This is a genomic window from Leucobacter chironomi DSM 19883 (assembly GCF_000421845.1).
Taxonomy (GTDB): domain Bacteria; phylum Actinomycetota; class Actinomycetes; order Actinomycetales; family Microbacteriaceae; genus Leucobacter; species Leucobacter chironomi.
The window spans coordinates 57,672-284,985 of record NZ_ATXU01000002.1; the positions used below are offsets into that span (position 1 = coordinate 57,672).

The window sequence follows — 227,314 nt, forward strand, 5'->3', positions numbered from 1 at the left end:
CCGCGCTCGGGCTCGAAGGTCTGAAGCGCCAGTGGGGCGTGCACGCGGCCGGCGTGATCATGTCGAGCGATCCGCTCATCGACATCATCCCGCTGCAGAAGCGCGAGCAGGACGGCCAGATCGTCACGCAGTTCGACTACCCGACCTGCGAGGGCCTCGGCCTCATCAAGATGGACTTCCTGGGGCTGCGCAACCTCACGATCATCTCGGACGCGCTCGAGAACATCAGGCTCAACCGCGGCGAAGAGCTCGACCTCGAACGGCTCGAACTCGACGACCCCGCCTCCTACGAACTGCTCGCCCGCGGCGACACCCTCGGCGTCTTCCAGCTCGACGGCGGCCCGATGCGCGGCCTGCTGCGCCTCATGAAGCCCGACAACTTCGAGGACATCTCCGCCGTCCTCGCGCTCTACCGGCCGGGCCCCATGGGCGCCGACTCGCACACCAACTACGCGCTGCGCAAGAACGGCCTGCAGCCGATCACGCCCATCCACCCCGAACTCGAAGAGCCGCTGAAGGACATCCTCGACACCACCTACGGCCTCATCATCTACCAGGAGCAGGTGATGTCGATCGCGCAGCGGGTCGCAGGGTTCTCGCTCGGCCAGGCCGACATCCTGCGTCGCGCGATGGGCAAGAAGAAGAAGTCCGAGCTCGACAAGCAGTACGCGGGGTTCTCGGGCGGTATGAAGGAGCGGGGCTTCTCGGACGCGGCGGTCAAGGCGCTCTGGGACATCCTGCTGCCCTTCTCGGACTACGCGTTCAACAAGGCGCACTCCGCCGCCTACGGCGTGGTGAGCTACTGGACCGCCTACCTCAAGGAGCACTACCCAGGCGAGTACATGGCCGCGCTGCTCACGAGCGTCGGCGACTCGAAGGACAAGCTCGCCGTCTACCTCAACGAGTGCCGTCGCATGGGCATCAAGGTGCTGCCGCCCGCCGTGAACGAATCGTTCGCGAACTTCTCGGCGGTGGGCGACGACATCCGCTTCGGGCTCGGCGCGATCCGCAACGTGGGCACGCACGTGGTCGAGGGCATCCGCGAGGCGCGCGAGCAGAAGGGCCGCTTCGAGAGCTTCCACGACTTCTTGAAGAAGGTGCCGCTCGCGGTGCTGAACAAGCGCACCGTCGAGTCGCTCATCAAGGCGGGCGCGTTCGACGGGCTCGGGGGCACGCGCCGGGCGCTCGTCGAGATCCACGAGCCGTCGATCGAGAGCGCCGTGAAGGAGAAGCGCGACGCCGAGAACGGCAACGTGGGCTTCGACTTCGACAGCCTCTTCGCCGAGGCGGCGGAAGCCTCCGGCGACTCCGCAGATGCCGCGTCGCAGGTGCCCGACCGGCCCGAGTGGACGAAGAAGGACAAGCTCTCCTTCGAGCGCGAGATGCTCGGCCTCTACGTCTCCGATCACCCGCTGCGCGGCCTCGACGTCGCCCTCGCCAAAGAGGCGAGCGTCACGGTGCAGCAGATCACGAACCCCGAGAACAGCTCCACCTACGACGGTGAGATCGTGACCGTCGCGGGCCTGCTCACGAGCGTGCAGCACCGCACCGCCAAGTCGGGCAACCTCTACGGCATGGTCACCGTCGAGGATTTCACGGGCGAGGTGCAGGCCCTCTTCATGGGCAAGTCGTACCAGGAGTTCGGCAGCCTGCTGCAGCCCGACAGCATCGTGGCGCTGCGCGGCAAGCTGAACGCCCGCGACGACGGCATGTCGATGCACGCCTACGGCGTGAAGCCGATCGACGCCGGCGTGCAGGAGGACGCGACGGCGCTCGCGCTCACCCTGTCGGAGTCGCGCGCGACCGAACCGCTGATGGAGGAGCTGAAGTCGACCCTGAAACGGCACCCCGGCGAGAGCGAGGTTCGGCTGAGCCTGATTACGCCCCATGCGGTGCGCGTCTTCGAGCTGCGGGAGCAGGTGCGGATCACCTCCGACCTGTTCGGCGAGCTGAAGGGGCTGCTCGGCCCGCGCTGCCTGCTGCCTGTGGAGGAAGTCGTCTCGTAACACCCGCGGAGTAGGGTGGAGGACATGAGCGAGATGCAGCAGCGGATCATTCGTGAGCTCGGGGTCGAGGCCGAGATCGACGCGGCCGCCGAGGTCGAGCGCCGAGTCGCGTTCCTCGCCGACTACGCCCGCGCGGTGCCCGGCTGCCGGGGCTTCGTGCTCGGGATCTCGGGGGGCCAGGACTCGTCGCTCGCGGGTCGGCTCGCGCAGCTCGCCGTCGAGCGGCTGCGCGCGGAGGGCCGGGAGGCGGAGTTCATCGCGGTGCGCCTGCCCTACGGCGTGCAGCGCGACGAGGACGATGCGCAGCTCGCGCTGCAGTTCATCAGGCCCGATCGCACCGTCACCGTCGATATCGCGGCGGGTGTCGACGGTCTGACGGCTGCGGTCTCGGCGGGCACCGGGGAACCGGTGAGCGACTTCAACAAGGGCAATGTGAAGGCCCGCATGCGCATGGTCGCGCAGTACGCGATCGCGGGCGACCGCGGGCTGCTCGTGATCGGCACGGACCACGCCGCCGAGGCCATCACCGGCTTCTTCACGAAGTTCGGCGACGGCGCCGCCGACGTGCTGCCGCTCTCGGGGCTCACCAAGGGGCAGGGGGCGGCGCTGCTGCAGCAGCTCGAGGCTCCGGACCGGCTCTGGAAGAAGGTCCCGACCGCCGATCTGCTCGACGGCGAACCCGGCCAGTCGGACGAGTCGAGCCTCGGCGTGAGCTACCCCGAGATCGACGCCTACCTGCGCGGCGAAGCGGTGCCGTCGGGGGTTGCACAGAACCTCGAGCGCCGCTACCGCGGCACCGAGCACAAACGGCGCCTGCCGGTCGCCCCGCAGCACAGCTGGTGGAACGGCGCCGAGAGGAGCGCAGATTGATGAGCACCACGACTTTCGTTCTCGCGGGAGGCTGCTTCTGGTGCCTCGACGCCGCCTACCGCGCGCTGCGAGGCGTGACCGAGGTCGTGTCGTGCTACACGGGCGGATCGACGGTGCATCCCAGCTACGAGCAGGTCTGCACCGGCACCACCGGCCATGCGGAGGCGGTCGCCGTGACCTTCGACGAGAGCGTCATCCCCGCCGGGGTGATCCTCGACGCGTTCTTCACGATGCACGACCCCACCCAGCTGAACCGCCAAGGCGCCGACGTCGGCACGCAGTACCGCTCCGCGATGTTCCCGGCCGATGACGAGCAGCGGGCGCTCTTCGAGGACGCCCGCCGCCGCGCCGCCGCACTCTGGCCCGGCGAGGTGGTCACCACCATCGAACCGCTCGGCGAGGTCACCCCCGCCGAGGAGCACCACCAGGACTTCTTCGCGAAGAACCCCACGCAGGGGTACTGCCTCGCCGTCGCCGTGCCCAAGGTCAACAAGGTGCGCGCCGGATTCGCCGAGTACCTGCGCTGACCGCTTCGCCGCTCGTCGCTTGCGCCGGAGCAGCCGACGAGCGGCGGCGGGCTCGCGCGGCGTCACGCCGCGAGCGGCGGCACGAAGCCGTCACCGAGCAACAGCTCGTCGGCTTTCCCGGACCCGGAACCGGACTCGGACTCGGATCCGGACTCGGATCCGGATCCGGGTTCCGATCCGGGCTCGTCGTGCTCACCAGCCTCATGCTCGGCAAGATGCGGGGGATCCCCGAACCCGTTCGATGCCGCGAGCTGCGCGGCGGCCGGCGGCTCGACGGGGCGATGCTGCTTCTCGAAGCGCGACGTGCCCCAGCGCAGATCGTGCCCCAGCGCCTCGGCCTCGATCTCGACCGAGGTGCCGGACTTCTGATCGCTGTTCCACGAGCGGACGCGCAGGCGACCGTTGACGAGGACGCGGTCGCCCTTGCGGAACGAGCGATCGGCGTTCTCGGCGAGCGTTCGGAAGGCGTTGACCGTGAACCAGTTGGTCTCGCCGTCGACCCACTGATTCTGCTCGCGGTCGAAGCGTCGCTCGTTGCTCGCGATCCGGAAAGTGCAGAAGGTGATGCCGGCGGCGGTGGTGATGAGTCGGGGCGCGGTGGCGACCGTGCCGACGACGCTGAGGTGAGTGGACATGAACGACTCCGTTCGTTGGGGGCCGGGCGCCTGAAACGGCGCCCGGCCCGGGGATCGAGGGGGAGCCGACGGACCGGGCCGTGCGGGATCCGGTCCGCCTGCTCGTGTCCCAGCCTGGGCCACCGGCGCGGCCCGCGGAGGCGGATCACGGGATCTGTGGAGAAGACGCCCGAACTCGCCGGATCCGCCCGCCTGTGAGCGAAGTGCGCGGGGGCAGCCCGCGCCCGCGCGGGCCGATCCGCAATAGACTGAGCGGGTGCGTTCCCCTCTGCGTCCCCCCGCTTCTCGGGCCTCGGCTCGCCCCGCAGCCGCGCTCACCGCGCTCGCCCTGACCGCGTGCCTGCTCGCCGGCTGCTCGCTGCTCGAAGGCCCCGTGCCCGAGACCCCCGAGCGCGTGGAGCCACCGGTGCCCGAGGCCCCGCCCGTCTTCTTCCCCGAGGGCGGCGCGGCCGACAACCTGCCCTACTTCACCGAGGTGCTGCGGGCCTTCGCCGCCGGAGAGCAGCCGGTGCAGGGCGTGCCCGTGGTCGATGCGGTCGCCTCCGCCGGCTTCGACAAGGCGGCCATGCAGGTGAGCTTCGACGAGTCGAAGACCGGGCTCGCGGCCGACAGCATCTTCGTGTCGGTGAGGATCGGCGCCGACTGCCTCATCGGGCAGGTGGTCGCAGAGGATCGCGGCTTCGCCGCCGAGGCGAAGCCCGCCCTCGGACCCGCGCAGGATATCTGCCTGATCGGGAGCACCCGCGCCATCGACTGGTGACCGGGCCGGCTGCCGGGGGCGACGGGTAGAGTAGTGGCGATCCGTTTCATCCTCAGGACGCAAGGAGTTCGGGGCGCCATCGCGCCCGAGAAAGCATATGGCTGAGTACATTTACCAGATGGTGCGCGCGCGCAAGGCGCATGGCGACAAGGTGATCCTCGACGACGTGACCATGGCGTTCCTGCCGGGCGCGAAGATCGGCGTCGTCGGCCCGAACGGCGCCGGCAAGTCGACGATCCTCAAGATCATGGCGGGGCTCGACACCCCCTCGAACGGCGAGGCCATCCTCACCCCCGGCTACTCCGTCGGCATCCTCATGCAGGAGCCCGAGCTCGACGAAGACCTCACCGTGCTCGAGAACGTGCAGCAGGGCGTCGCCGACATCAAGGGCAAGCTCGACCGCTTCAACGAGATCTCCGCCGAGATGGCGAATCCCGACGCCGACTACGACACGCTGCTTCCCGAGATGGGCGAGCTGCAGGAAGCCATCGACGCCGTCGACGGCTGGGACCTCGACAACCAGCTCGAACAGGCGATGGACGCGCTGCGCTGCCCGCCCTCCGACGCGATCGTCAAGAACCTCTCCGGCGGCGAGAAGCGCCGCGTCGCGCTCTGCAAGCTCCTCCTCGAGAAGCCCGACCTGCTGCTGCTCGACGAGCCCACGAACCACCTCGACGCCGAGAGCGTGCTCTGGCTCGAGCAGCACCTCGCGAAGTACCCCGGCGCCGTCATGGCCGTCACCCACGACCGCTACTTCCTCGACCACGTCGCAACGTGGATCTGCGAGGTCGACCGCGGCCGCCTCTACCCCTACGAGGGCAACTACTCGACCTACCTCGAGCAGAAGGCCGCGCGCCTCGAAGTGCAGGGCAAGAAGGATCAGAAGCTCCAGAAGCGCCTGAAGGAAGAGCTCGAGTGGGTGCGCTCGAACACCAAGGGCCGCCAGGCGAAGTCGAAGGCCCGCCTCGCCCGCTACGAGGAGATGGCGGCGGAGGCCGAGCGCACGCGGAAGCTCGACTTCGAGGAGATCCAGATCCCCGCCGGCCCGCGCCTGGGCAACCTCGTGCTCGAGGCGAAGGATCTGAACAAGGGTTTCGACGGGCGCACGCTCATCGACGGCCTCTCGTTCTCGCTGCCGCGCAACGGCATCGTCGGCATCATCGGCCCGAACGGCGTCGGCAAGACCACCCTGTTCAAGACGATCGTCGGCATCGAGCCGCTCGACGGCGGCGAGCTGAAGATCGGCGAGACCGTGCAGCTCAGCTACGTCGATCAGACCCGCGGCGGCATCGACCCGAAGAAGACCGTCTGGGAGGTCGTCTCCGACGGGCTCGACTACATCCAGGTCGGCAAGACCGAGATCCCGTCGCGCGCCTACGTCTCGACGTTCGGCTTCAAGGGCCCGGATCAGCAGAAGCCCTCGGGTGTGCTCTCGGGCGGTGAGCGCAACCGTCTGAACCTCGCGCTCACGCTCAAGCAGGGCGGCAACCTGCTCCTCCTCGACGAGCCGACGAACGACCTCGACGTCGAAACGCTCACGAGCCTGGAGAACGCGCTGCTCGAGTTCCCCGGCTGCGCCGTCGTGATCACTCACGATCGCTGGTTCCTCGACCGCATCGCCACGCACATCCTCGCCTACGAGGGCACCGAGGAGAACCCCTCGAACTGGTACTGGTTCGAGGGCAACTTCGAGGCGTACGAGGCGAACAAGATCGAGCGCCTCGGTGCCGACGCCGCGAAGCCGTCGCGCGTCACGTACCGCAAGCTCACCCGCGACTAGCGGCCGGCTCGAGAGGCGGGTTTCGCGCGATCGATCCCCGGATCGGCGGCGAAACCCGCCTCTCGACGTATCAAGAGGAGAAAGCACGGCGCGCGCACACGTCGACCTCGAACTGCGCTGGGGCGACCAGGACGCCTACGGGCACGTCAACAACGTCGCCTACGCCCGCTACCTGGAGGAGGCGCGTGTGCGCGTCTTCTTCACCGGTGCGGCGCGTGAGCAGACCGGCATGGAGGGGTACTTCCGCGGTGACCGGCCGGACGGCCCGAAGATGCTGGTCGCCAGCCAGCAGATCGAGTTCCTGGGCGTGCTCGAGTACACCTCGCACCCGATCGTGGTCGAGCTCTGGGTGGGGAAGCTCGGCGGGTCGAGCCTCGAACTCCACTACGAGGTGCTCGACGGCTCAGCAGCCGACCGCCGGGTCGTGGCGCGGGCCATCACCACGGTCGTGATCGTCGACGGGGCCACGATGCGACCCATCCGGCTCTCGGAGGACGGGCGGGCCGCGGTCGAACCGTGGACGGACGCGCCGCTGCAGCTGCGTCGCGGCTGAGCTGCCGGGCGGCGGGTCGGGCGGCCCGCTCCGCCCGGGCAGCGGCCCGGCCCGGCCCGATCGAACCGGTCGGCGGGCCGCTGCGCGAGCGGGAGCTCGCCGCCGGTGTCAGCCCGCGTCGGGCAGGCGGATCATGCTCTCCTGCGACACGCTCGCGACGAGCCGCCCGTCGCGGTCGTAGAACCGTCCGTGCGTGAGGCCCCGGCCGCCCTGCGAGGTGGGGGAGTCGAGCTCGTAGAGCAGCCACTCGTCGACCCGGAACGGCCGGTGGAACCACATCGCGTGGTCGAGGCTCGCGGCGCGCATGCCGGGCGTCGCCCAGGGGATGCCGTGCTGCCGCGCGATCGGCTCGAGCAGCAGGTAGTCGCTCGCGAAGGCGAGCGCGGCGCACTGCAGCAGCTGTGGGGCGTCGAAGGAGTCGCGGCTGCGCATCCAGACGCGCTGGCGGTTGACCCGCTCGGCGACGTCGAGCACGACGTCGGATTCGAGGTATCGGAAGTCGAACGGGCGCCCCAGGATCCACGACGCACGACCGCTGCCGCTGAGGTGGCCGTACTTCTCCCACACGCTCGGCAGCGACTCGGGCTCGGGAAGGCCGTCGAGGCTCACGGGCTGCTGATGCTCGAGCCCCGGATCGTCCTCCTGGAAGGAGGAGATCATCGACATCAGCACCTCGCCGTCCTGGTAGGCCTGGACGCGTCGGGTCGAGAAGGATCGGCCGTCGTGCAGCCGCGCCACCTCGAAGGTCATGCGCTCCTCGCTCTCACCGGGGCGCAGGAAGTAGCCGTGCATGGAGTGCAGCAGGCGGTCGTCGGCGACCGTCGTGCCCGCGGCCGCGATCGCCTGGCCGAGCACCTGCCCTCCGAAGGACCGGCCGTGCGGAGTTGGGAAGGCGGGGCCGGTGAGGATGTCCTCTCGTGTGCGCGCGCCTGAGTCGAGCACCGAGAGCATGGCGAGCAGATCGGGGAAGGCGGTCATGGTTCCTCCTGTCGGCGGCTCCGTTGCAGAACGGATCCAGCCTATCGCTCTCGATGTCTCCTGCCGTCGATATGGGATCTGCCGACGGTATGGCGCTCGGAGCGCGGACGACCATAGCAACGGCAGATCCCATACCGACGGCTGCCGGATGATGCGCTCGAGCGCCGGTGGGCGGCTAGGCTGGGCTGGATGGCTGACACTCTTCTGCTGGCGGATCACGCGAGTCGCGATGACCTCCGCATCTTTCTCGAGCGGCTGCTGCGCGCAGGCGAGGCGGAGGTGCGGCTCACGAGCCGGGGGAGCGCGCTCGCGGTCTACGGCTGCACGCAGGCCCCGCGCGGCATCACCGATCCAGTGCCCGTGGTGCTCGTGATGCGCGCCTTCGCGCTGGCCGAGGCGCCGGCGAATCCCGTCGACGCGACGGTGCAGGCGCGAGCGCTGCTCGACCGCATCGCCCGGCTCGGGATCGTGGGCCTCGCGCTCGATGTGCCCGACGTCACCGCGATGGCGGCGTGGGCCGGGGTGCTGCCGCCGGCGACCGGTTGGGAGGCCGTGGGCATCCTCGACGCCGCTTCGCTCAGGTCCGTGGCGGAGGAGGGGATCGCCCGGGTGGGCGCCGCGCTGCCGCAGGATCCCGGCGAGGCCGTGGTGCAGCGCGTGCGCTCCTCGGTGTGGGGTGCCGAGATCGCCCCCGGCATCCCGGCGGCGGCGGCGTTCGCGGCCGAGGTCATGGGGTTCCTGCGCGACGAGGATCGGCTGCGGATCTCGCGCTCGCTGACGTGGACGCGACTCACGGCGGCGCGGGGTCACGTGCTGGTGCGCTCGCTGCTCGGCTGAGGCGATTGCCCGAGGTCCGTCGCGCCCAGCGAAAACAGCGATCCTCGGCTAAGATAGACAGGTCAACTAGAGGAGTGTGTACATGGCCAACCCCAACGGCATCATCGATCCGCCTATCGACGATCTGCTCGACAAGGTGGATTCGAAGTATGCTCTGGTGATCTTCGCCTCGCAGCGCGCCCGCCAGATCAACGACTACTACACGGATCTGCACGACGGCAATCTGTTCGACAACGTGGGTCCGCTCGTCGACTCGTCGGTCGATGACAAGCCGCTGTCGATCGCTCTGCACGAGATCGTCGAGGGCAAGATCGTCATGAACCGGCAGGCGGAGAGCACCGCCGAGATGCTCGGCGAGGTCTCGGCCGATGCGGCCGCCTCGGCCGAGCAGGCCATCGAGACGATCGACCCGGCCGACTCCGCGACCGAGTAGGCCAGATCGTAACCGGGCGACATGCCCGGGTCGATGTCAGTGGCGTCGGATAGCCTCAGCGCAGCCGCCTGAGCATCCGACGCCACTGGCATGTTCGGCGATTCCACCACTCAGCCAGCCACGAGAAGGAGGCCCACCGTGAGCCTGCGTCAGTTCACCTCCGAGTCCGTCACCGAGGGGCACCCCGACAAGATCTGCGACCGCATCTCCGACTCGATCCTCGACGCGATGCTCGAACAGGATCCCGGGGCCCGCGTGGCCGTCGAGACGCTGGTCACCACCGGCCTCGTGCACGTCGCCGGAGAGGTCTCCACCAGCGGCTACGTCGAGATCCCGCAGATCGTGCGCGACACGGTGCGCGAGATCGGGTACACGAGCTCCGAGATGGGCTTCGACGCGGCTTCGTGCGGCGTGTCGGTGTCGATCGGCCAGCAGTCGCCCGACATCGCGGGCGGCGTCGACGCCTCGCTCGAGGTGCGCAGCGGCGAGATCGCGGGCGAGGGCGACGAGCTGAGCCGCCAGGGCGCCGGCGATCAGGGCATCATGTTCGGCTTCGCCACCGACGAGACCCCCGAGCTGCACCCCCTGCCCAGCTGGATCGCGCACCGCATGGCGGAGCGGCTCACCGAGGTGCGCAAGAACGGCGAGCTGCCCGAGCTGCGCCCCGACGGCAAGACCCAGGTCACCATCGGCTACGACGGCGATCGCGCCGCCAGCGTCGAGGCCGTCGTCGTGTCCACGCAGCACCACGCGGAGATCTCGCAGGAAGCCCTGCGCGACGCGGTCGAGCGCCTCGTGATCCGTCCGGTACTCGAACGCGTCGATCTCGCGAGCGGCGACGCGCAGCTGTTCATCAACCCCGCCGGGCCCTTCGTGATCGGCGGTCCGATGGGCGACGCGGGCCTCACCGGGCGCAAGATCATCATCGACACCTACGGCGGCGCGAGCCGCCACGGCGGCGGTGCCTTCAGCGGCAAGGATCCCTCGAAGGTCGACCGCTCGGCCGCCTACGCGATGCGGTGGGTCGCGAAGCACGTGGTGCGCGCCGGCCTTGCGAAGCGAGCCGAACTGCAGGTGGCCTACGCGATCGGTCGCGCCCACCCGGTCGGTCTCTACGTCGAGACCTTCGGCACAGAGACCGTGCCGCGCGAGCGGATCGAGGCCGCGGTGCGCGAGGTGTTCGACCTGCGCCCGCTCGCGATCATCCGCGACCTCGCGCTGCTGCGACCGATCTACGCGCGCACCAGCGCCTACGGCCACTTCGGGCGCGAGCTGCCCGAGTTCACCTGGGAGGCGACCCCCCGGGTCGCTGAGCTGCGGGCCGCCGCCGGTCTGTAGGACGCCGTGGGCACGGTCGACGGGGGCGAGGCGGGCGTCGCGCCTGAGCGGCGCGGCGCGGCGTTCGAGCGTGCCGAGGCGGCGGACGGCCGCCCGGTCGCCCGGGTGTTGCTCGACTCGGCCCTGCCGCAGCTCGATCATCTCTTCGACTACGCCGTGCCGGCCGAACTGGCCGATGATCTGCGCGCCGGGCAGCGGGTGCGGGTGCCGTTCAGATCGAAGGATCGCCGCAGCTTCGGCTACGTGATCGAGTTCGCCGAGCGCAGCGACTTCGGCGGAGAACTGTCGCCGATCGCCGACATCGTCACCCTCGTGCCGCAGCTGACGCCCGAGGTGTGGCGGCTCGCCCGCGCGGTCGCCGATCGCGCGGGCGGTTCGGCCGGCGACATTCTGCGCCTCGCGATCCCCACGCGTCAGGTGCGCGTCGAGAAGAAGCATCTTGCCGCCGGGCCCGACGGCGAGATCGGCGAGACCCTGGCAGGAGGGGAGGCCGCGACTGCTGGGGAGACCCGGGAAGCCGGGGAGGCCGCGGCCGCTGCGGCTACCGCCGGCGCTGCGGTTACCGCCGACGCCGCGGCCGCCCCCGAGATCGGCGCATCGGCCGCCACGGTGGCGCCCGCGGCCCCCGAGCCCGCGCCCGAGCAGCAGGTCGCGGAGGCGCTCGTCGCCGGCGCCCGCCTCGCGCTCACCTCTTCGCACGGGCCCGAGCGCCTGCACACGGGCGAATGGGTGGGCGGCTGGGCCGCGCAGCTTGCCAGACTCGCGATCGCAGTGCACGCCCTCGGACGCAGCGCGATCCTCGTCGCCCCCGACTATCGAGACCTCGACCAGCTGCGCGATGCGCTCGCCGCGCTCGGTCACCCCGAGATCGTGCGGGTCGACTCGCGGCAGTCGAACGCCGAGCGCTACGCCGGCTTCCTCCGCGCGCTCGACCCGGAGCCGCGCATCGTGCTGGGCAACCGATCCGCCGTCTACGCCCCCGCCCACGAACTCGGCGCGATCATCATGTGGGACGACGGCGACCCGGTACTCGCCGAGCCCCTCACCCCGTACGTGCACGCCCGCGATGCCGCCCTCGTGCGAGCCGGGCAGTCGGGTGCGGGGCTCTTCTTCGCGTCGCACGCCCGCAGCTCCGAGGTGCAGCGGCTCGTCGACCTGGGCTACGTGCGTGCGCAGCAGAACCCGCCGCGCCGCGCCCGCGTCGTGCACGCCGATGCATCGATGGCCCCCGACGCCTTCGCGGGCCGGGTTCCCGAGTTCGCCGCGCGCACCATCCGCGAGGGATTGCGCAGCGGCCCGGTGCTGGTACAGGTCGCCACGCCCGGCTATGCGCCCGTGGCCGTGTGCGGAGACTGCGGCGACCTCGCCAGATGCCGCGCGTGCGGCGGCCCGGTCGGCTTCCGCGTCGTGGGGCGGGCGTCGTGCCGCTGGTGCGGCGAGCACGCCGAGGGCTGGCGCTGCCCCTCCTGCGACGGTCGTCGGCTCGAACAGCGCGGCATGGGATCGGCGCGCACGGTCGAGCAGTTCGAGCGCCAGTTCGAGGGAGCGCGAGTGATCCTGAGCGACGGCGAGCATCCGCGCGAGAGCGTCGACGCGCGGCCCGCGCTCGTCGTGGCGACGCGCGGCGCCGAGCCGCTCGCGGCCGGCGGATACCGGGCGGTCGTGCTGCTCGATGCGGAGCGGCTCCTGAGCCTCGAGACGCTGCGCGCGGGCGAGGACTGCCTCCGCTGGTGGGAGAACGCCGCCGCGCTCACCGCGCCGGACGGCATCTGCCTCATGGCGTCGGGCGGCGGCCCGGTCGTGCGGGCCTTCGTGACGGGCCGCACCGAGGAGTGGCTGCATGGCGAGCTGCGGGATCGCCACGCCCTGCGCTACCCGCCGGCCGTGCGCGTGGCGAGTGTGAGCGGTGGCCCCGACGAGGTGGAGCGCGCCCTGCAACAGCTCGCCGGGCTGCCCGGTGTCGATCACCTCGGGCCGACGCCCATCCCGCCGGGCGGACCAGCGAAGACCCCGCCGGGTCTCGTGCGAGCGATCGTGCGCTTCGACTACGGTCAGGGGTCGGAGGTCGCGAGCCGCCTGCGCGGTGCGCTCGTCGCGGACGCCGCGGGATCCTCCTCGCGCACGCGCGGGCGCGCTCCGGGCCGTGCCCGGCCGGAGGCGCTGCGGCTGCGCTTCGACGACCGGGGCGTGTTCGACGGCTAGGGCGTGTCTCGCAAATCCTCGCCTACTGCGCGCGTCCGTTCGGGGCGCCTCGCTGCGTTGTCGTCGTCAGATTTACACCCAGTAAACCGTCCTCCTCCGCCTTGCGAGGCACCCCGCCCGGTCGCTGCTCGCAACGGCAACGATTTACGAGACACACCCTAGGGTGCTGGGGGCGACGGGCTGCGCTGCTGCTCGGCGGCGGGCGCACCCATATGGGGCGGGCGCGCCGCGGCAGCTCCGGCGGGTGAGAGAATAGCGGGATGCGGATCGTCTTTGCCGGAACCCCCGAGTTCGCCGTGCCCAGTCTGCGCGCCATCGCCCGCTCGGATCACGAGGTGGTCGGCGTCATCACCCGCGAGGACGCCCCGCTCGGACGCAAGCGGGTGCTCACCCCCTCGCCCGTCGCGGACGCTGCCGAGGAGCTCGGCGTTCCCACGCTCAAGGCCAACCGCCTCGATGACGCCGCGACCGAGTGGGTGCGCGGGCTCGACGCCGAACTGGGTGTGATCGTCGCCTACGGCGGACTCGTGCGGGAGCCGCTGCTCAGCCTGCCCGAGCACGGCTGGATCAACCTGCACTTCTCGGAGCTGCCCCGCTGGCGGGGCGCCGCGCCGGTGCAGCGCGCGCTGCAGGCGGGGGAGCAGCGGCTCGGGGTCACCGTGTTCCGCCTGGTGGCGGCGCTCGACGCCGGCGACGTGCTCAGCCGTGAGTCCCGCGAGTTCGCGGCGGGCACCCCGGCGGGCGACGCGCTCACCGAGCTCGCCGACTTCGGCACCGGTGCGCTGCTCGACGCCGTCGCAATCCTCGGCGACGACCCCTCTGCGGGGGAGCCGCAGACGGGGGAGGCGAGCTACGCGCACAAGCTCGCGCGCGACGACGGCCGCCTCGATCTGTCGGCCCCGACCGCACGCGTGCTCGCGCACTGGGCGGGCGTCACCCCCGAACCGGGCGCGTTCGCGCTGCACGAGGATCAGCCGCTGAAACTGCACGCGGTGCAGCGGGTCGACGGCCTTGCCGCTCCGGGAGCCGCGGGCGGAGTCGAGCTCGTCGACGGCCGCGCGATCCTGCAACTCGCCGATGGTGCGCTCGCACTCGACCGGGTGCAGCCCGCCGGCAAGCCGGCGATGGACGGCGCGGCCTGGTTGCGCGGCCGCGGCGGGAAGGCGGAGCTGTCATGACCCGCAGTGCATCCCAGGGGCGCGGACCCCGGCCCGATCGGCAGCGCCGCGGCGATCGGCCGCGAGAGCAGCGGCACCGCGACGGCGAGCGGACCCAGCGTGCGCGCATCAGCCCGGCCCGACTCGTCGCCTACGACGTGCTGCGCGACGTCGAGGATCGGGACGCCTACGCGAATCTCGCGCTGCCGGCCCGGATCCGCGAGGCACGTCTCGACGGCCGCGACGCGGCGCTCGCCACCGAGCTGGTCTCGGGGGCGCTGCGCTGGCGCGGCCGCTACGACCGCATCATCGAGCTGGCCGCCGACCGCGAAGCAGCCCGGATCGACGCGCGCACCCTCAACGTGCTGCGCCTCGGTGCGCATCAGCTGCTCGCGATGCGCACGGCGGATCACGCGGCCGTCAACGAGAGCGTGGAGCTGCAGCGCCGGGTTGCGAACCCGGCGGCGGCCGGCTTCGTGAACGGCGTGCTGCGTGCAGTGGGGCGATCCTCGAACGAGGAGTGGGATGCGCGGATCGCGAACTCCGCCGGAAGCCCCGACGCCGCGCTCGCGACCCAGGCCTCCCACCCGGGGTGGGTGCTGCGGGCGCTGCGCGACGCGCTGCGGTTGGAGGGCCGCGAGGCGGAGCTCGGCGAACTGCTCGCCGCCGACAACGCGTCGCCGCGGGTGAGCCTCGCGCTGCTGCCCGGCGCGGACGTCGACGTCGAGACCGCGGAGGCACTGAGCATCGATCCCGAGCGGGAGGAGGCCGCGCTCGCGGCGAGCGGCCCGTCGCCGCTCGGCCTGGAGCTCGCCGGCGGCGATCCCGCGCGGGCGATCGCCGCGCTCGATCTCCCGGCCGGAGCGGTTCGCGTGCAGGATCAGGGCTCGCAGCTCGCGGCGCTCGCGCTCAGCCGGGCGCGCGAGCCTCGGGCGGGGGAGCGCTGGCTCGACCTCTGCGCCGGCCCCGGCGGCAAGACGGCGGTGCTCGCGGCGGAGGCCGCGCTCGCCGGATCGGAGCTGCGCGCCAACGAGGTGTCGGAGCATCGCGCGGATCTCGTGCGGCGCTCGGTCGAAGCCCACGCCGATGAGGTCGAAGTGGTGAGCCACGACGGACGCGACGACGCGGCCTACGGCGGCGATGAGGCGCGTTTCGACCGCATCCTCGTCGATGCGCCGTGCTCGGGGCTCGGCGCGCTGCGCCGGCGGCCGGAGGCGCGCTGGCGGAAGCAGCCCGCCGACCTGCCCGGCCTCACGGCGCTGCAGGGGGAACTGCTCGATGCGGCCGTCGCGCATCTCGCGCCGGGCGGGTTGCTCGCGTACGTGACCTGCTCGCCGCACCTCGCCGAGACGCGGGTCGCGGTCGACCGGCTGCTGCGTCGCAGCCCGGAGCTGCGCGAGCTCGACGCGCGCGAGGTGCTGCGCCGGGTCGCCCGCATGCCGCTCGACCTCGCCGGCGAACGCCTCAGCGCCCAGCTCTGGCCCCACCGGCACGGCACCGACGCGATGTTCATCGCGCTCTTCGAACGCCTCGCCTGAGCTGGGGGCCGGCCGCACGGCCGGACCCCCTCGCAGATGTCGGTGGTTGCCCGTACCCTGATTCCATGCCCCGCACGCAGCCCTCGTCCGCGCCGGCCGGCGCCCCCGCGCAGGCCTCCGGCATGCGCGTGTTCCTGCATCTGCTGGTGAACACGGCCGTCGCGAATCTCACCACCAACTTCCTGTGGTTCGCGCTGGTGTTCTGGGTGTTCATCGAGACGCGCAGCATCCTCGCGACCGGGGTGCTGGGCGGCGCGTACATGCTCATCATCGCGCTGAGCTCGATGTACTTCGGCAGCCTCGTCGACAGGTTCCGCAAGCTGCGCGTGATGCGGCTCTCGGCGTGGATCTCGATGGTCGCGTTCCTCATCGCCTGCGGCATGTTCTTCGTGATCGGCGAGCAGCCGCTGCTCGATCTCGGCGCGCCCTGGTTCTGGGTGTTCGCGGTGGTGGTGCTGGTCGGCTGCGTGGTGGAGCTGCTGCGCAACCTCGCGCTCGCGACCACCGTGACCCTGCTGGTGCCCACCGAGCGCCACGCGAACGCGAACGGGCTCGTGGGCACGGTGCAGGGGATCGCGTTCATCGCGACGAGCGTGTTCAGCGGGCTGTCGGTGGGGCTGCTCGGCATGGGGCCCACGATGCTCATCTCGGCGGTGTGCACCGCCGTGCCGCTGGTGCACCTGCACCTGATCCGCGTCGCCGAGCCCGAGATCGTGCACGACCCGGAGCGCCGGGCCATCGACTTCCGGGGCGGCTTCCTGTCCATGCTCGCAGTGCCGGGGCTGCTCGCCCTCATCATCTTCACCACCTTCAACAACCTCACCGGGGGCGTCTTCATGGCGCTGCTCGACCCCTACGGCCTGACGCTCTTCCCCGTCGAGATGTGGGGCGTCTGGTTCGGCGTCGCCACCACGGGCTTCGTGGTCGGCGGGGCGATCGTCGCGAAGCGGGGGCTCGGCAAGAACCCCATCCGCACGATGCTCATCCTCGTGGCGTGCACCGGCGTGCTCGGCGCACTCTTCACCGTGCGCGAGTGGGGGTGGCTCTTCGTCGCGGGCATCTGGCTCTTCATGGCGGTGATGCCCGCGATCGAGGCGGCGGAGCAGACGGTGATCCAGCGCGTCGTGCCCTTCGAGAAGCAGGGCCGCGTCTTCGGCTTCGCCATGACCTTCGAGGCGGCCACCGCGCCCATCACCTCGTTCCTCATCGCGCCCGTCGCCGAGTTCTGGGTCGTGCCCTACATGGAAACCGCCGAGGGGCGTGAGACGTGGGGCTGGCTGCTCGGCGAGGGCGAGGCGCGGGGAATCGCGCTGATCTTCATCTTCGCGGGGCTGGTGTCGATCCTGCTCGCCGCGGGCGCCGCGCTCACGCGCTCCTACCGGCTGCTCTCGCGCAGCTACGACGAGGCGCCCGAGTCAGGCCCGATCGTCGAGACGAGCCACGAGCGGGGCGAGGGCATCGACGGGTCCGCCGACGGTGACGCGGGCAGCGAGCGCTAGGATCGAGGGGTGACCGCGCAGCGCATCAACCCGAGCATCCTGTCCGCCGACTTCGTCAACCTGCAGGCCGAACTCGAGGCCATCGCCACGGCCGATCTCGTGCACGTCGACGTGATGGACAACCACTTCGTGCCCAACCTCACGATGGGCCCGCCCATCGTCGAGCGCATCCAGGCGGTCTCGCCGCTCCCGCTCGACATGCACCTCATGATCTCCGACGCAGACCGCTGGGCTCCCGGCTACGCCGAACTCGGCGCCTACTCCGTCACCTTCCACGCCGAGGCCACCGACGACCCCGTGCGCCTCGCCCGTCGCATCCGCGAGATCGGCGCCCGCGCCGGCATCGCACTCAAGCCCGGCACCGACCCCGAGCCCTACCTCGAGCTGCTGCCCGAGTTCGACCAGGTGCTCGTGATGACTGTCGAGCCGGGGTTCGGCGGCCAGTCCTTCATGGCCGACATGATGCCCAAGCTGCGCCGCTTCGCCGAGGCGAAGCAGCAGTCCGGCCTCGACGTGTGGCTGCAGGTCGACGGCGGCATCTCGAAGGACACGATCGGGATCGCGGCCGAGGCGGGCGCCGACACCTTCGTGGCAGGCTCCGCCGTCTACGGCGGCGTGCCCGAGGAGCGGATCGCGGAGCTTCGCGCGGCCGCCGCAGCCCACCGGCACTGAGCGCAGTCGCGATCCGGCGGCCGCCGCACCGCGCGCAGGGTAGTGTAGTCACGTGAAATCGTTCGATGACCTGTTCGCCGAGTTGACCGAGAAGGCCGAGACCCGGCCGGAGGGAAGCGGCACCGTCCAGCAGCTCGACGCCGGCGTGCACGCCATCGGCAAGAAGATCGTCGAGGAGGCCGCCGAGGTGTGGATGTCGGCCGAGTACGAGAGCGACGACGCCTGCGCCGAGGAGATCAGCCAGCTGCTCTACCACCTGCAGGTGCTCATGCTCGCGAAGGGCCTGAAGCTCGAGGACGTCTACAAGCACCTCTGATCCGCCGCGCAGGCCCCGCGCCTGCGATCCGCCCGATCCGCCCCGGCACCCGACCCGTCCCAGCCCCGTTCGCACGACACACGAAGGAACCCCATGCTGCGCATCGCCGTTCCCAACAAGGGATCGCTCTCCGAGATCGCCGCCGACATGCTCGCCGAGGCGGGCTACTCCGGCCGCAGGGACAGCCGCAAGCTCGTGCATACCGACAGCCGCAACGGCGTGGAGTTCTTCTACCTGCGCCCGCGCGACATCGCGACCTACGTCGGGTCGGGCGCGCTGCACGTGGGCATCACGGGCCGCGACCTGCTGCTCGACTCCGGCTCGGCGGCAACGGAGATCGACGCCCTCGACTTCGCCGACTCGACGTTCCGCTTCGCAGCGCCCGCGGGCGGCGACATCAGCGAGCTCGCACACCTCGCGGGCCGACGGGTGGCGACGAGCTACCCGAAGCTCGTCGACGACTTCCTGCGGGCCCGCGGCATCGTCTCCGAACTCGTGAAGCTCGACGGTGCGGTGGAGTCCGCGGTGCAGCTGGGCGTGGCCGACGCCGTGGCCGACGTCGTCTCGACGGGGGCGACGCTGCGCGCCGCCGGCCTCGAGATCTTCGGGCCTGTGATCCTGGAGTCGACCGCCGTGCTCATCGGCGGCCCCACCGAGCACGCCGGAATCGAACGCCTGCTGCGCCGCCTGCGCGGCGTGCTCGTCGCGCGCCGCTACGTCATCATGGACTACGACCTGCCCGTGGACCAGCTGGAGGCCGCGACGGAGGTCGCCGGCGGCATCGAGTCGCCCACCGTGTCCCCACTGAAGGACGAGCGCTGGGTGGCGGTGCGCGTCATGGTGCGCGCCGACGAGGCGAACCACGTCATGGACCGGCTCTACGAACTCGGCGCGCGCGCGATCCTCGTGACCGCGATCCACGCCGCCCGCCTCTAGGGCGTGTCTGGTGCATCCTTGCCTACTGCGCGCGCCTGTTCGGGGCGCCTCGCTGCGTTGTCGTCGTCAGATTTACAGCCCAGCAAACCGTCCTCCTCCGCCTTGCGAGGCACCCCGCCCAGACGCTGCTCGCAACGGCAACCATTCACCAGACACACCCTAGGAGCCCCGCGATGAGTGTTGCCACGCGTGTGATCCCGTGCCTCGACGTGGCCGCGGGCCGCGTCGTCAAGGGCGTCAACTTCATGAACCTGCGCGACGCCGGCGACCCCGTCGAACTCGCCGCGAAGTACGCGGAGCAGGGCGCCGACGAACTCACCTTCCTCGATGTGACCGCCACCGTCGACGACCGCTCCACCACCTACGAAGTGGTGCAGCGCACCGCCGAACAGGTCTTCATCCCCCTGACAGTGGGCGGCGGTGTGCGCGGCGTCGACGACGTCGCCCGCCTGCTGGGCGTGGGCGCCGACAAGGTGGGGATCAACAGCGGCGCGATCGCGCGGCCCGAGGTGATCGGCGAGATCGCCGACCGCTTCGGCTCGCAGGTGCTCGTGCTCTCGCTCGATGTGAAGCGTTCGCCGCGCACCCCCAGCGGTTTCGTCGTGACCACGCACGGCGGCAAGCACGAAACCGACCTCGACGCGCTCGCCTGGTGCCGTGAAGCCCTCGACCGGGGAGCCGGCGAACTGCTCGTCAACTCGATGGACGCCGACGGCACCCTCGCGGGCTTCGACCTCGAACTCACCCGCCGGGTGCGCGAACTCTCGGACGTGCCGGTCATCGCCTCGGGCGGTGCCGGCCGGCTCGAGCACTTCGCCCCCGCCGTCGAGGCCGGCGCGGACGCCGTCCTCGCGGCGTCGGTGTTCCACGACGGCACCTTCACGATCGGCGAGGTGAAGCGCGCGCTCGCCGACGCGGGAGTGACCGTCCGATAGTCCCGGATCCGGAGCGCCGCCGCGAGCGACCCGGATCACGCCGAACCCCGAGCGAAAGCCGCCAACACCATGACCCACCCCGATCCCGTCCCGAGCGACCTCGTCTTCAACGGCGACGGCCTGCTGCCCGCCGTCATCCAGGACGACGAGAGCGGCGACGTGCTCATGCTGGCCTGGATGGATCACGAGGCCGTGCGCCGCACCCTCACGAGCGGCCGGGTGACCTTCTGGTCCCGGTCGCGCCAGGAGTACTGGCGCAAGGGAGACACCTCGGGCCACCGCCAGTACGTGCGCTCCGTCGCGATGGACTGCGACGGCGACACCCTGCTCGTGCGGGTGATCCAGATCGGGGCCGCCTGTCACACGGGCACCCGCAGCTGTTTCACCGGCCGCGACATCCCGGCCCTCGTCGGCGACCCGGACAGCGCCGAGGTCTGACCGCCGTCTCCGCCGTCACCCACCTGCGACCGCCGGCTGCGCGAGCCGCCCAGCCGGGGCGGTAGTCTGGAGCGGTGACACTGACGACCACGCGCGCCGCATTCGACGCCGCACGCGCCTCCCACGCCGTGATCCCCGTCTGCCGCGAGATCTTCGCGGATGCCGACACACCGGTCAGCATCTACCGCAAGGTCGCGGCCTCTCGCCCCGGCACTTTCCTGCTGGAGTCGGCCGAGCAGGGCGGCGTGTGGACCCGGTTCAGCTTCGTCGGCGCGGGCAGCTTCGGCGTGCTCGGCGAGCGCGACAGCCGCGCCCACTGGGCGCCCACCGCGGACGGCTCCGGATCAGAGCTCGGCGAGCAGCGCCTACTCCCCGGCGGCGTGACCGGCCTCGCGCCCGTCGAGGCTCTGCGCGCCGTCTACGAGCGCTGGCGCGCACCCCAGGTGCCGGGCCTGCCGCCCCTCGCGAGCGGCTTCGTCGGCTACCTCGGCTGGGAGACGGTGCGCCAGTTCGAACGCCTCGAGCACGGCCCGAGCGACGGCCCGGGCGTCCCCACCCAAGGGCTCAGCTTCGTCTCGGAACTCGTGGTGATCGACCACCGGGAAGGCAGCGTCGTGCTGCTCGCGAACGTGCTCAACGACGCTGCGCTCGGCGATCCCTCACCCGCGACCGCCGACGCGCAGTGGGCCGACGCGCAGTCGCGGCTCGACGGCCTGCAGCGCGCCCTCGCCGCACCCGCGCCCTCGCCCCTCGGCGTGCTCGACCACGAAGCACAGCCCGACCCCGTCAGGCTCACCAGCAGCGCCGAGTTCATGGCGTCCGTCGAACAGGCCAAGCGCCGCATCGTCGACGGCGACATCTTCCAGGTCGTGCCGTCGCAGCGCTTCGACCAGCGCTGCGACGCCGACCCGCTCGACGTCTACCGGGTGCTGCGCCATCTCAACCCCAGCCCCTACCTGTACCTCCTGCAGCTCACCGACCGCGACGGGCGGCCCTTCGCCGTCGTCGGATCGAGCCCCGAGGCGCTCGTCACCGTGCAGGAGAGCGGGCACGTGATGACGCACCCCATCGCGGGATCGCGCCCCCGCGGCGCCACCGTCGACGAAGACCAGCAGCACGAACGCGATCTGCTCGCCGACGAGAAGGAACGCGCCGAGCACCTCATGCTCGTCGACCTCGCTCGCAACGACCTGCTGCGCGTGTGCGAGCCGGCGAGCGTCGAAGTCACCGAGTTCATGCGCGTCGAGCGCTTCAGCCACATCATGCACATCGTCTCCACGGTCGAGGGGAGCACCCGCGACGGTCAGAACCCCGTCGACGTGTTCCGGGCCACCTTCCCCGCCGGCACCCTCAGCGGCGCGCCCAAACCGCGCGCGCTCGAGATCATCGACGAACTCGAACCCGTGCAGCGCGGCGTCTACGGCGGCGTGGTCGGCTACTTCGGCCTCGGGGGAGCGGCGGATCTCGCCATCGCCATCCGCACCGCCACCATCATGGGCGGCGTCGCGAGCGTGCAGGCCGGCGCCGGCATCGTCGCGGACTCCGTCCCGGAGACCGAGGACGCCGAGTGCAGCAGCAAGGCCGCGGCCCCGCTGCGGGCGATCGCGATCGCGAACACCCTGCGCGAGCTCCAGACCGCAGGGGCGGGGGACGCCGATGCGCGCTAAATCGACCTCCCTCACCGGCATCGCCCTCGCCGGCGGCCTCGCGCTGCTCGCAGGTTCGCAGACCTGGGTCTCCTTCATGCTCGACGGCACGCACGCGGTCGAGACCGTCACCGGCCACGAGGTGAACGCCGCCCTCTCGCCCGTCTCGATCGCGATCGTCGCATCCGCGCTCGCGCTCACCATCGCGGGCCCCGTCTTCCGGCGAGTGCTCGGCGGCCTCGTCGCGCTGCTCGGCGCCGGGCTCGTCGCCCTCACCTCCACCGCGCTGCTGTCGCCCGCGGGCGCCATCTCCGGTCGTGTCACCGAACTCACCGGCCTCGCCGGCGGCGACGGCGGCGCCGTGATCTGGAGCAGCCTGTCCGCCTGGGCTTGGGCCTGCGCGGCCGCCGGGATCCTCGCCGCCGGGCTCGGGATCGCAGTCGTCGTCACCGGCGGGCGGTGGAGCGCCGCCGGACGCAAGTACGACGCCGCGAAGTCGGCGCCGGCGGCCGGCAAGGCCGACCGCATCTCCGACTGGGACTCGCTGTCCGAAGGCGGTGACCCGACTTCGTCGGATTGAGTCATCCTGCACCGCTCGCGGGGCGCTCGCGGGGCGCTCGCGGCGGCGTGGCCGCGAAACGCTGGCGCGTTTCTGTGAGCGGCCGGCCGGGCGGTGACCCGACTTCGTCGGATTGAGTCATCCTGCACCGCTCGCGCACTGAAATCCGCGACCCCCGGCCGGGGCACCGACTCCCGCCGAGATTTCCGGTAGGCTGGAATCCTTCACGTCTGTTCAGAGGAGATTCATGAGTACCCAGCACGGAGACCCTGGTCACGGTGACTCGCCCGCCGCATGGACGGCGGTCGTGGTGATGCTGCTCGGCATCGCAGCCGGCACCGTCTTCTTCTTCCTGCACAATGCGACGATGGTGTGGGTGTGCGCCGGTGTGGTCGCCGCCGGCTGGATCCTCGGCTGGATCCTCTCCAAGGCCGGCTTCGGCGTGAACGGCCCGCGGTTCAGCCCCAAGTCGCACGACTGACGTGCTCGAGAACCTGCTCGCGGGCGCGCTCGAAGACGCGAAGGCCCGTCGCGAGCTGCGACCCTACGCGCAGCTCGAGGCCGCGGCCCTCGAACGGCCGGCGGCCCTCGACGCCCTCCTGGCGCTCGCACCGGCTGATCACATGAAGGTGATCGCCGAGGTGAAGCGTGCCAGCCCGTCTCGCGGTCACCTCGCGGAGATCCCCGAGCCGCACGCCCTCGCCGCCCAGTACGAGGCGGGCGGGGCGAGCGCGGTCAGCGTGCTGACCGAGGAGCGCAAGTTCAAGGGCTCCCTCGCCGACCTCGAAGCCGTGCGCAAAGCCGTGAGCATCCCGGTGCTGCGCAAGGACTTCATCGGCGACGAGTACCAGGTGCTCGAAGCCCGCGCCGCGGGCGCCGACCTGGTGCTGCTCATCGTCGCAGCCCTGCCGCAGGATCGCCTCGAGCGGCTGCACGAGATGATCCGCGAACTCGGCATGACGCCGCTCGTCGAAGCGCACTCGGCCGACGAGGTCGCGCGCGCCGTCGACCTCGGCTCTCAGCTGATCGGCGTCAACGCCCGAGACCTCCGCACCTTCGAGCTCGACCGAGACCTGTTCGGCCGCGTCGCCGACCAGATCCCGGCCGGCGTCGTACGCGTGGCGGAGTCCGCAGTGCTCGACGTCGCCGATGTGGAGCGCTACCGCGAAGCCGGAGCCGACGCCGTGCTCGTGGGCGAGGCGCTCGTCACCGGTGATCCCATCGCCACGCTGCAGGCGTACCTGAGCGTCTGAGCGGCCGCGATGGGGACCGACGCCGCACGACACGCGCGGCCCCCATCCGATCCCATGCTCGGCACTCCGGGCATCCGAACCGAGAGGTCGACATGACAGAGCAGGCGGGCGGGGTTACCAGCCTCCGCGACCAGCACGGACCCTTCTTCGGCGACTACGGCGGGCGCTACATGCCCGAATCTCTCATCGCCGCGATCGACGAGCTCACCGAGGCCTACGAGTCGGCGAAGCGCGACCCCGCGTTCCAGGCCGAGCTGCTCGAGCTGCTCGCCTCGTACGCGGGCCGGCCCTCGCCGATCACCGAGGTGCCCCGCTTCGCGGCGCACGCCGGCGGCGCCCGCGTGTTCCTCAAGCGCGAGGACCTCAACCACACGGGCTCGCACAAGATCAACAACGTGCTCGGCCAGGCGCTGCTCACCAAGCGCCTCGGCAAGACCCGCGTGATCGCCGAGACCGGCGCCGGCCAGCACGGCGTCGCCACCGCCACCGCGGCGGCGCTCTTCGGGCTCGAATGCACCATCTACATGGGCGCGGTCGACACCGAGCGCCAGGCCCTCAACGTGGCCCGCATGCGGCTGCTCGGCGCCGAGGTCGTGCCGGTGAAGGCGGGCTCGCGCACGCTCAAGGACGCGATCAACGAGGCCTACCGCGACTGGGTGGCGAGCGTCGAGCGCACCAACTACATCTTCGGCACCGCGGCCGGCCCGCACCCGTTCCCGGCGATGGTGCGCGACTTCCAGAAGATCATCTCCGAGGAGGCGCGCGCGCAGCTGCTCGAGCGCACCGGCAGACTGCCCGACGCCGTCGTCGCCTGCGTGGGCGGCGGCTCGAACGCGATCGGCATGTTCGACGCGTTCCTCGACGACGAAGACGTGAAGATCTACGGCGTCGAGGCAGCCGGCGAGGGCGTCGACACGGCCAGACAGGCCGCGTCGATCGCGCGCGGACGCCCCGGGGTGCTCCACGGCGCGAAGACCTACGTGCTGCAGGACGAAGACGGCCAGACCATCGAGTCGCACTCGATCTCGGCGGGACTCGACTACCCGGGCGTCGGCCCCGAGCACGCCTGGCTCGCCGACATCGGCCGCGTCGAGTACATCCCCGCGACCGACGACGAGGCGATGCAGGCGCTGCGGCTGCTCAGCCGCACCGAGGGCATCATCCCCGCCATCGAGTCGGCCCACGCGCTCGCGGGGGCGATCCGCATCGGCCGCGAACTCGGCCCCGAGGCGATCATCGCCGTGAGCCTGTCCGGCCGCGGCGACAAGGACATGGCGACCGCAGGCCGGTACTTCGGCCTGCTCGACGGCGAAACGGAGCTCGAGGGATGAGCGCGCACGAATCACAGGTGGCCGCCGCGATCCGCGCCGCGAAGCAGGATCGCCGAGGCGCGCTCGTCGGGTATCTGCCCGTGGGCTTCCCCGACCTCGACACCAGCGTCGAAGCGGCCATCGCGATGGCGCGCAACGGCGTCGACGTGCTCGAACTCGGGCTGCCCTACTCGGACCCGGTGATGGACGGCGCGGTGATCCAGGAAGCCACCCAGACGGCGCTCGCCGAGGGCTTCCGAGTCTCCGACGTCTTCGAGGCCGTGCGCCGCGTGCGCGAGGCCGTCGACGTGCCCGTGCTCGTGATGACCTACTGGAACCCGGTGCTGCAGTACGGTGTCGAGCGCTTCGCGAGCCGGCTCGCCGAGGCCGGCGGCGCCGGGCTCATCACGCCCGACATCACCCCCGAAGCCGCACCCGAGTGGATCGAGACGAGCGACCGCCTCGGCCTCGACCGCGTGTTCCTCGCAGCGCCCAGCTCGAGCGACGCGCGACTGCGCCTCGTCGTGGAGCACTCGCGCGGCTTCGTCTACACGGTCTCCACGATGGGCATCACCGGCGAGCGGGCCCAGCTCGACGCCGCCGCCCGCGCTCTCACCGCGCGCCTGCGCGAGCAGGGCGTCGACCTCGCCTGCGTCGGCATCGGCCTGTCGACCGCCGAGCAGGTGGCCGACGCGCTCGGCTACGCCGACGGCGCGATCGTCGGCACGGCCTTCGTGCGTGCGCTGCGCGACGGCGGCGTGGAGCGGCTCGCCGAGGTGGTGCGCGACATCGCAGCGGGGGCGCAGCACCCCGATGGCGCGGTCGCCGAGGGCGCCTCGCTGTAGGATTGACACGATCGCCGCGAGGATCCCCTCCGCGCGGCTCCCCAACGACAGTTTCAGCGGCAGAGCGCCGCGAGCGATCACCGGCCAGTGCCGGAGGCGAAAGAGGAGTGGATGATTCTCCCGTTCAGTATCCCGAGCCCCGAGATGCAGTTCTTCCAGATCGGCCCGCTGCGCATCTACATCTACGCGCTGTGCATCATCGTCGGCATCATCGCCGCCGCCATCTGGACGGGCCGCCGGCTCAGCAGCCGCGGCGGTGAGCGGGGAGCGGTCTTCGACTTCCTCGTGTGGGCGCTGGTCCTCGGCATCGTGGGCGCGCGCCTCTACCACGTGGTCACCCACTGGGGCGACTACTTCGGCCCGGGTCGCAACCCGCTCGACGCCCTCGCCTTCTGGCAGGGCGGCATCGCCATCTTCGGCGCGCTGCTCGGCGGCGCGGTGGGCGTGCTGATCGCCTCGCGCATCACCGGGATCCGCTTCTGGTCGTTCGCCGACGCGCTCGTGCCCGGCCTGCTGCTCGCGCAGGCCGTGGGGCGTCTGGGCAACTGGTTCAACCACGAGCTGTTCGGCGGCCCGACCACGCTGCCCTGGGGCCTCGAGATCGAGTCCACCAACCCGGCCTTCCCGATCGGGCTGCCGGAGGGCACGCTGTTCCACCCGACGTTCCTCTACGAGGCCGTCTGGAACCTGCTCGGCATCGTCGTGCTGCTCGCCATCGAGCGCAAGTGGCGCCCGCGCTGGGGCACCTTCTTCGCCCTCTACCTCGTCTGGTACGGCATCGGCCGCACCGTCACCGAGTCGCTGCGCGTCGATCCGAGCCTGCTGTTCCTCGGCATCCGCACCAATGTGCTGGCCGCGTTCCTCGCCGTCGTGCTGGGCATCGTCATCCTCATAGTGCAGCGCCGCCGCCACGTCGGGATCGAATCGTCCGTATACCTCCAGGGCCGTCGCAACCCGACCGACTCGGTGCTCGCCGACACTGCGAACCCCGACGAGTTCTTCCACGTCCTGCCCCACGGCGACGCCGCGGCGGTGCCGTTCGGCGCCGAGCCGGCAGCCGAGGCACCGGCCGCGTCCAACGACGCGGCAGAACCGGCCCGCACCGCCTAGCCGCGACACTCGACCAAGCAGCAAGGAGCCGACATGCGCCACGCCAAGATCGTCGCTACCTGGGGCCCCGCGGTCTCCAGCTACGACCACACCCTCGATCTGATCCGGGCCGGCGTCAACGTCGCACGGCTCAACATGTCGCACGGCACCTACAACGTGCACGAGGGCATCTACCGCAACATCCGCCGCGCCGAGACTGAGGTCGGCCGTCCGATCGCGGTGCTCGCCGACCTGCAGGGCCCGAAGATCCGCCTCGGCAAGTTCGAGGGCGGCCCCTACGACCTTGAGGTCGGCGACGAGTTCGCCATCACCACGCGCGACATCGTGGGCGACCGCACCATCTGCGGCACCACGCACAAGGGCCTGCCCGGCGACGTGAACCCCGGCGATCCGCTGCTCATCGACGACGGCAAGGTGGCGCTGCGCGCCGAGCGCGTCACCGACGACACCGTGTACACGACGGTGGAGGTGCCGGGCGCGGTGTCGAACAACAAGGGCATCAACCTGCCCGGCGTCGCCGTCAACGTGCCGGCGCTCTCCGAGAAGGACGAGCAGGATCTGCGCTGGGCGCTGCAGCTCGGCGTCGACTACATCGCGCTGTCGTTCGTGCGGGACGCGGCCGACATCACCCGCGTGCACGAGATCATGGACGAGGAGGGGATCCGCCTCCCCGTCATCGCCAAGATCGAGAAGCCCCAGGCGGTCGACCACCTGGAGGAGATCGTCACCGCCTTCGACGGCATCATGGTCGCCCGAGGCGATCTCGGCGTCGAACTGCCGCTCGAGCGCGTGCCGCTCGTGCAGACCGAGGCGATCGCACTGGCGCGCCGCAATGCGAAGCCCGTGATCGTGGCGACCCAGGTGCTCGAGTCGATGATCGAGAACCCCCGCCCCACGCGCGCCGAGGCCTCGGACTGCGCCAACGCGATCCTCGACGGCGCCGACGCCGTGATGCTCTCCGGCGAGACCAGCGTGGGCGCCTACCCGGTGCAGGCCGTCGAGACGATGGCGCGCATCATCACCGCCACCGAGGACCACGCCCTCGACCGCATCGAACCGCTCGGCTCGGCGCCCCGCACCCAGGGCGGCGCCCTCACCCTCGCGGCCTCCGAGGTTGCCGACTTCGTGGGCGCCCGCTACATCTGCGTGTTCACCGAGTCGGGCGACACGGTGCGCCGCATGTCGCGCCTGCGTCGGCCGATCCCGATCATCGGCTTCACACCCGAGGCCGACACGCGCCGCCGCATGGAGCTCACCTGGGGCGCCCGCAGCTACGAGGTGCCGCGAGTGGGCAGCACCGATGAGATGTTCGCGCAGGTCGACGAGGTGCTGCTCGACCGCTCGCGCGCCGAGATCGGCGACAAGGTCGTCATCATCGCGGGATCGCCTCCCGGGGTGGTCGGCACCACGAACACGCTGCGCATCCACCGGATCGGCGAGGCCACCGGCCAGCTGCCGGAGGCGGGGCCCCGCAAGCACGCCCTCGGTCGCGGCGGCATCCCCGTGTGATCCGATAGGCTGGGCTGCTGGCCCAGCAGGCTCCGCCGAGTGCATCGAACCGGATACACTCATCGGCGGGGCCGCTCACGCCGGATTGGTGGAATTGGCAGACACGGCGCACTCAAAATGCGCTGCCGAAAGGTGTGCGGGTTCGAGTCCCGCATCCGGCACCGGACAACCGTTTTCTCTCGAACGCAGGAGTACACTTCTCAGCATGACTGAACAGAGCACCGCACCCGCGCGACGCGTCGTCGTTGCGGAAGACGAGTCCCTGATCCGCCTCGACATCGTCGAGACGCTTCGCGACAACGGCTACGACGTGGTCGGCGAGGCCGGTGACGGCGAGGAGGCAGTGCGCCTCGTCGAGGAGCTGCGCCCCGACCTGGTGGTCATGGATGTCAAGATGCCGAAGCTCGACGGCATCTCGGCGGCCGAGCAGATCAACAAGGATCACATCGCCCCCGTGGTGCTGCTCACCGCGTTCAGCCAGCGCGAGCTGGTGGAGCGCGCGACCGAGGCGGGTGCTCTCGCCTACGTCGTGAAGCCGTTCACCCCGGCCGACCTGATCCCCGCGATCGAGATCGCGCTCTCGCGCTTCCAGCAGATCGTGGCGCTCGAAAGCGAGGTCGCGGACCTCGCCGAGCGCTTCGAGACCCGCAAGCTGGTCGACCGTGCGAAGGGCATCCTCAACGACAAGATGGGCCTCAGCGAGCCCGAGGCGTTCCGCTGGATCCAGAAGGCCTCGATGGATCGCCGGCTCACGATGCAGGACGTCGCGAAGACGATCATCGACCAGCTCGGTCCGAAGAAGGACTGACCTCCGTACGCAGCAGCGCCCCCGGCCGATCGGCCGGGGGCGCTGCTGCGTGTGCGGACCGTCAGCGGAGCTGCTTGTAGAAGTTCGTGATGCGCACGGTCGAGCAGCGGCGGCCCTGCTCGTCGCTCACCACGATCTCGTGCACGGTGATGGAGCGGCCGAGCTTGATCGGTGTGCAGACACCGGTGACGAGGCCCGACGTCGCGGAGCCGGTGTGGGTCGCGTTGATGTCCACCCCGACGGCGACGTGCCCCTCGGGCGCCATGAAGTTCGCGTGCATCGAGCCGAGCGTCTCTCCGAGCACCACGTAGGCGCCCCCGTGCAGCAGCATCACCGGTTGCGTGTTGCCCGCGACAGGCATGGTGGCGACGGCCCGGTCGCGCCCGAACTCGACGACCTCGATGCCCATGCGGTCGGCGAGGGCTCCGAGGCCGCGCTCGCGGATGTACTCCAGACCTGCCGTGGGCGAGCCCGGAGCCGGTGACTGCGGTGCGGTGGTCTCGGGCGCGGGGGAATCTGTCATCTCGCTGCGGTGTCCTTGTCGGTGGCGGCTTGTAGGCTGTTCACGTGTCGAATTCTCAGCCTACCCTCATGATCATCGACGGCCATTCGCTGGCCTTCAGGGCGTTCTACGCCCTGCCCGTCGACAGCTTCCAGACGCAGACGGGGCAGCACACGAACGCCATCCACGGCTTCATCTCGATGCTCATCAACCTGCTCGGCAACGAGAACCCGGATGCGCTGGCCATCGCCTTCGACATCTCCCGGCACTCGTTCCGCACCGAGGAGTACCCCGAGTACAAGGGCACCCGCGGCGAGACCCCGCCCGAATTCAAGGGGCAGGTGCCGCTGCTGCAGGAGGCGCTGCACGCGATGGGCATCCGCACCCTCGAGAAGGAGAACTACGAGGCCGACGACATCCTCGCAACGCTTGCGACCCGCGGCGCCGACGCCGGCTATCGGGTGCTCGTCGTCAGCGGCGACCGCGACACGATCCAGCTCGTCGACGACCGCATCACACTGCTCTACCCCTCGAAGCAGGGTGTGAGCGAGCTCACCCGCTACGACGCCGAGAAGGTGATGGAGCGCTACGGGGTGCGCCCGGAGCAGTATCCGGAGATCGCCGCGCTCGTGGGCGAGACGAGCGACAACCTGCCCGGTGTGCCGCGCGTCGGCGAGAAGACCGCCGTGAAGTGGATCAACCAGTTCGGCTCGCTCGAGGAGATCCTGCGTCGGCAGGACGAGATCGGCGGCAAGGTCGGTGAGAGCCTGCGCGAGAACGCCCACCTCGCCGAGCGCAACCGGCGCCTCAACCGCCTCGTGCGCGACGTCGAGCTCGAGATCACCCTCGACGAGCTGAAGCGCGGCGAGATCGACATGGCGGCCGTGCAGCAGGTGTTCGCGAGGCTCGAGTTCCGCACCCTGCTGCAGCGCGTGGGCAAGCTCGCGGGCGCCGAGGTGCCGGCCGGGGGAGCGACCGCGGTGTCGCTCGTGCCCGAGCAGCCGCAGGCGAAGAACCTCATCGACGAGGAGCTGGCCGACTGGCTGACGAAGGTCGAACGCCCGGCGGTGCTCATGCAGCAGAGCGGCGACGGCTTCGAGGTGGGCGTCGCCACGGCGGAGGCCTCGGTGCTGTTCCACTGGCTGCCCGGCGGGCGCGACTACGCGCTCTTCGAGCAGTGGCTCGCCTCCGACGCCCCCAAGGTGTTCTTCGACGCGAAGCAGCAGATCGCGGTGGCGGCCCGCGCCGGAGCGGTGATCGGCGGCATCGACGGCGACCTGCTGATCGCGTCGTGGTTGCTGCGCCCGCAGACTCCCGAGAAGTCGCTCGCCGAGGCCGTGTTCCGGTTCCTGGGCGAGCAGGTGCCCGAGGGCGACCCGAACCAGCTCGTGCCCGATGAGGGCTCGATCGCCGATTCCGCGGCGCTGGCCTGGTACATCGCCCGCGCCCACGACTCCGCGGTGTCGCGCTTCGAATCGCGCACGATCGAGATCTACCGCGACATCGAGCTTCCGCTCGTGCCCGTGCTCGCGGCGCTCGAGCAGCGCGGCGTGCAGATCGATCTGCCGCTGCTCGAGGCTCACGACGCCGAGCTGACCGCGCGGGTGGCCGAGCTGCAGCAGCAGGCGTTCGACGCGATCGGGCGCGAGGTGAACCTCTCCTCGCCGAAGCAGCTGCAGGAGGTGCTCTTCGAGCAGCTGGAGATGCCGAAGACCCGCAAGACGAAGAGCGGCTACACCACCGATGCGGCGGCGCTCGCCGAGCTTCGTGTGAAGAACCCGCACCCCTTCCTCGACGCGCTGCTCGCGCACCGCGACGCGAACAAACTGCGGCAGATGGTCGAGACGCTCATCAAGGCGGTGCAGCAGGACGGGCGGATCCGCACCACCTTCGTGCAGGTCGGGTCGAGCACCGGACGCCTCGCGTCCACCGATCCGAACCTGCAGAACATCCCGGTGCGCTCGGAGGAGGGCCGCCGCATTCGCGAGGGTTTCATCCACGCGGGGGAGTACGAAACGCTGATGACGGCCGACTACTCGCAGATCGAGATGCGGATCATGGCGCACCTCTCGGGTGATGCGGGGCTGATCGAGGCCTTCCGGCAGGGTGAGGATCTGCACCGCTTCGTGGGCGCCCGCATCTTCGGGGTGCCGCCCGAGGAGGTGACGAGCGAGATGCGCTCGAAAGTGAAGGCCATGTCGTACGGCCTCGCCTACGGGCTGTCGGCCTTCGGCCTCTCGAAGCAGCTGAACATCGCGGCCGCCGAGGCCCGGCAGCTGATGGAGGACTACTTCGAGCGCTTCGGCGGGGTGCGCGACTACCTGCGTTCGGTGGTGGACCAGGCCAAGCGCGACACCTTCACCGAGACGATCTTCGGCCGGCGTCGCCCCTTCCCTGATCTGGCGAGCCCGAACCGCATCCTGCGCGAGAACGCCGAGCGCGCAGCGCTCAATGCGCCGATCCAGGGGTCGGCCGCCGACATCATCAAGCGCGCCATGATCCAGGTCGAAGAGCGCATGATCGCCTCCGGTATGCGGTCCCGGATGCTGCTGCAGATCCACGACGAGCTCATGTTCGAGGTCGCCGAGGGGGAGTGGGACGCGCTCGAGGAGATCGTGCGCGCCGAGATGGCGGGCGCCGCCGAGCTGTCGGTGCCGCTCGAGGTGCAGGTGGGTCGCGGCGCGAACTGGAACGCCGCCGCGCACTAGGGTGTGTCCCGTGAATCGTTGCCGTTGCCGTTGCGAACAGGCGCGCGCGGTAGGAGAGGATGTGCGAGACGCACCCTAGCGTCGGATACGCGGTCGGAACCCCGGGCGCGGGCGTCGGATCGCGCCCGGGTCGCGCCGATCCGGGTCCGACTTCCGCGTGATTCTGCGACTGGCCGAACGGTCGAGTCGCAGAATCACGCGTTTCGGGGCGGGCTGCGCGCCCCCGCTGTTTGAATCGAGAACATGAACATGGACATCACCAAACACGACTTCGGACGCTTCGTCACGGAGCGCCGCCGCGCCGCCGGCCTGACCCAGCGCCAGCTCGCCGAGCGGCTGCACGTGACCGAGTCGGCCGTCTCCAAGTGGGAGCGCGGCCTCTCCTATCCCGACATCACTCTGGTGCAGGCGATCGCCTCCGAACTCGGCGTCAGCGGCCAGGAACTGATCAGCGCGAGCGAAGACCACGAGGGCCGAGCCGACAAGCGCGACGCCCGCAGCTACCGGGGCTGGCGCAGCGCGATCCTCTGGACCACGCTGCTGACCTGGGCCGCCGCGATCCTCACCTGCTTCATCGTCAACCTGTCAGTGCAGCACACCCTGAGCTGGTTCTGGGTCGTGCTGCCGGCCGTCGGCCTCGCGTTCTCGCTCACCACGCTGCCGCTGCTGCCCGTGCCGCGGCCGGGCTGGCTGGCCCTCGCGAGCGCCACGGTCTGCCTGGTGGCACTGCTGCTCGTGGTCTGGCTGCAGTTCGCGGCGGGGCCGTGGCTCGTGATCGCGGTGTCGGGGGTGCTGTTCGGGCTGCTGCTCGTCTTCACGCCGATCTGGCTGACGCTGCTCGAACTGCCGGGCGGCCTCGGGCGGCATGTCACCCTGCTCACCCTCGTGATCTACACCGCGGCGCTCGTCGTGTTCCTGCTCATCGTGTTCGCCGCCCTCGGGCGACCCGAGCTCTGGGTGTGGCCGGCGCTGCCGATCGTCGCCATCGGCGCAGCGCCGATCTGGATCTCGATGCTCGCGATCCGCTATCTGCCGCTGCCCGGCCTCGCGGTCGCGGCCATCGTCACCGCCTTCATCGGCATCTGCGCGCCGGTGCTGAATCGTGCGATCGAGGCGGTGCTCGGCACCGGCGAGCCGTGGGTGCTCGACCTCTCGGTCTGGAGCACCGAGACGATGGATGCGAACATCCAGTTCCTGATCTTCGTCGCCTGCATGGTCGCGGCGCTGCTGCTCGGGCTGGGTGCGGTGGTGGGTGCGGTTTCGCGCCGGCGCGCGGGCCTCGCCGGCGACCGGTGAGCACTGCGCGCGACGCTCACCGGCATCCGGCGAGCGTCGCGCGCAAGCGCGGCCCGGTGCCGCGAAACGCGGGCGGCTCTCTACTTGATCCCGGGCGTGTCCACGGGATAAGATCGATTGTCACAGTTCTGTGGCGACTCAACCATGTCCACATGCGTGAACGCCTCGCGGATCATTCCGATCCGACCGGCCCCCGGTGCGCTCCCGCCTGATTCCATGTCCATTCTGGAGACCAATTTCATGACGAACGCAACGACCGAGAGCAAGCAGGTCGCAGTTAACGACATCGGCTCAGCCGAAGACTTCCTTGCAGCGGTCGAATCGACCCTGAAGTTCTTCAACGACGGCGACCTCATCGAGGGCACCGTGGTGAAGATCGACCGCGACGAGGTGCTCCTCGACGTCGGTTACAAGACCGAGGGTGTCATCCCCTCGCGCGAGCTGTCCATCAAGCACGACGTGAACCCCGATGAGGTCGTTCAGGTCGGCGATCCCGTCGAGGCGCTCGTGCTCCAGAAGGAGGACAAGGAAGGTCGCCTCATCCTGTCCAAGAAGCGTGCTCAGTACGAGCGCGCCTGGGGCGATGTGGAGAAGATCAAGGAGAACGAGGGCGTTGTCACCGGCACCGTCATCGAGGTCGTCAAGGGCGGCCTGATCGTCGATATCGGGCTGCGCGGCTTCCTCCCCGCTTCGCTCATCGAGCTGCGCCGCGTGCGCGACCTGACCCCCTACCTGGGCCAGGAGATCGAGGCGAAGATCCTCGAGCTCGATAAGAACCGCAACAACGTGGTGCTGTCGCGTCGCGCCCTCCTCGAGGAGACGCAGTCGGCGACCCGCTCGTCGTTCCTCGCCGAGCTCAAGCCCGGCCAGGTGCGCAAGGGCGTCATCTCGTCGATCGTCAACTTCGGCGCGTTCGTCGATCTGGGCGGCGTGGACGGCCTTGTGCACGTCTCCGAGCTGTCCTGGAAGCACATCGAGCACGCCTCCGACGTGGTCGAGGTCGGCCAGGAGGTCACCGTCGAGGTGCTCTCCGTCGAGCTGGATCGCGAGCGCGTCTCGCTGTCGCTCAAGGCGACCCAGGAAGACCCGTGGCAGGTCTTCGCCCGCACCCACGCGATCGGCCAGATCGCCCCGGGCGTCGTCACCAAGCTCGTTCCCTTCGGCGCCTTCGTGCGCGTCGCGGACGGCATCGAGGGCCTCGTGCACATCTCGGAGCTGTCGGGCCAGCACGTCGAGCTCGCCGAGCAGGTCGTCTCGGCCGGCCAGGAGGTCTTCGTCAAGATCATCGACATCGATCTCGAGCGTCGTCGCATCTCGCTCAGCCTCAAGCAGGCCAACGAGGGCGTCGATCCCGAGGGCACCGAGTTCGATCCGGCTCTGTACGGCATGACCACCGAGTACGACGAGAACGGCGAGTACAAGTACCCCGAGGGCTTCGATCCGGAGACCCAGGAGTGGAAGGAAGGCTTCGAGTCGCAGCGCGAGAAGTGGGAGCAGGAGTACGCTGCTGCCCAGGAGCGCTGGGAGGCTCACAAGAAGCAGGTCGCCGCTTCGCTCGTCGAGGCCGCCGCGGCTCCCGCCGCCGACTCCTCCGCTTCGAGCTTCTCGAGCGAGTCGTCGTCGACCGGTGCGCTCGCTGACGACGCGGCACTCGCCGCTCTGAAGGCGCAGCTCGAGGGCAACTGAGACTCGCCCGCTGAGCCCTGCGCTCGGCGATGAGTTCACGAAGGCCCGGTCCCCGTTCAGGGGGCCGGGCCTTCGGCGTATCCGCGCTCGGGGTATCCGCGCTCGGCGAGCGGGCGCGGGGGTCAGGGCGTGCCGGGCACCGCACCGCCGGAGGCGTCGGAGGCGCCGGCGAGCTGCTCGCGCCGCCGCTGCCGCACTCGCCGCAGCCGCCGCACGAGCGCGACGATCACGACGAGCAGCAGCGCGAGCGCGAGCAGCGGCACGATGACCGCGAGGAGCGTGAGCAGCACCGCGCCGACGTCCTCGAGGAAGCTCGTCACCGCGGCGCCCGCGCCGGCCGTCAGCGCATTGATGACTGGGCGCGCGATCGCTTTCAGCAGGTGCGGCACGAGGGCGATGACGACGCCCAGCACGAACGGCCAGAACGCTGCGGAGGAGACGAACGCGGCGGGGTCGGTGACGGCGACGGTCTGGCTCGACGCGCCGGCGCTGAAGACCATGCCGCCCGAGGCCGGGCGCACCACCGTCTGCAGCACGTCGTTGGCGGTGTCGAGCACCGGGAACTTGTCGACAAGCACCTCCACGACGAGCAGTACTCCGAGGATGCCGAGACTCCACTCGTTCTCGAGCCATGCCCACGCCGAGGGCAGCTGCACGATCTCGGTGAAGCGGGAGAGCAGGCCGAGCCCGAGCAGCGGGATATAGGCGTTGAGCCCCGCCGATGCGGCCAGGGTGATCCCGGTGACGACTTCGAGCATGCCGCCAGCATAGCCGCGCCCGCCGTGCGGCTGCCGGTATCCTGGCACCCATGACAGTGATCGCGCTCACAGGGGGCATCGCCTCGGGCAAGTCGACGATCGGCCGGCGTCTCGCCGAGCTGGGGGCGGTGCGGATCGACGCCGACCAGCTCGCCCGGGAGGCCGTCGAACCCGGGTCGCCCGGCCTCGCCCGCGTGGTGGAGCGCTTCGGCGGCGACCTGATCGGGGCGAACGGCGAGCTGGATCGGGCGGCGCTCGGCGCCGTCGTGTTCGGCGATCCCGCGGCGCTCGCCGAGCTCAACGCGATCGTGCATCCCGAGGTGCGCCGGATCGCCGCGGAGCGGATCGCGGCGGCCGAGGCGGCGGACCCCGACGCCGTCGTGGTCTACGAGATCCCGTTGCTCGTGGAGACGGACGCGGCCAGAGACGGCGACTGGGATCTCGTGCTCGTCGCCGACGCGCCCGCGGAGCAGCGGATCGCGCGCCTCATCGAGCTGCGCGGGATGGATGATGCTGCGGCGCGCGCCCGCATCTCCCATCAGGCGGGCGACGCGGAGCGCCTCGCCGTGGCCGATCGTGTCATCGACACCTCGCGCAGCGAGGCGGAGACCATCGCGCAGGTGGACGCGCTCTGGGCGGAGCTGCGCGCGCGATGAGGGCGGCCCATCGCCGGCGGGTCAGGCCCGGGCGAACTCCGAGAGCCAGTCGAGTCGCATCTGCGCGATGAAGGCGAACACCACGTAGCAGAGCAGTACGATCACCCAGGTCCACGAGTAGAGCCGCGAGAAGAGGCGCTGCGCGCCGGCGCCGAGCGGCACGTCGCCCACCGCGTAGGGGCGGAACGCGGTGATCCACCAGAGCGGGATCGTCACCGACCACACCACCATGCACCACGGGCAGAGGGTGCCCAGCACGAACACGCTCTGCGAGAACAACCAGCACACGAAGACGAAAGCTCCGAGCAGGCCGAGCTGGTACAGCCGCCAGAACCAGGCTGAGAAGCGGGCGCCCGCGAGCAGGGCGACGCCCACCGCGATCGGGGCGATGAACGCCGAGACACCGATGATCGTGTTGCTGAACCCGAACAGCGACCCCTGCCACGAGCCCATGTTGGGGCCGCAGGTGACGAGCACGCTGACGGTGCAGTTGGGTACGTAGTCGGGATTCGCGAGCGTCTTCATGTACTCGGTGAGCAGTTCGAAGGAGGCGAACCAGCCGATCGCCCCGGCGATGATCGAGAAGACGGCGAAGGCGACGGGGCGCGTGGCTCTGGGCTCGTGGCTCATGGGCCGATCCTATCCCTCGCATCCTGCGAAGACGCGGGTCGCGCGGCGAACCGCCAGTCTCGCCGACTCCGTGACATAATGGAGTGCGGTGCGAGACGCTGAGAAGGCGGATCGCACGCACAGTCTTTTGACGGCCGAGAGGCGGTCACCGGTCGAAGACCGACCGAGCGCGAGTGCGCGGCATTCGCGGAGAACAGGATTTGCGGATCACACCGCACGAATAGGGTTTCCGGCGAGAGCGAGATGCTCCCCGGGTAGAGGAGACACCAGGAATGGTGAACAGCACAACAGAAGACCACCGCGACGAGCCCGTGGGCGATCAGCCCGTGCAGTTCGGGGACGCGACCCCGCAGGGCGAGGAGGCCACCGCGGCCGAAGCGCCCGAGACTCAGGTCGAGGCGACCGAGGGCGGCCCCGACGCCGCCGAGCCCGAGGCGCCGCAGGCCGAGGCGCCGAAGCTGCTGCTGCCGCTGGCCGACATGACTCCCGAGGAGCGCTTCCGCGCGACCACCCGGCTCATCTTCCTGGCGCCCGACGTGCCGCCGGTGCAGCCGCGCCCCCGCCGCCTCGAGTGGCGTCAGAGCGAGTCGTTCCAGCGTCACGAGGAACCGCGTCAGGGCGAGCTGAGCCAGCTCGACGATCTGCTCGATCAGCAGTTCCAGCGCGACGATGAGCCGTCGGACCGCGAGAGCGGCTCCGGCTCGCGCCGCACGCGCCGCCGCTCGGGCGGGTCGGAGTCGGAGCGATCCGATGAAGAGCCGCGCCGCCGCGAGCGCCAGGCCCCGGTGATCACGGAACCGCAGAAGGTCAAGGGATCCACCCGCCTGGAGGCGAAGAAGCAGCGCCGCCGCGACGGTCGCGACGCCGGTCGCCGCCGCATGGTCATCACCGAGTCGGAGTTCCTCGCGCGCCGTGAGGCTGTGGATCGCGAGATGATCGTGCGCACCACCGCGGACCGCGTGCAGATCGGCGTGCTCGAGGACAAGGTGCTCGTGGAGCACTACGTGGCCCGTTCGAGCGAGTCCTCGCTGATCGGCAACGTCTACCTCGGCCGCGTGCAGAACGTGCTCCCGAGCATGGAGGCGGCGTTCGTCGACATCGGTCGCGGCCGCAACGCGGTGCTCTACTCGGGCGAGGTCGACTGGTCGGAGTTCGAGGGCGGCAACACGGCCCGCCGCATCGAGAACGCTCTGAAGCCGGGCGACCAGGTGCTCGTGCAGGTTACGAAGGATCCGGTTGGCCACAAGGGCGCGCGTCTCACGAGCCAGATCTCGCTGCCGGGCCGCTTCCTCGTGTACGTGCCGGGCGGCGCCATGAACGGGATCTCCCGCAAGCTCCCCGACACCGAGCGCGCGCGCCTCAAGAAGATCCTCAAGGAGGTGCTGCCGAGCGGCGCGGGCGTGATCGTGCGCACCGCCGCCGAAGGCGCCAGCGAGGATCAGCTCACCCACGATGTGCAGCGGCTCACCCGTCAGTGGGAGTCGATCCAGAAGCGCGTCGAGAAGGGCGGCGGCCCGGTGCTGCTGCACTCGGAGCCCGACATGCTCATCAAGATCGTGCGCGACGTCTTCAACGAGGACTTCCACCGCATGCGGATCTCCGGTGGCGACACCTACGACACGATCGAGAACTACCTGTCACAGGTGGCGCCGGATCTGCTGCAGCGCGTCGAGCGCTACGACAGCGAACGCGACATCTTCGACGAGTACCGCGTGACCGAGCAGATCGCGAAGGCCCTCGACCGCAAGGTGTGGCTGCCCTCGGGCGGATCGCTCGTCATCGACCGCACCGAGGCGATGACCGTGGTCGACGTGAACACCGGCAAGTTCGTCGGCTCGGGCGGCAACCTCGAAGAGACCGTCACGAAGAACAACCTCGAGGCCGCAGAGGAGATCGTGCGCCAGCTGCGGCTGCGCGACATCGGCGGCATCATCGTGATCGACTTCATCGACATGGTGCTCGAATCGAACCGCGATCTCGTGCTGCGCCGCCTGGTCGAGTGCCTGAGCCGCGATCGCACGAAGCATCAGGTCGCTGAGGTCACCTCGCTCGGTCTCGTGCAGATGACGCGCAAGAAGCTCGGCCTCGGCCTGCTGGAGTCGTTCAGCGAGCCCTGCGACGTCTGCGCCGGGCGCGGTGTCATCGTGCACCACGAGCCGGTCGCCAAGCACCGCAGCGAGGGCCCGTCGCGCAGTTCCAAGCGGAGCAAGGGCGGACAGGCCCAGCAGCACCAGCACGAGGCCAAGAACCAGAGCCAGACCCACGCCATCACCGACGGCGCGAAGAACATGCTCGCGCAGGTGGCGGCCTCCACGCTGCAGGCCTCCAAGCCGGGGGAGCGCCCCGAGGGCGAGACGCCCGCGGTGCCGGATTCGGCGGCACCTGCTGCGGCATCCGCACCGCGCGCGAACCCCGAGGCGAAGGTGAGCGGCCGGGTCACGTCGCGCCCCGCGCGCGAGACGGCCGCGCCCCGCGGCCGGACCGCGCCCGAGGCGCCCGCGAGCGGCGCACTGCTCGACTCGGTGCTCGATGCGCTTCCCGACGCGCCCAGCGCCGGCACGGGGCGCGCGCGCAACCGGCGCGTCTCGACCGCGCCGATGACGGGCGGCGCCGAGCGGCCCGCCGTCACGCCGAGCGACGACGCGAAGTCGGCTCAGCAGGCGCTCGCGGAGGCGCTCGACGCGACGGCCCGCCGAAAGGACGCGGGCCGGGAGTGACACGCGGGGCGGCCTATTTGACCGCCTTCAGTGATCTACGGTATTATTGAGCGTTGGTGTCACCCGATAGGCGACGGCACCTCAGACTTCGAAGTCGGCACGGCCGCGCTTCGACACGGAAGAAGATCCTCAAGAAAAGGGTGACAAGTGGTTTACGCAGTAGTGCGCACAAGCGGCCGTCAGGAGAAGGTCGAGGTTGGCTCGATCATCACCGTCAATCGTGTGGCGGGCGACGCCAAGGGCAAGCTCCAGCTTCCCGCGGTGCTTCTCGTTGACGGCGACAAGGTGACGACCGACGCCGCGGCTCTCGCCAAGGTGAAGGTGACCGCCGAGGTGCTCAACGACCTCCGTGGTCCGAAGATCGTCATCCAGCGTTACAAGAACAAGACCGGTTACAAGAGCCGCCAGGGTCACCGTCAGGATCTGACCCGCATCAAGGTCACCGGCATCAAGTAATCGCCTCGGCATCACTGAAGGAGTAGAGACTCATGGCACATAAGAAGGGCGCAAGCTCGACCCGCAACGGTCGCGACTCGAACCCCCAGTACCTCGGCGTGAAGCGCTTCGGCGGCCAGCAGGTCGGCGCGGGCGAGATCATCGTCCGCCAGCGCGGCACCAAGTTCCACCCGGGCGCGAACGTCGGTCGCGGTGGCGACGACACGCTGTTCGCACTTGCGGCCGGCGAGGTCGAGTTCGGTGTGAAGGGCGGCCGCAAGGTCGTCAACATCGTGGCTGCTGCCTAACCACAGGCATTCGACGGCGAGTCGGCCCCTCGATCAGCTCGGGGACCGGCTCGCCGTTTGCCGTATTCAGAGACAGTCATCATCCCGTAAGCCGAGAACGGCAGGGCCGGGATGAGGCCCTGCGATTCGAAGCGGGGAGACGCAGAGCGGGAGACGCAGTAATGGTGACCTTCGTGGATCAGGTGCAGGTGCACCTTCAGGCGGGGCGCGGCGGAAACGGCTGCGTGTCGGTTCGTCGCGAGAAGTTCAAGCCCCTCGCGGGCCCCGACGGCGGCGCCGGGGGCCACGGCGGCGACGTCGTCATCGTGGCCGATCCGCAGGTCACGACCCTGCTCGAATACCACCGCCGCCCCCACCGCACCGCGGAGAACGGCGGCTACGGCGCCGGCGGCTACCGCGAGGGCACTCACGGCGCCGAGATGGTGCTGCCGGTGCCCGTCGGCACGGTCGTGAAGGACGAGGCGGGGGAGACCCTCATCGATCTCACGGAGCCCGGCACCCGCTTCATCGCTGCGAAGGGCGGCATCGGCGGGCTCGGCAACAACCAGCTCGCCAGCACCAAGCGCAAAGCTCCCGGATTCGCACTGCTCGGCACCGAGGGCGCGCACTGCACGGTGACGCTCGAACTCAAGACGATCGCGGACGTCGCCTTCGTGGGCTACCCCTCCGCGGGCAAGTCCAGCCTCATCGCCGCGATGAGCGCGGCGAAGCCGAAGATCGCCGACTATCCCTTCACCACCCTGCACCCCAATCTGGGCGTCGTGCAGGCCGCAGACCACCGCTACACCGTCGCCGACGTCCCCGGCCTCATCGAGGGCGCCAGCGAGGGCCGCGGCCTCGGCCTCGACTTCCTGCGCCACGTCGAGCGGTGCAGCGCACTGCTCCACGTGCTCGACTGCGCCACCCTCGAACCGGGCCGCGATCCGCTCTCCGACCTGGAGGTGATCCGGGGCGAGCTCGCCGCCTACCCCGTGCCCGAGGGCCAGGTGCCGTTGCTCGAACGACCCCAGCTCGTCGCTCTCAACAAGATCGACGTGCCCGAGGCCCGCGAGCTCGCGGACTTCGTGCGCCCCGAACTGGAGGCGCAGGGCTACCGCGTCTTCGAGATCTCCACGGTCTCCCACGAGGGCTTGCGCGAACTGAGCTTCGCCCTCGCCGACCTGGTGGAGCAGGCCCGCGCGCGCGAGCTCGCAGAGGCCGCCCACCAGCCGCGCATCGTGCTGCAGCCGAAGGCCGTCGACGACGGCGGGTTCCGGGTCGTGCCCGAGGGCGGCAGCTACGGCACCATCTACCGCATCCTCGGCGCGAAGCCGCAGCGCTGGGTGGAGCAGACCGACTTCAAGAACGATGAAGCCGTCGGCTATCTCGCCGACCGACTGCAGAAGATCGGCATCGAGGACGCCCTCGTGAAGGCCGGTGCCACCGCAGGCTCGACCGTGGTCATCGGCCCCGGCTCGGGCGTCGTCTTCGACTGGGAGCCGACCGTGACGAGCGCCGCAGAGGTGCAGATGGGCTCGCGCGGCACCGACCTGCGCGTCGACCAGAACCAGCGGCGCACCAACAAGGAGCGCCGGGTCGACTACCACGAGCTCATGGACGCGAAGGCCGAGGCCCGGGCCGAACTGCAGCGCGAGCGCGAGTCCGGCATGTGGGAGAGCGAATCGTGACTCCCGGATCGCTCACCACCGGCGAGGAACTGCTCGGCGCCCGCCGCGTGGTGGTGAAGGTGGGCTCGTCGTCGGTGAGCGGGGACAACGCGGCCCAGATCCCGAATCTCGTCTCATGCCTCGCCCGGATGCACCGGGCCGGCGCGCAGGTGATCCTCGTCTCCAGCGGCGCGATCGCCACGGGCGTGCCCTTCCTCCGGCTCGACGAGCGTCCCGACGACCTCGCGACGCAGCAGGCCGCCGCGGCCGTGGGGCAGAACATCCTCGTCAACCGATACCAGCGGGCGCTCACCGCGCACGAGATTATCGCGGGCCAGGTGCTGCTCACCGCGCACGACATGGAGAACCCCACGCACCGCGGCAACGCCCGGCGCTCGATCGAGCGGCTGCTGCAGCTCGGGATCCTGCCCATCATCAACGAGAACGACACGGTCGCGACCCACGAGATCCGCTTCGGCGATAACGACCGCCTCGCCGCGCTCGTGGCGCGCCTGATGGGCGCCGACCGGCTCGTGCTGCTCTCCGACGTCGACGCGCTCTACACTGCGCCGCCGGCGATGGCCGGCGCCGAGCGCATCGAGTTCGTGCCCTACGGCGATCCGCTCGACGGCATCGAGATCGGTGAGGCGCAGTCGGGCTGGGGCACCGGAGGCGCAGCCACGAAAGTGCAGGCCGCCCGGCTCGCCGCCGACGCCGGCACCGCGGTGCTGCTCACGGAGACGAAGCTGCTCGCGCCGGTGCTCGACGGGGAACGGCACGGCACCTCGTTCGAGGCGAAGCGCAGCGACGAATCGGTAGGCTAGGAGCCATGTCCCAGGTCGATCCCTTCCTCCTCAAGCTCGAGCGCGCGCGTGCTGCATCCAAGCGGCTCGCCACGGTCACCACCACGCAGAAGAACGCGGCGCTCGAGGCCATCGCGGTCGAGCTCGAGAGCAGCGTCGACGAAGTGGTCGCGGCGAACGCCCTGGATCTCGAGCGCGGCGCGGAGAACGGGATCGGGCAGGGGCTGCTGGATCGCCTGCGTCTCGACGCTGAACGCCTGCGCGGCCTGGCCGCGGCCGTCCGCGAAGTGATCGCACTGCCCGACCCGGTCGGGCAGGTCGTGCGCGGCAGCACGCTCGCCAACGGGATCGCCATCAGCCAGGTGCGCGTGCCGTTCGGCGTGGTGGGCGCCATCTACGAGGCGCGACCGAACGTAACGGTCGACATCGCCGCCCTCGCGCTGAAGAGCGGCAACGGCGCGGTGCTGCGCGGCGGCAGCGCCGCCGAGCACTCGAACCGGGTGCTCGTCACGCTGATCCAGCGCGCCATCGACCGCGCCGGGCTCGACGGCGACGCCGTGCAGACCATCGACGAGTTCGGTCGCGAAGGCGCCTCCCGCCTCATGCGGGCGCGCGGCTACATCGACGTGCTCATCCCTCGAGGCAGCGCTGGGCTCATCTCGACAGTGGTCAACGAGTCGACCGTGCCGGTGATCGAGACCGGCTCGGGCATCGTGCACGTCTACGTCGACGCGAGCGCCGACGAGGAGATGGCCGTCTCCGTGGTGAAGAACGCGAAGACCCACCGCCCGAGCGTGTGCAACGCGGCCGAGACCCTGCTCGTGCATCGCGACGCCGCCGAGCGGCTGCTGCCGAGGCTCGCGAGCGAGCTCATCGGGGCCGGCGTCGAGCTGAGCGGCGACGAGGCCGCGCGGGGCGCGGCCGAGGGCGTGCTCGCAGCAGACGACGAGACCTGGGCCACCGAGCACCACGCGCTCGAGATGGGGGTGCGGGTGGTCGACTCGCTCGACGAGGCGCTGGCGCACATCGAGCGCTACTCCACCCGCCACACCGAGGCGATCGTCACCCAGGACTACGCCAACGCCGAGCGCTTCCTCGCCGAGGTCGACTCGGCCGTGGTGATGGTGAACGCGTCGACCCGCTTCACCGACGGCGGCGAGTTCGGCTTCGGCGCCGAGGTGGGCATCTCGACCCAGAAGCTGCACGCGCGTGGGCCGATGGGCCTGCCCGAGCTCACGAGTACGAAGTGGCTCGTGCGGGGCGCCGGTCAGATCCGCTGATCAAACCCGATACACTGGGTGTCATCTTCCTTATCCGTCATGAATGCAGGGGTCTCAATGTCACTTGTCGCCACGATCGCCGTCGCCGCTGAAGAGGGGCACCACATCGTCAACGAGCTGCCCTTCCCGGCCCCCGTTTTCGGCGTCATCGCCTTCGCCGTGTTCACCGCGCTCGCGCTGGTGACGTTCTCGTTCCGCGACGTCGCGAACCGCCACGCCGAGAAGGCCGAGGCGTACGCGCGCGAGCACGGCGCCGCTCAGCACCACTGAGCAGTCGGCACTCCGTGGCAACACGACGCCGCATCGGAGTGATGGGCGGCACCTTCGATCCGATCCATCACGGGCACCTGGTCGCCGCGAGCGAGGTCGCGCAGAGCTTCGACCTCGACGAAGTCATCTTCGTGCCGACCGGTCGCCCCTGGCAGAAGCAGCACGTCTCGCCCAGCGAGCACCGGTATCTGATGACGGTCATCGCGACCGCGTCGAATCCCAGGTTCACGGTCAGCAGGGTCGACGTGGATCGTGCCGGCCCCACGTATACGGTGGACACCCTCCGGGATCTCCGCGCGCAGTACCCCGACGATGACCTCTTCTTCATCTCCGGGGCCGACGCGGTCGAGCAGATCCTCGGCTGGAAGGACATCGACAGGCTGTGGGATCTCGCGCACTTCATCGCCGTGTCGCGGCCCGGGCACGAGCTCTCGCTTTCTGGATTGTCGGGTGAGCACGTAAGCTTGTTGGAAGTCCCCGCTCTGGCGATCTCGTCTACGGACTGCCGGGCGCGGGTGGCGCGGGGGTATCCGGTGTGGTACCTGGTGCCCGACGGTGTAGTGCAATACATCGCGAAGCACGGTTTGTACACCGAGGAAGCGACAGAGAATGAGTGAGCAGGACGAACAGCGACCGCTGACCCGCCGTGAGCGGCGGTTGCGGGAGATGGCGGAGACCGGCGCGCTGGATCTCTCCGAGATCTCCGAGGTGATGGCTGAGCCGAAGCCGGCGAGCCAGCCGAAGACCGACGGCGAGATCGAGATCTCGCCGTTCAACGACGACGGCACGCCGCGCAGCCGCCGTGAGATGCGCGAACTCCGCGAGCAGGCGCTCGCCGAGCGTGCGGACGCGGAGCCCGCGGCCGAGGCCGAGGCGGCTGAGCTTGCGGAGCCCGTGGTGGATTCCGCGGATGCGGACGAGGCTGAGACCGCCCCGGAAGCGACGGCCGCTGAGGACGTCGCCGCCGACGAAGCCCCCGCCGACGAAAGCCCCGCCGAGGAGGCTCCGGCCGAGCAGGGCCCCGCTGGGGAGGCTCCGGCTGAGCCTGAGGCAGAGCCGACTCCCGAGCCTATTCCCGCGGTGCGCCCCAAGCCCGCCGAGTCGCGGACATCGGAGGCCGAGGCCGCAGCGCCTGAGGCAGCAGACGAGGCCACCGGCTCCGAGCAGCTGGGTCAGGATCCGGCACCGGCCGACCAGACCGGCGCGCTCGACTTCGACACGCTCATCGCCCCGCCGACCGAGCCCTTCACGGTGGCCGAGCTGCAGGAGGCGGAAGCCGCCGCGGCCGACGACCTTGACGACGAGGACGAGCCCGAGGCGGTGAGCCCCGCCGAGGCCGCGCCGACCGAGAAGCCGAAGCGCCGCTTCCCCTGGCAGCGCAAGGCGGCCGCCGACGACGCCGCGGCAGCGGACGCTCCCGCCCCGGAGATCTCCGACGAGGACGCCTCCGCAGAGCAGCCTCCCGCAGACGCCGTGGAGGCCGATCCCGCAGCCGGCACCGAGGATGAGCGCTCCGCGCCCGACGCCCCGGCGGCGGATCTCGCAGCAGAGCCCAGCCCCGGCGACGAGCGCGACCCCGCTGCCGACCCGGTCGTGGTCGAGGATGTCGTCGCGGTCGAGGAGACCGTGGCCATCGCCGAGATCACGGAGCCGGAGACGGCGGCCGAGCCGAACGAGCCGAGCCCCGAGCAGAAGACCAGCTACTCGTTCCCCGACATCGCCCCTCCCGAGGAGTGGCGCTCGGTGTTCGACGATCCCGCCTCTCGCGAGGTGCCCGATCAGGGCGGCCAGGGCGGTGACTTCGACGACCTCATCTCGCGTGCGGTCGCCCAGGAGGGCACGTCGACGACGGCCGGCACCTCGGCGCTGATCCTGCCCTCCATGCCGGAGGACACCGGCGGCCTCACCGGCCCGATCGGCACGACCGGTGAGCTGTACGTGACCGGCTCGCTGAAGCTGCCGAAATCCCTCGGCGAGACCGGCGGTCACTCGGCGCTCCACGACTCGATCGAGATCGATCCCATCACGGGCGAGGAATCCGCCGACGTCCGCATGACCGGCGAGGGCCCCGCGCCCGTCTCGGCCCGTCACGCGGTGAGCGCGCGCGCCGCCTCTGGGCTTCCCGTGGTGAAGCCCGTCACGGATCGCAGCAAGCTGCCGCTCGTGCTGTCGCTCACCGGCGGCGGTCTGCTGATCGTCGTCGTCGCGCTCGGCGTGTGGGGCGCGAGCAACGGGATGTTCGGCTAGCCCCGATCGAGCTCTCTCCTGCGGGCGCGTGCCCGCCGAACGAAGGAAACACACTGAAGACTGAAGTGAATCAGGCCCACGACGTGCTGTCGGATCTGCGGATCGCGGTTCGCGCTGCCGACGACAAGGGAGCGACCGCTCCCGTGGCGCTGCAGGTGACGGAGCAGTTCGGCCTGGCCGATGTGTTCCTGATCGTGACGGGTGCCGTGGAGCGCAACGTGCAGGCGATCTCCGACGCCATCGAGGACGCCCTCAACGAAGCTGGTGTGCGCACCGTGCGTCGCGAGGGGCGGGAGAGCGGCCGCTGGGTGCTGCTCGACTTCGGCGACCTCATCGTGCACGTCTTCCACCAGGAGGAGCGCGATTTCTACCAGCTGGAGCGCCTCTGGCAGGACTGCCCGCTCATCGAGGTGGCGCCGATGCTCGCGACCGCCGGCGACGGCGATTCGCAGAGCGCTTGACGCCGGGTGCGACGCGCCCGGGAATCCCCGATTTGCGCGCCGCACCCCCTTCCGGTGTAAAGTAGAAGAGTTGTCGGGGGAGCATTTCTCCGACTTCCACGGGTCTGTGGCGCAGCTGGTAGCGCACCTGCATGGCATGCAGGGGGTCAGGGGTTCGAGTCCCCTCAGATCCACCACTCACTCAGAAAGCCCCGCTCCGGCGGGGCTTTCTTGTTTCCGACACCGTTCGGCCTTCCGGCTCCCTGACGTCAGGCCGCGTACGGCAGCGACCCGCCTTGGCCCGGATCCGCCTCGTCTCGATACACTTCGGGCATGATCGACCTCAGCCACCCCATCACGACCGGCATGACGGTCTACCCCGGCGACCCCGAAGTTCGCGTGCGCGAGGCCCTCAGCGTCGCAGCCGACGGCGTCGCCGTCTCGGAGCTGCATCTCGGCTCGCACGCCGGCACCCACATCGACGCCCCGTCGCACACGATCCCGGGCGGCCGCACCGTCGACCAGCTGCCGCTCGACGTGCTCTCGGGCGACGCCCTGATCCTGCACGTCGCCGATCGCGTCGCGGCCCGCGAGCGCATCGACGCGGACGTGCTCGGCCTCGACCGATTCGAGATCGTGCCCGCGATCGTCGCGATCCGCACGGGATGGGATCGCCACTTCGGCGACGAGCTCGCGCTGCAGCACCCCTTCCTGACGGTCGACGCTGCAGAGCGCCTGTGGCAGCTCGGCATGCGGGTGCTCGCGGTCGACGCGCTCAGCCCGGACCGCACGGCACCGGGTGACGGGGCTGCGGCCGCTGAAGCATCGTGCGACGATGCTGCGGGTGGCGGCGCTGCGGATGTCGGTGTGGCGGGCGGCGACGCGGATCCGCTGCCGGTGCACACCGTCGTGCTGGGCGGGGGCGGGGCGATCGTTGAGAACCTGCGCGGGCTCGACGCGCTCGGTGAGCGGGCGCGGCTCGGGATCTTCCCGCTGCCGCTCGCCGGCGCCGACGGCGCACCCGCCCGCGTGGTGGCCTGGACGGACGAGGATCGATGATCCCGAGCTCCGCGCAGCTCGTCGCGCGCCTGGAGCGCCACCAGGTGACGCTCTACTTGGTCGCTCTCGCTGTGGGTGCCGCCGCGGGGTTACTGCTGCCGGAGCTCGCGCGCCCCGCCGAGATCGCCGTCACCCCCGTGCTCGGCCTGCTGCTCTACGCGACCTTCCTCGGCGTCCCGTTCGCGAGCGCGGGCCGTGCACTGCGCGACTGGAGGTTCCTCGGTGCCGTGCTCGCGGTGAACTTCGTGCTCGTGCCGGCCGTGGTGTGGGTGCTCTCGCGCATCGTCGCCCATGATCACGCAGTGCTGGTGGGGGTGCTGTTCGTGCTGCTCGCGCCGTGCGTCGACTACGTGATCGTGTTCGCCGGGCTCGCCGGCGGCTCACGCGAGCGGCTGCTCGCCGCGACGCCGCTGCTCATGCTCGCGCAGATGCTGCTGCTGCCGCTGTTCCTGTGGTGGATGGCGGGACCGGGTATCGCGGCCGCGGTGGAGGTGCGACCTTTCGTCGAAGCGCTGCTCTGGCTCATCGTGCTGCCGCTCGCGGCCGCGGCGGGCACGCAGTTCGCGGCGTCGCGCAGCCGCTGGGGCATGCGCCTGCGCGACGCCGCTCTCGGAGCGATGGTGCCGCTGATGATGCTCACGCTCGCGGTCGTGGTCGCCTCCCAGGTGGCGGGGATCGGGGGCCGGATCGCGGCACTCGCCATCGCGGTGCCGGTGTTACTGCTCTTCGCCGCAGTGATGGTGGCGGTGGGGATGGCGGTCTCCCGGCTGCTCGGCCTCGATGTCGCCGGGCGCCGAGCGGTGGTCTTCAGCGGAGTGACCCGCAACTCGCTCGTCGTGCTGCCGCTGGTGCTCGCGCTGCCGCCGGCATTCGCGCTGGCGCCGCTCGTGGTCGTCGCGCAGACGCTGATCGAGCTGGTGGTGATGGTCGTCCTCGTGCGCCTGATCCCGAGGCTGATCCCGGGCTAGATCCGGGGCTAGATCCCGAGCTAGATCCTGACCCGGCTTCCAAGCCGGGTTCCACCTCGGGAATACCCCCACCCGGTATCCGGTTGCAACGGGTGCCGTCGGCCGGGCCTTGCGCACCGCAGCGGAGTCGCCCAGGCTGGCAGAGAGGACGGGGGAGCATGAACGAGCATCACGACCACGCGTCCATTCACGAGCCTCACGAGGGATCGGCGGATCGGAGCGGCCACAAGGGCCACGTGGATCACGCGGGCCATGCCGGGCACAGCGGCCATGCCGGGCACGCCGCGCACTTCCGGCGCCTCTTCTGGACCATGCTGGTGGTCGCCGTGCCCGTGGTGGTCTGCTCGCCGATGTTCGCGATGTTGCTGGCGTACGAAGTGCCGGCGTGGGCGCTCTGGGTGTCGCCGGTGCTGGGGACCGTGATGTACCTGTGGGGCGGGGCGCCCTTCCTGAGCGGAGCCGTCGCCGAGATCCGGGACCGCAAGCCGGGCATGATGCTGCTCATCGGGCTCGCGATCACGGTCGCGTTCCTCGCCTCCTGGGGTGCGAGCCTCGGGCTGCTCCACCACGAACTCGACTTCTGGTGGGAACTCGCGCTGCTCGTGGTGATCATGCTGCTCGGGCACTGGGTGGAGATGCGCTCGCTCGCGCAGACGACCTCCGCGCTCGATTCGCTCGCCGCGCTGCTGCCGGATGAGGCGGAGCGCGTGGACGGCGACGCCGTCGTACCGGTCGCGCCGGAGGAACTGCGGGTGGGCGACGTCGTGCTGGTGCGTCCCGGTGGCCGGGTGCCCGCCGACGGGCGCATCGTCGATGGCTCCGCCAGCATGGACGAGTCGATGCTGACGGGGGAGTCGCGCACCGTGCGGCGCGGCGCCGGCGAGCCAGTGGTGGCCGGAACGGTGGCGACCGACTCCGGGCTGCGCATCGAGGTCACCGCGACCGGCGCCGACACCGCGCTCGCCGGCATCCAGAGGCTGGTGGAGCAGGCGCAGAGCTCGACCTCGCGTGCGCAGCGGATCGCGGATCGCGCGGCGGCTCTGCTCTTCTGGTTCGCGCTCGCGGCGGCGGTCGTGACGGCGATCGCGTGGACCGTCGTCGGACTGCCGGACGAGGGCGTGGTGCGCACGATCACGGTGCTCGTGATCGCCTGCCCGCACGCGCTGGGCCTCGCGATCCCCCTCGTCGTGTCGATCGCGACGGAGCGCGCGGCGAGCGCTGGCATCCTGGTGAAAGACCGGCTGGCGCTGGAGCGCATGCGCGTGGTCGATGCGGTGCTCTTCGACAAGACGGGCACGCTGACCGTCGGAACCCCGGCGGTCACCGGGACCGAGACGGCCCCGGGCGTCGACGCGGACGAGCTGCTCGCGCTCGCCGCGGCGGCCGAGTCCGACTCCGAGCACCCGCTGGCTCGCGCCGTCGTGCAGGCGGCGGAGCAGCGGGGGCTCAGAGTGCCGGCGTCGAGCGGCTTCTCGTCGTCGCCCGCGGTGGGCGTGCGGGCCGAGGTGAACGGGCGCACAGTGCAGGTCGGGGGTCCGTACCTGCTCGATGAGGAGGGCGCCGATGAGCTGCCGGTGGCCGATGTCTGGCGGGACCAGGGAGCCATCATCCTGCACGTGCTCGTGGACGGGCGGGTGGCGGGTGCGCTGCGGCTCGCCGACGAGATTCGCCCCGAGTCTCGCACCGCGATCGACGAGCTGCATCGGCGCGGCGTCGAGGTGGTGATGATCACGGGCGACGCCGAGGCCGTGGCGGCCTCGGTCTCTGCGGAGCTCGGAATCGACCGCTTCTTCGCGGGTGTGCGCCCCGAGGACAAGGCGTCGAAGGTGGCGCAGCTGCAGGGCGAGGGGCGCCGCGTCGCGATGGTGGGCGACGGGGTGAACGATGCACCGGCGCTGGCTCGCGCCGACGTGGGCATCGCCATCGGCGCCGGCACCGATGTGGCGATCGCTTCAGCCGGGGTGATCCTCGCGAGCGACGACCCGCGCGGCGTCGTCTCGGCGATCGAGCTGTCGACGGCGAGCTACCGCAAGATGCGGCAGAACCTGTGGTGGGCTGCGGGCTACAATCTCGTGTCGGTGCCACTCGCGGCGGGGGTGCTCGCGCCGGTCGGCTTTGTGCTGCCCATGTCGGTGGGTGCGGTGCTGATGTCGCTCTCGACCGTGGTGGTGGCGCTCAACGCGCAGCTGCTGCGGCGCCTCGATCTGCGGCCGGACGCGCGCATGCGGGAGTAGACTGCTGGGGCGCCCGTCGGCGCCCGGTGGTGGGGCTCACCGGAACCAACCTCGTTTCGATGCGACAACGGTCCCTGTCTCAGTCGCGTGCGCGCGTGTTCGAGATGGGAGGGCCCGAGTGAGAGACGAACGGAACCGGCCGGAGGCCGACGCGCGACCGAGGTTCGCGGCACTGCTGCCCGATCTCGCGGTGGTCGCGGTGGGCGGAGCCCTCGGCTCCCTCGCACGCTATCTGCTGTCGATCTGGATCGGGCCCAGCGGCGACTTCCCGCTCGCGGTCTTCGCGGCCAACGTCGCAGGCGCCTTCCTGCTGGGGCTGCTCGTGGAGCTCGTCACGCGGGCCGGGGGAGACGGCGGTCGCTGGCGCACCGTGCGCCTGCTGCTCGGCACCGGCGTGCTCGGCGGGTTCACCACCTACAGCATGCTCGCCGCCGACATTGCGGAGCTGCTGCTCGGCGGAGCGTTCGGCGTCGCGGCGCTCTACGCGTTGCTCACGCTCGTGCTCGGCGGTGCGGCGAGCTGGTGCGGGGTGCTGGCGGGGCGGATCCCTGGTCGCGTGCGGGTGAGGGGCGCGGAGCGATGAGCGGCGTCGCGCTGGCGATCGGGATCGCGCTCGCGGGCGGCCTCGGCGCCGCGGTGCGCCACCTCGTCGATACGAGCCTGCCGGATCGCGTGCGGGCTCGCTTCCCGTGGGGCATCATGCTCATCAACCTGACGGGATCCTTCGCGCTGGGGTTGCTGGTCGGCCTCGCACTCGATCACCCGATCGCGAGCGTGCTGTCGGTCGGGTTCCTCGGCGGGTACACCACCTTCAGCACGGCGAGTCTCGACAGCGTGCGCCTGCTCGCGGCGAGGCGCTACGGGGCGGCCCTGTGGAACGGGCCGGGGATGCTGATCCTCGCCACCGCGCTCGCCGTGCTCGGCATCGTGCTCACGCGATCCTGACCCCTGCTCAGCGCACCTGTCGGGCTTCGAAGGTGCGAGCCGGGTTCGCGTAGGCCTCCTGCGCTTCGACGAGCTGCAGTTCGCGGCTGCCGGCCGCGAGGGTGCGCTCCAGCAGCTCGAAGACGCTCGCCGCGGTGCGCGAAAGCGCCGCCGCAGCGTCGCCCGTGCGCCGCAGGTGAGCGGTGAAGAGGGCCGCGGTGACATCGCCCGAGCCGTTGCGCTTGAGGGGCAGGCGCGGCGTCTCGAGCAGCCAGGCGCCGTCGCCTGTGACGGCGAGCATCTCGATCGTGGCCGGTTCGCCGTCGGCGGCGACGGGGCGGTCGGGGCGCAGCAGGCTCGTCACGAGCACGGTGCTCGGGCCGAGCTCGCGGGCGCGATCGACCGCGTCGAGGGTCGACTCCAGCGTGTCCGGCGAGGTGCCCGTGATGAATCCGAGCTCGAACTGATTGGGGGTGATGAGGTCGGCCCGGGGAACGACGCGGTCGCGGATCAGGTCCTGCACCTCGGGGGCCACGTGGCACCCCGACTTCGCATTGCCGAGCACCGGGTCGCAGGCGTAGATGGCGTCGGGGCTGTGGTGCTTCACGCGGTCGACGGCGTCGAGGATCGCGTCGCCGATGCTGCTGCCGCCCTGGTAGCCGGAGAGCACGGCGTCGACGTTATCGAGGCCGCCGCGTTCCTCGATGCCGGTCACGATCTCGCGCACGTCATCGCCGCTCAGCATTGGGCCGCGCCAGGATCCGTAGCCCGTGTGGTTCGAGAAGCACACCGTCGAGATGGGCATCACCTCGACCCCGATGCGCTGCAGCGGGAACACCGCCGCCGAGTTGCCGACGTGGCCGTACGAGACGGAGGACTGGATCGAGAGGATGCGCATGCTTCGATCCTCGCACTGGTCCATTCCGTGAACCAATGGTGGAGCTGCACGGTGGACCACTGGGTCACCGGGGTGGCGCGGGCCGCCCGGTCCCGTTTCGCTGTGGACCGCCGTCAGATCGCGCGATCGGGGGTGAGGATGCCGCGCGGATCGAGCGCCGCCTTGATCGCCCGCTGCACGTCGAGCGCCACGGGCTCGAGCTGCCAGGGCAGCTCGTGCCGCTTCACCGACCCGATGCCGTGCTCGCCCGAGATCGTGCCGCCCAGCGAGAGCGCGAGGCGGGTGATGTCGTCGATCACGCGGTCGGCGAGCGCGATGCCCTCGGCGGTATCGGGGGCCTCGACCGTGCTGTGCAGATTGCCGTCGCCCGCGTGCGCGACGGTCGAGACGCGCCGCCCGTGGCGCTCGGAGATCTCGGCGATGCCGTGGAAGACCTCGGCAAGCGCCGCCACAGGCACTCCCACGTCGCAGGAGATCTTGAGGCCGCGGGCGTTGAGCGCCGGGTTCGAGAGGCGCCGCGCCTCGAGGAGAGCATCCGATTCTGACACTCCCGCGTCGGTCGCGCCGTGCTCGACGCACAGAGCGGTGATCGCGTCGGCCTTCTCGGCCGCGTCGAGGCCGACGGTCTGACCCACCAGCATCGCGCCGCGCGGAACCGTGAGACCGCTCGGATGGAACGACTCGATGATCTCGACGCTGAGCGCGTCCATGAGTTCGAGCACCTCCGGCTGCACCGCGCCGCCCACGATCGCGGTGACGGCCCGGCCCGCCTCCTCGAGCGTGTCGAAGCTCGCGCGGAAGGTGCGCGGCATGCCCGGCGGCACGGGCTTCAGCCGCACGGTCGCCTCGGTGATGACGCCGAGCGTTCCCTCCGAGCCGACGAACAGGCTCTTGAGGTCGTAGCCGACGACGTTCTTGCGGGTGAGCGCGCCGGCGCGGAGCACGCGGCCGTCGGCGAGCACCACCTCCAGCGCGGCGACCGAGTCGGTCGTCACCCCGTGCGAGACGCAGCGCAGGCCGCCAGCATTGGTGGCGATGTTGCCGCCGACAGTGCAGGTGCGCGCGCTCGCGGGGTCGGGCGGGAAGAAGAGCCCCTGCTCGCGGCAGGCGGCGTCGAGCTCAGCGGTGATGACGCCGGGCTGCACGACCGCGAGCCGGTTGGGGGCGTCGATGCCGAGAATGCGATTCATGCGCTCCAGCGACACGACGAGCCCGCCGTCGTAGGCCATCGCTCCGCCCGTGAGACCCGTACCGGCGCCGCGCACGCTCACGGGCACGCGCTGCTCGTGGGCCCAGGCGAGGGCGGCTGAGACATCGTCGGTCGACTCGGCGAACACGAGCGCGAGCGGAGTGCCTCGGGGCACGGCCCGGGAGGTGTCGATCGCGTAGGGCGCGATGAGGTCGGGATCGCGCACCAGTCGCTCGCCGAACACCCGCTGCAGCTGCTGAAGAGATTCCACTCGGGCTCCTTGGTCGACGACGGCGTGCTGCGATCCACGGTATCGCACACCCGCAGCCGCCGAGCCCGCGGTGGCGGTCGCCCGCGTGGCGGTCGGTGCCGCGTGGCAGGATGAGAGGGTGGAGGATCAGACGAGCGCGCGGCCCGCGCCGGGAGCGCACGCCCCGAACGGCCTCGGCGCCGGGCGCTACGCCCCGAGCCCCTCGGGCGAACTGCACCTCGGCAATCTGCGTACGGCGCTGCTGGCGTGGCTGTTCGCGAGGGCGAGCGGGCGCCGCTTCCTCATGCGCATCGAAGATCTCGACCGCGCGCGCGACGCCGGTGCGGGGGAGCGGCAGCTCGACGATCTCGCCGCCATCGGCATCGACTGGGACGGTGCGGCCGTGCTGCAGACCACGCGGGGTGCGGATCACGACGCCGCGATCGGGCGCCTCGCCGCCGCCGGTCTCGTCTACGAGTGCAGCTGCACGCGGCGCGACATCCTCGCCGCGCCGAGCGCCCCGCACGCGCCGCCCGGGGCGTACCCCGGCACCTGCCGCGACCGCACGGACGAGGAGCGGGCGGCGGCGCGCGCCGCGATCCTGCCCCGGAAACCGGCCCTGCGGCTGCGCGCACCAGAGGGAGTGCACGCGCTGGAGTTCGACGACCTCGTGCTCGGGCGCACCCGCGGCGACATCGACGACTTCGTGCTGCGGCGCGGCGACGGCACTGTCGCCTACAACCTCGCCGTGGTGGTCGACGACGCCGCGATGGGCGTGAACCAGGTGGTGCGCGGCGACGACCTGGCCTCGTCGACGCCGCGGCAGATCCTGCTGCAGCGGATGCTCGACCTGCCCTCGCCGCCCGCCGTCGAGTACGCGCACGTGCCGCTCGTGCTCGGCCCGAGCGGAGCGCGCCTCGCGAAGCGGGACGGCGCGGTCACCCTCGCGCAGCTGCGCGACGACAGGGTCGGGGCCGGAGAGGTGCTGAGCACCCTCGCGGCGTCCCTCGGCCTCGCCGCCCCGGGCGAGCCCGTGACGACTGCGCAGCTGCTCGACCGCTTCGACGCCTCCACCCTGCCCCGGGAGCCGTGGGTGTGGCGAGTCGGCGCTGAGCGGTAGCGCAGTGCCTACTTCTTGAGGGCCTTGATGATGCGGGCCAGCGCACGCCCGGCCACCCACACGAACGGCACGCCGACCGCGAGAAGCGCGATCACATTCGGCTCGAATCGGGTGTAGCCGTCGCGGGTCACATAGGCGCCGACGGGCACCGACATGCCGCCCCCGCCGCCTCCGGAGCCCTCGCCCTGCGCGTCTTCGAGGCCGCCGCCGCCCTCGCCGGCGCCGAAACCGTACGAGGTGCACGCGACGGGCATGATCGTGGTGCCGTCGATCTCGACGGGCTCGCCGTAGGACGAGCGGACGCCCACCTGAGTGACCGTGTCTGCAAGCTGCTGGGTGAGTGATGCCATGCCCTCACCATACCCGCTCGCCCGCGATTCCGGGCCGAGTCTCAGGCAGCTCCCACCGGGGGCTGCGCCTCGCCCGCGGCGTCGCCGGAGCGCCCGCGCCGGGCAGGCTCGGGCCGGGGCCGCTTCGCCTCGATGCCGTCGCCCGAGGAGACGTGCTTGATGCGGCGGATCACCCACGGCACCAGGTGCTCGCGCGCCCACACCACGTCCTCCTTGCGGGCCTGGCGCCAGGTGCGCAGAGGCAGGGGCGGCGGATCCATCGGTGCGAGATCGTGCGGCACGTTGAGCGCGTCGAGCGCGGCCCTCGCGATCGTGTGGTGGCCGAGCGCGTTGAGGTGCAGCCGGTCGCCGGCCCAGAACCGGCTGTCCTGCAGCTCTTCGAGCGCCCACTGATCCACGACGACGCAGTCGTGCCGCTTCGCGACCTTGCGCACGTTCTCGTTGAAGATCGCGACCTTGCCGCGGATCGTGCGGAACACGGGCTGGAAGTTGGTGTCGACGCCCGTGAAGACGAGGATCGTGGCCCCACTCGCGCTGAGGCGCTCGATCAGGCGGTCGAGTTTCGCCGCGACCTCGTCGGGGTCGGTGCCGGGGCGGATGACGTCGTTGCCGCCGGCGCACACGCTGATGAGGTCGGGGCGCAGATCCAGCGCCGCCTCCACCTGCTCGTCGGCGATCTGCTGGATCAGCCTGCCGCGCACCGCGAGATTGGCGTACGCGAACTCGTCGTCGAAGCCGCTGAGCACCTCGGCGAAGCGATCCGCCCAGCCCCGCAGCCCGCCCGGGCTGTCGGCGTCGGGGTCGCCCACGCCCTCCGTGAAGGAGTCGCCGAGGGCCACGAAACGCGACCAGGGAAGCTCGATTCCCGCCTGATCCTCTGTCACTGACATCCCCTGTCCGTCGAGCGGCGCCCGTCTGAGAACGCTCGCGATCTACACCGCTAGTCTAGAACGCTGTGACAGATTCGGATCCAGCCCTCCATCTCCCGGGAACGAGCGCCGCCGAACACCTGCCCCCCGCCTACCCCGAGCGCGCCGCCCACGGCACGGCCCCGCGGCTGCGCGCCTGGCAGGAGGAGGCGATCAAGCAGTATCTCGAGCAGAGCCCCCGCGACTTCCTGGCCTCGGCGACGCCGGGCGCGGGCAAGACGACCTTCGCGCTGCGACTCGCGTCGATCCTGCGCGCCAACCACACGGTCAGCCAGATCGTGGTGGTCGCCCCCACCGAGCACCTGAAGACCCAGTGGGCCGACGCCGCCGCCCGCGCCGGCATCCGCCTGAACCCGCACTACTCGAACAGTGACGGGCTCGGCTACGGCCGTCACTTCCACGGCGTCGCAGTCACCTACGCGCAGGTCGCCATGAAGCCGGTGCAGCACCGCCGGCTCACCGAGAACGCCGACACGCTCGTCATCCTCGACGAGGTGCACCACGGCGGCGACGCGCTCAGCTGGGGCGACGCGATCCGCGAAGCCTACGGCAGCGCGAAGCGGCGGCTCTCGCTCACGGGCACCCCGTTCCGCTCGGATGAAGCGCCGATCCCGTTCGTGCAGTACGCGCCGCAGGGCGACGGGTCGCGCCTCTCGCTCACCGACTACGACTACGGCTACGGGCGCGCGCTCGCCGACGGCATCGTGCGCCCCGTCATCTTCATGGTCTACGCCGGCAAGATGCGCTGGCAGACCTCGGCGGGCGAGGAGATGGAGGCCGCGCTCGGCGAGGGCAACACGAAGGACATCACCTCGCAGGCGTGGCGCACCGCACTCGACCCCTCGGGCGAGTGGATCGCGAAGGTGCTGCGCGCCGCCGACCGCCGCCTGAGCGAGGTGCGGCAGCAGATCCCCGACGCGGGCGGGCTCGTGATCGCCACCGATCACGCCGCCGCGAAGTCGTACGCACGGCAGCTGCGCGAGATCACGGGCGAGGAGGTGGCGCTGATCCTCTCGGACGACGCCGGCGCCTCCGAGCGCATCGACTCGTTCTCGGCCGGGGACTCGCGCTGGATGGTCGCCGTGCGCATGGTGTCCGAGGGCGTCGACGTGCCCCGCCTCGCCGTCGGCGTGTACGCGACCAGTTCGTCGACGCCGCTGTTCTTCGCGCAGGCGATCGGCCGCTTCGTGCGTTCGCGGCGCCGCGGTGAGGTGGCTTCGGTGTTCATCCCGAACGTGCCCGCGCTCATGCAGCTCGCCGCCGAGCTCGAGAAGGAGCGCAACCACGTGCTCGAGGGGCCCAAGAGCGCTGAGGAGATGTGGGACGCCGAGGCCGCGCTCATGGCGGAGGCGGAACGAGAGGATCGCGCATCCTCGGAGCTCGAAGACGCCGAGTTCAAATACCAGGCGCTCGGATCCGACGCGCACTTCGACCGCGCCGTGTTCGACGGCGCCGAGTTCGGCGGGTACGCCGAGGTCGAGAGCGAGGAGGAGCTCGACTTCCTCGGATTCCCGGGGCTGCTCGAACCGCAGGAGGTGAAGGCGCTGCTGCAGCAGCGGCAGGCGCGGCAGGCGCGTCGCTCGGCGAACCGCCAGGGTCTGCTCGAGCACGCGCCGGAGCGGGCCGAGGCCCCCGAGGCGCTGCACCGCACCCTCGGCGAGCAGCGCAAACTGCTGTCGAGCCTCGTGGGCATGTACGCGAAGGTGTCGGGGGAGCCGCACAAGGACATCCACACGGAGCTGCGGCGGGTCTGCGGCGGCCCCGCCGTGGCGCAGGCCTCGGTGACGCAACTGCAGAAGCGGATCGAGCTGCTGCGGCGCCGGCTGCGCCCCTAGCCGGGCGGGCTGGGGTCTGCCCCTCGGGGTGTCTGTGGCTTGCGGTGGATGCCGGCCGAAAGGCGGGTTTCGCATCCCAGGCCTCGCGGGCCGCTGCGAAATGCGCCTTTCGCGGGGGTGCAACGGGGGTTTGCGGGCGGGGAGAGGGGCTGGGGAAGCAGAGCCAGGGCGCGTGGAGGCTTCGTAGGATGGGCCTGTGGGAAAGAAACGCGCAGCAGCATCGACGCCGGCGACCATTGCGCTCGGCAAGGCGGGCATCCCCTTCGAGGTGCGCGCCTACGAGCACGACCCCGGGGTGAGCGATTTCGGGGGAGAGGCCGCAGCCGCGCTCGGCGTCGTGCCCGAGCGCGTGTTCAAGACGCTGCTCGCCGAGGTGGACGGCGCGCTCGCCGTCGGCATCGTGCCGGTGTCGGGCCGGCTCGACCTCAAGGCGCTCGCGGCTGCGCTCGGCGGCCGGCGGGCGGTGATGGCGGATCCGGTGCTCGCGGAGCGCAAGACCGGGTACGTGGTGGGCGGCATCAGCCCGATCGGGCAGCGCACGCGGCTGCGCACGGTGCTCGACGAGTCGGCTCGGGATCACGGCACGGTGCTCGTGTCGGGCGGTCGCCGTGGTCTCGACCTCGAACTCGCGCCCGACGATCTGGTGCGGGCGACCGGTGCCGTCGTGGCGTCCATCGGCCGCGCGGCGTGAGGCTCGGCCGGGGCTGCGGGCCGCGGCCCGCGGTGAGCCGGACGCGGATCGGCCGCATCGTTTCGCGTGCCGAAACCGGGTGCGGCGCGGGGTGGGGAGGCGCGACGCGCCCGGCCGTTCCCGCCGGATTCGTACCGCGCCGAGATCCGTGCTAAATTACTATCTGTTCGGCCGATGAAGGTCCGGAACGTTCGCGCGGGTGGCGGAATTGGCAGACGCGCTAGCTTGAGGTGCTAGTGCCCGTATTAGGGCGTGGGGGTTCAAGTCCCCCCTCGCGCACGCGAATGAGAACAACCCCCGGCAGGTCATCACGACCGGCCGGGGGTTGTTTGCGTTTCCGGTGCAGGCGCGGCCGAGAACCGTTGGGCGAGGGCGCGCGCGGCGTCGCGGCCGGCCCGGTTCGCGCCCACCGTCGACTGCGAGGGGCCGTAGCCGATGAGGTGCACGCGGGGCTCGGCGGCGACCCGGGTGCCGCGCAGCGCGATGCCGCCGAGCTCGTTCCTGAGTGTGAGCGGGTCGAGGTGCCGCAGGTCGGGCTGGAAGCCGGTCGCCCACAGGATCGCGTCGACCGGGGTGAAGGTGCCGTCGGCCTCCCGCACTCCGCCCGGCTCGAGCGCGGTGAACATGGGGCGCCGTTCGAGCGCGCCGCGTTCGCGGGCGGCGACCGCGTACGGCGTCCAGGCGAGTCCCGTGTACGAGACGATGCTGCGGCCGGGCAGGCCGGCCTCGGCGTCGGCCGTGACCCGCGCGATCACCTCGCGCCCCTCGACCTCCGGCCGAAAGCCGCCATCGCGGAACACCGGCTCCCGGCGGGTGTACCAGTGCGTGGCGGCGACTCGGGAGATCTCTTCGAGGAGCTGCACCGCGGAGATCCCGCCGCCGACGACGGCGACCCGCTGCCCCGCGAACTCCGCCGCGGAGACGTAGTCGCGGGTGTGCAGCTGACGGCCGGCGAAGGTCTCCTGCCCCGGGTAGCGGGGGAGTCGCGGAGCGTTCCAGGTGCCGGTCGCGTTGACGATCGCGCGCGTGCGCCAGGGGTCGGCGTCGGTGTCGACGAGCAGATCGCCGTCGGCGTCGTCGTCGAGGCGGGTGACGGCGCGCACGGTGACCGGTCGCAGGATCGGGAGCCGCGTCTCCCGCTCGAATTCTCCGAAGTAGGCGGGCACGGCGTCGCGGCTGGAGACCTCGGGAGCGGTGGCCGGCTTCGGATGGTCCGGCAGATCGAAGATGCCGTTGACCGTCGCCATGCGCAGGGACGCCCAGCGATGCTGCCACGCACCTCCGGGCGCCGGGTTGGCGTCGAGCATGACGAAGGTGCGTGCGCCGTCTGGCGCGTCGAGCGCGCTCGCGAAGCCCCGTCGGGCGAGGTGGTAGCCCGCCGAGAGCCCTGCCTGCCCGGCGCCGATCACGACGACGGTCGCGAAGCGGGCCGCGTTCTCGGCGTCCGCCGGAGCATCCGTCCTGGTATCTCGCACTGCGCGCCCCTCTCGCGGCCACTCTCGCATCCGGCGCATCCGCTGCGTCCGGCTGCCGACCATGCTCAGTATCCCAGCACCACTCGCTGCGGCGCCGGCGGCGTGCTCGGGTCGCAGCGGGAGGCGTCAGAGTTCCTTGAGCGTACGGGCCGGCACTCCGCCCACGACGGCGCGCGCGGCGACGTCGCGGGTGACGACGGCGCCCGCGGCGACGACCGCGCCCGCTCCGATCGTCACGCCGGCGAGCATGTTCGCTCCGGCGCCGATCCAGACGCCGTCTCCGATCACGACGGGTCGCGGGATCGTCGTCGCCCGTTCCGCCGGGTCGAGATCGTGGTTCAGGGAGGCCAGCACGACGTTGTGGCCGATGAGCACGTCGTCACCGATGCTGATGCCGCCCTGGTCTTGGAAGCGGCATCCGCTGTTGACGAAGACGCGCTCGCCCAGCACGGTGTTCTTGCCGCAGTCGGCCGTGAACGCCGGGAAGATCGTGAAGGAATCCGGTACGGCTCGCCCGGTGAGGCGGGACATGATCTCGACGCGCTCCTCGCGCGTCGTGCAGCGGGTGTTCAGCTCCATGCAGATGCGGATCGCTTCGTCTGCGAGCTCGTGCATCTTCTCGGCGAGGGCGGTGCCCGGCCGCGCCTCCTCTCCCTCGTTCATGCGGGTGAGGAACTCCTGCGTGTCCATCGCGATCCGCTTCGGTTCAGACGGTGAGGAGCACTTTGATCGCGGTGCGACGATCCATCGCCTCGTAGCCTGCGGCGGCTTGCTCGAGCGGCAGCACGAGGTCGAAGACTCTGCCGGGATCGATCGCGCGGTCGCAGATCAGACGGATGAGCTCGGGAAGATAGCGGCGTACGGGCGCCGGCCCGCCGTGCAGGTGCACCTCGGCGAAGAACAGGCGATCCGCCGGGATCGTGACTCCCCGGTGCGCCACACCCACGAAGCCGATGTGCCCGCCGGGCCGGCACGAGCGGATCGCCTGCAGCAGCGACTCCTCGGTGCCGACCGCTTCGATGACGGAGTGCGCGCCGAGCCCCCCGGTGAGTTCGCGAATGCGGGCGGCGCCCGCATCGCCGCGCTCCTCGACGATGTCGGTCGCCCCGAACTCGCGCGCGAGCTTCTGCCGCTCGGGGTGGCGGCTCATCGCGATGATGCGCTCGGCGCCCAGCTGCTTCGCCGCGAGCACGCCCATGAGACCCACCGCGCCGTCGCCGACGACGGCGACGGTCTTGCCGGGCCCCGCTGCGGCGGCGTCGGCCGCGAACCATCCGGTGCCGAGCACGTCGGAGGCCGCGAGCAGCGAGGGCACGAGCTCGGGATCGGGTTCGCCGGGTACCACGACGAGCGTGCCGTCGGCGTGGGGGATGCGCGCCTTCTCGGCTTGCGTGCCGCTCGTCGCGGACACGAACTCGAAGTGGACGCACTTCGACGGGTATCCCGACTCGCAGATCTCGCACTCGCCGCACGAGATCACGAACGAGCCCACGACGAAGTCGCCGGGTCGGACGGTGCGCACTGCCTCGCCGACCTCCTCGACGACGCCCACGTACTCGTGACCCATGGGGGTGCGGTCGACGGGCTCGACGCCGCGGTACGGCCACAGGTCCGAGCCGCAGATGCACGTCGCCGTGATCTTGATGATCGCGTCGGTGGGGAGCAGGATGCGAGGATCCTCCCGCTCGCCGACGGTGATGGTGCCGGGTGCGTCCATGATGACAGCGCGCACGGGTGCTCCTTACTGCTCGGGGACATCGATGTCTCAACGACATCACACGAGACCGGGATGAGGAAGCCCCTATCGAGAGGGGCACTGCCAGGGCCTCCTTCGTCGACGCTCTCCGGCCTAAGGCGGAAGCATGGACAATCGAGGCGAGGTGCGCGACTTCCTCACCACGCGACGGGCGCGGATCACTCCGAATTCCGTGGGTCTCCCCGCCGGCACGAATCGCCGGGTGGCGGGGCTGCGCCGCAGCGAGGTCGCCGCGCTCTCAGGGGTGAGCGTGGAGTACTACACCCGCATCGAGCGGGGTGCGATCGCCGGGGCATCGCCGGAGGTGCTCGACGCGATCGCTCGCGCGCTGCGACTCGACGAGGCCGAGCGCGCGCACCTCTTCGACCTGGCTCACGCCGCGAGCCCGGTGGCGCGGCCGCCGCGCCGCCGGGCATCGAAGGGCTGGTCGCCGCACCGGAGCCTGCAGTGGGCGCTCGACGCGGTGACCGATGGGCCGGCGTTCGTGCGCAACGGCCGGATGGACATCCTCGCGGCCAACCCGCTGGCGCGCGCCTTCTATCGCTCCGCGTTCGACGCTCAGCAGCAGCCGAACTTCGCACGCTTCACGTTCCTCGACGAGCGGGCGCTCGAGTTCTACCCGGACTGATCGATGTTCGCCGATGTCACCGTGGCGATCCTGCGTACCGAAGCGGCGCGCGATCCGCACCACACGGAGTTGCACGACCTCATCGGGGAGCTGTCGACCCGCAGCGAGGAGTTCCGTACCCGCTGGGGTGCGCACGAGGTGCGTCACCACGGCAGCGGTTTCAAGACGTTCCGGCACGACGTGGTGGGAGAGCTGACGCTCGCCTACGAGGGCTTGGCGATGGAGTCGGAGCCCGGCCTCACCCTCACGATCTACGCGGCGGAGCCCGGCTCCGCCTCCGCCGAGCGGCTGCGGCTGCTGGCGAGCTGGGCGGCGAGCGCTCCGGCGACCGCGACTCCGACCGCGACTCCGAGCGCTCCTGCGGGCGAGGCTCGCGGCGCGGCGGGCTCGCTAAGCTCTGAGCCATGACCTTTGAGAATCTCCTGCGGCGCGTGGACCGAATCGCGGGCGGCAGGCAGGCCGGCGTCGCGATCTCCGACGAGCTCCGCACCCACCCGAAGACCCGCCGAGGCTTCACCTGGATCATGTGGCTGCTGGTGGCGGAGCTGGCGCTCGGCGTCGCCGCCGTCGTGATCGCGGTCGCGCTCGCCGCGGGCGGCGAGGCGGTGCCGTTTGCGGTGTGGATGCGCACGCTCGTGGTGTTCGGCATGACCGTCACGCTGTTCTACTTCGCGTGGCGGGCGTCGCTCGGCTGGCGCTGGGCCTACCAGCGGCTGCGGCTCTTCGCGCAGATCTTCCCCGTCATCACGCTCGTGCTGGCGGCGATCCCGGGCCTCTACCCGGCCTGGATGGTGACCGAGCAGATCATCTTCAGCCTCATCATGATCGGCATCGCCGACTTCCTCACGAGCGACCACATGCGCGCCGCATTCAAGGCGCCCGAGCCGCGTGATGCGCCGGACGACCAGACGCCCCCGGCCTGAACGCGCGGCTCAGCGGCTGCGGGGATCCGCCTCGTGCTCCGGGGTGAGCACGAGCCCCCGGCTCGAGTACGACGACTGCGTGAGCCGCTGCAGCCACGCCCGCGAGAGGGGCGGGCGCTCGGGCGCGGAGAAGTGGAACACGATCGGCACTCCGGCCGAGATCCAGAGCGTCGTCGTGACCGCGCGCTGCTGAGCCTCGGCGGTCCAGGTGAGGAAGAACGACTCGTTCCTCCGCACCCGCGCGACGATCACCACCCGCAGGTGCTCCAGCGTGCGGTCGTCGAAGCGGTACTCCTGGTGCCTGCCGTAGATGAGTGTTCCCACTGCTGCCTTCGTGTCGAGGCCTGAACGACTCCTTGGGGGCGGGTGCGCCGGTCCCGGCGGGCGGCCCGTCCGGCGCGGGTGGAGCGGGAGGGGGCGTGCCTCCCGGGGCAACTGTAGCGATGCAGGCCTCACCCACAGGGGTGTGTTCTCACCCGGGCGAAACCGGTACAGTGCCTCGTCCGGGCGCGGCCGATCGGGGTTGCGAGCGGGGCACCCGCGCGCCGGATCTCGCCGCTGCGGACGCCTATACTCGTCGTGTGACTGCCGAGCCTCTGAGTCTTCGCCTCCTCAACGACTACGAGGTGGTCGTCGCCGGCCTGCGCGCCATGCTCGAGCCGTTCGGCGAGCGCGTGCGCGTCGTGGAGGAGGACGTACGGCAGGTCTCCGAGCGGCGTGTGGACGTCACGCTCTACGACACCTTCGGGCGCGCGCTCGCCGATCAGCGGGACCTCGATGAGCTGGCCGCCGATCCGGCCACCGGCACCGTCGTGGTCTACGCGTGGAACACCCGGGAGACGGCGGGGGAGCCCGTGGGGCTCGACTACGTCGACAAGTCGCTTCCCGCGCACGAGCTCGTGGCCGAGCTTGAGCGGATCGCGGGCCGCGCGCCCGCCCGCGGCGGTGCCGCGCGGGGCCCGGCAGCGCCCGCTCCGGTGGAGACGGCTGCGCGCCCGGCCGAGCCGGAGGGCTCGTGGCCCGGCCGCGAGCACGGGCTGAGCGTGCGCGAGGCCGAGGTGGTCGCTCTCATCACCCAGGGGCGCACGAACTCTGAGATCGCGGCCACGCTGTACCTCAGCCTGAACTCGCTCAAGTCGTACATTCGCACGGCGTACCGCAAGATGGGCGTCGAGCGCCGCTCGCAGGCGGTGCGGTGGGGGATCGAGCACGGCATGCTGCCGTCGCGCCCCGGCGGACGCTGACCCCTACTCGAACGCGCCCGGCGCCAGTCCCGCGACGTAGGCGGCCTGCGCCACGTGCGCGGCGGCGTCGACGGAGATGCTCACGAGACGCGCGGCCCGGGTCACCGGTGGATCCCACTGCTGGTCCACGATCTCGTCGAGCGCGTCGTCGTCGAGCGTACGCAGGTAGGCCAGCTGCGCGTCCACCACGGCGGCGAGGTGGTCGAGCAGCAGCTCGGGGTCGTCTACCACGACGGTGCGCGCCTCCTCGGGCGTGTGCCCGTACCCCATCTCGTGCGGGTCGAGGGGGAGCCCGAAGCGCCGGTCGAAGCCGGTCGCCGTCCAGACCGGTTCGCGGCCGGAGAGCGCCGCGAGCTGCTCGTCGAGCTGGCGCGCGGCGTGCCACAGCAGCCACGCGATGGAGTTGTCATGGTGCGGGTGCGCGTTCAGCAGACCCGGGGTGAGGGAGAGTCGCAGCGCCTCCGCGGCGGCCCTCGGCCGTTCGGCCAGGTCGATGAGAATGTCGATGGTGTGCATGTCGTGCTGCCGCCGCGGGCTCGGAGCGTGGCCCTCAGAACGTCGCGACGGATCCTCCGTCCACTCGATAGTTCGAACCGTTCACGAAAGAGGCGCGATCGGAGCACAGGAACGCGATGACTGCCGCCACCTCCTCAGGGGAGCCTCGTCGCTTGAGCTCGAGGAAGGGGCGCTCCTCGTCGAGGAAGGAGCGGATCGCCTCGTCTCTCGTCACCCCCAGCTCGTCGGCGCGGCGATCCATCATCGCATCGGTCATCGGCGTGCGGATGAAGGCGGGGGAGACCGCGTTGACGAGCAGGCCCTGACCCGCGTAGCTGCGGGAGAGCCCCTTTGCGAGCGCGAGCACTCCCGCCTTCGCGGCGCAATAGGGCAGCTCGTCGTCGTACGGCTGCACGGCATCCTCCGAGGCGATGACCACGAGACGCCCCCGGCCGCTCGCGCGCAGATCGTCGAGGAAGGCACGGGTGACGCGAACGGGGGCGAGCAGGTCGACGTCGAGCGTCGAGAGCCAGCCCGCGTCGTCGATCTCGTGAAACTTGCCCTGGGCGCCGGTGATCCCCGCGCAGTGCACGAGCGTGTCGACGGGGCCGACGGCGGCGGCCGTGCGGCGCCGCAGCTCCTCGATGTCGGCCGGGCGGGTGAGGTCGGCAGGGAACGCGTGCAGCCGATCCGGCGCAGCGCCCAGATCCTGCGCGGCCGCGCGCAGCTGATCTGCATCGCGGTCGGTCAGCACGACCGTCGCCCCCTCCCTGAGCAGTTCGGCGGCGGTGCTCCAGCCGATGCCCGAGTCGCCTCCGGTGATGAGGGCCGTGCGGCCCGCGATGCCGAGATCCATGGTGCTCCTTCCTTGTGCGGCCGGATGCGGCCGGGTTCCGCTGGATGCTGCTGGAGGCCGCTCAGTCGTCGTCCTTCGTCGGGATGCGGCGCCGCAGCGCCTCGCGATCCGAGGCGTCGGCGTGCGCGATCGCGTCGCGGGCCGCGTCGCGGCGGCCCGCGACGCCCCAGAGCAGTACACCCGCAACACGATCTCCGTCGACGTAGTACACGACGCCCCGCTCGCCATCCCACTGCTCGACGGTCTCGAATGACGAGTCGAGGGTGCCGACCGCCTCGTAGCGATGACCGAACACCACCGAGTAGAAGAAGGGCGTGTGGTCGTAGGGCTCATCGGCGCCTGCGAGGTTGCGGCCTGCCCGGTGCCCCATCTCGACGGCGTTGTCGACGTGCTCGATGCGGCGCCGGCCGAGGATCTCGTCGGGGTAGGAGGCGATGTCGCCCGCGGCGAAGATCCGGGGATCGCTCGTGCGCAGCCGCGCGTCGACCAGCACGCCGTCGTCGGTGTCGAGGCCGCTCTGTCCGGCCAGTTCGATGTTCGGGGTCACCCCGACCCCCACCACCACCGCGTCGCAGCTCACCTCGCTCCCGTCCGACAGTGCGAGGCGCACCGCGCCGTCCGGCTCCACCTCCGCCCCCGCGGCCCGGGCACTCGGCACCAGCGTCACGCCGTGGCGCTCGTACATGCCCTGGAATCTGGAGGCCAAGCCGGACGGGAACTTCGATCCGCCCAGCACCGCGTCGGGGAAGATCAAGGTGACCCGGGTGTCGTTCTGCACGAGGGCCGCCGCCAGCTCGGTGCCGATGAAACTGCCCCCGACCACCGCCACGTGCCGCCCGTCGCCGGAGAGCCGGCGCAGCCGCCGGTAGTCTTCGACGGAGCGGAAGCAGACGATGCGATCGTCGTCGGGGAGGCCCGCCGTGTTCGGGGTGCCGCCCGTCGCGAGCAGTAGCTGCTCGTACCGCAGCTCGATCCCGTGCTCCGTGCGCACGACGCGCTCGTCGCGGTCGATCGCCACCGCCCGCTCGCCGGCGAGCCGTGTCGCGCCCGTGTCGGCCTCGGTGTCGAGCCAGGCGTCGTCGAATGCGAAGGAGGCGTCGGTCCAGAGCTTCTTCGAGAGCGCGGGGCGCGCGACCGGGGGCGTCTCCTCCTCCGCCACGATGCCGATGGGGCCGTCGGGGTCGAGTTCGCGGATGCCGCGGGCCGCGCTGTCCGCGACCATGCCGCCGCCGATGATGAGGTACCGGTACTCGCTGCGCTCGGACATGTCTTCACGGTAGTCAGCGGCGGCGGCCCGACGGCAGGGCCTTGCGGGCGCCCCTCGGCAGTGCTAGCGGCGCCGCACCCGCGCGGCGCCCCTCGGCAGTGCTAGCGGCGCCGCGCGGGTGCGGCGGCTGCGGTGGGATAAACTTCGCGAGCGCACTCGAACTCGACGGCGTGCAGGCGCTCGGCGATCCCGATCGCCGGATCACCGCGAAGGAGTTCATCATGTCTTTCTGGACCTCATTCTGGGACATCATCGTCTGGTTCTTCTGGATCTTCGTGTTCATCGCCTACCTCATGGCGCTGTTCTCGATCATCGGCGACCTGTTCCGCGACCGCACGACGAAGGGGTGGGTGAAGGCCATCTGGGTCGTCTTCCTCATCTTCGTGCCGTTCCTCACCGCCCTCGTCTACCTCATTGCGAGGGGCGAGGGGATGGGCCGCCGCGCATCGGCCGCCGCCGAAGAGCAGCAGCAGGCTGCCGAGGACTACATCCGCACCGTCGCAGGTGACAGTCCGGCCCAGCAGATCGAGCGCGCCCCAGCTCCTGACTGCCGGTGCGATCACCGAGGAGGAGTTCGCGGCGCTCAAGAGTCGCGCGCTCGCCTGAACGCGAACGACTCATCGAGCGTGACGGCCTCCCGGGCGCTCAGGCGCGCGGGAGGCCGTTGTCCGTTTTCGCCGTCGGGCGCTGCGGCCGGGGCCGCGTCGAGGTACTGGGGTCGGACGCTGCGGCCGGGGCTCCCATTTGGGCGCGAGAGCGCGTAGGCTCACCGGCAAGAGCCGCGCACGGCGAACGGAGGCCGAGATGTCCGCGAACAGCTCGACTCGGCGCCGTGGCGGCGCGGCCGTCGCCGCGGTCGAAGTCACCGTCGCCGCGCTCACCTTGTTCGTCGGCTGCGCGAAACCGGAGACCCCGCAGGGCGGAGACGAATCCGGCGCGCCGTCGAGACCCGCGGAGGTGATCGCCACCGGGCTCGACGCGCCCTGGTCGATCGCGTTCCATCACGGCACACCGCTCGTCAGCGAGCGCGACACCGCCCGCATCGTGGAGCTCACCGCGGCGGGCGGGGTCCGCGAAGTGGGGCGGATCGAGGGCGTCACTCCGGCGGGCGAGGGCGGACTGCTCGGCATCGCCGTGCACGAGGAGCATCTCTACGTCTCCCTCACCGCGGGCGACCGGAACCGCATCGAGCGCTTCCCGCTCTCGGGAGAACCGGGTGCGCTCGCGCTGGGGGACGCGGAGACGGTGCTCGACGGCATTCCCGCCGCCGTCAACCACAACGGCGGACGCATCGCCTTCGGCCCGGACGGGATGCTCTGCGCCACCACGGGCGACGCCGGTGAACCGGACGACGCCCAAGACCCCGACTCGCTCGCCGGGAAGATCCTGCGCCTCACCCCGGACGGGCAGGTGCCCGACGACAACCCGTTCCCCGCTTCGTTCGTGTACACCCTCGGCCACCGCAACCCGCAGGGTCTCGCCTGGGACGCCGACGGCGTGCTCTACGCCTCCGAGTTCGGGCAGAACACCTGGGACGAACTGAACGTGATCGAGGCGGGCGGCAACTACGGCTGGCCGGAGGTCGAGGGTATCGCGGAGCGCAGCGGCTTCATCGACCCCGTGCAGCAGTGGACGCCGGCGGAGGCCAGCCCGAGTGGCCTGACCGTCGCCGACGGGCGGCTCTTCATCGCCAACCTGCGCGGCGAACGACTGCGCTCGGTGCCGCTCGCAGACCTCGGCGCGGCGACTGTGCACCTCGCCGGAGACTACGGGCGTCTGCGCGACGCGGTGACCGCGCCGGACGGGACGCTCTGGCTGATCACCAGCAACACCGACGGTCGCGGAGCGCCGAGATCGGACGACGACCGGGTGCTGCGAATCGACACGCGCGGGTTCGTCGGCGCCGGTCAGGCCCGGGCGCGCCGCGCCCGCCGCCGGGCCAGCACCCGGGTGGCGATGAGACCCTGACGCGGCCCGAACAGGTAGGCCAGCGCGAACGCGGCCCCCTGCGCGAGCACGATCATGGGGCCGGAGGCGGTGTCGAGGTAGTAGCTCGTGTAGAGGCCGATGATCGCGCAGCCGGCTGCGACCGCGGGGGCGATCACGAGCATGCGGCCGAAGCGATCGGTGAGGAGGTAGGCGGTGGCGCCGGGGATGATGAGCATCGCGACCACGAGGATCACGCCGACCGCCTGCAGGGCGACGACCGAGGTCATGGCGAGCAGGCCCAGCAGGATCGCGCCGAGGAAGCGCGGGTGCAGGCCGATGGCGTGCGCGTGGGTGGGGTCGAAGGCGAAGAGGGTGAAGTCGCGCCGCTTGACGATCAGCACGACGAAGACCAGGGCGGCGAGCACCGCGATCTGCAGCAGATCGGCGGCCGATACGCCGAGCAGGTTGCCGAAGATGATGTGGGTGAGATCGGTCTGCGAGGGCACGACCGAGATGATCACGAGGCCGAGCGCGAACAGCGTGGTGAAGACGATGCCGATGGCGGCGTCCTCCTTCACGCGGCTCGTGTCCCGCACCGCGCCGATGAGCGCGACGGCGAGCACGCCGAACACCACCGCCCCCAGCGCGAAGGGGGCGCCCACGAGGTAGGCGAGCGCGACGCCGGGCAGCACCGCGTGCGAGACGGCATCGCCCATCAGCGACCAGCCGATGAGCACGAGCCAGCAGGAGAGGAGCGCGCAGACGACCGAGGCGATGAGGGCCGTGGCGAGGGCTCGTGTCATGAAGTCGTAGCCGAGGGGATCGAGCAGCAGGTCGAGCGGGTTCATGCGTCGTCTCCTCGTTGCGGGCGGTCGCCGTCGCGGTGCATGACGTCGAGCCCGAAGGCGAGCGCCAGCGCCTCCGGCTGCAGCACCGCCTCCGGGTCGCCGTGCATGAGCACGCGCCGCATGAGCAGCACCGCCTCGTCGGCCAGGGCCGGGAGCGCGTGCAGATCGTGCGTGGATACCAGGATCGTGTGACCGTCGCTCGCGAGTTCGCGCAGCAGGCGGGTGATGGTGGCCTCCGAGCGCTTGTCGACCCCCGCGAAGGGCTCGTCGAGCAGCAGCGTCGTGGCCCCCTGGGCGATGCCCCGGGCTACGAAGGCCCGCTTGCGCTGGCCCCCGGAGAGCCGCCCGATCTGGCGGTCGGCGTAGTCGGTCAGCTCGACGCGTTCGAGTGCGCGGCCGACGGCCTCCCGGTCGGCGCGCCGGGGCCTGCGGGAGATCCCGAGGTGTCCGTAGCGCCCCATCATCACGACGTCGCGCACCGAGACGGGGAACGCCCAGTCGACGTCCTCGCTCTGGGGGACGTAGCCGATCCGTCCTTCGCCGCGGGCGCGGGCGGGCGGATCGCCGTCGATGAGCACCGAGCCGGCATCGGGGCGGATCATGCCCATGATGGTCTTGAACAGGGTCGACTTGCCCGAGCCGTTCATGCCGACGAGACCGCAGACGCGGCCCCGTTCGACGGTGAAGCTCGCCGAGTCGAGGGCGAGCACCTCGCCGTAGCGCACGGTGAGGTCGCGGATCTCGAGCGCGGGTGCGGGGGCGGTCGCGGGTGCGGAGTCGGCCGGGGTGCTCATTCGGTGCTCCCGGTGAGTCCTTCGGCGATGAGCCGGGCATCGTGGCGGATCAGTTCGAGGTAGCTCGGCACGGGGCCGTCGGCCTCCGAGAGGGAGTCGACGTAGAGCACACCGCCGAAGGCGGCATCGGTCGACTCGACGACCTGCCGCATGGGCTTGTCCGAGACCGTCGACTCGCAGAACACGGCCGGCACTGTGTTCTCGCGCACGAAGTCGATGGTGTCCGCGATCTGCCGCGGTGTCGCCTGCTGTTCGGCGTTGACCGCCCAGATGTACCGTTCGGAGAGGCCGGTGTCGCGGGCGAGGTACGAGAACGCCCCCTCGCAGGTGACGAGGGCGCGCTGCTGCTCGGGCAGTCCGGCGAGCTGTGCGATGAGCTCGTCGTGCACGAGCTGCAGCTCGGCGCGGTAGGCCTCGCCGTTGGCGGCGTAGTCTGCGGCGTGCTGCGGGTCGAGCTCGCTGAAGGCGGCGACCATGTTGCCGACGTAGAGCTGCGCGCTCCGCGGGCTCATCCAGGCGTGCGGATTCGGCAGCTCGGCGTGGGCGTCGTCGGCGATCGGGATCGGCTCGACGCCGTCGCTGACGACGGCGCGGGGAACGTCGAGGTCGGCCACGAACTGCTCGAACCAGGCCTCGAGGCCGAGGCCGTTGTCGAGGATCAGCTCGGCGTCGGCGGCACGGCGCACGTCGCTCGGCGTGGGCTCGTAGCCGTGGATCTCGGCGCCAGGCTTGGTGATCGACTCGACGCGCAGGTGGTCGCCTGCCACGTTGCGGGCCATGTCGGCGAGCACCGTGAACGTGGTGAGCACCACTGGGCGCCCGTCGTCGGGCGCGGCCTCATCGGCAGCTTCGGCTGATCCGCAGCCTGCCAGGGTGCTCACGACGAGTGCGATCGCGGCGAGCGCGAGGCCGCGGCGGGCGGCGGTGCGGTGCGGGCGGCGGGGCATGGGGCTCCTGTGTTCGGGTGTGTGGGGGCGGTGTGCTGGGGTGCGGACCCGGCGCCGGTTCCGCAGGCGGAGGCGCGTGGTTCGATGGTGTCCATTCTAAAGTTCGACACGGCGAACTTTCAAGTCTGCGGTGCCGATGCTGATGGCTGAGCGGGCGACAGCCCCGTCCGGCGACCGCCGCAGCGGGACGGCGACGCGGATCCCGGCTTGCAATGACCCGCACCGGCCGCAAAGGTAGTAGGGCCGGAACCGTTCGGCCGACAGGGGTGGAGGGGCCATGACTTCGAAGGACCAGCAGGACGAGGGCGCCGCGCGCCCGGATCGTGAACCGCCCCACCCCGAGGAGAGCGGCGACGGCGGCGAGGTTCCGCCGGAGACGCTTGCGGAGGCCGTGCTCGCCTCCGAGGCGGAGCTCGTCGAGCAGCTGAGCCGGGTGGCCGCCGCGATCCCCTCCGACCCGGATCTGCCGGTCACCGTGCACCTGCCGCAGTCCGTGCAGATCGCCGAAGACGACTCCGACGCGCGCATCACCGAGAAGCTGCGGCGCCACGGGGTGCGCATCGGGCGCGGCATGATCTCACCGCGGGTCTTCTGGCCCGCGCTCATCGTGATCCTGCTCGTCTCGCTGTTCGCGATTCTCGCCCCCTCCCTCGCCGAAGGCGTCTTCACCGCCGTGCAGAGCTGGATCGTCGAGAACCTCGGCTGGTACTACATGATCATCGTGGCCGTGTTCATCGTGGTGGCGGTCGGCATCGCGTGCTCGCGGCTCGGGCGGATCCGCCTCGGCCGCGATGACGATGTCCCCGAGTTCGGCGCGCTCTCGTGGTTCGCGATGCTGTTCGCCGCCGGTATGGGCATCGGTCTCGTCTTCTACGGCGTGGGCGAACCGCTCACCTACGCGACGGTGCAGCCGAAGCCCGGCTGGGAGGGCGACCAGGCCGAGCTCGCCGGTCTCGCCATGGCGCAGACCTTCGTGCACTGGGGCCTGCACCCGTGGGCCATCTACGCGGTCATCGGGCTCGCGATCGCGTACGCGATTCACCGCCGCGGCCGGCCCGTGTCCATCCGCTGGTCGCTCGAACCCCTCTTCGGCGAGCGCGTGAAGGGCTGGGTGGGCGACGTGATCGACGTGCTCGCGATCTTCGGCACCGTCTTCGGCGTCGCGACCTCGCTGGGCCTCGGCGTGCAGCAGATCTCCGCGGGCATGGCCGAGATCGGGGTCGTCGACCGGGCGAGCAACACGCTGCTCGTGGTGCTCATCCTCGTCATCACCCTCATCGCCATGTTCTCGGTGATCAGCGGCATCGGCGCCGGCATGAAGTGGCTCTCGAACATCAACCTGTCGATGGCGGGCCTGCTGCTCATCAGCGTGCTGCTGCTCGGGCCGACCCTGTTCCTGCTGCAGAACCTCACGGAGTCGATCGGCTTCTATCTCGCGAACGCGCTGCAGATGACCTTCGACGTGGGCGCCTACCAGCGCTCGCCCGAGGCCACGAGCTGGTTCTCCGGCTGGACGATCTTCTACTGGGGCTGGTGGATCTCGTGGTCGCCGTTCGTGGGCATCTTCATCGCCCGCATCTCGCGCGGCCGCACCGTGCGCGAGTTCATCGCCGGAGTGCTGCTCGCCCCCACGCTCGTCGGCGTCGTGTGGTTCTCGGTGATGGGCGGTGCGGGTCTCTACCGGCAGCTCTTCGGCGCCGGCGACCTCGTCGAGAACGGTGAGGTGCACGTCGAGAGCGCCCTCTTCAAGGTGCTCGGCGACTTGCCCTTCGGCACGGTGTTCTCCGTGCTCGGGATCCTGCTCATCGCGATCTTCTTCATCACGTCATCGGATTCGGGATCGCTGGTGGTCGACATGCTCGCCTCGGGCGGCCACCCCAACCCGCCCACCTGGTCGCGGGTGCTGTGGTCGGTGCTCGAGGGAGTCGTGGCGATCGCCCTGCTGCTCGCCGGCGGACTGCAATCGCTGCAGGCGGCGGCGCTCGCGACCGCATTGCCGTTCAGCGTGGTGCTGCTGCTCATGAGCTGGTCGACGCTGCGCGCGCTGCGCATCGACCATCGGGTGCTAGAACGCGCCGAGCGCATCGAGCGCCTCGACAGAGTCACCGAGCACATCTCGAACGAGCTGGCGGGCACGATCACCGACATCCCCGAACTCGAATCGTGGGTCGACGACCGCATCGACTACCGCATCTCGCGCACCAGGGGCGCCTTCGGGCGCAAAGCGGGGGAGAAGCGATAGGGTGCGTCTCGCGGATCGTTGCCGTTCTCTGCCGCGGGGGCCGGCAGCCGAGATGAGAAGTCGAACGAACGACTTGTTTTCTTGACCAGGGCAATCTAGTGTGGATCCATGGCTTTCAGCGGTCTCGGCGCACTAGTGGATCAGCAGGTTCGGGCGATGAAGTCGCGCGATGTGGTGTCCTACCAGGTCACCGGTGGTTCCGCTCCCGGGATGTACGTGGACTTTCCTCTCAGGGGCGCTGTGAGCTTCGCCTGGGTCGGATATCGAGCTTCCCATCCGGATGCCACGACCGCCGCGATCGTGGCGACTGCGCCGATAGCCGATCTCGACGTTCTGCTCTTCGATCGACTCGGGCTGAAGCATCGGACGACATGGTCCGAGGCCGGTACGACGGTCCTCTTCGAAGGGACCGAGGGCGTCCAGGAGGTTCGCGTCTGGGCGGCTGACAGCACGCATCTCGTGGCCGTTGCCGCCGACGGCGAGGTCGGGGTCGTGCTCCTCGCCCGAGGGGACTCGCACCCGGTCGCCGGTCAGCGGATCACGAGGGTGACGGCCCCGGATCCGTTCATCGACGAGTGGGCGACGGTGGTGCTGAGGGAGCCCGCGCGCTCCGCGGGCCACGGTCGCACCGGCGTCGAGCCCCCTACATCCACTTCTTCAGCTTGAACACCACGTACAGCAGCGCCGCGAACCCGACCATCCCGCCCACGGCGAGCGGATACCCGGCGGCCCAGTGCAACTCGGGCATGAGGTCGAAGTTCATGCCGTAGACCGCGGCGATGAGGGTCGGCGCGAAGAGGATCGCCGCCCAACCCGAGATCTTCTTCATGTCCTCGTTCTGGCGCTGCGCCACGAGCGTGGCGTTGACGTTGAGGATCTGCGAGAGCGCGTCGCGCAGCTCGGTCGTCTCGGTGACGACGCGGGTGAGGTGGTCGGCGACGTCCTGCAGGTAGGCCTGCAGGGGGTCGGGGATCGCGTACTTGTCGGCGCCCTGCTGCAGGCGATGCACGACGCGGGTGAGCGCGGTGGTGGCGTGGAGCACGTCGATCACCTCCTGGCTGAGGTGGTAGATGCGTTCGGCCGCGGCGGCGTCGCCGCTGAACACCTGGCGCTCGATCTGCTCCTTGTCGGTCTGCACCCCGTCGAGCACGGGGAAGTAGCCGTCGACGATCGTGTCGAGCAGCTGGTACACGATGCCCTCGGGGCCGAGTCGCAGCAGTTGCTCGTTCTCCAGCAGCCGGGCGCCCTCGCCGAGCGGGGCGCCCGGCGGTGCGACGGCGCCGGAGGCGATTTCGGTGCCGTCGGCGAGCCTCCCGTCCTGGCAGACGATCACCACCGCGCGCGGCCGCACGAGCAGGTGGAACTCGCTGAACTCCACCTCCTCGATCTCGTCGATGTACCGGGCCGAGCGCAGCACGAGGAACAGCACCTCGCCGTAGCGCTCGAGCTTGGGCCGCTGCCCGGCGTGCAGCAGATCCTCGACCAGCAACGGGTGCAGCTGCCACGCGGAGGCTAGCTCGGCGATGCTCTCGGGCGTGGGGGCGGCCATCACCGTGAGCGCCAGGTGCGAGGGATCGGCCCGAGTGAAAGCGAGAGACGCCTCGGGAGGGGCGCCGACTGCGAGCGGCTGCGGATGGCCGTCGACGATGTGCCGGGTCAGTGCCGGTGCGGCCGTCGTCGCCGTCGGGGTGACGCTGCGCGCCCGATCCCGTGCCGCGCGCTTCAGTCGGTGCTCTGCCACGCCCACCCCTTTCGTCGAACCGTCTGGCAGTGTATCCCGAACGGGCGGACGACCGGGCTAGCCGGCGAGCGCCGCCGACACCGCCCGCTCGACCGTGGGATGCTCGAACGCGAAGCCCGAGCCCTCCAGCACGGTGGGCAGCACCCGGGCGTCGGCGAGCAGCAGCGAGTCGGCGGCGTCGCGCCCGAGGCCGAGGCGCAGCGCCCACGGGGGCGCGGGCAGCAGGAAGGGGCGGTGCAGCTGCCGCGCCAGCTCCCGACCGATGTCGTTCGCAGATGCGGCGTGCGGCCCGCAGAGATTCACCGGGCCTTCGATGTCGGCCGTGATGAGATGGCGGATCGCCCGCACTTCGTCGTCGAGCGAGATCCAGGGCCAGAGCTGCGTGCCGGCGCCCAGTGGCCCGCTCAGCCCCGCCCGCGTGAGGGCGAGCAGCGGCTTCAGCACTCCCTCGGCGTGCAGCAGGGGAGCGGTGCGCAGCAGCACCACTCGGGTCTCCCGCCCCGCGGCGCGGGCCTCCCGCTCCCACGCCCCGCTCAGCTCGGCGAGGAAGGTGCCGCCCTGCGGGCTCGCCTCGTCGAGCGTCTCGCCCGGCCGGTCGCCGTAGTAGCCGACCGCCGAGGCGCAGAGGAACGCGGGGGCTCGTCCACCGAGGCTGCGCAGCGCGGTCGCAAGCGTGCGGGTGGGGATCAGCCGCGACTCGCGCAGCGTGCGGCGGTACCCGGCCGTCCAGGGCAGCCGGCCGATGCTCGCCCCGTTGAGGCACACCACCGCATCGGCGCCGTCGAGCACCGCTGGATCGAGCGGGCGGCCATCGGTGAGCCACTCGACCTCGTGCGGGCCTCGCGCGGGTCGCCGCACGAGGTGCGTGATCCGCCGCCCCTCGGCCTGCAGCAGCCAGGTGAGCGCCCCGCCGATCAACCCGGAACCTCCCGCGATCACCACGTGTCCGTCCATGATGCGCCCCCCTTCGCCTGCCACGATCCTAACTCCGGGTGCTGCGAGCGCGGCAGGGGGGCGGCCTCGTCGTGCTGAGCCCGGCTCCCTGAACGCGAGGGGAGGAAGCGGGCGTAGCCTCGGAGCATGCGCATCCCAGTCCAGCCCGCCGCAGTCCCCGCGGCAGCCTCCCACCCGGAGACTGCGAGCGTCCGGCCGATCGACAATCCGCTCGACCGGCCCCTCGGCTCCGCCTTCGCCGAACGACTGCCCGAACTCGCGCTGCCCTGGCAGGCGATGCGGCCCGAACAGCCCGCGATCCTCGCCCTCAACGAACCGCTCGCGCGGGAACTCGGCCTCGACCCCGAGCAGCTGCGCGGCGAAGGGGGCACCCGCTGGCTGATCGGCGGCGACCACCCCGACGGCAGCCGTCACGTCGCCCAGGCCTACGCCGGGCACCAGTTCGGCACCTACACCCCGCGACTCGGCGACGGCCGCGCCCTGCTGCTCGGCGACATCGCCGACACCCGCGGGAAGCTGCACGAACTGCACCTCAAAGGATCCGGCCGCACCCCCTTCGCGAGAGGCGCCGACGGCCTCGCCGCCGTCGGCCCCATGCTGCGCGAGTACCTGATGGGGGAGGCGATGCACGCCCTCGGCATCCCCACCACCCGCGCGCTCGCCGTCGTCGCCACCGGCCAGCGCGTCATGCGCGACGAAGTCTTCGACCCCCTGCCGGGCGCCGTGCTCACGAGGGTGGCGAGCAGCCATCTGCGCGTGGGCACCTTTCAGTACGCGCGCGCTCTCGGCGACACCGAGGTGCTGCGCCGCCTCGCCGACCTGGCGATCGACCGGCACTACCCCGCACTCGCGGAGAGCGACAGCCGGTACCTGGGGCTGCTCATCGCGGTGGTCGAAGCGCAGGCGCGCCTCGTCGCCTCATGGGTGCTCGTCGGATTCGTGCACGGCGTCATGAACACCGACAACACCACCATCTCGGGCGAGACCATCGACTACGGGCCCTGCGCCTTCCTCGACGCCTACGACCCCGCCGCGGTGTTCAGCTCCATCGACCACCGGGGCCGCTACGCCTACGGGGCGCAGCCCGTCATCGCGGGCTGGAACGTCACCCGCTTCGCCGAAACCCTGCTGCCGCTCATCGCCGAGGAGACCGACGGGGACCCCGCCACCGCCGAGCGCTTGGCCGTCGCCGCACTGCAAGACTTCGGGCGCGCCTACGACGACGCGTGGATCGCCGGCGTGCGGGCCAAGCTCGGGCTCGCCGCGAATCCCATCGATGACGACGAGGTGGTCGCGCTCGCCGCCGAGCTGCTGCAGGAGCTGGCAGCGGGGCGGATCGACTACACGCGCGCCTTTCGCGCGCTCGCCGAGACCGCACGCTCGGCGGCGGGCGGGGGCGCTGGTGGTGCTGGCGGTGCTGGTGGTGCTGGCGCTCGGGGTGCTGGCAGTGTAGGGTCCGCGATCCGCTATGAGGAACTGCTCGGCGAGCACGGCGGTGCCGGCCAGTGGCTGGGGCGCTGGCTGGCGCGCCGCCCCGATCCCGACGCCATGGACGCCGTGAACCCGCTCTACATCGCACGCAATCACCTCGTCGACGCGGCGCTCGTCGCCGCGACCGAGGGCGACCTGGCGCCTTTCGAGGCGGCGCTCGACGCCGTGATGCGACCCTTCGAACCGCGGCCGGGCCTCGAGGCCTACGCGCTCCCCGGCCCGCCGGGCCGCCCCCACGTCACCTACTGCGGCACCTAGGGCAGCGCCTGCCCTCCCGGCTACGTCAGCGTCGCCCGGGGTCGAGAGGAGGATTTCGCACGGGTGCAGTGGTCCGCGAGCTGCGAAACCCGCCTTTCGGGATACCCGCGGGGCTGGGCGGGAAGAAGGGTGGAAGCGGGGCGGAGTGCACTGATCCGCTGCTCAGGAGGTGGTGGCGAGCTCCTGCAGGGTGCCGCTCTCGAACCGGCGCCACCTGACGTCGTCGGAGTCGCGGAACGCGAGCGAGGTGATGCGGCGGCGCTTCGACTTGGTGATGGGCCTGATCTCGTTCTCGAATGACCCGATCTCGGAGGGGTAGGACCACACCCACTTCTCTGCGGTCTCGGCCAGGTAGTAGTCACCGGGAGGGAGCACCGTGAACGTCGCGGGCGACAACGGTTCGCCTGCTTTGCCGGTGATCTCGACGCGCACGTCGAAGATCATCTCCGAGGAGGAGTTCGAGATCACCATGCCGTATGAGCATTCGCGGTCGTCGGCGTCGATCTCCGCGGCGACCCACGCCGAGATGGCGCGGGCCTGCGTGCGCTTCCGGTTCTGCGCCGCGGCCTGATCGCGAGCCGATTCGACTTGGAACAGCGACTTCGCCTGCAGGGCCGCCCCAGTCGCCGCCACGAGGGCGCCGACTGCCGCGAACGCCGAGATCCACTCGGGAGAGGTTCCTATCATGCTGTCCACTTTAGGGGCAATCGCTATCTCTTTGCTCGTATATATCTGTGCATCCCGCGCCCCGGTGACCATCTCTGTGTCTTGCCCCGCATGATCGCTCCCGGTGCCCCGCCCCACCTCGCGGCGCGCTGTTGACAGGCGAGTTTCGCATGAGGTGAGCCCCCTGTGGCCTGCGAAATCCGCCTCTCGCCGAGCAGGGCGGCGCCAGGTGGGGCGGGGCGGGCAAGAGCAGACGGACGAGGCGGGAACGGAGGAGGGCGAGGCAGGGCGGCGAGCCGGGTGGAGCACGACGAGGGCGGGCAGCACCCTTCGGGCCAGACGGGAGGGGTAACCTGAGCGGAGGAAGCAGGCGCGCAAGGGAGCGGATCATGGACACACTTCGGCCTCGGACGGCGATCGTCACCGGAGCGGCCCGCGGGCTCGGACGCGCGATCGCCCTCGAACTCGCGCGGCGCGGCGCGCAGCTCGCGCTCTTCGACCTCGATCTCGACGGTGTGACGGAGACCGCTCAGCTGATTCGCGGCTCGGGCGGCGAGGCCGCGGCGTTCGCCGTCGACGTCAGCGACGAGCAGAGTGTGCGAGACGGGGTGGCGGGCGTCGCCGAGCGCCTCGGGCCGCCGCTGATCCTCGTGAACAACGCGGGTGTGCTGCGCGACGACCTGCTGTTCAAGATGCCCGTCGAGAACTGGGACACGATCATGAACGTGCACCTGCGCGGCGCATTCCTGCTGAGCCGTGAGGCGCAGCAGCACATGGTGGATCACGGTTGGGGGCGGATCGTGAACATCTCCAGCACCTCGGCGCTCGGCAACGCTGGGCAGGCGAACTACTCGGCGGCCAAGGCCGGCATCCAGGGGCTCACGAAGACGCTCGCGCTCGAACTCGGCCGCTTCGGGATCACCGCCAACGCGGTCGCGCCGGGGTTCACGGTCACCGACATGACCCGTTCGGTCGCCGAGCGCCTGGGCATCGGCTTCGACGAGCTCGTCGCGCGCGAGGCCGCGGCGGTGCCGGTGCGGCGCGTGGGCACTCCCGAGGACATCGCGCACGCGGTCGCCTTCTTCGCCGACGAGGCGAGCGGATTCGTGTCGGGTCAGGTGCTCTACGTGGCGGGCGGTCCGCGCGGCTGAAGCGGTGACGCGGACGCGGCAGGGCGTCCGGCCCGCCCCGAGGGAGCTCCGGACGCCCTGCCGCGGGGAGCCCGTTACGGGGTCTGCCCGCGGTGCTTGCCCTCGGCGATCTCCTCGACGAGTTTCGCGTTGAAGGCGGGCAGGTCGTCGGGGGTGCGGCTCGTGACGAGGCCCTGATCCACCACCACCTCTTCGTCCACCCACGTCGCGCCGGCATTGCGCAGGTCGGTGCGCAGGCTCGGGTAGGAGGTGACGGTGCGGCCCTGCAGCACGTCGGCGTCGGCGAGGATCCAGCCGCCGTGGCAGATTGCGGCGACCGGTTTGTGCTGCTCGAAGAAGTCGCGCGTGAACGCCACCGCGTGCTCATCGAGCCGGATGCGGTCGCCGTTCACCACGCCGCCCGGCAGCACGAGCGCGTCGTAGTCGGCGGCGCTCGCGTCGGCGGACGACCGGCTCACGATGGTCTCGTGCCCGTTCTTGCCGCGGATCGTGCCCGTGTTCGTCGAGACGATGTCGACCTCGGCGCCGTGCTCCTTCACTGCGGACAGCGGTTCGGTCAGCTCGGAGTCCTCGAAGCCGTTCGTGGCGAGGATCGCTACGCGCTTCCCGGTCAGGTGCGTCATGGTGTTCTCCCAATCTCGTTGCGTGCATCGGATCATCACCAGTCAACCGTCTCGGCGGCTGGGCGGGCACCCCGTTGCGTTGCCGTGCACGAGTCGCTATCTTGCGGGAGGCGCACGGTTCGCGGCACCCGGCTCGTGATCCGGTTGCGCCCGGCTCGTGATCCGGTTGCAAGCCGATTCGGCACCCCGTTGCGCGAGCCGGTTCGGCGCGTAGGGTGGAAGGCATGGCACGGATCATCATCTTCGGCGGACACGGCAAGATCGCGCTGCTCACGGAACCGCTGCTCGTGGAGCGGGGCGACCGGGTGACGGCGGTGATCCGCAACCCGGATCACGCGGAGGAGGTGCGAGCGGCGGGGGCGGAGCCGCTCGTCGCGGACATCGAAGGGCTCGACGTGGCGGCGCTGTCCGAGCTGATCTCGGGTCACGACGCGGTCGTGTGGTCGGCGGGCGCGGGCGGCGGCAACCCGGCGCGCACGCGCGCGGTGGATCACGAGGCCGCGGTGCGCAGCATGGATGCCGCCGAGCGTGCGGGGGTGCGGCGCTACGTGATGGTCTCCTACTTCGGTGCGTCGCCGCAGCACGGGGTCGCCCCCGACCATCCGTTCTTCGCGTACGCCGAGGCGAAGGCCGCCGCCGACGAGCACCTGCGCGCCTCCGGGCTCGACTGGACGGTGCTCGGGCCGAGCGCGCTCACCCTCGATCCCGGCACCGGGCGGATCGACGCCGATGCGCAGCAGTCGGAGAGCGTGCCCCGGGCCGACGTCGCGGCGGTCGTCGCGGCGGTGCTCGCAGACGACGGCACGATCGGCCGCACGATCCGCTTCAACGCGGGCGGTACGCCGGTCGCCGAGGCGGTGGCGGCCGGGGCCTGAGCCTCGGCGTCGACGGCATGCAGCCGCCGGGGCTCGTGCGCGCCGGGCTCACCGCGGTGCGCACGCACATCTTCATCTCGTTCGCCTTCGACGCGCTCGTCGTGGCGATGGTGGTTTCGTGGATCTCGGGCCTCATCGCCCCGGGCTGAGCGAGCGGATCGGCGGGACATCGGTGCGGATTCCGCGCAGCGCGCGGCTCACTCGCTCGTGGTCGTGGTCCGTTCCAGCAGCCGGTCGGGGATCACCGAGATGAGGGGTCGGGTGAGGCGGTAGCGCCAGTCCGAGACGACCACGGCGCGGCCCCGGTGCAGCCCGCGCAGCCCCTCGCGGGCGACTCTGCGGGTGTCGGCCCACGCGATGCGGGGCAGCCGGGGCAGGTGGTCCGCGCCCATGCGCTCGTGGAACTCCGTGTCGAGCAGGCCGGGGCAGAGCGCCGTGATCCGCACGCCCGATCCGCGATATCGGGCGTTCAGCGAACGCGAGAGCGAGACGACCGCGGCCTTCGCCGCCCCGTAGCTGCCGCTCGGGGTGAAGGCGGCGACACTCGCGACGTTCATGATCCAGCCGCGACGGCGGGCGAGCATACCCGGGATCGCGGCGTGCGCAAGCCGGAGCGGCACCCACGACAGCAGCTCGTGCAGGCGCCGCTCGTCGGAGATGCGGCTCGATTCGAACCCCTCGTACACGCCGAAGCCCGCGTTGCTGATGAGGATGTCGACGGGGGAGTCGGGGTCGGCGACGCGCTTCGCCGCTCGTTCGAGTCCGTCGGGCTCGGTGAGGTCGGCGGCCAGCACCTCGACGGCTACGCCGTGCTCGTGCCGCAGTCGCCGGGCCAGCTCTTCGAGCCGGGCTTCGTCGCGGGCGACGAGCACGAGGTTCACGCGGCGCTCGGCGAGCTGCCGTGCGAGTTCGGCGCCGAGTCCGGCGGAGGCCCCGGTGACGAGCGCGAGATATGCCATGCCGCTCAGTCTCTCATCCGGCGCTCGGGATCCCCTAGGCTGATGCCGTGCCAGCGCCTCAGACCATCGCCGTCGTCGGATTCGTGCTGCTCGCCGTGCTGGCGCTCGGATCGCTGCTGCTGGTGCGCAGGCTCGCGTCGCGCCTTGCGAGGATCGCGGCGCTGTCGGTTGGGGTCGTGCTGCTGCTCGGCGCCGCGGCCGGTGCGATCGGCGCGGTCGCGGCCGGTTCGGCGCAGCGGGAGCTTCCGGCTCCGGCCGCGGAGCGGATCGACGGGCGTGCGGATGCTGCGGAGCAGCGCACCATGCCCGACGACTTCGTCGACGCCCGTGAGCTCGAACCCGGCATCGAGGTCGAGCTGCGCTACGCGGGCACCCGCAACTTCACGGGGCAGGTGGTCGACGGCTACGAGACCGACGATCGGGTGATCCTGCAGCGCGATGCGGCGGCCGCGCTCGCCGGGGTGCAGCGGGAGCTCGCGGCGGAGGGCCTCGGTCTGCGCGTCTACGACGCCTACCGCCCCACGCGGGCGGTGCGGTTCTTCATGGACTGGGCCCGCACCGACGACGATTCGACCCGAGCGGAGTACTACCCCGACTTCGAGAAGCCGCAGCTCTTCGAACTCGGCTACATCGCCGAGCGATCGAAGCACTCGCTCGGCGGCACCGTCGACCTCACCCTCGTCGACCTCGCCGGCGGCGAGCCGCTCGACATGGGCGGCCCGTTCGACTTCTTCGGCGAGCGGTCGCACTACGATGCCGAGGGCCTCGCCCCGGAACAGGCCGCCAACCGGGCGCGGCTGCGTGAAGCGATGATCGCCGGCGGTTTCGAACCCTACGAGCTGGAGTGGTGGCATTTCTCGTACCCGCTCGACGACGACGCCCGACCGGTCGACGCGCCGGTGCGCTAGACGCTCGGCGCCTCGGCGGGCGATGCCGCGTCTGCGGAGCCGGTCGAGGGCGCGGGTGCGAAGCAGACCGCCGCCCTGGTGGCGATCGGTACGGCGAGCACGAGCCCGATGCTGCCGCACAGGGTGCGCACCGCCTCGATCGCGATGTCCTCGTGGGTGAGCAGCGAGAGCAACGGCCGGTTGTAGAGGTACACCAGGATCAGCACGCCGAGCGCCGCCCCGACGTACGCGAAGAACACCGTGTACACGGTCGAGGCGATGTGGTCGCGCCCGATCCGCATCGCGCTCGCGTACACCTCGTGCCGCGGCATCGCGGGGGCGGCGGCGCGCAGCTCCCACACCGACGATGCCTGGGTGATCGTGACGTCGTTGAGAATGCCGAGCCCGGCGATGATGACGGAGCAGCTGAGCAGCCCGCGGAAGTCCATGTGCTCGGCCACGCCTGCGAGCGTGCCCGAGGCCTCGTCGCCGATGCCGCTGAGGCGCGTCGCCTGTGTGGCGATCAGCGAGACGCCGGCCATGATCGCGATGCCGCACAGCGTGCCGACGAGCGCCGAAGTGGTGCGCATGTTGAAGCCGTGCACCAGGTACAGGATCACGAACATGATCGCGCTCGACGCGATGACCCCGACGAGCAGGCCGGGAGAGCCGGCCACGAGCGCAGGCAGCAGGAAGGCGAGGAGCACGGTCGCGCTGATCCCGAGTGCGAGGAGGGCGAGCAGACCTCTGAGCCTGCCCACCGCGATCACCACCGCGACGAAGACGAGCGCGAGGATCGCGAGCGGCAGGCCGCGGAACACGCCCGACACGCTGTACTGATTCGCGAGCCGGTAGCGGGTCTCGGCGGTGGGCGCGTGCGGGGAGGCCATGAGCTCGATACGGTCGCCGGCTTGCAGGCCGGCCTGGGTGATGGCGCCTCGAGCGGTGATATCGACGACGTGGCCGGCGTCGTCGCCGCTGCGAATGCCGATGGAGAAGGTCAGGCACTCGTCGGCCGTGCTGCCGGCGGCTTCGGCGCAGCCCTCGGTCACCGCGAGGAGTTCGCCGGTCTCGAAGGTGGTGCCTTCCGCGACGAGGGGCGCACGGTCCGCTGCCCGGGCGACTCGGTCGGAGTCGGGCCAGAGGGCGATGAGGCCCCAGACAGTCGCGGCCGCCACGAGTGCGAGCACTGCGAAAGCGACGAGCTTGATAGGAGTAACGATTCTCATTACCAATTATCGTAGTGCCCTGAGCGACGTCCGGCGTCATGCCCCGGCCCCGTGTCGGAGGCTGCGGCTACGCTGGAGGCATGAGCAGCGAGATCACCGACCCCCAGCTCTCCGAGACCGCGCGCGTGGCCCGCGATCTCATCCGCATCGACACCACCAATCGCGGAGGCGGCGACGCCGAACCCGAGCTCCCGGCAGCCGAGTACGTGGCGGCGTATCTGCGGGAGTTGGGGCTCGAGCCGCAGATCTTCGAGTCGCTGCCCGGCCGCGCGAGCGTCGTCGCGCGCGTGCCGGGCGCCGAGTCCGAGCTGCCGGCCCTCGTGCTGCACGGCCACCTCGACGTCGTTCCGGCGGATCCCGCGGGCTGGAGCGTCGACCCCTTCGCCGGGGTGATCGCCGACGGCATGCTCTGGGGGCGCGGCGCGGTCGACATGAAAGACATGGACGCCATGATCCTCACGGCCGTCGCCGAGCTGCTGCGGGCGGGGGAGCGGCCCCGCCGCGAGATCATCCTGGCCTTCTTCGCCGACGAGGAGAACGGCGGCGTCTACGGCTCGCACCACCTCGTCGAGCACCACCCCGAGCTCTTCGCGGGCGCCACCGCGGCGATCAGCGAGGTCGGCGGCTACTCCATCGACGTGGCCGGCACCCGCGCCTATCTCATTCAGACCGGCGAGAAGGCGCTCGACTGGATCCGCCTGCGCGCCCGGGGCACCGCCGCCCACGGCTCGCGGGTCTGGCACGACAACGCCCTCACGCGGCTCGCCGAGGCCATCGCCGCGCTCGGGCGGCACGAGTGGCCGGTCACCCTCTGCGACACCACGCGCGACCTCGTCGACCAACTCGCCGCCATCCTCGGCGAAGACGCCCGCGAGGTGGCGCCCGACGAACTCGTGCTGCGTCTCGGCAAGAGCGGCGGCTTCATCCAGGCGAGCCTGCGCAACACGAGCAACCCGACGGTGCTCACCGCGGGCTACAAGCACAACGTCATCCCCGACACCGCCGAGGCGCTCGTCGACGTGCGCTCGCTGCCCTCGGAGCAGGGCGACGTGCTCGCCCGCGTGCAGGCCATCGTGGGGCCGGACATCGAGATCGAGACCGTCCACTCGGACATCGGTCTCGAGGTGCCCTTCGCCGGCGAGCTCGTCGACGCCATGACCGAGAGCCTGCGCCGCGCCGACCCCGAGGCGCGCGTGCTGCCCTACCTGCTGTCCGGCGGCACCGACAACAAAGCCCTCTCCAGACTCGGCATCGCGGGCTACGGCTTCGCGCCGCTGCGCCTGCCCGCCGACCTCGACTTCCCGGGCATGTTCCACGGGGTCGACGAGCGCGTGCCGCTCGACGCCCTCGACTTCGGGCACCGGGTGCTCGTCGACCTGCTGCGCCGCTACTGACCGGGCGGGCGCCAGGGCAGGGCGCCGCCGATCCGCTGCCGCGCACGATCCGCCGCTCCAAGGCTTCGCGGCGCCCCTGAGCTATCCTGGACGGCGGCCCGGAACGGCCGCACGCCTCCATCCGCCACCGAAAGGACATGATGGGCTTCTTCGACGCGATTCTGCTGGGCATCCTGCAGGGTCTCACCGAGTTCCTCCCGATCTCCTCGAGCGCGCACCTGCGCATCGCGAGCGAGCTGCTCGGCATCGGCGACGCCGGCGCCGCGTTCACCGCGATCACCCAGATCGGCACCGAGGCGGCGGTCATCGTCTTCTTCTGGCGCGATATCGTGCGCATCATCGGCCAGTGGGGGCGCTCGCTCGTCGGCAAGGCGCCGCGCCGCGACCCCGACGCTCTCATGGGCTGGTGGATCATCCTGGGCTCGATCCCCATCGTGGTGCTGGGGCTGCTCTTCGAGGACGCGATCGACACCACGCTGCGATCTCTCTGGTTCACGGCCACGATGCTCATCGTGTTCGGTCTGCTGCTCGGCGTCGCCGACAGGGTCGGGCGCAAGGAGCGCCCCCTCCGAGAGCTCACCTGGAAGCACGGCCTGCTGTACGGCGGCGCCCAGGCGCTCGCGCTGATCCCTGGCGTCTCCCGATCGGGCGGCACCATCACCGCCGGCCTCCTCATGGGCTACACCCGCGAGGCCGCGGCGCGCTACTCGTTCCTGCTCGCCATCCCCGCGGTGCTCGGATCCGGCTTCTACAAGCTCTTCAAGGAGGTGCGCGAGCCGAGCGGCGGCGCCCCCATGTCGCTGACGCTGCTCGCCACGGCCATCGCCTTCGTCGTCGCGATCTTCGTGATCAAGTTCTTCATGAGCTACATCTCGAAGCGCAGCTTCATGCCGTTCGTGATCTACCGCCTGGCGCTCGGCGCCGTGATCTTCGTGCTGCTCGGCACGGGCCTGCTCGACGCCGAGGGCGGCACGGCGGCCGCGCAGACCGCCGGAGCGGCGACGGTCGGGGTGATCCGATGAGAACCTGGACGCCCCCCGAACTGCCCGCACTGCCCGGCACCGGCCTCGCCCCGAAGCTGTTCAACACCGCGACCGGGCGCTTCGAGCACCCCGCGATCTCGGACGGCCGGGCGCTGCTCTACGTGTGCGGCATCACCCCCTACGATGCGACTCATCTCGGCCACGCCTTCACCTACCTCGCGTTCGACATCATGCAGCGCGCCTGGCGCGATGCCGGCCTCGAAACGGTCTACGCGCAGAACATCACCGACGTCGACGATCCGCTGCTGGAACGCGCCGAGGCGACGGGCGTCGACTGGCGCGCGCTGGCCGACGAGCAGATCGGGCTCTTCCGCTCAGACATGTTCCGCATGGGCATGATCCCTCCCGAGCACTACGTGGCGGTCACCGAGCAGATCGACGAGATCGCCGCCGCCGTGCGCGAGCTGGTGGAGCGGGGCCTCGCCTACGCGGTGCCGACCGAGGAAGCCGCGGGCGACGATCTCTACTTCGATACCGACGCGGCCGAGCGCGAGTCGCAGTGGCGGCTCGGCGACGTCGCGCCCTACGACCGCGGCACGATGCTGCAGCTCAGCGCCGAGCGCGGCGGCGATCCGCAGCGACCGGGCAAGCGCAACCCACTCGATCCGCTGCTGTGGCGCGCGGCGCGCGCGGGCGAGCCGAGCTGGCCGAGCCCGGTGGGCGAAGGACGGCCCGGCTGGCACATCGAGTGCTCGGTGATCGCGACGCGGGCGCTCGGCGGGGCCTTCACGGTGCAGGGTGGCGGGTCCGATCTCGTGTTCCCGCACCACGAGTTCACCGCGGCGCACGCCACCGCCAGCTCGGGTACACCGCTCGCGCACGCCTACTGCCACGCAGGCCTCGTCGCCTACCAGGGGCACAAGATGTCGAAGTCGCGCGGCAACCTCGTCTTCGTGTCGAAGCTGCTCGACGGCACGCACGGCGCCTGCGCCGGGGTGCCGGCGGATCCGTCGGCGATCCGTCTCGGGCTGCTCGCGCACCACTACCGCTCCGAGTGGGAGTGGCACGACGCCGACCTGGAGACCGCGAACCGTCGGCTCGAGGCTTGGCGCGAGGGGCTCGCGCGGCGCGGCGATGACCCGGCCTCCTCGGTCGCGGTGCTGCAGCAGCTGCGGGCGGCGCTCGCGAACGATCTCGACACGCCGGTGATGCTGGCGACGCTCGACGCCGCACTCGACCGCGGCGTCGACGATCCGGTGCTCATCTCCGACGCCGTCGATGCGCTGCTGGGCGTGAAGCTGTAGCGCGGGCTGCGCGGCTATCGAGTCGGCCGGTGCTGTACGAGTCGGCCTACGATTCGCGCGAATGTCAGGCCGACTCGATACGAAGGGGCCGGCTCGATCGCAGCTTGCTCGCGGTGGCGGATCGCGGCGCGGATCAGCGCTGCTCGGGGTCCGCGTCGTCGTCGTGATCGTCGGGGTCGCCCGTGAGATCCGCCTCGCTCGGGCCGGTCTGATCGGCGCCGCGCGATCCGCCCTCGAGGAACTTCTCGAACTCCAGCGCGAGCGCGTCGCCGGTGGCCTCGGCCGCCATCGCCTCGTCGCGCGACTCCTCCAGGCCGCGGATGTAGCGCGACATGTCTTCGTCGGCGGCTGCGATCCGGTTGATGTTGGCCTCCCACTCGTTGGCCTGCACCAGCAGCTCGCCGCGCGGGATCACGATGTCGAGCAGCTCCTCGAGCTTGTCGAGGAGCGCGAGCGTCGCCTTCGGCGAGGGGGCGCTGTGCACGTAGTGGGGCACCTGCGCCCAGAGCGAGATCGCCGAGATGCCGGCCTGCGCGAGCGCGAGATCTACGACGGTCGCGATGCCCACGGGCCCCTCGTAGCTGCTGCGCACGGCGCCGGTCTCGGCGCGCCGCTCGGCGCTCTCGGTCGAGACCGAGACGGCGATGGGGCGCGAGTGCGGGGCGTCGGAGAACATCGCGCCGAGGATCACGACCGTGTCGACGCCCCACACGTCGATCAGCTCGACGATCTCGTCGGCGAAGTTCTGCCAGTCGCGGGCGGGCTCGACACCGGCCAGCAGCAGCAGGTCGGTGACGGGGCTGCCGTCGATGCGCCGCAGCGTCTCCTCGTCGGGTCGGGGAGCGGCGGCCTCCTCGCCGGGCCGCTGCACGGTGCCGTAGAGGCGCGTGTCGGGCCACTCGAGCACCCGGTTGCCGTCGGAGTCGAACACCAGCTTCGGGCGGTGCACCTGGAAGTCGACGTAGCCCTCGGAGCCGATGACGTGCAGCACCTCCGCGTCGATCAGCCCGCCCAGGTGCTGCAGCACCTCGGTGGTGGCGTCGCCGGCGTCGCTCCAGCCCTGGAAGGCGACGATGAGCACGCGGGGCTGCGGGGAGGCGGTCTCGGACATACCCTCCAGGATATCGACACCGCTCCCCGTCTCAGACGCGGGTGCTGCCGTCGCTATGGGATCTGCCGTCGCTATGCCGCTCCGGGGCGGATCAGGCATAGCGACGGCAGATCCCATATCTTGGGCCGCCGGCTCCGGCCTCGGCACTACACTGATGCGGATGAGTCCTCTTTCCCCGCACGAAGCGCCCGCGGCCGTCCTGTGGGACATGGACGGCACTGTCATCGACTCCGAGCCGCTGTGGCTCGACGCCGAGCTGTCCATGCTCGCCAGGTACGGCATCGAGCTGACCGCTGAGACTCGCGACCGCCTGATCGGATCGGGTCTGCGCCGCGCCGCACTCGTCTTCCAAGAGCTGGGTGTGCCGCTCGGCATCGACGAGATCATCGCGGAGTGGGAGGCGGGCGTGATCGCGGGCCTCCGCGCGGCGGGGCCGCAGTGGCGGCCGGGCGCCGTGGAGCTGCTGGAGTCCCTCGCGGCGGCGGGGATCCCGAGCGCCCTCGTGACGATGGCCGTGCGGTCGATCGCCGACGCGGTGGTCGGGCTGCTGCCCGACGGGCTGTTCCACGGGATCGTCGCCGGCGACGAAGTGGCCCGCGAGAAGCCGGATCCCGACCCCTACCTGCGCGGTGCGGCGCTTCTCGGAGTGCCGATCGAGCGATGCCTCGCGATCGAGGACTCGCCCACGGGGCTCGCCTCGGCCCGGGCGTCCGGCGCGGTCGCCATCGGCGTGCCGAACCTGCTCGAGCTGGGGGAGGCGCCGGCGCACGAGCTGTGGCCGACGCTCGCAGGCGTCGACGCGGATAGACTTTCCGAGCGTTTCCGCGGTCTGCGGAACGCCGATCAGACGACGGGAGCGCAGCGGTGAGCGAGCAGCAGATCATGGACGACTCGACCTCGGAGGCCGGCAACGCCGAGCCCACGCCCGCCGAGCACGCGCCGGCCGCTCGCGGCCCGCTCGGCTACGGCGACCGCGTGCAGCTGACGGGCCCGAAGGGCCGTCTCAACACGATCACGCTCGTGCCCGGCGGCGAGTTCCACAGCCACCGCGGCATGATCCGCCACGAGGAGATCGTGGGGCTGCCCGACGCTTCCGTCCTCACGAACAGCAACGGCGAGGAATACCTCGCGCTGCGCCCGCTGCTCTCCGACTTCGTGATGTCGATGCCGCGCGGTGCCGCGATCGTCTACCCGAAGGACGCCGCGCAGATCCTCTCGCTCGCAGATATCTTCCCGGGAGCCCGGGTGGTCGAGGCCGGTGTCGGGTCGGGTGCGCTGTCGCTGCACCTGCTGCGGGGGATCGGCTCCGAGGGGCGGTTGTTCTCGTTCGAGCGCCGTGAGGAGTTCGCCGACATCGCCCGCGGCAACGTGGCGGCCTTCAAGGGGCGCGCCCCCGAGAACTGGACCGTCACCGTCGGCGACCTGCAGGAGACGCTGCCCTCGACGTGCGAGGCGGCTTCGGTGGACCGCGTGGTGCTCGACATGCTCGCCCCCTGGGAGTGCGTGGACGTCGCGGCGCAGGCGCTCGCGCCCGGCGGTGTGCTCATCTGCTACGTCGCCACGGTGACGCAGCTCTCGCGCACGGCCGAGGAGATCCGCCGCAGCGGACTGTTCACGCACCCGCAGTCGTCCGAGACGATGGTGCGCGGCTGGCACGTCGAGGGGCTCGCCGTGCGCCCCGATCACCGCATGGTGGCGCACACCGGCTTCCTCATCACCGCTCGCAGGCTCGCGCCGGGTACGCAGCTGCCGGAGCTCAAGCGCCGTGCCTCGAAGAGCGAGTTCACCGAGGAGGATCTCGCGAGCTGGCTGCCCGACATCGGCGAGCAGGGCGACGCGGGCGCGTGGACGCCCCAAGCGGTGGGCGAGCGGGGCAAGAGCGACAAGGTGCTGCGCAAGAAGGTGCGGGAGACGCAGCGCTTCGCGCGGGAGCGCGGTGCCGAGGCCGACGCCGAGGGCGGCGACGCGCATTCCTCGCGCTGAGGTTCGATAGGATAGCCGGGTTCAGTTCGGCCGGCCCGCTCCGGCGGCCGAATCGGCTTCTCCGAGAGGTGCTCATGCTTCGTCGACTCGTTCCCGCTACTGCAGCCGCCGCGCTGCTCCTCGCCGGCGCCACAGGCTGCAGCGCGCAGGCCTCGGCGGCAGATTGCGAGCCGACGCTCCACCCGGGTGCGCTGAGCGACGGCGTCACCGTCGAGGGCGGCTTCGGCGAGACCCCCGAGGTCTCGATCCCCGAGGATCTGCAAGTGCTCGCCACGCAGCGCACGGTGGTCGAGGAGGCGGCGGATCGCAGCAGCATCGTCGAGGAGCAGTCGCTCGTGGGCGTCAACATGGCCTTCTTCGATCCCGCGAGCGGTGAGCGGCTCTACGAGAGCCCCGGCTTCGCGGCCGCCGATCAGTCGGCGGAGTTCCTGCTGGTGTCCGAGGACGCGGCGAACCCGCTGAGCGAGTCGCTGCGCTGCGCGGCGCCCGGCGACCGCGTCGTCGTCGCGATCTCGCCCGAGGAGGGCTCGCAGCTCGCGATGCAGCTCGGTGGCGATCCCGAGGCCCCCCTCGTGGGTGTCATCGACGTCGTCTCGGCGGGCCCGCTCGCCGCGCACGGCCCGGTCCGCGGTCTCCCGAACGGGTTCCCCGCGGTCGTCACCGATCACGAGGGGCGCCCCGGCATCGTGCTGCCCCCGCGCGACGCCCCCGCCGGCACCACTTCGGCGGTGCGTGTCGAGGGTGACGGCGCAGAGGTCGGCGCCGAGGACAACGTCATCGCGCAGGTGCTCACCGTGGGCTGGGACGGCACCGTGCAGACCAACAGCTGGAACACGGGCCTCATGGGTCTCGGAAACGAGCAGCAGATCTCCCAGTCGGGCAACACCTTCCGCGAGCAGCTGACGGGTGCGAAGGTCGGTTCGCAGCTGGTCATCATCGAGAACGAGTCGGACGCCGAGGCGAAGGTCGTGGTCGTCGACATCATCGGGGTCGGCTGAGGCGCGGGTGACCGGTCGCGTTCCCGGCGAGCAGCGCGTCTTCAGCCTGGTTCTCGCCCTCGTCGTGAGCCCTCAGGGGCTCACGAAGCAGGAGCTGCTGTCGACTGTGCACGGCTACGCGGAGCGGTCGGGATCGACGTCGGCATCGGAGCGCGCGGCCCTCGACCGTCTGTTCGAGCGCGATAAGGAGCAGTTGCGCGAGCTCGGCATTCAGATCGAGACGCTCGATTCGCCGATGCAGCCGGGCAACAACCAGCTCACCCGGTATCGCATCTCGAAGGAGCAGCTGGAGTTTCCGAGCGAGCTGCGCTTCGACGAGCGCGAGCTGATGCTGCTCCGCCTCGCCGCGCTGGCGTGGAGCGAGGGCAGCCTGAGCGCGGCGTCGCGCCGCGCAGCGATGAAGCTGGAGGCGCTGGGAGCCGGGCTGGATGTGCAGCACCTGGGCGTCGCCCCGAGTCTCGGCACGGCGGAGCCGGCCGCGGCGCCGCTGCAGCGCGCGATCGACGAGGGCCGGGTGGTGCGCTTCGACTACGCGCTGCCGGGCCGGGATGCTCCGCTTGCGCGTCGGGCGGCTCCGCTGCGGCTGCACCGGGTCGACGGGCGCTGGCATCTGATTTCGTGGGATCTCGATCGCGAGGCGGATCGGGTGTTCCTGCTCTCCCGCATCGCGGGGGAGGTGCGGCTCGGCGCTGAGCGCTTCGATCCGGCGCTGCGGGAGCGGGGGGAGCCCGCGATCGCCGAGCTGCTCGCGCTGCGGGAGAACCGGCGGGCCGAGGTGCTGGTGCGGCGCGGCAGTGTTGCGGAGGCGCGGCTCGCGCCCCGGGCCGTCGGCGCCGAGCCGGATGTGCGTCGCGATCGGCTGCGGCTGTCGATCGGGGTGCTCGACCCGCACCTCTTCGCGGAGGAGCTCATCGGGTACGGGGCCGATGCCGCGGTGGTGGCGCCCGAGTCGCTGCGCGGGCTCGTCCTCGACGGGCTGCAGCGGATCGCGGCGGCCCACGAGGCGGGCGCGTCTGCGCCGGCGGCGGAATCCGGCGCCGCGCAGGAGAAGGGAGCCGGCGTTGCGTAAGCGGGTGCTCGCCCCTGACCGCGTGATGCTGCTGCTCGCGCTGGTTCCGTATCTGCGCGAGCACGGGCCGACTCCCGTGCCGCAGCTCGCCGCGGCCTTCGACGTCGCCCCTGATCTGCTGCGCGGGCTGGTGCGCTTCCTCGGCACGGCCGGGGTGCCGGGTGAGACGCTGAGCTACCAGGATGAAGACCTCTTCGACATCGACTGGGACGCGCTGGAGCGCGACGACGTCGTGAGCCTCACCCGTACGGTCGCCGTCGACGACGCGCCGCGTTTCGCGCCCGCGGAGACGGCCGCCCTGATCGCCGGACTGCAGGCGCTCACGCCCATGCTGCCCGCCGATGATGCACGTCGGGCGCAGCAGACCGCGGCCAAGCTCGGCACGGCGCTCGGGGCGGCGGCGCCGGCGCTGTCCGTGACGGCGGATCCGCAGGACCCGCGGATCCCGCTCGTCGTCTCGGCGATCGACGCCGGCCGGGTGCTCGCCTTCGACTACCGCGACGCCGAGGGGCGCACGAGTCGGCGCACGGCCGATCCGATCGCGCTCACCCAGCACGCCGGATCCTGGTATCTGCGCGCGCACTGCCGCGACCGCGACGCCGAGCGCAGCTTCCGCGTCGAGCAGATGAGCGGGGTGCGCGTGCTCGACCTTGCGGCCGAGCCGCACGCGCCGGCGAGCGAGGATGCGCGCTCCGCGTTCGAGCTGGTGGTGTCGCTTCCAGCGCACGTGCTGCCGAGGATCCGCGGCTTCGCCCCCGAGGTGATCGGCGAGGACGCGGCCGGCCGCGTGCGCGTGCGCGTCGAGGCGTGGCACGAGGGTGCCGCGATCCGGCTCGTGCAGGCGGCGCCGGGCGAGGTGGTCGTCGAGTCGCCCGAGCGCGCTCGCGAGGCGGTGCGCGCGTGGGCCGGGCGCGCGCTCGATGTCGCCGCCCGGGTGCCCGGTTCTGCAGGCTCACTGGGATAAACTGAGCGAATGGCAGAACAGGCGCGGAAGAAGCGCAATCCCGAGGCGAGGATGAGCCTCGGGGACCACCTCGTCGAACTGCGCAAGCGCCTCATGATCTCCGCTCTCGCGATCGTCGTGGGCCTCGTCGTCGGCTTCATTCTCTCGCCCTACGTGTGGGACGTGCTGCGTCAGCCCATCTACGACATCGCCCAGGAGCAGGGGCGCACGGCGCAGATCAACTACGACGACATCACGGGCGCCTTCGACACGCGGGTGCAGATCGCACTGTTCATCGCGGTCATCATCTCGTGCCCGGTGTGGCTCTATCAGATCTGGGCGTTCCTCGCCCCCGGCCTCACCAAGCGAGAGAAGCTGTACGGGGTGGGCTTCCTCTGCACCGCGGTCCCGCTGTTCCTGCTCGGCGCCTACGCCGGCTGGCTCGTCATCCCGAACATCGTGCGCCTGCTCACGAGCTTCGCGCCGCCCGAGGATGCGGCCTTCATGAGCGCTCGCAAGTACCTCGACTTCTCCACGAAGCTGCTGCTCGCGATCGGTGCGGGCTTCGTGATGCCCGCGCTGCTCGTCATGCTCAACTTCCTCGGCGTGGTCCGCGGCAAGTCGATCCTGAAGAGCTGGCGCGTCGCGATCCTCGTCATCATCCTGTTCGCCGGGATCGCGACGCCGGCGGTCGACCTCATGAGCATGTTCCTGCTGGCGGCGCCGCTGATCGTGCTCTACTTCGGCGCTGCCGGGATCGCGATCCTGCACGATCGGCGCGTCGACAAGAAGCGGGCAGCCGATCTCGCCGAGTACGGCATCGACGACTCGGACACCGATGACAGCCCAGACGGCGACGGTCGCACGCGGGGACGACTGGGGAAGCAGTCGTGACGCAGCCGACCGGGGCAGCGGCCGGGCCGGACGGGCCCGTGACCGGGCCGGACGCGGCCGGCCCGCAGACGGCGCTCGACGCCTTCGCTGCCCGGGTCGGGTATCCGCTCGACGCCTTCCAGCGCACCGCCTGCGAACGGCTCGAAGAGGGCCGCAGCGTGCTCGTGGCGGCCCCCACGGGCTCCGGCAAGACCACCGTCGCCGAGTTCGCGGTCTATCTCGCGCGCCGCGAGCGCGATGCCCGCATCTTCTACACGGCCCCCATCAAGGCGCTCTCGAATCAGAAGTTCCACGAGCTCTGCGAGGAGTACGGCGAAGACGAGGTGGGCCTGCTCACGGGCGACGTGAACCTGCGCGGGGACGCCCCGATCGTGGTGATGACCACCGAGGTGCTGCGCAACATGATCTACGCCGACGGCGACGAGGGGCGCGCGGGCGGCCCGCGGGACGCGCTCGACGGTCTCGCCTTCGTGGTGCTCGACGAGGTGCACTACCTGGGCGACCGCTGGCGCGGTGCCGTGTGGGAGGAGATCATCCTCCACCTGCCGCCGGACGTGCGGCTGGTGTCGCTGTCGGCGACCGTCTCGAACGCCGAGGAGTTCGGCGACTGGATGCACGCCGTGCGCGGCGACACCGATGTGATCCTCTCGGAGCACCGCCCGGTGCCGCTCTACCAGCACGTGCTCACCTCGAAGGCGCTGCTGCCGCTCTTCGTGGGCCGCGACGGCGAGACCGCTGCGACGGGCGGAGGCGGTCGCATCAACCCCGAACTGCGCCAGCTCGACGGCGGGCGGCGCGGCGACGACCGGGGCCGTGGCGGTCGCTCCGATCGCGGCGATCGGGACCGCGGACGCGACCGCGGTCACGGCTATGCGGATCGCGGCCGCACGCGGGGGCGCCCGCCGGTGCGCCGCACGCGCCGCGTGTCCCGCGCCGACATCGCGCGCGCCCTCGACGAGACGCGGCTGCTGCCCGCGATCGTGTTCGTGTTCAGCCGCAACGGCTGCGACCAGGCGGTGCGGCAGTGCCTGTTCGAGGGCATCGCGCTCACCACGCGCGAAGAGCGCGAGGAGATCCGGCGCGTCGCGCGATCCGCCACCATCGACATGAGCGACGAGGAGCGCCGCGTGCTCGGCGTGCGCGAGTGGATCGCGGGCCTCGAACGGGGCGTCGCCGCCCACCACGCGGGCCTGCTGCCGGCGTTCAAGACCGTCGTCGAGCACCTCTTCCAGCGACGCCTCGTGAAGCTCGTCTTCGCCACCGAGACCCTGGCCCTCGGCATCAACATGCCGGCGCGCGCCGTGGTGATCGAACGGCTCGACAAGTTCAACGGCGAGCAGCGCGTGCCGCTGACCTCGGGGGAGTACACGCAGCTGACGGGCCGTGCCGGGCGGCGCGGCATCGACACCGAGGGCCACGCGGTCGTGGTGTGGAGCGACGGGGTGGACCTCGAAGCGCTCGCCCACCTCGCCGGTGCGCGGTCGTTCCCGGTGCGGTCCAGCTTCCGGCCCACGCCGAACATGGCCGTCAACCTGCTGCAGCGCATGGACATGGAGCAGGTGCGCGAAACCCTCGAACTCTCCTTCGCGCAGTTCCAGGCCGACCGCGCCGTCGTCGATCAGGCCCGCGAGCTGCGCGCCGAGCAGGAATCCCTCGCCGGCTACGACGCAGCGGCGGCGCGGTCGCAGGGGGCGGATCGCAGGCGCTGGGAGGACCGCGCGCGCAAACTGCGGCGACGCATCGAACGGGGTCGCCGCCAGATCGCGTCGCGCACGGGCACCATCGCGCGCACCTTCGACCGAGTGGTCGAACTGCTGTTCGACCTCGACTACCTGCGGGGCCCGTCGTCGGAGCCCGAGGTGGCGCCGTGGGGAGAACTGCTGCGCCGCATCTACGGCGAGCGCGACCTGCTCGTGGCCGAGTGCCTGCGGCGAGACGCGCTGCGCGGCCTCGACGCGGCCGGCCTCGCGGCCATGTGCTGCGCGCTCAGCTACGAGCCCCGACGCGATGACGAAGGCGAACCCGGCCTGCCGGGCGGGCGCCTCTTCGCAGCCGCGCACGACCGGGTGCTCGACCTGTGGGTCGAACTCGACGACCTTGCGGAACGGTATCGGCTGCCGCGCAGCGAGATGCCGCACGCCGGCCTCGCCGCCGCGATGCACGCCTGGGCCGCGGGCACCCCGATCGAGCACGTGCTCGAACGCTCGGGCATCGGCGCCGGCGACTTCGTGCGCTGGACCAAGCAGACCATCGACATGCTCGACCAGATCGCGCAGGCGTGCGAGACCGCCGTGCGCGGCGGTCTCGACGAAGACCGCCTGGGCGAGCTCGCGAAACTCGCCCGCGAAGCGAAGCGCGGCGTGCGCCGCGGCATCGTCGAAGCGTCGAGCACCTCGTGAGGGGCGTTCTGTGAGAGGTATTGTGAAGCGCCTGCCGTGGTGGGCGTCGCTGATCGCGGCCGCCGCCGGCGGCGCGCTGCTCGACGTGGCCAGTCCGGGCGTCGCCTGGTGGCCGGCGGCGTTCGCCGGAGTCGCGCTCGTGCTCGCGGCGGTGTGGCAGCAGCGCTGGCCGATCGGGCTGCTCGCCGGCACCGCCGCGGGGGCCGCGTTCTGGATGCCGCACATCTCCTGGCTCACGCTCTACCTCGGGCCGGTGCCGTGGCTGGGGCTCAGCGCGGTGATGATCCTCTGGTTCGCGCTGTTCGGGATCGCGGCTGCGCTGGTCACCCGCGCGCTTGGGGAGATTGCCGAATGGTGGCGTTCCATCCGGCTCGCTTCGCTCGCTGCCAGACCCAGCCAGTCACGCCACCATTCGGCAATCTCCCCAAGCGCTGACCGGTTCGCCGATGCCTCCGAGACTGCGCGAACTCGTCGGTCGCGGGGGTGGTGGGTTGCGGTGGCGCAGACGATCGCGGTGGCGGGACTGTGGGTGCTGCGCGAGCAGGCGCAGGGATCGTGGCCCTACGGCGGTTTCGCGTGGGGTCGTCTTGCGCACACTCAGGCCGACGGCCCGCTCGCACAGGCCGTGTCGTGGACCGGCTTCGCCGGACTCTCGGGACTGATCGTGTTCGCCTGCGCGTTGCCGGTCGCTGCAGCGTTCGCTGCGCGCTCCTCCCGTTCCGGGGCGGATCCGGCTGCGCGAGAGATCCCGCCCGCCCGCCCCGGGCGAATCATGCTGGCCGGGGGCGCCGCCGGGCTCGTGATCCTGCTGGTGCTGGTGCTCCTGCCGGCGGTGCCGCTGCAGCAGACCGGCATCCTGCGGGTCGCCGCCGTGCAGGGCAACTCGAAGTCGGGCATCTTCGACGACCGCGAATCGGGCGACGTGCTGCGCGACCACATCGCGGCGACCGAGGATCTGCTCGACCGCCTCGAAGCCGACGACGAGACTGTCGACGTGATCGTCTGGCCCGAGAACAGCGCCGAGTTCGGTCTGCCCGCCAGCCCGCTGGCGTCGCAGCGCGTCGCGAAGCTCGCGAAGCGGGCCGGGGCGCCGATCGTGGTCGGCACGATCCTCGAGAATCCCGATGGCAGCTACACGAACAGCTCCCTCGTGTGGGGCGCGGCGGGCTCCGAGCCCGCACGGTACGACAAGCGCTACCCGGTGCCCTTCGCCGAGTACATGCCGAACCGCGAGTTCTTCCACATGCTCGCCCCCGACCTCGTCGATCTCGTGCAGCTGGAGTACGCGGCGGGAGCGCTGCCGGCCGCGTTCGACGTGCCGACGGCGGTGGGCCCGGTCAGGGCCGGGCTCGCGATCTGCTTCGACATCATCTTCGATGCGCAGGCCGTCGCGATGACGGATGCCGGGGCCGAGGTGATCTTCGCGCAGACCAACAACGCCGACTTCGGGCGCACCGACGAGAGCGTGCAGCAGCTCGCCATCGCCCGGCTGCGCGCGATCGAGACGGGGCGCGCCCTCGTCAACATCTCGACGGTCGGAACGAGCGCCGTGGTCGCGCCGGACGGACGCGACCTCGCCGCACTCGAACCGTTCACCGCCGGCGCGATGGTGGCCGAGGTGCCGCTCGTCACCGGACGCACCCCCGCATTCGTCGCCGGATCCGCGATCGCCGCGCTCTGGATGGTGCTGGGAGGCCTCGGTCTCGCAGCGGGCGTCGCCTCAGCGGTGAAGCTGCGGCTGCAACGCGGGGCCGTCGCAGCTGATGGAGAGGACCGCCGCAAGGCCGAGAGCGACTAGTCCGTCGCACCGCGAGGGTTCGTGGCGGCACTGGAAGCGACGTCGGCGGCGAGGTCGAGTGAGGCACGACGCACGGTGGGTGCAGTGCGTTCGGTGTGCGCCAGCTAGGATGGACCGGTGCACACGCCCGGCCCTCACCCCTCGGAGCACGCCGCCGAACGCGATCGGGTGATCGCTGAGGTCTTCGACTCGCTGCCGTACCTGATGGGGGCGGCGGTGCGCATCGCCCCGCACTCGTCGCGTCTTGATCACGAAGAGATGGTGCAGGCTGCGCTCGTGAAGCTGTTCGAAGCGATGGAGGCGAGGAACGAGCCGATCACAAACCCTCGCGCCTATGCGGCCACGATCATGCGCAACAGCCACACGAACGAACTGGTCTCGGCTCGCTCGGGTACTCAGTCGTGGGGCGATCTCGACGCGCTGCCGAGCGAGTTCATATCGGTGGAGGCTAACGCCGAGCGGATGAGGAGGGCGGAGCTGAGCGACGAGTTCGCACTGGTGCGCCGCGCCCTGTCTGCCGTGAACCCGGAGTACCGGCTGCTGTTGCAGCGAGTGGTGGTCGAGGGTCGCAGGCCCCGCGAACTGGCGGCGGAGCAAAGACGCGAGGCGCCCGCGATCTCATCGGCGGTGGCTCGGGCGAAGGCCGCGCTGCGTCGCGCGGTGCTGATCGAGTTGCTAGGCGAGGGCGCCGACGAGTGCGTCGAGAACGCCCGCCGCCTTCCGGAACGAGTGCGCGACGACCCCGCTCTGCATCGCTCGTCAGAGCGCGGCATTGCCCACGTCGAGCAGTGCGACGCGTGCCGGGAGGGGTGGCGGCGATTCGCCGCGCTGGCGAGCGCACTGGGCGTGCTACCGCTGCTGACGGTGTCGTTGCGGTGGCGCGCGGCGGTCGGGTCCGACGGCGCCGGGGATCCGCACGAGGCGGGCGGGGGAACCGGCGGATCGCGGATTGCGGCGGTGCCCGGAGCTCGGATCATGGCGGCCGTGGGTTCGGTGCTGCTCGTCGCGGCGGTGGGGTGCGTGGGCGCGTTCGTCGTGTCGAGCGGCGCGGGCTCACGGACCGCCGCGGAGGCTGACGCGGAGCCCGGTCTGCGCTATCGGTTCGAGGCCGCGAGCATGCGCTCGGAAGCCGGCCGGGCGAGCATCCATATCGACTTCGAAGTGCTCGACGAGGTGAGCTGGCAGATGCGGGAGCTATCGATCGAGTTGCCCGGGGGCTCCGGTCTCATAGCGCCGGACGGCTGGTCGTGCCACGGCGCGAATCCGATCGCCTGCATGCCGGATTCCGCGCAGCCCGGGCCCGTGGTCTTCGGCGTGGAACTGGGCCATCCGGGGGATTTCCGGGTGAGCTTCACCGCCGAGGCTGGCGGCGCGGCGCTGCGGGGCAGTGCCTGGAACACATTCTGAGATAGACGTGTAGCAGCCGACAGATTCCGGCGTTCGCTTGTCCTACCAAGGATACGAGTCTGCGTGACGTCTGGGACGGGACGTCTTGAGTGGTAGAGGTGAAGTGTGAGTTTGTGGCGAGCGAGCCGGCTGCGAGACGCGATCACGGGACGAGCACGCGGCCTGTCGATTCTGATCGGTACGCTGATGCTCGCGGGCGCCGTCGTCGCGGGCGTCCTCTCTGCTTCTGCTCAGAGCGCTTCGGCGGCTGTCGTGGACGCCGACTGGCGCGAGGTCACCGAGGACGGCCTGCAATTGCGCGCCAAGGTGACGGAGGTCGCGGGCAACGCGAACGGCCCGCTGCGCGCCGGGGACAAGATCCACTTCCACCTCGCCGTGAAGAATGTCGGAACACAGGCGTTCACGGGCTCATTCGCGGCTGATGTCACTAACATGCTGGCCGCGATGTCCGATGAGCATCTCGCCTATGCAGATGCTTACAGAGACTTGCCGGAGACGGTGCAGATTGCCACACAGTCCTCTCCGACCCACTACTGGTGGAATCAGAACTTTCACTATCCCGCGTACCGGCAGGATGGCAAGCGAGTTCACGATAGCTTCACGGTGCAGCCGGGAGGCTCGCACTACTTCAATATTCGATTCGACGTGTCGAACGACTACTCGCGGAGTGACGGACTCGTCGCCGCCTCCGCCTGCCTCGACGGAACCCGGGGCGGCACCCCGGCGCACGCGTGCATCGATTGGGCCGAGCAGCGCGTTGCGCAGCAGTATCCCGACCTGCAGGTCGCCTCTCAAACGGTGACCAAGGTATCAGGCGACAAGAACGGCCCGGTGCGCGCCGGCGACATCTTGGAGTACGCCGTGACCGTGCGGAACAGCGGCACTAGCGACTGGACGGCACCCGGTGGCTGGGCGGTCGATCGTCGCTTCACATTTGGGACCGATCTCGGCGACGTGCTCGACGACACCGTGGCGTCGGGAACGATCCCGGGGCTCAGCGGAACCCAGGTGCGTCAGGGACCGACCGCACTCGCCGCGGGCGCGACCTGGCAGCACAAGTTCCGCGTGCAGGTGACGAACGACTACGCGCGCGGTGACCAGGCGATGCACGCGCGGGCGTGCTTCACCGGGGACACGGGCAACCCTCTGGCCGGCGTGGACGGCGTGATCGAGGTGTGCGGCGACTACGACGAGCAGCTCGTCGCCGAACAGTACCCTGACGTTGATATCACCTCGCTGGCGGTTACGAAGACCCTGGGCGACACGAACGGTCCGGTGCGCGCAGGCGATATTCTGCAGTACTCAGTCACGATGCGCAATAGCGGCCTCGGCGACTGGACGGCCCGAGCGCCTGGGCGAAGGATCGCCGGTTCAGCTTCTCCAGCGAACTCGGAGAGGTACTCGACGATGCGGTGGTCGTCTCCGCGACCGGGCTCTCCGGAACGCGGGTGGGACAGGGCCCATTCGTGCTCAACGCGGGTTCCTCCTGGAGTTACACCTTCCGGGTGCAGGTGACGAACGACTACGCCCGAGGAGACCAGACGATGAACGCGCGGGCCTGCTTCACTGGTAACACAGGCAACCCCGCGGTCGGAGACGACGGTGTGATCGAGGTGTGCGGCGACTATCCCGAGCAGACCGTCGTGGAGCAGTACCCCGATGTGGAGGTGCGGCAGGCGTGGGTGAACACCTCGCGCGCAGGCAAGCCGATCCGCCCGCTGGACAACCTGCGCTACGAGGTGAGGCTCACGAATCCGGGTGCAGGTGATTGGCGCGCCTCGGCCGGGTGGGCGGTGGGGCACCCGGTCACGGTTCGCGTGCCGCTCGCGGATGTGCTCGATGACGTGACGAACGTCGGCACGCCCTCGGCCGGGGCGAAGATCACCGACGGAGTGCTCGAGTGGACGGGCCAGCTCCTCGCCGGAGGCACGCAGACGTTCACGTTCACGGCTCGCGCCGGGACCGGCGCAGCACCCACTGTCACGGCCCAGCAGCTCGTCACACGCGCGTGCGCGGGCGGGAATGCGCGGCAGGCCCCGAGGGGCGTCGATCACGTGATCGAGGTGTGCGACGAGATATCCGCGCAGATCGGGGAGCGGTGGCGCATGTCGAGCACCGTGTTCGACGAGTCGGGGGATCCGCTCGGGTCGGGCGCGACGGTACGTCCCGGGGCACAGCTCACCTACCGGCTCGCTGCAGAGTCGGTCGGAGGCTGGCCTGTCGAGAACACGTCCTTGACGTGGGATCTCTCGGGTCTCGTCGAAGGGGCCGAGATCGGTGGGCCCGTGCAGGTGCTCGTCGGCGGTGTGCCGGTCATGACGCTGCCGGTCGTGAACGACCGCGTGACCCTACCCGCGACGACCCTTCCCGCGGCCGGGGGAATCGTGCTGCAGGTGCCGGTGACGGTGATGGCGGATCTCGCGGATCGTGATCTGCGCACGGGCGGCACCGGCACGGCGACGCCGGCCGATGTCGCCGGCGGCATTCCGGCCGAGGGGTGCGGCACGGCGGGGGCGCCGTGCGGCACCCTGGTCCGGGTGCGCGCCGAGACCGTCGCACCCGCTCAGCCCACGGTCGTGCAGCCGGTGTGTGAGGCCGACTGGACGGTGAGTGCCCCGTCGGTGGCGCTGCCCGCCGACACCGCCCGGATCGCCTACGTCCTGAGCGGCGATGTCGAGCCGGGGGAGACGGTGACGGTCACGGCTACGGCTGCCGACGGCGTGCGGCTCACCCTGTCCTCGGGGTGGGTGATCGCGGCCGACGGGCGGAGTGCGACCCGAGTGGTAGCGCTCGCGGACCCGGACTGCAGGAAGCCGGTGACCCCGGCGGCGCCTGCGGTGACGCAGACTGTGTGCGAGGCGGACTGGACGGTGAGCGCGCCTGAGGTGGTGGCGCCGAGCGATACGGTCGATCTCAGCTACACTCTCGCCGGCACGGTCGAAGCCGGCGCTCGTGTCACCGTCACCGCGACGGCCGCCGCAGGAGCTCGTATCGAGCCGGCTCCGGGATGGGTGGTATCGCCCGACGGACGTACGGCCTCTTTCGAGGTGGTGCTTCACGACGTGTCGTGCGTCGAGCCGCCCGTGCAGGTGCCGCTGGGTGCGCTGGTGATCCAGCAGGCGTCCTGCCCGGCCGATTGGACGGTGAGCAACCCTGTCGTCACGCTCCCCGCCGACACGGCCGAGGTCGAGTACGTGTTGACGGGTGAGGTGCGCCCCGGTGGCACCATCACCGTGACCGCGGCCGCGCTCGGCGACGTCGAACTCGCGCCCACCGCTGGGTGGGTGCTCGCAGCCGACCGCAAGAGCGCGACGTACACGACCACGCTCGCCGATCCGCCCTGCGCGCGCCCCGTCGCCCAGCTCGAGGCGCCCGTGGTAGTGCAGCCGGTCTGCGAGGACGACGGGGTGGCGAGCGCGGCTGATCTCCTCCCGTCCGAAGACACTCCCGATGTCGCATACTCGTTGAGCGGCGAGGTAGGGCCAGGCGGCACCGCCGTGGTCACCGCGACCTCGCTCGGCCAGGCTGTGCTTACGGGCGGTTCAGGCTGGGTGGTCGCGGCCGACGGTCTCAGCGCGACCTTCGCGGTCGTGTTCGATGACCCCTCCTGCACTCGCCAGGTGGTTCCTCAACCGCCTGTGGTCACCCAGCCGGTGTGCGAGGCCGACTGGAGTGTGCGCGACCCTGCGGTGCAACTGCCCACAGATACGCCGGACATTGCGTACACGCTGAGCGGTGAGGTGACACCGGGCGCCCGGGCGACTATCACCGCGACGGCGCACGGCAACGCGCGACTGAGCGCTGCGCCCGGCTGGGTCGTCGCGGCGGACGGGCGCAGTGCCACCTACGATGCGGTGCTGAACGATGCGTCGTGCGTGAGACCGCCGGTGCAGATGCCGGTGGACGCGCTGGTGATCGAGCAGCCCGTCTGCCTGGCCGACGGCACAGTGAGCATGCCCTCGGTCACGCTCCCGTCTGACACCACCGAGGTGACCTACGCCCTGACGGGGGAGGTGCGTCCGGGCGGCACGGTCACGGTGATCGCGACCGCGGAGGCCGATGCCGAACTGGTGGCCACGACCGGGTGGGTGCTCGCGGCCGATCGCAAGAGCGCGAGCTACACCACCACGCTCGCCGATCCCGACTGCGACGGTGGCGGCGGTGGCGATATCGGCGGCCCCGGCGACGGTAGCGACGATGACGACCCCGGCGGGAACACCGACGGCGATCCCGGCGACGGAGGCCCAGGCCCCGGCGACGGGAACAACGGAAGCGATACCGGCCCCGGGGGGCCCGGTAACGGCGGCGGCGCCGACGGCCCCGGTTACGGCGGCGCCGTCGGGGGCGCCGGCGTCGACGGTGTGGGCGGCGAGCTCAAGCCCGCGCACACGAAACTCGTGCAGACGGGCAGCGCGCCCGCTCAGCTGCTCGTGGCGGCGGCCGTCGCTGCGCTGGCGGGCCTGGTGGCGCTGGCTTTGGCGAGCGCCATGGGTCGCCCGAGGCACAGCGGATCGGCGCACTGAGCAGGCCGCACCGGGTGCGGGAGCGCGTGATGCTCCCGCACCCGGCAGGCGCGTCGGCTACTGCGCGCCGCGGCGGGAGCGCAGCAGCTGCAGTCGCTCTTCGAGCAGCTCTTCGAGCTCCTCGCGGGTGCGGCGTTCGATGAGCATGTCCCACGGCGTGCGCTGAGAGGATTCCTTCTCCTCGAACTCGGCCCGCGCCGCGCGGCCGGCCTCGTCGTCGAGGAAGCCGATTTCGCCGCTCTTCTGATCGACCCACTCGGCCGGCGGCTCGGCGTCGGCGTCGAAGAGCACCCGGAACCGCACCCCCCGGTCGGTCAGGTACTCGACGGCGCGTCTGGGCGAGAGCTCGACGCCCTCCTCGCCCTGCAGACTCGTCGCGCCGATGCGCGTTCCTCGTAGAGTTCGATCAGCCATGCTGGACCTCCTCGCCGGTGGTGAGCGGGCCGGTGCGCTCGCGGACTCCGCGGGCACCCCTGCCGTTCATTGCAGCGTACTCGCTCGCGTCGGGTTCGCGATACCCCTGTACATGGGGTGCCCGGGATGCGAGGTCCACTACTCTGGGAGGCACGTAATTCGAAACGACGAGGAGCACTTGTGACTCAGATTCTTGAACCGGGCAGCCTCGCCGGCCGCCGCGCGCTCGTGACGGGCTCGTCACGGGGGATCGGCGCCGACACCGTCCGGTACTTCGCCGAGGCGGGAGCCGACGTGGTCGTGAACTTCCGCAACAAGGCTCCGCGCGCCGAGAAGCTCGCGACGCAGCTGCGCGAGCTGGGCGTGCGCGCACTCGTGCAGGGCGCCGACCTCACCGACCCCGACTCGGTGGCGGCGATGATGGACGCCGTGCGCGAGGAGTTCGGCGGGCTCGACGTGCTCGTGCTCAATGCCTCGGGCGGCATGGAGGGCGGCATGGAGGAGGACTACGCGCTGAAGCTCAACCGCGACGCGCAGCTGTCGGTGCTCGACGCCGCGCTGCCGCTGATGGGCGAGGGTTCGCGCGTGGTGTTCGTGACCAGCCACCAGGCGCACTTCATCCGCACCACGCCCACGATGCCGGAGTACGAAGGCGTGGCGCTCTCGAAGCGCGCCGGCGAGGACGCGCTGCGCGAGCGCATTCCGGCCCTCGAAGAGCGCGGGATCGGCTTCACCGTCGTCTCGGGCGACATGATCGAGGGTACGGTCACCGCGACGCTGCTCAACCGTCTCAGCCCGGGAGCGATCGAGGAGCGCCGCGAGCAGGCGGGCAAGCTCTACAACGTCTCCGAGTTCGCGGCCGAGGTGGCGCGCGCCGCGGTCGATCCCGTTCCCGCCGACAACACCCGTCTGGTGGGCGACACCGGGAGCTTCAACGGGGAGGGCTGACCCTCCGCGACGCCGAACAGCCGGTGTCCGATAGTCGAACGCGCCGAGGCGCGTTGCGGCGACTATCGGACACCGGCTTTTCTGCGCCCGGTTTCGAGTGGGCGACGGCAGTGTTTCGGTTGTGTTTCGCGAAACGCGGCTGTTCGGAAGTCGTCAAGATGTTCCGAAGATAATTCTGAAAGATTGGGCACGCTAGCGAATCATGTGCACAAAGTGCGCTGCTCGATTCGTTTCACCGAAGAACCTGCTGGTAATCTGGTCTCTCCGCAGCCACTGCGGGCCCCCGCGACGGCGCTGTCGCGGGCTACCGCCCGTCACTGGCTCCGCCCGGGCCGCCGACGTCCCGCCGAGAGAGAGGACGTCGATGAGCCACGAAGCCGCGACCCCCACCGCCAGCCCGGCGGGCTTCCCCGAGCGCACCGGGCTGTACGACCCCGCCGACGAGCGCGACGCCTGCGGCCTCGCCTCGGTCGTCTCGCTCACCGGTGAGCCGAGTCACGAGATCGTGTCGCTCGCACTCGCCGCGCTCGAACACCTCGAGCACCGCGGCGCGGTCGGTTCCGACGCCGGCACCGGCGATGGCGCCGGGATTCTCAGCGACCTGCCCGACCGCCTCATCCGGGAGTCCCTGAACGAGCGCGATCCCGCTCTCCGGCTGCCGGCCCCCGGTGGCTACGCCGCGGGCCTCGCCTTCCTGCCCCAGGCATCAACCGAACGGCAGGCCGTGCGCTACCGCATCGGAGCGATCGCAGCAGAAGAAGGCCTGGCGGTGCTCGCCTGGCGGCCGGTCGCCGTGCGACCCGAAGTGCTGGGGGAGAGCGCCCGTGCCGTGAGCCCGGTCATCGAACAGCTGATCCTCGTGCCGCAGTCGGGCACCGGTGACCCCGGCGGACGCAGCGGATCGCAGGCACTCGACGGTGCCGGCCGCAGCACTGCCGGCCTCGACGGTGCGGGCCTCAGCGGTGCGGGCCTCAGCGGTGCCGGACTCAGCACTTCCGGACTCAGCACCGACGCCCTCGAACGCCGCGCGTTCCGGGCGCGCAAGCGCATCCAGCACGAGACCGGCTGCTACCTGCCGTCGCTCAGCGCCCGCACCATCGTCTACAAGGGCATGGTCACCACGCTGCAGCTGCCCGGCTACTACCCGGAGCTCTCCGACGAGCGCTTCGAGAGCCGCTTCGCGATCGTGCACTCGCGCTACTCCACCAACACCTTCCCCTCCTGGCACCTCGCGCAGCCGCTGCGCCTCGTCGCGCACAACGGCGAGATCAACACCGTCCGCGGCAACCGCAACTGGATGCGAGCCCGCGAAGCACGGCTCGAGAGCACGCTGCTCGGCGACATGCGGCAGCTCTCGCCGATCTGCTCGGAGGGCGGCAGCGACTCGGCCAGCTTCGACGAGGTGCTCGAACTGCTCGTGCGCGCCGGCCGCTCGCTGCCGCACGCGCTCGCCATGATGGTGCCCGAGGCCTGGGAATCCGAGACCGGGCTCCACCCCGACCTCGTGAGCTTCCTCGAATACCACTCGCTCGTGATGGAACCGTGGGATGGACCGGCCGCGATGATCGCCACCGACGGCGTCGAGCTCGTCGCCACCCTCGACCGCAACGGCCTCCGGCCGGGTCGCTTCCTCGTCACCGACGACGGGATCATGGTCATCGCCAGCGAGACCGGGGTGCTCGACATCGCGCCCGAGCGGGTGATCCGCCGCGGCCGCCTGCAACCCGGACGCATGCTCGCGGTCGACCTCGCGAGCGGCGCGATCCGCGACGACGACGCCGTGAAGCGCGAACTCGCCGGGCTGGCGCCCTGGGGCGAGTGGCTCGAAGAAGGGCGGATCCGCCTCTCCGAGCAGCCCGAGCGCGAGCACCTCGTGCACCCGCCGGCCTCGATCAGCCGACGTCAGCGCACCTTCGGGTACACCGAGGAGGAACTGCGGCTGCTGCTCACCCCGATGGCCCGAGACGGCGTCGAACCCATCGCCGCGATGGGCACCGACACCCCCATCGCCGTGCTCTCGGAGCGCCCCCGCCACCTCTACGACTACTTCGTGCAGCAGTTCGCGCAGGTCACCAACCCGCCGCTCGACGCACTGCGCGAAGAGCTCGTCACGAGCCTCGTGACGAGCATCGGGCCGCAGCAGAATCTGCTCACCCAGTCGGCCGAGCACGCCCGCCAGGTGATCCTCGACTTCCCCGTCATCGACAACGACGCGCTCGCGCGCATCCAGCACTTCGGCGACGACCCCGAGCGCGAGCGCGCCGTCACCATCCGCGGCCTGTACCCCGTCGACTTCGAGGCGAGAGGCCTCGCCGACAGGCTCGAAGCGATGTGTTGGGAGGCGAGCGCCGCCATCGACGCCGGCGCAGAGTTCATCATCCTGTCCGATCGCGACTCCAACAAGGACCTGGCGCCCGTGCCGTCGCTGCTCGCGATCTCCGCCGTGCACCACCACCTCATCCGCGAGGGGCAGCGCATGAGCGTCGCGCTCATCGCTGAGGCGGGCGATGTGCGCGAGGTGCACCACGTCGCCGCGCTCATCGGCTACGGCGCCGCAGCCGTCAACCCCTACCTCGCCATGGAGACCGTCGGTCTGCTCGTGCGCGACGGATCGATCACGGGCGTCACCGAGGCGGCCGCGGTCGCCGGCCTCATCAAGGCGCTCGGCAAGGGCATGCTCAAAGTGATGAGCAAGATGGGCATCTCGACCGTCGCCTCCTACTGCGGCGCGCAGACCTTCGAGGCGATCGGCCTCTCGCAGCAGCTCGTCGACCGCTACTTCACCGGCACCGCCTCCCGGCTCGGCGGCGTCGGCCTCGACGTGATCGCGGCGGAGGTCGCCGCCCGCCACCGCGCCGCATACCCCGACGACCCGGCGCCGCTCGCGCACAAGAAGCTCGAAACCGGCGGCGAATACCGCTGGCGGCGCGGCGAGGAGCCCCACCTCTTCGACCCCGAGACCATCTACAAGCTGCAGCACGCCACCCGCACCGGGCGCCGGGAGATCTTCGCCGAGTACACCCGCCGCGTGAACGAGCAGGAGCGGCGCCTCATGACGCTGCGCGGGCTCTTCGCCTTCGCGCCGCAGCGGCCGCCCGTGCCGCTCGGCGACGTCGAACCCGTGAGCGAGATCGTGAAGCGCTTCGCCACCGGGGCCATGAGCTACGGCTCCATCTCGCCCGAAGCGCACCAGACGCTCGCGATCGCCATGAACCGGCTCGGCGGCAGATCGAACACGGGGGAGGGCGGCGAAGCCGAGGATCGGCTGCTCGACCCCGAACGTCGCAGCGCCATCAAGCAGGTCGCATCGGGCCGCTTCGGCGTCACCTCCATGTACCTGACCCACGCCGATGAGATCCAGATCAAGCTCGCCCAGGGCGCGAAGCCCGGCGAGGGCGGCCAGCTGCCGCCGCAGAAGATGTACCCGTGGATCGCCCGCACCCGGCACGCGACCCCCGGTGTCGGCCTCATCTCGCCGCCGCCGCACCACGACATCTACTCCATCGAAGACCTGAAGCAGCTCATCTTCGACCTCAAACGGGCCAACCCCGCCGCGCGCATCTCGACGAAGCTCGTCGCCCAGAGCGGCATCGGGCCCGTGGCCGCGGGCGTCGCGAAGGCGCTCTCCGATGTGATTCTCGTCTCCGGTCACGACGGCGGCACGGGCGCGAGCCCCATGAACTCGCTCAAGCACGCCGGATCGCCCTGGGAGCTCGGCCTCGCCGAAGCGCAGCAGACCCTCATGCTCAACGGCCTGCGCGAACGCGTCGTGCTGCAGGCCGACGGCCAGCTGAAGACCGGCCGCGACGTGGTCGTCGCGGCCCTGCTCGGCGCCGAGGAGTTCGGCTTCGCGACGGCCCCGCTCGTCGTCTCGGGCTGCATCATGATGCGCGTCTGCCACCTCGACACCTGCCCCGTGGGCGTCGCCACGCAGAACCCCGAGCTGCGCGAGCGCTTCACCGGCCAGGCGGAACACGTCGTGAACTTCTTCCGCTTCATCGCCGAAGAGGTGCGCGAACTGCTCGCGCAGCTCGGCTACCGCACCCTCGCCGAAGCCGTCGGAGACACCGCCGCCCTCGACGTGGACGCCGCGATCCGCCACTGGAAGGCCGAGGGGCTCGACCTCACGCCGATCCTGCGCGGACCGGCCTTCCCCGAGAGCGAGCCGCGCCGCAGCGGACGCGAACAGGAGCACGAGCTCGACGCGCACTTCGACCGCGGACTCATCGAGATCGCCGCAGACGCCCTGGAACGCCGAGAGCCCGTGGTGATCGACCTGCCGATCCGCAACATCGACCGCGCCGTCGGCACGATGCTCGGCCACGAGGTCACGAAGCGGCACGGCGCCGCCGGTCTCGCCCCCGAGACCATCGACGTCACCCTCACCGGATCGGCCGGGCAGTCGCTCGGCGCCTTCCTGCCGGCCGGCGTCACGCTGCGGCTCATCGGCGACGCCAACGACTACGTCGGCAAGGGCCTCTCGGGCGGCGAGATCGCGATCCGCCCGCACCCCGACGCCGGGCACCCGGCCGCGGGCAACGTCATCGCCGGCAACACCATCGGCTACGGCGCGACGAGCGGCAGCCTGTGGATCGCTGGGGCCGTGGGCGAGCGCTTCCTCGTGCGCGGATCCGGTGCGACCGCCGTGGTCGAGGGCACCGGCGACCACGCCCTCGAGTACTTCACGGGCGGCTTCGCCCTGATCCTCGGCCCGACCGGGCGCAACATCGGCGCCGGCATGTCGGGCGGTGAAGCCGCGATCCTCGATCTCGACCCCGCGAACGTGAACTCGGGCGAGCTCGGCTCGGGCGCGCTCGCGCTCACCCCGCTCGACGAGGCGCTGCGCGAGCAGATCTCGGCGCTGCTGAAACGGCACGCCGAGCAGACGGGCTCCGAGCTGGCGACCGCACTGCTCGACGAGATCGAGCACGACCCGGATACCGTCTTCGCGCGCTTCACCAGGTTGATCCCGCGCGGCTACTCGCGCGTGCTCGAGATCCGCGAGCGCGCGAACGAACAGGGCCTCGATCCCGACGGCGAGCGGGTCTGGTCCGAGATCCTGGAGGCGACCCATGGCTGATCCCCGAGGCTTTCTGAAGGTGCGCGAGCGCGAGCTCGCCCCGAAGCGCCCCGTCGCGCTGCGCCTGCAGGACTGGCGCGAAGTCGTCGACCCGGCCGACCCCACCCTCGTCGCCCGTCAGGCCGCGCGCTGCATGGACTGCGGCGTCGCGTTCTGCCACCAGGGGTGCCCGCTCGGCAACCTCATCCCCGAGTGGAACGACCTCGTCACCCGCGACCGCTGGCAGGACGCGATCGAGCGACTGCACGAGACGAACAACTTCCCCGAGTTCACCGGGCGTGCCTGCCCGGCACCCTGCGAATCGGCCTGCGTGCTCGGCATCAACCAGCCCGCCGTCACCATCAAGCAGACCGAGAACGGCATCATCGACCGCGCCTTCGAGAACGGCTGGGTGCAGCCGCAACCCCCGGCCCGGCTCACCGGCAAGACCGTCGCGGTCGTGGGATCCGGCCCTGCGGGCCTCGCCGCGGCCCAGCAGCTCACCCGAGCCGGCCACACCGTCGCCGTCTACGAGCGCGACGAGCAGCCGGGCGGCCTGCTGCGCTTCGGCATCCCGGAGTTCAAGCTCGAGAAGCGCCTCGTGGCGCGCCGCATCGATCAGCTCAAAGCCGAGGGCACCCGCTTCCGCTGCGGCATCGAGATCGGCCGCGACATGTCGTGGAGCGAGCTGCGACGCCGCTTCGACGCGGTCGTCGTGGCGACCGGGGCGACGGTTCCGCGCGAGCTGCCGCTGCCCGGCCGCGAGTTCGCGGGCGTGCACTACGCGATGGACTACCTCACCGCCCAGAACCGCGCGCTCGCGGGCGATGGCGCCCACCCCGATGCGGCGTCGCCCGCCGAGTTCGACGCCGCGGGCAAGCACGTCGTCGTCATCGGCGGCGGCGACACCGGCGCCGACTGCATCGGCACCGCGCACCGCCAGGGCGCGAAGTCGGTGACGAACCTCGCGATCGGACGCCGCCCGTCGCCCACCCGCACCGACACTCAGCCCTGGCCCGTGCACCCGACACTGTTCGAGGTGTCGAGCTCGCACGAGGAGGGCGGCGAGCGCCGCTACCTGGCGTCGACCGTCGAGTTCGTGGGCGACGCCGAGGGGCGGGTGCGGGCGCTGCGGGTCGCCGAGACCGGATTCACCGAGCGCGGGCGCGAACCGATCGCGGGCACCGAGCACCTCATCGACGCCGACCTCGTGCTCATCGCGATGGGCTTCACCGGGCCGGAGGCGGTCGAAGACCCGGGGCTGTTCCTGCAGCGCGGATCGCGCGGCGCCTTCGAACGCGCAGCCGACTACGCGACCGAGGTGCCCGGGGTGTTCGTCGCGGGCGACGCCGGTCGCGGGCAGTCGCTCATCGTGTGGGCGATCGCCGAGGGGCGGGCCGCCGCGGCCGCGGTCGACGCCCACCTCACCGGGCAGAGCGTGCTGCCGCGCCCCGTGACCGCTCACGACCGCGCCTTTGCCTGACGGCGGGCCTGCTGCGGGATGACGGCGGGCCTGCTTCGGGCTTCCTGCAGGCTTGCTGCTTGAAATCGGGGTCGCTTGTGGCCGTGTCGCGGCCTCCGACACGGCCACAAGCGACCCCGATCTCATCAGGCCCGGCGAGTATGCGGAATGGCCGGGAGCGGACCGGGGAATAGCCGCGGCCTGCATGCGGAATAGCCGCGAGCCGACCGCGGTTGTAGCAGTCGGCCCGCCGCGTCGGCGGGCCGCGACTTCGAGGAGGCAGACATGACCAAGGTGACGGTAATCGGCGGCAGCGGCTACGCGGGATCGCACATCGTCGAGGCGGCGGCGGTGCGTGGGCTCGAGGTGACCAGCATGAGCCGTGGCGAGAGCGCGCAGCAGATCGCGGGCGCCACCTACGTGCGCGGTTCCATCACCGAGGCCGCGGATCGTGCCCGGGCGCTCGACGGCGCCGACGTCGTGGTCGTGGCCGTCTCGCCGCGCGGCGACATGGCCGGCCGGGTGCGCCCCGCCATCGCAGAGCTCGCCGCCGATGCGACTGCCGCCGGGGTGCGCCTCGGGGTGGTCGGCGGAGCCGGCTCCCTGCTGCAGAGCGAGGGCGGCGATCTCGTGATGAACGGCCCCGACTTCGCCGATGCGGTGAAGCCGGAGGCCTCCGAGATGGGCGGCGTGCTCGATGATCTGCGGGCCACGCCCGAGACGCTCGACTGGTTCCTCGTCAGCCCGGCGGCCACCTTCGGCGCCTGGGCCGCGGGGGAGTACCGGGGCGAGTACCGGGTCGGCGGCGACGTGCTGCTCACCGATGCCGACGGCAATTCGGAGATCTCGGGCGCCGACTTCGGCGTGGCCGTGGCCGACGAGATCGAGCAGCCGCAGCACCGCCGTGCCCGCTTCACCGTCGCCTACTGAACACCGTCGCCTACTGAGCGCGGCGGCCTGCTGAGCGCGGCGGCCTGCTGAGCGCGACGGCCTACTGAGGACGCTCGCCTGCTGAGCCCAGTCGTGCATTGAGCACGGCCGTCCTTCGAGCACGGCCGCCTTCTCAGTGCCCGCCCCGCCGCGGGGCGCCGAGCGAATACCCTGGTGGGGTGGATCCTGAACTCATCGACAGCCTGCACGCCGACCTCGACGCGGCCGACTACCGCGCCGACTCGATCGCGGCGCTGCTGGGCGCCGGGGCGGACGCGGCACGTCAGCGCGGCGTGTTCGCTCCGGCGCTGCGGGCGCTGGCCGAGCGCGGCGGCAGCCCGCTGGCGACGCTCGTGCGGCTCTTCCTGCTCGCGGGCCGTGTCGATCGCGGCGAGTTCGACACCGCCGTACCGGCACTCGGCGCGGACGGCGCCCTCGCGCTCGGGCTCGTTCGGTCGGACGATGCCGACGGTCTGCAGGCGGCGCTCTCGTTGAACCCGGTGCTGGTCGCCGATGCGGGGAGCGAGGAGCCGCTGCACTGGTGGATCATCTCCGACCTCGACGACCAGCTGAGGCGAGGACCGGCACGCCCCGACCACGTCATGGGCGTCGGCGGCGCCACGCGCTCGCTCATCTCGCAAGCCCCGCCCGGGGAGACCGGACGCTGCCTCGACCTGGGCACCGGCTGCGGGATCGTTGCCATGCATCTGGCGCTGCGCGGCGACGTCGTCGCGACCGACATCTCGGAGCGGGCCCTCATGCTGGCCCGGGCGAACGCCCGGCTGGGCGGGCTGGAGCAGCGGATCGAGTTCCGTCTCGGCGACCTCTTCGAGCCGGTCTCGGGAGAGCACTTCGACCTCGTGCTCTCGAATCCGCCCTTCGTGATCACGCCCCGCGACGACGGCGACGCCCCCGTCTACGAGTATCGCGACGGCGGCATGGCCGGCGACGGCCTCGCCGAGCGGGTCGTCGCCGAAGGGCCCGCGCACCTTGCGCCCGGCGGCACCCTGCTCTGCCTCGCCAACTGGGAGTCGCCGTGGGGGTCGAACGGTCTCGAACGCGTGCGCGGCTGGATCGAGGCGGCGGCCGACGCCGTCGGCCCGCTCGACGCCTGGGTGATCGAACGCGATCGCGTCGACCCCGCGCAGTACGCCGAGACCTGGGCCCGCGATGGCGGCGCGCGGCCGGGCACCGCCGAGTTCGAGGGGCTCATGGACGGCTGGCTCGATGACTTCGCGGCCCGACGGATCACGGCGATCGGCCTCGGCGTGATCCGCATCCGCAGGCGCCCCCTGGCCTCATCGCCCACAAGAGAGGGGACTGTCGTCGAGGGCGCTGTCGTCGAGCGCGCTGTGGCTGAGGGCACTGTCGTCGAGATCGACCAGGCCGCGGGCGCCTATGCGGGCGATCGCCTCGGGGGCGGGCTCGCCGCAGCGTTCGACGCCGGCGCGCGCGCCGCCCGCATGAGCGACGCGGAGGTGCTCGACACGCACTGGCTGCGCACCGAGTCCGTGGTCGAGGAGCGCGAGCACACGCCGGGGGAGGAGGCGCCCCGCGCGATCCGCCTCACGACGGATCGGCCCATCGCCCGCCGTGTGGCAGCGGATCCGCTCATCGCCGCGGCGGTGGGCGTGTGCGACGGCGAGCTCTCGCTCGGCCGCATCGCGGACGCGCTCGCGACCCTCCTCGAGGTCGACCCGGATGCGGCCGCGGAAGCGCTGACCGCGGGATTTCGCGAGCTGGTCTGGCTCGGCATGCTCGTCCCGGCCGAGTGACCGCTCTGACCGGCCGGATCAGCCGAGCAGCTCCCACACGCCGCGCACGAGCGTTGCGGCGGCTCCCGCGAACGCCAGCACGATGACGAAGCGCCGCACCTGACGCGAGCTCACGACCCGGAGCAGCCGCTCGCCGAGCGCGATACCGCCGATCAGCACGATCAGCACGATCGCCCAGAACCACCAGGGTGTCGCCGGCAGAGCCGCTGGGTCGAGGATGAGCTTCGCCGACGTCGCCGTCGCGCTGATGAGGAGGAAATACGGCTGCAGCGTCGCGGTGAACGAGACCTGGGGCCAGCGGGTGAGCACCGCGTACGCGCTGACCGCCGGGCCGCCCACGCCCGCGAGCGCGCTCGTGACCCCGGAGAGCAGCCCCGCGACGGCGCGCGGCGCGCGCTGCTCGATGGAGAACCGGCCTCCCCGCACCGCGAGCGAACCACCGAGGGCGACGATCACGATCCCGCCCACCGCGACCGCGAGCACCGCGGGCGAGAAGAGCTGAGCCAGCCACGCGCCGACGAGCGAACCGACGACGGCGAAGGCGCCGAGCCAGCGGAACAGCGACCAGTCGACGGAGCGCCACACGCGAGGCAGGATCAGGGCGCTCGACAGGATCGACAGCGCGTTGACGAGCACCACGCCCGAGTGCGCCCCCAGCACGAGCACCATGAAGGGGGAGACGAGCATCGCGAAGCCGAGCCCCGCCATGCGCTGCGCGACCGACCCCAGCAGGATGAGTCCGAGGATCAGCGCCCCGGTCGCGAGGGTCACGAGACCGCTCCCTCGTGCGGCCCGCCGTGCGGCCCACGTCGCGCGCCCGAGTGCTGCATCCGTCCCCCGCTCCGTCGCCTCCATCCTGTCAGACGGCGCGTCGGGCCCCCACCGGAACGCGGGAGTCGCGCTGCCGGTAAACTGGGCGGGTGATGCGAACGATTGATCTGCGGGGGCAGCACCTCTCTCGCGCCGACCTGCTGCGGCTCGTGCCGCGCGCCGCACTCGACATGGGAACCGCGGTCGACCGCGTGCGACCCCTCGTCGACGCCGTGCGGGATCGGGGCGAGGCGGCGCTGCGCGAACAGGCGCGCGACTTCGACGGCGTCGAGGGGCACGCGCTGCGCGTGCCCGCCGGGCGCATCGCGGCATCGCTCGAGACCTGCCCGCCCGAGATCCGCGCCGCGCTCGAACTGCTGATCGAGAAGCTGCGCCGCGCCTCGGCCGCGCAGGTGCCCGCCGAGCAGATCACCAGCTTCGGAGACGGGGCCGTCATCCGGCAGCGATGGCAGCCGATGGGCCGGGTCGGCCTCTACGCGCCCGGCGGCAAGGCCGCCTACCCCTCCTCGGTCATCATGAACGCCGTCGCCGCCCAGGCCGCGGGAGTGCCCGAGCTCGCACTCGCCTCGCCCGCGCAGGCCGACAACGACGGACTGCCCCACGAGGTCGTGCTCTGGGCCGCGGCCCTCGCCGGCGTCGACGAGGTCTACGCCATCGGAGGCGCGGGCGCCATCGCGGCCTTCGCGCACGGAGTCGAGAGCATCGGCCTCGCACCCGTCGACAAGATCTCGGGCCCGGGCAACGTCTTCGTGGCCGCCGCGAAGCGCGTCGTGAACGGCGTCGTCGGCATCGACTCCGAGGCCGGCACGACCGAGATCCTCGTGATCGCCGACGACACCGCCGACCCCCGCTTCGTGGCCGCCGACCTCATCAGCCAGGCCGAGCACGACGAGGCCGCCGCCTCGGTGCTCGTCACGGACTCCGCCGACTTCGCCGAGCGCGTGCTCGCCGAGATCGCGCAGCGCTCGGCCGGCACGCGACACGTCGAGCGCGTCGCGACGGCGCTCGGCGGCCCGCAGTCCGCCGTGATCCTCGTCGACGACCTCGCCACGGCCGCCCGCGTCAGCGACGCCTACGGCCCCGAGCACCTCGAGATCCAGACCCGCGACGACGAGTCCGTGCTCGCCGGGATCGGTGACGCCGGTGCGATCTTCGTGGGCGCCTATACGCCGGTCAGCCTCGGAGACTACCTCGCCGGATCCAACCACGTGCTGCCCACCGGCGGCACCGCCCGCTTCGCCTCGGGTCTCGGCGCGCACACCTTCCTGCGACCCCAGCAGGTCATCTCCTACGACCGGGCCGCGCTCGCCGAGGTCGAGCAGCCCCTGCTCGCCCTCGCGGCGGCCGAGGGCTTGCCCGCCCACGGCGAAGCCGTCAGCGCCCGCTTCGAGTCGACGAGCGCGGGGGAGCAGGCCTGATGCACTGCCCCTTCTGCCGCCACCCCGACAGTCGCGTGATCGATTCCCGCACCGCCGACGACGGCCTCTCGATCCGCCGCCGCCGGCAGTGCCCCGAGTGCGGCCGCCGCTTCACCACCACCGAGACCGCGAGCCTCACCGTCATCAAACGGTCCGGCGTGGTCGAGCCCTTCAGCCGTGAAAAGGTGATGAGCGGCGTGCGGAAGGCCTGCCAGGGCCGCCCCGTCACCGAGGCCGACCTCGCGGTGCTCGCGCAGCGGGTCGAAGAGTCGGTGCGCTCCAGCGGTATCGCGCAGTTCGATGCCAACGAGATCGGCCTCGCGATCCTGCCCCACCTGCGCGAGCTCGACGAGGTGGCCTACCTGCGTTTCGCGAGCGTGTACCAGGCCTTCGAATCGCTCTCCGACTTCGACGACGCGATCGCCGAGCTGCGGGCGCATCCCGCCGGCGAGACCCCCGCACCGACCCCCACGGAGGACTGACCATGCGTCTCTACCCGCTGCTCTTCAGCACCGTCCTGCGACGCATGGACCCCGAGACCGCGCACCACCTCGCGTTCAAGGTGATCCAGGCCGCGCCTTTCACCGCAGGCCTAGTGCGCCGCGTCTGCGCGCCGCATCCCTCGCTGCGCACTCGCGCGCTCGGCATCGACTTCCCGAGCCCTTTCGGCCTCGCCGCCGGCTTCGACAAGAACGCCGAGGGCATCCTCGGGCTCGGCGATTTCGGCTTTGGGCACGTCGAGGTCGGCACGCTCACCCGGCACGCGCAGCCCGGCAACCCGAAGCCGCGCATGTTCCGCCTGGTGGGAGACCGCGGCCTCATCAACCGCATGGGATTCAACAACGGCGGATCGGCCGCGGCGGTGCCGCGCATCGAGCGCGCCCGGCTGTCGCGCCGCCGCCCGGTGATCGGCGTGAACATCGGCAAGAGCCGCGTCACCGAGGTCGAGGACGCCGTGCAGGACTACGTCTGGAGCGCGCAGCGCCTCGCGCCGATCGCCGACTACCTCGCGGTGAACGTCAGCTCTCCCAACACGCCCGGGCTGCGCGGCCTGCAAGAACTCGAGATGCTCGAGCCGCTGCTCGCCGCCGTGCGCGACGCCGCGGGCAGCACCCCGCTGCTCGTCAAGATCGCGCCCGACATGGGCGACGAGCAGATCGACGGCATCGTGGCGCTCGCGAAGCGTCTCGGCCTCGACGGCGTCATCGCCACCAACACGACCATCTCGCGCGAGGGCCTGAGTGCGTCGGAGGGCGAGATCGAGCGCATGGGCGCCGGCGGGCTCTCCGGTGAGCCGCTGCGGCAGCGCTCGCTCGAGGTGCTGCGCCGCATCCGCACCGTCGAGCCCGACCCCGACTTCTGCGTGATCTCGGTCGGCGGCGTCGCCACCGCCGACGACGTGCTCGACCGGTTGCGCGCCGGGGCCACGCTCGTGCAGGGCTTCACGGCCTACATCTACGAAGGGCCGCTCTGGGCTCGCGCCGTGAACCGCGGCCTGCAGCGCGCCGGATGGCGCCAGGCGGGGGAGTAGCCGCGCCCCGGCGCCCCCGGCCCTGCGCCCCTGCGTCCCGGCGCACAGCGAAGAACCCCCGGTCGATGCTTTCGCATCGGCCGGGGGTTCTCTCGTGAGTATCGCGCCGGATCAGCTGGGGAAGTTCCCGCGCTTGACCTGCGGCTTCGGCATGCGCAGCGGGCGGAACTGGAACGCGCGCATCGCGGCGTACCACCGGAAGCCGGGCTGCACGCGATCCTCGCCGAACTTCTCGCCGAGGCGCTTCTTCAGCCGCATGCCGAGGAACACCGCATCGAGGATCGCGAGACCTACGAATGCCCAGATCACGACGAGGCTGATGATCTGCATGATGCCGGGGATGAAGGTCATCACGAGCACCACCAGCATCATGGGGATGAGCAGCTCGCCCACGCTCCAGCGGGCGTCGACGTAGTCGCGCACGTAGCGGCGCTGTGGCCCCTTGTCGCGCGGGGTGAGGAAGCGTTCCTCGCCCTGCATCATGCCGAGGCGGGCGCGCTCGCGGGCGTCGGCCTGCTGGCGCCGCTGCTCCTTCATCATGGCCTTGTCGCGGGAGCCCACAATCGGCCGCGCATTCGCGGCCTCCGCCTGCTTGCGCGAGGGAGTCGGGCGCCCCTTGCCCGTGCTCGCCCCATTCTGAGCGTCGTTCTCGCCCGCGGCGGTCGCGTTGTCAGCGCCCTTCTTTGCCACGCCTGTCCTCTCGATCGATGCGCACTGCGCGCGTATGCATGCGAGTCGTCCGTCGAATGCGGTCGACTCCTGCCTCAAGACTACCGTGCGCGGCTGACGCGATCCCCTGAGCCCGGCGTAGAATCGTAAGGACAAGGGTTCATCACGCGAGCGAGGAGTTACCGCATGAGCACTGACACGATCGCAGCGGAGACGGCGGCCGAGGAGCGCGCCCACGGCGTCGCGCTGAGCGAGACCGCCCAGGAGAAGGTGCGCAGCCTGCTGGCGCAGGAGGGGCGCGATGATCTGCGCCTGCGCATCGCGGTGCAGCCCGGGGGGTGCTCGGGGCTGATCTACCAGCTGTTCTTCGACGAGCGGCAGCTTGAGAACGACGCCGTCGTGGACTTCGACGGCGTCGAGGTCGTGGTGGATGCGATGAGCATCCCGTACCTGAGCGGTGCCACGATCGACTTCGAGGACACCATTCAGAAGCAGGGCTTCACCATCGACAATCCCAATGCCCAGGGCAGTTGCGCCTGCGGCGACAGCTTCAGCTGAACGACGTCGAGCATTCGGAGTTCGCGACACCCGGTGTCGGTTCGGGGAATGCTCAGCTTCGCGCTAAGCTGTCAGGGAGTCATCAGCTTCGCCTGCCATCCGAGCCGGCGAGAAAACAGTTCGAAAGGTATGCGGTGCGTTCCAATCGTCGAATGAAGTGGGTCGCGGCCCCGGTGGTGCTCTCTGCAGCACTGCTGCTCGCCGGCTGCACCCCCGAGCAGCAGCGGGGCTTCCTGCCCGAGGGTTCCGAGGGAGCCACCAACCACACGGACGGCGTCACCGGACTGTGGGTCACCTCCTGGATCGTGCTGCTCGCCGTCGGCATCCTCACGTGGGGCCTCATCATCTGGGCCACCATCGCGTACCGCCGTCGCAAGGGGCAGACGGGTCTGCCCGTGCAGCTCCGCTACAACATGCCGATCGAGACCTTCTTCACCGTCGTTCCGGTGATCCTGGTCCTCGGCTTCTTCGCGTTCACCGCGCAGGAGCAGAACAAGATCGAGGCCCGCATCGACAACCCCGACAACACCGTCGAGGTCATCGGCAAGCGCTGGGCGTGGGACTTCAACTACGTTGATGAGGACGTCTACTTCCAGGGCGTGCAGGTGCAGACCGACGCCGAGGGCAACGCCGAGGAAGACACCATGCCGGTGCTCTACCTCCCGGTCGACCAGACCACCGAGATCCGTCTCGAGACCCGCGACGTCATCCACTCCTTCTGGGTGGTCGAGTTCCTCTACAAGAAGGACATGATCCCGGGTCAGACCAACTACATGAGCTTCACCCCGACGAAGACCGGCACCTTCATGGGCAAGTGCGCCGAGCTCTGCGGCGAGTACCACTCGATGATGCTCTTCGAGGTGCGGGTCGTCGAGCAGGACGAGTACGACGCGTACATCGAGTCGCTGCGCGATGCGGGCAACACCGGCCAGGTGTCCGTCGAGTTCAACCCGAACCAGGAGCGCCTCGCGAACGACAACGACAACGCGAAGTCGCAGAACGACTAACGAGGGAAACAGAAACATGAAGAAGGGCAACGTCATTGTCTCGTGGCTGACGTCCACGGACCACAAGGTGATCGGGTACATGTACCTGATCAGCTCCTTCGTGTGGTTCCTGATCGGCGGCCTCATGGCGCTCCTGATCCGTGCGCAGCTGTTCGCGCCGGGTCTCGAGATCATCGCCACCAAGGAGCAGTACAACCAGCTGTTCACCATGCACGGCACGATCATGCTGCTGATGTTCGCCACCCCGCTCTTCGCGGGCTTCGCGAACGTCATGATGCCGCTGCAGATCGGCGCTCCCGATGTCGCGTTCCCGCGACTCAACGCCTTCGCCTTCTGGCTCTACACCTTCGGTTCGCTGATCGCCGTCGGCGGCTTCCTCACCCCGCAGGGTGCGGCCTCCTTCGGCTGGTTCGCCTACGCCCCGCTCTCGGAGATGACCTACTCCCCGGGTGTCGGCGGCAACCTCTGGGTGCTCGGCCTCGGCATCAGCGGCTTCGGCACGATCATGGGCGGCGTGAACTTCATCACCACCATCATCACGATGCGCGCCCCCGGCATGACCATGTGGCGCATGTCCGTGTTCACCTGGAACACGCTCATCACCTCGATCCTCGTGCTGCTGGTCTTCCCCGTGCTCGCCGCGGCCATGTTCGGCCTCGCCGCCGACCGCATCTTCGGCGCCCACATCTACACGGGTGAGGGCGGCGCGATCCTCTGGCAGCACCTCTTCTGGTTCTTCGGCCACCCCGAGGTCTACGTCATCGCGCTGCCGTTCTTCGGCATCGTCTCCGAGATCTTCCCGGTGTTCAGCCGGAAGCCGATCTTCGGCTACAAGACCCTGATCTACGCGACCATCGCGATCGCCGCGCTGTCGATGACGGTGTGGGCGCACCACATGTACGTCACCGGCTCCGTGCTGCTGCCGTTCTTCGCGCTCATGACCATGATGATCGCGGTGCCCACCGGCGTGAAGATCTTCAACTGGCTCGGCACGCTGTGGCGCGGTTCGATCACCTTCGAGACGCCCATGCTCTGGTCGCTCGGCTTCCTGGTGACGTTCGTCTTCGGCGGTCTGACCGGTGTCATCCTGGCTTCGCCCGCGCTCGACTTCCACCTCTCGGACACCTACTTCGTGGTCGCCCACTTCCACTACGTGGTCTTCGGCACCGTCGTGTTCGCGATGTTCGCGGGATTCTACTTCTGGTGGCCCAAGTGGACCGGTCGCATGCTCGACGAGCGCCTCGGCAAGATCCACTTCTGGGTGCTGTTCATCGGCTTCCACATGACCTTCCTCGTGCAGCACTGGCTGGGCGTCATGGCCATGCCCCGCCGCTACGCGACCTACCTGCCCTCCGACGGCGTCACCTGGGGCAACCAGCTGTCGACCGTGGGCGCGATGGTGCTCGGCGCCTCGATGATCCCGTTCCTGCTGAACGTGTACATCACCGCGCGTCGCGCTCCGAAGGTCACCGTCAACGATCCGTGGGGCTACGGCCGCTCGCTCGAGTGGGCCACCTCCTGCCCGCCGCCCCGTCACAACTTCACCTCGATCCCGCGCATCCGCACGGAGTCGCCGGCGTTCGATCTCAACCACCCCGAGATCAGCGGTGTGGAGCAGCCGGTTCGCGAGCCCGCGCTCGCCGAGAAGAAGTGATCTCGAGGAGAGACTGACCCATGAAATCCAATATCGTCATCTTCTGGATCCTCACCGCGTACTTCGTGCTGCTGGCGGCGGTCTACACGATCTGGAACATGTCCGTGCACGGCTACCCCGAGTGGGCCGGCTCCACGGCGATCCTGCTCTCCGGCGGCCTCACCGGCTTCATCGCCTTCTACCTCGGCCTCGTCAAGAAGAAGCAGGGAGGCGTGCTCCACGAGGACCGTCTCGATGCCGACATCGATGACGGCGACCCCGAGCTCGGCGAGTTCAGCCCGTGGAGCTGGTGGCCGATGTTCCTCGCATTCGGAGCCTCGATGGTGGTGCTGGGCCTGTGCGTGGGCTTCCACTTCTGGCTCTCCTTCCTGACCCTGCCGCTCGTCATCGTCGGCATCGTCGGCTGGGTGTACGAGTACTACCGCGGCCACTTCGCGCGATAGAGGCAGACGCGTGAGCATCATCATCCGGCGCGCCCAGAGCGAAGACGTCTCAGCCGTCTTCGCTCTGGCCCGCCAGTTCACCACCGGGCGCGAGCCGATCGGTCGGGACGAGTTCCTCATCGCTTTCGACAACGTGCTGCGGCACCGCGATCAGGAGACGAACGTGCTCTTCGTGGCCGAGCTCGAGGATCGTGTGGTCGGCTACTCGCTGATGACCGTATCGCGCCTGCTGCACGCACCCGGTCTCACCGCGCACCTGCAGGAGATCGTCGTCGACGAGGCCTCTCGTCGGCACGGCGTCGGCGATCGACTCATGCAGGCGAATGAGCACTACTGCATGGGCCGTGGCGTGCGTCAGCTCTCCGCCTCGACCGCGCGGATCGGCTCCTTCTACAATCACCGCGGCTTCGAGCCCGTGGGCGAGCACTACCGCAAGGTCCTCGACCTGGGGTGAGCGCCTCGCAGCGTCGTGCTCGACGACGGCCCGGTGAGAACCGGGAACGCCTGATGGAGGCCGGACTCGTGGAGTTCGGCCTCTTCGGCTACCACGGCGCCTCCACGAGCTCCATCGCCGCCAGGGCCGAGGTGCCGCAGCCGCACGTGTACGCCAGCTTCGAGACGAAGCAGCAGCTCTTCCTGGCCTGCTTCGACAGGCTCCGCGACTCTCTGCTCGCCGACGGGTCGGAACGCGCGTCAGCGGGCCTCCAACGATTCCTCTTCCAGGCGGTGAGCGCTTCGGCCGATCCGGCGCTGCGGCTTCCGTTGCAGAGCAGCCTCGTCGAACTGCGCGACGCGCTCGGCGACTGCCGCTTCGAGGAGCTGCTCGCCGGCGGCGCGCGCTCGATGCTGAGCGCCGACCCGGAGCCGCGCGGCTAGTTTCTGTGCCGCGCGCACGGTGCCGACGGATCCCGCCCATCGCCCCCGGCATCTGGCGCATCCTGCACCGGCATCTGGCGCATCCTGCACCGGCATCTGGCGCATCCTGCACCGGCATGCGATACTCCTTCTGCATCGTGTTCCGTCGGAGGGAGGTGAGACCCATGACCGCATTCGCAGTGGGTGCTCCCCAGCCGAGCACGATCGTGCGACCGGGATAGGTCGCCGACGGGGAGCCCGCCAGGCCGTCACATGAAGGGCGACTCCCATGAACATCGATTCCTCACCATCTTCCACTCCGCAAGGCCCGACCCGAACTGGTCACCCGTCTGCACAGGCTGACGCGGGGTCTTCCCGTATCGCCGACCCTGGCTCTCCGCCCGTCTCCGTGGAGCGCGCGCTCGTGCTCGGCGGAGGCGGATCGACGGGCAACGCGTGGCTGATCGGCGTCGTCGCCGGGCTCGCCGCCGACGGCGTGGATCCGCTCGACGCGGAGCTCATCATTGGCACCTCTGCCGGCGCCACGGCCGCAGCCCAGCTCACGGCAGCGGATCCCGCGGAGCTGTTCGCCGAGGTGTGCGTCGATCCGCCGGCATTCCCGCGCGGCCGCCCCGCGAAACCGCCGAGTGCGGAGGTCGCGGATGCGCTCAGCGCCACTGGGGCGATCATCGCCGACTCCCGCGACGCCGCGGACATGCGCCGGCGCATGGGCGCCCGATCACTCGCACTGGCCGCCGACAGCCGGACAGCGTCGACGCGCTGGCGCGAGATCGTGGCGGCCCGACTGCCGAAGCCCGACTGGCCGGAGACGCGGATGCTGATCACCGCGATGAATGCGAGGACGGGGGATCCGGCCGTCTTCGACCGCCTGAGCGGCGTGCCGCTCGTGGACGCGGTGGCGGCGAGCTGCTCGAGCGGCGCCGCGTACCCCATCGGAGGGGAGGCCTACACCGACGGCGGATACCGCTCCAACGCGGACAACGCCGACCTCGCGGCGGGGAGCGCGCGGGTGCTCGTGCTCTCGCCGTTCAGCGGGAGAACACGCACGCCGGAGGAATGGGGTCTGCACCTCGCCGCGCAGGTCGACGAGCTGTGGCGCGGCGGAAGCCGAGTCGAGACGGTGTTCCCGCCGCCGGAGGTGGATCACCTGTTCGGGATGAACGCGATGAATCCTGCGCTGCGGCCCGCGGCGGCGAGAGCCGGCTACGCGCAGGGGAGGGCTCTGGCAGACGCACTGGCAGGCTTCTGGAACTGAGATCTCGGCACCGTCGCGAACACGGGTGAGGCCCCGCAGGAATGAACCTGCGGGGCCTCACGCGTCAAAGGAGCGGATCAGTGGCCGTCGTGGTGGCCCTGCTCCAGCTCGCCCTGGGTGGGCGGCACGATGCGGTCTTCGAAGAACCAGCGGCTGAAGCCGGCACGGAGGCGCTTCGAGAACGGGATACGGCCGTCGTCGTTGGGGCGGAGCATGAGCGGCGCGTAGTCGTGGTAGCTGACCAGCTGCCAGCGCTCGTAATCCGTGACGGGCTTGTGCACCTCGATGTACTCGCCACCGGGCAGACGCACGATGCGTCCCGACTCGTAGCCGTGCAGAGCGATCGCACGATCCTTCTTCTGCAGGCCGAGGCAGATGCGCTTCGTCACCACGTAGGCGAAGATCGGGCCGAGGATCAGCAGCGCCTGGAGCGCGTGGATCACACCCTCCATCGAGAGCTGGAAGTGGGTCGCCATGAGGTCCGAGCTGGCGCCGGCCCACATCACCGCGTAGAAGACCACGCCGGCGGCACCGATCGCGGTGCGGGTGGGGGCGTTGCGCGGGCGGTCCAGGATGTGGTGCTCGCGCTTGTCGCCCGTGACCCACGCTTCGATGAAGGGGTAGGCGGCGACGATCACCAGGAAGAGACCGATGATGATCAGCGGAAGCAGCATGTTCCACGACCAGGTGTAGCCGAACCACTCGGTTTCGAGCCCCGGAGGTACGAGACGGAGCATGCCATCGGCGAAGCCAATGTACCAGTCGGGCTGGGTGCCCGCCGACACGGGGGAGGGATCGTAGGGGCCGTAGTTCCAGATCGGGTTGATGCCGACGAACGAGGCGATCAGCACGATCACGCCGAACACGATGAAGAAGAAGCCGCCGGCCTTGGCCGCGTACACGGGGAGCACGGGGAAGCCGACCACGTTCTGCTGGGTCTTGCCCGGCCCGGGGTACTGCGTGTGCTTGTGGATGACCACGAACGCGAGGTGCAGCGCGACGAACAGGATGACCATCGCCGGGAGCACCATGATGTGCAGCATGTAGAGGCGGCCGACGATGTCGGTGCCGGGGAACTCGCCGCCGAAGAAGAAGTACGACAGGTAGGTGCCGATCACCGGGATGGCCTTGATGATGCCGTCGATGATGCGGAGACCGTTGCCCGAGAGCACGTCGTCGGGGAGCGAGTAACCGGTGAAGCCCTCGGCCATCGCGAGCACGAAGAGCACGAAGCCGATGACCCAGTTGAGTTCGCGCGGCTTGCGGAACGCGCCGGTGAAGAAGATGCGGAGCATGTGCAGGCCGATGGACGCGACGAACAGCAGCGCGGCCCAGTGGTGCACGTGACGCATGAGGAGGCCGCCGCGCACCGAGAAGGAGATGTCGAGGGTCGACGCCATAGCGGCCGACATCTCGACGCCCTTCATGGGCACGTAGGGGCCGGTGTAGTGGGTCTCGACCATGGTGGCCTGGAAGAACAGGGTGAGGAAGGTGCCCGACAGCAGGATCACGATGAAGCTGTAGAGGGCGACCTCGCCGAGCAGGAACGACCAGTGGTCCGGGAAGACCTTGCGGCCGAACTCCTTGACGGCGACGCCGATCTTGGTGCGCTCGTCGATGTAGTTCGCTGCGGCGGCGGTGAAGCGGCTGGAACCGCTCTGCGCGGGGGATTCAGTAACGGTGCTGCTCACTTGAGGCGCTCCCAGAAGCTCGGGCCGACAGGTTCATGGAAATCGCTCTGCGCGACGAGGTAGCCCTCGTCGTCGACGGTGATCGGAAGCTGGGGCAGCGGGCGCTTGGCCGGGCCGAAGACGACCTTCGCGTGCTCCGAGACGTCGAACTGCGACTGGTGGCAAGGGCAGAGCAGGTGGTGGGTGTGCTGCTCGTAGAGCGCCACCGGGCAGCCCACGTGCGTGCAGACCTTCGAGTAGGCGATGATGCCGTCGTACGACCAGTTCTCGCGCTCCGGGAGCTCCTTGAGCTCGGACTGGTCGAGACGCATCAGCAGCACGATCGCCTTGGCCTTCGCGTCGAGCAGCGTCTCGCTGCCGCCGCGCTCGTCGAGGCTGAGGTTGTGGAAGTCCTCGTGGTTGAGCGTCTCCGGGATCACGTGGAACGCGGAGCCGATGGTGACCTCGCTGGCCTTGATCGGCACGCCGGAGGGGTCGCGGGCGAGACGGACGCCCTTGTCCCACATGGTGTGCTTCAGCAGCTGCACGGGATCGCGATCCTGCGGAGCGAGGCTGCGGAGGAGGGTGATGCCGGGGAGCGGGAACGCGATGAGCGCACCGATGAGGCTGTTGCGCACGAGCGAGCGACGGGAGAAGCCCGACTCCTCGTCGGCGAGGCGGAAGACCTCGGCCGAAGCCTCACGGGTCGGCTCGTCGCTGGGCACGGGGTGACGCACATCGATCGACTCGTGGTCGGCCATGATGGCCTTGCCCCAGTGGACCGCGCCGACGCCGACGGCGAGCAGTGCGAGAGCCATGCCGAGGCCCACGAACATGGTGTGCAGCCGGATCGCCATCATCTCGCCCGTTTCGATCGGGAAGAACATGTAGGCGAGGACGGCGCCGAGGCTGCCCGCGATCGAGATGTAGAAGAGCGTGTAGACGATGCGCTCGGCGCGCTTCTCCTTCTTCGGATCGAGATCCGTGACGCGCTTCCGGTGCGGGGGAAGGCCCGGATTCTGCACAGCATCGGCTACGACGACCGCGGTGCCTGCCGCAGCTTCGACCGAGCTGTGGCCCTGGGCGGCGACAACGGCGTCGGTGCCGCCGTTGTTCTTCGCTTCCTCTGCCATGTTGCTCCTTGACTCCTGACTCATGAACTCTATGTGCGCCGTCGAACTAGTTCGACTTGGCGGTGACCCAGACGGTGAGGCCGACGATCGCGCCCAGACCGATCACCCAGATGAAGAGGCCCTCGGCCACGGGGCCGATCGACCCGAGGGTCAGACCGCCGACGGCGGGCTGGTTCTCGATGTACTTCAGGTACGAGATGATGTCGGCCTTCTCCTGCGGCGAGATGTTCGCATCGCTGAAGACGGGCATGTTCTGCGGGCCGGTGACCATGGCCTCGTAGATGTGCGTCGCGGGAACGCCGGTCAGCTTCGGGGCGAACTTGCCCTGCGTGAGCGCACCGCCGGCCGCTGCCACGTTGTGGCACATGGCGCAGTTGATGCGGAACAGCTGGCCGCCGCGGGCGATGCCCTCGTCGTCGCTGTCGGCCTGGATGTAGCGGCTGTCGGGGAGGCCCGGCCCGGGGGCGAGCGAGGCGACGTAGGCCGCCATCTGCAGGGTCTGCTCCTCGGTGAACTGCTGCGGCTTGACCATGCCCTGCGGGCCCTGGAAGGCGAGCGGCATACGGCCGGTGCCGACCTGGAAGTTGACCGACGCGGCGCCCGCGCCGATCAGCGAGGGGCCGTCATCGGTGCCCTGGGCGTTGGCCCCGTGGCAGGTGGCGCAGTTGGCGCCGAACAGCTTCTCGCCCGCCTCGATGGTGGCGGGGGACTCGAGGTCGATCTCGGCGGTCGCGGAGGTCTGGCTGAAGCCGGTGTACGCGGCGCCGGTCACGAGCAGGCCGACCGCAACGAGAGCGGCGGTGGCAAGCGGATGCCGACGGCCGGACTTGCGAACGTTTTTCTTGGCGCGAGCCATGTTCTCGATTACTCCTGACCCCTACTTGAGGACGTAGATGACGATGAAGAGGATGATCCACACGATGTCGACGAAGTGCCAGTAGTAGGACACGACGACCGCGGTGGTCTCCTCCTTGTGCGTGAAGTTCTTGACGGCGTAGATGCGGCCGATGACCAGCAGGAAGGCGACGAGGCCGAGCGCCACGTGGATGCCGTGGAAGCCGGTGGTCATGTAGAAGGCCGAGCCGTAGGGATCCGAGCTGAGCGTGATGCCCTCGGACACGAAGGTGGCGTACTCCCACACCTGGCCCGAGACGAAGATCGCGCCCATGAAGAAGGTGAGGAAGAACCACTCGACCGTGCCCCACTTCTTCGGGCTGGCGCCCGTCGCGCGGGGCTGCATGCGCTCCGCTGCGAACACGCCGGCCTGCGCGGTGAAGGACGAGGCCACCAGGATCAGGGTGTTGACCAGCGCGAAGGGGAAGTTGTGCAGCGCGGTCTTCTCGGCCCACAGCTCCGGGTTCATCGCGCGCAGCGTGAAGTAGATGGCGAAGAGGCCCGCGAAGAACATGACCTCGCTGCCGAGCCACACGATCGTGCCCACGGCGACGATATTGGGTCGCTTCACCGAGGGCACGGCTGACTTGGTATTCATAGTGGTCGTTGTCACCCCTCCATTATGGCTGAAAGTTTGGTGTGCGTTTTCACTCGGTCCCGGCGCGCCGAACTTTCTGCGAGTTTCCTGATCAGCCTACCGTGCTGGAGGGGGTGCGGCGTTCATTCCGAGGTCGTTCTTCATCAGATGAACTCGGCGTTCTCTGCTACGATCGTTGCCCCGTGCGGCGAGGAGGCCGGCGGATCGGCTGCGGACAGCGGCGCGTCGGGAACCGGGGGAGCGGTGGCGCGACCGCCGATAGGATTGCTCCATGATCGACGAACGCACCTGGCCGACCGTGCTCACGACGCTCCTCGAGGGCGACGGTCTCAGTGTCTCGCAGGCGGAGTGGGCGATGTCCGGCTTCATGACGGGCGAGGCCTCCGGGGCGCAGATGGGGGCGTTCCTCGTGGCCCTGAGGGGGAAAGGGGTCACGGTCGACGAGATCGTGGGCTTCCGGGATGCCATCCTCGCCGAGGCTGCGCCCATCTCGCTGCCTGCCATGTCGCTCGACATCGTGGGTACCGGCGGCGACCGCTTCGGCACCGTCAACGTGTCGACGATGGCCTCCATCACCGCCGCAGCCGCGGGCGCGCCCGTCGTGAAGCACGGGAACAAGGCCGCGAGCAGCAAGTCCGGCTCCTCGGACGTGCTCACCGCGCTGGGCATCGGGCTCTCGCTCGACGCCGCGCAGCTGGCAGAGGTGTTCGAGCAGGCGGGGATCGCCTTCGTGCACGCCGCGCGCTTCCTGCCCGGGTTTCGGCACGTCGCGCCGGTGCGCTCCGACCTCGGCATCCCCACCGTGTTCAACTTCCTCGGACCGCTCTGCAACCCGGTGCGCCCGGAGGCGTCCGCGGTCGGCGTCGCCGATCCCGCAGCCGCACCGCTCATCGCGGGCGTGTTCCGCATCCGCGGCGCGTCGGCGCTCGTCTTCCGCGGCGATGACGGCCTCGACGAGCTCACCACCACCGGTCACTCCCGTCTCTGGGAGGTCACTCGTGGCGGACTCACCGAGCACGACATCGACCCGCGCGACCTCGGGATCGCCCGCGCCTCGATCGAGGATCTGCTCGGCGGCACGCCCGACGAGAACGCGAAGATCGTGCACCGAGTGCTCGCGGGGGAGCCCGGCCCGGTGCGTGACATCGTGCTGCTCAACGCCGCGGCGGGCCTCGTGGCCTTCGACCTGGCGAAATCGCCGGAGTCGGCCGAGCGTCCGCTGCTCGAGCGGCTCGACGAGAAGCTGCGGGTCGCGGCCGACACCATCGACTCCGGCAAGGCCTCCGAAAAGCTCGCGGCCTGGGTGCGGGCGACCGGCGAAGCCGGCACCGCCGCCTGAGACGGCGGGTCGTGCTCGGCTGGCCTGGCTCAGGATTCGGCTGACGCCGGTCAGGAGCCGTCTGAAGCGGGGGAGGAGCCGCGCTGCGTCAGGGCTCGGCTACGCGGGTGAGGAGGCACGCCGCACCGGGGACTCGCCGGCGCCGGTCAGGATCCGCTCGGTGCGTCCTTCGGGCGGTCCATGCGCGTGTACTTCGCGAAGAAGGGCATCGGATCGACGGGCTGGTCGTCGACCCTGATCGCGAGGTGCAGGTGCGGGCCGAACGACATGCCCGTGTTGCCCACCGATCCGGCCCGGTCGCCCATCGACACGACGTCGCCGACGCGATACGAGTGCGACTCCGTCTCCATGTGGCAGTAGCGGCTCGTGGCCGTGGTGCCGGCGAGCTCGTGCTCGACCTTGAGACCGAAACCGCAGCCGTCGCTCGCGAAGCCCGCCTCGACGACCTTGCCGTCGGCGATGACCTGAATGGGGGTGCCTGCGGAGGCGGCGAAGTCCTGCGCGTCATGGAACTGCTCGACGGGGGCCGTGCGATATCCGAAGCCGTCGGTGAGGGTGACGCCCGAGGTGAAGGGGTAGTTGACGAGCGCCTGCGGCCGGAACGTGAAGGTCGAGGGCGAGCCGTCATCGGAGACGGAGGCGCTGATCTCGCTGAACGAGGTGGGCAGCTCGTCGAGCGACACCTCGGAGAACAGCTCCTGGCCGAGTACGACGCCTCCGGCGGGCGAACCCGCATCGGTGGGCGAGACGAGAGGGAGCGACACGGTGAGCACGAGACCGCAGACGCTCGCCGCCGCCGCGGCTGCGGCGATGCGGCGCCGCATCGGCACAGGGGGCGGGGGAGCGGTGGCCGTCGGCGGCTGGGCTGCGGGCACGTGCTCGACGAGCGGGAGGCGCACCGACCCCGTCTCGGTCGACGGTGCCTCGTGCTGCGTCGCGGCCTGCTGCGCTCTCAGCGATCTGCGCGACGGGTAGCCGGAGCCGACGGAGCCGCGGGGCTCGCTGAGATCGGGGGCGTCTGTCATTCGGGCTTTCGGGAGAGTCGTATGGGGCGGCCGGTGCCGCGGCAAAAGATAACGCTTAGGTTACAACGTCTGCGTGGGAAACGCCAGATCGGTCGCGTCGCCGGCCATCTGACGGGCGCTGTCGGCGCTGTCGGCGCCGATCCAGTCGAGCACGAGCTGCGCCACCGGCTGCCCCGAGCTGATGAGGGCCTCGTGGCCGCGATCCGGAATCTGCCGCATCTCGCCGCGGGGGAGCAGGCCCGTGATCCGCACGGCCCAGCCTCGCGGGCAGACGCGATCCTGCGTGCCGCGGAGGACGAGCGCCGGCTGCGAGATGCGGGGCAGGCAGCGCTCGACGCGGTGCGCGAGCATCTGGCGGAGCTTCCGCATGAACCAGATCGGGCCTGCCTGGAGGTAGGTCTTCGTGGCGCGGGTCACGACCGAGAACGGCTCGCCCTCTGCGAGATCCTGCACCATGCGGAACGCCTGCTTCGGCAGCGAGCGCTCGGCCGGGTTCACGGACGGCGCGATGAGCACGACGCGCTTTACGAGCTCGGGGTGCCGGGCCGCGAGCTCGGCCACGATCTGCGCACCCATCGAGTGGCCCACGGCGATCAGCGGCGCCGCATGCTGCTCGCGCAAGGCGGCGGCGACGAGATCGGCGGTCGCGGGCATCGAGAGCGGATCGGCGGGCTCGGGGCAGTCGGCGAAACCGGGCAGGTCGATGGCGATCGCCTCGCAGGTGGTGCGGATCTCGGCGAGGAAGCGGTCGTACACGCTGTGCCCCATGCCGATGCCGTGCACCAGCAGCACGCGCGGCGCACCGGGTCTGCGCCAGCGGAAGACGTGGAGCTCGTGCGTGTCGGCTCGAAAGTCTGTGCGCTCCGGCGTGGGGAGCGGAGGGGGCTCGGGGGCGGCGCCTCTCGGCCGAAGCGCACTCATGCGCGCGCGGCCCGGATGAAGCGCGTGATGAGCTCGGGATCCTTCTCGCCGGGCGCCCGCTCGATCCCGCTCGAGACGTCCACTCCGCCGGGATGCACCGACGCGACGGCCTCCGCGACATTGCCGGGATGCAGGCCGCCGGCCAGCAGCCAGCGGTCGCCGAGCTGCGCGCCGTCGATGAGCGACAGATCCCAGGCCTCGCCCGAGCCGGGGGAGGCGCCGTCGACGAGGAGGCGCTCCTCGCCGAACTCGCCGGCTCGCAGTCCCGGATGGCGGGACAGCGAGGTCGCACGCCAGATCCGAGGCAGGATCTCGCGTGCGGCGGCGAAATCGTCGGCTTCGTAGGCGCCGTGCAGCTGCAGCACGTCGAAGCCGAGCTCGCTCGCCGTCTCGGCGGCGGTCGTCGCGCTCATGCGGTTCACCACGAGCGCCACGTCGACCATGCGATCCGCATCGCGCGCCGCGGCGACCACCTCGGCGGCTTGAGCCGGCGTGGCGTGTCGCGGGCTGCGCGGACTCATGACCACGCCCAGCGCATCGGCGCCCGCCGCGATCGCGTGCGCCGCCATTCGCGCATCGCGCAGGCCGCAGATCTTCACGTACATCGCTTCGTCTTTCCCGAGAGGTGCCACTGCCGTCAGAGTACCGGGTTCATCGGGGAAGCCGCAGTTCCTGTGCCGATGCCGGGGGAGCCGGGGGAGCAGGAGGGGAGGGCGCGGCGTCGAGCCGCGCATAGGTGAGCCGCCGCAGCAGCACCTCCGCAGGGCCGCGAGCGCCTCGTCGCTCCAACAGCACCGCGAGCAGCAGCGAGAGCAACCAGGCCGCCAGCGCGATCCCGAACGCCGCGGCCGTGCCGATCCGCGAACCCAGACCGAAACCCCACGCCGCGAGCAGGGGAGCGAACACCACCGACTGCAGCAGATAACTGCTCAGCGAACGCTTGCCCACCGCCGCCACCGCCCGCGACACCGGCCCCGCCCGGCCCTGCAGGCGCAGACCGAGCATGCCGAAGAGCGCCGCATACGCCACGCCGCCCGCAGCGCCCGCGATCTGACCGAGCAGCGCCACCGCCCACGCGATCGACTCCAGCCCGGGCAGCAGACCGAGATAGGCCAGCGCGATCGGCGCCGCACCGAGCAGGCTCACGAGGACCCCCCACAACGCCACCGAGCCCAGGCTGATGCGCGATCCCGAAACCTCGAGCCAGCGGTGCCGACCCGCCAGCCAGCCGAGCAGCGCGCACAGCGGCACCAGCAGTGACAGCACCGTCGCCGGCGTCGACACCAGCCACATGCCGATCCGTGCGAGCATCGCCCAGCCGTAGCTCTCCACGCCGTTCAGCAGGTCGGCGGTGCTGCCGAAACCGGTGCCCGTCATCAGCGCCTGCGATTCCGGCGGCAGCAGCGCGCTCATCAGCAGCGCCAGCCCGAGCATCGAAAGCGCCCCGAAGGCGATGAGCCCGAGCATCGCCCACACCGTGAACTTCAGTACACGGTCGGAGTGCCAGAACAGCGCGGCCGTGAGTGCGAGACCCGTCAAACCGTACGCGCCGAGAATGTCGCCCGCGAACAGCAGCGCCGCGTGCACGAAACCGAACGCCAGCAGCCACCAGTGCCGCCGCCAGAACATGCGCCGCACCGCAAGCTGCGGCACGCCCCGCGCCTCACGGGCCCGAGCGAACTGCACCATGCCGTACCCGAAGAGAAACGCGAACATCGGGTACACGCGCGCGTCGACGAACAGGATCGTCAGCGCGCCGAGCACCCGATCCAGCGCAGTGCCGTCAACCGGGTGCACCGTATACGACGGCACCTCGTGACCCCACAGATACGCCGACACGTTCGCCACCGCGATGAGCAGCAGCATCCAGCCGCGCGCAAGATCAGGCGCCAGCGCGCGTGGCGCCGGCGCTGCACCGGGTGACGAAACGGAAACGGCGTGCGACACGCGAAACCTCCTGGGTGGGAACGGTGCCGAGTCGACGGCACATCCGAGACCCAATGGTACGGGTGCGGGGGTGCGGTGCGAGGCGTGCGAGGACAGCACGCGTCCCCGTAAACTGACATAATATTGATTATCATGCACTGGGCGTGGGCGCCCTCGTGCATGATAATCAAGCTGGAAATTAGGGGGCTTGAGGCGAGGGTTGGGTTGCGGGTTTTTGGGTTGCGGTTTTTGGGGTGCGGGGCTGATTGCTGGGTGATTGAGGTGCGGATCGCGGGGTGCGCGCCTGGGCGACGTTGGGAGGCAGCTTCGACTTGGATCCGCGATGAATCGATCTGGATTGATCTTGATCCGCACCGCGCTGATCCGCACCGAATGAGCCTGACGCGCAGCCGCCGTGCGTTATGTCAGCTGCGCGGGGCGCTGAGCAGGAGCAGGGTTCGTGACGCGAGTGTTGCGGCGCCGATGCAGCCGAACTGACCGGCGCTCAGCAGGGTCGCCGGATTGCCGTTCCAGGCGGCGACCGCGCCGAGCACGAGCGCCGCGCCCACCATGATCCAGCCCACCAGCACCAGGCCCACGGCGAGCGTGCGGCCGAGCACCACGCTCCCCCGTGAAGACACCGGGCGGATCAGGCACGCCAGGGCGAACGCCGCCGTGCCCAGCGCGATCCCGCCCAGCACGTCGCTCGGACGGTGCCAGCCGTAGGCCAGCAGCTGCCAGCCGACCGCCGAGAGCAGCACCGCTCCCGCGACCGTCACGAAACCGCGAATCGCAGACGGCACCGCCCAGACGAGCGCCGCGGTCACCACGGTGAACACGGTCATATGTCCGCTCGGGAACGTATTCGGTACATCGAGGTCGAACAGCTGCGGCCGCGTCAACCAGACCTGCTTCAGCAGCTGCGACGACACGATCGCCAGCACCGGCACCACCGCGACGACGATCGCCCGCCTGATCCCGTGCGCGAACAGCGCGATCAGCGCCACCGCACCGAGCGCGATCGCCACCGACGGGATCGAGACCAGATTCAGCGGCGGAGGCGGGCTCGTGGTGAACTCCGCAGCGTCCAGCACCGTGTCCTCGGCCCGCTGCCCCAGTTCCAGCTGCACGCCGAGCACGTACGATCCCACGCCCACCGCGATCCAGAAGAACGCGAACCAGAGCGCCCGCCTGCGGCCTCCGACGATCACGCGCGACTCCCCCGGCCGACCCGGCAGCCCTGGCTCCCCCGACTCCCCCGGCAGACCAGCCGTGACAGTCGTGCCGGTGCGACGAGACGCAGCGCCTCGCGCTCGGCGAACCGCGGTCCAGGAAGCCTCCGGAGCAAGAACGACCTCCAGATCAAGGGTGGCTGAGCGACTGCATTTCGCAACGGCTGTGCGATTGCGAGCCCCCAGACTATCCGCGCTCCCAGTGGCGGAGCTGGGAGCGCGGAGAGCGCGGATCAGGCCTCGGCGGGCACTTCGCTCGTCGTCTCGGCCACCGGCTGCGGATCCGGCCGGCGCTCGCGCAGCGCGAAGGAGAGGCCGAATCCGACGACGAGCAGCGCCGCCATGATGACGAAGACGAGCCGCACATCCGAGGCGTCGGCGATCCTGCCGAGCAGCGGGCTCACGACACCGCCGAGCGACAGCGTGAGGCCCAGCGTCACCCCGCTCGCGATGCCGATGCGGTTCGGGAGGTAGGAGTGCGAGAGGGTGATCTGCGCCGCGAACGGCAGGAACAGCGCCACTCCCAGCACCGCGGTGGCGGCGACGACCACGGCTGCGCTTGGGGCGAGCACGATCGCAGCGACCGCGACGGCGGCGATCAGGTAGCCCGCCCGCACCACGCGCAGGCGGCCGAAGCGGTCGGCCAGCCAGCCGCCGATGAGGGTGCCCGCGGCTCCGGCTGCGGGAAACACCGAGAGGGCGATCGAGGCGAAGGCGGTGCTGACATCGAAACGCTCGATGGAGTACAGCGACACGAAGGTGGAGGTGCCCACGTACGCGACCGACCACATGGCGAGCACCACGGTCAAGCGTCCGAAAGCGCCCCAGTCGTCGGACTGCCGCGGGGTCGTGTGCTCGGAGACCGTCGCCGCGGACGTCGCCGCGGGGCGGGTGAACAGGCGACGCCACGAGACCGCCGCGTAGACGAGGCCCAGCACGAGAGCCGGCACGATGAGCAGCGCTGTGCCGGAGAGGCCGAACCAGCCGACGGCCAGGATCACGCCCGCGGGAGCCAGTGCCACGCCGACGTTGCCGCCGACCGAGAACAGGCTCATCGCCCGGCTCGTGCCGCGCCCGGCCTCGCGGGCTTCGACCGTGGCGGACGGGTGGTAGGCGGCGACGCCGATGCCCGAGATCGCCACGGCGATCCACACCAGCGGATAGGAGCCTGCGACGAGCCCGCTGACGGCGATGCCCGCGCCGGCGGCGAGCAGGCCCGCGAGGGTCATCCAGCGCAGCTGGAAGCGGTCGCTGAGGTAGCCGAAGACGGGTTGTGCGACGCTCGACAGCGCGGTCGCCGCGAGCGTGATCCCCGCGACGGCGGCGTAGCTGTACTGGGCGTGCAGCACGAAGAACGGCAGCAGGGCGGCGACGGCTCCGGTGTAGAAGTCGTTCGCGACGTGGGTGGCGGTGAGCGTCCAGAGCTGCAGTCGGCTCTGGGTGCGCGGGGTCGTCATGGCGGGCATGGGGTCCTCTCGGAGTCGCGGCACGGCGGATCGGCGCCCGCTCCTCCCCCGGAGGAACTCGAGCGCGGCCGGGTGCGGCGGCGTGGTGACGGCAGACGGAGGTGCTCCGCAGCAGGGGTGCCGGTCGGGCTAAGGCCTGCTGCGGCGGCGAAGGAGGAGCCGTGCGGTCATGGGATACACTGTACACGACTTCTCAGACAAGTAGACAGGTAGGGATCCATGGTCCAGATCGTGCGCACCTCCCTGGCCGAGCAGGCCGCGGACATGCTCCTGGAGCGCGTGCGCGCCGGTGAGTGGGCGCTCGGCTCGAAGCTGCCGGGCGAGCACACCCTCGGTCCGCAGCTCGGCGTCGGACGGTCGACGGTGCGCGAAGCGATCCGCCGTCTCGCGGGTCAGGGGGTGCTCACCACGCGTCAGGGCGCGGGGGTGTTCGTCGCCGCGCTCGACGTCGTCGAAGACTGGGAGGGGCTGCTCCGCCGCGCCGACATCGTCGAGGTCATCGAGGCCCGCACCGCCATCGAGGCGGAGGCGGCGTTCCTCGCGGCTGAACGTCGCACCGCGGCGGATCTGCGCGCGATGCGACGCACCCTGTCCGAGCGCGACACCGCCTCGGGCATCGAGGCCCACGTCGACGCCGACGCCGGATTCCACCGTGCGGTCATCGTGGCCGCCCACAACTCGGTGCTGCTCGAGATGTTCGACCGCTTCGTGCCGCGGATCCGCGAGGCCATGATCGCGATGCTGCGCATCCGCGGCGACTACGGCGACCCGCGCGACCAGGACGCGCACGCGGTGATCGTCACGGCAATCGAGGCACAGGACGCCGCCGCTGCCGCATCCCTCGCCCGGGAGCACCTGCGCTCGCTCCGCGAAGCCATTCGTTGAACGACGCGATCGCGCAACGGTTCCCGCCGAGTCGCTCCCTGCGCCGGAGATGCCGCCCCGCTCAGCGCGTGGCGTAGAAGGTGACGGCGGAGGCGGCGGCCACGTTCAGCGAGTCGACGCCGCCCATCATCGGAATCGTGACGCGCCGGTCGAGACGGCGGTCGACGCGGGGCGTGATGCCGTGCCCCTCGGTGCCGAACACGAGGGCGAGCTTCGGGTGATCCTCGGCGACGAGCTCGTCGAGGGTGATCGCGCCCTCCCCCAGCGTCATCCCCGCGACGACGTATCCCGCGTCGGTGAGGGCGTCGAGGCCGGCGGGCCAGCGCTCGAAGCGCGTCCACGGCACCTGGAACACCGTTCCCATCGACACCCGCACCGAACGTCGGTAGAGCGGATCGGCGCAGTCGGGCGAGACGAGCACCGCGTCGACGCCCAGCGCGGCGGCCGAACGGAACACGGCCCCCACGTTGATGTGGTGTCCGGCTACGATCGGCTGCAAGGAAACCGCGCCTGACCAGGCACAACGGCATAAGCGCTTATCGCATGAGCAATTGGATAGATCATACCGATAGCGACGACTCTGGCTTTTGTATCGCAGTGAGTGAGGACGCCGAAGCGCCGAACTGCGATGAGATCGAGACGGCTCCGGCACTTGTCCAGGTGGCGTGCTGACGGGGATGCGGGCGGTCCTGCAATGTAGATTGGAACGTCGGACACACCGAGCGAGGTGGTGGTTTCGCCGAACGGTGCCACACTGCGAGATCGCCGAGCATTCGAGGAAGGAGGGGCATTGATGATCAGCAGCCCGTTCAACACGAGCGCGTCCAACTTCGGCAACGCGGCGATGCAGACGGCCGACGTCCCGTGGGACACTCCTGTGAAGATGCGGCTGGGAGCCGACGGGCCCGGTGAGACCGGCGCGTACATCGAGGTCAGCACCACTCGTGGATTCGCCAAGCGGATCCCGATCGACGAGGCACGCTTGTCCGAGTGCCGGCAAGAGCAGGACGGTGCGGCCGGGATCGCGCTGTGCCAGCAACTCGTCGACGACCTGGCCGCGCGGATCAAGACGGCCGTGGCCGAAGCGGTGCGCGGTTGAACGGCCAGGCCGAGATGCTCGAACATGCCGCACCCTTGCGTGCCTGGCTGAATGCGCAGATTGTGGCGCGTGAGCGGCTGTGCCGCCAGCGCCCTTCGTGCTGACCTCAGTCCCCAGGCTCCCCACCCCCAGTGGCAAGTCCCCGGAACCGCTCGAAGAACCTGGAGAGCGCTTCGATGACCCGCTTCTTCTTGTCGCCATGGTTGGACTCGCGGTTGAACCGCGACACGGGTGGCAGGATGCGGGTGATCTCGGTGCCCGCTGTGCGCAGCTGGCCGTCCCGGAACGCGGCATCCACGAACGACCGCGTCTGCTCCAGCTTGAGCTTGTGCGTTTCGATGAGCTCTTGAAGCTCGGCCTCTCGCTTCGCGGCGATGTACGCCTGCCACTGCTCATCGACCGCGCCCTGCAGCGACACCGACTCGACGAAGTCCTCGACGAGGTCGCGCTTGCTGCGCAGGGTCGGGCTCGCGTCGACGGCGCGGGTGATCTCGGCGCGGACTTCCTTGTCGTCTCCGTCGCCTTTCTCGGCGCGGAGCTTCTCGACGAGCATGAGGATGTAGTCGACGTTGATCTCGACCTGCTTGACGAGTTCGATCTCGAACACGACGTCGTCATTGATGACTTCTCTGCCGCCGTCGCGATCGCGCGTGTACTCGTCGCGTAGCCGCAGGTAGATGCTGGTGTAGTCCTGCCGCTGTCGCTCGGTGAGCGGATCGTTGCCGTCGAAGTCGTCGAACGATGTGAGGATGTTCTGCAGTCGCAGGATTGCGCCGAACAGCTGGATGAAGTCCTTCTGCGCCTGCTCCCCCACGATCTGCTGCCCGATCGGGAAGTGCGTGAGCAGTTCGGTGACCTTGTCGACGTACTCGCCGTAGTAGTCGCCGTACGGTTTCAGCAGGACGATGCCCCGGGCGTCCTTGTTGCCGAACAGCTCCAGCGCGGCGTTCGTCTCTTCCTCGAGGTCGCGGAAGGCGACGATGTTGCCGTAGGTCTTCACCGAGTTGAGGATGCGGTTCGTGCGCGAGTACGCCTGGATCAGGCCGTGCGCGCGCAGGTTCTTGTCGACGAACAGCGTGTTCAGCGTCGTCGCGTCGAAGCCGGTGAGGAACATGTTCACCACGATGACCAGGTCGATCTCGCGGTTCTTCATCCGCTGCGACAGGTCCTTGTAGTAGTTCTGGAACCGGTCCGCGCTCGTGTCGTAGCTGGTCCCGAACATGTCGTTGTAGTCCTGGATCGCGTCTTCCAGGAACGAGCGCGCGTCACGGTCGAGCGCATCGGTGTCAAACGCTTCATCATCGAGGATTCCGTCGGCTTCGGCCTCGTTCGCACCGTAGCTGAAGATCAGCCCGATCTTCAGCCGCTTGTCCGGTGGCAGCTGCTCCATCTGCAGCTGGAACTGGTTGTAGTAACGGCGTGCGGCGTCGATCGACGCGGTAGCGAACAGCGCGTTGAATCCGCGAACTAGTTTCCGCTCCTTGAGTGCCTCCGCCTGACGCCGGCCCCGCACCGAGTCGGCGACGTTCGTCACGACTCCGTGCTCGTAGCTGGATGAGCGCTTCGTCTTCTGATCGAAGTGCTCCAGTGTGTAGGCCACGACGTCCCGGATCCGACGCACGTCCAGGAGAGCCCGCTCACGGTCGATCGCTGACACCTGCGAGTCGTCGGGGTTCCCAACCTTGATGGTGTTGATGTAGTCGATCCGAAACGGCAGCACGTTCTTGTCCGTGATGGCGTCGACGATCGTGTACGTGTGCAACTTGTCGCCGAACGCCTGCTCGGTCGTGCGCAGCTGAGGGTTGCCACCGCTGCCGGCGTTCGCGGCGAAGATCGGCGTCCCAGTGAACCCGAACAGGTTGTACCGCTTGAACGCGCGTGTGATGTCGGTGTGCATGTCGCCGAACTGCGACCGGTGGCACTCATCAAAGATGATCACCGCGTGGCCCGAGAACACCTCGTGGCCCTTGTTCGCCTTGATGAACGTCGACAACTTCTGGATCGTCGTGATGATGATCCGCGCACCCCGGTCCTCAAGCTGCTTCTTCAATACCGCCGTGGACGTGTTCGAGTTCGCCGCACCCTTCTCGAACCGGTCGTACTCACGCATCGTCTGGTAGTCGAGGTCCTTGCGATCCACGACGAACAGCACCTTGTCCACACTCGGCATCTTCGATGCGAGCTGCGCGGCCTTGAACGAAGTGAGCGTCTTGCCTGAGCCGGTGGTGTGCCAGACGTATCCGCCAGCATCGAGTGTGCCGAGCGTCTTGTAGTTCGTCGAGATCTGGATCTTCTGCAGGATCCGCTCAGTCGCGACGATCTGGTACGGCCGCATCACCAGCAGGTCCCGATCCGCGGTGAGCACGCAGTACTTCGTCAGGATGTTCAACAGCGCGTGCTTCGCGAAGAACGTCTTCACGAACGCCGTCAGCTCGGTGATCGGCTTGTTGCTCGCGTCCGCCCACCAGCTGGTGAACTCGAACGAGTTACTCGTCTTCCTGCCCTTGCCAGCACCGCCAGACTTCTTCTGCTCGGCCAAGTGCCGGTTGCGAGTGCTGTTGGAGTAGTACTTCGTCAGCGTGCCGTTGCTGATCACGAACAGCTGCACGTACTCGAACAGGCCCGAGCCCGCCCAGAAGCTGTCGCGCTGGTACCGGTTGATCTGGTTGAAGGCCTCGCGGATGTCGACGCCGCGACGCTTCAGTTCGATGTGCACCATCGGCAGCCCGTTGACGAGCACGGTCACGTCGTAGCGATTGGCGTACTTCGCACCGCCATCGCCGGCAGAGCTCTCGCCGCGGGCGATCTCGTACTGATTGATGACCTGCAGCCGATTGTTGTGGATGTTCGTCTTGTCGATCAGCGCGATGTTCTTCGTCGTCCCGTCGTCGCGTCTGAGGATCTGAATGTGATCCTCCTGGACACGCACGGTCTTTTCGACGATGCCGTCGTTGGCACCTGCGATCTTCGTCGTGAAGAACTGCTCCCACTCGGCATCCGAGAAAGTGATTCTGTTGACCCTCTCGAGTTGCGCTCGGAGGTTCGCTACCAGCTCCGCCTCCGACGTGATCGGCAGATAGTCGTACGCCTGCCCCTCAAGGAGTCGGATCATCTCCTTCTCGAGCCCAGACTCCGACTGATACGCATCAGCCTGCGACGGATCGTGAACATACTCAGCGACAACCGTACTCTCCGACGAGACAGCGATCGGATCGTACGTGCGCGCTAGCGCATCGCTCATGCCGTCCGCTCCTTGAACGTCAGAAGCCGGTCACGATAATGCTCGTACTGCTTGCGACGGGCAGCGAGCTCGGCCGGGAGACCGATACTGAGGTCGTTGACGAGGGCGTCAAATTCATCGAGCGCCGCAGCGATTCTCCGCTGCTCCGTCAAGCTGGGAAGCGGCACCTTCCAGGCGAAGAAAGACTTGGAGGAGACCGCCGCCATTGACCCATCCGTACGGACACACTGCTCTCGGATACGTTCACTGTCCGCTCGGAGGACCTGGTACGCATAGCGAGCGTCCACGCCATCACCGACCACCAACGCGCGAATGTCTTGGTTGACCGTCGTATCGACATCAACAAAGCCGACAGGCAAAGTACGCCGCAGGATATTAGACCGCATCACCACCGGAATCGACGGGGCGGATACCACCTTCAGAGAGGTCTCCTGTATTGCTCGTGCAGTGACGCGCCCGCGAATCTCGTTCGTTGACTCATCACTCACATCCATGGAAGCAAGCCATGGGATATCCCCACCGTCCCAGTACGCCGCATTCTGCTTCGAGGGAGTCATGCCGCCAAGCCAGGAGCCGAGGTCGGCGAGACTCATGCGGGGCGCATCCACCTGGTCAAGCATCGCCTGCCGATAGTGGGTGTACTGGGCGCGCCGCGCTTCCAGCTCCGCTTCCAGCTCCGCTTCCAGCTCCGCTTCCAACTGGGTGAACTTATCCAATACTTGCACGATCTCGCGCTGGACCTCGAGAGGCGGCACCGGGATTCGGACAGTTGCCATCTGCTTTGCAGACACGTCGACAACCTTCGTGCCAGTCGCGAGTTTCCGCTTCTGTACGTAGAAGTCCGCCGAAGCAAACCAATACGCGAGGTACTTCGGCTCCTGATCGTGTTTGATCACCGTGGCGTGGCCACCGGTCACGATCGTCGCATCACCAAGCCAAGCCACTGCCTTGCCGACGTCGTCGATGTTCTCACTGGTGTTCGTAATGAGGATGTCGCCCGGGTCAGCCTTCGCGAGCTTTGCAGCTTTCTCTGGCGTTACATACGACAGTGTCTCAGTCGCCCACACCCCGTAGCGGGTGTAGATCTGACCGTAGTGAATGGCACCGACACCGTACTCGACGAGGTCAGTCTTCGGCATGCCGTTTCCACGCACCAATGTCGCGAACTCTCCGAGCGGCATTCGCTCCACCCCATCTGGGCAAAGTTCCTGGATCAGGTCATCAATGCGGCTCATGCGAAGAAGTCCTCGTCGATCTCTATGACCTTGTAGGTCTCTTTCACTTGCACGCCGACGCCGTACCGGATCATGAGGCTGGTGAGGCGCTTGCCGTCGATCAGGATGATGCGGGTCGGCACATTCTCGGCGTAGGTACGCGCGCCGTCGGAGAACCGGCTGGTCGTGATGAAGACGCCGCTGTCGGCCTTGCCGCTGAGTGCTCCAACGAACGCCTGGAGGTCGGGGCGTCCGACAGTGTTGCCGTCTTGGTAACGCTTGGCCTGGATGTAGACGCGGTTGAGGCCGAGGATGTCCTGGTCGATGACACCGTCTATGCCTCCGTCGTTGCTGAGCTGGGTGACGCTGCCGGCCCCGGTGGTGCCGCCGTAGCCCATTGACAGCAGGAGATCGACAACCGCCTGCTCGAAGAAGCCTGGTTCTTTGTCCTGCAGCCGAGTGAGCAGCTCGACCGCGATCTCGTCGTGGATTCGCTCGACGCCGCTCTGCACCTGCTCGGTAGGAGTCATCGACGACTCTTCAGTCGGAGCGGTCGTTGCAGACTCGCTCGTCTTGCGGGTCGTGGTCGCCACGTACTCGCGGATCGGCGAGCTGGGATCTGCTCCGAGCGCCTTGATGTCACGTTCCTTGGCACCATTCGGAAACAGCTCGATGAGCTGCTTGCCGGCATCAGTGATCTGGTAGTGACCACGCTTTGGACGTCTGAGCGCGCCGACGTTCGTCAAGAACGAGACACCCCAGCCGATGCGGTTCTCATACTTGAGCGCGCTCCCGGACGGAAGCATCTCCTTCCTCTGCTCATCGGTGAGCTGCGCCTGATCAGCTACGAGAGGCTGAAACTCGCGCCAGTGGCGGATGATGCCATCGCTCATCACCTTGAGCGTCGGGATCATGAAGCCTTCCCAGTTGGGCATGTCCGTCATGACCGCGCGCCCTCCAGATCCGCCACGATCTCGTCGATCGCCGTGCGGAGCTCAGCCTGGCGCGCCACGATGCGCGCGATCTCGGCGTTCAGCTCCGTGATGTCGACTTCCTCGCGAGTGTCCTCGGCCTCGACATACGACGACACCGCAATGTTGTAGTCGTTGGCGGCGATGTCCTCGTTGCTGACGACGGTGGTGAAGTAGTCTTCAGGCTCGCGCGCCGTGAACGCTCCGAGGATCCTCGCCTGGTGCCCCTCGAGCAGCTTGTTCTTGTTGCCGACGCGCTTGAACTCGGCCGACGCGTCAATGAACAGCACGTCGCTGGTCTTCTTCGACTTCTTCAGCACGAGGATGCAGGTCGCAATCGTCGTGCCGAAGAACAGGTCCGGCGGCAACTGGATCACGGCGTCGACGTAGTTGTTGTCGATGAGGTACTGGCGGATCTTCTTCTCCGCTCCCCCGCGGTACAGCACGCCGGGGAACTCAACGATCGCGGCCGTGCCGTTGACGGCCAGCCAGCTGAGCATGTGCATCGTGAAGGCCAAGTCAGCCTTCGACTTCGGCGCGAGGACACCGGCCGGGGAGAACCGCTCGTCGTTGATCAGGAGCGGGTTCGCATCGCCCTCCCACTTGATCGAGTAGGGCGGGTTGGACACGATCGCCTCGAACGGCTCATCATCCCAGTGCGCCGGATCGATCAGCGTGTCGCCGTGCGCGAGGTTGAAGTCCGCGTAGTTAACGTCGTGCAGGAACATGTTGATCCGCGCGAGATTGTACGTGGTCAGATTGATCTCCTGACCGTAGAAGCCCTGGCGGACGTTGTTCTTGCCGAGCACCTTGTCGAACTTCAGCAGCAGCGACCCGGAGCCCACCGCCGGGTCGTAGACCTTGTTGACCTGCTTCTTGCCGACCACCGTGATGCGCGCCAGCAGCTCCGAGACCTCCTGCGGCGTGTAGTACTCACCACCGGACTTGCCTGCGTTGGCCGCATACATCTGCATCAGGTACTCGTAGGCGTCACCGAACAGGTCGATCGAGTTGTCCTCCCACCGCCCCAGCGGCAGGTCGCCGATCGCGTCGAGCAGCTTCACCAGCTTCTGATTGCGCTTGGCGACCGTCGAGCCCAACTTGTTGCTGTTGACATCCAGATCATCGAACAGACCCTTGATGTCGTCCTCACTGTCTGTACCCAGCGCCGACGCCTCGATGTTCTTGAAGACCCGCTCGAGCGTCTCGTTGAGATTCTCGTCGCCCGCGGCACGATCGCGCACATTGGCGAACAAGTCGGACGGCAGGATATAGAACCCCTTCTCCGCGACAACCTCGTCGCGCGCGAACTCCGCGTCAGAATCCGCCGCCAGCCGGTAGTCGAACGACACCTCGCCCGCATCGTGCTCGTTCTTGTTGAGGTACGCCGTGAGGTTCTCGGAAATGAAGCGATAGAAGAGCATTCCCAGCACGTAGGACTTGAAGTCCCACCCATCGACGCTGCCGCGCAGGTCATTGGCGATGCGCCAGATCGTCTTGTGCAACTCTGCTCGCTGCGCCTCTTTGGTCGTCGGTGCCATGGGTCGTGCTCCTCCGCGCCACTGCGCAATCACGGTGTTGGGTTGTTTGCTATTACGATATCGGGTGCCACTGACACTCGGGCTTCCCGCATCATCACCGCGTCGCGTAGAACGCCACGGCGGCGGCTGCCGTCACGTTCAACGAGTCGACTCCGCCCATCATCGGGATCGTGACCCGGCGGTCGAGCAGTGCGTCCGTCTCCGCGGTGATGCCGTGGCCTTCGGTGCCGAACACGAGAGCGAGCTTCTCGTGATCTTCGGCCACCAGCTCGTCGAGGGTGATCGCGCCTTCCCCCAACGTCATGCCGGCCAGGACATAGCCAGCCGCCTTGAGCTCCGCAATGCCCTTTGTCCAATCGGGGATCCGTGTCCACGGCACTTGGAAGACCGTGCCCATCGAGACCCGTACCGAGCGCCGGTACAGCGGGTCAGCGCAGGTCGGAGACACCAGCACCGCATCGAGGCCCAAGGCGGCTGCATTACGGAAGGCGCTGCCGACGTTGGTATGGTCAACGAGCCCCTCCAGCACCGCGATCCGACTGCGTCTGCGAGGCTCGGCGGCGGGTTCCGGATCGGCTAGTTTGGGACCACACACGTTCGTGTGGTCGGTGAGGCCCTCCAGTACCGCGACACGGGAGCGGGGCTGCGCCGACGTTGCGGGTGCGCGCAGCAGCTCGGCCGGGTCGAGCAGCGTCGGCCGGTGCATCGAGGCGAGCGCGCCGCGGTGCATGTGGAAGCCGGTGAGCGCTTCGAGCTGCTGCGACTCCCCCACGAAGACGGGCACGTCCGGGTGGTCGGCGAGCAGCGGCTCCACCCGGGGCAGCCACTCTTCGAGCAGCAGCACCGAGCGCGGGCGGTGGCCGGCCCGCAGCGCCCGCTCGATCACCTTCGGCGACTCGGCGAGGTACAGGCCCTCCTCGGGTTCGAGCACCCGCCGCAGCGCGACGTCGGTCAGCCGGGTGTAGTCGGCGAGCTCGGGCGCCGCGAGGTCGTCGATGCGCATGATCCTCACGCTGCGGCCTCCTGCTCCCGAAGCTGCGTCTCGGCGAGGAAGCCCGACACGAAGGCCACGGCATCGTCGACCGCTTCGTAGTGCACGAGGTGGCCGGTGCCGGGGATGATCCGCAGCCTCGAGCCGGGGATGCGGCGGTGCAGCTCGAGCTGCTTCGAGAGCGGCGTGATGTCGTCGCGCTCCCCCGCGATGAGCAGGGTCGGCATGGTGAAGGCGCGCGCGAACTCGGGCACGGTGTGGGAGACCGAGGCTCGGAAGGCCTGCAGCAGGGTCGTCGGATCCGAGAAGGTGCTGAAGTAGGCGTCGTGCTGGCCGTGGATCCAGCCGCGCAGCTCGGGGTCGCCCGTCTTCGCCATGACCTTGCTCATCACGCGCACGATCACCGGGTTGCCGAGCAGGCGGCGCGCGGCGCGCGGCGGCAGTAGATCGGCGGCCCGATAGTAGCCGATGGCGAGCTGCGTGAGCGCCGCCTGCGGCCCTTCCAGCGCGGGTGCCGAGATCGGATTGACGAGGATCAGCCGGCTCGGCTGCAGGCCCCCGGCGATCGACGCGGCGACCACGAGCGATCCGAAGGAGTGGCCGAGCACGGCGAAGCCGTCGGGTGCGGCCGCCGCGGCGAAGGCGCGCAGCCACTCGCCGTACAGTTCGATGTCGTGCTCGCGCCCCGGGATCGCGGGCGTCTCCCCGAAGCCGGGCAGGTCGGGCACGATGGCGCGCACGCCGGGCAGCGCTTCCGCGAGGCCCTGTGCGACGCCCTGGAGGCCGTGGTGGTCGCCGCGGAAGCCGTGCACGAGCAGCAGCGGGGCCCCGTCGGGGTCGCCGTACTGCCAGGCGCGGGTGTCGATGCCGAGCGTGGGCACGCGCAGAAGGGTCGGGGAAACGGTCACGCACCGATGCTACCCGCGCCCCGCTGGCAGCGCCCTGCGGGCGCGGACGGCGGGTGTCGGCGGTGCTCGATAGCATCGTGGGGAACGAAAGGATCCCCGTGACCCAAGAACTCCCCCTCTGGGCGGCGAATCTCGCGGTGTTCGACACCGAGACGACTGGCATCGACACCGCCCATGCCCGCATCGTGAGCGCCACGATCGCCCTGCTCGGTCCGTCCGGGGAGGTGCAGGAGCGCTACGACTGGCTGCTCGACCCCGGCGTCGAGATTCCCGAGCCGGCGGTGCGCGTGCACGGGATCACCAACGAGATCGCCCGCGCGAGCGGCATCGCCGCGGCCGTCGGCGTGCAGCAGATCGTGACGCGGCTGCTCGAGATGATCGAGCGCGGCTTCCCCGTCGTCGCCTACAACGCGCCCTTCGATCTCAGCCTGCTGGCGTCGGAGGCGGTGCGTCACGGCGTGGCCTGGCCGAACGACCCCTCCCCCGTCGTCGACCCGCTGATCCTCGACAAGCAGTTCGATCGCTACCGCAAGGGCAAGCGCACGCTCGAAGCGGTCGCGGCGCACCACGGCGTCGAGATCGGCAACGCGCACGACGCCGGCGACGACGCGATCGCCGCGGGGCGGGTGCTGCAGCGCATCGCCCGCAAATACGCCGACGTGATCCCGGGCGAGCTCGACGAGCTGCACCGCGCCCAGATCGTGTGGGCGGCGACGCAGGCCGAGAGCTTCCAGGAGTACATGCGCCGGGTGCGCGATCCCTCGTTCGTCGCCGACGGACGCTGGCCGGTGCGCTGATGCGCGGGCACAAAAAATGGCGGAGGCAATGCCTCCGCCATTTCTGTGGGTTCGTGCCTTAGGCGCCGAAGCCCTTGAAGCGCTGGTTGAACTTCTCGACGCGGCCGGCCGAGTCCATGATGCGCTGCTTGCCCGTGTAGAACGGGTGCGAGGCGCTGGAGATCTCGACGTCGATGACGGGGTAGGTGGCGCCGTCGAGCTCGATGGTCTTCTCGCTGGTGAGCGTCGAACGCGTGAGGAACGTCTCTCCCGAGGCGAGGTCGCGGAAGACGATTGCGTTGTACTCGGGGTGGATTTCGGTCTTCATGAGTGTTCCTTATGTTGCCTTGGAGTGGGTGTGTAACAGCACACCCTGAGGTCTTGGGATTGGCGGATCGCTCCGCACCAAGGATCTAGTTTACCAGAACGCGCCAGAATGCGGGCCGCGCATCCGGGCGTGGCGCTTACGGCTTGGCGACGGCGGCATAGCGGCCGTTCGAGACGCTGAGCTCGAACGGCATGCCGAAGGTGGCCTCGAGGTTCGCCGCGGTGAGCGTTTCGGCGATGGGGCCGGCCGCCTGCGCCCGGCCGTCGCGCAACAGCAGCGCGTGGGTGAACCCGGGCGGCACCTCCTCGACGTGGTGGGTGACCATGATCATCGCGGGCGAGTGGGGCGACTGGGCGAAGCCGGAGAGCATCTGGAGCAGTCGCTCGCGCGCGCCGAGGTCGAGGCTCGCGCTCGGCTCGTCGAGCAGCAGCATCTCGGGGTCGGTCATGACGGCGCGGGCGATGAGCGCGCGCTTGCGCTCCCCGTCGCTCAGGGTGCCGTAGGCGCGGTCGACGTAGTCGGCGAGGTCCCACTCGGCGAGGATGCGCTCGGCCTGCCGCACGTCGACGTCGTCGTACTGCTCGTTCCAGCGGCCCTCGACGCCGTACGCGGCGGTGAGCACGATGTCGCGCACGGTCTCGGAGGCGGGGAGGCGGCGCCCCGTGGCCGAGGAGACGAAGCCGATGCGGTTGCGCAGTTCGAAGATGTCGACGCGTCCGAGTCGCTGGTCGAGCACCTCCACGGAGCCGGTGGTCGGGTAGTCGTTCGCGGTCGCGAGCTTCATGAGCGTGGTCTTGCCGGCGCCGTTCGGGCCGAGGATGACCCATCGCTCCGAGTCCTCGACCGCCCAGTCGATCCCGTCGAGGATCGGGCGGCGGTCGCGCACGTAGGTGACATCGGTGAATCGGAGCACGTTGACCATAGGCTCAAGCCTAGACTGGATCGCATGACCCTTTCACCGCTTGTTGTGCTCGATTGCGACTCCACCACCATTCAGGACGAGGTGATCGAGTTGCTGGCCGATGCGGCGGGCAGCCGTGAGCGGGTGGCCGAGGTCACGGAGCGCGCCATGCGGGGAGAGCTCGACTTCGCCGAGAGCCTCGCCGAGCGCGTCGCGACGCTGGAGGGCACTCCTGAGGCGGTGTTCGGAGAGGCCTACGGGCGGGTGCGCCTCTCCCCCGGCATCCGAGAGCTGATCGCGGCGGTGCACGAGCGCGGCGGCAAGGTCGGCGTTGTCTCAGGCGGCTTCCACGAGGTGCTCGACCCGATCGCCGAAGATCTCGGGCTCGACTTCTGGCGCGCGAACCGGCTCGAGGTCGCCGACGGTCGCCTGACGGGGCGCACGGTGGGGCCGGTGGTCGACGCGGCGGCGAAGGCGGCGGCGCTGCGTGAGTGGGCCGAGGCGAGCGGCATCCCGCTCACGGCGACCGTGGCGATCGGCGACGGCGCGAACGATCTGGAGATGATGGGCGTCGCGGCGATCGGTGTCGGCTACAACGCGAAGCCGGTGGTGCAGGATCGCGCCGACGTCTCGATCACCGACGACCTGGCGCGCGCGATCCCGCTGCTCGACCGCCTGGCCTGATCCGGGCGTCGCGGAACACGAAAGACGGAGGGCCTGCCGGTTCGATCGAACCGGCAGGCCCTCCGTCTGTGCTGTGCGAGGGCCGGTAGCTCAGTGGCCCATACCGAGGCCGCCGTCGACGGGGATGACGGCGCCCGAGATGTAGGCGGCGTCGTCGCCCGCGAGGAACGATGCGGCGCCCGCGATCTCGGCGACCTGGCCGAAGCGGTTCGCGGGGATGTTCGAGAGGTACTGCTGCTGCTGCTCCTCGGGCAGCGAGGCGGTCATGTCGGTCTCGACGAAGCCCGGCGCGATGACGTTGGCGGTGATGTTGCGGGCACCGAGCTCGCGGGTGAGCGAGCGGGCGAAGCCCACGAGGGCCGCCTTCGAGGAGGAGTAGTTGATCTGGCCGGGCGATCCGTACAGGCCGACGACGGAGGAGATGAGGATCACGCGGCCGAAGCGGCCCTTGAGGAGGCCCTTCGCCGCGCGCTTCACCACGCGGAAGGTGCCGGTGAGGTTCGTGTCGATGACGGAGGTGAACTCCTCCTCGGACATGCGCAGCAGCAGGGTGTCGCGCGTGATGCCCGCGTTCGCGACGACCACCTCGACCGGCCCGAGCTGCGCCTCGATCTCGGTGAAGGCCGCGTCGATGGAGGCCGCGTCGGTCATCTCGGCGCGCACCGTGAGCGAGCCCTCGGGCCCCTCGCCCGAGCGGGCGGTGACGGCGACGCGGTGGCCGTCGGCGATCATGCGTTCGGCGATCGCGTAGCCGATGCCGCGGTTGCCGCCGGTGACGAGTACGGTGCGCGAGGTGCTCATGGGGGTCCTTCCGTCAAAACTGGCCCCCAGCCTATTGCATGTGAGCGCAGTCCCAGCGGGACGGCGTAGGCTGGTGCGGTACTGAGGAAAGGGCGCATGGCGAAGAGCTACAGTGTGACATCGGCGGGGGTGAATCCGGCCGAGGATCGCGCGCACCGCATGCGCATGTACTTCGTCGCGATGAGCCTGCGCGTGGCGTGCGTGACCTCGCTGTTCTGGGTGCGCGGCTGGTGGGTGCTGCTCGCGGCCGCGGGTGCGGTGTTCCTGCCGTGGTTCGCGGTGATGGTGGGCAACGCGGTCGCTCATGACGGCGGGCAGGCCCCCGACGCGCCCGAGCCGTTGATGCTGGAGGGTGCGGCCCCGGAGGCGCCGATCGACGCCCCGGCCGAGACGCTGCTCGTCGTCGACGTCGAGCCGGAGCGCCGAGCGGCTGCTCCCGCTGATCCGAGTGCGGATCCTGGCCGCCCCGGCGCGGGCGACTCCCCCGGTGGCGCCGCGTGACCGCCGGAATGCCGGCCGGCCTGATGCTCGGAGGCGCCCCCGCGCATCGCTTCGAGTGCTCCCGTGCGGGCTGCCGAGACGAAGCGGTGTGGGCGATCCTGTGGCGCAACCCGAAGATCCACGCCGCCGACCGTCGCAAGACCTGGCTCGCCTGCGAGGCGCACGTCGAGACGCTGCGCGACTTTCTCGCGGCGCGCGATTTTCCTCTCGAGACGCGGGCGGTGGGTGAGCTCGATGACTGATGGCGCACCGGTGGGCTGGAGCTTCCTGCGCTCGAGCCGGTGGATCGGCTACTTCGCGATGCTCGCGATCTTCTCGATCGCGTGCGTGTTCCTCGGCAACTGGCAGTTCGACCGCCGCGCCGAGGCGCGCGCCGAGATCGACCGCATCGACGCGAACTACGACGCTCCGGCGACGCCGCTCGCAGAGGAGCTACCGAACCCCGCAGCCTTCGACGAAGACGCGCAGAAGTGGCGCACGGTCGAGGCGGTGGGCGAGTACGTGGGAGACCCCTACCTCGCTCGCAACCGTCCGGGGCGCGAGGGCGTCGGCTCGAACCTGATCCAGGCGCTCCGCACGGAAGACGGTCGCGTGTTCTTCGTGGATCGCGGCTGGGTGCCGATCGACGGCCACGAGGCTGAGACCGGCGGCATCGCGGCCGAGGAGCTGCCCGATCCGCCGAGCGGTGAGGTGCGGGTGGAGGCGCGTCTGCGCGCTTCGGAGCCGTCGATCCCGGGCCGCACCTCCGCGGGTCGCACAGTGGCGAGCATCGAACTCCCCGAGCTGGCGCGTCTGACGGACACCGAGGGCGAGGCCTACACGGGCGCCTACGGCATGCTCGTGACGGAGACGCCGGCCGGCGAGCACGGGGTGCTGCCGCAGAAGCCCGAGCGCGACGAGGGACCGCACCTCTCCTACGCCCTGCAGTGGTACGTGTTCATCGGCATCGCCTGCATCGGCGTGGCATACGCAGCGCGCCGCGAGTACCGCGGGCTGAACCCGGACAGCAGCGCGGTGCGGGAGCAGGATCGCCGCAGCGCCGAGCGCCGGCGGCGCCGCGGGCCGAGCGACGCCGAGGAGGAGGACGCCCTCATCGGCGGCTGACACTCCGCGAGTCGGGATATCCTGGAGTGTGGTTTCAGTGATTTCTTCCCGACGCTTCGCGGCCCTCCGCGCGATGGGCGCCGTCAAGATGGGCACCGTCGCGATGGGCGCCGTCGCTCTGGGCGCGGTCGCGCTGCTCACCGGCTGCGCCGCCCCCATCGACCCGAGCGCGGCGCGCGAGTCCCTCACGGAGGTGGCCGAGGATTCGACGCCTCCCGAGGCGGCTGATCTGTACGATGCCGAGCTGCACCCGGATCCGATCGTGGATCCGCGCGACTGCTCCCCGGTGCTCGTGATCACGGTGCGCGGCACGGGCGAGCCCTCGAAGGGACAGCTCCTCTCGCCGGTCGCCCGGGCGATCTCGAAGGCGAAGCCCCGACAGGTCGACGTGCTCGACCTCGACTACCCCGCCGACGGCGATGTGAACGAGGGCGGCACGCTGGGGGCGCGCATGCTCATCGACACCCTCAACGTGCAGGCCGAGGCCTGCCCCGAGCAGCGCTTCGTGCTGCTCGGCTACTCCCAGGGCGCGCTCGTGATCGGCGACGCGCTGTCGGCGCCGGAGGCCCGCCTCGTGGGCGGCACCGTGGGCGCCGTGTCGGAGCAGGCCGCGGAGCAGGTGCTCGCGATCGTCTTCTACGGCGATCCGCGCTTCGTCGGCGGGGAGGGCTTCAACGAGGGCAGCTTCGATTCCGCCGTCAGCGGGCTGCTCCCCCGCCCCCTCGGCAGCCTCGACGCGTTCGCCGACCGCCTGCGCGACTACTGCGTCGCGCGCGATTTCATCTGCCAGAGCGGCAGCCTCGATCTCGACGAGTCGGGCCACGTCGAGTACTTCGACAACGGCATGCAGCAGGATGGCGCGGCGTTCGCCGTCGACAGGCTCGACGCGCTCGACGGGCGCGATCGTTCGGCCGGTGAGGGCGGCGACGGCGGCGACGGTGTCGAGACGCCGGAAGCGGATCCCGCGCCGTGATTCGCGGATCCGGTTGCCCGCAGGCGCAGGGGCGTTGACCCCGGGCGCTCCGTTGCGCACCGGGCGTTTCGGCCGCTGGGGCGGCCGACCTAGTCTCGAAGCGTGCGCCCGCACCGTGGCGGGTGCCGTGAGGAGGCGACCGTGTCGAGGCAATCAGTACGACCACCTGTTCGTGAAGCACATGCCCGTCTGCGGACCCGACGACTTCAACAACGAGGGCGAGGCCGCCGAGCTCGAGCCGCCGAAGAACCTCGGTGAGCCGAACTGGCTCGTGCACGCGGGGCTCGTGCCCGACGCCAAGATCAACATGACCCACATCTGGATCCACGAGACCGAGGTGCCCGAACTGTGGGTCGTGCCGCACGTGCACGACTACGACGAGATCCTCATCTGGACGGGCGGCGATCCCGACAACCCGCACGACCTCGGGCCGAGATCTACATGGACATCGCGGGCGAGCGCCACACGATCACCACCTCGGGCTGTGTGTACATCCCCGCGGGCGTGGAGCACTGCCCGCTCGGCTTCACCCGGGTGGACCGCCCCTTCCGCTTCAGCGCGCTCTCGCTGGTCCCGCACTACGTGTCGGACCGCGAGGAGCGGGCGGTGGAGCGGGCCGGCGGGGCCGGCTGATCCGCCGCCCCGCCCGGGAACCGCGAGGCGCGCCGCTCAGGCGAGCTCGATGAGGTCGAGGTACTCCTTCGACCAGTGATCCTCAGTGGCCTCGGGCATGATGAGCACCCGCTCGGGGTTCAGAGCCTCGACGGCCCCCGGGTCGTGGGAGACGAGGATCACCGCGCCCGTGAAGTGCGCGAGCGCGTCCAGGATCTCCGCGCGGCTGGCGGGGTCGAGGTTGTTCGTGGGCTCGTCGAGCAGCAGCACGTTCGCGCTGGACACCACGAGCATGGCGAGCGCGAGACGGGTCTTCTCGCCACCGGAGAGCACCCCGGCGGGCTTAAGCACGTCGTCACCGGTGAAGAGGAAGGAACCCAGCACCCTGCGCGCCTCGGTCTCGGTGAGGTGCTGCGATACCGACACCATGTTCTGCAGCACGCTCGCGCGCACATCGAGCGTCTCGTGCTCCTGCGCGTAGTAGCCGACCCTGAGACCGTGACCGGCGATGATCTCGCCCGTGTCGGGCTCATCGACCTGCGCGAGAAGACGCAGCAGCGTAGTCTTGCCCGCACCGTTGAGGCCCAGCACCACCACCTTCGAGCCGCGGTCGACCGCGAGATCGACGCCCGCGAAGATCTCGAGCGAGCCGAACGACTTCGAGAGCCCCTGCGCCATGATCGGGGTCTTGCCGCAGGGCGCCGGATCCGGGAAGCGCAGCTTCGCCACGCGATCCACCTGGCGTTCGTCTTCGAGACCCGACAGCATCTTCTCGGCGCGCGCCACCATCTGGTGCGCGGCGGCCGCCTTCGACGCCTTCGCACCGAACTTCGCGGCCTGATCCTTGAGCGCCGACGCCTTCTTCTCGACGTTCGCGCGTTCCTTGCGGCGGCGCTCCTCATCAGCGGCGCGCTGTCGCAGGTACAGCTTCCAGTTCATGTTGTAGACGTCGATGACCTGGCGGTTCGCATCGAGGTAGAAGACCCTGTTGACGGTCTCCCCCACGAGGTCGATGTCGTGGGAGATGATGATGCAGCCGCCCTTGTAGTTCTTGAGGAACTCGCGCAGCCACACGATCGAGTCGGCGTCGAGGTGGTTGGTCGGCTCGTCGAGGATCATCGTGTCGGCGTCGCTGAACAGGATGCGCGCGAGCTCGATGCGGCGGCGCTGACCGCCGGAGAGCGTTTTCAGGGGCTGATCGAGCACCCTGTCGGGCAAGCCGAGGTTGTGCGAGATCGAGGCGGCCTCCGACTCGGCTGCGTAACCGCCGAGCGCATGGAAGCGGTCGGTGAGATTGCCGAAGCGCTTCATCGCCTTCTCAGCGACTACGGGGTCTTCGGAGGCCATGTCCTCGGTAGCCTGGGCGATGTTCTTCGTGAGCGTGCCGAGGCCGCGGGCGTCGAGGATGCGATGCCGCGCGATCTGCTCGGGGTCGCCGGTGCGCGGATCCTGCGGCAGGAAGCCGAGCTCGCCGGACACGGTGACCTTGCCCTCCGCGGGCTGCAGCTCACCGGAGAGGGTGCGGGTGAGCGTGGTCTTGCCCGCGCCGTTGCGCCCCACGAGGCCGATCTTGTCGCCCGGATTCACGCGGAAAGTGACGCCCTCCATGAGGCGTCGGGCGCCGACGTCGATCGCGAGGTCTTCGACGGTGATCATGCTGGGAGGCTCCTTGGACTGACCGGCGGGGCCGGCTGGCGGGTGGACAACCTCACTAGTCTACTCGGCGGGAGCAGCGGAAGGCTCAGACGGTGGTCAGGCGCAGCGCGGCGTCGTCGGCCCAGAGCACGGTCTCGGCCCGGCCGGCGAGGTGCGCTGCGGGCGGCAGCGGCTCCGATCCGCCGAGCACGGCCCGCACCGCCTCGGCCTTGCCCTCCCCCGCCGCGAGCAGCCAGGAGTGATCGGCGCGGTTCAGCGCCGGCAGCGACAGGGTGACCCGCTCGGCCGGCGGTTTCGGCGAGTCGCGCACCGGCAGCGCGGCCGCCTCGTCGGCGCCCTGCAGCAGTTCGGAGCGGCCCGGGAAGAGCGAGGCGACGTGGCCGTCCTCCCCCACACCGCTGAGCACCACGTCGACGCGAGGCACCCGCGCGACCACGTCGGCGTACGCGGCGGCGGCCTCGTCGAGGGTGGCCCCGGAGTCGGAGGCGGAGACGCGGTGCACGAGCGTCGTGTCGGTCTCCACGGCGGCGAACAGAGACTCATCGGCCAGCACATCGTTGCGGTCTGCGTGCCCGGCCGGCGCCCAGCGCTCATCGCCCCACAGGAAGCGCACCCGGCTCCAGTCGACGGTGTCGCGGTCGGGGTGGTCGCGCACGGCGAGCAGCACCTGGGCGCCGGACCGCCCGCCGGTGAGCACGATGCAGGGCACCGCGCCCGAGCGTTGCCGCTCGCGGCACACCGCGATGAGCCCGCTCGCGACCGCCTCGCCCAGCGCGGGCAGGTCGAGAACGCGCTCGACGCGCATCAGAGCTGCACCTCGCTGCGGTCGCCCGACCAGAGCGTGTGGAAGGTGCCCGCCCGGTCGACGCGGCGGTAGCTGTGCGCGCCGAAGAAGTCGCGCTGCCCCTGGATGAGGGCGGCGGGCAGCCGTTCGGCGCGCAGCCCGTCGTAGTAGGCCAGCGACGAGGAGAACGCGGGGGCGGGAATGCCTGCGGCGGTCGCGGCGATCACCACGCGCCGCCAGGCGGCCTGCCCGCGGCTCAGCGCCTCGGCGAAGTAGGGCGCCGACATGAGCAGCGGCAGCTCGGGCTGTTCGGCGTAGGCCTCGGCGATGCGCCCGAGGAACTGCGCGCGGATGATGCAGCCCGCCCGCCAGATGCGCGAGACCGCGCCGAGGTCGATGCGCCAGTCGTACTCGGCGGCGCCGGCGCGGATCTCGTCGAAGCCCTGGGAGTAGGCGACGATCTTCGAGGCGTAGAGCGCCTGGCGCACGTCCTCGATGAAGGCCGCCTCGTCGTCGGGGGCGAATGCCTCGTCGGGTCCCGGCAGCTGCGCTGCTGCGGCGCGCTGCTCGGGGTGCGAGGAGAGCGACCGGGCGAAGGTGGCCTCGGCGATCCCGGAGACGGGCACACCGAGCGACAGCGCCGTCTGCACGGTCCAGGCGCCGGTGCCCTTCGCGCCGGCCTGGTCGAGGATCACGTCGACGAGCGGCCGGCCGGTGTCGGCGTCCATCTGCCGCAGCACCTCGGCGGTGATCTCGATGAGATAAGACTCGAGTTCGCCGCGGTTCCACTCGGCGAAGACGTCGGCGATCTCGGCCGGGCTCTTCCCGGTGCCGCGGCGAATCAGGTCGTAGGCCTCGGCGATCAGCTGCATATCCGCATACTCGATGCCGTTGTGCACCATCTTCACGAAGTGGCCGGCGCCGTCGTGGCCGATGTGGGTGACGCAGGGCTCGCCGTCGGCGACGGCGGCGATGGAGGTGAGGATCGGGCCGAGCGTCGTCCAGGCCTCATCGGATCCGCCCGGCATGATGCTGGGCCCCAGGAGAGCCCCCTCCTCGCCGCCCGAGATGCCGGCGCCGACGAAGTTGATACCGGTCTCGCGCACGGCCCGCTCGCGGCGGATCGTGTCGGGGAAGAACGCGTTGCCGCCGTCGACGATGATGTCGCCCGGCTCGAACACCTCGACCAGCGCGTCGATCACGGCGTCGGTCGCGGCGCCGGCCTGGACCATGATGATGGCGGTGCGCGGCCGGGCGAGGCTCGCCGCGAACTGATCGAAGGTGCGCGCGGGCACGAAGCCGGCCTCGGGATGCTCGGCGACGAGGGCGTCGGTGCGCTCGGGGCTGCGGTTGAGCACCGCCACCGTGTTGCCCTCGCGACTCGCCAGGTTGCGGGCGAGGTTCGCCCCCATGACGGCGAGGCCGACGACCCCGATGTTCGCTGCTGCTTCGGTCACGGCTGCTGCTTCGGTCACGACTGTGGCTCCGTTCGATCGTTGGCTTCGAGCTGCTGCATCACACGGCCGTACATCTCGTCCTCGTCGAGGATTCGGAGTTCTTCGGCCAGGCACTCGCGCAGGGTGCGGCGCGGCAGCGAGATCTCGTGCAGGGGCTGGCCCGGCTGCCGCAGCACGGCCCGCGCAGGGGCGACCCGCTCCAGCACGGCGTCGCCGGAAGCCCGGCGCAGCGTGACCGAGCGCACCCCTTCCACCACCGGGGCCCCGCTGTGCAGGCGATACTCGGTGGGCACCTGCAGCATGAGTCCGAGCCAGGCGGCGAGCAGCCGGGTGGAGGGCGAGTCGACGCCGCCGACCACTTCGACCGCGGTGACGGGGTCGAAGGGCGGCTGGTCGAGGATCGCCGCGAGGTACTCGCGCCACCGGGTGAGGCGGGTCCACGCGAGGTCGGTGTCGCCCGCGGCGTATCCCGTGGTGCGGGCGGCGAACGCCTCGGCCGAGGAGTCGGCGCTGTCGGTGATGCGGCGCTGCGCGATGCGGCCGAGCGGGTGCGATCCGGGCCGTTCAGGGGCTTCGCCGGGCCACCACACCACCACGGGCGCGTCAGGCAGCAGCAGTCCGGTGACGAGGCTCTCGATGCCGCTGCAGACCTCGCCGTAGGCGCGCAGCACCACGACGTCGCTGGCTCCGGCATCGGCTCCGACGCGGATCTCGGCGTCGAGGCGGGGCGAGGCGGCGTCGGGGTCTGCGACGATCACGATGACGCGCATGGGGTGCTCGCTCGAGGCGTGGTTCGCCGCCTCCACCACGGTCTCGTCGATGGGCTCGGAGGTGGCGATGATGAGCGTCAGCACGCGGCCCAGTGCGGAGACCCCGCCCTCGAGTCGCATCGCCACGAGGCGGCGGGCGACGGCGCTCACAGTCGTGTTGGGGAGCTGCTCGATCACGGGCGCCTCCAACTCCGGCCGTCGCGGGCCAGCAGGTCGTTCGCCGAGTCGGGCCCCCAGGATCCGGGGGTGTACTGCTCCGGGGCGCGGCTCTGAGCCGCCCAGAACTCCTCGATGGGGTCGAGGATGCGCCACGACAGCTCCACTTCGGCCTGTCGCGGGAAGAGCGGCGCGTCGCCGAGCAGCACGTCGAGGATCAGGCGCTCGTAGGCCTCCGGGCTCGCCTCGGTGAAGGCGTGGCCGTAGCCGAAGTCCATGGTGACGTCGCGCACGCGCGTGCCGGTGCCCGGCACCTTCGCGTCGAAGCGCATCGTGATGCCCTCGTCGGGCTGGACGCGGATGACGAGCGCATTCGAGCCCTGGTCGTTGCCGTGCGCCTTCGCGAACAGCTCCCCCGCTTCGCGTCGGAACACCACGGCGATCTCGGTCACGCGCCGCCCCAGTCGCTTGCCGGTGCGCAGGTAGAACGGCACGTCCGACCAGCGGCGGGTGTTGACGAACAGCTTCATCGCCGCGTACGTCTCGGTGCGGGACGAGGGGTCCATGCCTTCCTCTTCGAGGAAGCCGCGCACCAGCTCTCCGCCCTGCCAGCCGCCGGCGTACTGGCCGCGCGCGGTCGCCGTGGCGAGGTCGGCTGGCAGCCTCACAGCCTCGAGCACCTTCTCCTTCTCGGCGCGCAGGTGGTCGGCGCTGAGCGAGATCGGCTCCTCCATCGCGGTGAGCGCGAGCAGCTGCAGCAGGTGGTTCTGGATCACGTCGCGGGCGGCGCCCACGCCGTCGTAGTAGCCGGCGCGGCCGCCCACGCCGATGTCTTCGGCCATCGTGATCTGCACGTGATCGACGTAGTTGCGGTTCCAGATCGGCTCGTACATCGAGTTCGCGAACCGCAGCGAGAGGATGTTCTGCACCGTCTCCTTGCCGAGGTAGTGGTCGATGCGGAAGATCGAGTCGGCGGGGAACGCCGATTCCAGGGTCTCGTTGAGTTCGCGCGCCGACTGCAGGTCCTGCCCGAAAGGCTTCTCGATGATCACGCGGCGCCAGCGCTGGTCGTCGACGGTGCGGTCGACGAGGCCGGAGCTGCTGAGGTGGTGGGCGACCTCGGGGAACGACTTCGGCGGGATCGACAGGTAGAACGCGTGGTTGCCCATGGTGCCGCGTTCGCGGTCGAGCGCGTCGACGGTCTCGCGCAGGCGCGTGTAGGCATCGGGGTCGTCGAAGCGTCCCTGCACGAAGCGGATCCCCTGGGCGAGCTGTCGCCAGGTCGCTTCGCGGAAGGGGGTGCGCGCGTACTTGCGCACGGCGTCGTGCACGATCTCGGCGAAGTCGCGGTCGGCCCAGTCGCGGCGGCTGAAACCGACGAGCGCGAAGCCGGGCGGCAGCAGGCCGCGGTTCGCCAGGTCGTAGACGGCCGGCATCAGCTTCTTGCGCGACAGGTCGCCGGTGACCCCGAAAATGACGAGCGCGCTCGGCCCGGCGATCCGACTGAGTCGGGGATCGCCGGGCGAGCGCAGAGGGTTGTGGGGCACGGTGTCAGGGGCCTAGATCGCGAACCCCAGCGCCCTCATCATGTCGCGGCCGTCATCGGTGATGCGCTCGGGCGTCCACGGCGGCATCCACACCCAGTTGATGCGGAAGGCCGCCACGAGCCCGTCGAGCGCTTCGGCGATGTCGTTCTCGATCACGTCGGTCAGCGGGCAGCCGGCGCTCGTGAGCGTCATGCTGATGACCAGCGCGTCGTGCTCCTCGTCGTAGGCCAGATCGTAGATCAGGCCGAGGTCGACGATGTTGACGCCGAGCTCGGGGTCCGACACGTTCTTGAGCGCCTCGGTGGCCTGCTCGCGGAACTCCGGGTCGATCGACTTCGGGGCCGTCGTGGTGTCCGTGGTTTCGTCGCTCATACGACCAGCCTACGCGCCTAGGCCGACGCGAGGAAGCGGTCGTAGCCCTCTTCCTCGAGACGCTCAGCGAGCTCCGGGCCGCCCTCTTCCGCGACCCGGCCGTTCACGAAGACGTGCACGAAGTCGGGCTTGATGTAGCGCAGGATGCGGGTGTAGTGGGTGATGAGCAGCACGCCGAGGCCGGTGTTCTCCTTGGCGCGGTTGACGCCCTCGGAAACGATCTTCAGCGCGTCGACGTCGAGGCCCGAGTCGGTCTCGTCGAGCACCGCGAACTTCGGCTTGAGCAGTTCGAGCTGCAGGATCTCGTTGCGCTTCTTCTCGCCGCCCGAGAAACCCTCGTTGACGTTGCGCGAGGCGAAGGACTCGTCCATGCGCAGGTTCTGCATCGCTTCCTTGACCTCGCCCATCCAGGTGCGGATCGCGGGCGCTTCGCCGTCGATCGCGGTCTTGGCGGTGCGCAGGAAGTTGGCGTTGGTGACGCCGGGGATCTCGACGGGGTACTGCATGGCGAGGAAGAGGCCCGCCTGCGCGCGCTCGTCGGGCTCGAACTCGGTGATGTCCTCGCCGTCGAGCAGCAGCTGGCCGCTCGTGATCTCGTAGCGCGGGTGACCGGCCACGGCGTAGGCGAGCGTCGACTTGCCGGAGCCGTTGGGTCCCATGATGGCGTGGGTCTCACCCTGCTTGATGGTGAGGTTGACGCCCTTCAGGATCTCCTTGGGGCCCTGCTCGGTTTCGACGCTGACATGCAGGTCCTTGATTTCAAGAACTGAGCTCATTGTTCAATCTCTTTCGTAACGTTGGGGTCGATGTACACGTCGCCGTCTTCGATCTCGACCACGTAGACGGGAACCGGCTCGTAGGCCGGAAGGTTCTGCGGGTAGCCGGTGCGCAGCGAGAACGCCGAACCGTGCGCCCAGCACTCGAGGGTGTCGTCCTCGACGAAACCCTCGGCGAGGCTGATCTGACCGTGGGTGCAGGTGTCGCCGATGGCGTGCACCTCGCCCTGGCCGTCGAGCACGAGAGCGATCGGCACGTCGTCGACGACCACGCGGGTCGCCTGATCCTGCACCAGCTCGCTCAGCGCGGCTACCTTGTGGCGCGCCATTATGCGAGCACGCTCTGCTGCAGCTCTGCCTCGATCGCCTCCTGCAGCCGCGACTCGACCTGCTCGTTGCCGATGCGCTGGATGACCTCGAAGAGGAAGCCGCGCACCACGAGCTTGCGGGCGTCGTCCTCGGAGATGCCGCGGCTCTGCAGGTAGAAGATGTGCTCCTCGTCGAAGCGGCCGGTGGTGGAGGCGTGGCCCGCACCCTCGATGTCGCCGGTCTCGATCTCGAGGTTCGGGATCGAGTCGGCGCGCGTGCCCTCGGTGAGGGTGAGGTTGCGGTTCTCCTCGTAGCTGTCGGTGCCCTCGGCGATGCGGCGGATCAGGACGTCGCCGATCCACACCGCGTGCGCGCCCTCGCCCTGCAGTGCGCCCTTGTAGGCGACGCGGCTGCGGGTGCGGGGGGCGTTGTGGTCGATGTAGACCTGGTGCTCGAGGTGCTGGCCGGCGTCGGCGAAGTAGGCGCCGTAGCTCTCGCCGTTGGCGCCCTGCCCGTCGAGGTGGATCGAGGGGTTGAGGCGCACGACGCCGCCGCCGAGGGAGACGACGATGTGCTGGAGGTTGCCGTCGCGGCCCACGGTCGCGTTGTGGCTGGCGAGGTGGATCGCGTCGTCGGCCCACTCCTGGATGGAGACGACCGTGAGGTTCGCGCCGTCGCCGACCACGATCTCGACGTTCTCGGTGAGGTTCGCGTCGCCCGAGTTCTCGAGGATCACGAGCGCGTTCGCGTTGGGGGCCGCCTCGATGATCGTGTGCGCCGCGGTCGGGTTCTGGGTGAGCGCGGTGCGGTCGACGGTCACGGTCTGGCGCTCTTCGCTGGTGACGAGGATGCGCAGGGCGGTGCCCGCCTGGCCCCAGGCGTTCGCCGCGGCCTGATCCTCGGGGATGCCGGCGCGACCCACGAGCTCCGAGTCCATCGGAATGCGGGTGACCTCGACGCCGGGGGCGTCGGAGACGACCGGGGCGGAGGTGCCGGCTTCGAGCGGGCCGCCGATGAGTGCCTTCACCGAGGCGATCGGGGTGAACTTCCAGTTCACCTCACGGCCGGTGACCTCGGGGAAGTCGGCCAGCTGCGTCGACTTGAAGCGCTCCGAGCGGGTCTGCACCGGTGCGCGGTTCTCCCAGTCGCCGTCGCTGTGGGCCTTGAATCCGTGCTGTTCTGTCTGCAGGGTGGACATCTTTAACCGACGGATCCTTCCATGCTCATCTCGATGAGCTTATTCAGTTCGAGCGCGTACTCCATGGGCAGCTCGCGTGCGATGGGCTCGATGAAGCCGCGCACGATCATGGCCATCGCCTCCTCCTCGGAGAGCCCGCGGCTCATGAGGTAGAAGAGCTGGTCCTCGCTGACGCGGGTGACGGTCGCCTCGTGCGCGAGGGTGGCGTCGTCGGTGCGGATGTCGATCGCGGGGTAGGTGTCGCTGCGCGAGATCGTGTCGACGAGCAGGGCGTCGCAGACCACCGAGTTGGCGGCGTGGTGGGCGTTCGCCTCCACGCGCACCTCGCCGCGGTAGCCGGTGCGGCCGCCGCCGCGCGCGATCGACTTCGAGAGGATCGACGACTTGGTGTGCGGCGCGAGGTGGATCATCTTGGCGCCCGCGTCCTGGTGTTGGCCGGGGCCGGCGAACGCGACCGAGAGGGTCTCGCCCTTGGCGTGCTCGCCGGTCAGGTAGATCGACGGGTACTTCATGGTGACCTTGGAGCCGATGTTGCCGTCGACCCACTCCATGGTGGCGCCCTCTTCCGCGATCGCGCGCTTGGTCACCAGGTTGTAGACGTTCGTGGACCAGTTCTGGATCGTCGTGTAGCGCACGCGGGCGTTCTTCTTCACGATGATCTCGACGACGGCCGAGTGCAGCGAGTCGCTCTGGTAGATCGGAGCGGTGCAGCCCTCGATGTAGTGGACGTAGCTGTCCTCGTCGGCGATGATGAGCGTGCGCTCGAACTGGCCCATGTTCTCCGTGTTGATGCGGAAGTAGGCCTGCAGCGGGATCTCGACGTGCACGCCCTTCGGCACGTACACGAAGGAGCCGCCCGACCAGACGGCCGTGTTGAGGGCGGCGAACTTGTTGTCGCCCGACGGGATCACCGTGCCGAAGTACTGCTCGAAGATCTCCGGGTGCTCGCGCAGCGCGGTGTCGGTGTCGAGGAACAGCACGCCCTGGGCCTCCAGGTCCTCGCGGATCTGGTGGTAGACGACCTCGGACTCGTACTGCGCGGCGACGCCGGCGACGAGGCGCTGGCGCTCTGCCTCGGGGATGCCGAGCCGCTCGTAGGTCTCCTTGATCTCCTCCGGCAGCTCCTCCCAGGTGGTGGCCTGCTTCTCGGTGGAGCGCACGAAGTACTTGATGTTGTCGAAGTCGATCTCCGAGAGGTCGGCGCCCCACGCGGGCATCGGCTTCCGGTCGAAGATCTGCAGCGCCTTGAGGCGCCGCTGCAGCATCCACTCGGGCTCGTTCTTCAGCGCCGAGATCTCGCGCACGACCTGCTCACTGAGGCCGCGCTTCGCCGTAGCGCCCGCCTCGTCGCTGTCGTGCCAGCCGAACTCGTACTGGCCCAAGCCTTCGAGCTCGGGTCGGTCGATCAACACCTCTGGCATGATCACTCCCTCAATTCTTCGTCTCGCCGAGCTCAGACCGCGTGAGCGTGCGAAGCGAATCGAGCGCACAGGTCTGGCTCTGCAGCGGTGCAGTAGTCTGGGCTTCGGACGGAGCCGATCCGGTGCTGTGCACCTGACCACGGCTCGCCGTACGCAACCACAGCTTCCCATTCTACAGGTTTCGGCCCAAAACGGGCGGGGACTCGCCCACGGCGAAACCGTGCGCGGGAAGCGCCCGAGAGGAGCTTCGTTGTCCACCCCGAGCAGTTCGATCGCCACTTCCGCATCCGGGTCACGCGGGAAGGACTTCGGCGTCGTCGGAGGCGCCGCCCGGCCGTCGGGGCTGCTGCGCTTCGCGGCCTGGGTCTCGTTCGTGCTCAACGTGGTCATCATCGGCACGGGCGGCGCGGTGCGTCTGACGGGTTCGGGCCTCGGCTGCAGCGAGTGGCCGCTCTGCACCCCGGAGTCGCTCACCCCCACCCCGGAGCTGGGCATCCACGGCCTCATCGAGTTCGGCAACCGCACGATCAGCGGCCCGATCCTGATCTTCGCCGTGCTCGTGGTCGTGCTGAGCTGGCGGCTGCACCTCAAGCTGCAGCGACGGCTGCGACGCGATCTCGCGGTGCTGTCGACGCTGGTGCTGGGCCTCGTGCTGCTGCAGGCGGTGGTGGGCGGCGTCATCGTGTGGCTGCACCTGAACGCCAACCTCGTCGGGTTCCACTACGTCGTGTCGCTGCTGCTCGTGTGCCTCACCGCCGCCTACCTCGTGCGCATGTACGAGTCGCCGCTGCCTCGCGAGCTCGCGGTGCCGCGATCGTTCGCGATCCTCACCCACGTCACCACCTTCGTCATGGCGATCAGCATCTTCGTGGGCGTGCTCACCACCGGCGCCGGCCCGCATTCGGGCGACGACCGGGTCGTGCGCGACGGCTTCGACGCCTCGCTGCTGGCGCACGTGCACGCCTGGCCGGGCTACGCCGCGCTGGCGCTGACCGTGGTGCTCGTGGTCTGGGCGACGGTGCAGCGCCTGCGGCCGCGCGCCTGGGGCTTCGTGCTGCTGGGCGTGCTGCTCGTGCAGATCCTGGTGGGCGTCTACCAGGCGCGCAACGGCCTGCCGCCGTTCGCGGTCGGCGTGCACATGGTGCTCGCCTCGCTCACGGCTGCGTCGATGACCGTGGTGGTGCTGCGGCTCAAGCGGCCCCGCGGTCGAGTGGAGGAAATCCCGGCAGAAGCCGTGTGAAACGCCGGAAGTTTCTCCACTCGGTGGGGGTATCGGTGGGGCTATGCAGAGCGTTCGTCGAGGAGGCGGGCTAAGTCGGGGCGGATTCGCCGTTCCGGGCGTCCGCAGAAGGCGAGCATGCGCTTCCCCGCCTCATGCAGAGACGGCAGCAGGTCTTCGCTATACAGCACCATGATCCGCCACTGCGCATCTCGCGCTTCCTGATGTTTGCGCGCGTCCCGCTTGCGCTGCGCGAGCGAGTCGAGGTGCTGTCTCCCGTCGAACTCATACAGGGTGAGCATCTCCTCATCCGCCGCGTCGAAGCGCCCGATCCACTGCCCTGCGACGGTGTGCAGCTCGTGCTGCAGCAGCAGTTCCCCTCCCCCGGCGCGAACGTAGGCGAGCCGCATCAGCGTTTCCATCCGTGAGTCTGCACCGACGCGGGCGAGCGCGGCGGCCTCGCGAAAACGCACCACGCCGCGGCCTGTCGCCGTCGCCGCGAACTCCCGCAGCTGCTGAGGCTGCACCTGCAGAAACGCATCGTATCTGTGAGGGTTGCGTCGCAGCAGATGATCGAGCGCCACCACGAGCTCGGGAAACGGGAGCTGCAGCGCGCACTGCAGCACGGCTTCGAGCGGTTGCGAGACCGGGATGCGCTCCTCGTGGCCGGGCACCGCGCAGAAGTAGCCCTGCCGGCTGAGGTGGCGATGCCCGGTCACCTCGGCGCATTCGATGCGGCCCGCCTCGCGCGGGCGGGACACATCGACCTTGGCGGAAGCCGGCACCCTGATCGGGCAGTCGAACAGGGCCAGCGCTGTGGCGTGGCTGAAGCGCTCCTGGGGGCGCAGTCTCGGCAGGTACTGCAGCGCTCGACCCGCCAGTGTGTCGGCGAGCGGCGTTGCGGATCTCACCCCGGGAAACGGGCTGTGCCAGCGCGGATGGTCGAAGGTGTCCTTCCCGTAGCCGAATCGGACGGCATCGCGCACCAGGAACGCGCGACCCCTGCGGGTCGGGTCGGCGGGCGTCTCGAAGTCCATGCCCTCATTCTGCAGACCTCACACCCTCGCCCCTGCGTTATCCACAGAACCCCGTACGCGCTCGCGGTCGAAAGGAGAAAATCTCGGCGGAACGCAGGTGAGCCGGCTGAAATTTCTCCACTCGGCGGGGGTGCGCGGGAATCAGAAGGGCAGCAGCGGATCGATCGCGATCGCGAGGGAGAGCACCGAGAGGTAGGTGATCGAGCCGTGGAAGACCTGCATCGGCTTGCCCTCGTGGCCGCGGATGGCGCTGCCGTAGAGACGGTGCGCCTGCACGATGAAGTAGCCGCCCGAGAGCAGTGCGACGACCGTGTAGAGCCAGCCGATGCCGGGCGCCGGGATGAGCAGCAGGCTCGACGCGACGGTCGCCCAGGTGTAGAGGATCACCTGCAGGCCGACGGTGGCGCGGCCCCGCACCACTCCGAGCATGGGGACGCCGGCCGCGGCGTAGTCGTCGCGGTAGCGCATCGACAGCGGCCAGTAGTGCGCCGGAGTCCAGAGGAAGATGATGGCGAAGAAGACCCACGCGGGCCAGTCGAGCGAACCGGTGACCGCGGCCCAGCCGATGAGCACGGGGAAGCAGCCCGCGATGCCGCCCCAGATGATGTTCTGCTCGCTGCGGCCCTTGAGCCACATCGTGTAGACGACCACGTAGGTGAAGATGGCGGCGGCGCCGAGCACCGCGGACAGCCAGTTGGTGGTCGCCCAGAGCCACGCGATCGACACGACGCCGAGCACCCAGGCGAACACGAGCGCGTTGCGGTCGGAGATCTCACCGGTCACGAGTGGGCGGTTCTTGGTGCGCTGCATGAGGCGGTCGGCCTCGCGGTCGATGTAGCAGTTGAAGGCGCCCGCCGATCCGGCGCTCATCGCACCGCCGATCAGCGTCGCGAGCACCAGCCAGAGGTTGGGCAGCCCCTGCTCGGCCAGGATCATGGCCGGCACCGTCACCACCAGCAGCAGCTCCATGACGCGCGGCTTCGTGAGTGCGACGTAGTTCTTGACGACGCGTCCGAAGGAGCGGCGGGGCTGCTCGGATCGCGCGGGGGTCTGCGACTGGGCTGAGATCTCGGTGGACATCACCCTCTATGCTACCCCGGCTGCCGTAGGATTGTTGAGGTGTGCGCGAACGCGCTCGGATTCTTCCCGTCGAAAGGTGACTCTTGGGAAACGAACTGCAGTGGGACGAGCTCGATGATCTCGCGGTGAACACCGCGCGGGTGCTGGCGGCTGACGCGGTCGAGAAGGTGGGCAACGGCCACCCGGGCACCGCCATCAGCCTGGCGCCCCTCGCCTATCTGCTGCATCAGCGGGTGATGCGCCACGACCCCGCCGACGCCGAGTGGATCGGCCGCGACCGCTTCATCCTGTCGGTGGGCCACTCCTCCCTCACCCAGTACGTGCAGCTCTACATGGGCGGCTACGGGCTGGAGCTCGAGGATCTGCAGGCGCTGCGCACCTGGGGTTCGAAGACCCCCGGGCACCCCGAGTACGGCCACACCGCCGGCGTTGAGATCACCACGGGCCCCCTCGGCCAGGGCCTCGCCTCTGCCGTGGGCTTCGCCTACGCGGCCCGCTACGAGCGCGGCCTCTTCGATCCCGAGGCCGCGCCCGGCACCAGCCCTTTCGACCACTTCGTCTACGTCGTCGCCGGCGACGGCGACCTGCAGGAGGGCGTGACCGCCGAGGCTTCGAGCCTCGCCGGTCACCAGGAGCTCGGCAACCTCATCGCCGTCTACGACTCCAACCAGATCTCGATCGAGGACGACACCGACATCTCCTTCTCCGAGGACGTCGCGCAGCGCTACGAATCGTACGGCTGGCAGGTCATCGAGGTCGACTGGAAGAAGACGGGCGAGTACGTCGAAGACCTCGTCGAGTTGAACGCCGCGATCGAGGCGGCGAAGGCCGAGACGGGCAAGCCCAGTCTCATCATCCTGAAGACGATCATCGGCTGGCCCTCCCCCGGCAAGCAGAACACGGGCGGCATCCACGGCTCGAAGCTGGGCGGCGAGGAGCTCGCGGGCCTGAAGCGCGCGCTCGGCTTCGATCCCGAGCAGCACTTCGCGGTCGCCCCCGAGGTGATCGCGCACACCCGCAAGGCTGTGGATCGCGGCGCGGAGAAGCGCGCCGAGTGGCAGCGCTCCTTCGACGCGTGGGCGGCGGCCAACCCCGAGCGCAAGGCGCTGCTGGATCGTCTCGAAGCCGCCGAGCTGCCCGAGGGCGCGTTCGAGGCGCTGCCGGTCTTCGAGCCCGGGGAGAGCGTCGCGACGCGCTCCGCGAGCGGCAAGGTGCTCGCCGCGCTCGGGCCGATCATGCCCGAGCTGTGGGGCGGATCCGCGGATCTCGCCGGTTCGAACAACACCACGATCCCCGGCGCCCCCTCGTTCGTGCCGAGCCGCCGGTCCACCTCGGCGTGGCAGGGCGACCCCTACGGCCGCGTGCTGCACTTCGGCATCCGCGAGCACGCGATGGCGGCGATCCTCAACGGCATCCAGCTGCACGGCAAGACGCGCAGCTACGGCGGCACCTTCCTGCAGTTCGCCGACTACATGCGCCCCGCCGTGCGGCTCGCGGCGCTCATGAACGTGCCGAGCATCTTCGTGTGGACGCACGACTCCATCGCCCTCGGCGAGGACGGCCCCACCCACCAGCCGATCGAGCATCTCGCCTCGCTGCGCGCGATCCCGAACCTGGCGATGGTGCGCCCGGCCGACGCGAACGAGACCGCGATCGCCTGGCACGAGGTGCTGAGCCGCCACGCCGGCCCGACCGGCCTCGCCCTCACCCGCCAGAATGTGCCCGTGCTGCCCCGCGGCGGCGAGTTCGCGTCGCCGGAGGAGGCCGCAGACGGTGTGCGCCGCGGCGCCTACGTGCTGGCCGACTCCCCCACCGCTTCGGTCGACGTGCTGCTCATCGCGACCGGCTCCGAGGTGCAGCTGGCGGTCGAGGCCCGCGAGCGGCTCGCCGCCGACGGCGTCGGTGCGCGCGTGGTGAGCGCCCCCTGCCTGGAGTGGTTCGCCGAGCAGAGCGCCGAGTACCGCGAGAGCGTGCTGCCGGCGTCGGTCGCCGCGCGCGTCAGCGTCGAGGCGGGTCTCGCGCTCGGCTGGGAGCGCTACGTCGGCGATCGCGGCCGCTCGGTGTCGATCGAGCACTTCGGCGCCTCCGCCGACTACGAGACCCTGTTCCGCGAGTTCGGTATCACGACGGAGGCCGTCGTGGACGCGGCCAGGGAGAGCCTCGCAGAGGTCGCGCGATGAGCGAGTCGACCCGCGCCCTCAGCCGAGCCGGCGTCAGCATCTGGCTCGACGATCTGTCGCGCTCGCGGCTCGACAGCGGTGAGCTGCGGGCACTGATCGCGAGCCACGACGTGGTCGGGGTGACCACCAACCCGACGATCTTCGCCGGTGCGATCGGCGGCGGTATCGGCTACGGCGAGCGGATCGCGGCGTGCGCCGCACGCGGTCTCGACGTCGCGGCCACCATCGTCGAGCTCACGACCGCCGACGTCGCCGACGCCTGCGATGTCTTCGCCGAGGTGTACGCCGAGTCGGGCGGGCGCGACGGCCGCGTGTCCATCGAGGTGGAGCCGGGCCTCGCCCGCGATACCGCGGGAACCGTGGCGCAGGCGCGCGAGCTGTGGGCCAGGGTCGACCGCCCGAACGCGATGATCAAGATCCCGGCGACGATCGAAGGCCTGGAGGCCATCACCGAGACCGTCGCCGCTGGCATCAGCGTGAACGTGACGCTCATCTTCAGCCTGGAGCGCTACCGCCAGGTCATCAACGCCTACCTCACCGGGCTCGAGCGCGCCCGCGCCGCCGGCCACGATCTGTCGGGCATCCACTCGGTCGCGTCGTTCTTCGTGTCGCGCGTCGACACCGAGATCGACGCCCGCCTGCTCGCGGTGGGCACGGCGGATGCCCGCGCCCTCACCGGCCAGTCCGGTGTGGCGAACGCGCGTCTCGCCTACGAGGTGTTCGAGCAGGCCTTCACCACCGAGCGGGCCCGCCTGCTGCTCGACCTCGGGGCGAACGCGCAGCGGCCGCTCTGGGCGTCGACCGGTGTGAAGGATCCGTCGCTGCGCGACACCCTGTACGTCGAGGAGCTCGTCGCCCCGCAGACTGTCAACACGATGCCGGAGGCGACGCTGAACGCCTTCGCCGACCACGGCGAGGTGCGCGGCGAGACCGTCACCTCCGAGTACCTGGAGTCGAACCAGCTGCTCAACGCGATCGACGCGCAGGGCATCGACTACGCGGAGGTCACCGAGAAGCTCGAACTGGAGGGGCTGCAGAAGTTCGAGGCCTCGTGGGACGAGCTCTGCGGCACCGTGGCGCGGGCGCTGACGGCGTAGGGACCGCGCGGGCTTGGAAGAGGGTGCACACCATGGTTGAGATCGGGATCGCGTTCGGCGACGACGTCGCGCAGGCGAACGGAGAGCGGGCCGGCGAACTCGTCGACGCGCTCGTGCGGGATCGCGCGGCGAGCCGGCTGTTCGCGCACGACGCCGGCCTGTGGGGCGCCGAAGCCGAGGCCGAGGCCTCGATCCGGCTGGGGTGGACCGACTTCGCTCCCGCGGCTGAGCTGCTGATCCCCGGCATCGAGTCGCTGCGCGAGGAGTTCGCGCGTGACGGCGTCGACCGGATCGTGCTGTGCGGCATGGGCGGATCGAGCCTCGCTCCCGCCGTGCTCGCTCGCTGGGCGGGCGTCGAGCTGACGATGATCGACTCGACCCATCCGGCGGTCTTGGCGCGGGCGCTGTCCGGCGATCTCGCCCGCACGGCGGTCGTGGTGAGTTCGAAGTCGGGCAGCACCATCGAGACCCGCAGCCACCTCGCGACCTTCGAGCGGGCGTTCCGCGAGGCGGGCATCGATCCGGCCTCGCGCGTGGTGATCGTCACCGATCCCGGCTCCCCCCTCGACGAGGAGTCGCGCGCGGTGGGCCGGCGCGTGTTCAACGCCGACCCGGAGGTCGGCGGGCGCTTCTCGGCGCTCACGGCTTTCGGCCTCGTGCCCTCCGGCCTCGCCGGCGTCGATCTCCGGCGTCTCGTGGACGAGGCGGAGACGGTGCGCGCGACGCTTGCGCGCGACGACGCCGCGAACCCGGCGGTGCGTCTCGCGGCGGCGATCGCCGCGGGCCTGCCGCAGCGCTTCGTGCTCGTGGTGGGCGAGGCCGCGAACGCCCGCTGGGGGCTCGGCAGCTGGATCGAGCAGCTCGTCGCCGAATCGACCGGCAAGGAGGGGCACGGCGTGCTGCCGATCGCGCTGCACCCTGAGGCCCCCGAGTTTCGCGAGGTGCCGCCGCAGGCGGTGGTGGTGAACGTGGCCGACGGTTCGGTGCAGCCCGGCTCCCCCGACCGCGGCATCGTCGTCGCCGCGCCGCTGGGCGCGCAGCTGCTGCTGTGGGAGACCGCCACGGCGCTGCTCGGGCGGCTCATGGGCATCGACCCCTTCGATCAGCCCGATGTCGAAGCGGCGAAGGTCGCGGCGCGCGCCGCGCTCGCCGAGGCCGACGGCTCGGCGCCGCCGGCTCCGACTGCGCCGCCGACCGCCGAGATCCTGCGCCGTCTGCGGGAGTCCGTTCCCGCCGGCGGCTACCTCGCGATCCAGGCCTACGTCGATCCGCAGGGCGAGATCGCGGAGGCTCTGAGCGAACTGCGCGACCGTCTCGCCTCGCAGCTCGGCGTGCCCACCTCCCTCGGCTTCGGTCCGAGCTACCTGCACTCCGTCGGGCAGCTCCACAAGGGCGGGCCGGCGCTCGGCGCGTTCCTGCAGATCGGAGACACCGGCGCCCCGGAGGTGCCGATCCCCGGTTCTGAGGGCTTCGGAGTGCTCATCGCAGCGCAGGCCCGCGGCGACCGGGAGGTGCTCGCGGAGCGGGGCCGGCCGGTTATCGCGGTGACGCTCGCCGCCGACGACCGCTCCGTCATCGACGCGCTGCTCGCCGCGCTCTGAGCGCCCGCGCACGACGAATACGACGAAGCCCCGGTCCGAGTGGACCGGGGCTTCGTCGTTGAACGAGGTGCGAGCGCTACACCGACTTCGCGGTGCCGCGACGGGCGCGCAGCTTCTGCAGCGCCGCCTCGAGCAGTTCGTCGGCCTCCTCGGGCGTGCGGCGCTCCTTCACGTAGGCGAGGTGCGTCTTGTACGGCTCGTTCTTGAGGAGCTGCGGCGGGTTCTCGCGGTCGCGCCCGGCCGGGAGGCCGGTCGTGGGCGAGTCGATCTGCTCGGGGATCTCGTCGGTGGAGACGTCGGCCGCGAAATAGCGGATCGTCTCGTTGCCGAGCGCATCCCAGTAGGAGATCTGAATACGTTCGGCGCGCGCTCCGTGGTCCTTCTCCCCCATGGGGCCGGATCCGACGCGGGCGCCGCGAATGGCGTTACTGCCTGGCAATGGATACCTTTCTGCTACAGAACTGCGAAGATCGGGGCGCCGTGCATTCTCGACGAGACACCGGCTCCGTCTGGGGTCCGAGGATCAGACCACCGAGAAGCGGGCAAGCAGCCCGAGACCCACGATCGACGCGACCCACACCAGCGATACGACGACGGTGATGCGGTTGAGGTTGCGCTCAGCGACGCCCGACGAGCCGAGGCTCGAGGTCACGCCGCCGCCGAACATGTCGGAGAGGCCTCCGCCGCGGCCCTTGTGCAGCAGGATGAACAGGGTGAGCAGCAGGCTCGTGATCACGAGGATGACGATCAGGGCGATCTTGAGGATGAGCACGCAGGTCACCTTTCAGGGGTTGAGGGCGCGGGAGGCCGACGTCTAGTATACCGCTCGCGAGCTGGGCGCCGGGTGCGGCGCACCCGGCGCCGGCGCTCAGGAGCCGGTGACGTGCTTCTTGAACTGGATGATGCGGGTGAACTCGTCAGACTTCAGGCTCGCCCCGCCGACGAGCGCGCCGTCGACGTCGGGCTGGCGCATGAAGCCGGCCACGTTCTGGCTCGACACGGATCCGCCGTAGAGCACGCGCGTGGCGTCGGCGCGTTCGTCGCCGCAGAGTTCGCGCAGCGACTCGCGGATGGCCTTCGCGACCTCCTGAGCCTGCTCGGGGGTGGCGGCCTGGCCGCTGCCGATCGCCCAGACGGGCTCGTAGGCGATCACGAACTCGGCGTCGCGGGGCAGCGGTGCGAGGGCGGCCGCCAGCTGGGCCAGCGGAATCGCCGCGGCGCCGTGCTGCTCGAGGTCTTCGGCGGTCTCGCCGACGCAGATCATCGGCACCATGCCGGCGCGGTGGGCGGCGAGGGCCTTCCTGCCCACGAGCTCGTCGCTCTCGCCGTGGCCATGCCGACGTTCGGAGTGGCCCACGAGCACGTAGTGCACGTCGAGCTTGCCGAGCATCTGGGCCGAGACGTCGCCGGTGTAGGCGCCGGCCTCGTGCGGCGAGACGTCCTGGGCGCCGAGCACAAGCGACAGCTTGTCGGCCGCGACCAGGGTCTGCACGGAGCGCAGGTCGGTGAACGGCGGGAACACCGCCACCTCCGTGCTGCTGTAGTCGTGCTTGACGTCCTTGAGCGCCCAGGAGACCTTCTGCACCAGGGCGATGGCCTGGAGGTGATCCAGGTTCATCTTCCAGTTGCCGGCGATGAGCGGGGTGCGCTGAGCGTTCGCGGTCACGCGAGCACCTCCAGTCCGGGAAGCGGCTTGCCTTCGAGGAATTCGAGGCTCGCACCGCCGCCAGTCGAGATGTGGCCGAACTGGTCGTCCGAGAATCCGAGGGCGCGCACCGCGGCGGCCGAGTCGCCGCCGCCGACGACGGTGAAGCCGTCGTTCTCGGTGAGCGCCTTCGCGACGGCGCGGGTGCCCGCTGCGAAGGCCTCCATCTCGAAGACGCCCATGGGGCCGTTCCAGAAAACGGTCGCGGATTCGGCGATCACCTCGGCGAACGCGGCGGCGGAGTCGGGGCCGATGTCGAGGCCGATGCCGGCGTCGCCGAAGCTCGACGACTCGATGGCGTCGGCGGGCACGACCTCGTGGGCGGCGTCGGCCGCGAAGGCCTCCGCCACGACCACGTCGGTGGGCAGCACGATCCGCACACCGCGCTTCTCGGCCTCGGCGAGGTAGCCGCGGACGGTGTCGAGCTGATCCTGCTCCAGCAGGCTCGCCGCGACGGCGTGGCCCTGGGCCGCGAGGAAGGTGAACAGCATGCCGCCGCCGACGAGCAGCGTGTCGACGCGCTCGAGGAGGTGGGAGATGACCCCGAGCTTGTCGGAGACCTTCGAACCGCCGAGCACCACCGTGTAGGGGCGCGCCGGGTCGACGGTGAGGCGCTGCAGCACCTCGAGCTCGGCCGCGACGAGACGCCCGGCAGCGCTCGGCAGCACCTCGGCGAGGTCGGTCACGCTCGCCTGGCGGCGATGCACCACGCCGAAGCCGTCGGACACGAAGGCGTCGCCGAGCTCAGCGATCCGCTCGGCGAAGGCGCGCCGTTCGGCGTCGTCCTTGCTGGTCTCCCCCGCGTTGAAGCGCAGGTTCTCGAGCAGCACGACGTCGCCGTCGTCGAGTGCGGCGACCGCCGCCGACGCGTGGGCGCCGACAGTCTCGTCGACGAACTCGACGGGGGCGCCGAGCAGCTCCGACATGCGCACCGCCACGGGCTTCAGCGAGTAGCGGGCTTCGGGTTCGCCCTTCGGCCGGCCGAGGTGGCTGATGAGGACGACTTTCGCCCCCGCATCGCGGAGTTCGCGGATCGTGGAGAGCGAGGCGCGGATCCGGCCGTCATCGGTGATGACGCCGTCGGACAGCGGAACGTTCAGATCGCAGCGGACGATGACGGTGCGGGAGCGCAGGTCTCCCAGTGATTCGATGGTGCGCATGCCGGGCGGGGCTCAGATCAGGCCGGGGGTCTGCGAGCGGGCGGCCTCGAAGCGGCGGGCCACATCCTGCCAGTTGGCGATGTTCCAGAACGCCTTCACGTAGTCGGCGCGCACGTTGAGGTAGTCGAGGTAGTAGGCGTGCTCCCACACGTCGAGCATGAGCAGCGGCACGGTGCCCGCGGGCAGGTTGCCCTGCTGGTCGAAGAGCTGCACGATGTTGGGGCGCTGGCCCAGCGCATCCCACGCGAGCACGGCCCAGCCGGAGCCCTGCACGCCCAGCGCGGTGGCCGTGAAGTGGGCCTGGAACTTCTCGAACGAGCCGAAGAACTCGTCGATCGCGGCGGAAAGCTCACCCTCGGGGCGCTCCCCGCCCTCGGGCGAGAGGTTGTTCCAGAAGATGGTGTGGTTGACGTGACCGCCGAGGTTGAAGGCGAGATCCTTCTCCAGCTTGTTGACGGCGGCGAGGTTCTCGGCGTCGCGGGCCTCGGCCAGCTGCTCGAGGGCGGTGTTCGCACCGGTCACGTAGGCCTGGTGGTGCTTGTCGTGGTGCAACTGCATGATCTTGCCGCTGATGTGCGGCTCGAGCGCGGCGTAATCGTAGGGAAGCTCGGGGAGTGAATAGGCGGCCATGAGGCGCTCCAATCTCTGCGTTCGACAGTTGACGGTTCAAGTCTAGGGCTCCGGCGCCCGGAAATGGCGGAGAATCGATCCGGGCCGGAGGGGGTTGACGCGCCGAGGCGCGTCGGTCACATCGAGTCGAGCTCTTCCGGCAGGCTGGCCTCGGTGCCGGGGATCCCGCGGGCCTCGGCCTCCTTGTCGGCCATCGCGAGCAGACGTCGGATGCGACCCGCGACGGCGTCCTTCGTGAGTGGCGGATCGGCGCGGGTGCCGAGGTCGTCGAGGCTCGCCTCGCGGTGCGCGAGGCGCAGTTGCCCCGCGTAGTGCAGGTGCTCCGGCACGCCCTCGCCGAGGATCTCGAGCGCTCGTTCGACACGGGCGCATGCCGCGACGGAGGCCTGGGCCGAGCGTCGCAGGTTGGCGTCGTCAAAGTTCACGAGCCGGTTCGCGGTGGCGCGGGTCTCCCGGGCACGGCGCAGTTCGTCCCACGCGGAGCGCGCCTGCTGCGCGCCCATCGCGCCGAGCATCTCGCCGATGGCCTCGCTGTCGCGGATCATGACCTTGTTCTGGCCGCGGATCTCGCGGCTCTTCGCCTCGATCCCGATGCGGCTCGCAGCGCCCACGAGCGCCATCGTCACCTCGCTGGTGGGGCACACGATCTCGAGGGAGGCGGATCGGCCGGGCGCGGTGATGCCGCCGCGGGCGAGGAACGCGCCGCGCCAGATCGCCGCGAGCTCGGCCTGAGCGCCGGTCGTGAGGCGGTTCGGCAGGCCGCGGATCTGGCGGCGCCGCTGGTCGAGCAGGCCGAGTTGACGGGCGAGCGTCTCGCCGTCGAGCACGCGCACGAGGAACTGGGGGGCGCCGGGCCGGGTGCTCGACGGCGGCAGCTGCTTCGCCTCCGAGCGCACGCCGTAGAGCTCGGCGAGATCCTTGCGCACCCGCTGCACGATCTGCGGGGTGTGCAGTTCGGCTTCGAGTGCGATGCGACCCGAGATCGTGTGCAGGCCGCCCGCGAGACGCAGAATCGTGGCGACCTCGGCGACGCGCTCACCGGTGCGCTGCACCGGGAACCGTACGAGTTCGCTCTTCACCTCGGGAGTAGACAGCACGAATCAGATCCTTTCGGAGAATGAGGGTTGAGGGGGCGCTGCGACGCGCGGGCTACTCGCGGCCGAGGTCGCGGTGGCGCAGGCTGACGCTCACACCCGGCAGGCCGGCGAGGCGGTCGGCGAGCTCGCGGGCCGTCGCGACCGAGCGGTGCTTGCCGCCGGTACACCCTACCGCGAGTGAGGCGTGCCGCTTGTTCTCCCGCTGGAAACCGGCCAGCACGGGGGCGAGGGCGGCGACGTAGTGGTCGAGGAACTGGTCGGCGCCGTCGCGGCTCAGCACGTAGTCCTTCACCTCGGGGTCGACGCCCGTCAGGGGGCGCAGCTCGGGGATCCAGAAGGGGTTGGGCAGGAAGCGCATGTCCACCATGAGGTCGACGTCGGTGGGGGCGCCGTACTTGAAGCCGAAGCTCAGCACGGAGAGCTGCAGGCCGGGCGTGTTGTCGTCGGAGAAGAGATCCCGGGTGGCGGTCGAGAGGTCGTGCACGTTGTAGCGGGAGGTGTCGATCACCACGTCGCTGGAGGCGCGCAGCTCCTGCAGGCGCTCGCGTTCGAGGCGGATGCCTTCGAGCAGGCTGCCGGCCTCCCCCTGCAGCGGGTGCGGGCGGCGCACCGACTCGTAGCGGCGCACGAGGATCTCGTCGGTCGCGTCGAGGAAGACGACGCGCACGGTCGCCGACTCGCGCAGCTCGTCGATGACGTCCTGAATCTCGGCGAAGAGGTCGCGTCCGCGCACGTCGACCACGGCGACGATGCGCGGCAGCGCCCCGCCGGAGCGGTCGGCCATGTCGGCGAGGGTCTTCAGCATCGAGAGGGGCAGGTTGTCGACGACGTACCAGCCCAGGTCTTCGAGCGTGTTCGCGACCGTGCTGCGCCCGGCCCCGGACATGCCCGTGACGATGAGGATTTCCTGTCCGGATACCTGCTCGTTCACGCCGTGTTCCCCTCGTCTGGCGCTCCCTGGGGCGCGCCCGCTGATGCCTCATCGTTCGGTGCCTCAAGTTTAGCCGCAGCCGGTGAGCCCGGTTCTGCAGCTGCCGACTCGGGCGCCGGCTCGGCTGCGGGCTCGGTCGCCGCGCTGTCGGAGGAGGCGAGGTGGGCGAGGATCTGCTCGGCGAGTTTCGGCCCGAGGCCGGGGGCGGACGCGAGTTCGTCGTGCGAGGCGGCGCGCAACCTGGTGACGGAGCCGAAGTGCTTGAGCAGCCCCTGCACGCGCTTCGGACCGAGGCCGGGGATCTCGGAGAGGCGGCTGGCGATCGAGGTGCTGCGGCGCTGCCGCTGGAAGGTGATGGCGAAGCGGTGGGCCTCGTCGCGCACGCGCTGCACGAGGAACAGCGCCTCGCTCGTGCGCGGCAGGATGACGGGGAACGGGTCGTGCGGCAGCCAGATCTCTTCGAGGCGCTTCGCGATCCCGCACAGCGCGACGTCGGTGATCCCGGCGGCGTCGAGTGCGCGCGCCGCGGCCCGCACCTGGGGTTCGCCGCCGTCGACGATGAGGAGCTGGGGCCGGTCGCGGTAGACGCCGCTGGGCTGCTCCCCGGCTTCGCGGGCGGCGTTGAGCTGCGCAGCCCGGCGGGAGACGACCTGGTGGATCGAGTCGGTGTCGTCGCTGGTCTGCTCGATGCGGTACTTGCGGTAGGCGCCCTTCGCGGGCAGCCCGTCTTCGAAGACCACCAGCGATGCGACGACGCCGGTGCCCTGCAGATGCGACACGTCGATGCACTCGATGCGCAGCGGGGGCTCGTCCATGCCGAGGGCCTGCTGCAGCTCGGCGAGGGCGTCGGTGCGGGCCGTGAGATCCGCCGCCCGCTTGAGCTTGTGCCTGATGAGGTTCTCCCCCGCGTTCAGCACGGCGCGATCCATGAGCTGCGCCTTGTCGCCCCGTTCGGGCACTCGCACCCGGACCCGCCCGCGGCGGGGCCGCTGCGCGCTCAGGGCCTCTTCGAGCGCGGGGGTGTTCTCGGGCAGCAGCGGCACGAGGATCTCGGGCGGGGGCTCCCGTTCGCCGTCGTAGGCCGACTGGATCACCTGCTCCAGCAGCTTCGCCGGTGAGCCGTCGAGTTCGACGTCGACGATCCAGCTGCGCTCTCCGCGGATGCGGCCCTCACGGATGATGAACTGGTGCGCGGCCGCGGCGAGCTCGTCGCTGCGCAGGCCGAACACGTCGAGATTCACGTCGAGCTTCGAGCCGGTGCCGAGCACGACGGCGTTCTTCTCCATGACGTGTTCGACGGCCTGCGCCTGGTCCCGCATCCGGGCGGCGTCCTCGTACCGCTGCTCGGCCGCGGCGTCGCGCATCGCGCGCTGCAGTTCGCGCAGATGCCGGGTGTCGCCGCCGGCGAGGAAGGCCACGAGCTCGTTCACGCGCTCGCGGTGCGCTTCGACGGTGATGAGGTGGGAGCAGGGGCCGTGGCAGCGGCCGATCTGCCCGGCGAGGCAGGGACGGCCGCTCTGCATCGCGCGCTTGTAGTCGGCGTCGTTGCAGGTGCGGATCGGGAAGGCCCGCTGCAGCAGCTGCGTGGTCTCGCGCAGCGCCCACACCTTCGGGTACGGGCCGAAGTAGCGGGCGCCTCGGATCCGCTCGTTGCGCGTGATGATGAGCCGCGGCGCCTCCTCGCGCAGTGTGACGGCGAGGTAGGGGTAGGTCTTGTCGTCCTTGAACTGCACGTTGAAGGGCGGCTTGAACTCGGTGATCCAGGTGTGTTCGAGCACGAGTGACTCGGTGTCGGTCGCGACCACCGTCCAGTCGACCTTCGCCGCGAGCGTCAGCATGGTGCGGGTGCGCGGCATCAGCGAGTGCAGCGGCTGGAAGTAGTTGGAGAGTCGCGCGCGGAGGTTCTTCGCCTTGCCGATGTAGAGCACGCGCCCGTGCCTGTCGCTGAACCGGTAGACGCCGGGGCTGGTGGGGATCTCGCCCTGGGCCGGCCGGAACGCGGCGCGGTTGTCGACGGGCTGGATCAAGCCGACGCCTTCGCGGCGGTCGCTTCGAGGGCGCGCGCCGACTTCGCGGCCCACCCGTCGAGCACTTCGGCGAGGAATCGGCCGGTGTGGCTCTCGGGGTGCTTGGCGAGCTGCTCGGGGGTGCCGGTCGCGAGGATCGTGCCGCCGCCCGATCCGCCCTCGGGACCGAGGTCGATGACCCAGTCTGCGCTGCGGATCACGTCGAGGTTGTGCTCGATCGTGATGACCGTGTTGCCCTTGTCGACGAGGCCGTTGAGTACGAGCAGCAGCTTGCGCACGTCTTCGAAGTGGAGGCCCGTGGTGGGCTCGTCGAGCACGTAGATGCTGCGGCCGTTCGAGCGCTTCTGCAGCTCGGTGGCGAGCTTGACGCGCTGCGCTTCGCCGCCGCTGAGGGTGGTGGCGCTCTGGCCGAGGCGCACGTAGCCGAGGCCCACGTCGACGAGCGTCTTCATGTAGCGGTGGATCGACGAGATGGGGCGGAAGAACTCCTCGGCCTCGGCGATCGGCATTTCGAGCACCTCGGAGATGTTCTTGCCCTTGTAGCGCACCTGCAGCGTCTCGCGGTTGTAGCGCTTGCCGCCGCAGGCCTCGCAGGCCACGTAGACGTCGGGCAGGAAGTTCATCTCGATCTTCAGGGTGCCGTCGCCGGAGCAGGCCTCGCAGCGGCCGCCCTTGACGTTGAAGCTGAAGCGGCCGGGCAGGTAGCCACGGGTCTTCGCCTCGGGGGTGTCTGCGAAGAGGTTGCGGATCTTGTCGAACACGCCGGTATAGGTAGCGGGGTTGGAACGGGGCGTGCGCCCGATGGGGGCCTGGTCAACGTGCACCACTTTGTCGAGGTGTTCGAGGCCGGTGACGCGGGTGTGCTTGCCCGGCACGAGGCGGGCGCCGTTGAGCTGGTTCGCGAGCACCCGGTAGAGGATGTCGTTGACGAGCGTCGACTTGCCGGAGCCGGAGACGCCGGTGACCGCGGTCATGACGCCGAGGGGGAACACGGCGTCGACGTTCTGCAGATTGTTGGAGCGCGCCCCGACCACGGTGAGCTCGCGCTTGCGGTCGCGCTTGCGGCGCTTCTTCGGGGTGGCGATGCTGCGCCGGCCGGCGAGGTAGTCGCCGGTGATGGAGGCGCGGTTCTCGAGCAGTTCGCGGTACTCCCCCGAGTGCACGACGGTGCCGCCCTCGACACCGGCGCCGGGGCCGATGTCGACGATCCAGTCGGCGGCCTCGATGGTCTCCTCGTCGTGCTCCACCACGATCAGGGTGTTGCCCAGGTTGCGCAGCTTGATGAGGGTCTCGATGAGGCGGCGGTTGTCGCGCTGGTGCAGGCCGATGCTCGGTTCGTCGAGCACGTAGAGCACGCCGGTGAGGCCGGAGCCGATCTGGGTCGCGAGGCGGATCCGCTGCGCCTCACCGCCGGAGAGGGTGCCCGCGGCGCGTGCGAGGGTGAGGTAGCCGAGGCCGACCTCGATGAGGAAGTCGAAGCGCAGCCTGATCTCGCGCAGCACCTGCGCGGCGATGCGCGCCTCGCGCTCGGTGAGGATCACCTCGTCGAAGAAGCGCTTCGCGTCGGTGAGGCTGAACTCGGTGACGCCGGAGATCGACTCGCCGTTCACGGTGACCGCGAGCACCTCGGGCTTGAGCCGCTGGCCGTGGCAGGCGTGGCAGGGCACCTCGCGCAGGAACTCCTGCCAGCGGTCGCGCTTCGTGTCGCTCTCGGCTTCGGCGTACTGGCGCTCGATGAAGGGGATCACGCCCTCGAAGCCGCTGGAGTACTTCACCTCGCGGCCGAATCGGTTCTTCCAGCGCACGTTGACCTTGAAGTTGTTGCCGTAGAGCACGGCGGCGTGCACGTCTTCGTCGAGCTCGGCCCACGGGGTGTCGAGCGAGAAGCCGAGATCCTTGGAGAGGCCGGTCAGCAGCTTCTCGTAGTACTGGTAGAGGCTCTTGCCCTGGCTCGTCCACGGCACGATGACGCCCTCGGTGATGGAGAGCGCGGGATCGCCGAGCACGAGATCTTCGTCGACCGACATGCTCGTGCCCAGTCCGGAGCAGGCGGAGCAGGCGCCGAACGGCGCGTTGAAGGAGAAGGTGCGCGGCTCGATCTCGGTGAGCTGCACGGGATGCTGGTTGGGGCAGCTCAGATGCTCGGAGAAGAGCCGAGTGCGATCCTCGTCGCCGGCCTTGCGGTCGACGAAGTCGATTGCGACGATGCCGCCGGCGAGCCGCAGCGCGGTTTCGAGGGAGTCGGTGAGTCGGCCCAGCATCTCGGGGCCGGCCACGAGGCGATCGACGACGACGGAGATGTCGTGCTTGATCTGCTTCTTGAGCTTGGGCGGGTCGCTCAGCTGCACGAGCTCGCCGTCGACGAGCGCTCGGGAGTAGCCGGCGGCGGCGAGGTCCTGGAAGAGGTCGACGAACTCGCCCTTCTTCTTGCTGACGACCGGTGCGAGCACCTGGTAGCGGGTGCGCTCGGGGAGCTCCATGAGCCGGTCGGCGATCTGCTGCACGGTCTGCGATTCGATGCGCTCACCGCAGACGGCGCAGTGGGGCACGCCCACGCGTGCCCAGAGCAGGCGCATGTAGTCGTAGATCTCGGTGATGGTGCCGACGGTGCTTCGCGGGTTGCGGTTGGTCGACTTCTGGTCGATCGAGACGGCGGGGCTCAGGCCCTCGATGAAGTCGACGTCGGGGCGGTCGACCTGGCCGAGGAACTGCCGGGCGTAGGCGCTGAGCGATTCGACGTAGCGGCGCTGGCCCTCGGCGAAGATCGTGTCGAAGGCGAGGCTCGACTTGCCGCTGCCCGACAGTCCGGTGAAGACGACCATCGAGTCGCGCGGGATCGAGAGGTCGAGGTTCTGCAGATTGTGCACCCGGGCGCCCTGCACGCTGATCTGGGCGTGCGCGGCGGACGACCGGATCTGGCTGGTGCTGGTGGGTGCGGCGCTGTTCGAAGTCACTGATCCATCCTATGCCGCGGGGGCTGAAAATTCGAACGTGTGTACGAGTGGTCTCGGTGATTTCGCCGCGGGCGCACTTCCCCATCCCGGGTCCTTTCGGGTATTATTGACGCAAGTAGACAAAAGGAGTCGCCATGTCGATCGCCCAGCTCCCCGCCCGCGGTCCGCGCGAGGGCCGAGACGATCGCGGCGGCGCCGCGCAGCCGCGTCGCGATCGCCTCACCGCGCTCATCACCCAGCTCGAAGACGAGCACCTCGACATCGCCGAAGAGCTCCTCGCCGACATCCTCGCGCACCAGCGCGCCGATGTGCGCGCGCTGACGGGCGCCGAGACCGCGGTGCTCGAACGGCTCGGCGTGACCGAGGCCGAGATGCAGCAGCCCAGCTCGCTGCCCGCCACGCGGCGCAGCCGGCTGTGGGAGCGGCAGCAGGCCGAGCGCGGCCTCACCGTCGGCGAGGCCGCCGAGATGATCGGAGTCACCCCGGCCCGGGTGCGGCAGCGCTGCGCGGCGCGCACACTGCTCGCCCAGCGCCGGAGCGACGGCTGGCACCTGCCCTCGTTCCAGTTCCTCGACGGGCGAGAACTGCCCGGCTGGTCGGGGGTCGCTCCCGCGATCCCGGCGGGCACCCCGCTCCCCCTCGTCGAACGGGTGCTCACCTCCCCCGCGATGCGCCTGCGGGTCGACGGCGAAGAGCTCGCGCCGTTCGAGTGGCTGGCCCAGGGAGGGGATCCGGCCCTCGCCGCGGCCGCCGTCGACGACGCGCTGAACCGGCTGCCGTGAGCGAGCAGCTGCCGGCGCCGGATCCGGCCCGCTTCCCCGAGCTCGACGCCGACCCGGGCTGGGTGCTGAGCGTGCCGACTGGAACACTGATCGCGCGCATCTTCCGCGCTGGCGGTGCCCACCCCGTCGCGTGGCACGAGTTCCGCACCTTCGGGCCGCTCGACGGGCGCTTCGACCCCCACCCGCTGCCCGTGGGCGAGCACGAGGGCGTCGGAGTGCTGTACGGCGTGCTCGAAGCCGAAGCCGAAGCCGAAGCCGAAGCCGAAGCCGGGCGGGTCGGCGAGGCTGTCGGCGGTCCGGCGAGGTCCGGAGCGAGCGCCGTCTCGGGGCCGCCGCGGGGCGCGGTCGGCGGAGCCTTCGCCGCCGCCCTGCTGGAAGTGTTCCAGGCGCAGCGCATGATCCGCCTGCGCGACGGCTCCCCCACTCTCGCGGCGTTCGAGGCGACGCGGCCGCTGCGCCTGCTCGACCTCTCGGACAGCGATTGGATCACGGTCGCCGGCGGCAATGCGGCGATCTCCTCCGGTGATCGCGAGCGGTCCCGTGCGTGGGCGCGCGCGATCGCGCAGCGCTACCCCGAGCTCGACGGCGTGGTGTCCGCGTCGTCGCTCGTGCCCGATGCGCGGGTGGTCGCACTCTGGGCGGGCGCCGCCGACGCGCTTCCCAGGCATCCGGCGGCGCTGCTGCCCCTCGGCCGGGATGAACTCATCGGCGTCATCGACCGGATCGCGGAGCGCTACGGTTATCTCGTGCTGTGATGCAGGCTCGGCGCGATGAATGTCAGTGGTCTGGGGCAGGGGGCCGACAGGCCTCCCCGATCCCGGTCGCTCCCGGTGCTGGCTCGCACGTGCGCGAGCAGCCGCCCGAGGGATGTCGGTGAAATCTGGCGCCGGTCGCTGACGCCGTGCGCGTCCGATTCGTTCTATCGGCCCGCGCGGTGCGGCGCGTACGCTGGCCCCTATGACCCTGAAATTCGACTTCATCGCCATCGTCACGGCCGACCTGCCGGCCTCGCTCGCGTTCTACCGCGCTCTCGGGGTGGACATCCCCGCAGGCCAGGAAGATGCACCTCATGCGGAGGCCGCTTTGCCGGGCGGGATGACGCTCGCCTGGGATCCGGTCTCGACGATTCAGAGCTTCATGCCCGATTTCGAACTTCCCGCGCCCGGCGGCGGTCGGATCGGCTTCGCCTGCCGCGCGGAAAGCCCCGCTGAGGTCGACCGCGCTTACGCCGAACTCGTGGACCGGTATCCGGAGGCTGCGCACACCGCACCCTGGGATGCACCCTGGGGCCAGCGCTACGCGACCGTGCTCGACCCCGACGGCAACTCGATCGACCTCTACGCGCCGCTCCCCTCAGACCCCGCCTGAGCCCGTCGGCCCCCGCCCTCGGGCATTGACCCGCGAATGGTCGCAGCGTCCGAACCGTGCCGCACCCGCCTGACCGCACGCGACCTAAGCCGGTACCGTCACTCTCGGGGCTGCTGAGGCGGAGGTCGCGGTGGGCGGCGCCGGCGTCGAGGTCGCGGTGAGACGTGCGGGAGTACTGCCGATGATGCGTGCGAAATCTCGGGTCATGTGCGACTGGTCGGCGTAGCCCGCGCGCTGAGCGACCTCCGCGGGAAGCGCGCCGCCCACGAGCATGCCGCGGGCGCGTTCCGCACGCAGCACGCCGCGCAGAGCGGCATAGCCGTAACCGAACGACTGCTGCATGCGTCGCCGCAGCTGACGCTCCGAGTAGCCGAGTCGCGCAGCGAGCCGAGGAAGCGGCTCACCGCGCGATGCGGCTGCGCTGACGATCGCTGTCCACCGCAGATCAGCGATATCCGGGTCGAGGTCGAGGGCGCCCGCCACCGCGCCGGCTGCCTCGTGCAGGTTTCGAGCCCGGATCGGCGCGCGCAGCGCTCGCTCCCCGCGACCGGAGAGCGAGGCCGAGAGCAGATCCCGGGCGGGAAGGATGCGATCCCGCACCTCGGCGGCCTCGGCGTCGAGCAAGACGCCCGCGAAACCGGGCGTGAACCGCAGCCCCACTGTCGGACCCTGGCGGCTCCCCTGCGCGACGAGCCACCGTGTCGACGGGCCGGCCAGGATCAGTTCGTCATCGCGCAGGATGAGATCCGCGCAGCCGTCTGCCGGAATGATGGTCGCGTGCTCGCTCGGGCTGGCCATCCACAGGACGCCGAGGCCGGGGATGGCGACTTCGCGATACACGGCGGCTCCGATCCGGGGCTGGGCTCGATGGGCGGGCGAGACGGGCTTGGGGGTGGGGTGTTCCTACAGGTGCCCCGCCGCGTCCATGCTGCGCAGCTCGCGCTTGAGCTCGGCGACCTCGTCGCGCAGACGCGCCGCGAGCTCGAACTTGAGCTCTTCTGCGGCGACGAGCATCTGATCCGTGAGGTCGGAGATGAGCTCTTCGAGCTTCGCCGCTCCCTCGGCGCCGATCGCGCCGGCGCGCGACGCGGCCTTGCCCTTCGCGCGCTGCGCGGAGCCGCCCTTGCGCTGAGCGTGGGCGCCCGTGCGCGAGAGCACATCCTCGGTGTCGGCGGCCTCGCGCGCGAGCATCTCGGTGATGTCGCCGATCTTCTTGCGCAGCGGCTGCGGGTCGATGCCGCGTTCGGCGTTGTAGGCTTGCTGGATCTCACGCCGGCGGTTGGTCTCGTCGATCGCCTCGCGCATGGAGCGGGTGACGGTGTCGGCGTACATGTGCACCTGGCCCGACACGTTTCGGGCGGCGCGGCCGATCGTCTGGATGAGCGAGGTGGAGGAGCGCAGGAAGCCCTCCTTGTCGGCGTCGAGGATCGCCACGAGCGAAACCTCGGGGAGGTCGAGGCCCTCGCGCAACAGGTTGATGCCGACCAGTACGTCGTAGACGCCCGCGCGCAGCTCGGTGAGCAGTTCGACGCGGCGCAGCGTGTCGACATCGGAGTGCAGGTAGCGCACCCGGATGCCGGCCTCCTCCATGAAGGTGGTGAGCTGCTCGGCCATCTTCTTCGTGAGGGTGGTGACGAGCACGCGCTCGTCGCGCTCGGCGCGCACTCGCACCTCTTCGAGGAGGTCGTCGATCTGGCCCTGGGAGGGCTTGACCACGATCTCCGGGTCGATGAGACCGGTGGGACGGATGATCTGCTCGACGACGCCGTCGGCGCGATCCATCTCGTAGCGGCCGGGGGTGGCCGAAAGGTACACGGTCTGGCCGACGCGCTCCTTGAACTCGTCGAACTTCAGCGGCCGGTTGTCGAGCGCGCTCGGCAGACGGAAACCGTGGTCCACGAGCGTGCGCTTGCGGGATGCGTCGCCCTCGAACATGGCACCGATCTGCGGCACGGTCACGTGCGACTCGTCGATCACCACGAGGAAGTCGTCGGGGAAGTAGTCGAGCAGGCAGTGCGGGGCCTCCCCCGGCTGGCGGCCGTCGATGTGGCGCGAGTAGTTCTCGATGCCCGAGCAGAAGCCGATCTGCTCCATCATCTCGAGGTCGAAGGTGGTGCGCATGCGCAGGCGCTGCTCTTCGACCAGCTTGTTCTGCTGCTTGAGCTCGCGGGTGCGACCGTCGAGCTCCTCGGCGATCGTGTCCATGGCGCGGTTCATCACATTGCGGCTCGCGACGTAGTGCGAGCCGGGGAAGACGGATACCGTCTCGACCTGCTTGATCACGTCGCCGGTGACCGGGTGGAGATAGTAGAGCGCCTCGATCTCGTCGCCGAAGAACTCGATGCGGATCGCCAGCTCCTCGTACATGGGGATAATTTCGACGGTGTCGCCGCGCACCCGGAAGTTGCCGCGCACGAACTCGATGTCGTTGCGTTGATACTGCATATCGACGAAGCGCCGCAGCAGCACATCGCGATCGAGCGTGTCGCCCACCACGAGCGGCACCATCGCCTCGTAGTACTCTTCCGGCTTGCCGAGGCCGTAGATGCACGAGACGGTGGAGACGACCACTACGTCGCGGCGGGAGAGCAGCGCGTTGGTGGTGGAGTGGCGCAGGCGCTCGACCTCGGAGTTGATCGAGGAGTCTTTCTCGATGAAGGTGTCGGTCTGCGGCACGTAGGCCTCGGGCTGGTAGTAGTCGTAGTAGCTCACGAAATATTCGACGGCGTTGTGGGGCATGAGCTCTTTGAACTCGTTCGCCAGCTGCGCCGCGAGGGTCTTGTTGTGGGCCAGGATGAGAGTGGGGCGCTGCACCTGCTCGATGAGCCAGGCGGTCGTGGCGGACTTGCCGGTGCCGGTGGCGCCGAGCAGCACGATGTCGGTCTCGCCCGCGTTGATGCGCCCGGCCAGCTCTTCGATGGCCGCCGGCTGATCGCCGCTGGGCTCGTACTCGCTGACCACTTCGAAGGGGCGAACGCTGCGCGTGGGTTCCATGATTCCGAGGGTACTCGGCACCACTGACATTCTCGCGTCGGTTCGCGGGAGGCGGATGCCGGACCTGGCGCCTCAGGCCGCGTCGAAGCTCGCGGGCAGCGGCAGATTGCCCACGCCGGTCACCCGCACCGCGTCGAGTCCCTGCCAGCGCGCCGCGTTCGCCAGCAGCGACACCGCGGTCTCCGCAGTACGCGCAGGCGCCCGATCCTCCATCCACGCGGCCTGCACCAGCAGCGCGCCGCGCTCCCCCGGCTTCCGGGGCCGATCCGCCTTCAGATCGATGCGGCCGGCGAGCCGGCCGCCCACCATCAGCGGCAGGCAGTAGTAGCCGTAGCGCCGCTTCTCCTTCGGCGTGTAGATCTCGATGCGGTAGTGGAAATCGAACACGCGCTCGGCCCGCGGCCTGAACCACACCACCGGGTCGAACGGGGTCAGCAGCGCGTCAGGGGCGAGCCGCGCAGGCACACGGGCATCCCGGTGCAGCCAGGCCGTCTCGGGTGAACCGTCGCCCCGAAGCCACCCGGAGACGGCCACCGGGATCAGGGCCCCCTGCTCCTCCAAGCCCTGCACCGCCGCACGCGCATCGGCAGGCTTCAGCCGGTGATAGTCGGCGAGATCCGCGAGCGTCGCGACCCCGAGAGAGCGGGCCGCCTGCTCTACGAGCGCGCGCTGCGCCTCCTCCCGGCCCACCGGTTGCAGCGCCTCGGCGGGCAGCACCTGCTCGGCGAGCGCGTAGCGCCGCTGGAACCCCTCACGGCCCGCAGCAGCCACCTCGCCCCAGGCGAACAGCATCTCCACTGCGAGCTTCGTGTCGCTCCAGTCCCACCACGGCCCGCGACCACTGCGCGGACCGTCCTCCAGCTCGCGCACGAACTGCGGGCCGTCCGAGGCGAGCGCCGACCGCACCTGATCGATCGTCGGCGCCAGCGCCTCGGCGCGACCATCGCGGCGGTAGCGGTCGCGGAACTCGCCCATGCGCCACCCGAACAGCGCCCGATCGCGCACCGGAATGAACGCCGCCTCGTGCGCCCAGTACTCCGTGAACTCGCCGTCGCGCCACAGATGACGGTCGAGCGCCGCCGCGTCGTAACCGCCGTGGCGGGAGAACACGGGCAGGTAGTGGCTGCGGGCGAACACGTTCACCGAATCGATCTGCAGCACGTGCAGTGCGTCGAGCGCGGCGTCGAACGGGCGCCGCCGACGTAGCCGCGGCGCGTTCGAGAACCCCTGGGCCGCGAGCCCGACGCGTCGCGCCTCGGCGGCGCTCAGGGAATCCACGAGCGTGGAATCAGGCGAACCAGAGCCCGAGCTCGCGCTCGGCGGACAGCGTGGAATCGCTGCCGTGCACGAGGTTCTGCTGCACCTTCAGACCCCAGTCGCGGCCGAGATCGCCGCGGATCGTGCCAGGGGCGGCGGCGGTCGGATCGGTGGCGCCCGCCAGTGAACGGAAGCCCTCGATCACACGCTCGCCCTGGGCGCGAACCGCTACCACGGGGCCCGAGCCCATGAACTCGATGAGCGGCTCGTAGAAGGGCTTGCCCTCATGCTCGGCGTAGTGGGCGGCCAGCAGCTCGCGATCCGCGTGCACCATGCGCAGATCGGCGATGGTGTACCCCTTCGCCTCGATGCGGCGCAGGATCTCTCCGGTGAGGCCGCGGGCCACGCCGTCGGGCTTCACCAGGATGAGGGTCTCTTCAGCGGACATGCACGCTCCTTCGGTACAGGGTCGGCGGGGTGCGTGTCACCCCGCCACAGATTCTATCGAGGCCGCAGACCCGGCGAGACGCCGTCACCCGCCCTGCGCGGCGATCCAGGCCGCACGGTCGCGGTCGATCTGGGCGCCCTTCACCATGCAGTAGACCCAGAGCGCCGTGAACACCAGCCCCACCAGCAGAGCCATGGGCAACAGGATCGCGGTCGCGAGCATGAGGGCGTGCACCACCCAGCCGAGGATGATCCCCACCCGGCCCGTGCGCATGAGACCCAGCGCCACGATGATGAGCAGCCCGAGGCCGCCGCCGATGACGAGGCCGAGCTCGCGAGGCTCCAAGGTGCTGAGACCGAAAAGCGAAAGGCCGATCAGGACGACGACGATGAGTTCGAAGCCGAGCACGATCGAGGCGAGCGCCTTCTGAGTGGACTGGCCGCCGCGGCGCGCACCCGCCACGCGCATCGCCGAGTTGTGGGCCATTGTCTCCGAGGGCGAGAGTTGCAGCTCCTCGGGGGATTCCGGGTTCACCGGGTTCTCCGATCCGCTGTTCACGCCGTCGGCGGGGCCGGTGCGCTTGTCGGTCATGCGATGCCCCAGCCCTCGGCGCGGGCGTGCGCGATCGCCTCGCCCGCGAGCAGCACCGAGCCGACGACGAGCACACCGCGCCCCTCGGCGCGGCCGGCCCAGGCGCGGGCTTCGTCGAGCGCTTCGGGCAAGCCGTCCGCGATCTCGATCGGCGTATCCGGGATCGCCTCCTCTGCGACCTCGCGCAGCGCCGAGGCGTCGAGCGAGCGCGGCGACTCGACGGGGGTGACGGTGACACGGTGCGCGATCGGCGCGAGCGCGCGCAGCAGCCCGAAGGCATCCTTCTCTTCGAGCACGCCCGCAACGAGGGCCAGCTCCTCGAAGTTGAACGACTCGGCGACGGCCCGCGCGAGCGCCTCGGCGCCGTGCGGATTGTGCGCTGCGTCAACGTAGACCGCCGGGTCGGTGCCGATGAGCTGCAGACGGCCGGGGGAGGTGAGCTGGCCGAGGCCCTCGTCGAGCACCTCCTCGGGAACGGGGCGCTCCGCGCCGAAGAACACCTCGACGGCCGTGACGGCGAGCGTGACGTTCTCGGCCTGGTGCCGGCCGAACAGCGGCACGAAGGCCGGATCGTAGGGGCGGCCGGTGATGCCGACGAACTGGATCTGGCGGCCGCCCACGGCGACCCGATCTTCGATGAGACGGAAGTCGCGCCCCTGCACGATGAGGGGCGCGCCGGCTCGTTCGGCGGCGTCTTCGAGCTCGGCCAGCGCCTCGGGCGCCTGCTCGGCCGACACGACGGCGGTGCCCCGCTTCACGATGCCGGCCTTGGTGCGCGCGATGGTCTCGATGTCGGGGCCGAGGATCGCCGTGTGATCGAGATCGATGGGCGTAAAGACGGCGACACGGGCGTCGGCGATGTTGGTCGCGTCCCACTCCCCGCCCATGCCGACCTCGATGACAGCCACCTCGACGGGGGCGTCGGCGAAGGCAGCGTAGGCCAGCACTGCGAGCGCTTCGAAAAAGGTGATCGGACCCTGGCCGTCGGCGGCGAGTTCGGCGTCGACCACGTCGAGCGGCAGCCGCAGCTCGTCCCAAGCCGAGGCGAGAACGGTGCCGTCGATCGGGGCGCCGTCGATCTGGAAGCGCTCCGTGAAATCGACGAGGTGCGGGCTCGTGAAGAGGCCGGTGCGCAGACCGTGCGCGCGCAGCAGCGACTCGATGGCGCGGCTCGTGGAGGTCTTGCCGTTGGTGCCGGCGATCTGGATCACCGGGTACGACAGCTGCGGGCTGCCCGCGAGCTCGGCGAGCCGGCGCACCGGTTCGATGCGCGGGCGAGGGCTCGCCTCGCCGACGCGGGTGAGCAGTTCTTCGTAGACGCGCGCGGCGGCGTCGGCGTTCATCGGGTTCACTCTGCGTCCTGCTTCCAGTGCTCGGTGACATCGATCGTGATGACGAGCGGATCCTTGCCCGTGCCGAGCGCGTCGGCACGAGAGATGAACACCCCGGGGCCGGTCTCGGGCAGCGCGGTCAGCAGCTCGGCGAACTCGTCAGAGGGCAGGGCGCTGGCGGCGAACCCGACCGCCAGCGTCTCCGCTGCGATGAGCTCGGCGTGCGCTTCGAGGGCGTTCGCGTGGTCGGGCGTCGCGTTCAGGGCGAGCACGATGCGGTCGCTCACGTCGAGGCCGGCGTTCTTGCGAGCCTCCTGTACGGCGCGGATCGCGTCGCGCGCGATGCCCTCGGCCTCGAGCTCAGCGGTGGTCTCGGTCGAGAGCAGGATGAAGCCGCCGCCGGGGATCAGCGAGAGCGCGGGGCCGCCGTCGGAGCCCGCCGCATCACCGGCGCCGGCGCTCAGCGTCAGCTCGTACTCGTGGGGCTCCAGCGCGATGCCGCCGGCCACCACCACGCCGGCCTCCTCGGACCAGTCGCCCGACTTCGCGGCCTTGATGGCCTGCTGCACCTGCTTGCCGAGCCGCGGGCCCGCGGCCCGCGCGTTGACCGCGAGGGTCTGCACGATGCCGTGTTCTTCGGCGCTCGTCTCGGTCTGCTGCACGAGACGCACGGCCTTGACGTTGAGCTCGTCGCGCAGGATGCCTGCGAAGGGCTCCAGGGCCTGCGGGCGGGCCGTGACGACTGTGAGTTCGGCGAGCGGCAGTCGCACGCGCAGACGGCGGGCCTTGCGCAGCGCGAGCGCCTGAGAGGTGATGAGGCGCACCTCGTCCATGGCCGCGACGAGCTCGTCGTCGACGGGGAACGCGTCGGCGGCGGGCCAGTCCTCCAGGTGCACCGAGCGGCCGTTGCTCGCGCCGTCGGTGTAGCCGAGGCCCCGCCACAGCTCCTCCGTGACGAGCGGGGCGAGCGGGGCGGCCACCCGCGCCACGGTCTCGAGTACCGTGTACAGGGTGTCGAATGCCTGCTGGTTATCGGGCTTGCCGTTCTCGCCGTGTACGCCCTCCCAGAAGCGGTCTCGCGAGCGACGCACGTACCAGTTGGTGAGCACCTCGGCGTAGGCTCGCAGCGCCTCGGCGGCCGAAGTGGTGTCGAGCCCTTCGAGGTGGGCCTCGACGTCGCGCACGAGCCGCCCGGTCTTCGCGAGGATGTAGCGGTCGAGGGGGTCGCTCGAATCGGTGCGCCACTCCCCCGTCGCGCCGTCGGCGTTGGCGTAGAGGCTGAAGAAGTACCAGGTGCTCCAGAGCGGCAGGATGAACTGGCGCACGCCCTCGCGGATGCCCTCCTCGGTGACGATGAGGTTGCCGCCGCGCACCACGGGCGACGCCATGAGGAACCAGCGCATGGCATCCGAGCCGTCGCGGTCGAACACCTCGTTCACGTCGGGGTAGTTGCGCAGGCTCTTCGACATCTTGTTGCCGTCGCTGCCGAGCACGATGCCGTGGCTGACCACGTTCTTGAACGCCGGGCGGTCGAAGAGCGCCGTGGCGAGCACGTGCTGCACGTAGAACCAGCCGCGGGTCTGCCCGATGTACTCGACGATGAAGTCGGCGGGCTGGTGCGTGTCGAACCACTCCTGGTTCTCGAAGGGGTAGTGCACCTGGGCGAACGGCATGGAGGCGGAGTCGAACCAGACGTCGAGGACGTCCTCGATGCGGCGCATCGTCGACTTGCCCGTGGGGTCGTCGGGGTTCGGCCGCGTCAGCGAGTCGATGTAGGGACGATGCAGATCCACCTCGCCGGAGGCGCCGCGCGGCAGCTCGCCGAAGTCGCGCTCGAGCTCGGCGATCGAGCCGTACACGTCGACGCGGGGGTACTCCGGGTCGTCGCTCTTCCAGACCGGGATCGGGCTGCCCCAGAAGCGGTTGCGGCTGATCGACCAGTCGCGCGCACCCTCGAGCCACTTGCCGAACTGGCCGTGCTTCACGTTCTCGGGTACCCACGTGATCTGCTCATTCGTCTCGATCATGCGCTGCTTGAGATCGGTGACGCGCACGAACCAGCTCGAGACGGCCTTGTAGATGAGCGGGTTGCGGCAGCGCCAGCAGTGCGGGTAAGAGTGCTCGTAGCTCGCCTCGCGCAGCAGGCGGCCGCGCTCGCGCATCAGCCGGATCAGCGGACGGTTGGCGTCCATCCAGAGCTGGCCCGCCACATCGGAGACGGCCTTCAGGAAGCGGCCGCCGTCGTCGACGCTCACGATGACGGGGATGCCGGCGGCGGCGGTGATGCGCATATCGTCTTCGCCGTAGGCGGAGGCCTGGTGCACGATGCCCGTGCCGTCGCCCGTCGAGACGTAGTCGTCGACGAGGATCTGCCAGGCGTTCTCGGTGCCCCACTCCTCGGCGTCGGCGTAGTAGTCGAAGACCCGCTCGTAGCGCACGCCGGCCAGTTCGGCGCCCGGCAGCGTGCGCACGGCGGCCTCGCGTGCGGCGTCGGCCGACTCGTAGCCGAGATCCTTCGCGTGGTTGCCGACCAGCTCGCCGGCGAGCAGGTATCGGGCCTCGCCGGGGGCTCCCCCGTCGGCGGCGCCGGCCGGGCCCGCAGGCACGACCGCGTAGGCGATCTCCGGGCCGACCGCGAGCGCGAGGTTGGTGGGCAGGGTCCAGGGCGTGGTCGTCCAGGCCAGGGCGCGCACGCCCTGCAGGCCCAGCTCAGCGGCGCGCTCTCCCGTGAGGGGGAAGGTGACGGTCACCGAGGGGTCCTGTCGCATCTGGTAGACGTCGTCGTCCATGCGCAGCTCGTGGTTCGACAGCGGGGTCTCGTCGCGCCAGCAGTAGGGCAGGATGCGCGAGCCCTCGTAGGCGAGGCCCCGATCGTAGAGCTGCTTGAACGCCCAGATGACGCTCTCCATGTAGTCGAGGTTGAGCGTCTTGTAGTCGTTCTCGAAGTCGACCCAGCGGGCCTGGCGGGTGACGTACTCCTGCCACTCGCGGGTGTACTGCAGCACCGACTCACGGGCCTCCTCGTTGAAGGCGGCCACGCCCATCTGTTCGATCTCGGCCTTCTCGGTGATGCCCAGCTGCTTCATCGCCTCGAGCTCGGCGGGGAGGCCGTGGGTGTCCCAGCCGAAGCGTCGCTCGACCTTCTTGCCGCGCATGGTCTGGAAACGCGGGAACACGTCCTTGGCGTAGCCGGTGAGGAGGTGGCCGTAGTGGGGCAGGCCGTTCGCGAAGGGAGGGCCGTCGTTGAAGACCCACTCCTCGTGGCCCTCGCGGCGGCGAATCGACTCGCGGAAGGTGTCGTCGCGCTTCCAGAACTCGAGCACCTGCTGCTCGATCTCGGGGAGCCGCGGTGACGGGCTCACGCCGGCGGGGACCGCCTGCGCGTCAGCGGGCGACGAAGCGCCGGAAGGGCTGGTTCCGGTCGACTGCTGGGGGTACGGCATTGCTCGCTCCTGGCTTCTCGGTCTGTCTGCCGCCAGTCTGACTGAGACCACTGACATTGCTGGGTCTCGGTGTCGGATCGGCGGTGTGTCAGTGCCGGGACGAGCTCGGGGATGCTGGACCCCTCACCCGCGGTACCACCCCGCTTGCCCGGCGCGCTCGGGAGCACGCGGGCCTCTTGATTCGGCTGTGACGGGCCGTACCCGTTCGGGTCTAGTGAGTGCGCGATCCGGAAATCGCACACCGTTCTTCCGAAGACTCACCGGTGATGGCCGGATCGCAGTCGATGAGCACCAGTCTACCGCACGGTGACTCCGCCCGATCATAAGCGGGATCGCCGTGCCGGCGCTCATGCGTGGTGACGCAGTTGCTCTTCGAGCTCCGCGATGACCGCGTCGGTGGTGCGGGCGGCCTTCCGGCGGTTGACGAACTCCTGCACGTAGTCCATCTCGCCGCGCATCTGCTCCAGGCGGGTGAGCGCCCGGCCGAAGAGACGCTCCGAGAACTCCTCCGACTCGCGCGTGACGGCCTCGGCCTGCAGCCTCGCCGCCTCGACCAGATTGTGGGCCTTCTCGAGCGCGTCGCGGCGCTGCTGCTCCACGTACTGCTGCACGCGCGTGTGCAGCGACTCGCTCTCCTGGGAGACCTCGTAGGCGCGTCGGTTGATCTCCGCAGCCTTCGCGTTCGACTCGTCGAGCACGGCCTGCGCCTCGCTCAGCGCGGCCTCGTGACGCTGCGCGTACTCGGCCTCCGCCTCCTCCTGACGGTGGGCGATCGAGCGCTCGGCGGCGAGCACGGCGTGCTCGGTCTCCAGACGCATGCGGTTGATCTCGGTGCGCTGCTCGTCGATCTGCTGCTTCGCGGCGGTGCGCATCTGCACGATCTCGCTCTCGGCCTCGGCCTGCAGGCGGGACACCTCGCGTTTCGCCGAAGCCAGGTTCTCGCCGGCTTCTGTGAGGCGCTTGTTGGCGAGGCTCGACATCTCAGCGGCGTGGGTCTCACTGGAGAGGCGGATCTCCTCGGCGCGCGCCGTGGCATCGCCGATCAGCTGGTTCGCGCGCGACTCGCTCTCGCGGGTGCGGCGCTGCGCCTCGGCCGCGGCCTCCGAGGCGATCTGCTCGGACTCGGCGTGCGCGTCGGTGATCATCTTCTCGGCCTGCGACTCGGCGATGCGCAGCACCTCCTCGAACTTCGAGCCGAGGCCCGAGAAGTTCGGCTTGCTCTGCTGAGCCTTCGACAGCTGCTTCTTCGCAATGTCGAGCTGCGCCTCGAGATCGAGCAGACGATCGGCGATGCCGTCGCGCTCGCTCTGCATCTGCTGCACTTTCGACTCGAAGTTGCGGAGGAGTCGATCGACAGCGTGGCGAGAGTACCCGCGCACTTCGCGGGGGATGTCATATTCGTGTAGCGATATGCTGTGCTCTTTCAGTCTGCGTGAACAGGGGTGTCGGTGCTGAGCGCTCGGTTGAGCTATTCAGCCTGCGGAACTTCTTCAGCAGTAGGCTCGACCGCTTCCTCTAAGGGAGCTTGGTCAGACGCAGCAGGATCCAATGCGATACTCAGTGCACCGGCGTTGACGATGATGTGCTGCGATTCCCGGTAGAGAACTGCGAGGCGGCTCTCCGGAAAGATGAGAACGCGGTCGCCGGTCTCGGCTCGCGCGAAGAACGGCTCGGTGCTCAGAGTCGCCGGATCTTCGACGGTGGCGATCGTCGGAGTCTCCTCGGGCAGCACCATCAGGGTGCCGACCTCGGCGAGCAGATCCTCACCCGACAGACCCTCCGCGGCGCCCGCCTCCGTCGCATCGCCGGCGCCGGAGCGAGTGGCGAACTGCGTCACCACCGGCGCGGCGACGGCTGCGAGGATCAGCGCGCCGCCCAGCGCGAGCGCCACGATGCGCGCCCGGCGGATCCGCCACAGCTCGCCCAGAGAGCCGAGGCGATCGGCGAGGCGGATCCGCGCACGCGTGTCCGCTGCGGGCTTCCGCTGCGGCTTCGGGGCGGGCACGGCAGCGCTGCGTTTCGAGGTGCGCCGCGGTCGCGGCTCGCGCTCCGGCTTCGGTTCGCGCCTCGGTGGCGGTTCCGCGAGGGGTCTCGGTGCAACCGCGCCGGCGTGCGCGACGGGCTCATCGAAGCTGACGGAGTCGATGTCGGCCGCGGCAGACGGGGTGGGCAGCGGGTCGGGCTCGATGGCCGGGAGTGTGGTGGAGGCGGCGGGTCGTGCGGAGTGGCTCGCGCTCGGGCGACGGGGCGACGCGGCTCTCGGCCGCGGTGTCGTCGGCTCGATACGGGCGTGGCTGCCCGTGTGAAGCCCCGGCGAGGTCGCGCTCGCGGTCCCCGGCACGGTGCGAGGCGTCGGTGAGTCGACGCTCGGAGCGGGTCGAGCCGGGCCGGCGCTGGGCGTGCGAGGCGGCTCGGGCTCACCCGCGGGGGTCGGGTCGGCGGCTTCTGCGAGAGCGCTCTTGCTCTCGGCGAGCACGCTGCGCAGGCGCGCCATGGCCTCGTCGAGCGCGGTCGAGGCGTCCCACGGCACGCGTTCCGCCGAGGCGGGCTCGCCGGGGTGCCGGGCCGGCTCGTCCGGTGCGGACTGCGCGGCGCGCGGGGGTGGCGTGGTCATCGAGCGGCCTCCGATCCGGAGCGGGCGGCATCGTCTGGAGCGGCGGCGGAAGAATCGCCAGTGCTCGCTCGCAGGCGGGCGAGTTTCGCTTCGAATGCCGCGAGTTTCTCGCGCTTCGCTTCTCGGTGGGCGTGCACGATGACGGCCAGCAGAGCCAGCGTGGCGGCACCGGCGCCGACCGCCCATCAGGGGAACCTGGGGAGGGCCGACGGCTGCCCCGAGCTCTGGTGCACGGGCGGCGGTTCCAGGCGTTCCGCGGTCACCACGAAGCGGTGGGAGTTCACGCCGAACGGAGTGCAGGTGATGAGCGAGACGACATCGCGATCCGGATAGACCGGGTGCATCGCAGCCTGCTCGGGCTCGAGCACTTCGGTGGTGATCACACGGTAGGTGAGGACCTCGTCCATGACCTCGATGTGGATCAGATCGCCCTTCACGACCTCGGGCAGGTGGGTGAAACCCACCGACTCCGCAACCCCTCGGTGCGCGCCGAGCACGGCGTGCGTGCCGTCGCCCCCGACCGGGAGCGACGAGTTCTCGGAGTGTCCGACGCCGCGAACGAGCACGCTCTCGGCGAGCGTGTGCCGGATCGGCTGGTCGAGGTCGATAGACGGCACTCGGAGCCGCGCGATGACGTCGGTATCCGGCAGCAGCAGCGTTGTGCGGTAGTCGTCTCCCGGCAGACCGGAGCCCGTGGCGAAGCGCTGATTGTAAGCGCGCGCGGCCTCGAGTAGCTGGTGTCGCTGGGTGGGACCGGCCTTCTCGACGGTGCTGGAGAGCTCCCGGGTGGCGATGGCCTGGTCCCGCTGCTCGAACCACTGCGCAGCCGAGGGGTACAGCAGCACGAGCACACCCAGCCAGACCATCGCGGCGACGATGACGCGGCGCCCCGGGGAGAGCGACAGCCCCGCGCGGGGTCGCCGCGGAGCCGCTCCCGGAACGGGATCGGCGACGGCGGAGCTCTGGGCTCCGCTGCTGCGGTTGCGGTCATGCTCTCCTGCGTCGCTCTCTGGTGGAACAGCGGGTGGAATCGATGGTGTTCATCTTATACGTCTGCCGATTTTGTGTTGAGTGCTTGCGATGCACTAACACTGTGTATCGTTTGCGATCGCTGATCGTCTGCGCGGCCGTGCTGCGGGTCTCCGGCCCTGCTGTCGAACGGGAGACCCGCAGTCTCATGCTTCTGCGGTGTCGTGCTTGCGGCGGCCGAAGATTGCGAAGAGCGCGCCGCCGGCGATGAGGATCGCTCCCCCGATACCGATCGCGGCCATGCCTGCCCCACCGAGGACCGGGAGGGCGCCGGCCTGGCGCATCTGGTTCGGTCCGTGAAGTCAGCGGTCGAGGTGCTCGCCACGCGAGGGCGGTGCGGATCGCGCAGCGGAAACGGTGCCCGGCGCGTATGCGCACAGCACTCCCATTTCCAGCCCCCATAGCTGAGCTCTCCCCTGGTTGGATCTGTACAGCAGCGTCTTCGTCGCCGCGCCGCTTCCGGGCAACAACCAGTACGAATTGCTGTTCGACGTTCAAGGTTAGCTATGCGGAGTCCATATCTAAGCATTCAGATGGTGAATATCACCTCATCCGGAGCGTTTTTCACCCGCCATGCGTTCGAGATTCACCCGCAGGGGTAATTCCGGGTGCTCTCTTTCGCATTCCCCTGGGTCTGCGCCGCGTCTTTCGAAGCGGCAGCTGATCTCTGCAGCTGATCTCTGCAGCGGATCTCTGCAGCGGATCGGGGCGCCTTCGAAGGCTGTTCAGCTCACTCGCGCAGTTGAGCGAGTGGCATCCACCGGATCTTGCCGTCGATCACGGTGAGAACCTCGCCCTCCTCGCCGATCCGGCCCTCGGAGTCGCGCAGCGTCTCCACCTGCAGCGCCTTCGCGAAGAGGCCCGTGGCGTGGTCGAAGCGCAGCACCGATGGATCGGCCCAGGCCGTTGCGGTGCCATCCCACGGGAGGATCTGGCCGCGGTTGTCGGAGCGGGTGGTCGCCTGCTCGCCGCTCGTGCAGGCCGACTCGCTGCGGGTGTAGGGCTGCAGGCCGTCGACAGGCGGCATCGCCATCAGATTGCGGTGGTGGTCGCTCGCGTGCAGTAGCCGCAGCTCGAGCACCGCGGCCGCCGTCGCTCCCGCGGCTGCGCGACTCATCACGAGACGATACTGGCCGAACTGCTCCGGCGAGATCACCTCGAAGGTCTTCTCCTCGAACGGCGCCCAAGTCAATCCGGATCGCGTGTCGAGGGCCGTCCACGCTGCACCGTCGTTCGAGCCCTCGAGCCTGAATTCGGCGGGGGCCGATGCGGGATCGCCTGACGCCCGCAGCACGTAGTGCGTCACCGTGCGCTGCTCGGGCAGCGAGACCGCGAGCCACTCCCCGAGGGGCGGAGTACCCGTCTGCCACGCCGGCAACGAGGCGGGATCGATCCCCAGTTCACCCGCACGGCCGAAGACCGAGAACGCGGGGGCGGCCTCGGGACTCGCGGTGCCCGACGCAGTCGACGACGTGACCCGGAACCCGCCCACCACCTCGGCATCCATGGCGGGCATCACCACGGGTGTGGCCTCTGCGAAGAGCGCGTCGGGTACCTCCGCGAAGTCGCCGCGCACCAGCTCCTGGCCGTTGAGACGCAGCCAGCCGCGCCCCTGAGCGTCGGTGAAGCGGAGGGCGCGCTCGTCGAGGTAGCGGACCTCGCCCGGCGCTGGGCAGACCTCGGCCGGGATCTCCGGCGAGATCCCGCATTCGTAGGCGGCCCCGGTCCACCGGATGCGCTCGCCCGACTCGCAGCTCGGCACCGCAATGCCGAGCACCCCGCCGATCTCGGGGCTGAGCGAGAGCTGTGCGAGGGGCGAGCGGGGCTGCGCGGCGGCGACTGCGCTCTGACCGACACGCGGCTCCACGGAAGGCTCCTCCGCGGGTGTCGCCTCGTCCGGCGTGGAGTCCGAGACGGGCAGGGGGGTTCCGGAGGCGTCGGCCGGGGGCGCGCTGCAGGAGAGCGCACCGTCGACCAGGGTCAGACCCTGCGACATGTCGGCCCCGCAGCTCTCGGTCGTGAGGGGGAGGTCGGCCTCGTCGGCCGCACTGCCGGAGCACTCCCAGCCACCTTCGGCCGTGGCGACGAGCGTGTGCCCGGCAGGGCAGATCATGAGGCCCAGGCCGCCGGCGTCGATCCGCAGCCCGGATCCTTCTCCGAGCAGCGCCGGCGGGGTCGACACCCCCGCCGCGCCCTGCGCCCCGGTGGCTCCCTGCGCCCCGGTGGCTCCGGTCGTTCCGGTCGCGCCGCGCGACCCGTCGGCCCCTGTGGCGCCGCTCGCTCCCGTCGCACCGGTGGCGCCGACGGCTCCGGTCGCGCCGGGCTTCCCCGGGCGACCGACCTCTCCGGCTTCGCCCCGCTCCCCGCGCTCGCCCGCAGGCCCCTGGGGGCCCGTCACGGACAGTGCGCTGAACGTGTCGATGGTCTGCGGCAGCAGGACCACGACGGCCCCGCCGAGCACGAGGGCCGCAGCTGCCGCGCTGCAGACGAGCACTGTTCGTCGGCGTCGCTGCAGGCGCTCCAGTTCGGCGAGGTCGTCGTGGCTGAAGCCCACCGAGAAGGCATCCGTCTTCCACGCGCCGTCCGTCGCGCCGCGGCCGATCCGCTCCATCCGATGATCGCTCATGCTGATGCGCACCTCGGCGTCATCGCAGCTGCTGCGTGCGATATCGAGAGAGGGAGCACGGAAACCTCATCGCTGAAAGATAGACGAATACCGACTCAACTGTACCGGCACCGCCCACTGCATGGCGAGCCGTTGCGCTGTTGACGCTTCGATAGGCCCCCGCCAGGCGTCGAGTGTAACGTCCGCGTAACGATGACGAATGTGTGAAAAGCCTGATCGGGGCAAGGTACGCCGCCGGTTTCGGTGGTCTGAGCGCACCGCTCGCCTTGCATGTTACCTCTCGACGTTGTTAGCGTCGAGGCAGCGTCGAGTGCACATCTGATGTCGCTCGTCGCGCCCCTCGGAACGAAATCGCTGAGCTACAGCGAGCCGGAGGCGGGCGCGACGGTAGGTGGCCGATGAACACTCCGCAATACGATATCCGGCCTGTTGGGAGGCCGTGGATCTGGGCTGCCGTTTTCCGGCGCCCGACACGGGCCGCGCTTCGGAGCGCCCGCGATCCGCATCCTCCCGCGCCAGAGGAGTTGAGAAGTGAACAGTACAACTGAACAGTCCGACCGGGCGCGCGACGATGCGCTCGCCATCGAAGTGGAGCACGCCACCAAGGTGTTCGGGCGACGCCCGAAAGAAGCGGTGAAGCAGCTCAAACGAGGTGCGTCCCGCGACGAGGTGCGCTCGCACGGCACCGCCGCGGTGATCGACGCGAGCTTCACCGTGAGCCGGGGCGAGATCTTCGTGGTGATGGGCCTCTCGGGATCCGGTAAGTCCACGCTGATCCGCATGCTCAACGGCCTCAACCCCACCAGCGACGGTTCGATCAAGGTCAACGGCCGAGAGGTCGTCGGCCGCACCGCGGCCGAGCTGCGCGAACTGCGCCGAGACCACATGTCGATGGTGTTCCAGCACTTCGCGCTGCTCCCCCACCGGACCGTGCTCGACAACGTCGCCTACGGCCTCGAACTGCAGGGCGTTCCCGTGGCCGAACGCCAGGAGCGGGCCCGCGGCTGGCTCGACCGGGTCGGGCTCGCCGGCTGGGAGCGCAGCCTCCCCGGCGAACTCTCCGGCGGCATGCAGCAGCGCGTCGGCATCGCCAGGGCACTCACCGCCGACACCGACATCTTGCTCATGGACGAGGCGTTCTCGGCGCTCGACCCCCTGATCCGGCGCGAAATGCAGGAGCAGCTCATCGAGCTGCAGCAGGAACTCGGGAAGACGATCGTGTTCATCACCCACGATCTCAACGAGGCGATGTTCCTGGGCGACCGCATCGCGGTGATGCGCGACGGCCGCATCGTGCAGGTCGGCACGCCCAACGACATCCTTACCGACCCCGCGAACGACTACGTCGCCCAGTTCGTGCAGGACGTGGATCGGGCCCGCGTGCTCACCGCCGGCGACGTCATGGAGCCGCCGCACGCCGTCGTCTTCGCCTCGGCCGGCCCCCGCACCGCGCTGAAGACGATGCGCGACCTGCAGACCTCGGCCTGCTTCGTCACCGACTCCGCACGCCGCCTGCTCGGCGTGGTGCGGGACAAGGACGTGCTGCGCCAGGTGCGCGAGGGCAGCACCGACCTGACCGAGCGGCTGCGCCCCACGCCGTCGATCGTGCAGCGCGACCAGCTCATCGCCGACCTCTTCGAGCTCGCGGTCGAGAGCCCGCTGCCCGTCGCCGTCACCGATGCGCAGGGCCGGCTCATCGGCGTCGTGCCCCGCGTCACGCTGCTCGCAGCCCTCGCGGATCTGCCCGCCACCACCACCGAGATCCCCGTCATCGAACCCACCCCGGAGGTGCCCGCCGCCATGATCACGCAAACACTCGAGGAGAGCGCGATCGCCGGCGCCGCGACCGCGAGCGGGGAGGTGCGCTGATGGAGGGGTTCCGCATTCCCCTGGGCGACTGGGTCGCCGATGCGCTCGACTGGTTCAAGAGCACCTTCACCTGGCTGCTCGACTTCATCACGCTCGTGGTGGGTTGGCTCGTCGAAGGGCTCGCGGACACGCTCGTCGCGATCCCGTTCGCCGCGCTGATCCTCGTCTTCGCGCTGATCGGCTGGCTCGTGCGCTCCTGGCAGCTGGCCGTCGGCACGGCCGTGACGATGCTGCTGATCGTCGCGATGGATCAGTGGGAGAACGCCATGCTCACGCTCGCGCTCGTGCTGGTGGCCGCCGTGATCGCCGTGATCATCGCGGTGCCGCTCGGCATCCTCGCCGCTCGGAACGACAGATTCAGTGCGGTGATCCGCCCCGTGCTCGACTTCATGCAGACCATGCCGTCGCTGGTGTATCTGATCCCCGCCGTGGTGTTCTTCAGCGTCGGCTTCGTGCCCGGCGTCTTCGCGACGCTGCTGTTCTCGCTGCCCCCGGGCGTGCGCTTCACCGAACTCGGCATCCGCGGGGTCGACTCCGAGACCGTCGAGGCCGGTCAGGCCTTCGGCGCGACCCCCGGCAAGATCCTGCGCGGCATCCAGCTGCCGCTCGCCACTCCCACTATCATGGCCGGCATCAACCAGGTGATCATGCTCGCGCTGTCGATGGCCGTGGTCGCGGGCATGGCCGGTGCGAACGGACTCGGCAAGGAGGTCGTGGCGGCGCTGTCCACCCTCAACATCGCGAAGGGCGTCGAGGCCGGCCTGAGCGTCGTGATCCTCGCCGTCTTCCTCGACCGAGTGACCGCCGCGCTCGGCAACCCCGCCGAGTACAAGTCGTCGCTGCTCGGCGTGCTGCGCAAGCAGCGCAACGAGCGCACGCCCTCCCCCGCGCCCGTGCCGGCCGCGGCCCAGTGACCTGCAAGACCACGAATGAACAGTCGGGGCGGCAAGCCCCGTTCCGCGCCACCGGGCGCGGAGAGAAAGGAAACACGATGATCAAGCGCAAGCTCACCGGAATCCTCGCCCTCGGAGCGGCGGCCAGCCTCGCCCTCGTCGGCTGCTCCAGCGACGGCGGATCCGCCAACGGCGACGGCGGCGACAAGGGCACCATCACCCTCGGCTTCCTGCCCAGCTGGACCGACGGCCTCAGCACCGCCTACCTGCTCGAGAATCAGCTCGAGAAGCTCGGCTACGACGTCGAGATGGAGGAGCTCACCGAGGCCGCCGTGCTCTACACCGGCCTCGCGGGCGGCGACATCGACGTGTACCCCTCGGCCTGGTCCGAGAAGACGCACGCCACCTACATGGAGCAGTACGGCGACCGCCTCGAAGACCTCGGCGCCTACTACGACAATGCGGTGCTCACCATCGCGGTGCCCGAGTACATGGATGACGTGAACTCCATCGAGGATCTCGTCGGCCAGGCCGACCGCTTCGACGGCGAGATCATCGGCATCGAGCCGAGCGCGGGCCTCACCGAGCAGACCGAGACCGTCATGATGCCGGAGTACGGCCTCGACGACTACTCGCTCGTGACCTCGTCGACCGCGACCATGCTCGCGACGCTGCAGGAGAAGATCGACAAGAAGGAAGACGTCGTGGTCACCCTGTGGCGTCCGTTCTGGGCGAACGACGCGTTCCCCGTGAAGGATCTCGAGGACCCGAAGGGCGCGATGGGCGAGCCCGAAGCGCTGCACTTCCTGGCGACCGACGGCTTCTCGGCGCAGTACCCCGAGGCGGCAGAGCTCATCAAGGGCATTCAGCTCGACGACGCCGCCTATGGTGCGCTCGAAGCGCTCGTGACCGGCGACGAGTACCAGGGCGACCCCGAGGGCGCCGTGGAGGCGTGGCTCGCCGAGCACCCCGACGCCTTCCCCGGCCTCATCGCCTGAGCGATCCGCTGAGGGGTGCGGGCACCGCGCCCCTCTGATCGACGGGGAGCCCCGTGCTGCTGCTTCGGCGAGGCCGCAGCACGGGGCTCCCCGTCGCTGCGTCGACGGTTCGCTGCGTCGACGGTTCGCTGCGTCGACGGTTCGCCCAGCCCCGCCGAAAACCGGCTATGGTGGCCAGCAACCAACCCGGGTGGTTCGCACGACGAGAGCGTGGGAGGCGCGATGGACACGGAAACGGCGCGAAGACGCGCGAAGCAGGTGGCCGGCATGATCGGCGCCGCAGTGGTGATCGGGGCGATCATCTGGATCGACGTCGCCACCGGCCTGTGGCAGGAGCTGGTGATCGTCGCCGGGCTCGCCGCGGGCCTCGTCACCTTCCTGCTCACCGTGCTCGTGCTCGACCGGGTGATCGCCCGATCCACCGCCAGACGGTGGGCGCCCCTCAACAGGCTCGCGCTCTCCGAGTTCCTGCATGCGATCGCGGACGAGCAGCGCAGCGAGATCTCCCGCGGCGCGGTCGTGCCGCGCGCGCTCGCACCGCCCGCCTCCACGCTCGACGTCGAGGCGGCACCGCACGATCCGCTGATCCGCGAGCGCCTGCACGACGAACTCGCCGCCTGCAACACTGCGCTGCACGCGCTGGCAGCCGAACTCCGGGATCGCCTCAGCGTGGCCGACCGAGGTGCGGCGAGCCGACGCGCTGCGAGCCGAGGCGCGGCCGCAGCTCGCCCCGCAGCCTAGACTGCCGATGCTGCCCGTGTTTCGGGGCTCACCCGTGTTTCGGAGCGGCACCGGCGATCGTATCCGAAACACGTGCGAGATCCGAGACTCGGGCCGGTGCCAGAACTCGCACGAGCGGGCCTCGAAGCAAAGATGGGCGCCGCAACACGGCTCGGCGCCGACCCCTCGCGCGGCGGCCGATGGGTGCGTAGGATCGGGCGTGACGCAGCAACGTGCGGCGAGGGGTCGCCGAGCACCGTCGAGCACGCCGAGCAGAGGAGCCCACCGTGACCGAGCAGTTCCCCGTTCCCGAGATCGTCGAACGCCCCGAGCAGCATCTCGCGGTCGTACGCGAGACGGTCGCCTTCGACGCCATCCCCGGGCTCTACGACCGGGCGTACCCGGAGATCTTCGGCGCGCTCGGGCGGGCGGGCATCGCCCCCGCCGCGGCTCCCATGGGCGTGATGCACGGGCAGCCCGGCGCCGAACTCGACCTGTCGGTCGCGGTGCCAGTGGCGGCGCCGTTCGCGGGCGACGGGATGGTCTCGGCCGAGACGATTCCCGCCGGCCGCGCGGCGACTCTGCTCGTGCGCGGCGACTACGGCCTGCTCGCCGCGGCCTACGAGCACCTCTTCGCGTGGATCGCCGAGCAGGGGCTCACGCCGACGGGACTCTCCTGGGAGCAGTACCTCACGGAGCCCGAGCCGGGCGGCGATCCCGCCCAGAACGAGACGCTGATCGCGGCCGGGCTGCAGGACTGAGCGCCCAGCCGCTGGGCGGCGCCGCACGCGCGGCCCAGCCGCGCGTCCGGCGATCCGCGCCCGACACGCTCCGATAGACTGGCCGGGTTGACCATTCAGGCACCAGAGCCGTCCCTTCGGGCGGCGCACTGACGCGGTGCCGCCCATAGCGAAGACGGAGCCCCTGCATGAGCGCGATCCCCGACAAGCCGAAACTCGAAGGCCTCGAAGCCAAGTGGGGCCCGGTATGGGAGGAGACGGGCACCTACCGTTTCGACCGCGACGGGGCCGAGCGAGCCGAGGTCTACAGCATCGACACTCCCCCGCCCACCGCTTCGGGTTCGCTGCATGTCGGCCACGTGTTCTCCTACACCCACACCGACACCATCGCCCGCTATCAGCGCATGCAGGGCAAGCGCGTCTTCTACCCGATGGGCTGGGACGACAACGGCCTGCCCACCGAGCGCCGCGTGCAGAACTACTACGGGGTGCGCTGCGACCCGTCGCTCCCCTACGTCGAGGGCTTCGTGCCCCCGCACGAGGGCGGTGACGGCAAGAGCGTCAAAGCGGCGGATCAGCAGCCCATCTCGCGCCGCAACTTCATCGAGCTGTGCGAGAAGCTCACCGTCGAAGACGAGAAGCAGTTCGAGGATCTCTGGCGCACGCTCGGTCTCTCGGTCGACTGGACCCAGACCTACCGCACCATCGGCGCCGAGTCGCTGCGGGCGTCGCAGCTCGCATTCATCCGCAACGTCGAGCGCGGGGAGGCGTACCAGGCACAGGCTCCCACGCTGTGGGACGTGACCTTCCGCACCGCGGTGGCCCAGGCCGAGCTCGAGGATCGGGATCAGCCCAGCGCGTACCACACGCTCGCCTTCCACCGCACCGACGGCGGCGGCGACATCCTCATCGACACGACGCGCCCCGAGCTGCTCGCCGCGTGCGTCGCGCTCGTGGCGCACCCCGACGACGAGCGATTCAAGCCCCTCTTCGGCTCGACCGTGCGCACGCCGCTCTTCGAGGTCGAGGTGCCGATCGTCGCGCACCACCTCGCGCAGCAGGACAAGGGCACCGGCATCGCGATGATCTGCACCTTCGGCGACGTGACCGACGTGGTGTGGTGGCGCGAGCTCGATCTGCCGAACCGCGCAATCCTCGGCTTCGACGGCCGCGTGATCTCGGAGGCCCCCGAGGCGATCACGAGCGAGCGGGGTCGCGAGGCCTACGCGCAGATCGCCGGGAAGACCGTGTTCAGCGCGAAGGCCGCCGTCGTCGAGGCCCTGCAGGCCTCGGGCGAGCTCGTCGGTGAGATCCGCAAGATCAACCACCCGGTCAAGTTCTTCGAGAAGGGCGACAAGCCGCTCGAGATCGTCTCGACCCGGCAGTGGTACATCAAGAACGGTGCCCGCGACGAGCAGCTGCGGGATCGCCTGCTGGCGCACGGCCGCGAACTCGCCTGGCACCCCGACTTCATGCGGGTGCGCTACGAGAACTGGGTCGAGGGCCTCTCGGGAGACTGGCTCATCTCGCGCCAGCGCTTCTTCGGGGTACCGATCCCGGTCTGGTACCCGCTCGACGCCGAGGGCAACCCGGTGTTCGACGAGCCGATCCTGCCGGCCGCAGAGCAGCTCCCCGTCGACCCGTCGAGCGACCTGCCCGCGGGCTACACCGAGGAGCAGCGCGGAGTGCCGGGCGGCTTCCTGGGCGAGGTCGACGTGATGGACACGTGGGCGACCTCCTCGCTCACGCCCCAGCTCGCCGGCGGCTGGGAGCGGGATCCCGAGCTCTTCGATCTCGTGTACCCGTTCAGCCTGCGCCCCCAGGGCCAGGACATCATCCGTACCTGGCTCTTCTCGACGCTGCTGCGCTCCGAGCTCGAGGCCGGGCAGCTGCCGTGGCAGAACGCCGGCATCTCGGGCTGGATCCTCGATCCTGACCGTAAGAAGATGTCGAAGTCGAAGGGCAACGTGGTGACCCCGGCCGGGATGCTCGAGCAGCACGGCTCAGACGCGGTGCGCTACTGGGCGGCCTCCGCGAAGCTCGGCACCGACGCCGCCTTCGATCCGCAGAACCCGACGCAGATCAAGATCGGCCGCCGCCTCGCCATCAAGCTGCTGAACGCGGCGAAGTTCACGCTCTCCTTCGACGCCTCCGGCGCGGGATCGGTCACCGAAGCGCTCGACCGCTCGATGCTCGCGGGCCTCGCCCGCGTGATCGAGGGGGCCACGCGCGCCTTCGAGTCGTACGATCACGCCCGCGCGCTCGAACTCACCGAGTCGTTCTTTTGGACGTTCTGCGACGACTACCTCGAGCTCGTCAAGGAGCGCGCCCACAACGGCGAGGGGCAGGCGCAGGCCTCGGCCGTGACCGCCCTGCGCACGGCCCTCTCGGCCTTCGTGCGCCTGCTCGCACCGTTCCTGCCCTACGCGGCCGAGGAGGTCTGGTCGTGGTTCGGCGAGGGCTCCGTGCACCGCGCGGCCTGGCCCGTCACCTCCGAGGTGGTCGACCTCGCGGGCTGCGATGCCGACGCCGAACTGCTGGGCCTCGTGGGCGGCGCCCTCGTGGGCGTGCGCGGCGCGAAGACCTCCGCCAAGGCCTCGCAGCGCACGCCGGTCGCCCTCGCCGTGGTGCACGCCCCGGTTGACGTGCGCGACCGACTCGCTCTCGCAGCCGACGACCTCGCTGCAGTGGGCCGCATCGCCGAGCTGCGCATCGAGGTCGCCGAGGTCGACGCCGTGACCGTCGCTCAGATCGAACTCGAAGCGGCCGAGGCCTGATCATGCAGCTGGGGGTGCGCTGGCGGGCGGGCGATCCGCCCCATCGCAGCGTGCCCCCGCTGCTGCACCCGGCCATCGCGGCGCAGGAGGCCGTGCACCCGGGTGCCTCCTCCTGGACGCTCACCTGGCTCGAGGGGCGGCCGCGCTGCGCGCTTGAAGACGCCGTGATCGTGACGCTCGACGCGGCCGGAGGCGTTGCGGTGATCGACGGTTCGACCGCGTCGCTCTCGGGGCACGGTGCGGGCGGCTCCCCGGCCGCCGCAGAGGACGACGACGACTGGCTGCTGTGAAAGGCGACGACATGACCACTCCCCTTCGCCCCCGCGCACTGCTCGCCGCCGGGATCGCCGGCCTGCTCGCGGTCTCGCTCGCCTCCTGCGCCCCCGAGCCCGACGAGATCGCCGGAGCGAAGTCGAAGGAGCAGATCGCGAACGGCGAGGAGACCGAAGATCCGGGTCAGCGCGCCCAGGTTCCCGAGGAGGCGCTGCAGAAGCAGGCGGAGCTGCCTGCGGGCTTCCCCTCGGATCGCTTCCCGCTGCCGAAGGACGCCGTCATCGACGACGCCGGCGAGCGCGGCGCGGGCGTGTGGTTCGTGGTGCTGCGCGCGAAGGACGCCGCGCAGGCGTCGACGCAGTGGTCGGCGATCATCTCGGCCGGCGGCTTCGAGGCCGCCGACCAGCAGGGCGACCCCGCCTCGGCGGATGCCTCGGCCATGCTGCGAAGCGCGAGCCTCGAAGCGTTCGCCCTGATGCTGGTCCAGGACGACGGCTCGGTGCTGCTCAGCTACGACCTCACCGAGCAGTAGCGCTCGGAGCGCCGCTGCTCTGTACCGCTCTGCGTCGCTGCCGGCCGAGCGAGACCCTGCCGAGGCGAAGCCGGGCCGAGGCTGCGGTCAGGCGCTCTCGCGAGCAGGCGCGCGTCGGGATATAGCGTGTCGTACTGTCAGGCGCTCTCGCGGCCGCGATGCGACTGGAGCATGCGCGGCGGCGCCTCGCCCAGCACCGACTCGCGGGTGACGATCACCTTGGTGACGTCGCCGTCGGAGGGCACCTCGAACATCACAGGCCCCAGCAGCGTCTCGAGGATCGCACGCAGACCGCGCGCGCCGGTCTTGCGGGCGACAGCCTGCTCGGCGATCGCCTCGAGCGCCGCGTCTTCGAACTCGAGGTCGACTCCGTCGATCTCGAACATGCGCTGGTACTGCTTCACGAGGGCGTTGCGGGGCTCGGTGAGGATGCGGGTGAGCGCCGGCACGTCGAGCGGGTCGACGGTGGCCACGACGGGCAGACGGCCGATGAACTCGGGGATGAGCCCGAACTTGTGCAGGTCTTCGGGCTGCACCTCGGCGAAGAGCCGGTCGTCGTCGCGCTTGCTCGACACCGGCGCGCCGAAACCGATGCCGCCCTTGCCGAGCCGAGAGCCGATGATCTCTTCGAGGCCGGCGAATGCGCCGGCGACGATGAAGAGCACGTTCGTGGTGTCGAGCTGCAGAAACTCCTGGTTGGGGTGCTTGCGGCCGCCCTGCGGCGGGATCGAGGCGACGGTGCCCTCGAGGATCTTGAGCAGCGCCTGCTGCACGCCCTCGCCCGACACGTCGCGGGTGATGGAGGGGTTCTCGGCCTTGCGCGAGATCTTGTCGATCTCGTCGATGTAGATGATGCCGGTCTCGGCGCGCTGCACGTCGAAGTCTGCGGCCTGCAGCAGTTTCAGCAGGATGTTCTCGACGTCTTCGCCGACGTAGCCGGCCTCGGTGAGCGCCGTCGCGTCGGCGACGGCGAAGGGCACTCCCAGCTGACGCGCGAGCGACTGGGCGAGGTAGGTCTTGCCGCAGCCCGTGGGGCCGATCAGCAGGATGTTCGACTTCGCGATCTCGACCTGCTCGGAGGCGGTGTCGGCGCTCGTGAGGGCGGAGGCGGCGCGCACGCGCTTGTAGTGGTTGTACACGGCCACCGCGAGCGACTGCTTCGCGCGGTCCTGGCCGATCACGTACTCGTCGAGGAACTCGGCGATCTCGCGAGGCTTGTGCAGCGTGAAGTCTGAGGGTTCGGCGCTCTGGTGCTCGGCCATGCGCTCTTCGATGATCTCGTTGCAGAGCGCGACGCACTCGTCGCAGATGTAGATCTGCGGGCCGGCGATGAGCTGCTGCACCTGCTTCTGCGACTTGCCGCAGAAGGAGCACTTGAGCAGCTCGCTGCTTTCGCCGATTCTCGCCATGCGGGGCTCCTTCACACTCGAACGGAAACGAGACACTCAGAGACTATCCGGGACCACTGACATTCACCGGAGGGGCGCGCCGTGCGAAGGCCGCCGGACGGAGGCGGCGGGTCCGGGCTGGAAGGCCCGAACCCGCCGCGATCCGTCGAACTTACTGGGAGATGACTGGCTGCGGGTTCTTGCGGCTGGTCAGCACCTGATCGACGAGGCCGTACTCGAGGGCCTCCTGCGCGCTGAGGATCTTGTCGCGATCGATGTCGCGGTTGACCTCTTCGATGCTGCGCTTCGAGTGCTTCGACAGGGTCTCCTCGAGCCACTCGCGCATGCGCAGGATCTCGCGGGCCTGGATCTCGATGTCGGAGGCCTGGCCGTGACCCGCCTGCCCCGTCGAAGGCTGGTGGATCAGCACGCGCGCGTTCGGCAGCGCCAGGCGCTTGCCCGGCGTTCCTCCGGCGAGCAGCACCGCAGCGGCGGAGGCGGCCTGCCCGAGGCACACCGTCTGCACGTGCGGACGGATGTACTGCATCGTGTCGTAGATCGCCGTCATAGCGGTGAACGACCCGCCGGGCGAGTTGATGTACATGGTGATGTCGCGCTCGGGATCCTGGCTCTCGAGCACGAGCAGCTGCGCCATCACGTCGTCGGCCGAGGCGTCGTCCACCTGCACGCCGAGGAAGATGATGCGATCCTCGAACAGTTTCGCGTAGGGGTCCTGGCGCTTGTAGCCGTAGGCGGTGCGCTCCTCGAAGGAGGGCAGCACGTAGCGGGCGCTGGGCATCTCGATCTTCATATGACCTTCGTTCACTTTCTTTCGCGCCTACCGGTTGGTGCCGCCGCCGCCGACCACGTCGGCCGCCGAGTCGCGGATGAAATCGACGAAGCCGTACGCCAGCGCCTCATCGGCCGTGAACCAGCGGTCGCGGTCGCCGTCCTCGTTGATCTGCTCGACGGTCTTGCCCGTCTGAGCAGCGGTGATCTCGGCGAGGCGGTTCTTCATCGAGGTGATGAGCTGGGCCTGGGTCTGGATGTCGCTCGCGGTGCCGCCGAAGCCGCCGTGCGGCTGGTGCAGCAGTACGCGCGCGTTCGGGGTGATGTAGCGCTTGCCCTTGGTGCCCGCGGTCAGCAGGAACTGCCCCATGGAGGCCGCCATGCCGATGCCCACCGTCACGATGTCGTTCGGCACGAACGACATCGTGTCGTAGATCGCCATGCCCGCGGTGATCGAACCGCCGGGCGAGTTGATGTACAGGTAGATGTCGGACTCGGGATCCTCGGCGGCGAGCAGCAGGATCTTGGCGCAGATCTCGTTCGCGTTGTCGTCGCGCACCTCGGATCCGAGCCAGATGATGCGATCCTTCAGCAGGCGTTCGAACACGCTGTTCGGTGGCGTCTGTTCTGCCATTCGGTGCTCCTTCGTAGTTGCTTGATTCGAGCGTATCGACTCGACGCGGATCGAGCGCCCGTGTTCGCCCTAGGCGTGTTTCGGCGCCGGATACGAAGATCCCCCGGACCACTGACATTTCAGTGCTCCGGGGGATCCGCAGATCTCGCGAACGAGACGCGAGAGTTACTTCTCGTCGGCCGCCTCGGCCTCTTCGACGATCTCCTCGGCCTCTTCGACGACCTCGGCCGCGGCCTCGTCGTCGGAGTCGACCGCGGTGAACTCGCTCAGGTCAACCGCGTTGCCGGCCTGGTCGACGACCTTGGCCTTGGCGAGAGCGATCGCCAGCGCCTTGTTGCGGGTGACCTCGCCGAGGATGACGCCCATCTGGTTGCCCTGGCTGATCGCCTGCAGGAACTGGGTGGGCTCCATGCCGTACTGCTGAGCCGACTGGAAGATGTACTGCGACAGCTCGTTCTGCGTGGGGGTGACGCCCTCGGCCTCGACGATCGCGTCGAGCAGCAGCTGCAGCTGGATCTGCTGCTCGGCCGACTTGCGCACCTCGGCGCGGTGCTCGTCGTCCTCCAGACGACCCTCACCCTCGAGGTGACGGTGCACCTCCTCCTCGACGAGCTCCTCGGAGACCGGGATGCCGGCCTTCTCGATGAGGGTCTCGGTGAAGAGGTCGCGAGCCTGCTGGCCCTGAGCGAAGACCGAGGCGCGTGCGACCTGATCCTTCAGGCTCTCGCGCAGCTCGGCGATGGTGTCGAACTCGCTCGCCAGCTGGGCGAACTCGTCGTCGGCCTCGGGAAGCTCGCGCTCCTTGACCGCGGTGAGGGTGACCTCGACCTCCGCGTCGCGGCCCTCGTGCTCGCCGCCCAGCAGCTGCGAGGTGAAGGTGGTCGATTCGCCGGCGGTGAGAGTCTCGATGGCCTCGTCGGTGCCGGCGAGCAGGTTGCCCGCGCCGATCTCGTAGGAGACGCCGCTGGCCTGATCGACCTCGTTGCCGTCGATCTTGGCGGTGAGGTCGAGCTCGACGAAGTCACCCGTCTTGGCGGGGCGCTCGACGGTCACGAGGGTGCCGAAGCGCTCGCGCAGCTTGGTCAGCTCGGCCTCGACGGCCTCGTCGTCGATCTCGGCGTTGTCGACGGTCAGCTCGATGCCGTCGTAGTCGGGGAGGGTGAACTCGGGACGCACCTCGACCTCGAAGGCGAGCACGAGGGTGCTCTTCTCGTCCTGCGCGTCGGGCCACTGCTCGACATCGGCGGTCGGGCGGCCCATGGGGCGCTCGTCGGCCTCGGCGAGTGCGGACTGGTAGAAATCGTCGAGCGAGGCGTTCACGGCCTCCTGCACCACGGCCTCACGACCGACGCGCTGGTCGATGATCTGGGCCGGCACTTTGCCCTTGCGGAAACCGGGAATCGAGACCTGCTCGGCGATGGTCTTGTACGCCTGCTTGAGGTACGGCTCCAGTTCGTCGAGCGTGACCTCGACGCTCAGCTTGGCGCGGGTCGGAGTGAGCTTCTCAGCGGTCGTCTTCGGCAATTTGGCCTCTCATCGTCGGTGTGTCGTGCTGCTTCTCGGGCCGGGTGGCCCTGGTCGGGGCGACAGGATTCGAACCTGCGACCTCCCGCTCCCAAAGCGGGCGCTCTAGCCAAGCTGAGCTACGCCCCGAAACCGGCAGGTTTCACGGTCGAGACGCGCGAACGCGCGCAACCCGAGCAAGTCTAGCCGAAACTGTCCCGAAAGACGCATACCGACGGGCGCCCGTCGCCGGAGAGGCAGGCTCCCTCCTTGACGCGGACGGGTGACGAGGGTAGACCGGAAGACGAGGTGAGTCGCCATGCGAATCCTGCAGGATCGGATCGAGGCCGGCCGTATGCTCGGTGAGCGGCTGGCGCGCGACTACGCGGGTGCGGACACGGTCGTGCTCGGCTTGCCCCGGGGCGGAGTGCCCGTGGCCGCGGAGGCGGCTCGCAGGATCCGAGCGCCGCTCGACGTGCTCGTGGTGCGCAAGCTCGGCCTGCCCCACCACGAAGAGGTGGCCATGGGCGCCGTCGGCGAGGGCGGCGCGATCGTGCGGAACCCGGGGGTGATCCGCTCGGCCGGAGTGTCCGAGGCCGACTTCGAACGTGCGGAGCGGCGAGAGCGGGCCGAAGTCGCGCAGCGCGTCGAGCGTTTCAGGGACGGCCGGCCGCCGGCACCGCTGGCGGGGCGCACCGCGATCGTGGTCGACGACGGGATGGCGACGGGCGCCACTGCGGCCGTGGGGTGCCGGATCGCGCGGGAGCGCGGAGCGGCGCGGGTGGTGTTGGCCGTGCCGGTGGCGGCCCCCGACGCGCTGGCGGAGTTCGACGCCGCCGACGCGATCATCTGCCTCCTGGCACCCGCGGACTTCATGGCCGTCGGCCAGTTCTACGCCGACTTCACCCAGGTCGAAGACGAAGAGGTGGTGCGCCTGCTGACCGAGTAGGCCCAGCCCCGAAACACGAAACCCTCCTTCGTGAGAAGGAGGGTCTCTGCGGAGGGGCTGACGGGAATCGAACCCCGGCCGGCCGCTCGGGGCAACGCGCCAGCGTTGCGCGGCCACGCCGCTGGTGCCGCCCTCGGCGCCAGTTCCGGGTTCTGGAAGATTCCCGGCAGCCCCGAAACACGAAACCCTCCTTCGTGAGAAGGAGGGTCTCTGCGGAGGGGCTGACGGGAATCGAACCCGCGTAACCAGTTTGGAAGACTGGGGCTCTACCATTGAGCTACAGCCCCGAGCTGCGAGCAGCTGGGGTGTGCCGAAGCACCTCACCGATCATAGTGCATCACGGGTGCCCCTCAGTACATCGGGGTCACGGCTCGCGCGTGGCGGCGCGGTGGTTGTCGGTGTACGCGGCGTAGACGTCGGCGTTCTGCCGCACGCTCTCGCGATCCGCCTCTCGCAGTTCCCGCACCACGCGGCCGGGAATGCCGGCGACGAGGGAGCGTGGCGGGATCACGGCGCCCTGCGGCACGAGCGCCCCGGCCGCGATGAGCGATCCCTCCCCCACCACGGCACCGCTCAGCACCGTCGAGTTCATGCCGATGAGGCAGCCGTTCTCAATGACGGCGCCGTGCACGACGGCGTTGTGGCCGATGGAGACGTCGTCGCCGATCACGGCGGCACCGCCCTCGCCGCGCTGGGTGTGGATCACCACGCCGTCCTGCACGTTGCTGCGCGCGCCGATGCGCACGGAGTTTGAGTCGCCGCGCACGACGGCGTTGTACCAGACACTCGCCTCAGCGCCGATGGTGACGTCGCCGACGACGACGGCGCCGGGGGCGATCCAGCTCGACTCGTGCACGCTCGGAGCGCCGTACGGTTCGACCGCGATGATGCGGCCGTGGTGGTCGGGGTGCTGCATCGGATCCTCCCTCGGATAGCAGAAAACCCTCACCGTGACGGTGAGGGTTTCGATTGCTCCCCCGGCTGGGCTCGAACCAGCGACATCCTGATTAACAGTCAAGCGCTCTGCCAACTGAGCTACAGGGGATCATTGCCGCAGCAACCCTTCTATGTTAGCAAGCGTGATCGAAGCGGTGCAAATCGGTGCGGGCACCCCGGGCGAGGCGCGGCCGGAGCCGTCTACTCGTCGGCGATCTCGTCGTAGGCGGTCGCCCGCAGCGCCTGCGCGAGCCGCTGCACGTAACCGTGATCGGCGTGCCTGAAGATCTCGTTGATGTCGCCCTGCCCCACCAGGCGACCGTGCTGCATGACGAGCACCTCCTGCACGAGCGCTTCGAGCATGCCGATGTCGTGGCTGATGAGCAGCATCGTCGCGTTCGTGCGCTCGCGGTACCAGCGCAGCAGCTCGACGATCTTCGGACGGTTGTTGGCGTCGACGCCGAGCGTGGGCTCGTCGGCGATGAGCAGGGCGGGATCGAGCATCAGCGAGCGCATCACGGCGACCCGCTGGCGCTGTCCCTTCGACAGCTCGTACGGGTACTCCTGCAGCTTCGCGAGGGGCAGCGCGACGATGTCCATCATCTCGGCGATGCGCTCGCCGAGGGCCTCGCGGTCGAAGTGCTTGCTGCGCTCCACGATCGGTTCGAAGAGGATGTCGCCCACGTTCAGCTCGGGTGTGAGCGTCGCGCCGGCGTCCTGCGCGAGGTGGCCGACGTAGGCGGTGAGCCGCGACCGAGTGCGTCGCCCCAGTCGGCGCATGGGCACGTCGAACACCGTCGCGGCCCCGCCCGTGAGTTTGATGCGGGCCGCCTTCTCCCCCGCGTCGGCGGCGCGGCCGGCGAGGAAGCGGGTGAGCGTCGACTTGCCGGATCCGCTCTCGCCGAGCAGCCCCACGACCTCGCCGCGGGCCACCTCGAAGCTGACCCCCTCCACCGCCTGGAACGCGCGCCCGCCGGCGTGCGCCGGGTATGCGAGCGAAAGGTCGGAGACCTGTACCGTCGGATCAGCGTCGAGTACCGGGTGTGCCATGGTTGACGATCTTACTCCTCGCGCAGACCGCGTCGCGCAGCCTCCAGCGCGACGAGCTGCTGCTGGATGCGGCGCGCGCCGGGGTCGGCGGAGTCGCCGATGCGCTGGTGGCGCGCCAGCAGCTCCTGCTTCAGCGCGAGCAGGTCGCGGTCGAGCAGCGAGATCACCACGTCGCGGGCGTAGGCCGCGATCAGCTCGGGTTTGCGCTGCGGCACGGGGGCGATCGCGAGCTCGCGTACGAGGCCGCGGTGGCTCTCGGGTGCGGATCCGATCACGGTGTCGAGCCAGGCCGGCGTCCCGAGTGCTGGCAGCGCCTCGGCGACGGCGTCGCGCACCACGCGCAGATTCGGCTCGCTCACCTGCGCGGTGACGGCCTGCTGCAGCAGCTCGGCCCCCACTGCCTCGCTCTGCTGCAGCATCGCCATCAGGGCGTCACGTTCGAGCCAGGTCGTCGGGGAGTTGCGCAGCGAGGAGAGACCGATGCGGGGACGGGCGGGGTCGGGCGCGGGGCCGGGCCCCGCCTGGACCGGGTCGTGCTGGGGGCCGGATCCGCCCCGTCCGCGCGGGTTCCGCTCCGCCGCGCGCACCGCCTGCTGCACCTCGGCCAGCTCGCTGCCGAGCATGCGCGCCAGCTCCCGCGTGTAGCCGGGTCGCAGCGAGGGGTCCTTGATTTCGGCGATGATGGGCGCCGCGGCGCGCAGCCCGTTCACCCGGCCCTCGACGCTGTTGAGGTCGAAGCGGGAGACGGCCTGGCGCAGCGCGAACTCGAACAGCGGCGTCTTGCGCGTGAACAGCTCGCGCACGGCGTCGTCTCCGCGGTGCAGCCGCAGGTCGCAGGGGTCGAGGCCGCCCGGCGCGACGGCCACGTAGGTCTGCGCGGTGAACCGCTTCTCCTCGCTGAACGCCCGCAGCGCGGCCTTCTGACCGGCCTCGTCCGGGTCGAAGGTGAACACGACCTCGCCCGCGGCGTCGTCGCCCATGATACGGCGCAGCACCGCGATGTGGTCCTTGCCGAAGGCGGTGCCACAGGTGGCGACCGCCGCCTCCTCGCCCGCGAGGTGACAGGCCATCACATCGGTGTAGCCCTCGACCACGATGGCGCGCTTGCCGCGCGAGATCGCCTTCTTCGCGAGGTCGAGCCCGTAGAGCACCTGCGACTTGTGGTACACCGGCGACTCGGGCGTGTTGAGGTACTTGGGGCCGTTGTCGTCGTCGTAGAGCTTGCGGGCGCCGAAGCCGAGGGTCTGGCCGCTCGTGTCGCGGATGGGCCATACGACGCGCCCGCGGAAGCGGTCGTAGATGCCGCGCTGCCCCTCGGAGACGAGCCCGGCCTGCGTGAGCTCCTGCGGGGTGAAGCCCTGCTGCCGCAGATGATCGGTGAGGTGGTTCCAGCCGCGCGGCGCGTAACCGACGCCGAAACGCTCGCAGGCCGCCGGATCGAAGCCGCGCTGCGACAGGAACTCGCGGCCGGCCGCGCCCTCGTCGCTGGCGAGCTGAGCGACGCAGTAGGCGCCGGCGGCCTGGTTGGCGGCGAGCAGCCGGGCCCGGTTCGGTCCGTCCTGCCGACGTTCGCCGCCCTCCTCGTAGGTGAGCACGTAGTGGATGCGGGCCGCGAGGCGCTCCACCGACTCCGAGAAACTGAGATGGTCCATCCGCTGCAGGAAGGTGAAGGCGTCGCCCGATTCGCCGCAGCCGAAGCAGTGGTAGTAGCCGAGCGCGGGCCGCACGTGGAAGCTCGGGCTGCGCTCGTCGTGGAACGGGCACAGGCCCTTCATCGAGTCGATCCCGGCGTTCTTCAGGGTGACGTAGTCGCCCACCAGATCGGCGAGATTGGTGCGGCGCTTCACTTCCTCGATGTCGCTCGCCCGGATCCGCCCTGCCATAGCTGCAGTCTAGCCAGTTCCCGCTCGGGAGCCCGTCACGCTACGCCAGCGGTGCGTCGCAGAGGCGCTTGTACCAGGCGATCGCCGACTGATCGGTGAGCGAGGCCACCTGATCCACCACTGCGCGCCTGGCCGTCGCCTCGTCGGACGCAGCCCGCAGATCGGCCGCGTAGGCCGGTTCGAGTTCGTGCGCCCCGGTCTCCCAGAGCGTGTGCAGCAGCTCGATGAGCAGGCCGCGCTGCCGACGATACGTGGGCTGGCGCCGTCCGCTCTGCATCACGAACGCGGCCACCACCCCCTTGAGCACCGCGATCTCGGCCCGGATCTCGCGCGGCACGACCACCTCGGCGCCGTAGCGCGCGAGCGGGCGGCCGTCGGCCGCGTCGAGCGTGGCAGCGATCGCGACGCGGGCGAAGCGGCCGATCATGTCGCTCGTGAAGTTCTTGAGCTGGGCCTGGTGCCGGCGCGAGCCGTCCCAGCGGGTGAGCCAGTTCTCACTCTCCGACATGCGATCGAACGCGGCCCCCAGCTCGTCGGCGGTGTAGCTGCCGCCCGCCCACTCCGCGACGGCGCGGATGAGCGCGCCGTGGCCGGAGCGGGCCGTGAGGAACTGCGGATCGATGTGCTCCGCCACGATCGCGTCCTCGAAGTCGTGCACCGAGTACGCGATGTCGTCCGAGAGATCCATCACCTGCGCCTCGACGCACTTGCGGCGCTCGGGCGCTCCCCGTCGCAGCCAATCGAAGACGGGTGCGTCGTCGGCGAAGTAGCCGAACTTCGCGCTGCCAGGCTCCGCCTCCGAGAGCGCCCACGGATACTTGCAGCTCGCGTCGAGCGTGGCCCGCGTCAGGTTGAGGCCCGCGCTCTCGCCGTCGGCGGCGAAGTGCTTCGGTTCGAGGCGGGTGAGGATGCGCAGGGTCTGCGCGTTGCCCTCGAAGCCGCCGAAGTCGGCCATCCACTCGCTCAGCGCCCGCTCGCCGTTGTGACCGAACGGCGGATGCCCCAGGTCGTGCGCGAGGCAGGCCGTGTCGACGACGTCCTGCGAGACGCCGAGCGCCACCGCGAGCTCGCGGCCGATCTGCGCCACCTCGAGCGAGTGCGTGAGGCGGTTGCGCGCGAAGTCGACGCCGGCCGTCGGGCTCAGCACCTGCGTCTTCGCGGCGAGCCGCCGCCAACCGCTCGAGTGCAGCACGCGGGCGCGATCCCGCGCGAAGTCGCTGCGGTGACCGCTGTGCTGCTCGGGGACGAAACGCTCGGCGTCGGCGGCCGTGTAGCCCGCGGGGAGCGCGGGATCAGCCACCGTCGGATCCTCCGTCGACCCGCTCCGCCTCGGCGACCACCGCGCGGGCGGCGAGATCGGTCGTGCGGTTGTCGAGCCAGCCGTCCGGCAGGTGCACCCGCTTCGGGCTGCCGGCCCGGCCGCGCTGCCCCTCCGCCCCCTCTCCCGGGTAGGGCATCGAGGCGTCCATCGTCGCGAAGATCTCGTCCATCTGCTCCAGCGACTCGACCGCCGCCAGGGCGCGCCGGGTGTCGCCGCCCACGCCGTAGCCCTTGTAGTACCAGGCGACGTGCTTGCGGATGTCGCGGCAGGCGCGATCCTCCTCGCCGTCGAAGAACTCGACGAGCAGCTCGGTGTGCCGGCGCATCGCATCCATCACGAAGCCGAGCGGGGGCCGCGCCATCGACGCCTCGGCCTCCTCGCGGCTGATCTCCCCCGCCTCCGCGCGGAACGCGGCGGCGAGATCTCCGAACAGCCAGGGCCGTCCCAGGCAGCCGCGGCCCACGACGACGCCGTCGCAGCCGGTCTCGCGCACCATGCGGATCGCGTCGTCGGCCGACCAGATATCGCCGTTGCCGAGGATCGGCACGCTCGTGATGGTCTGCTTGAGGGTTGCGATCGCACTCCAGTCGGCGTGCCCCGAGTAGAACTCGTTGGCGGTGCGGCCGTGCAGCGCGATCGCCGCCACCCCCGCCTGCTCGGCGGCCTTCGCCGCGTCGAGGTAGGTGAGGTGATCGGGGTCGATGCCCTTGCGCATCTTGACGGTGAGCGGGATGTCGCCTGCGGCCTGCACGGCGCCCGTGACGATCGCCTCGAACAGGTCACGCTTCCACGGCAGCGCGGATCCGCCGCCCTTGCGGGTCACCTTCGGCACGGGGCAGCCGAAGTTGAGGTCGATGTGGTCGGCGAGGTCCTGGTCGACGAGGAAGCGCACCGCCTCGGCCACGGTCTTCGGGTCGACCCCGTAGAGCTGGATCGAGCGCGGCGTCTCGCTCTCGTGGTGCTTGATGAGGCGCAGCGAGGCGGGCGTGCGCTCGACGAGAGCGCGGCTCGTGATCATCTCGCTCACGTAGAGGCCCGCGCCGTACTCGCGGCAGAGCCGGCGGAAGGCGGTGTTCGTGATGCCGGCCATGGGCGCCAGCACCACCGGCACGTCGAGTTCGAGCGGCCCGATGCGCAGCGGCGAACCGGTCAGGGTCTGAGAAGTCATAACCACCCCATTCTCTCAGACTCGTCCCCGGTTCTCCCGCAGGCTCCCGAGGCGCCCTGACGGTCAGACTCCCGAGGCACCCTGACCATCAGGCCTCCCGACGCGTGCTGTCGGCGCCGAGAGGCGGGTTTCGCATTGCGGGCCGCAATCATACCTGCGAAATCCGCCTCTCGGCGGATGACCGACGGTGGCCCGGTCAGGAGGGCTGGTCGACGGCGCCGCCGAAGCGGCGGTCGCGCGCGTGGTAGATCTGGATCGCGCGCCACAGCTCCTGCCGCCCGAAATCCGGCCACAGCGTGTCGAGGAACACCATCTCGGCGTACGCCGACTGCCACAGCATGAAGTTGCTGATGCGCTGCTCCCCCGAACTGCGCAGGAACAGGTCCACGTCCGGCAGTTCCGGCACGTAGAGGTGGCGCTCGATCGTGCGCTCCGTGATCCCGCGCGAACTCAGCCGACCCGCCTCGACCTCCGCCGCGACCGCCCGCACCGCGTCGGTGAGCTCGTTGCGGCCCCCGTAGTTGACGCACATCGTGAGCGTCAGCCCCGTGTTGCCGGCCGTCGCGCGCTCCGACGCCTTCAGCTCGCTGATGACCGAGCCCCACAGTCGCGGCCGCCGACCCGCCCAGCGCATCCGCACGTTCCAGGCGTCGAGCTGAGCGCGGCGGCGGCGCAGCACATCGCGGTTGAAGCCCATCAGGAAGCGCACCTCGTCGGGCGAACGACGCCAGTTCTCGGTCGAGAACGCGTACACGCTCAGGTGCTTCACCCCGGCCTGGACAGCGCCGGCGACCACGTCGAGCAGCGCCTGCTCCCCCATGCGGTGCCCCTCGACGCGCGGCAGTCCGCGGCGATTCGCCCAGCGTCCGTTGCCGTCCATCACGATCGCCACGTGCTGCGGGGGCGGGCCGGTGAAGGCGGGCGGCTGCTCGCCGGTCCAATCGACGGGGACCAGGCTGTCCGGGGCGTGATGCATGGGTGAAAGTCTATTGGCGGCGGGTGTGGATCGAGCGCAGCCCGCGCTCGAGGTGGAACTGGGAGTAGGCCGCCGCGATCCCGGCCGCCTGGCCGCGTTCCCGCTCGCCGCTCGCGAGCGAGGCGTCCCAGTCCCCTGCGAGCAGCGCTGCGAGCAGTGACACGGACCCGGGGTCGAGCCGCGGCGAGCCCGGCAGGCGGCAGTTCTCGCAGGTCACGCCGCCCAGCTGCACGGCGACCGCGGTGTGCGGGCCGGGGGCGCCGCAGTTCACGCAGCTGTCGAAACCGGGGGTCCACCCCCCAAGGCTCATCGCGCGCAGCAGATAGCCGTCGCGCACGAGCTCCGACGGGATCCTCGCGGCCGCGAGCGTGCGCAGCGCCC

205 protein-coding genes, 6 tRNA genes and 3 pseudogenes (2 of these 214 only partly in view) are annotated in these 227,314 nt (G+C 70.2%); 119 read left to right on the plus strand and 95 right to left on the minus strand.

What is annotated here, in order from left to right; all coding sequences use genetic code 11:
• The 3 genes in view from dnaE to msrA are tightly spaced (at most 24 nt apart) and all read left to right on the plus strand, a layout consistent with a single transcriptional unit that may run on beyond the window.
• Positions 1-2,006: the 3' portion of a DNA polymerase III subunit alpha gene (dnaE, locus tag H629_RS0102110; RefSeq protein ID WP_051137788.1), read on the plus strand. It extends 1,504 nt beyond the left edge of the window; 2,006 of the gene's 3,510 nt are visible here — the last part of the coding sequence; its start codon lies beyond the left edge, outside the window; its stop codon occupies positions 2,004-2,006.
• A gap of 24 nt (positions 2,007-2,030) precedes the next feature.
• Positions 2,031-2,876 carry an ammonia-dependent NAD(+) synthetase gene (nadE, locus tag H629_RS0102115; RefSeq protein WP_024355710.1) on the plus strand — a complete coding sequence of 282 codons (846 nt, stop codon included), beginning with the start codon at positions 2,031-2,033 and terminating at the stop codon, positions 2,874-2,876.
• A complete protein-coding gene (msrA, locus tag H629_RS0102120) occupies positions 2,876-3,403 on the plus strand; it encodes a peptide-methionine (S)-S-oxide reductase MsrA (RefSeq protein ID WP_024355711.1) in 528 nt (175 codons plus the stop codon). Before nadE ends, msrA begins: the two co-directional genes overlap by 1 nt.
• Positions 3,404-3,465: 62 nt before the next feature.
• Here msrA and ssb read toward each other — a convergent pair whose 3' ends face one another.
• Positions 3,466-4,038 (minus strand): single-stranded DNA-binding protein, encoded by a 573-nt coding sequence (ssb, locus tag H629_RS0102125; protein WP_024355712.1) that lies wholly within the window; start codon positions 4,036-4,038, stop codon positions 3,466-3,468.
• Positions 4,039-4,294: 256 nt separating this feature from the next.
• Here ssb and H629_RS0102130 point away from each other — a divergent pair, with 256 nt between their 5' ends.
• The 3 genes from H629_RS0102130 (at position 4,295) to H629_RS0102140 (ending at position 7,131) form a co-directional block, all read left to right on the plus strand.
• Complete coding sequence (locus tag H629_RS0102130; RefSeq protein ID WP_024355713.1) at positions 4,295-4,798, plus strand: DUF6993 domain-containing protein; 504 nt, start codon at positions 4,295-4,297, stop codon at positions 4,796-4,798.
• 97 nt (positions 4,799-4,895) lie between these two features.
• Positions 4,896-6,578: an energy-dependent translational throttle protein EttA gene (gene ettA / locus H629_RS0102135; RefSeq protein WP_024355714.1), complete on the plus strand. Its 1,683-nt coding sequence runs from the start codon at positions 4,896-4,898 to the stop codon at positions 6,576-6,578.
• A complete protein-coding gene (locus H629_RS0102140; protein WP_024355715.1) occupies positions 6,523-7,131 on the plus strand; it encodes an acyl-CoA thioesterase in 609 nt (202 codons plus the stop codon). The genes ettA and H629_RS0102140 overlap by 56 nt, the downstream gene beginning before the upstream one ends.
• A 108-nt stretch (positions 7,132-7,239) precedes the next feature.
• Here H629_RS0102140 and H629_RS0102145 read toward each other — a convergent pair whose 3' ends face one another.
• Positions 7,240-8,109: an acyl-CoA thioesterase gene (locus tag H629_RS0102145; protein WP_024355716.1), complete on the minus strand. Its 870-nt coding sequence runs from the start codon at positions 8,107-8,109 to the stop codon at positions 7,240-7,242.
• Between the two features lie 189 nt (positions 8,110-8,298).
• Between H629_RS0102145 and H629_RS0102150 the strand changes: the two genes are divergently transcribed.
• The 22 genes and pseudogenes from H629_RS0102150 (at position 8,299) to H629_RS0102255 (ending at position 29,450) form a co-directional block, all read left to right on the plus strand.
• A complete protein-coding gene (locus tag H629_RS0102150; protein WP_024355717.1) occupies positions 8,299-8,946 on the plus strand; it encodes a DUF8185 domain-containing protein in 648 nt (215 codons plus the stop codon).
• Between the two features lie 82 nt (positions 8,947-9,028).
• A pseudogene (rpoZ, locus tag H629_RS0102155) lies at positions 9,029-9,265 on the plus strand (DNA-directed RNA polymerase subunit omega); the annotation flags it as partial.
• Between the two features lie 252 nt (positions 9,266-9,517).
• Positions 9,518-10,717, plus strand: coding sequence for a methionine adenosyltransferase (metK, locus tag H629_RS0102160; protein WP_024355719.1), 1,200 nt, complete (start codon positions 9,518-9,520; stop codon positions 10,715-10,717).
• A gap of 6 nt (positions 10,718-10,723) precedes the next feature.
• A complete protein-coding gene (locus H629_RS0102165; RefSeq protein ID WP_024355720.1) occupies positions 10,724-12,919 on the plus strand; it encodes a primosomal protein N' family DNA-binding protein in 2,196 nt (731 codons plus the stop codon).
• A 260-nt stretch (positions 12,920-13,179) separates the two neighbouring features.
• Entirely contained in the window at positions 13,180-14,097 is a 918-nt protein-coding gene (locus H629_RS0102170) for a methionyl-tRNA formyltransferase (RefSeq protein ID WP_024355721.1), read from the plus strand.
• Complete coding sequence (locus H629_RS0102175) at positions 14,094-15,614, plus strand: transcription antitermination factor NusB (RefSeq protein ID WP_084705323.1); 1,521 nt, start codon at positions 14,094-14,096, stop codon at positions 15,612-15,614. The genes H629_RS0102170 and H629_RS0102175 overlap by 4 nt, the downstream gene beginning before the upstream one ends.
• 65 nt (positions 15,615-15,679) lie before the next feature.
• Positions 15,680-17,113, plus strand: a complete 1,434-nt coding sequence (locus H629_RS0102180) for an MFS transporter (protein WP_076623865.1) — start codon at positions 15,680-15,682, stop codon at positions 17,111-17,113.
• 9 nt (positions 17,114-17,122) lie between these two features.
• Positions 17,123-17,785 carry a ribulose-phosphate 3-epimerase gene (gene rpe, locus H629_RS0102185; protein WP_024355724.1) on the plus strand — a complete coding sequence of 221 codons (663 nt, stop codon included), beginning with the start codon at positions 17,123-17,125 and terminating at the stop codon, positions 17,783-17,785.
• Positions 17,786-17,837: 52 nt separating this feature from the next.
• Positions 17,838-18,101: a phosphoribosyl-ATP diphosphatase gene (locus H629_RS0102190; RefSeq protein WP_024355725.1), complete on the plus strand. Its 264-nt coding sequence runs from the start codon at positions 17,838-17,840 to the stop codon at positions 18,099-18,101.
• Positions 18,102-18,194: 93 nt separating this feature from the next.
• On the plus strand, positions 18,195-19,037 hold the full coding sequence (gene hisG, locus H629_RS0102195; RefSeq protein ID WP_024355726.1) for an ATP phosphoribosyltransferase: 843 nt from the start codon (positions 18,195-18,197) through the stop codon (positions 19,035-19,037).
• Between the two features lie 173 nt (positions 19,038-19,210).
• Positions 19,211-19,972 carry an imidazole glycerol phosphate synthase subunit HisF gene (gene hisF, locus H629_RS0102200; RefSeq protein WP_024355727.1) on the plus strand — a complete coding sequence of 254 codons (762 nt, stop codon included), beginning with the start codon at positions 19,211-19,213 and terminating at the stop codon, positions 19,970-19,972.
• 69 nt (positions 19,973-20,041) lie between these two features.
• Complete coding sequence (gene hisI / locus H629_RS0102205) at positions 20,042-20,410, plus strand: phosphoribosyl-AMP cyclohydrolase (RefSeq protein ID WP_024355728.1); 369 nt, start codon at positions 20,042-20,044, stop codon at positions 20,408-20,410.
• Between the two features lie 74 nt (positions 20,411-20,484).
• Complete coding sequence (locus H629_RS0102210; RefSeq protein ID WP_024355729.1) at positions 20,485-22,077, plus strand: anthranilate synthase component I; 1,593 nt, start codon at positions 20,485-20,487, stop codon at positions 22,075-22,077.
• On the plus strand, positions 22,067-22,636 hold the full coding sequence (locus H629_RS0102215) for a Trp biosynthesis-associated membrane protein (protein WP_024355730.1): 570 nt from the start codon (positions 22,067-22,069) through the stop codon (positions 22,634-22,636). Before H629_RS0102210 ends, H629_RS0102215 begins: the two co-directional genes overlap by 11 nt.
• Before the next feature lie 226 nt (positions 22,637-22,862).
• A complete protein-coding gene (locus H629_RS0102220; protein WP_024355731.1) occupies positions 22,863-23,096 on the plus strand; it encodes a DUF6704 family protein in 234 nt (77 codons plus the stop codon).
• Position 23,097: 1 nt separating this feature from the next.
• Positions 23,098-23,868, plus strand: a complete 771-nt coding sequence (gene trpC / locus H629_RS0102225) for an indole-3-glycerol phosphate synthase TrpC (protein WP_024355732.1) — start codon at positions 23,098-23,100, stop codon at positions 23,866-23,868.
• Between the two features lie 92 nt (positions 23,869-23,960).
• Positions 23,961-25,199: a tryptophan synthase subunit beta gene (gene trpB / locus H629_RS0102230; protein ID WP_024355733.1), complete on the plus strand. Its 1,239-nt coding sequence runs from the start codon at positions 23,961-23,963 to the stop codon at positions 25,197-25,199.
• Positions 25,196-26,023: a tryptophan synthase subunit alpha gene (gene trpA / locus H629_RS0102235; RefSeq protein WP_024355734.1), complete on the plus strand. Its 828-nt coding sequence runs from the start codon at positions 25,196-25,198 to the stop codon at positions 26,021-26,023. The genes trpB and trpA overlap by 4 nt, the downstream gene beginning before the upstream one ends.
• Before the next feature lie 111 nt (positions 26,024-26,134).
• On the plus strand, positions 26,135-27,133 hold the full coding sequence (lgt, locus tag H629_RS0102240; RefSeq protein ID WP_024355735.1) for a prolipoprotein diacylglyceryl transferase: 999 nt from the start codon (positions 26,135-26,137) through the stop codon (positions 27,131-27,133).
• A 33-nt stretch (positions 27,134-27,166) separates the two neighbouring features.
• Complete coding sequence (pyk, locus tag H629_RS0102245) at positions 27,167-28,642, plus strand: pyruvate kinase (RefSeq protein ID WP_024355736.1); 1,476 nt, start codon at positions 27,167-27,169, stop codon at positions 28,640-28,642.
• A 79-nt stretch (positions 28,643-28,721) separates the two neighbouring features.
• Positions 28,722-28,803, plus strand: a tRNA-Leu gene (locus H629_RS0102250).
• Between the two features lie 44 nt (positions 28,804-28,847).
• Positions 28,848-29,450: an ANTAR domain-containing response regulator gene (locus H629_RS0102255; RefSeq protein ID WP_024355737.1), complete on the plus strand. Its 603-nt coding sequence runs from the start codon at positions 28,848-28,850 to the stop codon at positions 29,448-29,450.
• Between the two features lie 61 nt (positions 29,451-29,511).
• Here H629_RS0102255 and H629_RS0102260 read toward each other — a convergent pair whose 3' ends face one another.
• Positions 29,512-29,973, minus strand: a complete 462-nt coding sequence (locus H629_RS0102260; protein WP_024355738.1) for a hotdog fold thioesterase — start codon at positions 29,971-29,973, stop codon at positions 29,512-29,514.
• Positions 29,974-30,041: 68 nt separating this feature from the next.
• On the opposite strand from H629_RS0102260, the gene polA reads away from it, so the two are divergent.
• The 3 genes from polA to rpsA all read left to right on the plus strand — a co-directional run bounded on the left by polA (position 30,042) and on the right by rpsA (position 35,642).
• Positions 30,042-32,660, plus strand: coding sequence for a DNA polymerase I (gene polA / locus H629_RS0102265; RefSeq protein ID WP_024355739.1), 2,619 nt, complete (start codon positions 30,042-30,044; stop codon positions 32,658-32,660).
• A 249-nt stretch (positions 32,661-32,909) separates the two neighbouring features.
• Entirely contained in the window at positions 32,910-33,956 is a 1,047-nt protein-coding gene (locus H629_RS14390) for a helix-turn-helix domain-containing protein (protein ID WP_024355740.1), read from the plus strand.
• 240 nt (positions 33,957-34,196) lie between these two features.
• Complete coding sequence (gene rpsA, locus H629_RS0102275; protein WP_024355741.1) at positions 34,197-35,642, plus strand: 30S ribosomal protein S1; 1,446 nt, start codon at positions 34,197-34,199, stop codon at positions 35,640-35,642.
• Between the two features lie 122 nt (positions 35,643-35,764).
• Here the strand turns inward: rpsA and H629_RS0102280 are convergent, their stop codons facing one another.
• A complete protein-coding gene (locus H629_RS0102280) occupies positions 35,765-36,400 on the minus strand; it encodes a DUF4126 domain-containing protein (RefSeq protein ID WP_024355742.1) in 636 nt (211 codons plus the stop codon).
• Positions 36,401-36,450: 50 nt separating this feature from the next.
• Here H629_RS0102280 and coaE point away from each other — a divergent pair, with 50 nt between their 5' ends.
• Positions 36,451-37,056 (plus strand): dephospho-CoA kinase, encoded by a 606-nt coding sequence (gene coaE, locus H629_RS0102285; protein WP_024355743.1) that lies wholly within the window; start codon positions 36,451-36,453, stop codon positions 37,054-37,056.
• 21 nt (positions 37,057-37,077) lie between these two features.
• On the opposite strand, the gene H629_RS0102290 is transcribed toward coaE, so the two are convergent.
• On the minus strand, positions 37,078-37,686 hold the full coding sequence (locus H629_RS0102290) for a vitamin K epoxide reductase family protein (RefSeq protein ID WP_024355744.1): 609 nt from the start codon (positions 37,684-37,686) through the stop codon (positions 37,078-37,080).
• A 272-nt stretch (positions 37,687-37,958) separates the two neighbouring features.
• Between H629_RS0102290 and H629_RS0102295 the strand changes: the two genes are divergently transcribed.
• The 16 genes from H629_RS0102295 to H629_RS0102370 all read left to right on the plus strand — a co-directional run bounded on the left by H629_RS0102295 (position 37,959) and on the right by H629_RS0102370 (position 53,038).
• Positions 37,959-40,403 (plus strand): Rne/Rng family ribonuclease, encoded by a 2,445-nt coding sequence (locus tag H629_RS0102295; RefSeq protein ID WP_024355745.1) that lies wholly within the window; start codon positions 37,959-37,961, stop codon positions 40,401-40,403.
• 147 nt (positions 40,404-40,550) lie between these two features.
• On the plus strand, positions 40,551-40,859 hold the full coding sequence (gene rplU, locus H629_RS0102300) for a 50S ribosomal protein L21 (protein WP_024355746.1): 309 nt from the start codon (positions 40,551-40,553) through the stop codon (positions 40,857-40,859).
• A 32-nt stretch (positions 40,860-40,891) separates the two neighbouring features.
• Positions 40,892-41,146: a 50S ribosomal protein L27 gene (gene rpmA / locus H629_RS0102305; RefSeq protein WP_024355747.1), complete on the plus strand. Its 255-nt coding sequence runs from the start codon at positions 40,892-40,894 to the stop codon at positions 41,144-41,146.
• A 161-nt stretch (positions 41,147-41,307) separates the two neighbouring features.
• Positions 41,308-42,813, plus strand: a complete 1,506-nt coding sequence (gene obgE, locus H629_RS0102310) for a GTPase ObgE (protein WP_024355748.1) — start codon at positions 41,308-41,310, stop codon at positions 42,811-42,813.
• Positions 42,810-43,616, plus strand: coding sequence for a glutamate 5-kinase (gene proB / locus H629_RS0102315; protein WP_240470999.1), 807 nt, complete (start codon positions 42,810-42,812; stop codon positions 43,614-43,616). The genes obgE and proB overlap by 4 nt, the downstream gene beginning before the upstream one ends.
• Before the next feature lie 5 nt (positions 43,617-43,621).
• On the plus strand, positions 43,622-44,875 hold the full coding sequence (locus H629_RS0102320; RefSeq protein WP_024355750.1) for a glutamate-5-semialdehyde dehydrogenase: 1,254 nt from the start codon (positions 43,622-43,624) through the stop codon (positions 44,873-44,875).
• A 57-nt stretch (positions 44,876-44,932) separates the two neighbouring features.
• Positions 44,933-45,145, plus strand: a complete 213-nt coding sequence (locus H629_RS0102325) for a hypothetical protein (protein WP_024355751.1) — start codon at positions 44,933-44,935, stop codon at positions 45,143-45,145.
• 14 nt (positions 45,146-45,159) lie between these two features.
• Positions 45,160-45,762 (plus strand): nicotinate-nucleotide adenylyltransferase, encoded by a 603-nt coding sequence (nadD, locus tag H629_RS0102330; protein WP_276202535.1) that lies wholly within the window; start codon positions 45,160-45,162, stop codon positions 45,760-45,762.
• Positions 45,755-47,392 (plus strand): hypothetical protein, encoded by a 1,638-nt coding sequence (locus H629_RS0102335; RefSeq protein ID WP_024355753.1) that lies wholly within the window; start codon positions 45,755-45,757, stop codon positions 47,390-47,392. The genes nadD and H629_RS0102335 overlap by 8 nt, the downstream gene beginning before the upstream one ends.
• A gap of 65 nt (positions 47,393-47,457) precedes the next feature.
• Positions 47,458-47,853, plus strand: coding sequence for a ribosome silencing factor (gene rsfS, locus H629_RS0102340; RefSeq protein ID WP_024355754.1), 396 nt, complete (start codon positions 47,458-47,460; stop codon positions 47,851-47,853).
• A gap of 100 nt (positions 47,854-47,953) precedes the next feature.
• Positions 47,954-48,029 (plus strand) — tRNA-Ala (locus H629_RS0102345).
• A 136-nt stretch (positions 48,030-48,165) separates the two neighbouring features.
• The gene (locus H629_RS0102350) at positions 48,166-48,891 is read left to right on the plus strand and encodes a cyclase family protein (protein ID WP_024355755.1); all 726 of its coding nucleotides are present in this window, start codon (positions 48,166-48,168) and stop codon (positions 48,889-48,891) included.
• Positions 48,888-49,859, plus strand: a complete 972-nt coding sequence (locus H629_RS0102355) for an arsenic resistance protein (RefSeq protein ID WP_029746480.1) — start codon at positions 48,888-48,890, stop codon at positions 49,857-49,859. The genes H629_RS0102350 and H629_RS0102355 overlap by 4 nt, the downstream gene beginning before the upstream one ends.
• A gap of 158 nt (positions 49,860-50,017) precedes the next feature.
• Positions 50,018-52,093, plus strand: a complete 2,076-nt coding sequence (locus tag H629_RS0102360; RefSeq protein WP_024355756.1) for a heavy metal translocating P-type ATPase — start codon at positions 50,018-50,020, stop codon at positions 52,091-52,093.
• A 118-nt stretch (positions 52,094-52,211) separates the two neighbouring features.
• Positions 52,212-52,676, plus strand: a complete 465-nt coding sequence (locus tag H629_RS0102365) for a fluoride efflux transporter FluC (RefSeq protein ID WP_024355757.1) — start codon at positions 52,212-52,214, stop codon at positions 52,674-52,676.
• Positions 52,673-53,038 carry a fluoride efflux transporter FluC gene (locus H629_RS0102370; protein WP_024355758.1) on the plus strand — a complete coding sequence of 122 codons (366 nt, stop codon included), beginning with the start codon at positions 52,673-52,675 and terminating at the stop codon, positions 53,036-53,038. Before H629_RS0102365 ends, H629_RS0102370 begins: the two co-directional genes overlap by 4 nt.
• Before the next feature lie 7 nt (positions 53,039-53,045).
• Here the strand turns inward: H629_RS0102370 and pdxY are convergent, their stop codons facing one another.
• Both pdxY and H629_RS0102380 read right to left on the minus strand, forming a co-directional pair.
• On the minus strand, positions 53,046-53,915 hold the full coding sequence (gene pdxY, locus H629_RS0102375; RefSeq protein ID WP_024355759.1) for a pyridoxal kinase PdxY: 870 nt from the start codon (positions 53,913-53,915) through the stop codon (positions 53,046-53,048).
• A 113-nt stretch (positions 53,916-54,028) separates the two neighbouring features.
• On the minus strand, positions 54,029-55,375 hold the full coding sequence (locus tag H629_RS0102380) for an FAD-binding oxidoreductase (protein ID WP_024355760.1): 1,347 nt from the start codon (positions 55,373-55,375) through the stop codon (positions 54,029-54,031).
• A 118-nt stretch (positions 55,376-55,493) separates the two neighbouring features.
• Here H629_RS0102380 and gluQRS point away from each other — a divergent pair, with 118 nt between their 5' ends.
• The gene (gene gluQRS, locus H629_RS0102385) at positions 55,494-56,474 is read left to right on the plus strand and encodes a tRNA glutamyl-Q(34) synthetase GluQRS (protein ID WP_024355761.1); all 981 of its coding nucleotides are present in this window, start codon (positions 55,494-55,496) and stop codon (positions 56,472-56,474) included.
• A gap of 8 nt (positions 56,475-56,482) precedes the next feature.
• On the opposite strand, the gene H629_RS0102390 is transcribed toward gluQRS, so the two are convergent.
• Positions 56,483-56,824, minus strand: a complete 342-nt coding sequence (locus tag H629_RS0102390) for a spore germination protein GerW family protein (RefSeq protein WP_024355762.1) — start codon at positions 56,822-56,824, stop codon at positions 56,483-56,485.
• Between the two features lie 41 nt (positions 56,825-56,865).
• Positions 56,866-57,708 carry an SGNH/GDSL hydrolase family protein gene (locus H629_RS0102395; protein ID WP_029746482.1) on the minus strand — a complete coding sequence of 281 codons (843 nt, stop codon included), beginning with the start codon at positions 57,706-57,708 and terminating at the stop codon, positions 56,866-56,868.
• A gap of 71 nt (positions 57,709-57,779) precedes the next feature.
• Between H629_RS0102395 and H629_RS0102400 the strand changes: the two genes are divergently transcribed.
• The 3 genes from H629_RS0102400 (at position 57,780) to H629_RS0102410 (ending at position 60,558) form a co-directional block, all read left to right on the plus strand.
• Positions 57,780-59,588, plus strand: a complete 1,809-nt coding sequence (locus H629_RS0102400) for a DEAD/DEAH box helicase (RefSeq protein ID WP_024355764.1) — start codon at positions 57,780-57,782, stop codon at positions 59,586-59,588.
• A 196-nt stretch (positions 59,589-59,784) separates the two neighbouring features.
• A complete protein-coding gene (ybaK, locus tag H629_RS0102405; protein ID WP_024355765.1) occupies positions 59,785-60,279 on the plus strand; it encodes a Cys-tRNA(Pro) deacylase in 495 nt (164 codons plus the stop codon).
• A gap of 193 nt (positions 60,280-60,472) precedes the next feature.
• Positions 60,473-60,558: transfer RNA gene (locus H629_RS0102410), tRNA-Leu, on the plus strand.
• Positions 60,559-60,587: 29 nt separating this feature from the next.
• On the opposite strand, the gene H629_RS0102415 is transcribed toward H629_RS0102410, so the two are convergent.
• The 3 genes from H629_RS0102415 to H629_RS0102425 form a co-directional block, all read right to left on the minus strand.
• On the minus strand, positions 60,588-61,754 hold the full coding sequence (locus tag H629_RS0102415; RefSeq protein ID WP_029746483.1) for an NAD(P)-binding domain-containing protein: 1,167 nt from the start codon (positions 61,752-61,754) through the stop codon (positions 60,588-60,590).
• Positions 61,755-61,880: 126 nt separating this feature from the next.
• Positions 61,881-62,444, minus strand: a complete 564-nt coding sequence (locus H629_RS0102420; protein ID WP_024355767.1) for a DapH/DapD/GlmU-related protein — start codon at positions 62,442-62,444, stop codon at positions 61,881-61,883.
• 16 nt (positions 62,445-62,460) lie between these two features.
• Positions 62,461-63,486: a zinc-dependent alcohol dehydrogenase family protein gene (locus H629_RS0102425; protein ID WP_024355768.1), complete on the minus strand. Its 1,026-nt coding sequence runs from the start codon at positions 63,484-63,486 to the stop codon at positions 62,461-62,463.
• A 130-nt stretch (positions 63,487-63,616) separates the two neighbouring features.
• Between H629_RS0102425 and H629_RS13865 the strand changes: the two are divergent.
• A pseudogene (locus H629_RS13865) lies at positions 63,617-64,546 on the plus strand (helix-turn-helix transcriptional regulator).
• Positions 64,543-65,061, plus strand: a complete 519-nt coding sequence (locus H629_RS0102435) for a hypothetical protein (RefSeq protein ID WP_024355769.1) — start codon at positions 64,543-64,545, stop codon at positions 65,059-65,061. Before H629_RS13865 ends, H629_RS0102435 begins: the two are co-directional and overlap by 4 nt.
• A 9-nt stretch (positions 65,062-65,070) precedes the next feature.
• Here the strand turns inward: H629_RS0102435 and H629_RS0102440 are convergent, their stop codons facing one another.
• Positions 65,071-65,385: a DUF7882 family protein gene (locus H629_RS0102440; protein ID WP_024355770.1), complete on the minus strand. Its 315-nt coding sequence runs from the start codon at positions 65,383-65,385 to the stop codon at positions 65,071-65,073.
• A 257-nt stretch (positions 65,386-65,642) separates the two neighbouring features.
• Between H629_RS0102440 and H629_RS0102445 the strand changes: the two genes are divergently transcribed.
• On the plus strand, positions 65,643-66,305 hold the full coding sequence (locus tag H629_RS0102445) for a helix-turn-helix transcriptional regulator (protein WP_024355771.1): 663 nt from the start codon (positions 65,643-65,645) through the stop codon (positions 66,303-66,305).
• Positions 66,306-66,308: 3 nt separating this feature from the next.
• Here the strand turns inward: H629_RS0102445 and H629_RS0102450 are convergent, their stop codons facing one another.
• From H629_RS0102450 to H629_RS0102460, 3 genes are all read right to left on the minus strand, one after another.
• On the minus strand, positions 66,309-66,821 hold the full coding sequence (locus tag H629_RS0102450; RefSeq protein WP_024355772.1) for a mycothiol transferase: 513 nt from the start codon (positions 66,819-66,821) through the stop codon (positions 66,309-66,311).
• Between the two features lie 34 nt (positions 66,822-66,855).
• Positions 66,856-67,656, minus strand: a complete 801-nt coding sequence (locus H629_RS0102455; protein ID WP_024355773.1) for an SDR family NAD(P)-dependent oxidoreductase — start codon at positions 67,654-67,656, stop codon at positions 66,856-66,858.
• Positions 67,657-67,717: 61 nt separating this feature from the next.
• Positions 67,718-68,923: an NAD(P)/FAD-dependent oxidoreductase gene (locus H629_RS0102460; protein WP_024355774.1), complete on the minus strand. Its 1,206-nt coding sequence runs from the start codon at positions 68,921-68,923 to the stop codon at positions 67,718-67,720.
• Positions 68,924-69,144: 221 nt separating this feature from the next.
• On the opposite strand from H629_RS0102460, the gene H629_RS13870 reads away from it, so the two are divergent.
• Together H629_RS13870 and H629_RS0102470 are read left to right on the plus strand one after the other, a co-directional pair.
• Entirely contained in the window at positions 69,145-69,687 is a 543-nt protein-coding gene (locus tag H629_RS13870; RefSeq protein WP_338034107.1) for a PLD nuclease N-terminal domain-containing protein, read from the plus strand.
• Positions 69,688-69,727: 40 nt separating this feature from the next.
• Complete coding sequence (locus H629_RS0102470) at positions 69,728-70,891, plus strand: PQQ-dependent sugar dehydrogenase (protein ID WP_024355775.1); 1,164 nt, start codon at positions 69,728-69,730, stop codon at positions 70,889-70,891.
• On the opposite strand, the gene H629_RS0102475 is transcribed toward H629_RS0102470, so the two are convergent.
• From H629_RS0102475 to H629_RS0102485, 3 genes are read right to left on the minus strand one after another with little or no spacing between them, the layout of a single operon-like run.
• Positions 70,831-71,700, minus strand: coding sequence for a metal ABC transporter permease (locus H629_RS0102475; protein WP_024355776.1), 870 nt, complete (start codon positions 71,698-71,700; stop codon positions 70,831-70,833). The genes H629_RS0102470 and H629_RS0102475 overlap by 61 nt on opposite strands.
• Entirely contained in the window at positions 71,697-72,494 is a 798-nt protein-coding gene (locus H629_RS0102480; protein WP_024355777.1) for a metal ABC transporter ATP-binding protein, read from the minus strand. Before H629_RS0102480 ends, H629_RS0102475 begins: the two co-directional genes overlap by 4 nt.
• Positions 72,491-73,441 carry a metal ABC transporter substrate-binding protein gene (locus H629_RS0102485; RefSeq protein WP_024355778.1) on the minus strand — a complete coding sequence of 317 codons (951 nt, stop codon included), beginning with the start codon at positions 73,439-73,441 and terminating at the stop codon, positions 72,491-72,493. Before H629_RS0102485 ends, H629_RS0102480 begins: the two co-directional genes overlap by 4 nt.
• A 277-nt stretch (positions 73,442-73,718) precedes the next feature.
• Between H629_RS0102485 and H629_RS0102490 the strand changes: the two genes are divergently transcribed.
• Positions 73,719-75,683: a BCCT family transporter gene (locus H629_RS0102490; RefSeq protein ID WP_024355779.1), complete on the plus strand. Its 1,965-nt coding sequence runs from the start codon at positions 73,719-73,721 to the stop codon at positions 75,681-75,683.
• 108 nt (positions 75,684-75,791) lie between these two features.
• Positions 75,792-76,349, plus strand: coding sequence for a hypothetical protein (locus tag H629_RS0102495; protein ID WP_024355780.1), 558 nt, complete (start codon positions 75,792-75,794; stop codon positions 76,347-76,349).
• Here the strand turns inward: H629_RS0102495 and H629_RS0102500 are convergent.
• Positions 76,327-77,424: a magnesium and cobalt transport protein CorA gene (locus H629_RS0102500; RefSeq protein WP_024355781.1), complete on the minus strand. Its 1,098-nt coding sequence runs from the start codon at positions 77,422-77,424 to the stop codon at positions 76,327-76,329. The genes H629_RS0102495 and H629_RS0102500 overlap by 23 nt on opposite strands.
• 57 nt (positions 77,425-77,481) lie before the next feature.
• Entirely contained in the window at positions 77,482-78,378 is an 897-nt protein-coding gene (locus H629_RS0102505; RefSeq protein ID WP_029746487.1) for a TIGR01777 family oxidoreductase, read from the minus strand.
• 126 nt (positions 78,379-78,504) lie between these two features.
• Between H629_RS0102505 and H629_RS0102510 the strand changes: the two genes are divergently transcribed.
• Positions 78,505-80,127: a protein adenylyltransferase SelO gene (locus H629_RS0102510; protein ID WP_024355783.1), complete on the plus strand. Its 1,623-nt coding sequence runs from the start codon at positions 78,505-78,507 to the stop codon at positions 80,125-80,127.
• Between the two features lie 162 nt (positions 80,128-80,289).
• Here H629_RS0102510 and H629_RS0102515 read toward each other — a convergent pair whose 3' ends face one another.
• The gene (locus H629_RS0102515) at positions 80,290-80,814 is read right to left on the minus strand and encodes a hypothetical protein (RefSeq protein WP_036084252.1); all 525 of its coding nucleotides are present in this window, start codon (positions 80,812-80,814) and stop codon (positions 80,290-80,292) included.
• 368 nt (positions 80,815-81,182) lie between these two features.
• On the opposite strand from H629_RS0102515, the gene H629_RS0102520 reads away from it, so the two are divergent.
• On the plus strand, positions 81,183-81,944 hold the full coding sequence (locus H629_RS0102520) for an SDR family oxidoreductase (RefSeq protein WP_024355785.1): 762 nt from the start codon (positions 81,183-81,185) through the stop codon (positions 81,942-81,944).
• Between the two features lie 74 nt (positions 81,945-82,018).
• Here H629_RS0102520 and H629_RS0102525 read toward each other — a convergent pair whose 3' ends face one another.
• Positions 82,019-82,567, minus strand: coding sequence for a type 1 glutamine amidotransferase domain-containing protein (locus H629_RS0102525; RefSeq protein ID WP_024355786.1), 549 nt, complete (start codon positions 82,565-82,567; stop codon positions 82,019-82,021).
• 224 nt (positions 82,568-82,791) lie between these two features.
• Here H629_RS0102525 and H629_RS0102530 point away from each other — a divergent pair, with 224 nt between their 5' ends.
• Positions 82,792-83,442, plus strand: coding sequence for an NAD(P)H-binding protein (locus H629_RS0102530; RefSeq protein WP_024355787.1), 651 nt, complete (start codon positions 82,792-82,794; stop codon positions 83,440-83,442).
• Between the two features lie 17 nt (positions 83,443-83,459).
• Positions 83,460-83,591: a hypothetical protein gene (locus H629_RS15705; protein WP_276202536.1), complete on the plus strand. Its 132-nt coding sequence runs from the start codon at positions 83,460-83,462 to the stop codon at positions 83,589-83,591.
• 48 nt (positions 83,592-83,639) lie between these two features.
• On the opposite strand, the gene H629_RS0102540 is transcribed toward H629_RS15705, so the two are convergent.
• On the minus strand, positions 83,640-84,401 hold the full coding sequence (locus H629_RS0102540) for an SDR family NAD(P)-dependent oxidoreductase (RefSeq protein WP_024355788.1): 762 nt from the start codon (positions 84,399-84,401) through the stop codon (positions 83,640-83,642).
• Between the two features lie 47 nt (positions 84,402-84,448).
• Between H629_RS0102540 and H629_RS0102545 the strand changes: the two genes are divergently transcribed.
• Positions 84,449-85,309: a M15 family metallopeptidase gene (locus tag H629_RS0102545; protein WP_024355789.1), complete on the plus strand. Its 861-nt coding sequence runs from the start codon at positions 84,449-84,451 to the stop codon at positions 85,307-85,309.
• Here H629_RS0102545 and H629_RS0102550 read toward each other — a convergent pair.
• Positions 85,306-86,517 carry a YibE/F family protein gene (locus H629_RS0102550; protein WP_152485625.1) on the minus strand — a complete coding sequence of 404 codons (1,212 nt, stop codon included), beginning with the start codon at positions 86,515-86,517 and terminating at the stop codon, positions 85,306-85,308. The genes H629_RS0102545 and H629_RS0102550 overlap by 4 nt on opposite strands.
• Positions 86,518-86,597: 80 nt before the next feature.
• Between H629_RS0102550 and H629_RS0102555 the strand changes: the two genes are divergently transcribed.
• The 3 genes from H629_RS0102555 (at position 86,598) to mshC (ending at position 90,198) form a co-directional block, all read left to right on the plus strand.
• A complete protein-coding gene (locus H629_RS0102555) occupies positions 86,598-87,911 on the plus strand; it encodes a M20/M25/M40 family metallo-hydrolase (RefSeq protein ID WP_024355791.1) in 1,314 nt (437 codons plus the stop codon).
• A 140-nt stretch (positions 87,912-88,051) separates the two neighbouring features.
• Positions 88,052-88,933, plus strand: a complete 882-nt coding sequence (locus H629_RS0102560) for an undecaprenyl-diphosphate phosphatase (RefSeq protein ID WP_024355792.1) — start codon at positions 88,052-88,054, stop codon at positions 88,931-88,933.
• Positions 88,930-90,198, plus strand: a complete 1,269-nt coding sequence (gene mshC / locus H629_RS0102565) for a cysteine--1-D-myo-inosityl 2-amino-2-deoxy-alpha-D-glucopyranoside ligase (protein WP_024355793.1) — start codon at positions 88,930-88,932, stop codon at positions 90,196-90,198. Before H629_RS0102560 ends, mshC begins: the two co-directional genes overlap by 4 nt.
• A 133-nt stretch (positions 90,199-90,331) precedes the next feature.
• On the opposite strand, the gene H629_RS0102570 is transcribed toward mshC, so the two are convergent.
• Positions 90,332-91,309 (minus strand): PAC2 family protein, encoded by a 978-nt coding sequence (locus H629_RS0102570; RefSeq protein WP_024355794.1) that lies wholly within the window; start codon positions 91,307-91,309, stop codon positions 90,332-90,334.
• Positions 91,310-91,469: 160 nt separating this feature from the next.
• On the opposite strand from H629_RS0102570, the gene H629_RS0102575 reads away from it, so the two are divergent.
• The 11 genes from H629_RS0102575 to H629_RS15355 all read left to right on the plus strand — a co-directional run bounded on the left by H629_RS0102575 (position 91,470) and on the right by H629_RS15355 (position 107,323).
• Complete coding sequence (locus H629_RS0102575) at positions 91,470-92,177, plus strand: HAD family hydrolase (RefSeq protein ID WP_076623870.1); 708 nt, start codon at positions 91,470-91,472, stop codon at positions 92,175-92,177.
• Positions 92,178-92,191: 14 nt separating this feature from the next.
• On the plus strand, positions 92,192-93,292 hold the full coding sequence (locus tag H629_RS0102580; protein ID WP_036084331.1) for a tRNA (adenine-N1)-methyltransferase: 1,101 nt from the start codon (positions 92,192-92,194) through the stop codon (positions 93,290-93,292).
• Between the two features lie 74 nt (positions 93,293-93,366).
• Complete coding sequence (locus H629_RS0102585; protein WP_024355797.1) at positions 93,367-94,290, plus strand: FKBP-type peptidyl-prolyl cis-trans isomerase; 924 nt, start codon at positions 93,367-93,369, stop codon at positions 94,288-94,290.
• Between the two features lie 7 nt (positions 94,291-94,297).
• A complete protein-coding gene (locus H629_RS0102590) occupies positions 94,298-95,359 on the plus strand; it encodes a helix-turn-helix transcriptional regulator (protein WP_024355798.1) in 1,062 nt (353 codons plus the stop codon).
• Positions 95,352-96,323, plus strand: a complete 972-nt coding sequence (locus H629_RS0102595) for a helix-turn-helix transcriptional regulator (RefSeq protein ID WP_024355799.1) — start codon at positions 95,352-95,354, stop codon at positions 96,321-96,323. Before H629_RS0102590 ends, H629_RS0102595 begins: the two co-directional genes overlap by 8 nt.
• Before the next feature lie 9 nt (positions 96,324-96,332).
• On the plus strand, positions 96,333-97,196 hold the full coding sequence (tatC, locus tag H629_RS0102600; protein WP_029746495.1) for a twin-arginine translocase subunit TatC: 864 nt from the start codon (positions 96,333-96,335) through the stop codon (positions 97,194-97,196).
• 38 nt (positions 97,197-97,234) lie between these two features.
• Positions 97,235-99,595 carry a DEAD/DEAH box helicase gene (locus tag H629_RS0102605; RefSeq protein ID WP_029746496.1) on the plus strand — a complete coding sequence of 787 codons (2,361 nt, stop codon included), beginning with the start codon at positions 97,235-97,237 and terminating at the stop codon, positions 99,593-99,595.
• Between the two features lie 10 nt (positions 99,596-99,605).
• On the plus strand, positions 99,606-101,393 hold the full coding sequence (gene lnt / locus H629_RS0102610; RefSeq protein WP_024355802.1) for an apolipoprotein N-acyltransferase: 1,788 nt from the start codon (positions 99,606-99,608) through the stop codon (positions 101,391-101,393).
• Positions 101,394-101,510: 117 nt separating this feature from the next.
• The gene (locus tag H629_RS14395; protein WP_051137780.1) at positions 101,511-102,800 is read left to right on the plus strand and encodes a sigma-70 family RNA polymerase sigma factor; all 1,290 of its coding nucleotides are present in this window, start codon (positions 101,511-101,513) and stop codon (positions 102,798-102,800) included.
• 105 nt (positions 102,801-102,905) lie between these two features.
• Positions 102,906-104,315 (plus strand): hypothetical protein, encoded by a 1,410-nt coding sequence (locus tag H629_RS0102630; protein WP_152485626.1) that lies wholly within the window; start codon positions 102,906-102,908, stop codon positions 104,313-104,315.
• A complete protein-coding gene (locus H629_RS15355; protein WP_161607966.1) occupies positions 104,267-107,323 on the plus strand; it encodes a hypothetical protein in 3,057 nt (1,018 codons plus the stop codon). Before H629_RS0102630 ends, H629_RS15355 begins: the two co-directional genes overlap by 49 nt.
• Positions 107,324-107,380: 57 nt before the next feature.
• On the opposite strand, the gene H629_RS0102640 is transcribed toward H629_RS15355, so the two are convergent.
• Entirely contained in the window at positions 107,381-107,737 is a 357-nt protein-coding gene (locus H629_RS0102640) for an RNA polymerase-binding protein RbpA (RefSeq protein WP_024355807.1), read from the minus strand.
• Positions 107,738-107,917: 180 nt separating this feature from the next.
• On the opposite strand from H629_RS0102640, the gene H629_RS0102650 reads away from it, so the two are divergent.
• The 5 genes from H629_RS0102650 to H629_RS0102670 all read left to right on the plus strand — a co-directional run bounded on the left by H629_RS0102650 (position 107,918) and on the right by H629_RS0102670 (position 117,911).
• Complete coding sequence (locus H629_RS0102650; RefSeq protein ID WP_024355809.1) at positions 107,918-108,685, plus strand: SDR family oxidoreductase; 768 nt, start codon at positions 107,918-107,920, stop codon at positions 108,683-108,685.
• Between the two features lie 364 nt (positions 108,686-109,049).
• A complete protein-coding gene (gltB, locus tag H629_RS0102655; RefSeq protein WP_024355810.1) occupies positions 109,050-113,765 on the plus strand; it encodes a glutamate synthase large subunit in 4,716 nt (1,571 codons plus the stop codon).
• Complete coding sequence (locus tag H629_RS0102660) at positions 113,758-115,227, plus strand: glutamate synthase subunit beta (RefSeq protein ID WP_024355811.1); 1,470 nt, start codon at positions 113,758-113,760, stop codon at positions 115,225-115,227. Before gltB ends, H629_RS0102660 begins: the two co-directional genes overlap by 8 nt.
• Positions 115,228-115,491: 264 nt before the next feature.
• The gene (locus H629_RS0102665) at positions 115,492-116,136 is read left to right on the plus strand and encodes an NAD(P)-dependent oxidoreductase (protein ID WP_024355812.1); all 645 of its coding nucleotides are present in this window, start codon (positions 115,492-115,494) and stop codon (positions 116,134-116,136) included.
• 179 nt (positions 116,137-116,315) lie between these two features.
• Positions 116,316-117,911 (plus strand): N5-glutamine methyltransferase family protein, encoded by a 1,596-nt coding sequence (locus H629_RS0102670; protein ID WP_024355813.1) that lies wholly within the window; start codon positions 116,316-116,318, stop codon positions 117,909-117,911.
• A gap of 18 nt (positions 117,912-117,929) precedes the next feature.
• On the opposite strand, the gene H629_RS0102675 is transcribed toward H629_RS0102670, so the two are convergent.
• Positions 117,930-118,682: a sulfite exporter TauE/SafE family protein gene (locus H629_RS0102675; protein WP_024355814.1), complete on the minus strand. Its 753-nt coding sequence runs from the start codon at positions 118,680-118,682 to the stop codon at positions 117,930-117,932.
• A 152-nt stretch (positions 118,683-118,834) separates the two neighbouring features.
• Between H629_RS0102675 and hisD the strand changes: the two genes are divergently transcribed.
• Genes hisD through H629_RS0102690 form a run of 3 tightly spaced genes read left to right on the plus strand, consistent with a single transcriptional unit; the run spans position 118,835 to position 121,691 of the window.
• The gene (hisD, locus tag H629_RS0102680) at positions 118,835-120,160 is read left to right on the plus strand and encodes a histidinol dehydrogenase (protein WP_024355815.1); all 1,326 of its coding nucleotides are present in this window, start codon (positions 118,835-118,837) and stop codon (positions 120,158-120,160) included.
• Complete coding sequence (gene nrdR / locus H629_RS0102685) at positions 120,160-120,642, plus strand: transcriptional regulator NrdR (protein WP_024355816.1); 483 nt, start codon at positions 120,160-120,162, stop codon at positions 120,640-120,642. Before hisD ends, nrdR begins: the two co-directional genes overlap by 1 nt.
• A 2-nt stretch (positions 120,643-120,644) precedes the next feature.
• Positions 120,645-121,691 carry a quinone-dependent dihydroorotate dehydrogenase gene (locus H629_RS0102690; RefSeq protein ID WP_024355817.1) on the plus strand — a complete coding sequence of 349 codons (1,047 nt, stop codon included), beginning with the start codon at positions 120,645-120,647 and terminating at the stop codon, positions 121,689-121,691.
• Positions 121,692-121,802: 111 nt separating this feature from the next.
• On the opposite strand, the gene H629_RS0102695 is transcribed toward H629_RS0102690, so the two are convergent.
• A complete protein-coding gene (locus H629_RS0102695; protein WP_024355818.1) occupies positions 121,803-122,381 on the minus strand; it encodes a DUF3043 domain-containing protein in 579 nt (192 codons plus the stop codon).
• Between the two features lie 165 nt (positions 122,382-122,546).
• Between H629_RS0102695 and erpA the strand changes: the two genes are divergently transcribed.
• The 7 genes from erpA to H629_RS0102730 all read left to right on the plus strand — a co-directional run bounded on the left by erpA (position 122,547) and on the right by H629_RS0102730 (position 128,153).
• On the plus strand, positions 122,547-122,918 hold the full coding sequence (erpA, locus tag H629_RS0102700) for an iron-sulfur cluster insertion protein ErpA (RefSeq protein WP_024355819.1): 372 nt from the start codon (positions 122,547-122,549) through the stop codon (positions 122,916-122,918).
• A gap of 152 nt (positions 122,919-123,070) precedes the next feature.
• A complete protein-coding gene (gene ctaC, locus H629_RS0102705) occupies positions 123,071-123,925 on the plus strand; it encodes an aa3-type cytochrome oxidase subunit II (protein WP_084705326.1) in 855 nt (284 codons plus the stop codon).
• Positions 123,926-123,941: 16 nt separating this feature from the next.
• Positions 123,942-125,579, plus strand: a complete 1,638-nt coding sequence (ctaD, locus tag H629_RS0102710) for an aa3-type cytochrome oxidase subunit I (RefSeq protein WP_024355821.1) — start codon at positions 123,942-123,944, stop codon at positions 125,577-125,579.
• 20 nt (positions 125,580-125,599) lie between these two features.
• Complete coding sequence (locus H629_RS0102715) at positions 125,600-126,022, plus strand: cytochrome c oxidase subunit 4 (protein WP_024355822.1); 423 nt, start codon at positions 125,600-125,602, stop codon at positions 126,020-126,022.
• A 10-nt stretch (positions 126,023-126,032) separates the two neighbouring features.
• The gene (locus H629_RS0102720; RefSeq protein WP_024355823.1) at positions 126,033-126,476 is read left to right on the plus strand and encodes a GNAT family N-acetyltransferase; all 444 of its coding nucleotides are present in this window, start codon (positions 126,033-126,035) and stop codon (positions 126,474-126,476) included.
• 53 nt (positions 126,477-126,529) lie between these two features.
• Entirely contained in the window at positions 126,530-126,898 is a 369-nt protein-coding gene (locus H629_RS0102725; RefSeq protein WP_024355824.1) for a helix-turn-helix domain-containing protein, read from the plus strand.
• Between the two features lie 388 nt (positions 126,899-127,286).
• A complete protein-coding gene (locus tag H629_RS0102730; protein WP_024355825.1) occupies positions 127,287-128,153 on the plus strand; it encodes a patatin-like phospholipase family protein in 867 nt (288 codons plus the stop codon).
• A 77-nt stretch (positions 128,154-128,230) separates the two neighbouring features.
• Here H629_RS0102730 and qcrB read toward each other — a convergent pair whose 3' ends face one another.
• The 4 genes from qcrB to ctaE are packed head-to-tail and all read right to left on the minus strand — an operon-like array spanning position 128,231 to position 132,448.
• The gene (qcrB, locus tag H629_RS0102735) at positions 128,231-129,844 is read right to left on the minus strand and encodes a cytochrome bc1 complex cytochrome b subunit (protein ID WP_024355826.1); all 1,614 of its coding nucleotides are present in this window, start codon (positions 129,842-129,844) and stop codon (positions 128,231-128,233) included.
• Entirely contained in the window at positions 129,841-130,956 is a 1,116-nt protein-coding gene (gene qcrA / locus H629_RS0102740; protein WP_024355827.1) for a cytochrome bc1 complex Rieske iron-sulfur subunit, read from the minus strand. The genes qcrB and qcrA overlap by 4 nt, the downstream gene beginning before the upstream one ends.
• 46 nt (positions 130,957-131,002) lie before the next feature.
• On the minus strand, positions 131,003-131,812 hold the full coding sequence (gene qcrC / locus H629_RS0102745; protein ID WP_024355828.1) for a cytochrome bc1 complex diheme cytochrome c subunit: 810 nt from the start codon (positions 131,810-131,812) through the stop codon (positions 131,003-131,005).
• Between the two features lie 21 nt (positions 131,813-131,833).
• Positions 131,834-132,448, minus strand: coding sequence for an aa3-type cytochrome oxidase subunit III (ctaE, locus tag H629_RS0102750; RefSeq protein WP_024355829.1), 615 nt, complete (start codon positions 132,446-132,448; stop codon positions 131,834-131,836).
• 271 nt (positions 132,449-132,719) lie between these two features.
• On the opposite strand from ctaE, the gene trpD reads away from it, so the two are divergent.
• Positions 132,720-133,787 (plus strand): anthranilate phosphoribosyltransferase, encoded by a 1,068-nt coding sequence (trpD, locus tag H629_RS0102755; protein WP_024355830.1) that lies wholly within the window; start codon positions 132,720-132,722, stop codon positions 133,785-133,787.
• A gap of 146 nt (positions 133,788-133,933) precedes the next feature.
• On the opposite strand, the gene H629_RS0102760 is transcribed toward trpD, so the two are convergent.
• The 6 genes from H629_RS0102760 to H629_RS0102785 form a co-directional block, all read right to left on the minus strand.
• Positions 133,934-134,812: a M23 family metallopeptidase gene (locus H629_RS0102760; protein ID WP_024355831.1), complete on the minus strand. Its 879-nt coding sequence runs from the start codon at positions 134,810-134,812 to the stop codon at positions 133,934-133,936.
• Between the two features lie 60 nt (positions 134,813-134,872).
• Complete coding sequence (locus tag H629_RS0102765) at positions 134,873-135,733, minus strand: alpha/beta fold hydrolase (protein ID WP_084705327.1); 861 nt, start codon at positions 135,731-135,733, stop codon at positions 134,873-134,875.
• On the minus strand, positions 135,730-136,365 hold the full coding sequence (locus tag H629_RS0102770) for a phosphoribosylanthranilate isomerase (protein ID WP_240471002.1): 636 nt from the start codon (positions 136,363-136,365) through the stop codon (positions 135,730-135,732). The genes H629_RS0102765 and H629_RS0102770 overlap by 4 nt, the downstream gene beginning before the upstream one ends.
• A 19-nt stretch (positions 136,366-136,384) precedes the next feature.
• Positions 136,385-137,680, minus strand: coding sequence for a DUF418 domain-containing protein (locus H629_RS0102775; RefSeq protein ID WP_024355834.1), 1,296 nt, complete (start codon positions 137,678-137,680; stop codon positions 136,385-136,387).
• A gap of 404 nt (positions 137,681-138,084) precedes the next feature.
• Positions 138,085-138,870, minus strand: coding sequence for a phosphatase PAP2 family protein (locus tag H629_RS0102780; RefSeq protein WP_024355835.1), 786 nt, complete (start codon positions 138,868-138,870; stop codon positions 138,085-138,087).
• Positions 138,871-139,124: 254 nt separating this feature from the next.
• The gene (locus tag H629_RS0102785) at positions 139,125-140,357 is read right to left on the minus strand and encodes an MFS transporter (protein WP_024355836.1); all 1,233 of its coding nucleotides are present in this window, start codon (positions 140,355-140,357) and stop codon (positions 139,125-139,127) included.
• Between the two features lie 219 nt (positions 140,358-140,576).
• Between H629_RS0102785 and H629_RS0102790 the strand changes: the two genes are divergently transcribed.
• Positions 140,577-141,242, plus strand: coding sequence for a FadR/GntR family transcriptional regulator (locus H629_RS0102790; RefSeq protein WP_024355837.1), 666 nt, complete (start codon positions 140,577-140,579; stop codon positions 141,240-141,242).
• A 61-nt stretch (positions 141,243-141,303) separates the two neighbouring features.
• On the opposite strand, the pseudogene H629_RS0102795 reads toward H629_RS0102790, so the two are convergent.
• Positions 141,304-141,717 (minus strand): annotated as a pseudogene (locus H629_RS0102795) (TrmH family RNA methyltransferase); the annotation flags it as partial.
• Positions 141,718-142,035: 318 nt separating this feature from the next.
• Here H629_RS0102795 and H629_RS0102800 point away from each other — a divergent pair.
• Positions 142,036-142,341: a hypothetical protein gene (locus H629_RS0102800; RefSeq protein WP_009881334.1), complete on the plus strand. Its 306-nt coding sequence runs from the start codon at positions 142,036-142,038 to the stop codon at positions 142,339-142,341.
• Between the two features lie 106 nt (positions 142,342-142,447).
• Here the strand turns inward: H629_RS0102800 and H629_RS0102805 are convergent, their stop codons facing one another.
• The 6 genes from H629_RS0102805 to H629_RS0102830 all read right to left on the minus strand — a co-directional run bounded on the left by H629_RS0102805 (position 142,448) and on the right by H629_RS0102830 (position 151,207).
• On the minus strand, positions 142,448-145,582 hold the full coding sequence (locus H629_RS0102805; protein WP_024355839.1) for a type I restriction endonuclease subunit R: 3,135 nt from the start codon (positions 145,580-145,582) through the stop codon (positions 142,448-142,450).
• A complete protein-coding gene (locus H629_RS0102810; protein WP_024355840.1) occupies positions 145,579-146,817 on the minus strand; it encodes a restriction endonuclease subunit S in 1,239 nt (412 codons plus the stop codon). The genes H629_RS0102805 and H629_RS0102810 overlap by 4 nt, the downstream gene beginning before the upstream one ends.
• Complete coding sequence (locus H629_RS0102815; RefSeq protein WP_024355841.1) at positions 146,814-147,740, minus strand: restriction endonuclease; 927 nt, start codon at positions 147,738-147,740, stop codon at positions 146,814-146,816. The genes H629_RS0102810 and H629_RS0102815 overlap by 4 nt, the downstream gene beginning before the upstream one ends.
• Positions 147,737-149,308, minus strand: coding sequence for a type I restriction-modification system subunit M (locus tag H629_RS0102820; RefSeq protein ID WP_024355842.1), 1,572 nt, complete (start codon positions 149,306-149,308; stop codon positions 147,737-147,739). Before H629_RS0102820 ends, H629_RS0102815 begins: the two co-directional genes overlap by 4 nt.
• A 94-nt stretch (positions 149,309-149,402) precedes the next feature.
• The gene (locus tag H629_RS0102825) at positions 149,403-150,320 is read right to left on the minus strand and encodes a TrmH family RNA methyltransferase (protein ID WP_024355843.1); all 918 of its coding nucleotides are present in this window, start codon (positions 150,318-150,320) and stop codon (positions 149,403-149,405) included.
• Entirely contained in the window at positions 150,317-151,207 is an 891-nt protein-coding gene (locus H629_RS0102830) for an alpha/beta fold hydrolase (RefSeq protein ID WP_024355844.1), read from the minus strand. Before H629_RS0102830 ends, H629_RS0102825 begins: the two co-directional genes overlap by 4 nt.
• A 98-nt stretch (positions 151,208-151,305) precedes the next feature.
• Here H629_RS0102830 and H629_RS0102835 point away from each other — a divergent pair, with 98 nt between their 5' ends.
• A complete protein-coding gene (locus tag H629_RS0102835; RefSeq protein WP_024355845.1) occupies positions 151,306-152,004 on the plus strand; it encodes an exonuclease domain-containing protein in 699 nt (232 codons plus the stop codon).
• 58 nt (positions 152,005-152,062) lie between these two features.
• Here the strand turns inward: H629_RS0102835 and H629_RS0102840 are convergent, their stop codons facing one another.
• Positions 152,063-152,311 (minus strand): type B 50S ribosomal protein L31, encoded by a 249-nt coding sequence (locus H629_RS0102840; RefSeq protein WP_024355846.1) that lies wholly within the window; start codon positions 152,309-152,311, stop codon positions 152,063-152,065.
• 136 nt (positions 152,312-152,447) lie between these two features.
• A complete protein-coding gene (locus H629_RS0102845; RefSeq protein WP_024355847.1) occupies positions 152,448-153,233 on the minus strand; it encodes an ABC transporter ATP-binding protein in 786 nt (261 codons plus the stop codon).
• Between the two features lie 24 nt (positions 153,234-153,257).
• Between H629_RS0102845 and serB the strand changes: the two genes are divergently transcribed.
• Positions 153,258-153,896 carry a phosphoserine phosphatase SerB gene (serB, locus tag H629_RS0102850; RefSeq protein ID WP_024355848.1) on the plus strand — a complete coding sequence of 213 codons (639 nt, stop codon included), beginning with the start codon at positions 153,258-153,260 and terminating at the stop codon, positions 153,894-153,896.
• Between the two features lie 90 nt (positions 153,897-153,986).
• Here the strand turns inward: serB and fabG are convergent, their stop codons facing one another.
• Positions 153,987-154,697: a 3-oxoacyl-ACP reductase FabG gene (gene fabG, locus H629_RS0102855; RefSeq protein ID WP_024355849.1), complete on the minus strand. Its 711-nt coding sequence runs from the start codon at positions 154,695-154,697 to the stop codon at positions 153,987-153,989.
• 96 nt (positions 154,698-154,793) lie between these two features.
• Here fabG and H629_RS14400 point away from each other — a divergent pair, with 96 nt between their 5' ends.
• From H629_RS14400 to H629_RS15615, 5 genes are all read left to right on the plus strand, one after another.
• Positions 154,794-155,198, plus strand: coding sequence for a DUF3099 domain-containing protein (locus tag H629_RS14400; protein WP_024355850.1), 405 nt, complete (start codon positions 154,794-154,796; stop codon positions 155,196-155,198).
• Positions 155,199-155,206: 8 nt separating this feature from the next.
• Entirely contained in the window at positions 155,207-155,440 is a 234-nt protein-coding gene (locus H629_RS0102865; RefSeq protein ID WP_420835244.1) for a hypothetical protein, read from the plus strand.
• Positions 155,433-156,302: an SURF1 family cytochrome oxidase biogenesis protein gene (locus H629_RS0102870; protein WP_029746510.1), complete on the plus strand. Its 870-nt coding sequence runs from the start codon at positions 155,433-155,435 to the stop codon at positions 156,300-156,302. The genes H629_RS0102865 and H629_RS0102870 overlap by 8 nt, the downstream gene beginning before the upstream one ends.
• 37 nt (positions 156,303-156,339) lie before the next feature.
• The gene (locus H629_RS14405; protein WP_240471004.1) at positions 156,340-157,275 is read left to right on the plus strand and encodes a cutinase family protein; all 936 of its coding nucleotides are present in this window, start codon (positions 156,340-156,342) and stop codon (positions 157,273-157,275) included.
• 441 nt (positions 157,276-157,716) lie between these two features.
• The gene (locus H629_RS15615) at positions 157,717-157,908 is read left to right on the plus strand and encodes a Maf family protein (RefSeq protein WP_240471006.1); all 192 of its coding nucleotides are present in this window, start codon (positions 157,717-157,719) and stop codon (positions 157,906-157,908) included.
• A gap of 36 nt (positions 157,909-157,944) precedes the next feature.
• Here the strand turns inward: H629_RS15615 and H629_RS0102885 are convergent, their stop codons facing one another.
• The 10 genes from H629_RS0102885 to sufB all read right to left on the minus strand — a co-directional run bounded on the left by H629_RS0102885 (position 157,945) and on the right by sufB (position 168,333).
• Positions 157,945-159,543 carry an ABC-F family ATP-binding cassette domain-containing protein gene (locus H629_RS0102885; protein WP_024355854.1) on the minus strand — a complete coding sequence of 533 codons (1,599 nt, stop codon included), beginning with the start codon at positions 159,541-159,543 and terminating at the stop codon, positions 157,945-157,947.
• An 85-nt stretch (positions 159,544-159,628) separates the two neighbouring features.
• Positions 159,629-160,348, minus strand: coding sequence for a 6-phosphogluconolactonase (pgl, locus tag H629_RS0102890; RefSeq protein ID WP_024355855.1), 720 nt, complete (start codon positions 160,346-160,348; stop codon positions 159,629-159,631).
• A complete protein-coding gene (gene gndA, locus H629_RS0102895; RefSeq protein ID WP_024355856.1) occupies positions 160,348-161,784 on the minus strand; it encodes an NADP-dependent phosphogluconate dehydrogenase in 1,437 nt (478 codons plus the stop codon). Before gndA ends, pgl begins: the two co-directional genes overlap by 1 nt.
• Positions 161,785-161,798: 14 nt before the next feature.
• Positions 161,799-162,731, minus strand: coding sequence for a glucose-6-phosphate dehydrogenase assembly protein OpcA (locus tag H629_RS0102900; RefSeq protein ID WP_024355857.1), 933 nt, complete (start codon positions 162,729-162,731; stop codon positions 161,799-161,801).
• Positions 162,728-164,257, minus strand: coding sequence for a glucose-6-phosphate dehydrogenase (gene zwf / locus H629_RS0102905; RefSeq protein ID WP_024355858.1), 1,530 nt, complete (start codon positions 164,255-164,257; stop codon positions 162,728-162,730). Before zwf ends, H629_RS0102900 begins: the two co-directional genes overlap by 4 nt.
• 12 nt (positions 164,258-164,269) lie before the next feature.
• Positions 164,270-164,629, minus strand: a complete 360-nt coding sequence (locus H629_RS0102910) for a metal-sulfur cluster assembly factor (RefSeq protein ID WP_024355859.1) — start codon at positions 164,627-164,629, stop codon at positions 164,270-164,272.
• 17 nt (positions 164,630-164,646) lie between these two features.
• Complete coding sequence (gene sufC / locus H629_RS0102915; protein WP_024355860.1) at positions 164,647-165,405, minus strand: Fe-S cluster assembly ATPase SufC; 759 nt, start codon at positions 165,403-165,405, stop codon at positions 164,647-164,649.
• Positions 165,402-165,734, minus strand: coding sequence for a non-heme iron oxygenase ferredoxin subunit (locus H629_RS0102920; protein ID WP_024355861.1), 333 nt, complete (start codon positions 165,732-165,734; stop codon positions 165,402-165,404). Before H629_RS0102920 ends, sufC begins: the two co-directional genes overlap by 4 nt.
• Positions 165,734-166,912, minus strand: a complete 1,179-nt coding sequence (gene sufD, locus H629_RS0102925; RefSeq protein WP_024355862.1) for a Fe-S cluster assembly protein SufD — start codon at positions 166,910-166,912, stop codon at positions 165,734-165,736. Before sufD ends, H629_RS0102920 begins: the two co-directional genes overlap by 1 nt.
• 2 nt (positions 166,913-166,914) lie before the next feature.
• Complete coding sequence (gene sufB, locus H629_RS0102930) at positions 166,915-168,333, minus strand: Fe-S cluster assembly protein SufB (RefSeq protein WP_024355863.1); 1,419 nt, start codon at positions 168,331-168,333, stop codon at positions 166,915-166,917.
• Between the two features lie 250 nt (positions 168,334-168,583).
• On the opposite strand from sufB, the gene H629_RS0102935 reads away from it, so the two are divergent.
• Positions 168,584-169,573 carry a COX15/CtaA family protein gene (locus tag H629_RS0102935; RefSeq protein WP_024355864.1) on the plus strand — a complete coding sequence of 330 codons (990 nt, stop codon included), beginning with the start codon at positions 168,584-168,586 and terminating at the stop codon, positions 169,571-169,573.
• A 41-nt stretch (positions 169,574-169,614) separates the two neighbouring features.
• Here H629_RS0102935 and H629_RS14410 read toward each other — a convergent pair whose 3' ends face one another.
• Both H629_RS14410 and H629_RS0102945 read right to left on the minus strand, forming a co-directional pair.
• Entirely contained in the window at positions 169,615-170,589 is a 975-nt protein-coding gene (locus H629_RS14410; RefSeq protein ID WP_024355865.1) for a hypothetical protein, read from the minus strand.
• Between the two features lie 141 nt (positions 170,590-170,730).
• A complete protein-coding gene (locus H629_RS0102945) occupies positions 170,731-171,669 on the minus strand; it encodes a heme o synthase (protein WP_024355866.1) in 939 nt (312 codons plus the stop codon).
• An 83-nt stretch (positions 171,670-171,752) separates the two neighbouring features.
• Between H629_RS0102945 and tkt the strand changes: the two genes are divergently transcribed.
• The 3 genes from tkt to H629_RS0102960 are packed head-to-tail and all read left to right on the plus strand — an operon-like array spanning position 171,753 to position 176,547.
• Positions 171,753-173,849 (plus strand): transketolase, encoded by a 2,097-nt coding sequence (gene tkt / locus H629_RS0102950; protein ID WP_024355867.1) that lies wholly within the window; start codon positions 171,753-171,755, stop codon positions 173,847-173,849.
• Positions 173,846-174,946, plus strand: a complete 1,101-nt coding sequence (gene tal / locus H629_RS0102955) for a transaldolase (RefSeq protein WP_024355868.1) — start codon at positions 173,846-173,848, stop codon at positions 174,944-174,946. Before tkt ends, tal begins: the two co-directional genes overlap by 4 nt.
• 32 nt (positions 174,947-174,978) lie before the next feature.
• The gene (locus H629_RS0102960) at positions 174,979-176,547 is read left to right on the plus strand and encodes a glucose-6-phosphate isomerase (RefSeq protein WP_024355869.1); all 1,569 of its coding nucleotides are present in this window, start codon (positions 174,979-174,981) and stop codon (positions 176,545-176,547) included.
• Between the two features lie 76 nt (positions 176,548-176,623).
• Here H629_RS0102960 and H629_RS0102965 read toward each other — a convergent pair whose 3' ends face one another.
• The 9 genes from H629_RS0102965 to uvrA form a co-directional block, all read right to left on the minus strand.
• Positions 176,624-176,986, minus strand: a complete 363-nt coding sequence (locus H629_RS0102965) for an RNA polymerase-binding protein RbpA (protein WP_024355870.1) — start codon at positions 176,984-176,986, stop codon at positions 176,624-176,626.
• A gap of 84 nt (positions 176,987-177,070) precedes the next feature.
• Entirely contained in the window at positions 177,071-177,319 is a 249-nt protein-coding gene (gene secG, locus H629_RS0102970; protein ID WP_024355871.1) for a preprotein translocase subunit SecG, read from the minus strand.
• Between the two features lie 96 nt (positions 177,320-177,415).
• Positions 177,416-178,213 (minus strand): triose-phosphate isomerase, encoded by a 798-nt coding sequence (gene tpiA, locus H629_RS0102975; protein WP_024355872.1) that lies wholly within the window; start codon positions 178,211-178,213, stop codon positions 177,416-177,418.
• A complete protein-coding gene (locus tag H629_RS0102980) occupies positions 178,210-179,412 on the minus strand; it encodes a phosphoglycerate kinase (protein WP_024355873.1) in 1,203 nt (400 codons plus the stop codon). The genes tpiA and H629_RS0102980 overlap by 4 nt, the downstream gene beginning before the upstream one ends.
• Positions 179,413-179,424: 12 nt before the next feature.
• Positions 179,425-180,042, minus strand: a complete 618-nt coding sequence (locus H629_RS0102985; RefSeq protein WP_024355874.1) for a superoxide dismutase — start codon at positions 180,040-180,042, stop codon at positions 179,425-179,427.
• A 116-nt stretch (positions 180,043-180,158) separates the two neighbouring features.
• Complete coding sequence (gene whiA, locus H629_RS0102990) at positions 180,159-181,139, minus strand: DNA-binding protein WhiA (RefSeq protein WP_024355875.1); 981 nt, start codon at positions 181,137-181,139, stop codon at positions 180,159-180,161.
• Between the two features lie 52 nt (positions 181,140-181,191).
• Positions 181,192-182,070: an RNase adapter RapZ gene (gene rapZ, locus H629_RS0102995; RefSeq protein ID WP_024355876.1), complete on the minus strand. Its 879-nt coding sequence runs from the start codon at positions 182,068-182,070 to the stop codon at positions 181,192-181,194.
• Positions 182,067-184,097 (minus strand): excinuclease ABC subunit UvrC, encoded by a 2,031-nt coding sequence (uvrC, locus tag H629_RS0103000; protein ID WP_024355877.1) that lies wholly within the window; start codon positions 184,095-184,097, stop codon positions 182,067-182,069. Before uvrC ends, rapZ begins: the two co-directional genes overlap by 4 nt.
• Positions 184,094-187,012, minus strand: coding sequence for an excinuclease ABC subunit UvrA (uvrA, locus tag H629_RS0103005; RefSeq protein WP_029746516.1), 2,919 nt, complete (start codon positions 187,010-187,012; stop codon positions 184,094-184,096). The genes uvrC and uvrA overlap by 4 nt, the downstream gene beginning before the upstream one ends.
• Positions 187,013-187,185: 173 nt before the next feature.
• Here uvrA and H629_RS14415 point away from each other — a divergent pair, with 173 nt between their 5' ends.
• The 3 genes from H629_RS14415 to H629_RS0103020 all read left to right on the plus strand — a co-directional run bounded on the left by H629_RS14415 (position 187,186) and on the right by H629_RS0103020 (position 189,201).
• Positions 187,186-187,833, plus strand: coding sequence for a hypothetical protein (locus H629_RS14415; RefSeq protein WP_024355879.1), 648 nt, complete (start codon positions 187,186-187,188; stop codon positions 187,831-187,833).
• Positions 187,830-188,588: a hypothetical protein gene (locus tag H629_RS0103015; protein WP_024355880.1), complete on the plus strand. Its 759-nt coding sequence runs from the start codon at positions 187,830-187,832 to the stop codon at positions 188,586-188,588. The genes H629_RS14415 and H629_RS0103015 overlap by 4 nt, the downstream gene beginning before the upstream one ends.
• A 202-nt stretch (positions 188,589-188,790) precedes the next feature.
• Positions 188,791-189,201: a VOC family protein gene (locus H629_RS0103020; RefSeq protein ID WP_024355881.1), complete on the plus strand. Its 411-nt coding sequence runs from the start codon at positions 188,791-188,793 to the stop codon at positions 189,199-189,201.
• Between the two features lie 84 nt (positions 189,202-189,285).
• Here the strand turns inward: H629_RS0103020 and H629_RS0103025 are convergent, their stop codons facing one another.
• The 11 genes from H629_RS0103025 to H629_RS15530 all read right to left on the minus strand — a co-directional run bounded on the left by H629_RS0103025 (position 189,286) and on the right by H629_RS15530 (position 205,534).
• Positions 189,286-190,041 (minus strand): helix-turn-helix transcriptional regulator, encoded by a 756-nt coding sequence (locus tag H629_RS0103025; RefSeq protein WP_024355882.1) that lies wholly within the window; start codon positions 190,039-190,041, stop codon positions 189,286-189,288.
• 63 nt (positions 190,042-190,104) lie between these two features.
• On the minus strand, positions 190,105-192,195 hold the full coding sequence (gene uvrB, locus H629_RS0103030; protein WP_024355883.1) for an excinuclease ABC subunit UvrB: 2,091 nt from the start codon (positions 192,193-192,195) through the stop codon (positions 190,105-190,107).
• A gap of 72 nt (positions 192,196-192,267) precedes the next feature.
• Positions 192,268-193,473 (minus strand): winged helix-turn-helix domain-containing protein, encoded by a 1,206-nt coding sequence (locus H629_RS0103035; protein ID WP_024355884.1) that lies wholly within the window; start codon positions 193,471-193,473, stop codon positions 192,268-192,270.
• Between the two features lie 10 nt (positions 193,474-193,483).
• Positions 193,484-193,900 carry a nucleoside-diphosphate kinase gene (gene ndk, locus H629_RS0103040; RefSeq protein ID WP_024355885.1) on the minus strand — a complete coding sequence of 139 codons (417 nt, stop codon included), beginning with the start codon at positions 193,898-193,900 and terminating at the stop codon, positions 193,484-193,486.
• Between the two features lie 84 nt (positions 193,901-193,984).
• Positions 193,985-194,491, minus strand: coding sequence for a DUF4233 domain-containing protein (locus H629_RS0103045; RefSeq protein WP_024355886.1), 507 nt, complete (start codon positions 194,489-194,491; stop codon positions 193,985-193,987).
• On the minus strand, positions 194,488-195,834 hold the full coding sequence (locus H629_RS0103050; protein ID WP_029746521.1) for a bifunctional folylpolyglutamate synthase/dihydrofolate synthase: 1,347 nt from the start codon (positions 195,832-195,834) through the stop codon (positions 194,488-194,490). Before H629_RS0103050 ends, H629_RS0103045 begins: the two co-directional genes overlap by 4 nt.
• Positions 195,835-195,839: 5 nt before the next feature.
• Positions 195,840-199,265 carry an isoleucine--tRNA ligase gene (gene ileS / locus H629_RS0103055; protein WP_024355888.1) on the minus strand — a complete coding sequence of 1,142 codons (3,426 nt, stop codon included), beginning with the start codon at positions 199,263-199,265 and terminating at the stop codon, positions 195,840-195,842.
• 347 nt (positions 199,266-199,612) lie between these two features.
• Entirely contained in the window at positions 199,613-200,578 is a 966-nt protein-coding gene (locus H629_RS0103060) for a coiled-coil domain-containing protein (RefSeq protein ID WP_152485627.1), read from the minus strand.
• 155 nt (positions 200,579-200,733) lie between these two features.
• On the minus strand, positions 200,734-201,879 hold the full coding sequence (locus tag H629_RS0103065) for a hypothetical protein (protein WP_024355890.1): 1,146 nt from the start codon (positions 201,877-201,879) through the stop codon (positions 200,734-200,736).
• A 185-nt stretch (positions 201,880-202,064) separates the two neighbouring features.
• Positions 202,065-202,745, minus strand: coding sequence for a class C sortase (locus H629_RS13890; protein ID WP_051137783.1), 681 nt, complete (start codon positions 202,743-202,745; stop codon positions 202,065-202,067).
• An 893-nt stretch (positions 202,746-203,638) separates the two neighbouring features.
• Positions 203,639-205,534, minus strand: coding sequence for a discoidin domain-containing protein (locus H629_RS15530; protein WP_205618679.1), 1,896 nt, complete (start codon positions 205,532-205,534; stop codon positions 203,639-203,641).
• A gap of 531 nt (positions 205,535-206,065) precedes the next feature.
• On the opposite strand from H629_RS15530, the gene H629_RS0103085 reads away from it, so the two are divergent.
• From H629_RS0103085 to H629_RS0103120, 8 genes are all read left to right on the plus strand, one after another.
• Positions 206,066-207,403 (plus strand): quaternary amine ABC transporter ATP-binding protein, encoded by a 1,338-nt coding sequence (locus tag H629_RS0103085; RefSeq protein WP_024355893.1) that lies wholly within the window; start codon positions 206,066-206,068, stop codon positions 207,401-207,403.
• Positions 207,403-208,317 carry an ABC transporter permease gene (locus H629_RS0103090; protein ID WP_024355894.1) on the plus strand — a complete coding sequence of 305 codons (915 nt, stop codon included), beginning with the start codon at positions 207,403-207,405 and terminating at the stop codon, positions 208,315-208,317. Before H629_RS0103085 ends, H629_RS0103090 begins: the two co-directional genes overlap by 1 nt.
• A gap of 77 nt (positions 208,318-208,394) precedes the next feature.
• Positions 208,395-209,294, plus strand: coding sequence for a glycine betaine ABC transporter substrate-binding protein (locus tag H629_RS0103095; RefSeq protein WP_024355895.1), 900 nt, complete (start codon positions 208,395-208,397; stop codon positions 209,292-209,294).
• A gap of 222 nt (positions 209,295-209,516) precedes the next feature.
• Positions 209,517-210,035: a hypothetical protein gene (locus H629_RS15535; RefSeq protein WP_024355896.1), complete on the plus strand. Its 519-nt coding sequence runs from the start codon at positions 209,517-209,519 to the stop codon at positions 210,033-210,035.
• 266 nt (positions 210,036-210,301) lie between these two features.
• Complete coding sequence (locus H629_RS0103105; RefSeq protein ID WP_024355897.1) at positions 210,302-210,775, plus strand: GyrI-like domain-containing protein; 474 nt, start codon at positions 210,302-210,304, stop codon at positions 210,773-210,775.
• Between the two features lie 167 nt (positions 210,776-210,942).
• The gene (valS, locus tag H629_RS0103110; protein WP_024355898.1) at positions 210,943-213,531 is read left to right on the plus strand and encodes a valine--tRNA ligase; all 2,589 of its coding nucleotides are present in this window, start codon (positions 210,943-210,945) and stop codon (positions 213,529-213,531) included.
• Between the two features lie 2 nt (positions 213,532-213,533).
• Positions 213,534-213,821: a hypothetical protein gene (locus H629_RS0103115; RefSeq protein WP_024355899.1), complete on the plus strand. Its 288-nt coding sequence runs from the start codon at positions 213,534-213,536 to the stop codon at positions 213,819-213,821.
• Between the two features lie 11 nt (positions 213,822-213,832).
• Positions 213,833-214,336, plus strand: a complete 504-nt coding sequence (locus tag H629_RS0103120; RefSeq protein WP_024355900.1) for a hypothetical protein — start codon at positions 213,833-213,835, stop codon at positions 214,334-214,336.
• A 137-nt stretch (positions 214,337-214,473) separates the two neighbouring features.
• On the opposite strand, the gene clpX is transcribed toward H629_RS0103120, so the two are convergent.
• The 5 genes from clpX to H629_RS0103145 all read right to left on the minus strand — a co-directional run bounded on the left by clpX (position 214,474) and on the right by H629_RS0103145 (position 218,800).
• On the minus strand, positions 214,474-215,745 hold the full coding sequence (clpX, locus tag H629_RS0103125) for an ATP-dependent Clp protease ATP-binding subunit ClpX (RefSeq protein ID WP_024355901.1): 1,272 nt from the start codon (positions 215,743-215,745) through the stop codon (positions 214,474-214,476).
• A 151-nt stretch (positions 215,746-215,896) separates the two neighbouring features.
• Positions 215,897-216,535 (minus strand): ATP-dependent Clp protease proteolytic subunit, encoded by a 639-nt coding sequence (locus H629_RS0103130; protein ID WP_024355902.1) that lies wholly within the window; start codon positions 216,533-216,535, stop codon positions 215,897-215,899.
• A gap of 27 nt (positions 216,536-216,562) precedes the next feature.
• Positions 216,563-217,183, minus strand: coding sequence for an ATP-dependent Clp protease proteolytic subunit (locus H629_RS0103135; protein WP_276202538.1), 621 nt, complete (start codon positions 217,181-217,183; stop codon positions 216,563-216,565).
• 129 nt (positions 217,184-217,312) lie between these two features.
• Complete coding sequence (gene tig / locus H629_RS0103140) at positions 217,313-218,671, minus strand: trigger factor (protein WP_024355904.1); 1,359 nt, start codon at positions 218,669-218,671, stop codon at positions 217,313-217,315.
• A gap of 51 nt (positions 218,672-218,722) precedes the next feature.
• Positions 218,723-218,800 (minus strand) — tRNA-Pro (locus H629_RS0103145).
• Positions 218,801-218,969: 169 nt separating this feature from the next.
• Between H629_RS0103145 and H629_RS0103150 the strand changes: the two genes are divergently transcribed.
• The gene (locus tag H629_RS0103150) at positions 218,970-219,599 is read left to right on the plus strand and encodes a phosphoribosyltransferase (RefSeq protein ID WP_029746524.1); all 630 of its coding nucleotides are present in this window, start codon (positions 218,970-218,972) and stop codon (positions 219,597-219,599) included.
• Between the two features lie 216 nt (positions 219,600-219,815).
• On the opposite strand, the gene H629_RS0103155 is transcribed toward H629_RS0103150, so the two are convergent.
• The 9 genes from H629_RS0103155 to recO all read right to left on the minus strand — a co-directional run.
• Positions 219,816-219,886, minus strand: a tRNA-Gly gene (locus H629_RS0103155).
• A gap of 77 nt (positions 219,887-219,963) precedes the next feature.
• Positions 219,964-220,515 carry a gamma carbonic anhydrase family protein gene (locus H629_RS0103160; RefSeq protein WP_024355905.1) on the minus strand — a complete coding sequence of 184 codons (552 nt, stop codon included), beginning with the start codon at positions 220,513-220,515 and terminating at the stop codon, positions 219,964-219,966.
• A 56-nt stretch (positions 220,516-220,571) separates the two neighbouring features.
• Positions 220,572-220,644 (minus strand) — tRNA-Asn (locus H629_RS0103165).
• Positions 220,645-220,736: 92 nt separating this feature from the next.
• Positions 220,737-221,585, minus strand: coding sequence for an ABC transporter ATP-binding protein (locus H629_RS0103170; protein WP_024355906.1), 849 nt, complete (start codon positions 221,583-221,585; stop codon positions 220,737-220,739).
• Between the two features lie 11 nt (positions 221,586-221,596).
• Positions 221,597-223,468: a DNA primase gene (dnaG, locus tag H629_RS0103175; protein WP_024355907.1), complete on the minus strand. Its 1,872-nt coding sequence runs from the start codon at positions 223,466-223,468 to the stop codon at positions 221,597-221,599.
• 40 nt (positions 223,469-223,508) lie between these two features.
• On the minus strand, positions 223,509-224,768 hold the full coding sequence (locus H629_RS0103180; protein WP_024355908.1) for a deoxyguanosinetriphosphate triphosphohydrolase: 1,260 nt from the start codon (positions 224,766-224,768) through the stop codon (positions 223,509-223,511).
• Complete coding sequence (gene dusB, locus H629_RS0103185) at positions 224,761-225,957, minus strand: tRNA dihydrouridine synthase DusB (protein ID WP_024355909.1); 1,197 nt, start codon at positions 225,955-225,957, stop codon at positions 224,761-224,763. Before dusB ends, H629_RS0103180 begins: the two co-directional genes overlap by 8 nt.
• Before the next feature lie 196 nt (positions 225,958-226,153).
• A complete protein-coding gene (locus tag H629_RS0103190) occupies positions 226,154-226,933 on the minus strand; it encodes an isoprenyl transferase (RefSeq protein ID WP_024355910.1) in 780 nt (259 codons plus the stop codon).
• Positions 226,934-226,943: 10 nt separating this feature from the next.
• Positions 226,944-227,314, minus strand: partial view of a DNA repair protein RecO gene (gene recO / locus H629_RS0103195; protein WP_024355911.1) — the 3' portion only. It continues 352 nt past the right edge of the window; 371 of the gene's 723 nt are visible here — the last part of the coding sequence; its start codon lies beyond the right edge, outside the window; its stop codon occupies positions 226,944-226,946.

Excerpts from the sequence above, each read along its gene's own strand:
- nadE (WP_024355710.1), top strand. The coding sequence starts at position 2,031 with ATGAGCGAGATGCAGCAGCGGATCATTCGTGAGCTCGGGGTCGAGGCC.
- msrA (WP_024355711.1), top strand. The coding sequence starts at position 2,876 with ATGAGCACCACGACTTTCGTTCTCGCGGGAGGCTGCTTCTGGTGCCTC.
- ssb (WP_024355712.1), bottom strand. The coding sequence starts at position 4,038 with ATGTCCACTCACCTCAGCGTCGTCGGCACGGTCGCCACCGCGCCCCGA.
- ettA (WP_024355714.1), top strand. The coding sequence starts at position 4,896 with ATGGCTGAGTACATTTACCAGATGGTGCGCGCGCGCAAGGCGCATGGC.
- H629_RS0102145 (WP_024355716.1), bottom strand. The coding sequence starts at position 8,109 with ATGACCGCCTTCCCCGATCTGCTCGCCATGCTCTCGGTGCTCGACTCA.
- H629_RS0102150 (WP_024355717.1), top strand. The coding sequence starts at position 8,299 with ATGGCTGACACTCTTCTGCTGGCGGATCACGCGAGTCGCGATGACCTC.
- H629_RS0102170 (WP_024355721.1), top strand. The coding sequence starts at position 13,180 with ATGCGGATCGTCTTTGCCGGAACCCCCGAGTTCGCCGTGCCCAGTCTG.
- H629_RS0102175 (WP_084705323.1), top strand. The coding sequence starts at position 14,094 with ATGACCCGCAGTGCATCCCAGGGGCGCGGACCCCGGCCCGATCGGCAG.
- H629_RS0102180 (WP_076623865.1), top strand. The coding sequence starts at position 15,680 with ATGCCCCGCACGCAGCCCTCGTCCGCGCCGGCCGGCGCCCCCGCGCAG.
- hisG (WP_024355726.1), top strand. The coding sequence starts at position 18,195 with ATGCTGCGCATCGCCGTTCCCAACAAGGGATCGCTCTCCGAGATCGCC.
- hisF (WP_024355727.1), top strand. The coding sequence starts at position 19,211 with ATGAGTGTTGCCACGCGTGTGATCCCGTGCCTCGACGTGGCCGCGGGC.
- hisI (WP_024355728.1), top strand. The coding sequence starts at position 20,042 with ATGACCCACCCCGATCCCGTCCCGAGCGACCTCGTCTTCAACGGCGAC.
- H629_RS0102215 (WP_024355730.1), top strand. The coding sequence starts at position 22,067 with ATGCGCGCTAAATCGACCTCCCTCACCGGCATCGCCCTCGCCGGCGGC.
- H629_RS0102220 (WP_024355731.1), top strand. The coding sequence starts at position 22,863 with ATGAGTACCCAGCACGGAGACCCTGGTCACGGTGACTCGCCCGCCGCA.
- trpB (WP_024355733.1), top strand. The coding sequence starts at position 23,961 with ATGACAGAGCAGGCGGGCGGGGTTACCAGCCTCCGCGACCAGCACGGA.
- trpA (WP_024355734.1), top strand. The coding sequence starts at position 25,196 with ATGAGCGCGCACGAATCACAGGTGGCCGCCGCGATCCGCGCCGCGAAG.
- lgt (WP_024355735.1), top strand. The coding sequence starts at position 26,135 with ATGATTCTCCCGTTCAGTATCCCGAGCCCCGAGATGCAGTTCTTCCAG.
- pyk (WP_024355736.1), top strand. The coding sequence starts at position 27,167 with ATGCGCCACGCCAAGATCGTCGCTACCTGGGGCCCCGCGGTCTCCAGC.
- H629_RS0102255 (WP_024355737.1), top strand. The coding sequence starts at position 28,848 with ATGACTGAACAGAGCACCGCACCCGCGCGACGCGTCGTCGTTGCGGAA.
- H629_RS0102260 (WP_024355738.1), bottom strand. The coding sequence starts at position 29,973 with ATGACAGATTCCCCCGCGCCCGAGACCACCGCACCGCAGTCACCGGCT.
- polA (WP_024355739.1), top strand. The coding sequence starts at position 30,042 with ATGATCATCGACGGCCATTCGCTGGCCTTCAGGGCGTTCTACGCCCTG.
- H629_RS14390 (WP_024355740.1), top strand. The coding sequence starts at position 32,910 with ATGGACATCACCAAACACGACTTCGGACGCTTCGTCACGGAGCGCCGC.
- rpsA (WP_024355741.1), top strand. The coding sequence starts at position 34,197 with ATGACGAACGCAACGACCGAGAGCAAGCAGGTCGCAGTTAACGACATC.
- H629_RS0102280 (WP_024355742.1), bottom strand. The coding sequence starts at position 36,400 with ATGCTCGAAGTCGTCACCGGGATCACCCTGGCCGCATCGGCGGGGCTC.
- coaE (WP_024355743.1), top strand. The coding sequence starts at position 36,451 with ATGACAGTGATCGCGCTCACAGGGGGCATCGCCTCGGGCAAGTCGACG.
- H629_RS0102290 (WP_024355744.1), bottom strand. The coding sequence starts at position 37,686 with ATGAGCCACGAGCCCAGAGCCACGCGCCCCGTCGCCTTCGCCGTCTTC.
- H629_RS0102295 (WP_024355745.1), top strand. The coding sequence starts at position 37,959 with ATGGTGAACAGCACAACAGAAGACCACCGCGACGAGCCCGTGGGCGAT.
- rpmA (WP_024355747.1), top strand. The coding sequence starts at position 40,892 with ATGGCACATAAGAAGGGCGCAAGCTCGACCCGCAACGGTCGCGACTCG.
- obgE (WP_024355748.1), top strand. The coding sequence starts at position 41,308 with ATGGTGACCTTCGTGGATCAGGTGCAGGTGCACCTTCAGGCGGGGCGC.
- H629_RS0102320 (WP_024355750.1), top strand. The coding sequence starts at position 43,622 with ATGTCCCAGGTCGATCCCTTCCTCCTCAAGCTCGAGCGCGCGCGTGCT.
- H629_RS0102325 (WP_024355751.1), top strand. The coding sequence starts at position 44,933 with ATGTCACTTGTCGCCACGATCGCCGTCGCCGCTGAAGAGGGGCACCAC.
- H629_RS0102335 (WP_024355753.1), top strand. The coding sequence starts at position 45,755 with ATGAGTGAGCAGGACGAACAGCGACCGCTGACCCGCCGTGAGCGGCGG.
- H629_RS0102350 (WP_024355755.1), top strand. The coding sequence starts at position 48,166 with ATGATCGACCTCAGCCACCCCATCACGACCGGCATGACGGTCTACCCC.
- H629_RS0102355 (WP_029746480.1), top strand. The coding sequence starts at position 48,888 with ATGATCCCGAGCTCCGCGCAGCTCGTCGCGCGCCTGGAGCGCCACCAG.
- H629_RS0102360 (WP_024355756.1), top strand. The coding sequence starts at position 50,018 with ATGAACGAGCATCACGACCACGCGTCCATTCACGAGCCTCACGAGGGA.
- H629_RS0102370 (WP_024355758.1), top strand. The coding sequence starts at position 52,673 with ATGAGCGGCGTCGCGCTGGCGATCGGGATCGCGCTCGCGGGCGGCCTC.
- pdxY (WP_024355759.1), bottom strand. The coding sequence starts at position 53,915 with ATGCGCATCCTCTCGATCCAGTCCTCCGTCTCGTACGGCCACGTCGGC.
- H629_RS0102390 (WP_024355762.1), bottom strand. The coding sequence starts at position 56,824 with ATGGCATCACTCACCCAGCAGCTTGCAGACACGGTCACTCAGGTGGGC.
- H629_RS0102420 (WP_024355767.1), bottom strand. The coding sequence starts at position 62,444 with ATGGACACGCAGGAGTTCCTCACCCGCATGAACGAGGGAGAGGAGGCG.
- H629_RS0102435 (WP_024355769.1), top strand. The coding sequence starts at position 64,543 with ATGACCTTTGAGAATCTCCTGCGGCGCGTGGACCGAATCGCGGGCGGC.
- H629_RS0102450 (WP_024355772.1), bottom strand. The coding sequence starts at position 66,821 with ATGCACACCATCGACATTCTCATCGACCTGGCCGAACGGCCGAGGGCC.
- H629_RS0102455 (WP_024355773.1), bottom strand. The coding sequence starts at position 67,656 with ATGGATCTCGGCATCGCGGGCCGCACGGCCCTCATCACCGGAGGCGAC.
- H629_RS0102460 (WP_024355774.1), bottom strand. The coding sequence starts at position 68,923 with ATGTCCGAGCGCAGCGAGTACCGGTACCTCATCATCGGCGGCGGCATG.
- H629_RS13870 (WP_338034107.1), top strand. The coding sequence starts at position 69,145 with ATGTCTTTCTGGACCTCATTCTGGGACATCATCGTCTGGTTCTTCTGG.
- H629_RS0102470 (WP_024355775.1), top strand. The coding sequence starts at position 69,728 with ATGTCCGCGAACAGCTCGACTCGGCGCCGTGGCGGCGCGGCCGTCGCC.
- H629_RS0102475 (WP_024355776.1), bottom strand. The coding sequence starts at position 71,700 with ATGAACCCGCTCGACCTGCTGCTCGATCCCCTCGGCTACGACTTCATG.
- H629_RS0102480 (WP_024355777.1), bottom strand. The coding sequence starts at position 72,494 with ATGAGCACCCCGGCCGACTCCGCACCCGCGACCGCCCCCGCACCCGCG.
- H629_RS0102485 (WP_024355778.1), bottom strand. The coding sequence starts at position 73,441 with ATGCCCCGCCGCCCGCACCGCACCGCCGCCCGCCGCGGCCTCGCGCTC.
- H629_RS0102490 (WP_024355779.1), top strand. The coding sequence starts at position 73,719 with ATGACTTCGAAGGACCAGCAGGACGAGGGCGCCGCGCGCCCGGATCGT.
- H629_RS0102495 (WP_024355780.1), top strand. The coding sequence starts at position 75,792 with ATGGCTTTCAGCGGTCTCGGCGCACTAGTGGATCAGCAGGTTCGGGCG.
- H629_RS0102505 (WP_029746487.1), bottom strand. The coding sequence starts at position 78,378 with ATGGACGGACACGTGGTGATCGCGGGAGGTTCCGGGTTGATCGGCGGG.
- H629_RS0102510 (WP_024355783.1), top strand. The coding sequence starts at position 78,505 with ATGCGCATCCCAGTCCAGCCCGCCGCAGTCCCCGCGGCAGCCTCCCAC.
- H629_RS0102515 (WP_036084252.1), bottom strand. The coding sequence starts at position 80,814 with ATGATAGGAACCTCTCCCGAGTGGATCTCGGCGTTCGCGGCAGTCGGC.
- H629_RS0102520 (WP_024355785.1), top strand. The coding sequence starts at position 81,183 with ATGGACACACTTCGGCCTCGGACGGCGATCGTCACCGGAGCGGCCCGC.
- H629_RS0102525 (WP_024355786.1), bottom strand. The coding sequence starts at position 82,567 with ATGACGCACCTGACCGGGAAGCGCGTAGCGATCCTCGCCACGAACGGC.
- H629_RS0102530 (WP_024355787.1), top strand. The coding sequence starts at position 82,792 with ATGGCACGGATCATCATCTTCGGCGGACACGGCAAGATCGCGCTGCTC.
- H629_RS15705 (WP_276202536.1), top strand. The coding sequence starts at position 83,460 with ATGCAGCCGCCGGGGCTCGTGCGCGCCGGGCTCACCGCGGTGCGCACG.
- H629_RS0102540 (WP_024355788.1), bottom strand. The coding sequence starts at position 84,401 with ATGGCATATCTCGCGCTCGTCACCGGGGCCTCCGCCGGACTCGGCGCC.
- H629_RS0102550 (WP_152485625.1), bottom strand. The coding sequence starts at position 86,517 with ATGAGAATCGTTACTCCTATCAAGCTCGTCGCTTTCGCAGTGCTCGCA.
- H629_RS0102555 (WP_024355791.1), top strand. The coding sequence starts at position 86,598 with ATGAGCAGCGAGATCACCGACCCCCAGCTCTCCGAGACCGCGCGCGTG.
- H629_RS0102560 (WP_024355792.1), top strand. The coding sequence starts at position 88,052 with ATGGGCTTCTTCGACGCGATTCTGCTGGGCATCCTGCAGGGTCTCACC.
- mshC (WP_024355793.1), top strand. The coding sequence starts at position 88,930 with ATGAGAACCTGGACGCCCCCCGAACTGCCCGCACTGCCCGGCACCGGC.
- H629_RS0102570 (WP_024355794.1), bottom strand. The coding sequence starts at position 91,309 with ATGTCCGAGACCGCCTCCCCGCAGCCCCGCGTGCTCATCGTCGCCTTC.
- H629_RS0102575 (WP_076623870.1), top strand. The coding sequence starts at position 91,470 with ATGAGTCCTCTTTCCCCGCACGAAGCGCCCGCGGCCGTCCTGTGGGAC.
- H629_RS0102580 (WP_036084331.1), top strand. The coding sequence starts at position 92,192 with ATGGACGACTCGACCTCGGAGGCCGGCAACGCCGAGCCCACGCCCGCC.
- H629_RS0102585 (WP_024355797.1), top strand. The coding sequence starts at position 93,367 with ATGCTTCGTCGACTCGTTCCCGCTACTGCAGCCGCCGCGCTGCTCCTC.
- tatC (WP_029746495.1), top strand. The coding sequence starts at position 96,333 with ATGGCAGAACAGGCGCGGAAGAAGCGCAATCCCGAGGCGAGGATGAGC.
- H629_RS0102640 (WP_024355807.1), bottom strand. The coding sequence starts at position 107,737 with ATGGCTGATCGAACTCTACGAGGAACGCGCATCGGCGCGACGAGTCTG.
- gltB (WP_024355810.1), top strand. The coding sequence starts at position 109,050 with ATGAGCCACGAAGCCGCGACCCCCACCGCCAGCCCGGCGGGCTTCCCC.
- H629_RS0102660 (WP_024355811.1), top strand. The coding sequence starts at position 113,758 with ATGGCTGATCCCCGAGGCTTTCTGAAGGTGCGCGAGCGCGAGCTCGCC.
- H629_RS0102665 (WP_024355812.1), top strand. The coding sequence starts at position 115,492 with ATGACCAAGGTGACGGTAATCGGCGGCAGCGGCTACGCGGGATCGCAC.
- hisD (WP_024355815.1), top strand. The coding sequence starts at position 118,835 with ATGCGAACGATTGATCTGCGGGGGCAGCACCTCTCTCGCGCCGACCTG.
- nrdR (WP_024355816.1), top strand. The coding sequence starts at position 120,160 with ATGCACTGCCCCTTCTGCCGCCACCCCGACAGTCGCGTGATCGATTCC.
- H629_RS0102690 (WP_024355817.1), top strand. The coding sequence starts at position 120,645 with ATGCGTCTCTACCCGCTGCTCTTCAGCACCGTCCTGCGACGCATGGAC.
- erpA (WP_024355819.1), top strand. The coding sequence starts at position 122,547 with ATGAGCACTGACACGATCGCAGCGGAGACGGCGGCCGAGGAGCGCGCC.
- ctaC (WP_084705326.1), top strand. The coding sequence starts at position 123,071 with ATGAAGTGGGTCGCGGCCCCGGTGGTGCTCTCTGCAGCACTGCTGCTC.
- ctaD (WP_024355821.1), top strand. The coding sequence starts at position 123,942 with ATGAAGAAGGGCAACGTCATTGTCTCGTGGCTGACGTCCACGGACCAC.
- H629_RS0102715 (WP_024355822.1), top strand. The coding sequence starts at position 125,600 with ATGAAATCCAATATCGTCATCTTCTGGATCCTCACCGCGTACTTCGTG.
- H629_RS0102725 (WP_024355824.1), top strand. The coding sequence starts at position 126,530 with ATGGAGGCCGGACTCGTGGAGTTCGGCCTCTTCGGCTACCACGGCGCC.
- qcrA (WP_024355827.1), bottom strand. The coding sequence starts at position 130,956 with ATGGCAGAGGAAGCGAAGAACAACGGCGGCACCGACGCCGTTGTCGCC.
- qcrC (WP_024355828.1), bottom strand. The coding sequence starts at position 131,812 with ATGGCTCGCGCCAAGAAAAACGTTCGCAAGTCCGGCCGTCGGCATCCG.
- ctaE (WP_024355829.1), bottom strand. The coding sequence starts at position 132,448 with ATGAATACCAAGTCAGCCGTGCCCTCGGTGAAGCGACCCAATATCGTC.
- trpD (WP_024355830.1), top strand. The coding sequence starts at position 132,720 with ATGATCGACGAACGCACCTGGCCGACCGTGCTCACGACGCTCCTCGAG.
- H629_RS0102760 (WP_024355831.1), bottom strand. The coding sequence starts at position 134,812 with ATGACAGACGCCCCCGATCTCAGCGAGCCCCGCGGCTCCGTCGGCTCC.
- H629_RS0102765 (WP_084705327.1), bottom strand. The coding sequence starts at position 135,733 with ATGAGTGCGCTTCGGCCGAGAGGCGCCGCCCCCGAGCCCCCTCCGCTC.
- H629_RS0102785 (WP_024355836.1), bottom strand. The coding sequence starts at position 140,357 with ATGCCCGCCATGACGACCCCGCGCACCCAGAGCCGACTGCAGCTCTGG.
- H629_RS0102790 (WP_024355837.1), top strand. The coding sequence starts at position 140,577 with ATGGTCCAGATCGTGCGCACCTCCCTGGCCGAGCAGGCCGCGGACATG.
- H629_RS0102800 (WP_009881334.1), top strand. The coding sequence starts at position 142,036 with ATGATCAGCAGCCCGTTCAACACGAGCGCGTCCAACTTCGGCAACGCG.
- H629_RS0102805 (WP_024355839.1), bottom strand. The coding sequence starts at position 145,582 with ATGAGCGATGCGCTAGCGCGCACGTACGATCCGATCGCTGTCTCGTCG.
- H629_RS0102810 (WP_024355840.1), bottom strand. The coding sequence starts at position 146,817 with ATGAGCCGCATTGATGACCTGATCCAGGAACTTTGCCCAGATGGGGTG.
- H629_RS0102815 (WP_024355841.1), bottom strand. The coding sequence starts at position 147,740 with ATGACGGACATGCCCAACTGGGAAGGCTTCATGATCCCGACGCTCAAG.
- H629_RS0102820 (WP_024355842.1), bottom strand. The coding sequence starts at position 149,308 with ATGGCACCGACGACCAAAGAGGCGCAGCGAGCAGAGTTGCACAAGACG.
- H629_RS0102840 (WP_024355846.1), bottom strand. The coding sequence starts at position 152,311 with ATGAAGACCGAAATCCACCCCGAGTACAACGCAATCGTCTTCCGCGAC.
- H629_RS0102845 (WP_024355847.1), bottom strand. The coding sequence starts at position 153,233 with ATGGTCAACGTGCTCCGATTCACCGATGTCACCTACGTGCGCGACCGC.
- serB (WP_024355848.1), top strand. The coding sequence starts at position 153,258 with ATGACCCTTTCACCGCTTGTTGTGCTCGATTGCGACTCCACCACCATT.
- fabG (WP_024355849.1), bottom strand. The coding sequence starts at position 154,697 with ATGAGCACCTCGCGCACCGTACTCGTCACCGGCGGCAACCGCGGCATC.
- H629_RS14400 (WP_024355850.1), top strand. The coding sequence starts at position 154,794 with ATGGCGAAGAGCTACAGTGTGACATCGGCGGGGGTGAATCCGGCCGAG.
- H629_RS0102865 (WP_420835244.1), top strand. The coding sequence starts at position 155,207 with ATGCCGGCCGGCCTGATGCTCGGAGGCGCCCCCGCGCATCGCTTCGAG.
- H629_RS0102870 (WP_029746510.1), top strand. The coding sequence starts at position 155,433 with ATGACTGATGGCGCACCGGTGGGCTGGAGCTTCCTGCGCTCGAGCCGG.
- H629_RS15615 (WP_240471006.1), top strand. The coding sequence starts at position 157,717 with ATGGACATCGCGGGCGAGCGCCACACGATCACCACCTCGGGCTGTGTG.
- H629_RS0102885 (WP_024355854.1), bottom strand. The coding sequence starts at position 159,543 with ATGATCACCGTCGAAGACCTCGCGATCGACGTCGGCGCCCGACGCCTC.
- pgl (WP_024355855.1), bottom strand. The coding sequence starts at position 160,348 with ATGCGCGTCGAGCGCGTTCTCGACCTGCCCGCGCTGGGCGAGGCGGTC.
- H629_RS0102910 (WP_024355859.1), bottom strand. The coding sequence starts at position 164,629 with ATGAGCGACGAAACCACGGACACCACGACGGCCCCGAAGTCGATCGAC.
- sufC (WP_024355860.1), bottom strand. The coding sequence starts at position 165,405 with ATGAGCTCAGTTCTTGAAATCAAGGACCTGCATGTCAGCGTCGAAACC.
- H629_RS0102920 (WP_024355861.1), bottom strand. The coding sequence starts at position 165,734 with ATGGCGCGCCACAAGGTAGCCGCGCTGAGCGAGCTGGTGCAGGATCAG.
- sufD (WP_024355862.1), bottom strand. The coding sequence starts at position 166,912 with ATGTCCACCCTGCAGACAGAACAGCACGGATTCAAGGCCCACAGCGAC.
- sufB (WP_024355863.1), bottom strand. The coding sequence starts at position 168,333 with ATGCCAGAGGTGTTGATCGACCGACCCGAGCTCGAAGGCTTGGGCCAG.
- H629_RS14410 (WP_024355865.1), bottom strand. The coding sequence starts at position 170,589 with ATGGACTTCGAGACGCCCGCCGACCCGACCCGCAGGGGTCGCGCGTTC.
- H629_RS0102945 (WP_024355866.1), bottom strand. The coding sequence starts at position 171,669 with ATGTCCACCGAGATCTCAGCCCAGTCGCAGACCCCCGCGCGATCCGAG.
- tal (WP_024355868.1), top strand. The coding sequence starts at position 173,846 with ATGAGCGAGTCGACCCGCGCCCTCAGCCGAGCCGGCGTCAGCATCTGG.
- H629_RS0102960 (WP_024355869.1), top strand. The coding sequence starts at position 174,979 with ATGGTTGAGATCGGGATCGCGTTCGGCGACGACGTCGCGCAGGCGAAC.
- H629_RS0102980 (WP_024355873.1), bottom strand. The coding sequence starts at position 179,412 with ATGCGCACCATCGAATCACTGGGAGACCTGCGCTCCCGCACCGTCATC.
- H629_RS0102985 (WP_024355874.1), bottom strand. The coding sequence starts at position 180,042 with ATGGCCGCCTATTCACTCCCCGAGCTTCCCTACGATTACGCCGCGCTC.
- H629_RS14415 (WP_024355879.1), top strand. The coding sequence starts at position 187,186 with ATGTCGATCGCCCAGCTCCCCGCCCGCGGTCCGCGCGAGGGCCGAGAC.
- H629_RS0103020 (WP_024355881.1), top strand. The coding sequence starts at position 188,791 with ATGACCCTGAAATTCGACTTCATCGCCATCGTCACGGCCGACCTGCCG.
- uvrB (WP_024355883.1), bottom strand. The coding sequence starts at position 192,195 with ATGGAACCCACGCGCAGCGTTCGCCCCTTCGAAGTGGTCAGCGAGTAC.
- ndk (WP_024355885.1), bottom strand. The coding sequence starts at position 193,900 with ATGTCCGCTGAAGAGACCCTCATCCTGGTGAAGCCCGACGGCGTGGCC.
- H629_RS0103045 (WP_024355886.1), bottom strand. The coding sequence starts at position 194,491 with ATGACCGACAAGCGCACCGGCCCCGCCGACGGCGTGAACAGCGGATCG.
- H629_RS0103050 (WP_029746521.1), bottom strand. The coding sequence starts at position 195,834 with ATGAACGCCGACGCCGCCGCGCGCGTCTACGAAGAACTGCTCACCCGC.
- ileS (WP_024355888.1), bottom strand. The coding sequence starts at position 199,265 with ATGCCGTACCCCCAGCAGTCGACCGGAACCAGCCCTTCCGGCGCTTCG.
- H629_RS0103060 (WP_152485627.1), bottom strand. The coding sequence starts at position 200,578 with ATGCAGAGCGAGCGCGACGGCATCGCCGATCGTCTGCTCGATCTCGAG.
- H629_RS0103065 (WP_024355890.1), bottom strand. The coding sequence starts at position 201,879 with ATGACCACGCCACCCCCGCGCGCCGCGCAGTCCGCACCGGACGAGCCG.
- H629_RS13890 (WP_051137783.1), bottom strand. The coding sequence starts at position 202,745 with ATGGTCTGGCTGGGTGTGCTCGTGCTGCTGTACCCCTCGGCTGCGCAG.
- H629_RS15530 (WP_205618679.1), bottom strand. The coding sequence starts at position 205,534 with ATGAGCGATCATCGGATGGAGCGGATCGGCCGCGGCGCGACGGACGGC.
- H629_RS0103090 (WP_024355894.1), top strand. The coding sequence starts at position 207,403 with ATGGAGGGGTTCCGCATTCCCCTGGGCGACTGGGTCGCCGATGCGCTC.
- H629_RS0103095 (WP_024355895.1), top strand. The coding sequence starts at position 208,395 with ATGATCAAGCGCAAGCTCACCGGAATCCTCGCCCTCGGAGCGGCGGCC.
- H629_RS15535 (WP_024355896.1), top strand. The coding sequence starts at position 209,517 with ATGGACACGGAAACGGCGCGAAGACGCGCGAAGCAGGTGGCCGGCATG.
- valS (WP_024355898.1), top strand. The coding sequence starts at position 210,943 with ATGAGCGCGATCCCCGACAAGCCGAAACTCGAAGGCCTCGAAGCCAAG.
- H629_RS0103115 (WP_024355899.1), top strand. The coding sequence starts at position 213,534 with ATGCAGCTGGGGGTGCGCTGGCGGGCGGGCGATCCGCCCCATCGCAGC.
- H629_RS0103120 (WP_024355900.1), top strand. The coding sequence starts at position 213,833 with ATGACCACTCCCCTTCGCCCCCGCGCACTGCTCGCCGCCGGGATCGCC.
- clpX (WP_024355901.1), bottom strand. The coding sequence starts at position 215,745 with ATGGCGAGAATCGGCGAAAGCAGCGAGCTGCTCAAGTGCTCCTTCTGC.
- H629_RS0103130 (WP_024355902.1), bottom strand. The coding sequence starts at position 216,535 with ATGAAGATCGAGATGCCCAGCGCCCGCTACGTGCTGCCCTCCTTCGAG.
- H629_RS0103150 (WP_029746524.1), top strand. The coding sequence starts at position 218,970 with ATGCGAATCCTGCAGGATCGGATCGAGGCCGGCCGTATGCTCGGTGAG.
- H629_RS0103160 (WP_024355905.1), bottom strand. The coding sequence starts at position 220,515 with ATGCAGCACCCCGACCACCACGGCCGCATCATCGCGGTCGAACCGTAC.
- H629_RS0103170 (WP_024355906.1), bottom strand. The coding sequence starts at position 221,585 with ATGGCACACCCGGTACTCGACGCTGATCCGACGGTACAGGTCTCCGAC.
- dnaG (WP_024355907.1), bottom strand. The coding sequence starts at position 223,468 with ATGGCAGGGCGGATCCGGGCGAGCGACATCGAGGAAGTGAAGCGCCGC.
- dusB (WP_024355909.1), bottom strand. The coding sequence starts at position 225,957 with ATGACTTCTCAGACCCTGACCGGTTCGCCGCTGCGCATCGGGCCGCTC.
- H629_RS0103190 (WP_024355910.1), bottom strand. The coding sequence starts at position 226,933 with ATGCATCACGCCCCGGACAGCCTGGTCCCCGTCGATTGGACCGGCGAG.